Annotated in this window: 201 protein-coding genes, 1 tRNA gene, 1 other RNA gene, 2 pseudogenes and 1 riboswitch (2 of these 206 only partly in view); of the genes and pseudogenes, 121 read left to right on the forward strand and 84 right to left on the reverse strand. The window is 60.5% G+C overall.

The window, feature by feature from the left end:
* The 5 genes from phrB to ACU680_RS00305 all read right to left on the reverse strand — a co-directional run.
* Positions 1-874: the 5' portion of a deoxyribodipyrimidine photo-lyase gene (gene phrB / locus ACU680_RS00285; protein ID WP_448178373.1), read on the reverse strand. 572 nt of this gene lie to the left of the window's left edge; only the first 874 of its 1,446 coding nucleotides appear in the window; its start codon is at positions 872-874; the stop codon falls past the left edge of the window.
* 11 nt (positions 875-885) lie between these two features.
* The gene (locus ACU680_RS00290) at positions 886-1,827 is read right to left on the reverse strand and encodes a MerR family transcriptional regulator (RefSeq protein WP_367085702.1); all 942 of its coding nucleotides are present in this window, start codon (positions 1,825-1,827) and stop codon (positions 886-888) included.
* Complete coding sequence (locus ACU680_RS00295; RefSeq protein WP_448178374.1) at positions 1,827-2,789, reverse strand: YbgA family protein; 963 nt, start codon at positions 2,787-2,789, stop codon at positions 1,827-1,829. The genes ACU680_RS00290 and ACU680_RS00295 overlap by 1 nt, the downstream gene beginning before the upstream one ends.
* A gap of 214 nt (positions 2,790-3,003) precedes the next feature.
* Positions 3,004-3,219, reverse strand: coding sequence for a TIGR02450 family Trp-rich protein (locus tag ACU680_RS00300; RefSeq protein ID WP_103485753.1), 216 nt, complete (start codon positions 3,217-3,219; stop codon positions 3,004-3,006).
* Positions 3,216-4,202, reverse strand: a complete 987-nt coding sequence (locus ACU680_RS00305; protein ID WP_007967686.1) for an NAD(P)/FAD-dependent oxidoreductase — start codon at positions 4,200-4,202, stop codon at positions 3,216-3,218. The genes ACU680_RS00300 and ACU680_RS00305 overlap by 4 nt, the downstream gene beginning before the upstream one ends.
* A 197-nt stretch (positions 4,203-4,399) precedes the next feature.
* Between ACU680_RS00305 and ACU680_RS00310 the strand changes: the two genes are divergently transcribed.
* Together ACU680_RS00310 and hemH are read left to right on the forward strand one after the other, a co-directional pair.
* Positions 4,400-5,302: a TIGR01777 family oxidoreductase gene (locus ACU680_RS00310; protein ID WP_448178375.1), complete on the forward strand. Its 903-nt coding sequence runs from the start codon at positions 4,400-4,402 to the stop codon at positions 5,300-5,302.
* A 13-nt stretch (positions 5,303-5,315) separates the two neighbouring features.
* Positions 5,316-6,341, forward strand: a complete 1,026-nt coding sequence (gene hemH / locus ACU680_RS00315) for a ferrochelatase (RefSeq protein ID WP_448178376.1) — start codon at positions 5,316-5,318, stop codon at positions 6,339-6,341.
* Between the two features lie 151 nt (positions 6,342-6,492).
* Here the strand turns inward: hemH and ACU680_RS00320 are convergent, their stop codons facing one another.
* Positions 6,493-7,767 (reverse strand): uracil-xanthine permease family protein, encoded by a 1,275-nt coding sequence (locus ACU680_RS00320; RefSeq protein WP_007951684.1) that lies wholly within the window; start codon positions 7,765-7,767, stop codon positions 6,493-6,495.
* Positions 7,768-7,769: 2 nt separating this feature from the next.
* Entirely contained in the window at positions 7,770-8,408 is a 639-nt protein-coding gene (gene upp, locus ACU680_RS00325; protein WP_003228118.1) for a uracil phosphoribosyltransferase, read from the reverse strand.
* A 160-nt stretch (positions 8,409-8,568) separates the two neighbouring features.
* Between upp and ACU680_RS00330 the strand changes: the two genes are divergently transcribed.
* The 3 genes from ACU680_RS00330 to ACU680_RS00340 all read left to right on the forward strand — a co-directional run bounded on the left by ACU680_RS00330 (position 8,569) and on the right by ACU680_RS00340 (position 10,081).
* A complete protein-coding gene (locus tag ACU680_RS00330; protein WP_016987197.1) occupies positions 8,569-9,126 on the forward strand; it encodes a hypoxanthine-guanine phosphoribosyltransferase in 558 nt (185 codons plus the stop codon).
* Between the two features lie 124 nt (positions 9,127-9,250).
* The gene (locus tag ACU680_RS00335) at positions 9,251-9,730 is read left to right on the forward strand and encodes a hypothetical protein (RefSeq protein ID WP_400764033.1); all 480 of its coding nucleotides are present in this window, start codon (positions 9,251-9,253) and stop codon (positions 9,728-9,730) included.
* A gap of 63 nt (positions 9,731-9,793) precedes the next feature.
* Positions 9,794-10,081, forward strand: coding sequence for a PA4642 family protein (locus ACU680_RS00340; RefSeq protein WP_448178377.1), 288 nt, complete (start codon positions 9,794-9,796; stop codon positions 10,079-10,081).
* A 182-nt stretch (positions 10,082-10,263) separates the two neighbouring features.
* On the opposite strand, the gene mqo is transcribed toward ACU680_RS00340, so the two are convergent.
* On the reverse strand, positions 10,264-11,772 hold the full coding sequence (gene mqo / locus ACU680_RS00345; protein ID WP_448178378.1) for a malate dehydrogenase (quinone): 1,509 nt from the start codon (positions 11,770-11,772) through the stop codon (positions 10,264-10,266).
* Positions 11,773-12,481: 709 nt separating this feature from the next.
* On the reverse strand, positions 12,482-12,715 hold the full coding sequence (locus ACU680_RS00350) for a hypothetical protein (RefSeq protein ID WP_003228102.1): 234 nt from the start codon (positions 12,713-12,715) through the stop codon (positions 12,482-12,484).
* A 205-nt stretch (positions 12,716-12,920) separates the two neighbouring features.
* Between ACU680_RS00350 and ACU680_RS00355 the strand changes: the two genes are divergently transcribed.
* Complete coding sequence (locus ACU680_RS00355) at positions 12,921-13,505, forward strand: YajG family lipoprotein (RefSeq protein ID WP_003228101.1); 585 nt, start codon at positions 12,921-12,923, stop codon at positions 13,503-13,505.
* Between the two features lie 181 nt (positions 13,506-13,686).
* Here ACU680_RS00355 and ACU680_RS00360 read toward each other — a convergent pair whose 3' ends face one another.
* Positions 13,687-13,893 carry a hypothetical protein gene (locus ACU680_RS00360; protein ID WP_027612213.1) on the reverse strand — a complete coding sequence of 69 codons (207 nt, stop codon included), beginning with the start codon at positions 13,891-13,893 and terminating at the stop codon, positions 13,687-13,689.
* A 194-nt stretch (positions 13,894-14,087) separates the two neighbouring features.
* On the opposite strand from ACU680_RS00360, the gene ACU680_RS00365 reads away from it, so the two are divergent.
* Positions 14,088-14,366: a hypothetical protein gene (locus ACU680_RS00365; protein ID WP_007967709.1), complete on the forward strand. Its 279-nt coding sequence runs from the start codon at positions 14,088-14,090 to the stop codon at positions 14,364-14,366.
* Positions 14,367-14,495: 129 nt separating this feature from the next.
* Here ACU680_RS00365 and ACU680_RS00370 read toward each other — a convergent pair whose 3' ends face one another.
* Positions 14,496-15,659 (reverse strand): 1-acyl-sn-glycerol-3-phosphate acyltransferase, encoded by a 1,164-nt coding sequence (locus ACU680_RS00370; protein ID WP_448178379.1) that lies wholly within the window; start codon positions 15,657-15,659, stop codon positions 14,496-14,498.
* 142 nt (positions 15,660-15,801) lie between these two features.
* On the opposite strand from ACU680_RS00370, the gene ACU680_RS00375 reads away from it, so the two are divergent.
* The 3 genes from ACU680_RS00375 to ACU680_RS00385 are packed head-to-tail and all read left to right on the forward strand — an operon-like array spanning position 15,802 to position 16,914.
* The gene (locus ACU680_RS00375) at positions 15,802-15,984 is read left to right on the forward strand and encodes a CPXCG motif-containing cysteine-rich protein (RefSeq protein WP_007967714.1); all 183 of its coding nucleotides are present in this window, start codon (positions 15,802-15,804) and stop codon (positions 15,982-15,984) included.
* Positions 15,985-15,993: 9 nt separating this feature from the next.
* A complete protein-coding gene (locus ACU680_RS00380) occupies positions 15,994-16,254 on the forward strand; it encodes a putative signal transducing protein (protein ID WP_003228093.1) in 261 nt (86 codons plus the stop codon).
* A 36-nt stretch (positions 16,255-16,290) separates the two neighbouring features.
* Positions 16,291-16,914, forward strand: a complete 624-nt coding sequence (locus tag ACU680_RS00385; RefSeq protein WP_204895333.1) for an SOS response-associated peptidase — start codon at positions 16,291-16,293, stop codon at positions 16,912-16,914.
* 197 nt (positions 16,915-17,111) lie between these two features.
* Here the strand turns inward: ACU680_RS00385 and ACU680_RS00390 are convergent, their stop codons facing one another.
* Positions 17,112-19,253, reverse strand: coding sequence for a methyl-accepting chemotaxis protein (locus ACU680_RS00390; RefSeq protein ID WP_448178380.1), 2,142 nt, complete (start codon positions 19,251-19,253; stop codon positions 17,112-17,114).
* A 263-nt stretch (positions 19,254-19,516) separates the two neighbouring features.
* Here ACU680_RS00390 and ACU680_RS00395 point away from each other — a divergent pair, with 263 nt between their 5' ends.
* Complete coding sequence (locus tag ACU680_RS00395) at positions 19,517-20,335, forward strand: M48 family metallopeptidase (protein ID WP_108592723.1); 819 nt, start codon at positions 19,517-19,519, stop codon at positions 20,333-20,335.
* Positions 20,336-20,521: 186 nt separating this feature from the next.
* Here ACU680_RS00395 and ACU680_RS00400 read toward each other — a convergent pair whose 3' ends face one another.
* The 3 genes from ACU680_RS00400 to ACU680_RS00410 all read right to left on the reverse strand — a co-directional run bounded on the left by ACU680_RS00400 (position 20,522) and on the right by ACU680_RS00410 (position 23,356).
* Positions 20,522-21,106, reverse strand: coding sequence for a TMEM165/GDT1 family protein (locus ACU680_RS00400; protein WP_007967721.1), 585 nt, complete (start codon positions 21,104-21,106; stop codon positions 20,522-20,524).
* Between the two features lie 88 nt (positions 21,107-21,194).
* A riboswitch (yybP-ykoY riboswitch) is annotated at positions 21,195-21,319 on the reverse strand.
* Positions 21,320-21,358: 39 nt separating this feature from the next.
* Positions 21,359-22,357: a methyltransferase gene (locus ACU680_RS00405; protein WP_448178381.1), complete on the reverse strand. Its 999-nt coding sequence runs from the start codon at positions 22,355-22,357 to the stop codon at positions 21,359-21,361.
* Positions 22,358-22,390: 33 nt separating this feature from the next.
* A complete protein-coding gene (locus tag ACU680_RS00410; RefSeq protein ID WP_448178382.1) occupies positions 22,391-23,356 on the reverse strand; it encodes a 2-hydroxyacid dehydrogenase in 966 nt (321 codons plus the stop codon).
* Positions 23,357-23,629: 273 nt separating this feature from the next.
* Between ACU680_RS00410 and ACU680_RS00415 the strand changes: the two genes are divergently transcribed.
* Positions 23,630-24,259: a LysE family translocator gene (locus ACU680_RS00415; RefSeq protein WP_027612203.1), complete on the forward strand. Its 630-nt coding sequence runs from the start codon at positions 23,630-23,632 to the stop codon at positions 24,257-24,259.
* A gap of 127 nt (positions 24,260-24,386) precedes the next feature.
* Here ACU680_RS00415 and ACU680_RS00420 read toward each other — a convergent pair whose 3' ends face one another.
* Positions 24,387-25,151, reverse strand: coding sequence for an AraC family transcriptional regulator (locus ACU680_RS00420; RefSeq protein ID WP_367085688.1), 765 nt, complete (start codon positions 25,149-25,151; stop codon positions 24,387-24,389).
* A gap of 100 nt (positions 25,152-25,251) precedes the next feature.
* Here ACU680_RS00420 and ACU680_RS00425 point away from each other — a divergent pair, with 100 nt between their 5' ends.
* The 5 genes from ACU680_RS00425 to ACU680_RS00445 all read left to right on the forward strand — a co-directional run bounded on the left by ACU680_RS00425 (position 25,252) and on the right by ACU680_RS00445 (position 34,887).
* Positions 25,252-26,436 carry an MFS transporter gene (locus ACU680_RS00425; RefSeq protein ID WP_448178383.1) on the forward strand — a complete coding sequence of 395 codons (1,185 nt, stop codon included), beginning with the start codon at positions 25,252-25,254 and terminating at the stop codon, positions 26,434-26,436.
* Between the two features lie 146 nt (positions 26,437-26,582).
* A complete protein-coding gene (locus tag ACU680_RS00430) occupies positions 26,583-28,265 on the forward strand; it encodes a fatty acid--CoA ligase (RefSeq protein ID WP_448178384.1) in 1,683 nt (560 codons plus the stop codon).
* 337 nt (positions 28,266-28,602) lie between these two features.
* Entirely contained in the window at positions 28,603-30,492 is a 1,890-nt protein-coding gene (locus tag ACU680_RS00435) for a DUF1302 domain-containing protein (RefSeq protein WP_007961832.1), read from the forward strand.
* A gap of 28 nt (positions 30,493-30,520) precedes the next feature.
* Positions 30,521-31,885 (forward strand): DUF1329 domain-containing protein, encoded by a 1,365-nt coding sequence (locus ACU680_RS00440; protein ID WP_007961831.1) that lies wholly within the window; start codon positions 30,521-30,523, stop codon positions 31,883-31,885.
* Between the two features lie 269 nt (positions 31,886-32,154).
* On the forward strand, positions 32,155-34,887 hold the full coding sequence (locus tag ACU680_RS00445) for a winged helix-turn-helix domain-containing protein (protein ID WP_448178385.1): 2,733 nt from the start codon (positions 32,155-32,157) through the stop codon (positions 34,885-34,887).
* 94 nt (positions 34,888-34,981) lie between these two features.
* Here ACU680_RS00445 and ACU680_RS00450 read toward each other — a convergent pair whose 3' ends face one another.
* Positions 34,982-39,283: a M10 family metallopeptidase C-terminal domain-containing protein gene (locus ACU680_RS00450; RefSeq protein ID WP_448178386.1), complete on the reverse strand. Its 4,302-nt coding sequence runs from the start codon at positions 39,281-39,283 to the stop codon at positions 34,982-34,984.
* A 205-nt stretch (positions 39,284-39,488) separates the two neighbouring features.
* Here ACU680_RS00450 and ACU680_RS00455 point away from each other — a divergent pair, with 205 nt between their 5' ends.
* Together ACU680_RS00455 and ACU680_RS00460 are read left to right on the forward strand one after the other, a co-directional pair.
* Positions 39,489-40,133, forward strand: a complete 645-nt coding sequence (locus ACU680_RS00455) for an MBL fold metallo-hydrolase (RefSeq protein ID WP_367085683.1) — start codon at positions 39,489-39,491, stop codon at positions 40,131-40,133.
* 114 nt (positions 40,134-40,247) lie between these two features.
* Positions 40,248-40,976, forward strand: coding sequence for a YiaD family glycine zipper/OmpA-like lipoprotein (locus ACU680_RS00460; RefSeq protein ID WP_108590184.1), 729 nt, complete (start codon positions 40,248-40,250; stop codon positions 40,974-40,976).
* A 244-nt stretch (positions 40,977-41,220) separates the two neighbouring features.
* On the opposite strand, the gene ACU680_RS00465 is transcribed toward ACU680_RS00460, so the two are convergent.
* Positions 41,221-41,655, reverse strand: coding sequence for a Z-ring associated ZapG family protein (locus tag ACU680_RS00465; protein WP_007961596.1), 435 nt, complete (start codon positions 41,653-41,655; stop codon positions 41,221-41,223).
* Positions 41,656-41,799: 144 nt separating this feature from the next.
* Between ACU680_RS00465 and ACU680_RS00470 the strand changes: the two genes are divergently transcribed.
* From ACU680_RS00470 to zapE, 3 genes are all read left to right on the forward strand, one after another.
* On the forward strand, positions 41,800-42,429 hold the full coding sequence (locus ACU680_RS00470; protein ID WP_448178710.1) for an alpha/beta hydrolase: 630 nt from the start codon (positions 41,800-41,802) through the stop codon (positions 42,427-42,429).
* A gap of 24 nt (positions 42,430-42,453) precedes the next feature.
* The gene (locus tag ACU680_RS00475) at positions 42,454-43,809 is read left to right on the forward strand and encodes a tryptophan--tRNA ligase (protein WP_367085682.1); all 1,356 of its coding nucleotides are present in this window, start codon (positions 42,454-42,456) and stop codon (positions 43,807-43,809) included.
* A gap of 90 nt (positions 43,810-43,899) precedes the next feature.
* Positions 43,900-44,994: a cell division protein ZapE gene (gene zapE / locus ACU680_RS00480; protein WP_123587820.1), complete on the forward strand. Its 1,095-nt coding sequence runs from the start codon at positions 43,900-43,902 to the stop codon at positions 44,992-44,994.
* A 194-nt stretch (positions 44,995-45,188) separates the two neighbouring features.
* On the opposite strand, the gene ACU680_RS00485 is transcribed toward zapE, so the two are convergent.
* The gene (locus ACU680_RS00485) at positions 45,189-46,085 is read right to left on the reverse strand and encodes a GlxA family transcriptional regulator (RefSeq protein WP_171061848.1); all 897 of its coding nucleotides are present in this window, start codon (positions 46,083-46,085) and stop codon (positions 45,189-45,191) included.
* A 250-nt stretch (positions 46,086-46,335) separates the two neighbouring features.
* On the opposite strand from ACU680_RS00485, the gene ACU680_RS00490 reads away from it, so the two are divergent.
* Positions 46,336-47,472 (forward strand): acyl-CoA dehydrogenase family protein, encoded by a 1,137-nt coding sequence (locus ACU680_RS00490; RefSeq protein ID WP_007961611.1) that lies wholly within the window; start codon positions 46,336-46,338, stop codon positions 47,470-47,472.
* Between the two features lie 88 nt (positions 47,473-47,560).
* On the opposite strand, the gene ACU680_RS00495 is transcribed toward ACU680_RS00490, so the two are convergent.
* Positions 47,561-48,601, reverse strand: coding sequence for an NADP(H)-dependent aldo-keto reductase (locus ACU680_RS00495; protein ID WP_448178387.1), 1,041 nt, complete (start codon positions 48,599-48,601; stop codon positions 47,561-47,563).
* A 244-nt stretch (positions 48,602-48,845) separates the two neighbouring features.
* On the opposite strand from ACU680_RS00495, the gene rplM reads away from it, so the two are divergent.
* From rplM to ACU680_RS00530, 7 genes are all read left to right on the forward strand, one after another.
* The gene (rplM, locus tag ACU680_RS00500) at positions 48,846-49,274 is read left to right on the forward strand and encodes a 50S ribosomal protein L13 (RefSeq protein WP_003228062.1); all 429 of its coding nucleotides are present in this window, start codon (positions 48,846-48,848) and stop codon (positions 49,272-49,274) included.
* Positions 49,275-49,288: 14 nt separating this feature from the next.
* Positions 49,289-49,681, forward strand: coding sequence for a 30S ribosomal protein S9 (rpsI, locus tag ACU680_RS00505; RefSeq protein ID WP_007961615.1), 393 nt, complete (start codon positions 49,289-49,291; stop codon positions 49,679-49,681).
* 271 nt (positions 49,682-49,952) lie between these two features.
* Positions 49,953-50,546: a ubiquinol-cytochrome c reductase iron-sulfur subunit gene (petA, locus tag ACU680_RS00510; RefSeq protein ID WP_003228055.1), complete on the forward strand. Its 594-nt coding sequence runs from the start codon at positions 49,953-49,955 to the stop codon at positions 50,544-50,546.
* Positions 50,546-51,757, forward strand: a complete 1,212-nt coding sequence (locus ACU680_RS00515; RefSeq protein WP_007961618.1) for a cytochrome b — start codon at positions 50,546-50,548, stop codon at positions 51,755-51,757. The genes petA and ACU680_RS00515 overlap by 1 nt, the downstream gene beginning before the upstream one ends.
* Positions 51,757-52,539 carry a cytochrome c1 gene (locus tag ACU680_RS00520; RefSeq protein ID WP_401069895.1) on the forward strand — a complete coding sequence of 261 codons (783 nt, stop codon included), beginning with the start codon at positions 51,757-51,759 and terminating at the stop codon, positions 52,537-52,539. Before ACU680_RS00515 ends, ACU680_RS00520 begins: the two co-directional genes overlap by 1 nt.
* 146 nt (positions 52,540-52,685) lie before the next feature.
* Positions 52,686-53,303: a glutathione S-transferase N-terminal domain-containing protein gene (locus ACU680_RS00525; RefSeq protein WP_007961620.1), complete on the forward strand. Its 618-nt coding sequence runs from the start codon at positions 52,686-52,688 to the stop codon at positions 53,301-53,303.
* A 16-nt stretch (positions 53,304-53,319) separates the two neighbouring features.
* Entirely contained in the window at positions 53,320-53,733 is a 414-nt protein-coding gene (locus tag ACU680_RS00530; protein WP_003228047.1) for a ClpXP protease specificity-enhancing factor, read from the forward strand.
* A 134-nt stretch (positions 53,734-53,867) separates the two neighbouring features.
* Here ACU680_RS00530 and ACU680_RS00535 read toward each other — a convergent pair whose 3' ends face one another.
* The 4 genes from ACU680_RS00535 to ACU680_RS00550 form a co-directional block, all read right to left on the reverse strand.
* The gene (locus ACU680_RS00535; RefSeq protein ID WP_007961621.1) at positions 53,868-54,446 is read right to left on the reverse strand and encodes a BON domain-containing protein; all 579 of its coding nucleotides are present in this window, start codon (positions 54,444-54,446) and stop codon (positions 53,868-53,870) included.
* Positions 54,443-55,036, reverse strand: a complete 594-nt coding sequence (locus ACU680_RS00540) for a phosphoheptose isomerase (protein ID WP_007961622.1) — start codon at positions 55,034-55,036, stop codon at positions 54,443-54,445. The genes ACU680_RS00535 and ACU680_RS00540 overlap by 4 nt, the downstream gene beginning before the upstream one ends.
* A gap of 104 nt (positions 55,037-55,140) precedes the next feature.
* Entirely contained in the window at positions 55,141-55,503 is a 363-nt protein-coding gene (locus ACU680_RS00545) for a YraN family protein (protein ID WP_007961623.1), read from the reverse strand.
* Positions 55,503-57,314 (reverse strand): penicillin-binding protein activator, encoded by a 1,812-nt coding sequence (locus tag ACU680_RS00550; protein WP_007961624.1) that lies wholly within the window; start codon positions 57,312-57,314, stop codon positions 55,503-55,505. The genes ACU680_RS00545 and ACU680_RS00550 overlap by 1 nt, the downstream gene beginning before the upstream one ends.
* A 177-nt stretch (positions 57,315-57,491) precedes the next feature.
* On the opposite strand from ACU680_RS00550, the gene rsmI reads away from it, so the two are divergent.
* From rsmI to lpxC, 18 genes are all read left to right on the forward strand, one after another.
* On the forward strand, positions 57,492-58,397 hold the full coding sequence (rsmI, locus tag ACU680_RS00555; RefSeq protein WP_448178388.1) for a 16S rRNA (cytidine(1402)-2'-O)-methyltransferase: 906 nt from the start codon (positions 57,492-57,494) through the stop codon (positions 58,395-58,397).
* 73 nt (positions 58,398-58,470) lie between these two features.
* An RNA gene (gene rnpB, locus ACU680_RS00560) (RNase P RNA component class A) lies at positions 58,471-58,824 on the forward strand.
* A gap of 401 nt (positions 58,825-59,225) precedes the next feature.
* Entirely contained in the window at positions 59,226-59,681 is a 456-nt protein-coding gene (gene mraZ, locus ACU680_RS00565; protein ID WP_003228026.1) for a division/cell wall cluster transcriptional repressor MraZ, read from the forward strand.
* Positions 59,678-60,625, forward strand: coding sequence for a 16S rRNA (cytosine(1402)-N(4))-methyltransferase RsmH (rsmH, locus tag ACU680_RS00570; protein WP_007961626.1), 948 nt, complete (start codon positions 59,678-59,680; stop codon positions 60,623-60,625). Before mraZ ends, rsmH begins: the two co-directional genes overlap by 4 nt.
* Positions 60,622-60,915: a cell division protein FtsL gene (gene ftsL, locus ACU680_RS00575; RefSeq protein ID WP_007961627.1), complete on the forward strand. Its 294-nt coding sequence runs from the start codon at positions 60,622-60,624 to the stop codon at positions 60,913-60,915. Before rsmH ends, ftsL begins: the two co-directional genes overlap by 4 nt.
* Positions 60,915-62,654, forward strand: coding sequence for a peptidoglycan D,D-transpeptidase FtsI family protein (locus ACU680_RS00580; RefSeq protein WP_177325714.1), 1,740 nt, complete (start codon positions 60,915-60,917; stop codon positions 62,652-62,654). The genes ftsL and ACU680_RS00580 overlap by 1 nt, the downstream gene beginning before the upstream one ends.
* Positions 62,654-64,117 carry a UDP-N-acetylmuramoyl-L-alanyl-D-glutamate--2,6-diaminopimelate ligase gene (locus ACU680_RS00585; protein WP_448178389.1) on the forward strand — a complete coding sequence of 488 codons (1,464 nt, stop codon included), beginning with the start codon at positions 62,654-62,656 and terminating at the stop codon, positions 64,115-64,117. Before ACU680_RS00580 ends, ACU680_RS00585 begins: the two co-directional genes overlap by 1 nt.
* A complete protein-coding gene (locus tag ACU680_RS00590) occupies positions 64,110-65,477 on the forward strand; it encodes a UDP-N-acetylmuramoyl-tripeptide--D-alanyl-D-alanine ligase (protein WP_448178390.1) in 1,368 nt (455 codons plus the stop codon). Before ACU680_RS00585 ends, ACU680_RS00590 begins: the two co-directional genes overlap by 8 nt.
* Positions 65,477-66,559, forward strand: a complete 1,083-nt coding sequence (mraY, locus tag ACU680_RS00595) for a phospho-N-acetylmuramoyl-pentapeptide-transferase (RefSeq protein ID WP_007961631.1) — start codon at positions 65,477-65,479, stop codon at positions 66,557-66,559. Before ACU680_RS00590 ends, mraY begins: the two co-directional genes overlap by 1 nt.
* A gap of 5 nt (positions 66,560-66,564) precedes the next feature.
* On the forward strand, positions 66,565-67,911 hold the full coding sequence (murD, locus tag ACU680_RS00600) for a UDP-N-acetylmuramoyl-L-alanine--D-glutamate ligase (RefSeq protein ID WP_400764361.1): 1,347 nt from the start codon (positions 66,565-66,567) through the stop codon (positions 67,909-67,911).
* On the forward strand, positions 67,908-69,125 hold the full coding sequence (gene ftsW / locus ACU680_RS00605) for a putative lipid II flippase FtsW (protein ID WP_003228018.1): 1,218 nt from the start codon (positions 67,908-67,910) through the stop codon (positions 69,123-69,125). The genes murD and ftsW overlap by 4 nt, the downstream gene beginning before the upstream one ends.
* A complete protein-coding gene (murG, locus tag ACU680_RS00610; RefSeq protein ID WP_367085678.1) occupies positions 69,115-70,185 on the forward strand; it encodes an undecaprenyldiphospho-muramoylpentapeptide beta-N-acetylglucosaminyltransferase in 1,071 nt (356 codons plus the stop codon). The genes ftsW and murG overlap by 11 nt, the downstream gene beginning before the upstream one ends.
* The gene (gene murC, locus ACU680_RS00615) at positions 70,178-71,638 is read left to right on the forward strand and encodes a UDP-N-acetylmuramate--L-alanine ligase (RefSeq protein ID WP_025109285.1); all 1,461 of its coding nucleotides are present in this window, start codon (positions 70,178-70,180) and stop codon (positions 71,636-71,638) included. Before murG ends, murC begins: the two co-directional genes overlap by 8 nt.
* A complete protein-coding gene (locus ACU680_RS00620; RefSeq protein ID WP_086791637.1) occupies positions 71,635-72,609 on the forward strand; it encodes a D-alanine--D-alanine ligase in 975 nt (324 codons plus the stop codon). Before murC ends, ACU680_RS00620 begins: the two co-directional genes overlap by 4 nt.
* A 4-nt stretch (positions 72,610-72,613) precedes the next feature.
* Positions 72,614-73,480 (forward strand): cell division protein FtsQ/DivIB, encoded by an 867-nt coding sequence (locus tag ACU680_RS00625; RefSeq protein WP_123587829.1) that lies wholly within the window; start codon positions 72,614-72,616, stop codon positions 73,478-73,480.
* Between the two features lie 15 nt (positions 73,481-73,495).
* Positions 73,496-74,755 (forward strand): cell division protein FtsA, encoded by a 1,260-nt coding sequence (gene ftsA, locus ACU680_RS00630; RefSeq protein WP_003228014.1) that lies wholly within the window; start codon positions 73,496-73,498, stop codon positions 74,753-74,755.
* A gap of 68 nt (positions 74,756-74,823) precedes the next feature.
* Positions 74,824-76,020, forward strand: a complete 1,197-nt coding sequence (gene ftsZ / locus ACU680_RS00635; protein WP_047599230.1) for a cell division protein FtsZ — start codon at positions 74,824-74,826, stop codon at positions 76,018-76,020.
* A 112-nt stretch (positions 76,021-76,132) separates the two neighbouring features.
* Positions 76,133-77,044 (forward strand): UDP-3-O-acyl-N-acetylglucosamine deacetylase, encoded by a 912-nt coding sequence (lpxC, locus tag ACU680_RS00640; protein WP_007961638.1) that lies wholly within the window; start codon positions 76,133-76,135, stop codon positions 77,042-77,044.
* Positions 77,045-77,246: 202 nt separating this feature from the next.
* Here the strand turns inward: lpxC and ACU680_RS00645 are convergent, their stop codons facing one another.
* The 7 genes from ACU680_RS00645 to ACU680_RS00675 form a co-directional block, all read right to left on the reverse strand.
* Positions 77,247-78,755 (reverse strand): sensor domain-containing diguanylate cyclase, encoded by a 1,509-nt coding sequence (locus tag ACU680_RS00645; protein ID WP_448178391.1) that lies wholly within the window; start codon positions 78,753-78,755, stop codon positions 77,247-77,249.
* Between the two features lie 193 nt (positions 78,756-78,948).
* Positions 78,949-80,265: an OprD family porin gene (locus tag ACU680_RS00650; RefSeq protein ID WP_448178392.1), complete on the reverse strand. Its 1,317-nt coding sequence runs from the start codon at positions 80,263-80,265 to the stop codon at positions 78,949-78,951.
* Between the two features lie 197 nt (positions 80,266-80,462).
* A complete protein-coding gene (locus ACU680_RS00655) occupies positions 80,463-80,684 on the reverse strand; it encodes a hypothetical protein (protein WP_007961642.1) in 222 nt (73 codons plus the stop codon).
* Between the two features lie 286 nt (positions 80,685-80,970).
* Positions 80,971-82,335, reverse strand: coding sequence for a heavy metal sensor histidine kinase (locus ACU680_RS00660; RefSeq protein ID WP_448178393.1), 1,365 nt, complete (start codon positions 82,333-82,335; stop codon positions 80,971-80,973).
* Entirely contained in the window at positions 82,325-83,002 is a 678-nt protein-coding gene (locus ACU680_RS00665) for a heavy metal response regulator transcription factor (protein ID WP_003228008.1), read from the reverse strand. Before ACU680_RS00665 ends, ACU680_RS00660 begins: the two co-directional genes overlap by 11 nt.
* 9 nt (positions 83,003-83,011) lie before the next feature.
* Complete coding sequence (locus tag ACU680_RS00670; RefSeq protein WP_401069120.1) at positions 83,012-86,113, reverse strand: multidrug efflux RND transporter permease subunit; 3,102 nt, start codon at positions 86,111-86,113, stop codon at positions 83,012-83,014.
* Positions 86,110-87,267 carry an efflux RND transporter periplasmic adaptor subunit gene (locus tag ACU680_RS00675; RefSeq protein ID WP_448178394.1) on the reverse strand — a complete coding sequence of 386 codons (1,158 nt, stop codon included), beginning with the start codon at positions 87,265-87,267 and terminating at the stop codon, positions 86,110-86,112. Before ACU680_RS00675 ends, ACU680_RS00670 begins: the two co-directional genes overlap by 4 nt.
* A 1,024-nt stretch (positions 87,268-88,291) precedes the next feature.
* On the opposite strand from ACU680_RS00675, the gene ACU680_RS00680 reads away from it, so the two are divergent.
* The 4 genes and pseudogenes from ACU680_RS00680 to ACU680_RS00695 all read left to right on the forward strand — a co-directional run bounded on the left by ACU680_RS00680 (position 88,292) and on the right by ACU680_RS00695 (position 90,930).
* A complete protein-coding gene (locus tag ACU680_RS00680) occupies positions 88,292-88,654 on the forward strand; it encodes a DUF6124 family protein (protein WP_448178395.1) in 363 nt (120 codons plus the stop codon).
* A 297-nt stretch (positions 88,655-88,951) separates the two neighbouring features.
* Positions 88,952-89,191, forward strand: coding sequence for a hypothetical protein (locus ACU680_RS00685; protein WP_007961647.1), 240 nt, complete (start codon positions 88,952-88,954; stop codon positions 89,189-89,191).
* A 149-nt stretch (positions 89,192-89,340) separates the two neighbouring features.
* Positions 89,341-89,622, forward strand: a pseudogene (locus ACU680_RS00690) (PAS domain-containing protein); the annotation flags it as partial.
* A 201-nt stretch (positions 89,623-89,823) separates the two neighbouring features.
* The gene (locus ACU680_RS00695; protein WP_443200888.1) at positions 89,824-90,930 is read left to right on the forward strand and encodes a methyl-accepting chemotaxis protein; all 1,107 of its coding nucleotides are present in this window, start codon (positions 89,824-89,826) and stop codon (positions 90,928-90,930) included.
* Between the two features lie 140 nt (positions 90,931-91,070).
* Here ACU680_RS00695 and ACU680_RS00700 read toward each other — a convergent pair whose 3' ends face one another.
* From ACU680_RS00700 to norR, 5 genes are all read right to left on the reverse strand, one after another.
* Complete coding sequence (locus ACU680_RS00700) at positions 91,071-91,820, reverse strand: YkgJ family cysteine cluster protein (RefSeq protein ID WP_367085669.1); 750 nt, start codon at positions 91,818-91,820, stop codon at positions 91,071-91,073.
* An 86-nt stretch (positions 91,821-91,906) separates the two neighbouring features.
* Positions 91,907-92,230: a hypothetical protein gene (locus ACU680_RS00705; RefSeq protein WP_448178396.1), complete on the reverse strand. Its 324-nt coding sequence runs from the start codon at positions 92,228-92,230 to the stop codon at positions 91,907-91,909.
* Positions 92,231-92,388: 158 nt separating this feature from the next.
* The gene (locus ACU680_RS00710) at positions 92,389-92,847 is read right to left on the reverse strand and encodes a GNAT family N-acetyltransferase (RefSeq protein WP_448178397.1); all 459 of its coding nucleotides are present in this window, start codon (positions 92,845-92,847) and stop codon (positions 92,389-92,391) included.
* Positions 92,848-92,872: 25 nt separating this feature from the next.
* Positions 92,873-93,775 carry a chemotaxis protein CheV gene (locus ACU680_RS00715; RefSeq protein WP_007968390.1) on the reverse strand — a complete coding sequence of 301 codons (903 nt, stop codon included), beginning with the start codon at positions 93,773-93,775 and terminating at the stop codon, positions 92,873-92,875.
* Between the two features lie 273 nt (positions 93,776-94,048).
* A complete protein-coding gene (norR, locus tag ACU680_RS00720) occupies positions 94,049-95,602 on the reverse strand; it encodes a nitric oxide reductase transcriptional regulator NorR (RefSeq protein ID WP_448178398.1) in 1,554 nt (517 codons plus the stop codon).
* A 163-nt stretch (positions 95,603-95,765) separates the two neighbouring features.
* Between norR and hmpA the strand changes: the two genes are divergently transcribed.
* From hmpA to ACU680_RS00770, 10 genes and pseudogenes are all read left to right on the forward strand, one after another.
* Positions 95,766-96,947, forward strand: a complete 1,182-nt coding sequence (gene hmpA / locus ACU680_RS00725; RefSeq protein ID WP_448178399.1) for an NO-inducible flavohemoprotein — start codon at positions 95,766-95,768, stop codon at positions 96,945-96,947.
* A gap of 262 nt (positions 96,948-97,209) precedes the next feature.
* Positions 97,210-97,365 (forward strand): annotated as a pseudogene (locus ACU680_RS00730) (ester cyclase); the annotation flags it as partial.
* A gap of 25 nt (positions 97,366-97,390) precedes the next feature.
* On the forward strand, positions 97,391-97,900 hold the full coding sequence (locus ACU680_RS00735) for a disulfide bond formation protein B (RefSeq protein WP_448178400.1): 510 nt from the start codon (positions 97,391-97,393) through the stop codon (positions 97,898-97,900).
* Between the two features lie 826 nt (positions 97,901-98,726).
* Complete coding sequence (gene cyoA / locus ACU680_RS00740) at positions 98,727-99,668, forward strand: ubiquinol oxidase subunit II (RefSeq protein WP_007968383.1); 942 nt, start codon at positions 98,727-98,729, stop codon at positions 99,666-99,668.
* Between the two features lie 3 nt (positions 99,669-99,671).
* Positions 99,672-101,699 (forward strand): cytochrome o ubiquinol oxidase subunit I, encoded by a 2,028-nt coding sequence (gene cyoB, locus ACU680_RS00745; protein WP_007968380.1) that lies wholly within the window; start codon positions 99,672-99,674, stop codon positions 101,697-101,699.
* 3 nt (positions 101,700-101,702) lie between these two features.
* Positions 101,703-102,326 carry a cytochrome o ubiquinol oxidase subunit III gene (gene cyoC / locus ACU680_RS00750; RefSeq protein WP_003227982.1) on the forward strand — a complete coding sequence of 208 codons (624 nt, stop codon included), beginning with the start codon at positions 101,703-101,705 and terminating at the stop codon, positions 102,324-102,326.
* Positions 102,326-102,661, forward strand: a complete 336-nt coding sequence (gene cyoD, locus ACU680_RS00755) for a cytochrome o ubiquinol oxidase subunit IV (RefSeq protein ID WP_003227981.1) — start codon at positions 102,326-102,328, stop codon at positions 102,659-102,661. Before cyoC ends, cyoD begins: the two co-directional genes overlap by 1 nt.
* Before the next feature lie 10 nt (positions 102,662-102,671).
* Positions 102,672-103,559: a heme o synthase gene (cyoE, locus tag ACU680_RS00760; protein WP_003227980.1), complete on the forward strand. Its 888-nt coding sequence runs from the start codon at positions 102,672-102,674 to the stop codon at positions 103,557-103,559.
* Positions 103,560-103,773: 214 nt separating this feature from the next.
* Complete coding sequence (locus ACU680_RS00765) at positions 103,774-104,004, forward strand: hypothetical protein (protein WP_045122026.1); 231 nt, start codon at positions 103,774-103,776, stop codon at positions 104,002-104,004.
* Positions 103,997-104,488: a RidA family protein gene (locus ACU680_RS00770; RefSeq protein ID WP_007968375.1), complete on the forward strand. Its 492-nt coding sequence runs from the start codon at positions 103,997-103,999 to the stop codon at positions 104,486-104,488. Before ACU680_RS00765 ends, ACU680_RS00770 begins: the two co-directional genes overlap by 8 nt.
* Before the next feature lie 67 nt (positions 104,489-104,555).
* Here the strand turns inward: ACU680_RS00770 and ACU680_RS00775 are convergent, their stop codons facing one another.
* From ACU680_RS00775 to ACU680_RS00785, 3 genes are all read right to left on the reverse strand, one after another.
* Positions 104,556-105,257 (reverse strand): hypothetical protein, encoded by a 702-nt coding sequence (locus tag ACU680_RS00775; RefSeq protein ID WP_448178401.1) that lies wholly within the window; start codon positions 105,255-105,257, stop codon positions 104,556-104,558.
* A 119-nt stretch (positions 105,258-105,376) separates the two neighbouring features.
* The gene (locus ACU680_RS00780; RefSeq protein ID WP_448178402.1) at positions 105,377-106,897 is read right to left on the reverse strand and encodes a sensor histidine kinase; all 1,521 of its coding nucleotides are present in this window, start codon (positions 106,895-106,897) and stop codon (positions 105,377-105,379) included.
* On the reverse strand, positions 106,894-107,604 hold the full coding sequence (locus ACU680_RS00785) for a response regulator transcription factor (RefSeq protein WP_448178403.1): 711 nt from the start codon (positions 107,602-107,604) through the stop codon (positions 106,894-106,896). The genes ACU680_RS00780 and ACU680_RS00785 overlap by 4 nt, the downstream gene beginning before the upstream one ends.
* Before the next feature lie 151 nt (positions 107,605-107,755).
* Between ACU680_RS00785 and msrB the strand changes: the two genes are divergently transcribed.
* From msrB to msrA, 3 genes are read left to right on the forward strand one after another with little or no spacing between them, the layout of a single operon-like run.
* The gene (gene msrB / locus ACU680_RS00790) at positions 107,756-108,274 is read left to right on the forward strand and encodes a peptide-methionine (R)-S-oxide reductase MsrB (protein ID WP_448178404.1); all 519 of its coding nucleotides are present in this window, start codon (positions 107,756-107,758) and stop codon (positions 108,272-108,274) included.
* Between the two features lie 43 nt (positions 108,275-108,317).
* Positions 108,318-110,093, forward strand: a complete 1,776-nt coding sequence (locus ACU680_RS00795) for a cytochrome c biogenesis protein DipZ (protein WP_448178405.1) — start codon at positions 108,318-108,320, stop codon at positions 110,091-110,093.
* 15 nt (positions 110,094-110,108) lie between these two features.
* Positions 110,109-110,813: a peptide-methionine (S)-S-oxide reductase MsrA gene (gene msrA, locus ACU680_RS00800; RefSeq protein ID WP_448178406.1), complete on the forward strand. Its 705-nt coding sequence runs from the start codon at positions 110,109-110,111 to the stop codon at positions 110,811-110,813.
* Positions 110,814-110,823: 10 nt separating this feature from the next.
* Here msrA and ACU680_RS00805 read toward each other — a convergent pair whose 3' ends face one another.
* Both ACU680_RS00805 and ACU680_RS00810 read right to left on the reverse strand, forming a co-directional pair.
* Entirely contained in the window at positions 110,824-111,228 is a 405-nt protein-coding gene (locus ACU680_RS00805; RefSeq protein WP_367085657.1) for a GNAT family N-acetyltransferase, read from the reverse strand.
* A gap of 55 nt (positions 111,229-111,283) precedes the next feature.
* Positions 111,284-112,189: a LysR family transcriptional regulator gene (locus tag ACU680_RS00810; protein ID WP_027612153.1), complete on the reverse strand. Its 906-nt coding sequence runs from the start codon at positions 112,187-112,189 to the stop codon at positions 111,284-111,286.
* Between the two features lie 102 nt (positions 112,190-112,291).
* Here ACU680_RS00810 and ACU680_RS00815 point away from each other — a divergent pair, with 102 nt between their 5' ends.
* Positions 112,292-113,464: an aspartate aminotransferase family protein gene (locus ACU680_RS00815; protein ID WP_448178407.1), complete on the forward strand. Its 1,173-nt coding sequence runs from the start codon at positions 112,292-112,294 to the stop codon at positions 113,462-113,464.
* Positions 113,465-113,701: 237 nt separating this feature from the next.
* On the opposite strand, the gene ACU680_RS00820 is transcribed toward ACU680_RS00815, so the two are convergent.
* From ACU680_RS00820 to ACU680_RS00840, 5 genes are all read right to left on the reverse strand, one after another.
* The gene (locus tag ACU680_RS00820) at positions 113,702-114,085 is read right to left on the reverse strand and encodes a hypothetical protein (RefSeq protein ID WP_258675949.1); all 384 of its coding nucleotides are present in this window, start codon (positions 114,083-114,085) and stop codon (positions 113,702-113,704) included.
* Between the two features lie 31 nt (positions 114,086-114,116).
* Positions 114,117-116,036: an alkaline phosphatase D family protein gene (locus tag ACU680_RS00825; RefSeq protein ID WP_448178408.1), complete on the reverse strand. Its 1,920-nt coding sequence runs from the start codon at positions 116,034-116,036 to the stop codon at positions 114,117-114,119.
* A gap of 72 nt (positions 116,037-116,108) precedes the next feature.
* Positions 116,109-116,840 (reverse strand): hypothetical protein, encoded by a 732-nt coding sequence (locus ACU680_RS00830; protein WP_448178409.1) that lies wholly within the window; start codon positions 116,838-116,840, stop codon positions 116,109-116,111.
* Between the two features lie 115 nt (positions 116,841-116,955).
* On the reverse strand, positions 116,956-118,134 hold the full coding sequence (locus ACU680_RS00835; RefSeq protein ID WP_367085653.1) for a hypothetical protein: 1,179 nt from the start codon (positions 118,132-118,134) through the stop codon (positions 116,956-116,958).
* Between the two features lie 90 nt (positions 118,135-118,224).
* Positions 118,225-118,590, reverse strand: coding sequence for a hypothetical protein (locus ACU680_RS00840; RefSeq protein WP_367085652.1), 366 nt, complete (start codon positions 118,588-118,590; stop codon positions 118,225-118,227).
* Positions 118,591-118,708: 118 nt separating this feature from the next.
* On the opposite strand from ACU680_RS00840, the gene ACU680_RS00845 reads away from it, so the two are divergent.
* On the forward strand, positions 118,709-119,464 hold the full coding sequence (locus ACU680_RS00845; protein WP_448178410.1) for a hypothetical protein: 756 nt from the start codon (positions 118,709-118,711) through the stop codon (positions 119,462-119,464).
* A gap of 34 nt (positions 119,465-119,498) precedes the next feature.
* On the opposite strand, the gene ACU680_RS00850 is transcribed toward ACU680_RS00845, so the two are convergent.
* Positions 119,499-119,828: a hypothetical protein gene (locus tag ACU680_RS00850; RefSeq protein WP_367085650.1), complete on the reverse strand. Its 330-nt coding sequence runs from the start codon at positions 119,826-119,828 to the stop codon at positions 119,499-119,501.
* Between the two features lie 137 nt (positions 119,829-119,965).
* Positions 119,966-120,050, reverse strand: a tRNA-Leu gene (locus ACU680_RS00855).
* A gap of 108 nt (positions 120,051-120,158) precedes the next feature.
* Between ACU680_RS00855 and queA the strand changes: the two genes are divergently transcribed.
* The 6 genes from queA (at position 120,159) to ACU680_RS00885 (ending at position 126,265) form a co-directional block, all read left to right on the forward strand.
* The gene (queA, locus tag ACU680_RS00860; protein WP_007964414.1) at positions 120,159-121,223 is read left to right on the forward strand and encodes a tRNA preQ1(34) S-adenosylmethionine ribosyltransferase-isomerase QueA; all 1,065 of its coding nucleotides are present in this window, start codon (positions 120,159-120,161) and stop codon (positions 121,221-121,223) included.
* A 14-nt stretch (positions 121,224-121,237) separates the two neighbouring features.
* Positions 121,238-122,353 carry a tRNA guanosine(34) transglycosylase Tgt gene (tgt, locus tag ACU680_RS00865; RefSeq protein WP_161794909.1) on the forward strand — a complete coding sequence of 372 codons (1,116 nt, stop codon included), beginning with the start codon at positions 121,238-121,240 and terminating at the stop codon, positions 122,351-122,353.
* 43 nt (positions 122,354-122,396) lie between these two features.
* Positions 122,397-122,735 carry a preprotein translocase subunit YajC gene (gene yajC, locus ACU680_RS00870; RefSeq protein WP_003227923.1) on the forward strand — a complete coding sequence of 113 codons (339 nt, stop codon included), beginning with the start codon at positions 122,397-122,399 and terminating at the stop codon, positions 122,733-122,735.
* A gap of 64 nt (positions 122,736-122,799) precedes the next feature.
* Positions 122,800-124,671, forward strand: a complete 1,872-nt coding sequence (secD, locus tag ACU680_RS00875) for a protein translocase subunit SecD (RefSeq protein WP_448178411.1) — start codon at positions 122,800-122,802, stop codon at positions 124,669-124,671.
* A 9-nt stretch (positions 124,672-124,680) separates the two neighbouring features.
* Entirely contained in the window at positions 124,681-125,595 is a 915-nt protein-coding gene (gene secF, locus ACU680_RS00880) for a protein translocase subunit SecF (protein WP_007964416.1), read from the forward strand.
* Positions 125,596-125,716: 121 nt separating this feature from the next.
* Complete coding sequence (locus ACU680_RS00885) at positions 125,717-126,265, forward strand: glycine zipper 2TM domain-containing protein (RefSeq protein WP_007964417.1); 549 nt, start codon at positions 125,717-125,719, stop codon at positions 126,263-126,265.
* A 238-nt stretch (positions 126,266-126,503) separates the two neighbouring features.
* Here ACU680_RS00885 and suhB read toward each other — a convergent pair whose 3' ends face one another.
* The gene (gene suhB / locus ACU680_RS00890) at positions 126,504-127,322 is read right to left on the reverse strand and encodes a type III secretion system regulator SuhB (protein ID WP_007964419.1); all 819 of its coding nucleotides are present in this window, start codon (positions 127,320-127,322) and stop codon (positions 126,504-126,506) included.
* 145 nt (positions 127,323-127,467) lie between these two features.
* Here suhB and trmJ point away from each other — a divergent pair, with 145 nt between their 5' ends.
* From trmJ to ACU680_RS00995, 21 genes are all read left to right on the forward strand, one after another.
* The gene (gene trmJ / locus ACU680_RS00895; RefSeq protein WP_027612138.1) at positions 127,468-128,238 is read left to right on the forward strand and encodes a tRNA (cytosine(32)/uridine(32)-2'-O)-methyltransferase TrmJ; all 771 of its coding nucleotides are present in this window, start codon (positions 127,468-127,470) and stop codon (positions 128,236-128,238) included.
* Positions 128,239-128,241: 3 nt separating this feature from the next.
* Complete coding sequence (gene cysE / locus ACU680_RS00900) at positions 128,242-129,018, forward strand: serine O-acetyltransferase (RefSeq protein WP_007964422.1); 777 nt, start codon at positions 128,242-128,244, stop codon at positions 129,016-129,018.
* Between the two features lie 247 nt (positions 129,019-129,265).
* Positions 129,266-129,757: a Fe-S cluster assembly transcriptional regulator IscR gene (gene iscR, locus ACU680_RS00905; protein WP_003227911.1), complete on the forward strand. Its 492-nt coding sequence runs from the start codon at positions 129,266-129,268 to the stop codon at positions 129,755-129,757.
* A gap of 47 nt (positions 129,758-129,804) precedes the next feature.
* Positions 129,805-131,019: an IscS subfamily cysteine desulfurase gene (locus tag ACU680_RS00910; protein WP_007964423.1), complete on the forward strand. Its 1,215-nt coding sequence runs from the start codon at positions 129,805-129,807 to the stop codon at positions 131,017-131,019.
* An 83-nt stretch (positions 131,020-131,102) separates the two neighbouring features.
* Positions 131,103-131,489 carry a Fe-S cluster assembly scaffold IscU gene (gene iscU, locus ACU680_RS00915; RefSeq protein WP_003227907.1) on the forward strand — a complete coding sequence of 129 codons (387 nt, stop codon included), beginning with the start codon at positions 131,103-131,105 and terminating at the stop codon, positions 131,487-131,489.
* A gap of 28 nt (positions 131,490-131,517) precedes the next feature.
* Complete coding sequence (gene iscA, locus ACU680_RS00920; RefSeq protein WP_003227904.1) at positions 131,518-131,841, forward strand: iron-sulfur cluster assembly protein IscA; 324 nt, start codon at positions 131,518-131,520, stop codon at positions 131,839-131,841.
* Between the two features lie 8 nt (positions 131,842-131,849).
* Entirely contained in the window at positions 131,850-132,371 is a 522-nt protein-coding gene (hscB, locus tag ACU680_RS00925; RefSeq protein WP_003227901.1) for a co-chaperone HscB, read from the forward strand.
* A 51-nt stretch (positions 132,372-132,422) separates the two neighbouring features.
* Positions 132,423-134,288 carry a Fe-S protein assembly chaperone HscA gene (gene hscA, locus ACU680_RS00930; protein ID WP_003227899.1) on the forward strand — a complete coding sequence of 622 codons (1,866 nt, stop codon included), beginning with the start codon at positions 132,423-132,425 and terminating at the stop codon, positions 134,286-134,288.
* Positions 134,288-134,629, forward strand: a complete 342-nt coding sequence (gene fdx / locus ACU680_RS00935; protein ID WP_003227897.1) for an ISC system 2Fe-2S type ferredoxin — start codon at positions 134,288-134,290, stop codon at positions 134,627-134,629. The genes hscA and fdx overlap by 1 nt, the downstream gene beginning before the upstream one ends.
* A gap of 14 nt (positions 134,630-134,643) precedes the next feature.
* The gene (gene iscX / locus ACU680_RS00940; RefSeq protein ID WP_103520545.1) at positions 134,644-134,844 is read left to right on the forward strand and encodes a Fe-S cluster assembly protein IscX; all 201 of its coding nucleotides are present in this window, start codon (positions 134,644-134,646) and stop codon (positions 134,842-134,844) included.
* Between the two features lie 87 nt (positions 134,845-134,931).
* On the forward strand, positions 134,932-135,357 hold the full coding sequence (gene ndk, locus ACU680_RS00945; protein WP_003227894.1) for a nucleoside-diphosphate kinase: 426 nt from the start codon (positions 134,932-134,934) through the stop codon (positions 135,355-135,357).
* A gap of 28 nt (positions 135,358-135,385) precedes the next feature.
* Positions 135,386-136,534, forward strand: a complete 1,149-nt coding sequence (gene rlmN / locus ACU680_RS00950) for a dual-specificity RNA methyltransferase RlmN (RefSeq protein WP_003227893.1) — start codon at positions 135,386-135,388, stop codon at positions 136,532-136,534.
* A gap of 12 nt (positions 136,535-136,546) precedes the next feature.
* Complete coding sequence (gene pilW, locus ACU680_RS00955) at positions 136,547-137,305, forward strand: type IV pilus biogenesis/stability protein PilW (RefSeq protein ID WP_123588542.1); 759 nt, start codon at positions 136,547-136,549, stop codon at positions 137,303-137,305.
* Positions 137,305-138,342: a RodZ domain-containing protein gene (locus ACU680_RS00960; RefSeq protein ID WP_448178412.1), complete on the forward strand. Its 1,038-nt coding sequence runs from the start codon at positions 137,305-137,307 to the stop codon at positions 138,340-138,342. Before pilW ends, ACU680_RS00960 begins: the two co-directional genes overlap by 1 nt.
* 3 nt (positions 138,343-138,345) lie before the next feature.
* A complete protein-coding gene (gene ispG, locus ACU680_RS00965; protein ID WP_007964434.1) occupies positions 138,346-139,455 on the forward strand; it encodes a flavodoxin-dependent (E)-4-hydroxy-3-methylbut-2-enyl-diphosphate synthase in 1,110 nt (369 codons plus the stop codon).
* A 36-nt stretch (positions 139,456-139,491) separates the two neighbouring features.
* A complete protein-coding gene (gene hisS, locus ACU680_RS00970) occupies positions 139,492-140,781 on the forward strand; it encodes a histidine--tRNA ligase (RefSeq protein ID WP_007964435.1) in 1,290 nt (429 codons plus the stop codon).
* A gap of 41 nt (positions 140,782-140,822) precedes the next feature.
* Positions 140,823-141,464 (forward strand): tetratricopeptide repeat protein, encoded by a 642-nt coding sequence (locus ACU680_RS00975; protein ID WP_007964436.1) that lies wholly within the window; start codon positions 140,823-140,825, stop codon positions 141,462-141,464.
* Positions 141,457-142,608 carry an outer membrane protein assembly factor BamB gene (gene bamB / locus ACU680_RS00980; RefSeq protein WP_247842103.1) on the forward strand — a complete coding sequence of 384 codons (1,152 nt, stop codon included), beginning with the start codon at positions 141,457-141,459 and terminating at the stop codon, positions 142,606-142,608. Before ACU680_RS00975 ends, bamB begins: the two co-directional genes overlap by 8 nt.
* Before the next feature lie 135 nt (positions 142,609-142,743).
* Entirely contained in the window at positions 142,744-144,216 is a 1,473-nt protein-coding gene (gene der, locus ACU680_RS00985; RefSeq protein WP_003227884.1) for a ribosome biogenesis GTPase Der, read from the forward strand.
* Positions 144,217-144,447: 231 nt separating this feature from the next.
* The gene (locus ACU680_RS00990) at positions 144,448-145,596 is read left to right on the forward strand and encodes a pyridoxal phosphate-dependent aminotransferase (RefSeq protein ID WP_448178413.1); all 1,149 of its coding nucleotides are present in this window, start codon (positions 144,448-144,450) and stop codon (positions 145,594-145,596) included.
* Positions 145,584-146,375, forward strand: coding sequence for an amidohydrolase (locus ACU680_RS00995; protein ID WP_448178414.1), 792 nt, complete (start codon positions 145,584-145,586; stop codon positions 146,373-146,375). The genes ACU680_RS00990 and ACU680_RS00995 overlap by 13 nt, the downstream gene beginning before the upstream one ends.
* A 142-nt stretch (positions 146,376-146,517) precedes the next feature.
* Here the strand turns inward: ACU680_RS00995 and leuA are convergent, their stop codons facing one another.
* From leuA to ACU680_RS01015, 4 genes are all read right to left on the reverse strand, one after another.
* Entirely contained in the window at positions 146,518-148,197 is a 1,680-nt protein-coding gene (gene leuA / locus ACU680_RS01000; RefSeq protein WP_027612129.1) for a 2-isopropylmalate synthase, read from the reverse strand.
* Between the two features lie 478 nt (positions 148,198-148,675).
* Positions 148,676-149,500, reverse strand: coding sequence for a peptidoglycan DD-metalloendopeptidase family protein (locus tag ACU680_RS01005; RefSeq protein ID WP_448178415.1), 825 nt, complete (start codon positions 149,498-149,500; stop codon positions 148,676-148,678).
* A gap of 3 nt (positions 149,501-149,503) precedes the next feature.
* Positions 149,504-150,883 (reverse strand): exodeoxyribonuclease VII large subunit, encoded by a 1,380-nt coding sequence (xseA, locus tag ACU680_RS01010; protein ID WP_448178416.1) that lies wholly within the window; start codon positions 150,881-150,883, stop codon positions 149,504-149,506.
* A gap of 132 nt (positions 150,884-151,015) precedes the next feature.
* On the reverse strand, positions 151,016-151,903 hold the full coding sequence (locus tag ACU680_RS01015) for a LysR family transcriptional regulator (protein ID WP_448178417.1): 888 nt from the start codon (positions 151,901-151,903) through the stop codon (positions 151,016-151,018).
* 100 nt (positions 151,904-152,003) lie between these two features.
* Here ACU680_RS01015 and ACU680_RS01020 point away from each other — a divergent pair, with 100 nt between their 5' ends.
* The 4 genes from ACU680_RS01020 (at position 152,004) to guaA (ending at position 156,823) form a co-directional block, all read left to right on the forward strand.
* Entirely contained in the window at positions 152,004-152,777 is a 774-nt protein-coding gene (locus ACU680_RS01020; RefSeq protein WP_448178418.1) for a sulfite exporter TauE/SafE family protein, read from the forward strand.
* A 143-nt stretch (positions 152,778-152,920) separates the two neighbouring features.
* The gene (locus ACU680_RS01025) at positions 152,921-153,469 is read left to right on the forward strand and encodes a sugar ABC transporter ATPase (protein ID WP_007964454.1); all 549 of its coding nucleotides are present in this window, start codon (positions 152,921-152,923) and stop codon (positions 153,467-153,469) included.
* A gap of 207 nt (positions 153,470-153,676) precedes the next feature.
* A complete protein-coding gene (guaB, locus tag ACU680_RS01030) occupies positions 153,677-155,146 on the forward strand; it encodes an IMP dehydrogenase (RefSeq protein WP_123588548.1) in 1,470 nt (489 codons plus the stop codon).
* A gap of 99 nt (positions 155,147-155,245) precedes the next feature.
* Complete coding sequence (gene guaA, locus ACU680_RS01035; RefSeq protein ID WP_047599311.1) at positions 155,246-156,823, forward strand: glutamine-hydrolyzing GMP synthase; 1,578 nt, start codon at positions 155,246-155,248, stop codon at positions 156,821-156,823.
* An 82-nt stretch (positions 156,824-156,905) separates the two neighbouring features.
* On the opposite strand, the gene ACU680_RS01040 is transcribed toward guaA, so the two are convergent.
* Entirely contained in the window at positions 156,906-161,537 is a 4,632-nt protein-coding gene (locus ACU680_RS01040; RefSeq protein ID WP_448178419.1) for a membrane-targeted effector domain-containing toxin, read from the reverse strand.
* 226 nt (positions 161,538-161,763) lie between these two features.
* Here ACU680_RS01040 and ACU680_RS01045 point away from each other — a divergent pair, with 226 nt between their 5' ends.
* A complete protein-coding gene (locus ACU680_RS01045) occupies positions 161,764-163,140 on the forward strand; it encodes a multicopper oxidase family protein (protein ID WP_448178420.1) in 1,377 nt (458 codons plus the stop codon).
* A complete protein-coding gene (tadA, locus tag ACU680_RS01050; RefSeq protein ID WP_448178421.1) occupies positions 163,140-163,637 on the forward strand; it encodes a tRNA adenosine(34) deaminase TadA in 498 nt (165 codons plus the stop codon). The genes ACU680_RS01045 and tadA overlap by 1 nt, the downstream gene beginning before the upstream one ends.
* A 134-nt stretch (positions 163,638-163,771) precedes the next feature.
* On the opposite strand, the gene cmoB is transcribed toward tadA, so the two are convergent.
* From cmoB to ACU680_RS01090, 8 genes are all read right to left on the reverse strand, one after another.
* On the reverse strand, positions 163,772-164,728 hold the full coding sequence (cmoB, locus tag ACU680_RS01055) for a tRNA 5-methoxyuridine(34)/uridine 5-oxyacetic acid(34) synthase CmoB (protein WP_448178422.1): 957 nt from the start codon (positions 164,726-164,728) through the stop codon (positions 163,772-163,774).
* Complete coding sequence (gene cmoA / locus ACU680_RS01060) at positions 164,725-165,432, reverse strand: carboxy-S-adenosyl-L-methionine synthase CmoA (RefSeq protein ID WP_448178711.1); 708 nt, start codon at positions 165,430-165,432, stop codon at positions 164,725-164,727. The genes cmoB and cmoA overlap by 4 nt, the downstream gene beginning before the upstream one ends.
* Before the next feature lie 279 nt (positions 165,433-165,711).
* Positions 165,712-166,347 carry a lysoplasmalogenase gene (locus ACU680_RS01065; RefSeq protein WP_448178423.1) on the reverse strand — a complete coding sequence of 212 codons (636 nt, stop codon included), beginning with the start codon at positions 166,345-166,347 and terminating at the stop codon, positions 165,712-165,714.
* A gap of 2 nt (positions 166,348-166,349) precedes the next feature.
* Positions 166,350-166,742, reverse strand: coding sequence for a protease inhibitor I42 family protein (locus ACU680_RS01070; protein WP_115984378.1), 393 nt, complete (start codon positions 166,740-166,742; stop codon positions 166,350-166,352).
* Between the two features lie 215 nt (positions 166,743-166,957).
* On the reverse strand, positions 166,958-169,375 hold the full coding sequence (gene lon / locus ACU680_RS01075) for an endopeptidase La (protein ID WP_448178424.1): 2,418 nt from the start codon (positions 169,373-169,375) through the stop codon (positions 166,958-166,960).
* A gap of 1,150 nt (positions 169,376-170,525) precedes the next feature.
* Entirely contained in the window at positions 170,526-170,891 is a 366-nt protein-coding gene (locus ACU680_RS01080; protein WP_367085618.1) for a DUF6124 family protein, read from the reverse strand.
* A gap of 506 nt (positions 170,892-171,397) precedes the next feature.
* Positions 171,398-173,809, reverse strand: coding sequence for a glucose/quinate/shikimate family membrane-bound PQQ-dependent dehydrogenase (locus ACU680_RS01085; RefSeq protein ID WP_448178425.1), 2,412 nt, complete (start codon positions 173,807-173,809; stop codon positions 171,398-171,400).
* Positions 173,810-174,032: 223 nt separating this feature from the next.
* Positions 174,033-175,394 (reverse strand): carbohydrate porin, encoded by a 1,362-nt coding sequence (locus ACU680_RS01090; RefSeq protein WP_367085616.1) that lies wholly within the window; start codon positions 175,392-175,394, stop codon positions 174,033-174,035.
* 300 nt (positions 175,395-175,694) lie between these two features.
* Here ACU680_RS01090 and ACU680_RS01095 point away from each other — a divergent pair, with 300 nt between their 5' ends.
* Positions 175,695-175,925 carry a VF530 family protein gene (locus tag ACU680_RS01095; protein ID WP_003227831.1) on the forward strand — a complete coding sequence of 77 codons (231 nt, stop codon included), beginning with the start codon at positions 175,695-175,697 and terminating at the stop codon, positions 175,923-175,925.
* A gap of 1 nt (position 175,926) precedes the next feature.
* Positions 175,927-176,565, forward strand: a complete 639-nt coding sequence (locus ACU680_RS01100) for a Pr6Pr family membrane protein (protein WP_448178426.1) — start codon at positions 175,927-175,929, stop codon at positions 176,563-176,565.
* Positions 176,566-176,737: 172 nt separating this feature from the next.
* Here the strand turns inward: ACU680_RS01100 and ACU680_RS01105 are convergent, their stop codons facing one another.
* Both ACU680_RS01105 and ACU680_RS01110 read right to left on the reverse strand, forming a co-directional pair.
* Complete coding sequence (locus ACU680_RS01105) at positions 176,738-177,526, reverse strand: siderophore-interacting protein (RefSeq protein WP_007964475.1); 789 nt, start codon at positions 177,524-177,526, stop codon at positions 176,738-176,740.
* Positions 177,523-178,104, reverse strand: a complete 582-nt coding sequence (locus ACU680_RS01110; RefSeq protein WP_007964478.1) for a PadR family transcriptional regulator — start codon at positions 178,102-178,104, stop codon at positions 177,523-177,525. The genes ACU680_RS01105 and ACU680_RS01110 overlap by 4 nt, the downstream gene beginning before the upstream one ends.
* Positions 178,105-178,620: 516 nt before the next feature.
* On the opposite strand from ACU680_RS01110, the gene ACU680_RS01115 reads away from it, so the two are divergent.
* The 5 genes from ACU680_RS01115 (at position 178,621) to ACU680_RS01135 (ending at position 184,329) form a co-directional block, all read left to right on the forward strand.
* The gene (locus ACU680_RS01115) at positions 178,621-179,097 is read left to right on the forward strand and encodes a CS1 type fimbrial major subunit (protein ID WP_367085612.1); all 477 of its coding nucleotides are present in this window, start codon (positions 178,621-178,623) and stop codon (positions 179,095-179,097) included.
* Positions 179,098-179,202: 105 nt separating this feature from the next.
* Positions 179,203-181,725: a CS1-pili formation C-terminal domain-containing protein gene (locus ACU680_RS01120; protein ID WP_448178427.1), complete on the forward strand. Its 2,523-nt coding sequence runs from the start codon at positions 179,203-179,205 to the stop codon at positions 181,723-181,725.
* 29 nt (positions 181,726-181,754) lie between these two features.
* Positions 181,755-183,014: a hypothetical protein gene (locus ACU680_RS01125; RefSeq protein WP_448178428.1), complete on the forward strand. Its 1,260-nt coding sequence runs from the start codon at positions 181,755-181,757 to the stop codon at positions 183,012-183,014.
* Between the two features lie 59 nt (positions 183,015-183,073).
* The gene (locus ACU680_RS01130) at positions 183,074-183,838 is read left to right on the forward strand and encodes a molecular chaperone (RefSeq protein WP_448178429.1); all 765 of its coding nucleotides are present in this window, start codon (positions 183,074-183,076) and stop codon (positions 183,836-183,838) included.
* Positions 183,835-184,329: a CS1 type fimbrial major subunit gene (locus ACU680_RS01135; RefSeq protein WP_400760552.1), complete on the forward strand. Its 495-nt coding sequence runs from the start codon at positions 183,835-183,837 to the stop codon at positions 184,327-184,329. Before ACU680_RS01130 ends, ACU680_RS01135 begins: the two co-directional genes overlap by 4 nt.
* A 48-nt stretch (positions 184,330-184,377) precedes the next feature.
* Here the strand turns inward: ACU680_RS01135 and ACU680_RS01140 are convergent, their stop codons facing one another.
* The 3 genes from ACU680_RS01140 to ACU680_RS01150 all read right to left on the reverse strand — a co-directional run bounded on the left by ACU680_RS01140 (position 184,378) and on the right by ACU680_RS01150 (position 193,063).
* The gene (locus ACU680_RS01140; protein WP_448178430.1) at positions 184,378-189,060 is read right to left on the reverse strand and encodes an NEL-type E3 ubiquitin ligase domain-containing protein; all 4,683 of its coding nucleotides are present in this window, start codon (positions 189,058-189,060) and stop codon (positions 184,378-184,380) included.
* Positions 189,061-189,224: 164 nt separating this feature from the next.
* Positions 189,225-192,338, reverse strand: coding sequence for a transglycosylase domain-containing protein (locus tag ACU680_RS01145; RefSeq protein WP_448178431.1), 3,114 nt, complete (start codon positions 192,336-192,338; stop codon positions 189,225-189,227).
* A 266-nt stretch (positions 192,339-192,604) separates the two neighbouring features.
* Complete coding sequence (locus ACU680_RS01150; RefSeq protein ID WP_007964493.1) at positions 192,605-193,063, reverse strand: REP-associated tyrosine transposase; 459 nt, start codon at positions 193,061-193,063, stop codon at positions 192,605-192,607.
* Between the two features lie 626 nt (positions 193,064-193,689).
* Between ACU680_RS01150 and ACU680_RS01155 the strand changes: the two genes are divergently transcribed.
* The 3 genes from ACU680_RS01155 to ACU680_RS01165 all read left to right on the forward strand — a co-directional run bounded on the left by ACU680_RS01155 (position 193,690) and on the right by ACU680_RS01165 (position 197,276).
* Positions 193,690-195,108, forward strand: coding sequence for an amino acid permease (locus tag ACU680_RS01155; protein ID WP_367085606.1), 1,419 nt, complete (start codon positions 193,690-193,692; stop codon positions 195,106-195,108).
* Positions 195,109-195,311: 203 nt separating this feature from the next.
* The gene (locus ACU680_RS01160; protein WP_448178432.1) at positions 195,312-196,799 is read left to right on the forward strand and encodes a glucosyltransferase domain-containing protein; all 1,488 of its coding nucleotides are present in this window, start codon (positions 195,312-195,314) and stop codon (positions 196,797-196,799) included.
* A 114-nt stretch (positions 196,800-196,913) separates the two neighbouring features.
* Positions 196,914-197,276 (forward strand): GtrA family protein, encoded by a 363-nt coding sequence (locus tag ACU680_RS01165; protein ID WP_448178433.1) that lies wholly within the window; start codon positions 196,914-196,916, stop codon positions 197,274-197,276.
* Positions 197,277-197,312: 36 nt separating this feature from the next.
* Here the strand turns inward: ACU680_RS01165 and ACU680_RS01170 are convergent, their stop codons facing one another.
* Together ACU680_RS01170 and ACU680_RS01175 are read right to left on the reverse strand one after the other, a co-directional pair.
* Entirely contained in the window at positions 197,313-198,932 is a 1,620-nt protein-coding gene (locus ACU680_RS01170) for an FMN-binding glutamate synthase family protein (RefSeq protein ID WP_448178434.1), read from the reverse strand.
* Between the two features lie 232 nt (positions 198,933-199,164).
* Positions 199,165-199,965, reverse strand: coding sequence for a helix-turn-helix transcriptional regulator (locus tag ACU680_RS01175; protein WP_007968846.1), 801 nt, complete (start codon positions 199,963-199,965; stop codon positions 199,165-199,167).
* Positions 199,966-200,089: 124 nt separating this feature from the next.
* Between ACU680_RS01175 and ACU680_RS01180 the strand changes: the two genes are divergently transcribed.
* From ACU680_RS01180 to ACU680_RS01200, 5 genes are all read left to right on the forward strand, one after another.
* Complete coding sequence (locus ACU680_RS01180; protein WP_448178435.1) at positions 200,090-200,911, forward strand: carbon-nitrogen hydrolase family protein; 822 nt, start codon at positions 200,090-200,092, stop codon at positions 200,909-200,911.
* A gap of 207 nt (positions 200,912-201,118) precedes the next feature.
* Positions 201,119-202,444: an APC family permease gene (locus ACU680_RS01185; RefSeq protein WP_448178436.1), complete on the forward strand. Its 1,326-nt coding sequence runs from the start codon at positions 201,119-201,121 to the stop codon at positions 202,442-202,444.
* A 76-nt stretch (positions 202,445-202,520) separates the two neighbouring features.
* Positions 202,521-202,955, forward strand: coding sequence for an NUDIX hydrolase (locus ACU680_RS01190; protein WP_448178712.1), 435 nt, complete (start codon positions 202,521-202,523; stop codon positions 202,953-202,955).
* A gap of 24 nt (positions 202,956-202,979) precedes the next feature.
* Entirely contained in the window at positions 202,980-203,618 is a 639-nt protein-coding gene (locus tag ACU680_RS01195) for a LysE family translocator (protein ID WP_367085599.1), read from the forward strand.
* A gap of 2 nt (positions 203,619-203,620) precedes the next feature.
* On the forward strand, positions 203,621-204,118 hold the full coding sequence (locus ACU680_RS01200; protein ID WP_448178437.1) for a GNAT family N-acetyltransferase: 498 nt from the start codon (positions 203,621-203,623) through the stop codon (positions 204,116-204,118).
* Positions 204,119-204,231: 113 nt separating this feature from the next.
* On the opposite strand, the gene metR is transcribed toward ACU680_RS01200, so the two are convergent.
* Both metR and ACU680_RS01210 read right to left on the reverse strand, forming a co-directional pair.
* Positions 204,232-205,149, reverse strand: coding sequence for a transcriptional regulator MetR (gene metR / locus ACU680_RS01205; protein ID WP_007968856.1), 918 nt, complete (start codon positions 205,147-205,149; stop codon positions 204,232-204,234).
* A 120-nt stretch (positions 205,150-205,269) separates the two neighbouring features.
* Entirely contained in the window at positions 205,270-210,435 is a 5,166-nt protein-coding gene (locus ACU680_RS01210) for a dermonecrotic toxin domain-containing protein (protein ID WP_448178438.1), read from the reverse strand.
* 313 nt (positions 210,436-210,748) lie between these two features.
* Here ACU680_RS01210 and ACU680_RS01215 point away from each other — a divergent pair, with 313 nt between their 5' ends.
* Both ACU680_RS01215 and ACU680_RS01220 read left to right on the forward strand, forming a co-directional pair.
* A complete protein-coding gene (locus ACU680_RS01215) occupies positions 210,749-211,768 on the forward strand; it encodes an alpha/beta fold hydrolase (protein ID WP_448178439.1) in 1,020 nt (339 codons plus the stop codon).
* A gap of 173 nt (positions 211,769-211,941) precedes the next feature.
* Complete coding sequence (locus ACU680_RS01220) at positions 211,942-212,610, forward strand: DsbA family oxidoreductase (protein WP_448178440.1); 669 nt, start codon at positions 211,942-211,944, stop codon at positions 212,608-212,610.
* A 128-nt stretch (positions 212,611-212,738) separates the two neighbouring features.
* On the opposite strand, the gene ACU680_RS01225 is transcribed toward ACU680_RS01220, so the two are convergent.
* The 11 genes from ACU680_RS01225 to ACU680_RS01275 form a co-directional block, all read right to left on the reverse strand.
* Positions 212,739-213,068: a GlpM family protein gene (locus ACU680_RS01225; protein ID WP_448178713.1), complete on the reverse strand. Its 330-nt coding sequence runs from the start codon at positions 213,066-213,068 to the stop codon at positions 212,739-212,741.
* Positions 213,069-213,076: 8 nt separating this feature from the next.
* A complete protein-coding gene (gene aauR, locus ACU680_RS01230; RefSeq protein WP_448178441.1) occupies positions 213,077-214,405 on the reverse strand; it encodes a two-component response regulator AauR in 1,329 nt (442 codons plus the stop codon).
* Positions 214,402-216,303 carry a two-component sensor histidine kinase AauS gene (gene aauS, locus ACU680_RS01235; protein ID WP_448178442.1) on the reverse strand — a complete coding sequence of 634 codons (1,902 nt, stop codon included), beginning with the start codon at positions 216,301-216,303 and terminating at the stop codon, positions 214,402-214,404. The genes aauR and aauS overlap by 4 nt, the downstream gene beginning before the upstream one ends.
* Positions 216,304-216,521: 218 nt before the next feature.
* Positions 216,522-217,256, reverse strand: coding sequence for an amino acid ABC transporter ATP-binding protein (locus ACU680_RS01240; protein WP_007963947.1), 735 nt, complete (start codon positions 217,254-217,256; stop codon positions 216,522-216,524).
* Positions 217,253-217,924, reverse strand: coding sequence for an amino acid ABC transporter permease (locus tag ACU680_RS01245; protein ID WP_007963949.1), 672 nt, complete (start codon positions 217,922-217,924; stop codon positions 217,253-217,255). The genes ACU680_RS01240 and ACU680_RS01245 overlap by 4 nt, the downstream gene beginning before the upstream one ends.
* Complete coding sequence (locus ACU680_RS01250; protein ID WP_027612077.1) at positions 217,924-218,670, reverse strand: amino acid ABC transporter permease; 747 nt, start codon at positions 218,668-218,670, stop codon at positions 217,924-217,926. The genes ACU680_RS01245 and ACU680_RS01250 overlap by 1 nt, the downstream gene beginning before the upstream one ends.
* Positions 218,671-218,860: 190 nt before the next feature.
* Positions 218,861-219,787, reverse strand: a complete 927-nt coding sequence (locus ACU680_RS01255) for a glutamate/aspartate ABC transporter substrate-binding protein (RefSeq protein WP_448178443.1) — start codon at positions 219,785-219,787, stop codon at positions 218,861-218,863.
* Positions 219,788-220,308: 521 nt separating this feature from the next.
* Positions 220,309-221,844: a glycerol-3-phosphate dehydrogenase gene (gene glpD / locus ACU680_RS01260; protein WP_448178444.1), complete on the reverse strand. Its 1,536-nt coding sequence runs from the start codon at positions 221,842-221,844 to the stop codon at positions 220,309-220,311.
* Positions 221,845-222,172: 328 nt separating this feature from the next.
* Entirely contained in the window at positions 222,173-222,928 is a 756-nt protein-coding gene (locus ACU680_RS01265; protein WP_007963957.1) for a DeoR/GlpR family transcriptional regulator, read from the reverse strand.
* A 95-nt stretch (positions 222,929-223,023) separates the two neighbouring features.
* On the reverse strand, positions 223,024-224,526 hold the full coding sequence (gene glpK / locus ACU680_RS01270; protein ID WP_367085592.1) for a glycerol kinase GlpK: 1,503 nt from the start codon (positions 224,524-224,526) through the stop codon (positions 223,024-223,026).
* 78 nt (positions 224,527-224,604) lie between these two features.
* Positions 224,605-225,456: an MIP/aquaporin family protein gene (locus ACU680_RS01275; RefSeq protein ID WP_007963961.1), complete on the reverse strand. Its 852-nt coding sequence runs from the start codon at positions 225,454-225,456 to the stop codon at positions 224,605-224,607.
* A 362-nt stretch (positions 225,457-225,818) separates the two neighbouring features.
* Between ACU680_RS01275 and ybaK the strand changes: the two genes are divergently transcribed.
* Positions 225,819-226,289 (forward strand): Cys-tRNA(Pro) deacylase, encoded by a 471-nt coding sequence (ybaK, locus tag ACU680_RS01280; protein ID WP_003227741.1) that lies wholly within the window; start codon positions 225,819-225,821, stop codon positions 226,287-226,289.
* 95 nt (positions 226,290-226,384) lie between these two features.
* Positions 226,385-227,167, forward strand: coding sequence for a PhzF family phenazine biosynthesis protein (locus tag ACU680_RS01285; RefSeq protein WP_007963965.1), 783 nt, complete (start codon positions 226,385-226,387; stop codon positions 227,165-227,167).
* Between the two features lie 78 nt (positions 227,168-227,245).
* On the opposite strand, the gene ACU680_RS01290 is transcribed toward ACU680_RS01285, so the two are convergent.
* Together ACU680_RS01290 and argF are read right to left on the reverse strand one after the other, a co-directional pair.
* On the reverse strand, positions 227,246-228,355 hold the full coding sequence (locus ACU680_RS01290) for an ABC transporter ATP-binding protein (RefSeq protein ID WP_329696641.1): 1,110 nt from the start codon (positions 228,353-228,355) through the stop codon (positions 227,246-227,248).
* Positions 228,352-229,272: an ornithine carbamoyltransferase gene (gene argF, locus ACU680_RS01295; protein WP_095136949.1), complete on the reverse strand. Its 921-nt coding sequence runs from the start codon at positions 229,270-229,272 to the stop codon at positions 228,352-228,354. The genes ACU680_RS01290 and argF overlap by 4 nt, the downstream gene beginning before the upstream one ends.
* 403 nt (positions 229,273-229,675) lie before the next feature.
* Here argF and plzR point away from each other — a divergent pair, with 403 nt between their 5' ends.
* Together plzR and ACU680_RS01305 are read left to right on the forward strand one after the other, a co-directional pair.
* Positions 229,676-229,966, forward strand: coding sequence for a PlzR type 4 pili assembly inhibitor (gene plzR, locus ACU680_RS01300; RefSeq protein ID WP_007963969.1), 291 nt, complete (start codon positions 229,676-229,678; stop codon positions 229,964-229,966).
* Positions 229,967-230,095: 129 nt separating this feature from the next.
* On the forward strand, positions 230,096-230,686 hold the start of the coding sequence (locus ACU680_RS01305) for a molybdopterin oxidoreductase family protein (protein WP_448178445.1). Its footprint extends 1,515 nt past the window's final position; only the first 591 of its 2,106 coding nucleotides appear in the window; its start codon is at positions 230,096-230,098; the stop codon falls past the right edge of the window.

Below are 230,686 nucleotides of genomic sequence, written 5' to 3' on the forward strand. Positions count from 1 at the left end.
AGCCGACCAGAATGTGTTTGTAGAACTCGCGCCACAGCAGCTCGTTGATCCAGGTCACCGCGCCGACCTTGCCGCTGTCGAACTCGCCCTGATTGCTTTGCAGGGCCGCCTGCAGGCATTGGCGTGGCGAGATCACTCCGGCGGCGAGATAGGCCGATAGTTGACTGGTGCCGGGTTTGGCCGGGAAGTCGCGTTCGCTCTGGTAGTAGTCGATCTGCGCATCGGCGAAGGTATCGAGACGGCGCCGCGCTTCCTGTTCACCAGCCGGCCACAGGGCGCGCACTGTCTCGCCAGGTGTTGCAAAACCTTCGACGGATGCCGGCACCGGATCGCTGTCGATATTCAGCTTCGCTTGCTTGCCGGGCGCTTTTACCAGCGCTGGCATCGAGCGGTGCAGGCGTTCATAGCAGACCTTGCGGAACTGACTGAACACCTGAAAGTAGGTTTCGGTTTTGGTCAGTACCGTACCGGGCTTGAACAGCAGTTGATCAAGATAGCTGTGGAAAGCGATGCCTTTGCTCTTCAGGGCCACGGCCACTGCGGCATCCCGACGGCTTTCGTCAACGCCGTATTCTTCGTTGACGTGCACGGCCTCGATGTTCAGTTGCCGACAAAGCTCAAGCAGCACCGCCGGAGCCTGATCCCAATGGTCGGCGGTACGCAGCAGCAACGGGATGTTCAATGCGCCGAGGCTGGCACTCAATTCACGCAGGTTGCGCAGCCAGAAGTCGACCTTGCACGCGGCGTCGTCATGTTCCAGCCATTGCTGCGGGCTCAACAGATACACGGCAACTGTCGGCCCGCGCGCTGCGGCGGCCGCGAGAGCGGTGTTGTCATGTTGGCGCAGATCGCTGCGCAGCCAGATCAATTGCATCGCGGTTTCCATCAAATCAGCCCACGCTGAACCAGTTCCTGATGCGCCGAGAGCGGGTCTGCGGCCAGGATCAAATCAGCGATCTCATGAGTTCTTACGGACAACTCGGTCTGGTGGATGCATACCGTTGGTCCGACCAGCAGTTTGGGAACACTGACGCCATTCAGCAGTTTTGGCAGCTGCGCCAGATTCATCGCCTTGCTGGAATACAGCAGCACGCCGCGCGCTTGCAGGTGATCGACCGCCAGCGCCAGTTCTCCGGCCGGTAGAGGCCAGTCGAACACTTGCACCGGGCAGTCGGCACTGCTGATCAGCCACGCGCATAGCCACAGGTGCGGTTCCAGTGGCAGGTCAGAGTGATTGATCAACAGCAGCGGCGCGGTGTGTAACTGTCGATTGTTATGGTAGATGCGCGCGCCGAATTTGCTGCGTAACCACGAATAAAAGAACCCGCGCTCCATCTGCGCACCGAACTGGCCTTGCCAGCGCTGCTCGAGTTCGGCCAGCAGCGGCAGCAGCAATTGCTCGCACAGGGTGCGCGGCGGATACAGGGCCATGGCCTGATTGATGCTGTCGTCGAGACTGCGTTCATTGAGACGGGTGACGGCGTCGAGCAACACCTGGCGCTGGCGCTGCCAGTCGTTTTCCACCGTCTCGGTAAAGGCTTGCGGAGTGTCGAGAAGCGGCTTGACCTGACTGACCGCCACGCCGCGGTTGAGCCAGGTCAGAATGGTCAGGATTCGTTGCACATGTTCGCTGGAATACAGGCGATGGCCCTTGGGCGTACGTTGCGGCACTATCAACCCGTACCGGCGCTCCCAGGCGCGCAGGGTGATGGCGTTGACGCCGGTCTGCCGCGCTACTTCACGGATCGGCAGCCAGCCTTCGTCGAGGGCTTTCTTGAAGTCGGCACCCAGGTCTTCCTGGGCGCTGGTGTCGAGTTTGTCGTTCATCAAATGGCGTTTCGCAGGCTGAGGTTTTCCGGATGCGGCTGCAGGTAAACCTGCTGCGCAATGTAGGGATCCGGGTGTTGGCGAAAGTGGTGCTTGAGCAAGGTCAACGGCACCACCAGCGGCACGATGCCGTGGCGGTACTGGCCGATCACATGCTGCATTTCCTGTTTGTCTTCAGGGCTGATTGCCTGTTTCAGGTAGCCGCTGATGTGCTGCAGGACATTGCTGTGGGTGCGGCGGGTGGCGCATTTCTTCAACGCGCTCATCAACTCGCTGAAATAGTGCGGGCCGAGTTCGACCGGATCGGTGGTGCCCATGTTGCCCAGCAGTTTGCCCAAGGCTTTGTATTGCTCCGGGTTGTGCGCCATCAGCAGGTATTTGTAGCGCGAGTGGAATTCGGTCAGTGCGCGGCGGCTCAAGCCTTGTTCGAGCACCTGCTGCCAGGCGCTGTAGGCGAGCACGCGGGTAATGAAGTTTTCCCGCAGCACCGGATCGTTCAGGCGCCCGGCTTCTTCCACCGGCAGGTCAGGGTGCTGCGCGCAGAACGCCTGGGCATAGATGCCACGGCCACCGCCGTTCACCGGCGCGCCATTGGCGTTATAGACCTTGACCCGCTCCAGACCGCACGAAGGCGACTGTTGCATGAAGATGTAGCCGCAGATGTCATCGAGCTCGCCGGCCATTTTCTGCCCGTAGGCCGCCAGCGGTTGAGTGACATTGATGTGCGGATTGACCGTGCCGATGGCTTCAGGATCGTCGGGATCGCCGACCAGGCGGATCGGTTCACGGGGGATGCCCAGGCCAATGGCGACTTCAGGGCACACCGGGACGAATTCGAAATGCTCGGCAAGGGTGCGGCTGCACAGCCGTGATTCCTTGTGGCCGCCGTTGTAGCGCACTTCAGCGCCCATCAGGCAGGCGCTGATGGCGATTTTGGGCCGGGAAGCAGAAAGGTCGGACATGCGCACCTCGAATCTATTCCTGTACAGACAGTTATCTCTGTACAACTTTTCCTCAGCATAGATTCATGCGTGTACAAGTCAAATCATTTGTATAAGTTTTTGCGGGTCCCCCAATCCCCTGCAGGAGTGAGCCTGCTCGCGATTGCGATATGTCGGCCGCGTTGATGTTGACTGATACGACGCCATCGCGAGCAGGCTCACTCCTACAGGGTGTTTATTTCCAGCCCAGTAGCCAGTGATCGTTGTTCTTCAGCGTCTGCCAATCGAGGCGTTCGGCGCGCTTGGTCAGCACCGCCTGCAACTCGATCTCCAGCACCGTGCCTTCCTCATCACGGAACAGCTCGGTCACCAGAAAATGTTTTTCGCGGTTTTGCGGGTGGGCTGCTGTCCACTTCGACAGCAGCAGTTTCTGCGGATTGATGCGATTCATTGCAGGTGTTCGTGCAAACGGCGTGCAGCTTCCTGGCCACTGAGCCAGGCCCCTTCGACACGCCCCGACAGGCACCAGTCGCCGCAGGCGTAAAGGCCCAGATCGGCATCGGCCAGCGTGCCCCATTCGTGGCCGGTCGCAGGGCGGGCGTAGAGCCAGCGGTGGGCGAGGCTGAAGGTCGGAGCGGGCATCGCACTGTGCAGCAGTTCGGCGAATGCACCGTGCAGTTGCTCGATGACGGCTTCCTTGGACAGGTCGATGTGTTGCCGGCTCCAGGCGCTGCTGGCGTGCAGCACCCAGGTGTCGCACGTGGTATCGCGCCCTGGTTTACTGCGGTTACGTGCCAGCCAGTCGATGGGACTGTCCTGCACGAAGCAACCTTCGATCGGCGTATCCAGTGGCGTATCGAAGGCGAGGGCGACGGCCCAGGTCGGGTCCATTTTCACCCCGGCGGCCGCTCCGGCCAGTTTCGGTGCGGCGGCCAGCAACGCCGTGGCTTGCGGCGCTGGCGTCGCAATCACCACATGGCTGAAGGGACCGTGGGTGAAGCCTTCGGCATCCTGCAGGTGCCAATGTTCTTCACCGCGAAACACCTCTGTGATGCGGCAGGCGAAGTGCACTTCCAGACCGTCGAGCAGACCTCGGGTGATGGCGCTCATGCGTGGCGTGCCGACCCAGCGCGTCTGCTCGTCCGGCGACAGGTTCAGTTGCCCGCCCTGAAAGGTGTAGAGCTGCGGCGTCCACTCGGCGACCCAGCCCAGGCTTTGCCAGCGTTGCACTTCGGTGACGAAACGCCGGTCGCGGGCGGTGAAGTATTGCGCGCCCATGTCCAGAGAGCCGGCGTCGCTGCGTTTGCTCGACATGCGCCCGCCACTGCCGCGGCTTTTGTCGAACAGCTGGACGGTATGTCCGGCCTCTGTCAGCGCCTGCGCGGCGGAGAGTCCGGCGATGCCGGTGCCGATGATTGCGATAGGTACAGTCATAGGGGCCTCGTTTACCTTTCTGTACAGACTACGCCGTCAATGAAACCTGTACAATTTTGTTTTTTGGTATAACTTCTAGCGTTCTCGTTCTGACAGCTTGGCCTATGGTTAAACAATAGAGCCTGCCCGATAGAAAAGATCCCTGCTTATAAAAATAGACTAGTGATCCGGGTAAAACGCCACGCGAGGAAGATGTCATGCACATATTGCTGACCGGCGGTACTGGTTTGATAGGCCGTCAGCTCTGCCGACACTGGTCGGGGCAGGGCCATCAATTGACGGTGTGGAGTCGCCGCCCGGAAAAGGTCGCGAAAATCTGTGGCGCGCAGGTGCGCGCGATTGCGCGTCTCGAAGACTTCGGCAACGAGCCGCTGGACGCGGTGGTCAACCTGGCCGGTGCACCGATCGCGGATCGGCCATGGACCCATCGGCGCAAGGCGTTGCTGTGGAGCAGCCGCATCACCCTCACCGAAACCCTGCTGGCGTGGCTGGAAACACGGCAGCAGAAACCGGCGTTGTTGATCTCCGGTTCTGCTATTGGCTGGTACGGCGACGGCGGTGAACGCGAGCTGACCGAGGAATCGCCGCCAGTGATCGATGATTTTGCCAGTCAGTTATGCATTGCCTGGGAGGAAACCGCCCAGCGTGCCGAGGCTCAGGGCATCCGCGTGGTGCTGGTGCGTACCGGGCTGGTGCTGTCGGCCGAGGGCGGCTTTTTGTCGCGGCTGTTGTTGCCGTTCAAACTCGGGCTGGGCGGGCCGCTGGGCAATGGTCGACAGTGGATGCCGTGGATTCACATCGATGATCAAATCGCCCTGATTGATTTTCTTCTGCACCGCGATCAGGCGAGCGGTCCTTATAATGCCTGCGCACCGAAACCGGTGCGCAATCGCGAGTTTGCCAAGACGCTGGGCAGCGTACTGCACCGTCCGGCGTTCATGCCGATGCCGGCCCTGGCCCTGAAGGTCGGGCTTGGCGAAATGTCATTGCTGTTGCTGGGCGGCCAACGCGCCATGCCGGCACGCTTGCTGGAAGCGGGTTTCACTTTCCAGTTCACGGATTTGCGCGCGGCTTTGGATGATCTCTCCGGCCGCCTTTGAAATAGGACGATGCATGACCGATCACGCCTTGCTTCTGGTCAACCTGGGTTCCCCGGCCTCCACCTCGGTGGCCGATGTACGCAGCTACCTCAATCAATTTCTGATGGACCCGTACGTGATCGACCTGCCGTGGCCGGTGCGGCGGCTGTTGGTGTCGCTGATCCTGATCAAGCGCCCTGAGCAATCGGCCCATGCCTACGCTTCGATCTGGTGGGAGGAGGGCTCGCCGCTAGTGGTGCTCAGCCGTCGTCTGCAGCAGCAGATGACCAGCCAGTGGACCCACGGCCCGGTGGAACTGGCCATGCGTTATGGCGAACCGTCGATTGAAACCAGGTTGCTGCAACTGACTGCGGCAGGGCACAAGCGCATCACCCTGGCACCGCTTTATCCACAGTTCGCCGACAGCACCACGACCACGGTGATCGAAGAAGCCAAGCGGGTGATTCGTGAGAAGAAGCTCGATGTAAAACTCTCAGTGCTGCAACCGTTTTACGATCAGCCTGAGTACATCGACGCGCTGGTCGCCAGCGCTACCCCGCATTTGCAGCAGGACTACGATCACTTGCTGCTGAGCTTCCATGGCTTGCCGGAGCGGCACCTGACCAAGCTCGATCCGACCGGCAGTCACTGCTTGAAAAATGAGGATTGCTGCAAGAATGCCTCGCCGGCAGTCCTGGCCACCTGTTACCGCGCCCAGTGCATACACACCGCCGCCGAGTTCGCCAAGCGCGCGGGCATTGCCGATGGCAAATGGTCGGTGTCGTTTCAGTCGCGTCTGGGCCGGGCGAAGTGGATCGAGCCGTACACCGAAGCGCGCCTGGATGAACTGGCGAAAAACGGCGTGAAAAAGATTCTGGTGATGTGTCCGGCGTTTGTCGCCGATTGCATTGAGACGCTGGAAGAGATCGGTGATCGCGGCAAGGAACAGTTCCGCGAAGCAGGGGGTGAGGAGTTGGTGCTGGTGCCGTGCTTGAATGACGACCCGCAATGGGCGAAGGCGTTGGCGACCCTGTGCGAGAGAGCGCCGTTGGCGCTGTAGCAGTTGTGGCGAGGGAGCTTGCTCCCGCTGGGCTGCAATGCAGCCCCAAGCCCTGCGGACGCGGTTCACAGGAAACCGCATCCGCCGAGTTTATGACTGCTTCGCAGTCAAGCGGGAGCAAGCTCCCTCGCCACAGGTAATGAGCCAGATTTCAAATCAGCGGCTCATCGGCCTTCTTGTGCTTCCAGCTGTCATTGCCCGGCAGGATCAGGTTCAGCGCAATCGCCACCACCGCGCACAGCGCGATGCCTTTGAGGCCGAAGTCGTCCGGACCAGTACCGGTGCCGACCAGCACACCGCCGATACCGAACACCAGGGTCACTGAAACGATCACCAGATTGCGCGCCTCGCCGAGGTCGATCTTGTGCCGGATCAGGGTGTTCATCCCCACCGCCGCGATCGAACCGAACAACAGACACAGAATCCCGCCCATCACCGGCACCGGAATGCTTTGCAGCAGCGCGCCGAACTTGCCGATGAACGCCAGGGTGATGGCGAAGATCGCCGCCCAGGTCATGATTTTCGGGTTGTAGTTCTTGGTCAGCATCACCGCGCCGGTCACTTCGGCGTAGGTGGTGTTGGGCGGGCCGCCAAACAGACCGGCCGCCGTGGTGGCGATGCCATCACCGAGCAGGGTGCGATGCAGACCCGGTTTCTTCAGATAGTCACGACCGGTCACGCTGCCCACGGCAATTACGCCGCCGATGTGCTCGATCGCCGGCGCCAGCGCCACCGGAACGATGAACAGGATCGCCTGCCAGTTGAACTCGGGGGCGGTGAAGTGTGGCAGGGCGAACCAAGGCGCAGCGGCAATTTTCGCGGTATCGACCACGCCGAAATAGAACGACATGGCGAAACCGACCAGTACTCCGGAGATGATCGGCACCAGACGGAAGATGCCTTTACCGAACACCGCCACGATCAACGTGGTCAGCAGGGCCGGCATCGAGATCATCATCGCGGTCTGGTAGTGGATCAGTTCGGAACCGTCGCCCGCCTTGCCCATCGCCATGTTTGCGGCAATCGGCGCCATGGCCAGGCCGATAGAGATGATCACCGGGCCAATCACCACTGGCGGCAGCAAGCGGTCGATGAAACCGGTGCCCTTGATCTTCACGGCCAGGCCGAGGAAGGTGTAGACGAAACCGGCCGCCATCACGCCGCCCATGGTCGCGGCGAGGCCGAACTGGCCCTTGGCGAGAATGATCGGGGTGATGAAGGCAAAGCTCGACGCGAGAAACACCGGCACCTGACGCCCGGTGACGATCTGGAACAGAATCGTCCCTAAACCCGCGGTAAACAGTGCCACGTTCGGGTCCAGGCCGGTGATCAGCGGCATCAGCACCAGAGCGCCGAAAGCCACGAACAGCATCTGCGCGCCGGACAGCACCGTGCGCCAGAGCGGATCGTTGAACTCTTGCTGCATGCTCACGCGTCCTTCTGCTTGGTACCGAAGATCTTGTCACCGGCGTCGCCAAGCCCAGGAATGATGTAGCCGTGTTCGTTCAGGCGCTCATCGATGGACGCGGTGTAGATGGTCACGTCCGGGTGAGCCTGTTCCACAGCGGCAATGCCTTCCGGCGCGGCAACCAGCACCATCGCGCGGATGTCCTTGCAACCGGCTTTCTTCAGCAGATCGATGGTCGCGACCATGGAGCTGCCGGTGGCGAGCATCGGGTCGATGATCATCGCCAACCGTTCGTCGATTTCCGGAACCAGTTTCTCCAGATAGGTGTGGGCTTGCAGGGTTTCTTCGTTGCGGGCAACGCCCACCGCGGAAACCTTGGCACCCGGGATCAGGCTCAGCACGCCTTCGAGCATGCCGATGCCGGCGCGCAGGATCGGCACGACGGTGATCTTCTTGCCGGCGATTTTCTCCACCGACACCGTGCCGCACCAACCGGCGATATCGTAGGATTCGAGCGGCAGATCTTTTGTAGCTTCATAGGTCAACAGGGCGCCGACTTCCTGAGCAAGCTCACGGAAATTCTTGGTGCTGATATCGGCGCGGCGCATCAGGCCGAGTTTATGGCGGATCAGCGGGTGGCGGATCTCGAGGATGGGCATGGAAAAACTCCGGCGGCGGGCAAAAAAACCGGCCTAGATTAATCTATCCGAGGGTGATGTCCTATAGGACATTGAGTACGTTAGTCCATTAAGGCTTGATTCGGCCTCACGGGATGCGTACCTTTGCCCGCTTTTCCGAAAACATCCCCTGGAGAGCGCCATGTCCGCTGATCTCGAGCATATCCGTCAAATCATGCGAGAGGCTGACTGCCTGTACACCGAATCTGAAGTCGAGGCCGCCATCGCCCGCGTCGGTGCACAAATCAACGAACAACTGGCCGACAGCAACCCGGTGGTGTTCTGCGTGATGAACGGCGGGCTGATCTTCTCCGGAAAACTGCTGACTCACTTGCAATTCCCGCTGGAAGCGTCCTACCTGCACGCGACCCGTTATCGCAACGAAACCAGCGGCGGCGACCTGTTCTGGAAAGCCAAGCCGGAAGTCTCGTTCATCGACCGCGACGTGCTGATCATCGACGACATCCTCGACGAAGGTCACACCCTGGGCGCGATCATCGACTTCTGCAAACACGCCGGCGCGCGCAAAGTGCACACCGCCGTGCTGATCGACAAGGATCACGACCGCAAGGCGCGGCCTGACCTGAAGGCAGACTTCGTCGGCCTGCCGTGCATTGACCGCTACATCTTCGGTTACGGCATGGACTACAAAGGCTACTGGCGCAACGCCAACGGGATCTTTGCCGTTAAAGGCATGTAAGCAAGATCAAAAGATCGCAGCGTGCCGCAGCTCCTACAAATTCCGTGTAGGAGCTGCGGAACGCTGCGATCTTTTGCTTTTAAAAGACTGCTAAAGTGCTCGGCCCCGCCCCCCGGAGCCTGTCATGAGCCTTCTGTTCCGCAGCCTTGCCGCCCTGTTGCTGACCCTCAGCCTGCCCCTGGCCGCCGCCCCGATGCACAGCCAATTCCTGCCGCCGGACGACCTGACCCTGCGCGATGCCGAACCCGAACAGCAACAACTGCTGCAAGTCACCGATTATTCGGTGGTGGTCGGTGCGCAACGCCAGTCCAACCAGCAGCCGATTCCGGTCACGTCGCCGCTGATGATTCGCCTCAAGGGCAAGTCGCTGAACAAGGGCGCAACCATCGCCCAGGTGCTGGTCAATTTCGATGGCGAAAGCAAAAGCCTGAAAAAACCGGTTTATGACGACAAGAGCAAAACCCTGACCCTGTTCTACCCGCTGGCCCAGTACCGGGTGGTGATCGATCTGCTGCGCAACGACACCGTGTATGTGCAGTTCCTCAGTTACGCCAATGGTCATATCTGGGCCGATCTGCACACCGGGGCCGTTCGTTCGCGTTGAGCCGGGTGGCAGGGCAGGGGTAAACTGCCCGCCCCGTGTAATGTCTGCGAGCTGGAGTCGGCAATGCGTAAAGATAAGAAACAAGTGATTGGTGACGAGATCGGCGATGAGCAGATCAAGCTGTTCCTCGATTTTGAACCGGTCGACGCCACTTCGCCGTCGCTGCACAAACTGGTCAAGGCCTACCGTGGCCTGCGCATCGACGATTTCGAGCGCTTCCTGACGTTCTTCGTGGCCGCCGGTTATGACGTGGATGGCAAGGATGAGCACGGTCAGACGTTTGTTGATCTGATCAAGGATCAGCGTAACGCGGCCGAGTACATCGAGCTGATCGACAAGGCCCGCGCCTGACACCGTCCCTGTGGCGAGGGAGCTTGCTCCCGCCGGGCTGCGCAGCGGCCCCAAACTCTTGTGAGCGCTGCGCACTCAAGCGGGAGCAAGCTCCCTCGCCACAGAGGTCAGTGTTTCAAATTTCGGCCATAAAAAAACGCCCCGCACTCACTGAGTACGGGGCGTTTTTTTATGCTGCAAGGTCAAGCGAAGCTTGGGGTCTCGCTGCTTTCTTCAACCAGTTCCAGAGCGATGTTGTTCTGCGTGTTGATCTTGCGATACAGCGCAGCATCGGTTTCCAGGACTTTCTCGCGGGCCGGGAAGATCTCCGCCAGTTTGGCTGCCCACTCACCCTTGGCCTTGGCCGGGAAGCATTTCTCGATCAGCTCGAGCATGATCGAAACGGTCACCGAAGCACCTGGCGAAGCGCCGAGCAGGGCGGCGAGGGAGCCGTCTTTCGCCGCGACCAGTTCGGTACCGAATTGCAGGATGCCGCCCTTTTTCGGGTCTTTCTTGATGATCTGTACCCGTTGGCCGGCCACTTCCAGACGCCAGTCTTCGGCTTTCGCCTCAGGGTAGAAGCGACGCAGCGATTCCAGGCGCTGCTCCATCGATTGCATCACTTCGCTGACCAGGTACTTGGTCAGGTCCATGTTGTTTTTCGCCACTGCCAGCATCGGTCCGATGTTGCCGGCGCGAACCGACAGCGGCAGGTCCATGAATGAACCGTGTTTGAGGAACTTGGTGGTGAAACCGGCGTATGGCCCGAACAGCAGGGATTTCTTGCCATCGACCACACGGGTGTCCAGGTGCGGCACCGACATCGGTGGCGAACCGACTGCCGCCTGGCTGTAGACCTTGGCCTGGTGGTGCTTGACCACTTCCGGGTTGTCGCAACGCAGCCACTGGCCGCTGATCGGGAAGCCGCCGAAGCCTTTGCTTTCTTCGATGCCCGAGGCCTGCAGCAATGGCAGAGCCGCGCCGCCAGCGCCGAGGAAGACGAACTTGGCGTCGACTTCACGGCTGGTGCCGCTGTTGACGTCCTTGATGCTGACGGTCCAGCCGGCGCCGTTACGCTTGAGGCCGGTGACGCGCTTGCAGTACTTGACCTGGGTGTCCGGTGCGCTGGTCAGGTGCTTGAGCAACTGATTGGTCAGGGCGCCGAAGTTGACGTCGGTGCCGTTCATCACGCGGGTCGCGGCCAGGACTTCGTCCGGCGAGCGGCCCGGCATCATCAGCGGCATCCACTCGGCCATCTTGGCCTTGTCTTCGGTGTATTCCATGTCGGCGAAGGCGTGGTGCTTGTGCAGCACGTTGAAGCGTTCCTTGAGGAACGACACGCCTTTGTCACCCTGGACGAAGCTCAGGTGTGGCACCGGGCTGATGAAGGATTTGCACGAGCCGAAGGTGCCTTTCTTGGTCAGGTACGACCAGAACTGCTTGGACACTTCGAACTGGGTGTTGATGTGCACGGCTTTCTTGATGTCGACGCTGCCGTCGGCTGCCTGCGGCGTGTAGTTCAGCTCGCACAGGCCGGCGTGGCCGGTACCGGCGTTGTTCCACGGGTTGGAACTCTCCGCAGCACCGGAATCCATCAACTCGACGACTTCCAGCTTGATCGCCGGGTCGAGCTCTTTGAGCAGTACTGCCAAGGTGGCACTCATGATGCCCGCCCCAACCAGAACTACGTCGACTGCTTCGTTATGCGCCATTTAACGCGTCTCCAAAATCTGCAGCACCAAATTGTCGGCATGGCTGCCAGGGAGTGACGGGGCAGGTCAGTTGCGCCCCGGATACCCATGGTCAGGTTCGTCATGTCCGAATCTTCGCAATTTTTCGCAACTTCGACGGATGCATGCGGCCTGGCTTCAAGAGCTCCATGAACTCATTTCAGCACGCGGCTGGCAATTCGACTTATGGTCGAGACATCCGTTTTTGTGCAACCAAATCCGTAGCGGACAGGCTTCAGGCTCCGATATTCGAGGTATACCCGGTCCTGTGTCGTTGGGCTGTTTCAGACGCTAATGGTGCATGTTCAGACGCAAAACTTTTCATTTGCTCGCCACACTCTTGTGAAGTTGTGAAAACCCGTTTTTTTCACGCTCTTTTGAAGACGTGAACCTCAAAAAAGGGCTGTCCAGGCCTGGCACCCTGCCCGCAAGGGCAAAACAACGCGGTGGCCGAGCGTCATGACAGCTCTGCAGATTCGCGAAAAGCGGGGTTTTTGCCGGAAGAACAGGCAAGCGCGCCAACTTCACTCGATCTGTGTGGGCGGCTCTCTGTGGGCGATTTGGGTGTCGATGCATGCGCATTGACGCTGTTGCGGGGCCCGATCAGGAGACGTCCTTATAATCGGGGGGAGATTGTATCGAAGAAATGCGGGCAGTTGCTCGTGTTTAATGACTTTTATTAGGCATCCGGTCAGATGCTTAACATCGCTTGCACGCGTGCGCGGGGCTGCGACGGTATGACGCGGGCGCTGGCGGGCAGTGGCTGGTGCAACCAGTTGAGGCGGATTTCTTCAATTTCCACCCAGCCATCGCCCATCGGTTGCAGGCTGCATTGCTTGAATGCCTGGCAATGACCGTTGCGGTCGAGCAGGGCAAAGCTGCGGTGCAACGGGCGTGGAGCGAACAACGAGATCAGATATCGCATGGCCGAATACCTTGTTGGAGGGCTGGTTTGAAGCTTGGCAAGAGGCCGTGACGCCAAGGTGTATGGGCGGTGAATAATCTGTGACAGGAACCGCTTTCGCGAGGGTTTGTCAGACATTTCAGTATTCACTGTCGAGTGCTGGTGACCCGCAGTGGCCCACCGCTATACTGCCGGCCTGTCTGTGCCTGATTCTGGAGAAAAGAGCATGTTGCAACGCCTGTTGTTCGGTTTGATCACTGTGACCAGTTTGACCCTGGTTGGCTGCGCCCACAGCCCGCAACAACTGAGCCCGGAACCGAAGCTGACAACCCAGTTGGCCCCGGTCGGCCATGGCCAGCAAGTGGTGGTGCGCGTGGTGGACGGTCGTCCGTCGCCAACCCTCGGCACCCGTGGCGGCCTGTACCCGGAAACCAGCGCGATCACCGTGCAGCGCGAGCAGATCCTGCCCAAGCTGCAGGCTCAGGCTGAAGCCGCCGTGCGTCTGCTCGGCTTCACCCCGACCAGCAACGGGATGAACGCACCGCAACTGACCGTGACCCTGACCGAGCTGAAGTACCAATCGCCGAAAGAAGGCATGTACGTGACCGAAGCCACCATCGGCGCGACCTTCCGCTCCGACGTGCAGAGCGGCAATCGTCGCTACAGCGGCCGCTACGGCGCTTCGCTGGATCAGCGTTTCGGCATGGCGCCGAACCAGGAAACCAACACCAAGCTGGTCAGCGACGTGTTGAGCGATGCCCTGACCCGTCTGTTCAAGGACCCGACCGTGGGTCAGATCCTCGCCGAATAAGCTTTGCGGCTGACGTGAAAAAGCCCGGTGCCAGTGATGGCCCCGGGCTTTTTCATGCCTGCAGTTCGACGCTAATCCCCTGTAGGAGCTGCCGCAGGCTGCGATCTTTTGACTTTGATTTTTAAAAACAAGATCAAAAGATCGCAGCCTGCGGCAGCTCCTACAGGGGGGGCGGTGTTGTTCACGCGGCCTGGGAGTAGAAGTCGAGAACACTCACACCCGTCAGCAAATCCGTCTCCGGCAAATCCGCATGCTGATGCCCGCCGAGGGCGCAATACACCAGCCAGTGGCGATCCTGAACATTGAAGGCGAGGCTGCCGACGAGGCTTTGTTGTTCGTCGGTCGGGGTGATGAGGTACAGACGGTCCTGGTTTTCGGCGTGCAGCATGTCGCGTTCCATGTGTGTTTCGAGGCGCGCATGGTGGCCGATGTAAATGACGAAGCCGTGACACAGGACAGCCATCGGTCGATTGTCAGGTTATTTGTCGTAAAGGGTAGGGGAGTGCAGGCGTGTTTCGGTAGAATCCGCGCCGCAGTCGTCGATCGGGCGCCTGCCACACCGATTCAGTTCCGAGGTCTGTGATGTCGCTGCACTTGATGACGCTGTTTACCGCCCATCCCGCCAAATTGATCAACCTGCTGGCGTTGGCTCTGGCCTTCCCGGGCAGTTGGCTGCTGCACGCGACCCGCCGTCGTGAACAACGCGCCATGGCCAGCATCGCCGCGCAACGCCAGGCCCAACCGAACGCCGAACCGATTCTGGATTGGGCGACGTTGCGCATGAACCGCTTTTTCTACCGCTTCGGTTTTGCTTGCCTCGGGCTGGCCCTGATCGTCTCCTGGATCAGCACCCGCTTCTGAATCTGATGCGCAATTTTGTGGCGAGGGAGCTTGCTCCCGCTGAGTGCGTAGCGCTCACAAAAACTTGGGGCCGCTGCGCAGCCCAGCGGGAGCAAGCTCCCTCGCCACAGTGTGATTTGCCAACAGGTTTTACAACGGCAACCCAGCCTTCACCCGGTACTGATTACGCACCGGCGTCGCATATTGCAGCACCAGATACGGACGGTGCTCCTGCGGGCAGGCGTCCAGGCGGCGCTGCCATTCTTCCTGTGCCTTGGCCAGTTCGTCCGCCGGGAACACTTCGGCGGCCTTCGGCACGTTCAATTGCGGATCGGCATCGGCCCACATCGCATACGCCAGGTAATGCACCGGGAACAGGCGATATCCGCCGAGAATCTGCTTGTCCATCTCGACCGCCAATTGCTTGGTGTCTTCGAACAGCTCGGTGATCGGCGCAGCGAAGTTCACGTGCACCCGGCCCTTGTAGCCGGTGATGCCCTTGGCAATGCTCACGTCATCCTCGCCCGGCGCCTTGGCGTAGGTGCCGGTGGTGGCGCGGATGTACAGCTCACGGGCCTTGGCCTGGTCGCACGGGTCGTATTCGTAGCTGATCGACACCGGGGTCAGGTTCAGCGACTGAATCACTTCGCCGAACGGCTCGTCCTTGCGGCTCATGTGGAACATCTTGAGGATCGCCGACTCGGTACGGTCGTCGCCGTCCTTTGCCCGGCCCTCGGCCTGAGCGATCCAGATCGAGGCGCAATCGTTGCGGATCGAGTGGTTGATGTACGCCGACAGCAATTGATACGCCGCCATCTTCTCGCGACGCCCGGTGATCGAGCGGTGCACGATAAAGCTCTTGTTCAGGCGCATCAGATCGCTGACGAAGGGCTTTTGCAGCAGGTTGTCGCCGATCGCGATGCGCGGCGTCGGCAGGCCGGCGTGGTACACCGCGTAGTTGACGAAGGCCGGGTCCATCACGATGTCGCGGTGGTTGGCGATAAACAGGTAGGCGCTGCCGGACTTGAATTGTTCGACACCGGTGTAGGTCACGCCATCAGTGGCGCGCTCGATGGTGTGGTCGACGTAGAACTCGACTTTGTCCTGCAAAGTGGCCACCGAGGTCACGTCGGCAAACTCACGACGCAACCGATGGGCTATAAGTGGTTTGAGCATCCAGCCGAAGGCACCGGCAAAACGCGGGAAGCGGAAGTGGGTGAGGATATCTAGAAACGCCTTGTCGCCGAGCAGTCTTGCCAGTACCGCAGGTACTTCGCTGTCGTCGTAAGGTCGGATGGCATCGAATTCGCCCATCATGCTCTCTTGTTGGAAACGGCTAGGGTAAGTAAAGGTTTTGATCGAAAACCCGCGGGGCACGGTCTGAAAAAGTAGCCAGACAAAAATAGCCCTGCAAATAGACCGGCGATTATACGCACAAGTCACCTGGGAGACCGCGATGCTGGAAGCCGCTGAATACGAATGTCCTTATTGTGGGGAAACGGTCGAGACGACGGTAGACCTGTCTGGCGGCGATCAGACCTACATCGAAGACTGTCAGGTGTGTTGTCGACCGATCACGTTTGTCTTGCAGGTGCATGGCGAGGATTGGTTTCTGGAAGTCTTCAGCGAAAACGAGTGAGGGGCGCGCATGCAGCGAATCTACGAGCCGGAAAACCTGATGGAAGGCGAGATGCTCAAGGGCATGCTCGCCAGTGAAGGCATCGAGGCGCACCTGGTGGGCCGCGATCTGCTCGGCGGTACGGGCGAATTGCCGATTTTCGGCCTGCTCGGGCTGTCGGTCGAAAACGATCAGGCCGAATACGCCCGCGAACTGATCACCGCGTACAATGCCGCACTGCCGCTGCCCGGCGATGAACCGGAGAGCTTCCCCGGGACGCTGGTCTGTTAGGCTGACGTTCGTTTTATTTCTGAGTCGTGTTGCCCCATGTGTGGACGTTATGCCCTGTTTCGCTGGAACCGCGACTTCGCGGCCCTGCCCGGATTTCCCGCCGATCAGCAGGCGCAGTGGAACATTTCCCCCAATGATTCGGTGCTGATGCTGCGTGCCGAGGCTGACGGCCAACGCACGCTGGCCCGCGCCCGCTGGGGTCTGACGCCGCCGTGGCTGACCGATCTGTCGAAAACACCGGCGCATGCCCGGGCCGAAACGGTGGCCGAGCAGCCGATGTTCCGCGAGGCGTTGCGCCTGCGCCGCTGCCTGCTGCCGGCCAACGGTTTCTACGAATGGCGCGGTAATCTGCGCAAGCGCCCGTACTGGCTGACGCCAGGGGAGGGTTCGTCGCTGTTTTTCGCGGCGATCTGGGAGGCGTATCCGGTGCAGGAGCAAGTGTGGCTGAGCACCGCCGTCATCACGCAGCCGGCGGCCAGTCAGCGCCGACCGCTGATTCTCGATGAGGCGGGGCAGGCGGCCTGGCTCGATCCCGAGACGCCGCTGCATGTGTTGCAGGGCTTGCTCGCCAGTGAGCCGGCAGCATTGCGTGAGCGGGTGTTGGCGAACCTGGTGAATGATCCGAAGCTCAATGGGCCGGAATGCCTGACTCCGGGTTAAGTCAAAAGCCCCTCACCCTAACCCTCTCCCAGAGGGAGAGGGGACTGACCGAGCTGTCTCCCGTCATACATCGACCTGAAATAACCAGTCGATTGTGGATTCAAAGCTGAGCGTTCAAGTCGGTGTATTTCGTCAATATCCCCCAATCAGTCCCCTCTCCCTCTGGGAGAGGGTTAGGGTGAGGGGCTTTTCGATTTTCAGACCTTGAACTGATTGATCAACCGCCGCTGCTGCTCCGCCAGTTTGGTCAGGCCGGCACTCGCCGAACTCGACTCGTCCGCACCACCCGCGACTTCATTCGCCACCTGACCGATATTGATCACGTTGCGGTTGATGTCATCCGCCACCGCGCTCTGCTCCTCCGCCGCACTGGCGATCTGCGTGTTCATGTCATTGATCACCGACACCGCCTGGGTAATCGTCTCCAGCGCCTCGGCGGCTTTCGCCGCGTGCTGCACACTTTCGTCGGTGCGGTTCTGGCTGTCTTCCATGACCCGCACCACATCGCGGGTGCCCTGTTGCAGTTGCTGGATCATGCTCTGGATTTCTTCGGTGGCCTTCTGGGTTTTCTGCGCCAGATTGCGCACTTCGTCCGCCACCACGGCAAAGCCGCGACCCTGCTCGCCGGCCCGCGCCGCTTCGATCGCCGCGTTCAACGCCAGCAGGTTGGTCTGCTCGGCGATCCCGCGAATCGCGGTGAGGATCGCATTGATGTTTTCACTGTCCTTGGCCAGGGTCTGCACCACCTCCACGGCCTTGCCGATTTCCACCGCCAGCACGCCGATCGAATTCGAGGTGTCACGGACAATCTGCATGCCCTGACCGGCGGCCTGATCCGCATGGCTGGCGGCTTGCGCGGCCTGGGTGGCGTTGCGCGCCACGTCTTGCGCGGTGGCGGTCATTTCCTGCACCGCGGTGGCGACCTGATCGATCTCGGCCATTTGTTTCTGAATGCCGATGTTGGTGCGAATCGCAATGTCGGCGGTATGTTCGGAGGAATCGCTGACGCTCTGCACTGACGTCACCACCTGCGTGATCATCGCCTGCAATTTGGCGAGGAAGGTGTTGAAGCCTTTGGCAATCGAGCCCAGCTCATCGCTGCGATCACTGCTCAAGCGGCGGGTCAGATCGCCTTCACCTTTGGCAATGTCATCGAGCATGGCGACCATCTGCTTCAGTGGTCGGGCGATGCCATGGCCTACCAGCCAAATCACCAGCAGGCCGATGGCGGCGATGATCAAGCCGACCATGGCCATGCCGAAGGTGTCGGACTTGCGTTGTGCATCAAGGTCGGCCTGGAGTTTCTGCAGATCCGCCATCACTGCGTTCAGCGGCAGTTGCAGCATCAGGGTCCAGCGCGCGTCGGTCTGGCCGATGCCGAACGGCAGGTACAGCTCGATGCGGCCCTTGTCCTTGTTGACGGAGTAGGTGACTTCGCCACGTTTGAGATTGGCCATGTTGGCAATCTGCTCGGCGTCGAGAATGTCGCTGACCTTCTCGCCGAATTTGCTCGGATCCTGGGTGTAGGCGACGATCCGGCCGTTGCCGCCGATCAGGGCCATTTGCCCGGCGCCGCCGTACAGCTTCTGGTTGGCAGCGAGGAGCATTTCCTGGATGAAGTTCACCGACAGGTCGGCGCCGACGATGCCCTGGAACGCGCCGTTGAGCATGATCGGTTCAATGAACGAGGCGAGCATCACGACCTTGTCGCCGACTTTGTACGGCGCCGGATCGATCACGCAGGATTTCTTGCTCTCTTTCGAGCACAGGTAGTACTCGCTGGCGCGCACGCCGGTGGACAGGACTTTCTGGTCGTCGACGTCCACCAGTTTGTCCAGGCCCAGGGTGCCGTCGTCGTTGCGGAACCACCACGGCAGGAAGCGCCCGTTGGCGGCATCGATGCCGACCACGCTGGTGCCGATGTAGGCCGCGTCATTGTGGTCCAGTGCGTTTTTTTCCCAACCGATGTAGGTGCCGAGAATCTTCGGGTTCTTCTCGACGTTTTCCTTGATCAGGCTGATCAATTGCTCACGGCTGACGCTCAGTTTTGGCTGGCCGTCGGCGCCCGGTGTGCCGAGCAGCGCATTGACCCGCACCAGCCCCCCGGCAATCAGCAGCGGTGCTTCGAGTTCGCGCTGGATCTGGCTGACCTGGGTCTGCGCCAGCGAGGTCAGGCGTTGTTCGATGACTTGTTCGAACTGCGCCTGGGTGCGCTGCTGCACCATGTCCTGGGTGCGGGCACCGGAAAACAGCGCGTACAGCACCAGCGCGGCAACCACGCTGAGCACGATGGCGCCGGCCAGGGCGGCGACGGAAAACTGGATCGACTTGAACTTCATGGGAGCTCCGCACGCAAGAGGACGTCTGCGCTGTTGTATCGGCAGCAGGCATTGCGCCATGAGTGGCGAGCGGAATATTGGGCGGGCGATGTCGCAAATGGATCAGTGCGCGACGCAGTGGCAGCGGGTCTGCCGGTTGCTGTGAATTTTTTACGACAGTAGCGGTGGGAAACTTCCGAAAGACCCTGCAACACGTCTGTTGTATCTGGCGCCGATACAATTCACCCCCTAGGATACGCGGCAGGTTTTCAGGGAGCTTTTGAATGAACAAGACATTGGTTGTAAGTGCACTGAGCGCAGCGCTGTTGCTGGCCGGTTGTCAGTCGGTCAACACCACCAGCGGCGGAGCCGTCGGTGTGGAGCGCAAGCAGTACATGTTCAGCATGCTGTCCTCGCAAGAGGTCGACCAGATGTATGCCCAGTCCTATCAGAAGACCGTTGGCGAGGCGTCGAGCAAGGGCGTGCTGGACAAGACCAGCCCCGAGGCCAAACGGGTTCAGGCAATCGCCAACCGGCTGATCGCCCAGGCGCCGACCTTCCGCCCGGATGCGGCGCAATGGCAGTGGGAAGTCAACCTGATCAAGAGCGACGAACTCAACGCCAACTGCGGCCCTGGCGGCAAGATCATTTTCTACACCGGGCTGATCGACAGCCTGAAGCTGACCGACGATGAAATCGCGGCGGTCATGGGCCATGAAATCGCCCACGCCCTGCGCGAGCACGGTCGTGAAGCGATGTCCAAGGCTTATGGCATTGAAATGGCCAAGCAGGGCGCCGGTGCGTTGTTCGGTCTGGGTCAGGACAGCCTGGCGCTGGCCGACACCGTGGCCAACTACGGCATGACGCTGCCCAACAGCCGCGCCAATGAAAACGAAGCCGACCTGATCGGTCTGGAACTGGCCGCCCGCGCCGGCTACAACCCGAATGCTGCGATCACCTTGTGGAACAAGATGAGCAAGGCCTCGGAAGGTGCACCGCCGGAGTTCATGAGCACTCACCCGGCCTCGGCCAGCCGCATCGCCTCGTTGCAGGCAGCGATTCCGAAGGTGATGCCGTTGTACGAGAAAGCCCCGAAATCCTGATCAGCACGAAGGCAAGGCGAACCTGCTTTTGTGGCGAGGGAGCTTGCTCCCGCTGGGCTGCGAAGCGGCCCCAAACCCTACAATCACGGATTAACAGTTAACCCGTATTAGCAGGGTTTGCGACGGCTGCGCCGCCGAGCGGGAGCAAGCTCCCTCGCCACAGTTCAGTGTTACTTCAGGCCGGAATTAAACCCAGCCACTGCTCTGCATCGCCTTGTACACCGCCACGATCGCCAGAATGAAGAACGCCGAAGCCGCCAGGCGACGGATCAAGGTCAGTGGCAATTTCTCCGCAGCAAAGTTACCGGCCAATACCACCGGCACGTTGGCAATCAACATGCCCGCCGTCGTCCCGATGATCACCAGCCACAGCTCCGGATATTGTGCCGCCAGCATCACCGTGGCGATCTGTGTCTTGTCACCGATTTCCGCCAGGAAGAATGCGATCAGCGTGGTCAGGAAGGGCCCGAACTTGCGTGCGGTGCTGGCTTCATCGTCGTCCATCTTGTCCGGGACCAGTGTCCACAGCGCAGTGGCGGTGAAGCTTGCGGCGAGAATCCAGTGCAGAACAGAATCGGAGAAGAAGCTGCCGAACCAGGCGCCTACCGCACCGGCTGCCGCGTGGTTGGCCAGGGTCGCGGCGACGATACCGGCGATGATCGGCCAGGGTTTGCGAAAGCGAGCGGCGAGAATCAGCGCGAGCAGTTGCGTCTTGTCGCCGATTTCGGCCAAGGCAACGATTGCGGTGGGAACGAGTAACGAGTCCAGCATCAGGATTTTCCTAAGGGGCGGGTCGACACGGCTATGACACGTACAGCCTTCCCGCCCCGGGTAAGGTGTGCGTGTCATAGGTCTTGTCAAACCCTGCGATCCGTCTGGTGCGGACGCTTGGGTCGCATACGCCATGATCTGAAGATCAAGTATGTTGACGTATGCCGGACGAGCTTGGCGCTCGTGGGAGACTACTCCCCTAGGACGGAGCGGATTCTGCCTAGGCAGAACCCATTCGGCAAGTGCTAATTTTCAGCCGCGCTTGGCCCGGTAAATCCGGAAACCATTGCCTTCGGCCTTGATCGCACACACGCCCAGATGCTCCTCGATCAGCGGCTGATACTTCAGGAAACTGTTCGCAACCAGGCGCAGTTCGCCACCGTTTTTCAGATGTTTGGCCGCTTTTCGCAGCAAGTTCTCGGTGGCGAAATAATCGGTATGCACCCCGACATGGAACGGCGGATTGCTCAGAATCGCGTTCAACCCCATCGGCGCGGCGTCGATGCCGTCACCGGTCAGCACCTCGGCTTCCAGACCGTTGGCCGCCAACGTCAGGCGGCTGCTGGCGGCGGCAAACGCATCGACGTCGAGCAGGGTCACCTGATTGTGTGGATAGCGCCGTTTGACCGCCGCGCCCAAAACACCGGCGCCACAGCCGAAGTCGAGCAGGTGGCCGCTCGGCAGTTTGTCCAGATGCTCCAGCAGCAGGGCGCTGCCGCGATCCAGTCGACCATGGCTGAACACGCCCGGCAGACTGATGACTTTCAACGGGCCTTCGGCCAGTGGCAGCTCATAAGTCTGCGCCAGGCTTTCCAGCGATTTTGCTTCAGGCGCGTTGGCCACGGTGACCTGCCACAGTTGGCAGTGACGGGCGCTGTCGAGTTTGCGTGGCTTGCCGAACGGGTTGAGCTGCTTCGATGCGCCCTCGATGCCGCTGCGTTTTTCACCGATCAGAAACACCTCGCGCCCGGGCAGGCGAGCGGCCACCGCGGTGAGGATGTAATCGGTCAGGTCCTTGGACTTGGGCAAAAACACCACGGCGCTGTCGAACTCGCGCTCCGGCACGTTCACACCGAAATGGCTGCGACCTTCGAAACGTGCATCGAGGGCGGCTTGATCGCCGGCATGCCAGCACCAGCCGAACGCATTGGGCAGGCGCCCGAGCAGATCGTCGGCGGGCAACCCGGCCAACAACAGCGAACCCTGGAATAACTCGGCCTGACGAAGCAGTACTTCACTGCGCGGATCCATAACTGCTCCCTGGAAAAAAAGTGCCGTAGTTTATCAACTGACGACCCGCAGCGCTGTACCGCTGAAGAATGCCCGGGCGTTTTCGGTCAATTGGCCGACGATACGCTGCCGCGCTTCACGGCTGCCCCAGGCGTTGTGCGGGGTGACGATCAGCCGGGGAATATCGGCGGCGAGCAACGGATTGCCATTGACCGGCGGTTCCACGCTGAGCACATCGGTGGCCGCGCCGCCGAGGTGACCGTTGCGCAGGGCATCAGCCAGGGCCTGTTCGTCGATCAAGCCGCCACGGGCGGTGTTGACCACGAAAGCGCCGGGTTTCATCGCCGCCAGTTCGCGGGCACCGATGAAGTGTCGGGTGTGTTCATTGAGCGGGCAATGCAGGGTCAGGGCGTCGATCTGCGGCAGCAGTTCGTCCAATGGCAGGCGATCCGGGCGTGCCGGGCGGCCGGGAACCTGCCCGAGCAACACACGCATGCCAAACGCTTCGGCCAGCCGCGCGACCGCGCCGCCGAGCTCACCGTGACCAAGCAGGCCAAGGGTTTTGCCCTCCAGTTCGACAATCGGGTAGTCCAGCAGGCAGAACTGTCTGGCCTGCTGCCAGCGACCTTCGCCGACCGCTTTTTGATAATCCGCGAGGCGGGTGGCGAGGTTGAGCAGCAGCATGATCGTGTGCTGCGCCACCGACGGCGTGCCGTAACCCTGACAGTTGCACACGGTGATGCCGTGGGCGCGAGCCGCGTCCAGATCGACGTTGTTGGTGCCGGTGGCGGTGATCAGGATCAGTTGCAGATCCGGGTTGGCGGCCATCGCGGCGGCGTCGATGCGGATCTTGTTGGTGATCGCCACGCTGGCGCCGTGCAGGCGTTCGGCGACTTGTTCAGGGGCGGTCTGGGCGAACAGTTGCAGGTCGCCGAAGCAGGCGCGCAACGGGCTGAGGTCGAGATCGCCGAGATCCAGTGACGGGTGATCAAGGAATACGGCGCGGCGCGGGTTCGTCATCAACTGTACCTTTTGTGCTTGGAACGGAAGGCGTAATCTGCCGAGCCTACCAGATGAAACAATTGGTTACTCACAGCGCCCGCAATACCCTGTGGCGAGGAAGCTTGCTCCCGCTGGGCTGCGAAGCAGACCCAAACCCATTCACCGTATTGTGTCAGGCACACCGGTGTTTCAGGTTTTACGACTGCTGCGCAGCCGAGCGGGAGCAAGCTCCCTCGCCACAGGGTTTGAGCCAGTTGATGAATTGTTTTTACTCATTAAAGAGGAGCCCCCATGTACTGGACCGAGTTCTTGACCGTTGCCCTGATCCACCTGCTGGCCGTGGCCAGCCCCGGCCCGGACTTTGCCGTGGTGGTGCGCGAGAGCGTGACCCATGGCCGTCGCGCCGGCACCTGGACCGCGCTGGGCGTGGGCACGGCGATTTTCCTGCACGTGGGTTATTCGCTGCTGGGCATCGGCCTGATCGTGTCGCAATCGATCGTGCTGTTCAACGCCTTGAAATGGGCCGCCGCCGCGTATCTGTTGTACATCGGCTTCAAGGCCTTGCGCGCGCAGCCGGCGAAAACCGTTACCGATGACCTGCACAAGGAAGCCGGTGTGCGCACCGCGCGCGGCGCGTTCACCTCGGGCTTCGTGACCAATGGTCTGAATCCGAAAGCCACGCTGTTCTTCCTGTCGCTGTTTACCGTGGTGATCAACCCGCACACGCCACTGGCGGTGCAGGCGGGTTACGGGGTTTACCTGGCCGTTGCGACCGCTTTCTGGTTCTGTCTGGTGGCGATGCTGTTCAGTCAGCAACGCGTTCGCGCCGGTTTCGCCCGCATGGGCCATTGGTTCGACCGCACCATGGGCGCGGTGCTGATCGCTCTCGGCGTGAAAATCGCGTTTACCGAGATGCACTAAGAGCTGAAATCCGATCAAAACTGTGGGAGCGAGCTTGCTCGCGAAGGCGTCGGATCAGTCGATATCACAGGTGACTGGAAGATTGCTTTCGCGAGCAAGCTCGCTCCCACAGGGAGATGGGGAATTCCTACACGAGTTGGCTGAGTTTGCTCAGATTATTCAGGTAGTCGCGGGGGTTGTCCCCGAGCAAACGGCGAAACATCGCGCTGAACGCCCGCGCGCTACCGTAACCCAGGTCCCGCGCCACGCTTTGCACGCTGTCCCCGGCGAGCAGGCGCGGCAGGGCTTCCATCAGGCGCAGTTGCTGGCGCCAGGCGTTGAAACTCATCTTCAGTTGTCGCTGGAACAGCCGCGCCAGGGTGCGTGAGCTGGCGCCGACCTGCTGCGCCCAGTCTTCCAGAGTGTTGGGGTGATCCGGTGTGTGCAGCAACGCCAGACAGATGTTCTGCAGGCGCCGGTCAGTCGGCATCGGGATGTGCAGCGGCAGGTTTTCCAGGCTGGCCAGTTCTTCCAGCATCAACTGCTGGATCAGTGGATTGTCCGCATGCGGCGGCCCCTGCACGGCGCGCAGGATCAACTCGCGCAACAGCGGCGTTACTGCCAGCACGCAACACTGCTGGAGGCTGGCCGGCGAAAGCTCGGGGGCGATGAACAGCGAGCGCATCTGCACATCGCCAGACATGAAAATCTCGTGCGCGACTTGCGGCGGAATCCATACCGCGCGGCTCGGCGGAATCACCCAGGCACCGAGATCGGTGACCACCCGCATGATCCCTCTGACGGCATACAGCAACTGCGCCTCGCGGTGCAGGTGCAGCGGCTGGTGCGCGCCGTCCAGATAGTCCCGGGGATAGGCGCTCACCGGGCCGTGTTCGAAGTGGCTGATCAACATGTCGGATTCGATGACCTGGTTGGCAGGTATGCGCTTTTTCGCCAACTTAGCATAAAGCCGCTGACAACAATCCACCCATAACAAACGCAAGCGTGCCGCCATGAACCAATCCCGAAACGTCATCCGCTACGTCAACGCTGCCCATGTGATCGATCACATGTTCATGCTGATTTTCCCCGCCGCCGTGCTCGGCATGACCCAAGCCTTTGGCCTCGACTACGCCGCGCTGATCGGCCTGTCGCTGGGCGGCTTCATTGCCTTTGGCGCGTGTTCGCTACCGGCCGGCTGGCTGGGCGATCACTGGAGCCGGCGGCAGATGATGCTGGTGTTTTTCTTCGGTATCGGCGTCTCGGCGATCCTCACCGGGCTGAGCAGCAGCCCGACGATGCTGCTGATCGGGCTGACCCTGATCGGCATTTTCGCCGCAATCTACCACCCGGTGGGCACCGCGATGCTGGTGGCCTACGCGCAGAATCGCGGGCGGGAGATCGGCATCAATGGCATGTGGGGCAACCTCGGCGTGGCGTTTTCAGCGCTGATCACCGGTTTGCTGGTTGCGCAGTTCGGCTGGCGTTCGGCTTTCGTGTTACCGGGGATGGTGGCGATCGTGCTGGGCATCGGCTTTGCCTTGCAGGTGCGCGAAGAGCCAATTCCGCAGCGTCCGCACACTGCGCTCAAAGGAGCAGCCGGGCAGCGGATCTCAATGCTCATGGTATTCGGCGTGCTGGCGCTGGCGACGGCCACCGGTGGCGTGGTGTTCAACGCCACCACCATGACCTATCCGAAGCTGTTTCAGGAGCGTCTGCATGACCTGTTCGCGTCGCCGCAAACCCTCGGCGTGGTGGTCAGCCTGGCGTATGCCTTCGGTGCGGTGGCGCAGTTGAGCATCGGTCAGGTATTGCACCGGGTCAGTCTGAAATGGCCGTTTCTCGTCTTGACGCTGTGTCAGGCACCGCTGTTGTACGCCATGGCGTATGTCGATGGCTGGGCCGTGATCGTACTCGGTGCGGCGTTCATGTTCGTGGTGTTCGGCCAGGTCACGGTGAACGACTCGATGGTCGCCAATTTCGTTGCGCCGCAGTGGCAATCGCGGGTCTTCGCCCTGCGTTACTGCCTGTCGTTCGGCGCCAGTGCGACAGCGATTCCGCTGATTGCCTACCTTGAACCGCGCCACGGTTTTGTTGGGCTTTATCTGGTGCTGGCAGGTTTTGGCGCGTTGACCTTCCTCGCGGCGCTGGTTTTCCCACGCACACCTTCCGAAGCGGCTGTAGGGCAAACCGCCTGATCCGCGCTGAATACCGGCAAATGCTGGCGCAAAGCTAGCATTTGTACGGCTGTGCAAATCATTCCTTCGGCTGATTTGACTGGGGTATAACGGCTCTAGAGTAACGCTCTCTACGCCAACACCGTGCAGCCAGAAAAGGGATTCATATGTTGCAGACTCGCGTCATTCCCCCGGCCGATGGGGCCTACCAGTATCCATTGCTGATCAAACGGCTGCTGATGTCCGGCGCCCGTTACGAGAAAACCCGCGAGATCATCTACCGAGACCAGTTGCGCTACAGCTATCCGACCCTGATCGAGCGGGTTGCGCGGCTGGCCAACGTGTTGACGGCGGCCGGGGTTAAGGCGGGTGACACCGTGGCGGTGATGGACTGGGACAGCCATCGCTACCTCGAATGCATGTTTGCCATTCCGATGATCGGCGCGGTGATCCACACCATCAACGTGCGTCTGTCGCCGGAACAGATCCTCTACACGATGAACCACGCCGAGGACCGCTTCGTGCTGGTCAACAGCGAGTTCGTCGGGTTGTATCAGGCCATTGCGCCGCACCTGACCACGGTGGAGAAAACCCTGCTGCTGACCGATCTGCCGGAGAAGACCGCCGAGCTGCCGAACCTGGTCGGCGAATATGAGCAACTGCTGGCCGCTGCGAGCCCGCAGTACGACTTTCAGGACTTCGACGAAAACTCGGTGGCCACCACCTTCTACACCACCGGCACCACCGGCAACCCGAAAGGCGTGTACTTCACCCATCGGCAACTGGTGCTGCACACCATGGGCGTGTCGACCATCATGGGCGCGATCGACAGCGTGCGCCTGCTAGGTACCAACGACGTGTACATGCCGATCACCCCGATGTTCCATGTGCATGCCTGGGGCCTGCCGTACGTGGCGACCATGCTTGGGCTCAAACAGGTTTATCCGGGGCGTTACGACCCTGAGTTCCTGGTCGAGTTGTGGCGCAAGGAGAAGGTCACGTTCTCCCACTGCGTGCCGACCATTCTGCAGATGCTGCTCAACGCCAAAGGCGCGCAAGGCACTGATTTCGGCGGCTGGAAGATCGTCATCGGTGGCAGCGCGCTGAACCGCACGCTGTATGAAACCGCCAAGGCCCGGGGCATTCAGCTGACGGCGGCGTACGGCATGTCGGAAACCGGGCCACTGGTTTCCTGCGCCCACCTCAACGACGAGTTGATGGCCGGCACCGAAGACGAACGCACCACTTACCGGATCAAGGCCGGTGTGCCGGGGCCGCTGGTGGAAGCGGCGATCGTCGATGGCGACGGCAACTTCCTGCCCGCCGACGGCGAAACCCAGGGCGAATTGGTGCTGCGTGCACCATGGCTCACCGAAGGCTATTTCAACGAACCGCAGAAGGGCGCCGAGCTCTGGGCCGGTGGCTGGCTGCACACCGGCGATGTGGCAACGCTGGACAGCATGGGCGTGATCGACATCCGCGACCGCATCAAGGACGTGATCAAGACCGGCGGTGAGTGGATCTCCTCGCTGGACCTGGAAGACCTGATCAGCCGCCACGCGGCGGTACGCGAAGTAGCAGTGGTGGGCATCGCCGATCCGCAGTGGGGCGAGCGGCCGTTTGCACTGCTGGTGATCCGCGAAGGGCACGCGATCGGTGCGCGCGAACTCAAGGAACACCTCAAGCCGTTCGTGGAATTGGGGCACCTGAGCAAGTGGGCGATTCCAAGTCAGATCGCCCTTGTTACGGAAATTCCCAAGACCAGTGTCGGCAAACTCGACAAGAAGCGCATCCGCCTCGACATCACCGAATGGCAGGCCAACAACAGCACCTTCCTCTCGACGCTCTGAGCGTCTGCTGGCGCGCCGAAACCGGCGCGCCAGACCCACCAAGCAAGCGCTTGGCTTGTGAAATCGAAAAAATCAGCCATCCTTGCCGGGCCGACATCTGTCGGACTGGCGAAAGGACTGTTCCAGAGTGGCCGGCAGTTGCAAATCACACTTTAGAGGGATCAAGCAGTACCCCCTGCTGGCTATAGTCCGCTCAAGGATTTTTAAGAACGGGGCACACGCACGAACAGGGGCGATGCAACTTTGGAGTGACGTCGGGTGGCTACTGGCTCCCGGTCTTCCAGGCGTTTTTAAAAGTACTCACTGCCATAACAATAATGCACATGGAGTAGCGTCGATGACATCAGTAAACCAGTTCTGGCGCCGGGCTAAACTGCCTCTGGCCGTCAGTCTTGCCTCTACGCTCGCCGGGCCCGCATTCGGCGTCAGTTTCAACGTCGGTGAAATCGAAGGTCAGTTCGACTCCTCGCTCTCCCTGGGCATGAGTATCTCGACTCAGCAGCCGAACAAGGACCTTATTGGTGTCAACAACGGCGGCAAGGGCCTGTCCCAGACCTCCGATAACGGCCACCTGAACTTCAAGAGCGGGCAAGCGTTCTCGAAGATCTTCAAGGGCATCCATGATCTCGAATTGAAATACGGCGACACCGGGGTCTTCGTCCGGGGCAAATACTGGTACGACTTCGCGCTGCAGAATCAGGACCTGGAATACAAAGACGTCAGCAACCACAACCGCGACGTCGCAGCGCGCTCTTCCGGCGGGCAGATCCTCGACGCCTTCGTTTACCACAACTACTCGATCGCCGATGAGCCGGGTTCGGTGCGTCTGGGCAAGCAGGTGGTGAACTGGGGTGAAAGTACCTTCATCGGCGGCGGCATCAACTCGATCAACCCGATCGACGTGTCCGCGTTCCGCCGTCCGGGTGCCGAAATCAAGGAAGGCCTGATTCCGGTCAACATGTTCTATGTGTCCCAGAGCATCACCGAAAACCTCTCGGCCGAAGGTTTCTACCAGATCGACTGGCAGAAGACCGTGACCGACAACTGCGGCACGTTCTTCTCGCAGCCGGACATCGTCACCACCGGTTGCGACGACAACCTGCGGGTGCTGAACAAGCGTTCGACCATTCCGGGCATTGCGCTCGGGCCGTTGGCCGCCGCCGGCGTGGATGTCAACGAAGAAGGCGTGCTGGTGCGCCGTTCGCCTAACCGCAACGCCCGCGACAGCGGCCAGTGGGGCGTTTCTGCCAAGTACATGTTCGACCCGCTGGCCACCGAGTTCGGCGCCTACTTCATGAACTACCACAGCCGTGCGCCGATTTTCAGCGCCACCGGCGCGCCACAACGTATCTATAACGGTGTGGCGGCATTGCCGGGGCCGTTCCAGGCGCTGGGGCCACTGGTCGTCGCAGGCAACTCGAACTACTTCATCGAATACCCTGAAGATATTCGCCTGTACGGTCTGAGCTTCTCCACCACCCTGCCTACCGGTACGGCGTGGAGCGGTGAGGTCAGCTACCGGCCGAATGCGCCGGTGCAGTTGAACTCCACCGACATTCTGTTCGCCGGCGTACGTCCGCTGGGTGGCGCGTTGACCAACGCGTCGATTCTCAACGGCGTGCCGGGCCAGGACCTGCACGGTTACAACCGTAAAGAAATTACCCAACTGCAAACCACCCTGACGCACTTCTTCGATCAGGTGATGGGCGCCAACCGTCTGACCCTGGTGGGTGAAGTCGGTGTGACCCACGTCGGTGGCCTGGAAAGCAAATCCGAAGCCCGTTACGGCCGCGACCCGGTGTTCGGCCCGGGTGAGCTGCCTGCCACGGGTGGTCTCAATACCTGCTCGCAGATCCTCAACAACTCCACCGTCAACGGTGCCGGTCCAGGGGCTTCGCGCGATAACGTTTCCAGCAACTGCAACAACGACGGTTTCACCACGGCCACCTCATGGGGCTATCGCGCTCGGGCCATCTGGGATTACAGCGACGTGTTCGCCGGTGTGAACCTCAAGCCGAACGTGGCCTGGTCGCATGACGTGAAAGGTTACTCGCCAGGTCCTGGCGGCAACTTCGAGGAAGGTCGCAAGGCCATCAGCCTCGGTCTTGATGCCGAATACCAGAACACCTACACCGCAAGCCTGGCCTACACCAACTTCTTTGGCGGCGACTACACGACCGTGGACGATCGTGACTTCGTGGCCTTGAGCGTCGGCGTGAACTTCTAAGCACAGTTTTTTCAGGACGAACACACATATGAAAATAACAAAGAGTCTGTTCCACGCGGGTGTTCTGGGCTTGTCGCTGCTGGCGACCAGCGTCATGGCGGCCGTTCCCGCCGCCGAAGCCGACAAGCTGGGCAAGAGCCTGACGCCGATGGGCGCCGAAATGGCCGGCAACGCCGACGGTTCGATCCCGGCCTGGAAACCGCTGCCGAAAAATGCCGGCACGGTCGACAGCAAGGGCTTCCTGTCCGATCCGTTCGGCAGTGAAAAGCCGCTGTTCACCATCACCGCGCAGAACGTCGAGCAGTACAAGGACAAGCTTGCACCGGGCCAGTATGCGATGTTCAAGCGCTACCCGGACACCTTCAAGATTCCGGTTTATCCGTCCCATCGCGGCTCGACCGTGCCGGATGACGTGTTCGCCGCGATCAAGAAAAACGCCACCACCACCAATCTGGTGGCGGGCGGCAACGGTCTGGAAAACTTCGATACCGCCGTGCCGTTCCCGATTCCGAAAAGCGGTCTGGAGGTGATCTGGAACCACATCACCCGCTATCGCGGTGGCAGCGTGACCCGTCTGGTGACCCAGGCGACGCCGCAAACCAACGGCTCGTTCAGCCTGGTGTATTTCCAGGACCAGTTCGTGTTCCGCGACAAGATGAAGGACTACGACCCGGCCAACCCGGGCAACATCCTGTTCTACTTCAAGCAGAAAGTGACTGCGCCGGCACGTCTGGCCGGTACCGTACTGCTGGTGCATGAAACCCTCGACCAGGTGAAGGAGCCGCGCAAGGCCTGGGTTTACGCCACTGGTCAGCGTCGTGTGCGTCAGGCACCGCAAGTATCGTATGACGGTCCGGGCACTGCAGCGGACGGTCTGCGTACCTCCGACAACCTCGACATGTACAACGGTGCGCCGGATCGCTACGACTGGAAACTCGAAGGCAAGAAGGAGATGTACATTGCCTCCAACAGCTACAAGATCGACTCGCCGACCCTCAAGTACGCCGACATCATCAAGGCTGGCCACATCAATCAGGATCTGACCCGTTACGAGCTGCGTCGTGTCTGGCACGTGGTCGCCACCCTGAAACCGGGTCAGCGCCATATCTATGCCAAACGTGACTTCTACATCGACGAAGACACCTGGCAGGCAGCGGTCATCGACCACTATGACGGTCGCGGTCAGCTGTGGCGTGTGGCCGAGGCGCACGCCGAGGACTACTACGACAAGCAAGTACCGTGGTACGCGCTGGAAGCCCTGTACGACCTGCAATCGGGCCGCTACCTGGCGCTGGGCATGAAGAACGAAGAGAAACAGGCCTATGACTTCGGCTTCTCTGCCACCAAGAGCGAATTCCAGCCGGGCAACCTGGGCCAGGACGGTATCCGCTAAGCTTTGACCCGAGGCCGCATCCTCGAAAAAACGCCCCGACTGGTTCGGGGCGTTTTTTTTTTGCATCGGGATTTGTGTAGGAGCTGCCGAAGGCTGCGATCTTTTGATCCTGAAAGATCGCAGCCTGCGGCAGCTCCTACAAGGTTGCGCTTAACGGCTCGTGACCTTTTTGTAGCCATTTGTAGCAGCAACCTTCATAACCGCTACGTTTAAGGCTAGGCTGCGGACATCTGCTACGCCGCCAACAGCCATTCAAACAAGAGCCGGCCATGACTGATCTGTCCCCGCTTCCGGATCCTGCAAGCGCTGCCGTCGCGACACTGGACGGGCGTTTTTTTCGCCCGCCACTGCCCGACGGTTACGTTTTGCGACCGCGTCTGTGTGAACGCCTGAGCGCCGGGCTCGGTGGACGTCTGTTGCTGGTCTGCGCGCCTGCCGGGTTCGGCAAGAGTTCGCTGGCGGTGGAGTTTTGTCAGAGCCTGCCGGCGCACTGGCAAAGCCTGTGGCTGGGATTGAGCCCACGGGATAACGATCCGGGGCGCTTTCTCGAGCGGTTGCTGGAAGGGTTGCAGGATTACTTTCCGGATCTGGGCAGTCGTGCACTTGGCCTGTTGAAAATGCGCCAGCGTCATCAGCCCTTTGCCTTCGAAGAATGGCTCGACGGCTTGCTCGATGAGTTGGCCCTGCAACTGCAACCGACGGCGCCGCTGTTGCTGGTGCTCGACGACTACCATCTCGCCCAGGGCCCGGTACTCGACCGTTGCCTGCAGTTTTTCCTCAATCATCTGCCCGATGGCTTGCTGGTCATGGTCACCAGTCGGCAGCGCCCGGACTGGCATCTGGCGCGCCTGCGCCTGTCGCGGCAACTGCTCGAACTGCATGAACAGGATCTGCGCCTGACCCATGACGAAGCCCTGACCCTGCTTGATCGGCATAGCACGTCGCTGCGTGGCGAAGCGCTGGAAAACCTGATTCAGCGCAGCGAAGGTTGGGTGGCCGGGCTGCGTTTCTGGTTGCTGGCGGCATCCGAAGCCGGCAACGAAACCGCATTGCCGCAAGCGCTGAACGGCGGGGAAGGGCTGATTCGCGACTACCTGCTCGAAGAAGTCATCGATTGCCTGCCCGCCGAGGTGCAGGCATTTCTCTACGACACCGCCCCTCAGGAGCGCTTTTGCAGCGAGCTGTGCGACGCGGTACGTGAAGCCCACGACAGCGGCGAAATCCTGCGGTTTCTGTTGGCGCATCAAGTGTTCCTGGTGCCGCTGGACGAGCACGGGCACTGGTATCGCTATCACCATCTGTTTTCCGATCTGTTGCGCAGCCGGCCCATCGCTCGGGCGATAGTGCCCGCCGCCACACTGCACCTGCGTGCCTGCCGCTGGTTCAATGCGCAGGGCCTTCTCGATGAAGCGGTCGAGCAGGCGCTGCGTGCCGGCCATCTGGATGTGGCGGCGAATCTGGTGCAGAACCTGTCTGAGGAACAACTGCTCGCCGAGCAGAACGTCGGCATGTTGCTGCGTTGGAAGATGGACCTGCCCGACAGCCTGCTGATCAGTACGCCGCGCTTGATCGTGCTCTATAGCTGGGCGCTGGGGCTGGCCTGTCAGCTGGATGCCGCTGAGGAGCTGGCCAGTCATTTAAGTCGCTTTCTGCCGGCGCCTTCGGCCTCTGCGCAGAAGTCGATGCTTGCACAATGGCTGGCGCTCAGCGGGATCATCGCCCGTGGACGTGGTCATCGGGAATTGACTCAACGCTACTGCAGCGAAGCGCTGGAAAGCCTGCCGGTGAAACGTTATGGGCAGCGGCTGATGTGCCTGTCCACGTTATCCAATCTGGCGATTGCGGATGGCGACCTGTGGCGCGCCCGGGGCTTGAACCGTGAGTCCCTCGAGCTGGCGCAGCGGGTTGGCAATCCGCTGTTCGAGGCGCTGGCGCATTACGACCGGGCGCGGGTGTTGCAGGCCCGTGGCGAGATTCTGCGGGCACTGGATGAGGTGCATCAGGGCCTTGATCGTCTGCGCGGGTTGTCGGCGCAACGTCTGTACGCGGTGCGTGCGCGGCTGACGTTGTACGAAGGTTTTCTGTTGTCCATGCGCCTGCAACCACAGCAGGCCCGGGCTCGATTGCTGAGCGGTGTGGCCGAAGCGCGGGCCTGTCGCGATATCAGTGTGTTGATCGGCCACTGCGTGATCGCTCGTCTGGACGGCAGCTCAGGCGAGTTTGCCAAGGCCTTTGCCGAACTCGCTGAAGCCGAGCGCCTGATGCATATCTGGGACGTGCCGCCAATCTACTACCTGGCAATGATCACCCTGGTCAAATGCGAGCTGTGGCTGGCGCAGGGCCGAACCGATCTGGCCGAGGCCTGGCTGGCGCGTCTTGGTCAGACCTATACCGGCGAGCGTGCAGCGGCGCCGCCGGAGTTTCATCCACAGTTGCCATTGCATGTCGAACTGCAGCAAGCGCTGCTCGATGTGATTCAGGGACAGCCGATGCTCGCCGAAGGGCGGTTGAATGTGCTGCTGGAAAACGGTCAGCAAACCGGTCGGCAGTTGCTGTGTGTGATGGCCCTGGCGCAGAAGGTGATGTTGCTGCTGGGCAATGGCCGCGAACCCGAGGCGCGCAGGGCGTTGGGCCAGGCGCTGGAAGCGGCGGCTGGCGGTGTGATACAGCCGTTTGACGCACTGATCAGAGAATATCCGGACTGGTTGCGCAGCCAATTGCACGCCTCACCGGCGTTGGCAGGGCAGCAGTTGTTGGCGCATTTTCCGCTGGTGGCTACTCGTCCGGTGATTGAGTCCACCGCAGCCGAACAACTCAGCAGCCGCGAACTGGCGGTGCTGCGTTTGATTGCCCAGGGCTGTTCGAATCAGGAGATCAGCGAGCAATTGTTCATTTCGCTGCACACGGTGAAAACCCATGCCAGCCATATCAACAGCAAGCTGGGCGTTGAGCGGCGTACGCAGGCGGTGGCGCGGGCCAAGGAACTGGGGGTTTTGACCTAACGCTACGGCTTTTCGGCACCCACAAAAAAGCCCCGAATGATCGGGGCTTTTTTGTGGGTGTCCCGACCTGCGAGCAGGTCGGGTAGCCGTTGTATCAGGCCACCAGATCGTTGGCGCTGAAGCTGTTCACACCCACCAACTGGATCTCGAAGTCCGCACCGGCGTGCCCGGTGACGTTGCCCGATAGCACATGATCGACGAAACGCAGTTGGCCGGCGCCGGTGAAGTCGGCAGAGCCGATGAAGGAGAACGCATTGAGGCCGTCTTGCAACAGGTTGGCGTCAAACATTCTCAGGTCGATCTTGTCGCCCTGCAGACTGTTGAAGTCATTGATGACGTCACTCAGGCTTCCGGTTCCCACTTCGTTCAAGTTGCTGAAGACAAACTGATCGCTGCCGGCGCCACCGATCAGGGTGTCCTTGCCGCCGCCGCCGAGCAGAATGTCATTGCCGGCCCCGCCATCGAGCTGGTCATTGCCTGCACCGCCACTGAGATAGTTGGCATCGGCGTTGCCGAACAATTTGTTGTCCTGGCCGTTGCCGAGCACACTGAAACCGCCAGTGCCGTTGATCCGTACGCTTTCCACGTTCAGCAGATTGCTCAGGTTCAGATCGACCACACTGTTCTGTTTCGCGTTGTACTGAATGCTCAACAAGTCGCGGCCAGGATCATTACCTTCCTGGATCAAGGCGAGCTCGGCAGCCTGATCCAGAATGTAGGTGTCATTACCCGCGCCGCCGATCATGGTGTCGATGCCGGTGCCACCATCCAGCACGTTGTTGCCGCTGTTGCCGGTCAACACGTTGTCCAGATCGTTGCCGGTCAGATTGAGCGCTTCACTTCCCAACAACAGGCCGTCTTCGACACTGTAGGACAGTGTGTAACTCACGGAGGTCTTGATCAGATCGTGACCATCCCACGGGGTTTCCTGAATGGTGTCGTTGACGTTGTCGACAATGTAAATGTCATCGCCAGTGCCACCGCTCATTCTGTCGGCACCGGCACCGCCGTCCAGCACATCGTTGCCGGCCCCGCCGTCCAGGGTGTTGTCGTAGGCATTGCCGAACAGTTTGTTGTCCAGGGCGTTACCCATCACCCAGAATGCTCCGGCACCCAAGACCCGCACACTTTCCACATTTTGCAGATTGGACACGTTGAGGTTGATCACGCTGCTGTTTCTGTCAGTCGAATATTCGATTGTCAGCAGGTCTCGCCCGCCATCGACATTTTCCTGGATTCGCGACAGCTCCGAGGAATCATCAAGGAAGTAGGAGTCATTGCCCGCACCACCGATCATGGTGTCGATGCCGGCCCCACCATTGAGAATGTTGTCGCCATCGTTGCCGATCAGCACGTTATCCAGTGCGTTGCCCGTCAGGTTGAGCGCTGCACTGCCGAGCAGTTGCGCGTCTTCGAGGTTGGCCCCCAAGGTGTAGCTGATCCATGATTTGACCTGGTCTCGACCTTCGTCCGCCAGCTCGACGATGGTGTCACCGATGTTGTCGATCACGTAGATGTCATCACCGGCGCCCCCCGTCAGGGTGTCGACGCCTGCGCCGCCGTCCAGAACGTTGGCATCGGCGTTTCCGAACAGTTTGTTGTCCAGGGCATTGCCGGTCACGGTAAACGCGCCCGCACCGGTAAGGCGCACGCTCTCGACGTATTGCAGGTTGCTCTGGGAGAGATTGACCACGGCGTTCTGGGCCGCGTTGTACTGGATGTCCAGCAGGTCCCGACCGGTCTCGTCCGCTTCCTGGATCAGTGCCAGTTCTTCCGCTTGATCGAGGATATAGGTGTCATTGCCGCTGCCACCGATCATGGTGTCGATGCCGGCTCCGCCATTGAGCGTGTCATTGCCTGCACCACCGATGAGGGTGTTGTTGCCGTCGTTACCGGTCAGCACGTTGTTCAGCTCGTTGCCGGTCAAGTTGATTGCGGCGCTGCCCAGCAGTTGACCTTCCTCGAGGTTGGCACCCAGCGTGTAGCTGATTGAGGATTTGACCTTGTCATAGCCTTCGCCCGCCAGCTCGACGACGACATCTGCGATGTTGTCGACCACGTAAGTGTCATCGCCTGCGCCACCAGTGAGGGTGTCGCTCCCGGCACCGCCATCCAGATAGTTGGCCTGGGCATTGCCGAACAATTTGTTGTCCAGTGCGTTGCCCAACAGGGTAAAGGCGCCCGAGCTATTGATGCGAACGCTTTCAAAATTCACCAGATTGCTCTGGTTCAGGTCGACCACGCTGTTTTGCATGGCGTCGTAGTAGATATTCAACAGATCGCGGCCCGGATCGTTGTCTTCTTGCACGAGCGCCAGCTCGGCAGCCTGATCCAGGTTGTAGGTGTCGTTTCCAGCGCCACCGATCATGGTGTCGACGCCGGCTCCGCCATTGAGAATGTTATTGCCGGCGTTGCCGATCAGCACGTTATTGAGATCATTACCGGTCAGGTTGAGTGCGGCATCACCCAGCAGTTGCCCGTCTTCAATGTTGGCTCCCAGGGTGTAGTTGATCGAGGCCATGACTTTGTCGCGACCTTCACCAGCAAGCTCGACGACGATGTCGCCGTAGTTGTCCACCACATAGGTGTCATCGCCGGCACCGCCAGTGAGGGTGTCGACGCCGCCACCTCCGTCAATCCAGTCATTGCCGGCATTGCCGAACAGTTTGTTGTCGAGAGCGTTGCCCAGCAGGGAGAACGCACCCTCACCGTTGATCCTCACGCTTTCCACGTTGATCAGGTTTGCCTGATTCAGATCGACGACGTTGGTCGAAGGGCCAGCGGCGTAGTTGATCAGCAGCAGATCGCGGCCCGGATCATTACCTTCTTGCACGAGAGCGAGCTCAGCCGCCTGATCCAGGTTGTAAGTGTCATTGCCGGCGCCGCCGATCATGGTGTCGACACCGGCGCCACCATTGAGGATGTTATTGCCGGCGTTGCCGATCAGCACGTTGTCGAGTTCGTTGCCGCTCAGGTTGAGGGCGGCGTTACCCATCAATTGGCCATCTTCGATATTGGCGCCCAGACCATAGGTGAGCGTGGTCATGACCTTGTCGCGGCCTTCGCCAGCGAGTTCGACGACGACATCGCCATAGTTATCGACCACGTATGTGTCGTCACCAGCACCGCCGGTGAGAGTGTCGGCACCGGCGCCACCGTCAAGCCAGTCATTGCCGGTATTGCCGAACAGCTTGTTGTCCAGTGCGTTGCCCTGCAGGGCGAAGGCGCCGGCACCAGTGATCCGAACGCTTTCTACGTTGACCAGGTTTGCCTGGTTCAGATCGACGACGTTGGTAAGGGGCCCGGCAGCGTAGGTAATTGTCAGCAGGTCGCGACCCGGATCGGTATCCTCGTAGATCAACGCCAGCTCCGCGGCATTGTCGAGGATGTACGTGTCGTTGCCTGCACCACCGGCCATGGTGTCAATGCCGCCGGCGCCGTTGAGTACGTTATTCAGGGCATTGCCGATCAGCACATCATTGAAGTTCGAACCGATGGCATTTTCTATCTTGGCGCCATAAGCGATGGCCAGCCCATCGTTGATCGCGGTTTGGGACGTGAAATCGACGAAGGCTTTGCCGATGCTGCTGTAAGCGCCTTCGTTGAGATTGATGCTGACGGAGTCGAGCTGGTTGCTGGCATCGATCGTGTCGTTTCCGCCGGCATCCCAGATCGTTTCGAAAATTGACTGATCCGGCGCCCACTTGTAGACGTTGTCCCCGGTCTGCCAGGCAGTATTGGCACCATAAAGGCTCTGGATCGCCAAGATGTCGAGCACCATAGGTGTCGTTGGCTGATAGGAATAGTTGCTGTTGTAGCTCATGACCGTGAGATGGACATCGTCCAGTTTCGGGTCGAGCAGGGTCTTGTTTGTGTTGCTGGTATCGAATGGGTGTTTGAGACCCAGCGCATGACCAATTTCATGCACGAATGTCAGGTAGTCGTAAGTGCCTTTGGATGGATTGGGATCATTGGTCTGCGGACCGATCCACACGTCGCCGGCTACCGGACTGTTGGCAGGGAAATAGGCCCAGGCGGCGGTCTTGTCATCCATCAACCGATAGGCGCCGAAGCGCAAGTCACCCACGTTTGTGAGGTTGTCGCTGGTCAGCGTGAAGTTGATGTTGGCGACCGCGCTCCACGCACCCAGCGCAGCGATCGCGGCATTTTGTTGGCCCACAGTCAGGGCATACAGTGCGTTGTATTCGTTATCAGGGCTGTAGTTGGTGACGAAGTACGAGGTATTCGGCGCCATGAAGCTATAGCTCAGATTGGTCGGTCCACCCGGGGTCCAGTTCGAACCTAACCAGTAAGTGCCGGACAGGAGACTGTCGACGACAGCGACGCCGGTCAGTGAAGACGGGAGGGATGGAGAGAAAGAACTGGGCGTTGGCATGCGGGATTTCCTGAGTGCGCTGCGGCCCTTCCTGAATGCGACCGCTACAAAAAAATGCGATTTTGCACCAGAAACAATACATTTGACATCATTGAGCCATCATTTTTTCGGATTGATGGCGTCAAATAACTGACCGGGCGATCTGTATCGGCATGTGCAGTAGAATTCTGAAATAAGCCTCACGACCGTTCGTCCAGGATTTTTCATGACTGCTTTCAGCTCTACGCTCATCCGCGAAACTTTCCCCGTCGGCCCGCTCCAGTGCAACTGCACGATCATCGGCGACCCGCTCACTAAAAAAGCCATCGTCGTCGACCCGGGCGGCAATCCTGACCTGATCATGGCGCGCCTCGATGCTCACGGCCTGAAAGTGGTCAGCATCATCCACACCCACGCGCATCTCGATCACTTCCTCGCCTCCGGGCAGATGAAAGAGAAAACCGGCGCGACCCTGCACCTGCACAAGGAAGACCAGTTCCTGTGGGACAACCTCGAGATGCAATGCCAGATGTTCGGCGTGCCTTACACCCCGGTACCGTCGCCGGATCGCTGGTTGAGCGACGATGAAGAACTGGCTTGCGGCTGCGGCGTGGCGCTGCATACGCCGGGACATACACCCGGTTCCATGAGCTTTTGGTTTTCCGAGGCTAAGCTGTTGATTGCCGGCGACACGTTGTTTCGTCGCGGCGTAGGGCGCACGGATTTGTGGGGCGGCGATCAGGCGACCATCGTGCGATCGATCAAGCAGCGGCTGTACACGCTCGACGAAGACGCAATCGTGGTTGCCGGGCATGGTCCGGACACGCGTCTTGGGGATGAAATGCGCGAAAACCCGTTCGTGCGCGCCTAAACATTTTGTCACGAGTGTGCGGCGGAATTTTTCGGCATTGTCATGATCCAACGCCCGCACAGGTCTATTGCCTAGGGCCGCTGCCACACAGAATGCGAAAATCAGGAGCTCTTCATGTTCACCACGCCTCGTTTGATTATTGTTGCTACTGCTGTAGCCATGTTGGCCGGCTGCGCCTCGCCCAACCCGTATGACAACCAGGGCCAGGCCGACGGCGGCGGTGTGAGCAAGACCGCCAAGTACGGTGGCCTCGGCGCTCTGGCCGGTGCTTTGGCGGGTGCCGCCATCGACCACAACAACCGTGGCAAGGGCGCCCTGATCGGCGCGGCGGTGGTCGGTGCATCGGCCGCCGGTTACGGTTACTACGCTGACCAGCAAGAGAAAAAGCTGCGCGCCAGCATGGCCAACACCGGGGTTGAAGTGCAGCGCCAGGGCGATCAGATCAAGCTGATCATGCCGGGCAACATCACCTTCGCCACCGATTCGGCGAACATCGCCCCAAGCTTCTATCAGCCGCTGAACAACCTGGCGAACTCGCTGAAAGAGTTCAACCAGAACCAGATCGAAATCGTCGGCTACACCGACAGCACCGGCAGCCGCCAGCACAACATGGACCTGTCCCAGCGTCGTGCGCAGAGCGTGGCCACCTACCTGACCTCGCAAGGTGTCAGCGGTGCCAACCTCTCGGCCCGTGGCGCCGGCCCGGATAACCCGATTGCCAGCAACGGTGACGTCAATGGCCGTGCGCAGAACCGCCGTGTTGAAGTCAACCTGAAGGCGATTCCGGGCCAGCAGTATGGTGGTCAGCAGCAACAGCCGGGTACGGTGCAGCAGTATCCGTAAGCGACTGCCTGAATGAAGAAATGCCCGGTCCTGGTGATCGGGCATTTTTTTGCGCCCTGTAGGAGCTGCGGCACGCTGCGATCTTTTGATCTTCAGCTTCAACAGCAAGATCAAAAGATCGCAGCCTCGTTTCACTTGGCAGCTCCTACAGGGTTATCGGGACAGTCAACAGAAGCTCGACAGGCACAAAAAAGCCCCCGGACAAGCGAATTGTCCGGGGGCTTTTTGTTGGGCGCTAAGCTGATTACTTCTTCAAACCATAATGCTCATCGAGCATGCCCGGCGAGTTCGGGGCTTTTGGCGCGTAGTCACGCGGCGGCTCCTGATCACGCGGCGGCGTCAGACGTTCGCGCGGTGCCTGCGCGGCATCGGCGTGCAAAGCGGCGATCAGGCGTTGGCGGGTCTGCTCGTCCAGGGCCAGGCGGTTGGCGCCCTCGGCGAGGTGATCCTGCACTTCCTGATAGCTCTGGGTCAGCTTCTTGACCAGCATCGCGGTGCTGTTGAAGTGGGTGACCACCTCGTTTTGATAGCTGTCGAAACGCTCCTGGATATCATCCAGTTGACGCTGCGTGCGGCTCGGCGCGGCGTTCGGCGCGACGCGAGCGATCAGGAATCCAATGGCGACACCCACAACCAGGGCAAGAGTCGGTAACAACCAAACTAAGAGCGAGTGTTCCACGAGTCCTTCCTCTATAAACGGCTTTGCTTTACGTTAACGGCTCGAACCTGCGCTGTATACCGCGATTCACTCGCAATAGATTGGCACAGACAATTTGCTAGACGAGTCGACCCGATTCGAGGTCACGGAGTTCCTTCCTTGCTGATGCGTGAAACCCCTGTAGTCATTGCCGGCCCCGTCGGCCAAATCGAAGCGCTGTACCTCGATAACGAGCAGCCAATCGGCATCGCGCTGATCTGCCATCCGAACCCGGTGCAGGGCGGCACCATGCTCAACAAGGTCGTCTCGACCCTGCAGCGCACCGCGCGCGACGCCGGCCTGATCACCTTGCGCTTCAACTATCGCGGCGTCGGTGCCAGCGAAGGCTCCCACGACATGGGCAGCGGTGAAGTCGATGACGCCCAGGCTGCCGCCGCCTGGCTACGGGAAAAACACCCGGATCTGCCGCTGACCCTGTTCGGTTTCTCCTTCGGCGGATTTGTTGCAGCAAGTCTCGGCGGTCGTTTCGAAGCCCAAGGCGTGCAGCTCAAGCACCTGTTCATGGTCGCGCCGGCGGTGATGCGTCTGGGTGATCAGGATCAACTGCCACAGCACGGCGAGCTGACCGTGATCCAGCCGGAAACCGACGAAGTGATCGATCCGCAGTTGGTCTACGACTGGTCGGAACAACTCCAGCGCCCCCATGAGCTGCTGAAAGTGGCAGAATGCGGACACTTTTTTCATGGCAAGCTGACCGATCTCAAGGATCTGATCCTGCCGCGTCTCTCGAATTGATTGCAGTCTGACAAGCGATTACCCATGACGAACCGTACCCGTATCCTCACCGGCATCACCACCACCGGCACGCCGCACCTGGGCAACTACGCCGGCGCCATTCGCCCGGCGATCCTCGCCAGCCGCGACAGCAATGCCGATTCGTTCTACTTTCTGGCCGACTACCACGCCCTGATCAAATGCGATGACCCGCTGCGCATCCAGCGCTCGCGTCTGGAAATCGCCGCGACCTGGCTGGCCGGTGGCCTCGATGTCGAACGTGTGACCTTCTATCGCCAGTCCGACATCCCGGAAATCCCTGAGCTGACCTGGCTGCTGACCTGCGTCGCCGCCAAGGGCCTGCTCAACCGTGCGCATGCCTACAAGGCCTCGGTGGACAAGAACGTCGAGAGCGGTGAAGACCCGGATGCCGGGATCACCATGGGTCTCTACAGCTACCCGGTGCTGATGGCGGCAGACATCCTGATGTTCAACGCGCACAAGGTGCCGGTCGGCCGCGACCAGATCCAGCACGTGGAAATGGCCCGCGACATCGGTCAGCGCTTCAACCACCTGTTCGGCCAGGGCAAAGAGTTCTTCACCATGCCCGAAGCGCTGATCGAGGAAAGCGTGGCGACGTTGCCGGGCCTCGACGGGCGCAAGATGTCGAAGAGCTACGACAACACCATCCCGCTGTTCACCAGTGCCAAAGAGATGAAGGACGCGATCTCGCGGATCGTCACCGACTCCAAGGCGCCGGGTGAGGCGAAAGATCCGGACAACTCGCACCTGTTCACTCTGTTCCAGGCGTTCGCCACGCCGGCACAGGCTGACGAATTCCGCAGCGAACTGCTCGGCGGTCTGGGCTGGGGCGAGGCGAAGAATCGTCTGTTCCAGTTGCTCGACAACGAACTGGGCGAGTCCCGCGAGCGTTATCACCAGTTGATCGAGCGCCCGGCGGATCTGGAAGACATCCTGCAGCACGGCGCGAAAAAGGCCCGTGCGGTGGCGACGCCGTTCCTCAATGAACTGCGTGAAGCGGTCGGCCTGCGTTCGTTCGTCAATCAGGTGCAAGTGGCGGCGACCACCAAGAAGAAAGCCGCGAAAGCTGCACGCTTCGTCAGCTTCCGTGAAGACGACGGCAGCTTCCGCTTCCGTCTGCTGGCGGCCGATGGCGAGCAACTGCTGCTGTCGCGCAACTTTGCCGACGGCAAAACCGCCGGCCAGGTGACCAAGCAACTGCAATCCGGTCAGGCGCTGGACATTCGCAACGAAGACCTGAGCTTCAGCGTGTGGCTGGAAGGTGAGTGCGTTGGCGACAGCCCGGCGTTCGCTGATGCGGCGGCGCGGGACGCGGCCATCGAGGCTTTGCGCGTTGCGCTGACCCCGGTTCAGGACTAATCCGCGGCGCGGCCCGACCAAGGGCTGATTGCCATTCCTACGGGCCGTCGCTACAGTGACGGCCCGTTTTTGTTGCCTTGCTAACGAATTATGACGCCCCTAGAACGATACCAAGCTGATCTGAAACGCCCGGACTTCTTCCATGACGCCGCGCAGGAAACTGCCGTGCGTCATCTGCAGCGCCTGTACGACGATCTGATCGCGGCCGAGCAGAACAAGCCGGGTTTGCTGGGCAAGCTGTTTGGCAAGAAGGATCAGGCGCCGGTCAAGGGCCTGTATTTCTGGGGCGGCGTGGGTCGCGGCAAGACTTACCTGGTCGACACCTTCTTCGAAGCGCTGCCGTTCAAGGAAAAGACCCGCACTCACTTCCACCGTTTCATGAAGCGTGTGCACGAAGAGATGAAAACCCTCGGCGGCGAGAAAAACCCGCTGACCATCATCGCCAAGCGCTTTGCGGCCGAGTCGCGGGTGATCTGCTTCGATGAATTCTTCGTCTCGGATATCACCGACGCGATGATCCTCGGCACGCTGATGGAAGAGCTGTTCAAGAACGGCGTGACCCTGGTCGCGACCTCGAACATCGTTCCGGACGGCCTGTACAAGGACGGCCTGCAACGTGCGCGCTTCCTGCCGGCCATTGCGCTGATCAAGCAGAACACCGAAATCGTCAACGTCGACAGCGGTGTCGACTACCGTCTGCGCCACCTCGAACAAGCGGAACTGTTTCACTATCCGCTGGACGAAGCCGCGCACGAAAGCCTGCGCAAGAGCTTCAAGGCCCTCACACCGGAATGCACCGCAGCGGTCGAGAATGACGTGCTGATCATCGAAAACCGCGAAATCCGTGCGCTGCGCACTTGCGACGACGTGGCCTGGTTCGACTTCCGCGAACTGTGCGACGGCCCGCGCAGCCAGAACGATTACATCGAGCTGGGCAAGATCTTCCACGCCGTGCTGCTCAGCGGCGTCGAGCAGATGAGCGTCACCACCGACGACATCGCCCGGCGTTTCATCAACATGGTCGACGAGTTCTACGACCGTAACGTCAAGCTGATCATTTCTGCCGAAGTCGAGCTGAAAGACCTGTACACCGGCGGACGCCTGACGTTCGAATTCCAGCGTACGCTCAGCCGTCTGCTGGAGATGCAATCCCACGAATTCCTGTCGCGGGCGCACAAGCCTTAAACCGATTCGGCGTACAAAAAAGGGCCTGCGATTGCAGGCCCTTTCTTATGCGTGGAAGAAAATCTCTAATGCACTGCAATCCCTGTGGGAGCTGGCTTGCCAGCGATAGCGGTTTGTCAGAGAAATAGATATCACCTGACACGACGCCATCGCTAGCAAGCCAGCTCCCACAGGATTTGTATTTGCTCAGAGGTCTACGCAGCCTGCTGAAACTGCTGCCGATACTGGTTCGGCGACAGCTCGGTGTGCTGGCGGAACAGCCGCGCAAAGAAGCTCGCATCGTCGTAGCCGACCTCATAACTGATGGTCTTGATGCTTTTGCGACTGCCGGACAGCAAGCCCTTGGCGGTCTCGATGCGCAGGCGTTGCAGGTAGTGCAGCGGCTTGTCGCCAGTCGCGGTCTGGAAGCGGCGCATGAAGTTGCGGATGCTCATGCCGTGCTCGCGGGCCACGTCTTCAAAGCGGAACTTGTCGGCGAAATGCTCTTCGAGCCAGTGCTGGATCTGCAGGATGATCACGTCCTGGTGCAGCTTCTGCCCACCGAACCCGATACGTCCCGGCGAATAACTGCGCTGCACTTCATACAGAATGTCGCGGGCCACGGCTTGCGCCACGTTGGCGCCGCAGAAGCGTTCGATCAGGTAGATGTAGAGGTCGCAGGCTGAAGTGGTGCCGCCGGCGCAATACAGGTTGTCGGCGTCGGTCAGGTGCTTGTCCTGATTGAGGTACACCTTGGGGAAGCGCTCGGCGAAGGCATTGAAGAAGCGCCAGTAGGTGGTCGCTTCCTTGCCATTGAGCAGTCCGGCCTCGGCCAGCCAGAACACCCCGGTGGCTTCGCCGCAGAGCACGGCACCGCGTGCGTGCTGCTCGCGCAGCCACGGCAGGATCTGTGGATAACGGCCGCACAGGGTTTCGAAATCGTCCCAGAAGGCCGGGAGGATGATGACGTCGGCGTTTTCCAGGCCGCCGTCCACCGGCATCATCACGTCACTGAAGCTGTTCACCGGTTTGCCGTCGGGGCTGACCAGGCGGGTTTCAAACGCCGGTGTCAGGCCGTGGCCCAGTTGTTTGCCGTAACGCAGGCTGGCCAGATGGAAGAAATCCTTGGCCTGCATGAGAGTGGATGCGAAAACCCGGTCGATTGCCAGGATGCTGACGCGCCGCAAGGGCGTGGAGACTTGCTTGGACATAATTCAACTTTTGTTTTGTTTTTATAAGGGAAAGTGGTCACCAGACGGCTGGATCGTCTTATTTTTTGTCGGATGTGTCCAGTGTCCTGTATCGGAGGCGGGGCTTAGTCTCTGAAGGTCAGATCCCTCCAACAAGAAAGAAAGGTGCCGCATGATCCCCAGAACCTTGTTCAGCTCCGAGCACGAATTGTTCCGCGACAGCGTACGAACCTTCCTCGAAAAAGAGGCCGTGCCGTTCCATGCGCAATGGGAGAAACAAGGCCACATCGACCGCAAGCTGTGGAACAAGGCAGGGGAGGCGGGGATGCTTTGCTCGCACCTGCCGGAAGAATACGGCGGCCTGGGCGCGGACTTTCTGTACAGCGCCGTGGTGATCGAAGAGGTCGGTCGCCTGGGTCTGACCGGTATCGGTTTCTCGCTGCATTCGGACATCGTCGCGCCGTACATCCTGCATTACGGCAGCGAGGCGCTGAAGCAAAAATACCTGCCAAAACTGGTCTCGGGCGAGATGGTCAGTGCCATCGCCATGACCGAGCCAGGTGCCGGCTCCGACCTGCAAGGAGTCAAGACCACCGCAGTGCTGGACGGCGACGAGTACGTGATCAACGGCTCCAAGACCTTCATCACCAACGGCTTCCTCGCTGACCTGGTGATCGTGGTCGCCAAGACTGATCCGAAGGCCGGCGCCAAGGGCACCAGCCTGTTTGTGGTGGAAGCGAATACGCCGGGTTTCGAGAAGGGCAAACGCCTGGAGAAGGTCGGAATGAAGGCCCAGGACACGTCGGAATTATTCTTCCAGGACGTGCGCGTGCCGAAGGAAAACCTGTTGGGGCAGGCCGGGGCAGGGTTTGCCTACCTGATGCAGGAATTGCCGCAGGAGCGTCTCACGGTGGCGATTGGTGGTCTGGCCTCAGCCGAAGCCGCGCTGAAGTGGACGCTGGATTACACCCGTGATCGCAAGGCGTTCGGCAAGGCGATTGCCGACTTCCAGAACACCCGTTTCAAACTGGCGGAAATGGCCACGGAAATTCAGATCGGCCGGGTCTTTGTCGACAAGTGCCTGGAGTTGCATCTGCAAGGCAAGCTGGATGTGCCGACGGCGGCGATGGCCAAATACTGGGGCACGGACCTGCAATGCAAAGTGCTCGACGAGTGCGTGCAGTTGCATGGCGGTTACGGCTTCATGTGGGAATACCCGGTGGCCCGGGCGTGGGCGGATGCGCGCGTGCAGCGCATCTATGCCGGCACCAATGAAATCATGAAGGAGATCATTGCGCGGTCGCTTTGAAAGGCTGAAAAGATCGCAGCCTGCGGTAGCTCCAACCCAGGATCGGTGTGAACCCTGTAGGAGCTGCCGAAGGCTGCGATCTTTTTACTTATGGCGCCGGGTTCGGATGATCCTTGTGAATCGCCTCGATCCCCGCCAGCACTTCATCGGAAAGTTTCAGATCAAAACTGGCAATGTTGCTGTCCAGTTGCTCCAGCGTCGTTGCGCCAATGATGTTGCTGGTGACGAACGGTTGCTGGGTGACGAACGCCAAAGCCATTTGCGCCGGGTCCAGACCGTGTTCACGGGCTAAGGCCACGTAACGGCTGCAGGCGGCTTCCGATTGCGCGTTGAAATAGCGGCTGAAGCGGCTGTAGAGGCTCAGGCGGCCTTTCGGTGGGCGAGCGCCACCTTCGTACTTGCCGGACAGGAAACCAAACGCCAGCGGCGAATAGGCGAGCAGGCCGCACTGTTCACGGATCGCGATTTCCGCCAGGCCGATTTCAAAGCTGCGGTTGAGCAGGTTGTACGGGTTCTGGATCGACACCGCACGCGGCCAGCCACGGGCTTCGGCCAGAGCGAGGAAACGCATGGTGCCCCACGGCGTCTCGTTGGACAGACCGATGTGGCGTATCTTGCCGGCCTTCACTTGCTCGTCGAGCGCTTCGAGGGTGTCTTCGAGCGGCGTCAGGTTGGCTTCGATCTTGTGTTTGTAGCCCAGTTGGCCGAAGAAGTTGGTGCTGCGTTCCGGCCAGTGCAATTGATATAGGTCGATGTAATCGGTCTGCAGGCGCTCGAGACTGGCATCCACTGCGGCGGTGATGTGCTGGCGGTTATGGCGCAGGTTTTTGTCGCGGATGTAGTCGATGGTGTTGCCGGGGCCGGCGATCTTGCTGGCGAGGATCCACTCGGCACGATCACCACGGCTTTTGAAATAATTGCCGATGTAGCGCTCGGTGGTGGCGTAGGTTTCGGCTTTCGGCGGCACCGGGTACATCTCGGCGGTGTCGATGAAATTGATCCCGGCCTCTTTGGCCCGCTCGATCTGGGCGAAGGCTTCAGCTTCAGTGTTTTGCTCGCCCCAGGTCATGGTGCCGAGGCAGATTGCACTCACGTTGAGGTCGGTACGGCCTAGCTGGCGATAGTCCATCGGGTGCTCCTTGGGCAAAACAATCATAAAAGCAGGTTGAAAATTTTTTCGCAATCTGCATAATTGCCGACCTCTTTCTGCAGTGGAAGTGATGCGCCGCCGCCGAAGAATCTTGCCGTTGAACGGACGCGCCGACCCGAGCCCCCGAAAGCGTCTGTATCCGGCTGCCTTTGACTTGTCAAAGTACGCACTATTCAGTAAGATCCGCCGTCTTATTTACAGGCGGCCCCTGAGGCTATAAAGAATGAAAACTTTTACTGCTAAACCGGAAACAGTAAAGCGCGACTGGTTTGTCGTCGACGCTGCTGGTCAGACCCTGGGTCGTCTGGCCACCGAAATCGCGAGCCGTCTGCGTGGCAAGCACAAGCCTGAGTACACTCCTCACGTTGACACCGGCGACTACATCGTCGTAATCAACGCCGAGCAGATCCGTGTAACCGGCGCTAAAACCACTGACAAAATGTACTACTCCCACTCCGGTTTCCCGGGCGGCATCAAGTCGATCAACTTTGAAAAGCTGATCGCCAAGGCCCCTGAGCGCGTGATCGAGACCGCGGTTAAAGGCATGCTGCCTAAGAACCCGCTGGGTCGTGACATGTACCGTAAGCTGAAAGTCTATGCGGGCGCTGCACACCCTCATACTGCTCAGCAGCCCCAAGAACTGAAGATTTAACGGAATAGTTCATTATGTCGGCGACTCAAAATTACGGCACTGGCCGTCGCAAGACCGCAACCGCACGCGTTTTCCTGCGTCCGGGTACTGGTAACATCTCCATCAACAACCGCTCCCTGGACTCGTTCTTCGGCCGCGAAACTGCCCGCATGGTAGTTCGTCAGCCGCTGGAACTGACCGAGACTGTCGAGAAGTTCGACATCTACGTCACTGTCATCGGTGGTGGTGTAAGTGGTCAGGCTGGCGCAATCCGCCACGGCATCACTCGCGCTCTGATGGATTACGACGAAACCCTGCGTAGCGCTCTGCGCAAAGCTGGCTTCGTTACTCGCGACGCCCGTGAAGTTGAACGTAAGAAAGTTGGTCTGCGTAAAGCGCGTAAGCGTCCGCAGTACTCGAAGCGTTAATTCCGCTTCCACGTTCAAAAAAGAACGCCCGATTCCTCACGGAACCGGGCGTTTTTTTATGCCTGCGATTTATCAAAAGAATTGCGCTGTGACAACTTGCCACATTCGTAGACCCCCTATACTGCAAGGCTTGAGGGTGTGAGCTCCGGGTAATTCCCTTGTCAGAATTGGGGCTTTTCATTACCATCTCGGCAAAATTTTTATAAGTAACATTGATTTATTTAGTAGATGCCTGATTTAACAGGCCACAAAGCTGATGGGAGAGGACTGAATGAGCAATGACGGCGTGAATGCAGGCCGGCGTCGCTTCTTGGTAGCAGCCACATCCGTGGTGGGTGCTGCAGGAGCGGTGGGGGCTGCGGTCCCGTTCGTGGGGTCATGGTTTCCCAGTGCCAAGGCGAAAGCCGCCGGTGCACCGGTGAAAGTGAATGTCAGCAAGATCGAGCCAGGACAGCAAATGATTGCCGAGTGGCGCGGCCAGCCGGTGTTCATTGTCCGCCGTACTGCGGAAATCCTGGGGAATCTCAAAAAGATCGAGGGCCAGCTCTCCGATCCGACTTCCAAAAACTCCACGCAACCTACCTATGTCGACCCTGAAGTGCGTTCGATCAAGCCGGAAATTCTGCTGCTGATCGGGATCTGCACTCACCTGGGTTGCTCACCAACCTTCCGTCCCGAAGTGGCGCCTGCGGATCTGGGTAAAGACTGGGTCGGCGGCTATTTCTGCCCTTGCCACGGTTCCCACTACGATCTGGCTGGCCGCGTCTACAAGTCGCAACCTGCGCCTTTGAACCTGCCAGTTCCCCCGCATTCCTATGAGACCGATGACCTGATTGTCATTGGCGTCGATACGGAGAAAGCGTGATGAGCAAGTTCATGGATTGGGTTGATGCGCGCTTCCCCGCGACCAAAATGTGGGAAGACCATCTCAGCAAGTATTACGCGCCAAAAAACTTCAACTTCTTCTATTTCTTCGGCTCGCTGGCACTGCTGGTGCTGGTCAACCAGATCGTCACCGGTGTCTGGCTGACGATGAGCTACACCCCGTCGGCAGAAGAGGCGTTCGCTTCCGTCGAATACATCATGCGCGACGTCGAGTACGGCTCGATCCTGCGTCTGCTGCACTCCACTGGCGCCTCGGCGTTCTTCATCGTGGTCTATCTGCACATGTTCCGTGGCCTGCTCTACGGTTCGTACCAGAAACCACGCGAACTCGTCTGGGTGTTCGGCATGCTTATCTACCTGGCGCTGATGGCTGAAGCGTTCATGGGATACCTGCTGCCGTGGGGCCAGATGTCCTACTGGGGTGCCCAGGTGATCATCTCGCTGTTCGGTGCGATTCCGGTGATCGGCAACGACCTGACCCAGTGGATTCGTGGTGACTACCTGATCTCCGGAATCACCCTGAACCGCTTCTTCGCCCTGCACGTCGTGGCCCTGCCGATCGTGATCCTCGGTCTGGTGGTGTTGCACATTCTGGCGCTGCACGAAGTCGGTTCGAACAACCCTGATGGCGTCGACATCAAGAAGCACAAAGATGAAAACGGTGTGCCGCTGGACGGCATTGCTTTCCATCCGTACTACACCGTGAAAGACATTGTCGGCGTAGTGGTGTTCCTGTTTATCTTCTGCTTTATCGTGTTCTTCTTCCCGGAAATGGGCGGCTACTTCCTCGAAAAACCAAACTTCGAGCAAGCCAACCCGTTCAAGACGCCTGAGCACATTGCGCCGGTCTGGTACTTCACGCCGTTCTACGCGATCTTGCGTGCGATCCCGGACAAACTCATGGGCGTTATCGCCATGGGCGCCTCGATTGCCTTGCTCTTCGTGCTGCCGTGGCTGGATCGCAGTCCGGTCAAATCGATGCGCTACAAGGGCTGGATGAGCAAGATCTGGCTGGTGGTGTTCTGCATCGCGTTCGTGATCCTCGGCATTCTGGGCGTACTCGCTCCGACGCCGGAGCGCACGCTGGTGTCGCAGGTCTGCACCTTCCTGTACTTCGCCTACTTCATTCTGATGCCGTTCTACACCAGGCTCGAGAAGACCAAACCGGTTCCGGAAAGGGTGACTGGCTGATGAAAAAGTTATTTTTTGCTCTGATTTTTGCTGCTCTGCCAGTGCTGTCTTTCGCCGCCGAACACGGTGGCCCGGAGCTGGAAAAAGTCGATATCGACGTGTCTGACAAGGCTGCCCTGCAAGATGGTGCGCGGACCTTCGCCAACTATTGCATGGGTTGCCACAGTGCCAAGTTCCAGCGTTACGAGCGGGTGGCCGATGACCTCGGCATTCCCCACGAAATGATGCTCGACAAGCTGGTGTTCACTGGCGCCAAGATCGGCGACCACATGAACATCGGCATGCAGCCAGCGGACGCCAAGACCTGGTTCGGTGCTGCTCCGCCGGACCTGACCCTGGTGGCTCGCGTGCGTGGTACTGACTGGCTCTACGGTTACCTGCGCTCGTTCTACGAAGATCCGGCGCGCCCATGGGGCGTGAACAACAAGGTCTTCCCGAACGTCGGCATGCCTAACGTGCTGGTCGGCCTGCAAGGTCGTCAGGTGGTGGGCTGCAAGCAAGTGCAGATCGTCGAAGACGGCAAGAAGCAATACGATCCGCTGACCGGTACGCCGCTGACCCATGAAGCGTGCGATCAGTTGACCATCGTGCCGAAAACCGGTGCTCTGAACGAAGAGCAGTTCGATGAGAAGGTCAAGAATCTGGTAACCTTCCTGGCTTACTCGGCTAACCCGGTTAAGCTGCAACATCAGCGCATCGGTACTTACGTCTTGCTGTACCTGGCGTTCTTCTTTGTGTTCGCCTACCTGCTCAAGCGTGAATACTGGAAAGACGTGCACTGATACGCTTCAAGCATTGCTGTTAATCGCGCGCGCCCAAGGGCGCCTCCGATAACGCAAGGTCTGGTTCGCCAGGCATTGCGGGAGGCGCCCTCTGGGCGCGCGCGTTTTTCCGGTTCCGATCATTTCAACAAGCGAGGAGGATCGCCATGGGCGTGACCAATCGGTTGGCCTGTTACTCCGACCCCGCCGACCACTATTCCCACCGAGTGCGCATCGTGCTTGCAGAGAAGGGTGTCAGCGCCGAAATCATTTACGTGGAAGCTGGTCGCCAGCCGCCTAAACTGATTGAGGTGAACCCTTACGGCAGTCTCCCGACACTGGTCGATCGCGACCTGGCGTTGTGGGAGTCGACCGTGGTGATGGAATATCTGGATGAGCGTTACCCGCATCCGCCACTGATGCCGGTTTATCCGGTGGCGCGTGCCAACAGCCGTCTGCTGATTCATCGTATTCAGCGTGACTGGTGTGGTCTGGTGGATCTGATTCTTGATCCCAAGTCCAAGGAGGCCGCGCGTGTCGTGGCACGCAAGGAATTGCGTGAAAGCCTGACGGGCGTGTCGCCGTTGTTTGCCGACAAGCCGTTTTTCCTCAGTGAGGAACAAAGTCTGGTGGATTGCTGCCTATTGCCAATACTCTGGCGTTTGCCGATTCTGGGTATTGAACTGCCGCGGCCGGCCAAGCCGCTGCTTGATTATATGGAGCGCCAGTTTGCGCGTGAGGCTTTCCAGGCGAGTCTGTCTGGCGTCGAACGCGATATGCGCTAAGGCTTAAGGAGCCGCTATGAACTCCAGTCGACCTTATCTGGTCCGCGCGCTCTACGAGTGGATTGTGGATAACGATTGCACCCCGCACATGCTGGTCAATTCCGAATACCCGGCGGTGCAGGTGCCGCAGGGTTTCGCCAGTGACGGGCAGATCGTCCTGAACATTTCGCCCAGCGCCGTGCGTCACTTGCACATGGACAACGACGTGGTGACCTTCGAGGGTCGCTTCGGTGGCGTTCCGCACAGCCTGTATGTGCCGATCAGTGCGATCCTGGGTATCTATGCCCGGGAGAACGGGCAGGGCATGGTGTTCGATCTCGAGTCGCCGATGGATGACGAAGACGATATCGAGCCCGATGACGACTTGCCGCCACCGGACAGCGAGCCGCCGCGCCCAAGCGGCCGGCCAAGTTTGAAGGTGGTGAAGTAATAAAAAAGGCGACCCGAGAGGGTCGCCTTTTTTATTACGTAGGAGCTGCCGCAGGCTGCGATCTTTTGATCTTGTTTTTGACGATCAAAAGATCGCAGCCTCGTTTCACTCGACAGCTCCTACAGAAGTGTACGTCAGTCGATGTATTCGAACAGCTTCACGATTTTCTGCACGCCGGAAACGCTCTGCACCAGATTGGTCGCCTGTTGCGCTTCCTGCTTGGTCAGCAGGCCCAGCAGATAGACGATGCCGTTCTCGGTCACGACTTTGATGCGCGAGCCGGGAATGCTGGCATCGGTCAGCATCTGGGTCTTGATTTTGGTGGTCAGCCAGGCATCGTTCTGACGGGCGAGGAAGCTCGAAGGCGCGATCACTTGCAGCTCGTTGTGGACCTTCTTCACGCGCTGGACGTTGGCGGCGGCCTGTTCGGCCTTGGCCTTGAGGTCTTCGCGCGGCGTCTGGCCGGCGAGCAGCACCACGCCGTTGAAGCTGGTGACGACGATATGCGAGTCCTTGTCCAGGCCAGGGTCGGCCTTGGCCACGTTGACGCCGACTTTGGTCTCGATCAGCGAGTCGTCGATTTTACTGCCGAAGGTTCGGGTGCCGCGGTCGTCTTCAATCGGCGCCTCGCGGCTGGCATTCACCACCGAGGTGCAGCCGCTGATGCCGAGGCACAGGGTCAAGGCCAGAAGGCCAAGGCGATTAGGGGTCATTCTTCACTCCCGAACAGTTGGCTGTCGATCAGATCGCAGAGGCAATGGATCGCCAGCAGATGGACTTCCTGAATACGTGCAGTGACATGGGCCGGTACGCGAATCTCGACATCTTCAGGCAGCAGCAGCGAAGCCATGCCGCCGCCATCGCGGCCAGTCAATGCTACGACAATCATTTCGCGATCATGTGCGGCCTGGATCGCCTGAATAATGTTTGCCGAGTTACCGCTGGTCGAAATCGCCAGCAATACATCGCCTGGCTGACCCAGTGCGCGGATCTGCTTGGAGAACACTTCGTTGTAGCTGTAGTCGTTGGCGATCGAGGTGATCGTCGAGCTGTCGGTGGTCAGGGCGATGGCCGGCAAGCTCGGGCGTTCGCGCTCGAAGCGGTTGAGCAGCTCCGAGGAGAAGTGCTGGGCGTCGCCGGCGGAGCCGCCGTTGCCGCACGAAAGCATTTTGCCTTCGTTGAGCAGGGCGTTGACCATGATCTGGCTGGCTTGCTCGATGTGCGGTGCAAGTACGTCCATCGCCTGTTGCTTGGTGTCGATACTGGCCTGGAAAAGCTGGCGAATTCGGGATTGCATGTCCATCTGTGTGACCTTAAGTGGCGCGGCTGTTCGGCACGTGAATGTGCAGCCCGCAAAGCAAAGAGCAAAAATTGTCGGTGAAAGTGTCCGGGGTGGTGTGCAGAGAATCAACCATCAAACGCATTCTGCAACCAGTTCAACTGATCCGGGTGCCTGTCGATGGCCACCACGTCGAAGCGGCAAGGGGAATCGGCCCAGCGTGACTCGCGCTGAAGAAAATACTGCGCGGCGAAAATCAGTTTCTGCCGTTTGCGCTCATCGATGCTAGCGAGCGCGCCACCCCATTGAGTGTTTTTTCTGTAGCGGACTTCGACGAATACTACTGTATCGCCATCAAGCATGACCAGATCAAGCTCGCCCCGTTTGCATGACCAGTTCTGCGCCAGCAGGCGCAGACCCTGGTGTTGCAGATGCTCGAGCGCCTGGCGCTCGGCATCTTTACCGCTTTGCAGGTGCGAGCCGTCGGGCATCAGCGTGGGGTGTCCGGCAGGCGCTGAACCTGACCGCTGACGAACTGCGCCCAAGGCAGCTGGCGTACAACGCGCTGGGTCTGAGTCATGCCGAGGCTGCCGGACTCTCCTTCGATGCGGCTGTCTGGCAGGGCCTTGAGTTGACCCAGGCGCGGAGCCAGGCGATAGGCATCCACGCCCATCGCGTACAGACGACCGAGGCTGCCGGCGGCCTGTGGCCATTGCGCAACCACTTGCTGACGCAGCGGGTCGCTGGTTTCCAGCAGCCACGGCGTTTCGCAGAAACGCACACCGTTCATGTCGTTGTACTGGTTCACATCGCCGCTGGCGCTGTACACGTGTGAAGTCGCGTAAACCGGAACGTCACCGGCGTACTGGAAGTTCAGGGTCGGCTTGATCTGCTGCGCCTGCTGCGGCGTGGCGGCCAGGAAGATGAATTCGATGTCCTGACGGCGTGACGGCTGCGCGGCTACGTTGGTGCCGGCAGCGTTCTGCAGGCTCTTGGCGCGGGCTTCGCTCTGACGCAGCTGGAACATGTCGGCGATCTGCTGGGCCAGTTGCACCGGCTGATCGACACGTTCGGTGGCAACGATGCTGCCGCCATTGGCTTGCCAGTCCTGGCTGAACGCACGCAGTACGCGATCGCCCCATTCACCTTTCGGCACCATGATGGCGGCGCGATGCAGGCCGTCGGCGCGGGCACGGCGCGAGACTTCGCGGGCTTCGTCTTCAGCGGCCAGACCAAACTGGAACAGTTGCGCCGGACCTTGATCACCTTCGCTGTAGTTCAGCGCGAGGGTGGTGATTGGCAGTTGCGGACGGGTGCTCAGTTGTTTGACCAGTGGTTTTTCCAGCGGGCCGACCACCAGTTGCACGCCATCAGCCTGGGCCTTGCGGTAGAACTCGTCCATCGAGGTCAGCTTGGAGCTGTCGTAGAACTCGATGGCGGGCGGCTTCTGGCCGGCCTGTTGCGCTTGATAGTGCGCCGCCATGAAGCCTTCACGCAGGGCCTTGCCGACCGAGGCCAGCGGGCCGTCCTGCGGCAGCAGCAGAGCGATCTTGCTCAGGGGCTGGCTGGCCAGCTCCTTGAGTTTGGTCAGGGGCAACGGCAGGTTGATCGCTGCCGGGTGTTTTGGATTCTGCGCGCGCCAGGCGTCGATCGCCGCTTGCTGTTGTTCCAGGGTGCCGGCGGTTTTCACGGCCAGGGCCAGGCCCATCCAGCCGCCAAGATCATCGGCGGTGTTGGGTTGCAGCTGATCGGTCGGCAGCGAAGCGATCAGGGTCCAGATCGCTTCGTGGTTCTTGCTTGCGGCTTCGTCTTTGAGCATTGGCGCGATGAAAATGCGCTCGCGAGCAGCAGCCAGGGTCTGGCCGTCGGCTTCCAGTGCGCGGGCATGCACGGTGCCAGTGCGCACTTGCTGATCTTCCGGCATTTCGCTCAGGTGCTGCAGGCTCGGATGGCTCAGGGCGGTCAGCGCAGCTTTCGGCTGATTGCGGGTCATCGCCAGTTCAGCGGACAGGGTGCTGGCGAAGATCTGCTGGCCCGGCTTCAACTGCTCCATCGGCACTTGTTGCAGGATCTGCGCGGACTGGCCCGCATTGCCCTGGCGATAAGCCAGGTCTGCCGCGCTCAGGCGCAACAGGGCGGCTTTTTCCGGCGTCTTGGCCTGGGTAGCCTGTTCGAGCAGTTGCTCGATGCTGGCATCCGGAGTCCGTGGAAGTTCGCCAAGGCTGGAGGAAGGGGAACTGGCGCAGGCCGCCAACAAGGCAGCGAGGCAGAGGGCAGTGAACAGCCGCAGGCAAGCGATCATGTAAGTGTTCCTGATACTCGATCAAATTAGCGTGGAATTGTACCCAAGCACTGGCCGGGGCGCGATGTTACTGGCGTGAATCAATCAATTTAGCTGGAGTAAATGTTGCGGCGGCGCACAACTGCGTGCAAAACCGCGCTCGGCGCATACGGTTCGCAAGCCTCGTGACGCGTTACAATGCCGGCTTTTACCGAACACGAGGTGTGCGCTTTGACTGCTCCAGGTCCTTTGAATTCCGCTGCTGGCTCGCTTTATGTGGTGGCGACGCCCATCGGCAACCTGGACGACATCAGCGCCCGGGCCCTGAAAATCCTCCGCGAAGTGGCGTTGATCGCCGCTGAAGACACGCGACACTCGGCGCGACTGATGCAGCACTTCGGCATTTCCACGCCGTTGGCAGCCTGCCATGAACACAACGAACGTGATGAAGGTAGCCGCTTTATTACCCGCTTGCTGGCGGGCGATAACGTTGCGCTGATTTCCGATGCCGGGACGCCACTGATTTCCGATCCGGGTTACCACCTGGTGCGCCAGGCACGGGCGGCGGGGATCAATGTGGTGCCGGTGCCGGGTGCCTGTGCGTTGATCGCGGCGCTGTCGGCGGCGGGGCTGCCCTCCGACCGGTTCATCTTCGAAGGCTTCCTGCCAGCCAAGTCGGTGGGGCGCAAGGCGCGCCTGGAAGCAGTCAAGGAAGAGCCGCGCACGCTGATTTTCTACGAGGCCCCGCATCGCATTCTCGAATGCCTGCAGGACATGGAAGCGGTGTTCGGTGGCGAGCGTCAGGCGTTGCTGGCCCGGGAAATCACCAAGACCTTCGAGACGCTCAAAGGCCTGCCGCTGGCCGAGCTGCGTGCATTTGTCGAGTCCGACAGCAATCAGCAGCGCGGCGAGTGCGTGGTGCTGGTGGCGGGTTGGTCTGCCCCGGAGTCCGAAGATGCGGTCAGCAGCGAAGCGATGCGCGTGCTCAATCTGTTGCTCGAAGAGATGCCGCTCAAGCGCGCTGCCGCCTTGGCCGCGCAGATCACCGGCGAGCGTAAAAACGTCCTGTATCAGGTTGCACTGGATCAGCAGAAGAGCGAGTAACCCGTCGCGCAGACGGGTTTCACGGCTATTAGCGCTTGTTCTTCGGGCGCTCTGCCGTTAACCTGCGCGGCGGAGAGTCGATCGGACAGTCGCTGCCCTCTATGAAAATTAGAGGGGGGAGGAAAGTCCGGGCTCCATAGGGCGAAGTGCCAGGTAATGCCTGGGAGGCGTGAGCCTACGGAAAGTGCCACAGAAAATAACCGCCTAAGCGCTTCGGCGCCGGTAAGGGTGAAAAGGTGCGGTAAGAGCGCACCGCACGTCTGGCAACAGTTCGTGGCTAGGTAAACCCCACTTGGAGCAAGACCAAATAGGGTCCCAAGGCGTGGCCCGCGCTGGGACCGGGTAGGTTGCTAAAGATGTCCAGTGATGGCCATCGTAGACGAATGACTGTTCAAGACAGAACCCGGCTTACAGATCGACTCTCCACCTTTTTCTTTCCCTGCTTGAATCAATGGCATCAGGGCTGGTTATTATCGGCAGGCCTGCGCTAAAGTCCGGCAGCGGCACATGCAGTAATAGCCATTTCCCACCTTGCTTCAATCAACAGCAGAAGCGCCTTTGTAATACCGAAAAAATCTTACTCTTAACAAATTACTTTAACTTCCGAGCGCAGCTTTCCGTGTTGCATCAAGTTATTGGTCGAAAGTATCCGCCAAATTGTCGTTACCCCTCCTTTTAAGCTCCTAAATCTCCGTTCTGTAAGGGTTTTCCTTTGATCCGCGCCTTGACGGTGTGGTGGGCGCATTCCTATAGTGTGCGCAAGTGGCGGAAAGTGGCATGAAGTGGGTTTTTTGAGCTCAAAACGATAAAAATTGGAGAAACGCTGACGTGTTTCGCGGAGCTAACGCTATCAGTCTCGATGCAAAGGGCCGTCTCGCCATGCCGAGCCGGTACCGTGACGAGCTCGTTTCGCGTAGTTCCGGCCAGTTGATCGTGACCATTGATGCCGTTGATCCGTGCCTGTGTGTCTACCCGCTCGACGAGTGGGAAATCATTGAAACCAAGTTGCGCGCACTCCCTTCGCTTCGCGAAGAGAACCGTCGCCTGCAGCGTTTATTGATTGGTAATGCCGTCGACCTCGAACTCGACGGCAGTGGTCGTTTTCTGGTTCCACCGCGTCTGCGCGAATACGCAAAGCTTGATAAGAAAGCGATGCTGGTGGGCCAACTGAACAAGTTCCAATTGTGGGACGAGGATGCATGGAACGCGGTGTCTGCCGCTGACCTTGCTGCTATTCAACAACCGGGCGCCATGCCTGACGAACTGCGTGATTTGATCCTGTGACTATTGATAGCGGCTTTAACCACATCACCGTACTGCTTGACGAAGCCGTCGAGGCTCTCGCCGTACGTCCTGATGGCTGCTATCTGGACGGTACGTTCGGGCGCGGCGGGCACAGTCGGCTGATCCTCAGCCAGCTCGGGACGGACGGTCGACTCATCGGGTTCGACAAAGATCCACAAGCGATTGCCACCGGGCAAACGCTAGCGGCCGAAGACGGCCGCTTTGTCGTTGTGCAGCGCAGCTTTGCCGAGCTGGGTTCGGTGGTTGCCGAGCAAGGTCTGAGCGGCAAGGTCAGCGGTATCCTGCTCGACCTCGGTGTGTCGTCGCCGCAGCTGGATGACGCCGAGCGCGGCTTCAGTTTCCTCAATGACGGCCCGCTGGACATGCGCATGGATCCGTCTCGTGGCATCAGCGCCGCCGAATTCGTCAACACCGCACCGGTGGAAGAAATCGCCCGGGTGTTCAAGGAATACGGCGAAGAACGTTTCTCCGGGCGCATGGCCCGTGCCGTGGCCGAGCGCCGCGACATCAAGCCGTTCGAGCGCACCGCTGATCTGGCCGAAGTCTTGAAAGTCGCCAACCCGGCGTGGGAGAAGGGCAAGAACCCGGCGACCCGTGCGTTCCAGGGGTTGCGCATTCACGTCAACAACGAACTGGGCGATCTGGAAGCCGGCCTCGAAGCCGCGCTGGATGCTCTGGAAATCGGTGGCCGTCTGGTGGTCATCAGCTTCCACTCGCTGGAAGACCGCATCGTCAAACTGTTCATGCGCAAGCTGGTGAAAGGCGAAGCCGACAACCTGCCGCGCAACCTGCCCGTGCGCCACGTGGCGTTCGAACCGAAAATCAAAATTCACGGCAAAGCGCAGACGGCCTCCGACGCCGAACTCAAAGCCAACCCACGTTCCCGTAGCGCTGTCATGCGTGTCGCGGAGAAGTTGCGGTGAGCAAGCTTTTCGCCAAGCCCCTGCCAGGCGGCAGCTTTATCATGCTGCTGCTGTTTATCGGCGTGCTCGTGTCGGCCATCGGCGTGTCTTACAGCGCGCACTGGAACCGGCAGTTGCTCAACAATCTTTATAACGAACTCAGCGTGCGCGACAAGGCGCAGGCCGAGTGGGGGCGCCTGATTCTCGAGCAAAGCACCTGGACTGCGCACAGCCGCATCGAAGTGCTGGCCACCGAACAACTGAAAATGCACATCCCTGGCGCGGCTGACGTGAAGATGGTGGCGCCATGATGAAACTCGAAGGCGCACTTTTCCCGTGGCGCTTCCGCCTGATGGTGGCCCTGCTCGGCGTGATGGTCGCGGCGATCTGCTGGCGCATCATTGACCTGCAAGTGGTTGATCGTGACTTCCTCAAGGGGCAGGGCGACGCGCGCAGCTTGCGTCATATTCCGATTCCTGCGCACCGTGGTCTGATCACCGACCGTAACGGCGAGCCGTTGGCCGTGAGTACCCCGGTGACCACCCTGTGGGCCAACGCCAAGGAAATGCAGACCGCCAAAGAGAAGTGGCCTGCGCTGGCCGCTGCGCTGGGGCAGGATCCGAAAGCCCTGGCCGAACGTCTCGAAGCCCAGGCCAACAAAGAATTCATTTACCTGGTGCGCGGGCTGACCCCCGAGCAGGGCCAGGCTGTGCTTGACCTGAAAGTGCCGGGCGTTTACGGCATCGAAGAATTCCGCCGCTTCTATCCGGCTGGTGAAGTCACCGCGCACATGGTCGGCTTTACCGACATTGACGATCACGGGCGCGAAGGCGTCGAACTGGCCTACGACGAGTGGCTGGCCGGGGTGCCGGGCAAGCGGCAGGTCATCAAGGATCGGCGCGGTCGGCTGATCAAGGATGTCCAGGTCACCAAGAACGCCAAGGCCGGCAAGCCCTTGGCGTTGTCGATTGACCTGCGCCTGCAATACCTGGCCAACCGCGAGCTGCGCAACGCGATCATCGAGAACGGCGCCAAGGCCGGCAGCCTGGTGATCATGGACGTGAAGACCGGCGAGATCCTCGCCATGGTCAACCAGCCGACCTACAACCCGAACAACCGTCGCAACCTGCAACCGGCGATGATGCGTAACCGCGCGATGATCGACGTGTTCGAACCGGGTTCGACCATGAAAGCGATCTCGATGAGCGCCGCCATCGAGTCCGGCCGCTGGAAGCCGAGCGACACCGTCGAGGTGTATCCGGGGTCCCTGCAGATCGGCAAGTACACGATCAAGGACGTTTCCAAGACCGAAGGCCCGGTGCTGGACATGACCGGCATCCTGATCAATTCCAGTAACGTCGGCATGAGCAAGGTCGCGTTCGATATCGGTGGCGAGACCATTTACCGTCTCGCACAGAAAGTCGGCCTCGGCCAGGACACCGGTCTCGGCTTCCCGGGCGAGCGTGTCGGCAACCTGCCGAACTACCGCGACTGGCGCAAGGCGGAAACCGCGACGCTGTCTTACGGCTACGGTATTTCCGTGACCGCGATCCAGCTGGTTCACGCCTTCTCGGCGCTGGCCAACAACGGTCGTCTCGCGCCGCTGACCCTGATCAAAACCGACAAGCCGCCGCAGACCACTCAAGTGCTGCCGGAAGCCGTCGCGAAAACCATGCAAGGCATGCTGCAGCAAGTGATCGAAGCACCGCGCGGCGTGTTCCGTGCGCAGGTGCCGGCGTATCACGTGGCCGGCAAGTCGGGTACTGCACGTAAAACGTCGGTGGGCACCAAGGGCTACGCCGAAAACTCCTACCGTTCGCTGTTCGCCGGTTTCGGCCCGATGAGCGATCCGCGTTACGCCATCGTGGTGGTGATCGATGAACCGTCCAAGGCCGGTTACTTCGGTGGTCTGGTGTCGGCGCCGGTGTTCAGCCGTGTGATGTCCGGCACCCTGCGTCTGATGAACGTGACCCCGGACAACCTGCCGACCACCCAACAGGCCAACGCCACCCCGGTCGTTCCGCTGAAAGCCAATGGAGGGCGCGGCTGATGTCATTAAGTCTGAACAAGATATTCCCCCACGCCGGCCACGATCTGCTGATCCGTGAATTGGCGCTGGACAGCCGCAACGTACGCGCGGGTGACCTGTTCCTCGCCGTGCCGGGCGGCAAGTTCGATGGCCGTGCGCACATCGCCGATGCCTTGCAGCGCGGCGCGGCGGCGGTTGCCTATGAAGTGGAAGGCGCCACCGTGCTGCCGATCACTGAAGTGCCGTTGATTCCGGTCAAAGGCCTGGCGGCGCAGCTGTCCGATATTGCCGGGCGCTTTTATGGCGAGCCGAGCCATCACCTGAACCTGATTGGCGTCACTGGCACCAACGGCAAGACCAGCGTGACCCAACTGGTCGCGCAGGCACTCGATCTGCTCGGTCAGCACTGCGGCATTGTCGGCACGCTGGGTTCCGGCTTCCATGGCGCGCTGGAAAGCGGTCTGCATACCACGCCGAACCCGATCGCCGTGCAAGCGACTCTGGGCGACCTGAAAAAGGCCGGGGCCAAAGCCGTGGCCATGGAAGTGTCGTCACACGGTCTGGATCAGGGCCGGGTCACTGCATTGGCGTTCGACGTCGCGGTGATGACCAACCTGTCCCGCGATCATCTGGATTATCACGGCACCATGCAGGCGTACGCCGAGGCCAAGGCCAAGCTGTTCGCCTGGAATGATCTGAAGTGCCGCGTGGTCAACCTCGACGACGATTTCGGTCGGCAACTGGCCGCTGAAAAACGCGAGTCGCGGCTGATCACCTACAGCCTGCTCGACAGCAGTGCTTATCTGTTCTGCCGTGAAGCGCAGTTCGATGACCACGGTGTACGCGCCACGCTGGTCACGCCGCAGGGCGAACATCACCTGCGCAGCACGCTGCTGGGCCGTTTCAACCTGAGCAACGTATTGGCCGCGGTCGGTGCCTTGCTCGGTCTGGACTATGCCCTCGACGAAATTCTCAAGGTGCTGCCGAAACTCGAAGGCCCGGCCGGACGCATGCAGCGTCTGGGTGGCGGCACTCAGCCGCTGGTGGTGGTCGATTACGCCCACACCCCGGATGCGCTGGAAAAAGTTCTGACTGCATTGCGCCCACACGTCAAAGGCCAGTTGCTGTGCCTGTTCGGCTGTGGCGGTGATCGTGACCGCGGCAAGCGTCCGCTGATGGCCGAAGTGGTCGAGCGTCTGGCTGATCGCGTACTGGTCACCGATGACAACCCGCGTACGGAAGATCCGACACAGATTTTCGACGACATCCGCGCCGGGTTCACCGCTGTGGATAAAGTTACTTTCGTCGCGGGCCGTGGTCAGGCGATCGCCCAACTGATTGCCGATGCTTCGGCGGATGACGTGATCGTGCTGGCCGGTAAAGGTCACGAGGACTATCAGGAAATCAACGGCGAGCGGCACGCTTTTTCCGATCTGGTCGAGGCCGATCATGCCCTCACCGCGTGGGAGGTGGCCCATGCTTAAGGCCCTGACATTGAGCGAGCTGACCAACGTGCTCGACGCACGTCTGATCAGCACCGATGCCAGTTTCGACGGTGTCAGCATCGACAGCCGCGCGATCACCGCTGGCCAACTGTTTATTGCCCTGACTGGCCCGCGCTTCGATGGTCACGACTATCTGAACGACGTCGCCGGCAAAGGCGCGGTCGCGGCACTGGTCGAGCGCGAAGTGCCCGATAGCACCCTGCCGCAGCTGCTGGTCAAGGACACCCGCCAGGCCCTCGGCCAGTTGGGTGCGTTGAACCGGGCAGCGTTCACCCAGCCCGTTGCGGCCATCACCGGCTCCAGCGGCAAGACCACGGTCAAGGAAATGCTCGCGAGCATTCTGCGTACCCGCGGCCCGGTGCTGGCGACGCGCGGCAATCTGAACAACGACCTCGGCGCACCGCTGACCCTGCTCGAACTGGCGCTGGAACACACCGCCGCCGTGATCGAACTGGGCGCTTCGCGTCTGGGTGAAATCGCCTACACCGTCGGGCTGACCAAGCCGCATGTGGCGATCCTCAACAACGCCGGTACTGCTCATGTTGGCGAATTCGGCGGGCCGGAAAAAATCGTCGAGGCCAAAGGTGAAATCATTGACGGGCTGGCGGCGGATGGCGTCGCCGTGCTCAACCTCGATGACAAGGCCTTTGGCATCTGGAAGCTCCGCGCCGGCGCACGTAAGGTGCTGACCTTCTCCCTGAACAATCCTCAGGCAGATTTCCACGCCAGCGACCTGAGCACCGATACCCGGGGTTGCCCGGCTTTCAACCTGCATACACCTGAAGGTGTGGAGCACGTTCAGTTGAACCTGCTCGGCACCCACAACGTCGCCAACGCCATGGCCGCTGCCGCTGCCGCTCACGCCTTGGGCGTGTCGCTGTTCGGCATCGCCACCGGGCTTGGTGCCGTGCAACCGGTCAAGGGTCGCACCGTCGCGCAACTGGCGAAAAACGGTATGCGCGTGATCGATGACACTTACAACGCAAACCCCACCTCCATGTGCGCTGCCGTTGATATACTCGCCGGCTTTTCCGGCCGCACCGTCCTGGTGCTCGGAGATATCGGCGAGTTGGGCGACTGGGCGGAGCAGGGGCACCGCGACGTGGGCGAATACGCCCGGGGCAAGGTTTCCGCGCTTTACGCGGTCGGGCCGAACATGGTCCACGCCGTGAACGCATTCGGTAAAGAGGCGCATCACTTCGGCACGCAAGCCGAACTGATCCAGGCCCTCGACGCCGAGCAGGACACAAACACCACCATTTTGATCAAGGGTTCGCGCAGTGCAGCGATGGAAAACATCGTTGCGGCTCTGTGCGGGTCCAGTCTGGAGAAACATTAATGCTGCTGCTGCTAGCGGAGTATCTGCAACAGTTCTACAAAGGCTTCGCGGTCTTCCAGTACCTGACCCTGCGCGGGATCCTCGGTGTGCTGACCGCGCTGGTTTTGTCGCTGTGCTATGGCCCGTGGATGATCCGCACCCTGCAGAACCGTCAGATCGGCCAGTCCGTTCGTAACGACGGCCCGCAATCGCACCTGTCCAAGTCGGGTACGCCGACCATGGGTGGCGCACTGATTCTGTCTTCCATCGGTGTCAGCACCCTGCTGTGGGCTGACCTCAGCAACCGCTACGTGTGGGTCGTGCTGCTGGTGACCCTGCTGTTCGGCGCCATCGGCTGGGTCGACGACTACCGCAAGGTGATCGAGAAGAACTCCCGTGGCTTGCCAAGCCGCTGGAAGTATTTCTGGCAGTCGGTGTTCGGTCTGGGCGCGGCGATCTTCCTTTATATGACCGCGACCACGCCGGTGGAAACCACCCTGATCCTGCCGATGCTCAAGGACTACAGCATTCCGCTGGGCGCCGGTTTCATCGTGCTGACCTACTTCGTGATCGTCGGCTCGAGCAACGCGGTCAACCTGACTGACGGCCTCGACGGTCTGGCGATCATGCCTACCGTGATGGTCGGCGGCGGTCTGGGGATTTTCTGCTACCTGTCGGGTAACGTGAAATTCGCCGAATACCTGCTGATTCCTTACGTGCCGGGCGCGGGCGAACTGATCGTATTCTGCGGCGCACTGATCGGTGCCGGCCTCGGATTCCTCTGGTTCAACACCTACCCGGCGCAGGTGTTCATGGGCGACGTCGGTGCTCTGGCACTCGGCGCGGCACTGGGCACCATCGCCGTGATCGTCCGTCAGGAAATCGTCCTGTTCATCATGGGCGGCGTGTTCGTGATGGAAACCCTGTCGGTGGTCATCCAGGTTGCTTCTTTCAAAATGACCGGTCGCCGCGTGTTCCGCATGGCACCGATTCATCATCACTTTGAACTCAAGGGCTGGCCCGAGCCACGCGTGATCGTCCGTTTCTGGATCATCACCGTGATTCTCGTGCTGATCGGCCTTGCCACCCTGAAGCTGAGGTAGAACGAGTGTCTCTGATCGCTTCTGACCACTTCCGCATCGTTGTCGGCCTCGGCAAGAGCGGCATGTCCCTGGTTCGCTTCCTGGCGAACCGGGGCGTGTCGTTTGCCGTCGCCGATACGCGGGACAATCCACCGGAACTGGCCACGCTCAAGCGTGACTATCCGCACGTGGAAGTGCGTTGTGGCGAGCTGGACGTCGAATTCCTGTGCCGTGCCGACGAGCTTTACGTGAGCCCCGGCCTGGCGCTGGCGACCCCGGCCCTGCAAGCCGCTGCCGCCCGTGGCGTGAAAATGGCCGGCGACATCGAGCTGTTCGCGCGTAACGCGCGGGCGCCGATCGTGGCCATTACCGGTTCCAACGCGAAAAGCACCGTCACCACCCTGGTCGGCGAGATGGCGGCTGCGGCCGGCAAGCGCGTGGCGGTGGGCGGCAACCTCGGTACGCCAGCGCTGGAGTTGCTCAGCGATGACGTCGAGCTGTACGTGATGGAGCTGTCGAGCTTCCAGCTGGAAACCACCGACCAGCTCAACGCCGAAGTGGCCACCGTGCTGAACATCAGCGAAGACCACATGGACCGCTACAGTGGCCTGCCGGCGTATCACCTGGCCAAGCACCGGATCTTCCGTGGCGCGAAGCAGTTTGTGGTCAACCGTCAGGACGCACTCAGCCGTCCGCTGATCGGCGAGGGCCAGCCGTGCTGGACCTTCGGCCTGAACAAACCGGATTTCAAGGCTTTCGGCCTGCGCGAAGAAGACGGCGAGAAATACCTGGCCTTCGAATTCCAGAACCTGATGCCGGTGCGCGAACTGAAAGTGCGCGGCGCGCATAACCAGGCCAACGCCCTCGCGGCGCTGGCGCTCGGTCATGCGGTCGGCCTGCCGTTCGACGCCATGCTCGATGCCCTGCGTAACTTCACCGGTCTCGAACACCGCTGCCAGTGGCTGCGTGATCTCGACGGCGTGGGTTACTACAACGATTCCAAAGCCACCAACGTTGGCGCCGCATTGGCCGCCATCGAAGGCTTGGGTGCGGACATCGACGGCAAGGTCGTGCTGATCGCCGGTGGCGACGGCAAGGGCGCCGAGTTCAAGGATCTGCGTGATCCGGTGGCGGCCAACTGCCGCGCCGTGATCCTGATGGGCCGCGACTCCGACAAGATCGGCGCCGCCATCGGTGACGCCGTGCCACTGATTCGCGCGACCTCGCTGGTCGACGCCGTTGCGCAATGCCGCGCGGTCGCCCAACCCGGTGACGTGGTGCTGCTGTCGCCGGCCTGCGCCAGTTTCGACATGTTCAAGAATTACGAAGACCGTGGTCACCAGTTCGTCCGCGCCGTGGAGGATCTGGCATGAGCCTGCGCAATATCATCAAGCCGTACCCGTCGCCGATCATCACCGGCCGTGGCATCGATCTCGACTTCCCGATGCTCGCCGGTTGCCTGGCGCTGCTGGGCCTGGGCCTGATCATGATCGCCTCGGCCTCCACTGAAGTGGCTGCGGCGCAGTCGGGCAGCGCGCTGTATTACATGATTCGCCACCTGATCTATGTGGCGCTGGGCCTGGGCGCGTGCATCATCACCATGATGATTCCGATTGCCACCTGGCAGCGTCTTGGCTGGATGATGCTGATCGGCGCATTCGGTCTGCTGGTGATGGTGATCGTCCCCGGGATCGGCCGTGAAGTGAACGGGTCGATGCGCTGGATCGGTTTCAGCTTCTTCAACGTTCAGCCGTCGGAGATCGCCAAAGTCTTCGTGGTGATCTACCTCGCCGGTTATCTGGTACGTCGGCAGAAAGAAGTGCGCGAGAGCTGGATGGGCTTCTTCAAGCCGTTCATCGTGCTGCTGCCGATGGCGGGCCTGTTGCTCATGGAGCCGGACTTCGGTGCCACCGTGGTAATGATGGGGGCTGCGGCGGCGATGCTGTTCCTCGGCGGGGTTGGGTTGTTCCGCTTCTCGCTGATGGTGGTGCTGGCAGTCGGGGCCGTGGTCTTGCTGATTCAGATGCAGCCGTACCGGATGGCGCGTCTGACCAACTTCGCCGACCCGTGGGCTGACCAGTTCGGCGCCGGTTACCAGTTGTCGCAGGCATTGATCGCCTTCGGTCGCGGTGAGTGGCTGGGCGTTGGCCTGGGCAACAGCGTGCAGAAACAGTTCTACCTGCCGGAAGCGCACACCGACTTCGTGTTCTCGGTGCTGGCCGAAGAGCTCGGCGCCGTCGGTTCGCTGTGCACCGTCGCGCTGTTCGTGTTCGTGTGTATCCGTGGCATGTACATCGGTTTGTGGGCGGAAAAAGCCAAGCAGTTCTTCGCTGCTTATGTGGCTTACGGTCTGTCGTTCCTGTGGATCGGTCAGTTCCTGATCAACATCGGGGTGAACGTCGGCCTGCTGCCGACCAAGGGCCTGACCCTGCCGTTCCTCAGTTATGGCGGCAGTTCCCTGGTGATCTGCTGCGCCTGCCTCGGCTTGTTGCTGAGGATCGAGTGGGAGAGTCGGACCCACCTGGGCAGTGAAGAGATGGAGTTCCATGAGAGCGACTTCGCCGAGGAGCCGAACCATGGGCGCTAACGTATTGATCATGGCCGGCGGCACCGGCGGCCACGTGTTCCCGGCGCTGTCCTGTGCCCGCGAATTCCAGGCGCGCGGCTACACCGTGCACTGGCTCGGCACGCCACGCGGGATCGAAAACGAACTGGTGCCGGCTGCCGGTCTTGAACTGCACCGCATCAATGCCACCGGGTTGCGTGGCAAGGGCAAGCTGTCGCTGCTCAAGGCACCGTTCATGCTGCTCAAGTCGGTGTGGCAGGCGCGGGCGGTGATCCGCAAGCTGCGTCCGGTCTGCGTGGTCGGCTTCGGTGGTTATGTGACCGGGCCTGGCGGGATTGCCGCGAAACTGGCTGGTGTGCCGGTGATCGTTCACGAGCAGAACGCCGTGGCCGGCACCGCCAATCGGTTGCTGGTGCCGTTCGCCGCCCGGGTGTGTGAAGCGTTCCCCGACACCTTTACTCTGTCGGACACCCGCCGTACCACCGGAAACCCGGTGCGCAGCGAGCTGTTCCGCGAAACATCGCGACCGGCTCTGGCCGGGCGCAAAGCGCGTTTGCTGATCCTCGGCGGAAGCCTGGGCGCAGAACCGTTGAACAAGTTGCTGCCTGAAGCTCTGGCGCAAGTCCCTGCCGATTTGCGTCCGGAAGTGTTTCATCAGGCCGGCAAAAACCACGATGAAGTGACTGCAGAGCGCTATCGCGCCGCCGGCGTGGACGCGCAGGTGCAGCCGTTCATCAAAGACATGGCCCAGGCCTATGGCTGGGCTGACCTGGTGGTGTGCCGCGCTGGCGCGCTGACCATCAGTGAGCTGGCTGCCGTTGGTCTGCCCTCGATGCTGGTGCCTTTGCCCCACGCGATCGACGATCACCAGACCCGCAACGCCGATTATTTGGCCCGTGAAGGCGCAGCCTTCGTGATGCCACAAAGAACGACTGGTGCCGCGGACCTTGCCGCGCGCCTGACAGAGGTCTTGATGCAACCGCAACGACTCGAAGAAATGGCCCAAGCGGCCCGCCGTCTGGCCAAACCCGATGCCACCCGTAGCGTGGTCGATACCTGCCTGGAGGTGGCCCATGGTTGAGAATCAGAAAGCCATGCCACAACCGGAAATGCGCCGCATCCGTCGCATCCACTTCGTCGGTATCGGCGGCGTGGGCATGTGCGGGATTGCCGAAGTGTTGTTGAACCTGGGCTATGAAGTGTCCGGTTCCGACCTGAAAGCTTCGCCGGTGACCGAGCGTCTGGAATCGTTCGGCGCGCACATCTATATCGGCCACCGCGCCGAGAACGCTGCGACCGCCGACGTGCTGGTGGTCTCCAGCGCCGTCAACACCTCTAACCCGGAAGTGGCGACCGCCCTTGAGCGCCGCATCCCGGTGGTGCCGCGTGCCGAAATGCTCGCCGAGCTGATGCGCTATCGCCACGGCATCGCCGTTGCCGGTACTCACGGCAAAACCACCACCACCAGCCTGATCGCTTCGGTGTTCGCCGCCGGTGGCCTGGACCCGACCTTCGTCATCGGTGGTCGTCTGAATGCGGCGGGAACCAATGCCCAGCTCGGCACCAGCCGCTACCTGATCGCCGAAGCCGACGAAAGCGACGCCAGTTTCCTGCACCTGCAACCGCTGGTGGCCGTGGTCACCAACATCGACGCCGACCACATGGCGACCTACGACGGTGACTTCAACAAACTGAAGAAAACTTTCGTCGAGTTCCTGCACAACCTGCCGTTCTACGGTTTGGCGGTGATGTGCCTGGACGATCCGGTGGTGCGTGAAATCCTGCCGCTGGTCAAACGTCCGACCGTGACCTACGGCTTCAGCGAAGACGCCGACGTGCGCGCGATCAATGTGCGTCAGCAAGGCATGCAGACTTTCTTCACCGTGCTGCGCCCGGATCGCGAGCCGCTGGACGTGTCCGTGAACATGCCGGGCAACCACAACGTGCTCAACTCGTTGGCGACCATCTGCATCGCCAGCGACGAAGGTGTCAGCGACGAAGCCATCGTTCAGGGCCTGTCCGGGTTCCAGGGCGTTGGCCGACGCTTCCAGGTCTACGGCGAGCTGCCGGTGGACGGCGGCAACGTGATGCTGGTCGACGACTACGGTCACCACCCGACCGAAGTCGCCGCCGTGATCAAAGCCGTGCGCGGTGGCTGGCCGGAGCGCCGTCTGGTGATGGTCTACCAGCCGCACCGTTACAGCCGCACCCGTGACCTGTACGACGATTTCGTCAATGTACTGGCCGACGCCAACGTGCTGTTGCTGATGGAAGTCTATCCGGCCGGCGAAGAGCCGATCCCGGGCGCGGACAGCCGCAAGCTGTGCAACAGCATTCGTCAGCGCGGTCAGCTCGACCCGATCTACATCGAGCGTGGTGTCGACCTCGCACCGCTGGTCAAGCCGCTGCTGCGTGCCGGCGACATCCTGTTGTGCCAGGGCGCCGGGGATATCGGCGGTCTCGCGCCGAAGCTGTTGAAAAGTGAATTGTTCGCTGGCGCCGTGGCGGCGTCGGTCGAGGGGAAGTTGAAATGACTGCTGCCTACGCCAACCTGTTCTCCACCATCGCGCCGAAAGACTTCGGCCGGGTCGCCGTGCTGTTCGGTGGCATGAGTGCCGAGCGTGAGGTTTCGCTGAAATCCGGTAACGCCGTGCTCGACGCGCTGCAAAGCGCGGGCGTGGACGCGTTCGGGATCGACGTCGGCGAGGATTTTCTGCAGCGTCTGCTGAATGAAAAGATCGACCGCGCGTTCATCATTCTCCACGGTCGTGGCGGTGAAGACGGCTCGATGCAGGGCCTGCTCGAATGCGCCGGCATTCCGTACACCGGCAGCGGCATCCTTGCCTCGGCACTGGCGATGGACAAACTGCGCACCAAGCAGGTCTGGCACAGCCTCGGGATTCCGACGCCGCGTCACGCCGTGCTGTGCAGCGAAGCCGATTGTATTTCCGCGGCGACGGAACTGGGCTTCCCTTTGATCGTCAAACCGGCGCATGAAGGTTCAAGTATCGGGATGGCCAAAGTGAGTTCTGCGTCCGAGTTGATCGACGCATGGAAAGCGGCCAGTACCTACGATTCGCAAGTCTTGGTTGAACAATGGATTCAAGGTCCGGAGTTCACCATCGCCACCCTGCGTGACCAGGTGTTGCCTCCTATCGCCCTGGGTACACCGCACACGTTCTACGACTACGACGCCAAGTACATCGCCAACGATACCCAGTACCGCATTCCGTGCGGGCTGGACGCCGCCAAGGAGCAGGAACTCATGGATCTCACGGCCAAGGCCTGTGAGGCGCTGGGGATTGCCGGTTGGGGCAGGGCAGACGTGATGCAGGACGCCGACGGGCAGTTCTGGTTCCTCGAAGTGAACACCGCACCGGGCATGACCGATCACAGTCTGGTGCCGATGGCGGCCCGTGCTGCCGGTCTGGACTTCCAGCAACTGGTTCTGGCCATTCTGGCCGCCAGTGTTGAAGGTTCCGGTCATACAGAGGCGCGAGGTTAAGACCATGCAAGGCGCTCATCTCAGACATCAGCCACCCGCACCCGGCCGCAAGCCGGTGCCGCGGGGTGCCAGCCGAATGGTGGCCAAAGAGCCGATGTCCGCGCGCCTGCCGAAAGCCAATTTCGGCTTTCTGAAAAGCCTGTTCTGGCCGGTGCTGCTGGTGGCGCTCGGGTTCGGCACCTACGAAGGCGCGCAGCGTTTGCTGCCGTACGCCGACCGGCCGATCACCAAGATCGCCGTGCAGGGCGACCTGAGCTACATCAGTCAGCAAGCGGTGCAGCAGCGAATCGCCCCGTACGTGGCGTCGAGCTTCTTCACCATTGATCTGGCCAGCATGCGTACCGAACTTGAGCAGATGCCCTGGATCGCCCACGCCGAAGTACGCCGGGTGTGGCCGGATCAGGTGGTGATCCGCCTCGAAGAGCAACTGCCCGTGGCCCGTTGGGGCGACGAGTCGCTGCTCAACAACCAGGGTCAGGCCTTCACGCCAAAGGAGTTGGCGAACTACGAACACCTGCCACAGCTGTTCGGCCCACAACGGGCCCAGCAGCAAGTGATGCAGCAGTATCAGGTGCTGAGCCAGATGCTCCGGCCGCTGGGCTTCTCGATCGCGCGCCTGGAACTGCGTGAACGTGGCAGCTGGTTCCTGACCACCGGTGCCGGCAGCTCCGGCCCCGGCATCGAGTTGCTGCTGGGACGCGGCAACCTGGTGGAAAAGATGCGCCGCTTCATTGCCATCTATGACAAGACGCTTAAAGACCAGATTACGAACATTGCGCGCATCGATCTGCGCTACGCCAACGGCCTCGCCGTTGGCTGGCGGGAACCTGTAGCGCCGACGACAGACAAACCCGCTGTCGCAAAGAATTAAGAAGAGGCAGGACCCATGGCAAACGTGCAAAGCGGCAAAATGATCGTCGGTCTGGATATCGGCACCTCCAAGGTGGTGGCGCTGGTAGGCGAGGTCGCGGACGACGGCACGCTGGAAATCGTCGGTATCGGTACTCACCCGTCCCGCGGCCTGAAGAAGGGCGTGGTGGTGAACATCGAATCCACCGTGCAATCGATCCAGCGCGCGATCGAAGAAGCCCAACTGATGGCGGGCTGCCGCATTCACTCGGCGTTCGTCGGCGTGGCCGGCAATCACATCCGCAGCCTGAACTCCCACGGCATCGTGGCGATTCGTGACCGCGAAGTGAGCTCGGCTGACCTGGAGCGCGTACTCGACGCCGCCCAGGCCGTGGCGATCCCGGCTGACCAGCGCGTGCTGCACACCCTGCCGCAGGATTACGTGATCGATAACCAGGAAGGCGTCCGCGAGCCTCTGGGCATGTCCGGCGTGCGTCTGGAAGCCAAGGTTCACGTGGTCACCTGCGCCGTCAACGCTGCACAGAACATTGAAAAATGCGTGCGTCGCTGCGGTCTGGAAATCGACGACATCATTCTCGAGCAACTGGCCTCGGCCTACTCGGTACTGACCGACGACGAAAAAGAGCTGGGCGTGTGCCTGGTCGACATCGGCGGCGGCACCACCGACATTGCGATCTTCACCGAAGGCGCGATCCGCCACACTGCGGTGATCCCGATTGCCGGTGATCAGGTGACCAACGACATCGCCATGGCGTTGCGCACCCCGACCCAGTACGCCGAAGAGATCAAGATCCGCTACGCCTGCGCCCTGGCCAAACTGGCCGGTGCCGGCGAAACCATCAAGGTGCCGAGCGTTGGCGACCGTCCACCGCGCGAACTGTCGCGTCAGGCCCTGGCCGAAGTGGTCGAGCCGCGTTACGACGAGCTGTTCACCCTGATTCAGGCCGAGCTGCGTCGCAGCGGCTACGAAGACCTGATCCCGGCGGGCATCGTCCTGACCGGCGGTACGTCGAAGATGGAAGGTGCCACCGAACTGGCTGAAGAAATCTTCCACATGCCGGTGCGCCTGGGCGTGCCGCATGGCGTGAAGGGCCTGGATGACGTGGTGCGTAACCCGATTTATTCCACTGGCGTGGGCTTGTTGATGTACGGCCTGCAGAAGCAGTCCGACGGGATCTCGTTCTCGGGCATCGGCAGCCGCGACAGCTACAGCAACGATGAGCCACAGGCGCCGTTGCTGGACCGATTGAAGAAGTGGGTTCAAGGCAACTTCTAACGCTTTACCGCAACACCGCAACAAAAATGCAGTAGGCGAAAAAACTAGAGAATGTAAGGAGAGGGAAAATGTTCGAACTCGTAGACAACATCCCCGCAAGCCCGGTAATCAAAGTTATCGGTGTTGGCGGTGGCGGCGGCAACGCTGTCAACCACATGGTCAAGAGCAACATCGAAGGCGTCGAATTCATCTGCGCCAACACTGATGCTCAAGCGCTGAAAAACATCGGCGCGCGCACCATCCTGCAACTGGGCACCGGCGTGACCAAAGGTCTGGGCGCTGGCGCCAACCCTGAAGTAGGTCGTCAGGCCGCTCTCGAAGACCGTGAGCGCATTGCCGAAGTCCTGCAGGGCACCAACATGGTGTTCATCACCACTGGCATGGGCGGCGGTACCGGTACCGGTGCTGCACCGATCATCGCCGAAGTGGCCAAGGAAATGGGCATCCTGACCGTTGCGGTCGTGACCCGTCCGTTCCCGTTCGAAGGCCGCAAGCGTATGCAGATCGCCGACGAAGGCATCCGCATGCTCTCCGAAAGCGTCGACTCGTTGATCACCATCCCTAACGAGAAACTGCTGACCATCCTCGGTAAAGACGCGAGCCTGCTGTCGGCTTTCGCCAAGGCTGACGACGTACTGGCCGGTGCCGTTCGCGGTATCTCCGACATCATCAAGCGTCCGGGCATGATCAACGTCGACTTCGCCGACGTGCGTACCGTGATGAGCGAAATGGGCATGGCGATGATGGGCACTGGCTGCGCCAGCGGTCCGAACCGTGCACGTGAAGCGACCGAAGCGGCCATCCGCAACCCGCTGCTGGAAGACGTGAACCTGCAAGGCGCACGCGGCATCCTGGTGAACATCACCGCAGGTCCCGACCTGTCCCTGGGTGAGTACTCCGACGTGGGTAGCATCATCGAAGCCTTCGCTTCCGAGCACGCAATGGTCAAGGTCGGTACCGTTATCGATCCGGACATGCGCGACGAACTGCACGTCACCGTGGTTGCCACCGGTCTGGGCGCGAAAATCGAGAAGCCTGTGAAGGTCATCGACAACACCGTTCACACCTCCATGGCTTCCGCTCAGGTGCAACAACCGGCTCCTGCGCGTCAGGAAGCTCCGGCGGTGAACTACCGTGACCTGGACCGTCCGACCGTCATGCGCAACCAGGCTCAGGCCGGTGCTGCGACTGCCGCGAAGATGAACCCGCAGGACGATCTGGATTACCTGGACATCCCGGCATTCCTGCGTCGTCAGGCCGATTGATGGAATGTATCAGGGCTATGACGGTGATTGGTGTTCAGCAAAGGCTCGGTCTGCTATTATCGCCAGCCTTTGTTGATACCAGTTCGCAATTTGCGCTGAAGCGGCCCAAGCCATGATTAAACAACGCACACTGAAAAATATTATCCGTGCCACAGGTGTAGGCCTGCATTCCGGGGAGAAGGTCTACCTGACCCTCAAGCCTGCGCCTGTCGACACTGGCATTGTGTTTTGTCGCGCTGACCTCGACCCTGTGGTGCAGATCCCTGCCCGCGCGGAAAACGTCGGTGAAACCACTATGTCGACGACGCTGATCAACGGCGACGTCAAAGTGGACACGGTAGAGCACTTGCTCTCGGCCATGGCTGGCCTGGGCATCGATAACGCCTACGTCGAGCTCTCCGCGTCCGAAGTCCCGATCATGGATGGCAGCGCTGGACCGTTCGTATTCCTGATTCAATCGGCTGGCCTGGAAGAGCAGGACGCCGCCAAGAAATTCATCCGCATCCTGCGTGAAGTGACAGTGGAAGACGGCGACAAGCGCGCCACTTTCGTCCCTTTCGAAGGGTTCAAGGTGAGCTTCGAGATCGATTTCGATCACCCGGTTTTCCGGGACCGCACCCAAAGTGCAAGCGTGGATTTTTCCAGCACTTCGTTCGTAAAAGAAGTCAGCCGCGCCCGTACTTTCGGTTTCATGAGTGACATCGAGTACCTGCGCAAGCACAACCTCGCACTCGGCGGCAGCGTTGAAAACGCGATCGTGGTGGATTCCGATGGTGTACTGAACGAAGACGGCCTTCGCTACGAAGACGAATTCGTGAAGCACAAGATCCTCGATGCGATTGGCGACCTGTACCTGCTGGGTAACAGCCTGATTGGTGAGTTCAAAGGCTTCAAGTCCGGTCATGCACTGAACAACCAGCTGCTGCGCAAGTTGATTGAGCAGACAGATGCGTGGGAAGTCGTGACGTTCGAAGACGCCAGCACTGCACCGATCTCTTACATGCGCCCGGTTGCGGCGGTGTAAGTAAAAAACCTCTCTAGTTTTTTGAAGGCCATCCCCGGATGGCCTTTTTTTATGCCTGCGGTTTTTGTGTTGCCTGGGCTGGCCCAATCGCTGGCAAGCCAGCTCCCACAAGTTCTTTGTTGATCTCAAATCTGCAGCACCCCACATACCCATGTGGGAGCTGGCTTGCCAGCGATTGGGCCAGTGCCAGCACCTCGAGGTTTCAGGCCGCCACCACCACCCGATTGCGCCCCCCTTCTTTGGCCTGATACAACGCCTTGTCCGCCGCAAACAGCAGTTGCTCAAGCGACATCTCGACCGTTGCCGTCCAGGTGCTGATGCCGATACTGACGGTCATCGCCACGTCCGCGCCCTCGACCCTCGGCATTTGCTCGACCGCCTGGCGGATATGCTCGGCAATCTGTGCGGCGCCGCTGCTGTCGGTTTCGGCGAGGATCACCGAAAACTCTTCACCGCCGTAACGGGCGACCAGATCCCCAGGTCGTCGTACGTTCGCCGTGATCACCTTGGCCAGTTCGCGCAGCGCCTGATCACCGGCCTGATGCCCATGACGGTCGTTGAACGCCTTGAAGTGATCGGCATCGATCATCATCACCGACAGCGGCTTGCCCGAGCGCTGGGCGCGGAACCATTCGTGGCGCAGCGCCTGATCGAGCATCCGCCGGTTGGCCACGCCGGTCAGCGCATCGGTGGCGGCCAGTTGCGCCAATTCGCGTTCGGCGCGCTGGCGCAAACGCAATTCGCGGGCGAGCAGCCAGGTCAGCCACAGCAGTCCGGCGCAGAGCACGCCGGTGGCGCCGCTGATCAACAGCGCGGTGCGGCGCCAGGTGCCGAACACCTCATCACTGGAGAGCGCGACCATCACCGTCAACGGCAGATTGCCGACCCGCGAATAGGTGTAGAGCCGTTGCTGATGATCCATGCTCGAGGTGCTGGTGAAACTGCCGCTACCATCCTTGTCGCCGAGAATCCGCACCACGTTGGGCCGGTTGCCGAAACTCTTGCCGATGGAGTCGCTTTGCAGATAAGGCTTCTGCGCCAGCAGCACGCCGTCGCTGTTGATGATGTTCAGCGTGCTGTCCTTGCCGATGTCGAGGCTGTTGAACAGTTGATCGAAGTAGTCGAGCTTCATCGACGCCACCGCCACGCCTGCGAACTCACCGGTGTTGGAGGAGATCCGCCGACTGAAGCTGATACGCCATTGATTGGCGTCGTCGCAATCGCAGCGGGTCTTGAACGGGCGGCTGATAAACATGCCGATATCGCGGTTGAAGGCATGGGCGAGAAAGTAATCGCGGTCGGCGAAATTGCCCGGCTTGGGTTCGACCCGCGACGAGTCGGCGACCACATCGCCGTGCTTGTCGAGCAGCAGGATGTCGCCCTTGAAGCGCGCAGTAGTGGAGCGGTCGAACAGCGCCAGATGGCGGATCTGCGGGGTGACGTCGCGCAAGTCGTCGCGCTGGGCGGCGGCGATCAGGCCTTGCAGGGTCAGGTCATACAACTCGACCGTGCGCAGGACGTCGGCGTCGATCAACTGGGCGATGGTGGTGGCGCTGCGGGTGGCCGATTCCTGAGCGTTGGCGTGCTCACGAATCAGCAGAAAAGTGACGATGCACAGAATCGCGATCACGGTCAGCGAACTGCCGCAGATCAGCAGCAATTCGGGGCGTCCGGTCTTGCCCGCCAGAGGTGGGGTACGGCTCGCGATCATGATGGGCTGTCGGTTGGGGTGAGACTTATAAGAGTAGTTGCACAAACACGGAACCATCTGTGGCGAGGGAGCTTGCTCCCGCCGGGTTGCGCAGCGACCCCTCGCTTTCGAGGAGGGGCCTGCTGCGCAGTCCAGCGGGAGCAAGCTCCCTCGCCACAGGTTCTGTGTCAGTCGCGACTGACTTGAGGTGATCTTAGAAGACGTTGATCGGGTAGTCGACAATCACACGGTATTCATCTGTGTCAGTGTCGATTGCGCCGTAACCGTTGCCGCCACGGTTGGTCGCCCATTGCAGGCGTACCGCGAGATCTTTCGCCTGGCCGCTTTGCACCACGTATTTCAGGTCGAGGTCACGCTCCCAGTGTTTGGCGTTGCGGCCGTCAGCGCTGTACCACGAAGCGTAGCCCTTGCTGTCCGGGTCGACTTTGGTCAGGTCCACGGTGCCGCGCGAATAGGAGACCGCCGAAGTCAGGCCCGGCACACCGAGACCGGCGAAGTCGTAGGCGTACTTGAGCTTCCACGAGCGTTCGTTCGGGCCGTTGAAGTCCGAGTACTGTTGCGAGTTGTCGAGGTAAACGCTGTCGCCCTGGCTGATGTAGTCGAACGGCGTGTTGCCGTTGACCCGCTGGTACGCAGCGGTGACGCTGTGGTTGCCGATGCCGACGGTGAAATGCAGGCTGTAGGTGTTGTTGTCGATGTCGCCCAGCAGCGCGTCGCCGGTGTCCTGCGTGTGATAGAAGTGCAGGCCCGGGTTGAGGCTGACCAGATCGTTCAACTGCCAGGTGTAGTCGAGGTCGTAGTAGTACTGGTTCCAGATGTCCTTGAGCTCGGCGGCGTACAGATTGCTGGTCAGGCCTTCGACGCCGCTCCAGGACACGCCGGCCCAGTTCAGGTGGCGGCTTTGGTCGCCCTCGGCGAGTTTGCCGTAGGACGTGCCGATGCGCTGGCGACCGCTCTGGTTGTACGGCTTGGTGAAACTGGCCTGGCCACCTTCGAACATCCAGCCGTCGAAACTGTGATTGGTCAGACTGACGCCACGGAAGGTCTGCGGCAGCATGCGCGAATCACCGCCGGCAATCACCGGGTTGGTGAGGAACAGATCACCCGCCTTCAGCTCGGTATCGAACGCACGCATCTTCAACGTGCCGCCCGCAGTCGAGAACGAGCCCGGCGCTTTGCCGTTGCCATCGCTGATCGGCAGGATGCTCGAACCATCGGTACCGCCACCGCCGTCGAGCTTCAGCCCGAGCATGGCGTGGGCGTCGATGCCGAAGCCGACCGTGCCTTCGGTGTAACCCGACTGGAAGACCCCGAGAAAGCCCTGACCCCACTCGATGTTGTCGTCCGTCTGCTGCAGACGGTTGCGATTCATGTAGTAGTTGCGGGCGTTGAGGTTGAGGCTCGAGCCTTCGACGAAACCTTCCTTCGCGGCTTCGTCGGCATGGGCGGCGGGGGCAATCGTTGCGGCAATTGCAATGAACAACGGAGAGAAGCGGACTGGGTAACGCACTTGCGATGGAGCTCCTTGGGTCAACTGACACTTCAATGTCTTGAGGTGCGGGATGTTTCTTGTTTTTTACAGACGAACCAAACGGCTTTCAGACCACAACGAAAAAAGGCCGCTGAAAATCAGCGGCCTGCAAGGACGACGGTTGAACGGGAAGAGCCAAACAACCGCGTCGAGGGAAATGTTTCGCGGTGCGCGACTCAGCTGTCTTTCTCGGCTGCTTGAGCCTGGGAAGTGGCGGCTTGAGGGGCTTGCGAGGCGTCCTGCGATTTGGCCATCACTTCTGCCTGAGACTGTTCGAAGGCGTGAGCGCGAGCGGCATTCTGCGCGACGAACGACTGCGATTCTTCAGCCAGCGCCATTGGCGACAGGATCAACGAGGACAAAACGAAAGCGCTGGCAATACCCATGCTGTTGGACATCTTGAAAACCTTCTTGCTTGGCAAGTGCTGTTTGGTGCGGGCAAAGATAAGGTCGCCGGGCGCCGGGAAACAGCGTGATTTTCATAAATGACTGTTACAGCAGAAGCAAAGATCAACCATGGGTGAACGCCATTCCCTGTGGTGAGGGAGCTTGCTCCCGCTCGGCTGCGCAGCAGTCGTAAATCCTGCAAACGCAGTATGTCTGAATGAATGTGATTGTCGGGTATGGGGCCGCTTCGCAGCCCAGCGGGAGCAAGCTCCCTCGCCACAGTGGTTTGCTATTCAGTTAGACCGGAAGGTGGATGCCGAAGGTATTCATCCCCCGATCACTGCGCACAAACACATCTCCACCGTGCATCAGCGCAATTGCCTTGACGATCGCCAGCCCCAATCCATGGTTGTTGCCGCTGTTGCTGCGCGAGGCATCAACCCGGTAGAAGCGCTCGAACAAGCGTGGCAAGTGCTCGCTGGCAATCGGCGATCCCGGGTTGGCCACGCCGATGCTGACCTGATGCGCTTCAACTTCGATACGCACTTCGATCACCTTGCCCGGCTCGGTGTGCTGCACGGCGTTGCTGAGCAGGTTGATCAGCGCCCGACGCAAATGCGCAATCTCGATTCGCACCTGCGCATCGCCACTCACATGCACCTGCACCTGCGCGTCTTCGAGGATGAAATCCAGGTACTCCAGCGTGGTCGCGACCTCATCGGCCAATGAAGTTTCAGTGAGTTTGGTCGCCTTGCTGCCCTGATCGGCGCTGGCCAGAAACAGCATGTCGTTGATGATCGAACGCAGGCGTTCCAGTTCTTCAAGATTGGATTGCAGCACTTCGAAATAATGCTCGGCGGAGCGCCCGCGCGTCAGTGCGACCTGGGTCTGGCCGATCAGGTTGGTCAATGGCGAGCGCAGTTCGTGGGCGACGTCGGCGTTGAACGATTCCAGCCGCGAATAGGCCTGTTCGACCCGCTCCAGTGTCGAGTTGAACGACTCGACAAACTGCTCAAGCTCCGGCGGCAACGGTGACAGGCGCAAGCGCCCGGCGCGCAGTGGCGGCGCCAGACGCTGGGCTTCGTGGGACAGCTTGATCAGCGGCTTCAAGCCAATCCGCGCCACCCAATAACCCAGCGCCGAAGCCATCAGCACACCAACGATTGCCAGCCCGATCAGAGCGATCAGCAGGTTGTGCTGAGTCTCATGAAAGGTCTCGGTATCGATGCCGATCATGAAGCGCAGCGGCGGGCGTTGATCCTTGGCCGGCAGTTCGGTCAGCAGCACTTTCAGCGGATAAGGATGCTCGGGCAATTGCAGGTCATGCATGCCCGTCGGACCTTTGGCGAAGGCGCGGATTCGCGCGTCAGGCTCGCCATATTCGTAGCCGGGATCGCCGCTGACCACCCAGAAACGAATGCGCTTGTCCTCTTCGCCGAGCAGCTTGAGCTTGGCGTTGATCTTCACCCAATGCTCAGGCGTGCCATAACGGTTGAGCGCCGATTCGAGCACGCTGTAACGCGCATCCAGCTCGGCTTCCGGCAGCAGACCCAAGCCCTTGTCGACTTGCTGATACAGCGCGCCGCCGATCAACAGAAACACCAGCAGCGCCACCAGCGTAAACATCCCGCTCAGGCGCAGGGCAATTGAGTTACTGGACACCACGGCTCTCCAGCACATAACCCATGCCGCGAATGGTGTGCAGCAGTTTCTCGTCGAACGGCCCGTCGAGCTTGGCCCGCAGACGTTTGATCGCGACTTCGACAACATTCGCGTCGCTGTCGAAATTGATGTCCCAGACCATCTCGGCAATCGCGGTTTTCGAGAGAATTTCACCTTGGCGGCGCGCCAGAACGCTGAGCAGCGAGAACTCTTTCGCCGTCAGATCCAGTCGCGTGCCGGCACGGGTGGCCTTGCGGCTGATCAGGTCGATCCACAGGTCGGCGATGCTCACTTGCACCGGTTCATGGCCGCCGCTGCGCCGGGTCAGCGCTTGCAGGCGGGCCACCAGTTCGAGGAAGGAAAACGGCTTGCCGAGGTAATCGTCGGCGCCGTCACGCAGGCCCCTGATCCGGTCTTCGACGCGCTCGCGGGCGGTGAGCATGATCACCGGGGTCTGCTTGCGCGCACGTAAGGCGCGCAGCACGCCGAAGCCGTCCAGACCCGGCAGCATGACGTCGAGGACGATCACCGCGTAGTCGCTTTCCAGCGCCAGGTGCAGGCCCTCGACGCCGTCGCGGGCCAGATCCACGGTGTAACCCTGTTCCGTCAGACCGCGGTGCAGATAATCCGCGGTTTTTTCCTCGTCTTCGATAATCAGAACGCGCATGACCCTGCCTCAGTCTGTGGTCGCCAGTGCCGTCGTGGGCATTGGTTTGGGCCTGTGGAATAGCCGCTCAAGCCACAAGTATATGACCGGAGTGGTAAACAGCGTCAGCATCTGGCTGACCAGCAAACCGCCCACCACCGCAATCCCCAGCGGCTGACGCAGCTCGGCGCCGGTGCCGTAGCCGAGCATCAGCGGCAGCGCGCCGAGCAGGGCGGCGAGGGTGGTCATGATGATCGGCCGAAACCGCGTCAGGCACGCTTCGAAAATCGCATCCTGCGGCGCCAGTCCGCGATGACGTTGAGCCTCCAGCGCAAAGTCGATCATCAGAATGCCGTTTTTCTTGACGATACCGATCAGCAGCACCAGCCCGATCAGCGCCATGATCGAAAAGTCCTGACCGCAGATCCACAGCATGATTACTGCACCGAGGCCCGCCGCCGGCAGGGTCGAAATGATCGTCAGCGGATGCACGAAGCTCTCGTAAAGCACGCCGAGAATGATGTACACCGCCACCAGCGCCGCGAGAATCAGCCACGGCTGACTGGCCAGCGAACTCTGGAACGCCTGCGCCGCGCCCTGGAAGTTGCCGCTGATCGCGGTCGGCATGCCGATCTCGGCCTTGGCCTGATTGAGCAGGATCACCGCGTCGCCCAACGCCACGCCGGGCGCGAGGTTGAACGACAGGTTGGCAGCCGGGAACATGCCGTCATGGGCAATCGACAGCGGGCCGATGGTCGGCGCATCGAATTTGGCCAGCGCCGACAGCGGCACCATCTCGCCACTCAGCGGCGAGCGCAGGTAGAAATAGTTGAGGCTTTCGGCCTTGCCGCGCTGCTTGGTGTCCAACTCGAGAATCACGTTGTACTGGTTGACCTGGGTCTGGAACTCGTTGATCTGGCGCTGACCGAAGGCGTCGTACAGCGCCTCGTCCACGTCACTGGCAGTCAGGCCGAAACGCGCGGCAGCGCTGCGATCGATGCTGATGTGGGTGATGCTGCCGCCCAGTTGCAGGTCGTTGGAAATATCGCGGAACGCCGGGTTGCTGCGCAGTTTTTCGGTAAGGCGCTGGGTCCAGGTGGCGAGGGTCGCGCCATCGTTGCTCTTGAGCACGTATTGGTACTGCGCACGACTCGGGCCGGAGCTGAGGTTGATGTCCTGGCCGGCGCGCAGGTACAGGACGATGCCCGGGACTTTCATCAGTTGCGGACGAATGCGGTCGATGAACTGGCTGGCGGACACGTCGCGGTCACCGCGCTTTTTCAAAGCAATCCAGAAGCGCCCGTTGGCAATGGTCTGGTTACTACCGGATACACCCACCGAGTGCGAGAACGCCTGCACGGCCGGGTCGGCGGCGACGATTTCGGCCATCGCCAGGTGTTTTTTCACCATGTCGCCGTAGGAGATATCCGCAGCGGCTTCGGTGGTCCCGAGGACAAACCCGGTGTCCTGTACCGGGAAAAAACCCTTGGGGATAAAGATGTAGCCGGCAATCGCCATTGCCAGCGACAGGCCGAACACGCCGATCATCAGCTTCTGATGGGCGAGGGCGCGGCGCAGGCCTTTTTCGTACCAGGCCAGCAAGCGTTCGCTGAAGCCCGGTTTGTCGTGGGCGTGGTGCACCGGTTTGCGCATGAACAGCGCTGCCAGCGTCGGCGCCAGGGTCAACGACACCACCACCGAAATCAAAATGGTCGAGGTCGCCGTCAGGGCGAATTCCTTGAACAACCGCCCGACCACGCCGCCCATGAACAGCAGCGGAATAAACGCTGCCACCAGCGAGAAACTGATCGACACCACGGTAAAGCCGATCTCGCCGGCACCTTTGACCGCCGCTTCGCGCATGCTGTCGCCGGCCTCCAGATGCCGGTGGATGTTCTCCACCACCACAATCGCATCGTCCACGACAAACCCGACCGCGACGACGATCGCCACCAGCGTCAGGTTGTTCAGACTGAAACCCAGCAGGTACATCAGGGCGAAACTGGCGGTCAGCGATACACCGAGCACCGCCGAGACGATCATGGTCGCCGACAACTGGCGCAGGAACAGCGCCATCACCGCCACCACCAGCAGGATCGCGATCAGCAGGGTGATCTCGACTTCATGCAGCGAGGCGCGAATGGTCTGGGTGCGGTCGATCAGGGTTTTTACCTGCACCGAGGCCGGGAGCATGGCTTCGAGGCCGGGCAGGGCAGCTTGAATGCGGTCGACGGTTTCGACGATGTTGGCGCCGGGCTGGCGCGAGATCACCAGGTTCACCCCGGGTTGATCACCGGCCCAGGCCTGCACGTAGGCATCTTCCGAACCGTTGACGACTTTGGCGACATCGCGCAGGTGAACCGGGGCGCCGTCCTTGTAGGAAACGATGAGTTGGCTGTAGTCCTCGGGATGGAACAACTGGTCGTTGGTCGACAGCGTCGAGATGCTCGATTCGCCGTACAACGCACCTTTGGCCAGGTTGAGGCTGGTCTGCTGGATCGCCAGACGAATGTCGGCCAGGGTCAGGCCAATCGCCGCCAGTTTGTCGGCCGAGGCTTGCACGCGGATCGCCGGACGTTGCTGACCGGTGATGTTGATCTGGCCTACACCGTCGATCTGACTGATCTGACGCGAGAGCAGGGTTTCCACCAGGTCGCTGAGTTCAGTGCCGGGCATTTGCGTCGAGCTGACGCTGAGAATCAGCACCGGGCTGTCGGCCGGGTTGACCTTCTTCCAGGTCGGCAGGGTCGGCATGTCCTTGGGCAGCTTGCCGGCGGCGGTGTTGATTGCGGCCTGCACTTCCTGGGCGGCGGTGTCGATGCTCTTGTCGAGGGTGAATTGCAGGGTCAGCAGGCTGGAGCCGAGCGCACTGCTGGAGGTCATCTGGGTCATGCCGGGGATGGCGCTGAATTGCACCTCCAGCGGCGTAGCGACGGATGAGGCCATGGTGTCGGGGCTGGCGCCGGGCAACTGCGCCGAGACCTGAATTGTAGGAAATTCTGCTTCCGGCAGTGGGGCAATTGGCAGGCGCGGGAAGGCAATCACGCCGACCAGCACCAAAGCGATGGTCAGCAGAATCGTCGCGACCGGGTGATCGATGCACCAGGTGGAAACGCCTTTGTGCTCCTTCATGGTTTCGGCTCCGCTTGCACCACCTGCGGCGGCTCGCTCATGACCTGCACGGTCGAACCGGGTTTGAGCCGCGACTGACCGTCACTGACCAACTGATCGCCAGCCTTTACGCCTTTGATGATGTCCTGCCCGCTACCCTGATAAACCATCTGCACTTGCACGGCTTCGACCTTGTCGCCATTCACGCGATAGACGAAGTGTTGATCGAGACCGCGCTGTACGACGGTGGGCGGCACCACCAGGGCATCCTTGTCCAGCGCCGTCTGAATTTTTACCGTCACCAATAGGCCCGGCCAGAGTTTCTGGCTGGCGTTGTCGAATTCGGCCTTGGCGCGGATGGTGCCGGTGTTGGCGTTGATCTGGTTGTCGATCAGGGTCAGGTGACCTTCGCCGAGCAGGTTGCCGGTTTCGCCGTCGGTGTCGGCGCCGATGTAGGCCTTGACCTGCGCACGCTGCGGATCGTTGATCAAGCCCTGCAGGGTCGGCAGCATTTGCTGGGGCAGCGAGAACTCGACGGCGATCGGGTCGATCTGGGTCACGGTGAACAGGCCGGCGGTGTCGGTCATGCGCAGGAAGTTGCCTTCATCGACTGTACGAATACCGACGCGGCCGGTGACCGGGGAGCGAATCTGCGTGTAGGAAAGTTGTACCTGCGCCGAGTCAATCGAGGCCTGGTTGCCCTGGGCGGTGGCTTTCAGTTGGTTGACCAGTGCCTGCTGCTGGTCGTAGGTCTGCTTGGAGACGCCGTCGTCGACGCTGAGCAGTTTGTAGCGCTTGAGGTTGACCAGGGCGACCTGCAATTGCGCCTGGCTTTCGCCCAGTTGCGCTCGGGCCTGGTCGAGGCTGGCGCGGATCGAGCGGTCGTCGATGGTGGCGAGCAGGTCGCCGGCTTTGACGAGTTGGCCTTCCTTGACGAGGATTTTGGTGAGGATGCCGTCGACTTGTGGGCGTACTACGACGCTGTGTAATGAGAGTACGGAGCCGATGCCACTGGTGTAGCGGGGGACGTCTTTTTCGCTGACGGTGACGACGCGAACCGGGATGGCGGTCGGGGTGGCCAGTTTGGTCGGGGCGGGTTTCATTGCCCACCATGCGCCTGCGGCGGCCAGGGCGATCACTAGGGCTAGTAGGGCTTGGTTTTTCTTGATTCGCATGAAATGGGGCGCCAAGGGCTGGAGTTTGGGCAGGTTGGGTATTTATAAACTTGTTTGGGGGTCAGGAGGGTGACGGCTGGCTGTCAGCGCTGTCAGTTTCGCCGGGGTGGATATCCGTATCTGAGGGTGTGGCTGATTACGGTTCCGCCCTTACGGCGGGTCACTTTTTCCAGACGCCGAAAAAGTAACCAAAAAGGCTTGCTCCTGCGTTCGGCCCGCTCGCTGGGGCTCGGGGTCCCTTCGCTCCGGGATCGATCCGGGCGCAGCGCCTACGGTTTGCTTCGCTGCACCTCCTCTCGCTGTGTTTGGCTGCGCCAAACGGTCGCTGCGCTCCCACGCCCGGATCAATCCCTCCACTCAGCCTTCCGACGTCGCCCGTGGATCAAGATCAAGAGCGACAGCCGAGCTTGCGCTCATCCTGGAGTGGGGCGGCATGCGCCGCGTGCGGGTTGTACTTATCTTCCCTGTAGGAGCTGCCGCAGGCTGCGATCTTTTGATCTTTTGTGGGAGCTGGCTTGCCAGCGATGGCGGACTGACAGCCGACCAAGGTTTTGCGGATTGCATACGATCCCATTGTAGGAGTGAGCCTGCTCGCGATGGCAGCCTGACAGCCGACCAATCTCTGGCAGGTGTACTCGATTCAACTGTGGGAGCGAGCTTGCTCGCGAAGAGGTCTGTCCAGTCAGCCGATTACATTGATCTGTTTAATTTTGTGCCAAACAACCAGAACCTTCCCACAAGGTTTTCAGGTTGTCCGTCGGAAGCGGGGTCTCTAGGCTTTGGTTGTCGCTGCAAATTCAGCGATCGGGTGTGGAAACCCGATTCAAGTAGAAACAATGCACCAGCACCGTAATCGTTGCCGACGTCTTTTTTCGTCTGCAAACTGCGTCGCGGCGGCTGTGCGTGGGCAGACTTCGGTCTGGCCGGTTGCCTACTTATCGGTTTTCCACCCCGCGCACAGTTGCCACCTTTTGTCGTGTGGAAACGACAAAGGCTGGCTCCCAAATACAAGTAGGAGCTACCCATGGATAAACTGATTCCAGACCCACCCCCCGAACCTAAAACCCCACTCGCCGAAGCCATCCGCGCAGAAGACCTCGCCCAAAATCGCGAAGCCATCAAACGCGCGCTCGACTTTTACCTCTGTCCGCAACCCGCCCAGCCGCGACAGCCAAGCACAATGTTTCTGGTCAACCCAGCTATCGACACTGAAACCCTGCTCGCCCACGCTTACGAATCGTTGGCCTCTGTCAGTGCCATGGCCAGCAATTTCGCCAATGAACTCGGTGGTCCGCAACGCAGCACGGTGCTGGCGATCCAGCAGATCGTCATGCTCGCCGAACTGGCGGTGAACCGGGCGCTGGATCGGGTTGACCCACGCACTTGATTCGTCCGAGCGCCGTGTCATCGCTCATCGCGAGCAGGCTCGCTCCCACTCACCTGTGGGAGCGAGCTTGCTCGCGAAGGCGTTTGTCCGGGCGACGCATCTCTGCCGGCTATTGGTGTCAGCCGGTCCCAAAAAGGGACCGATCATTCCCAATTTGGGAAACATTGCACCATCACCTACCTCTAAACCGTTCGGCGTACGCTGCAAATCTTCAGGTGCTGTCGCAAGGCGCGCAGGTATACTGCGCGCCTTCGCGGCTCACTGTTCGGGCCCGACTTTTTGCTTTGCGGAGCTTTTATGACTTCCCCGACCCAACCGCCGGTTGACGACGCCGTGAGCGATGTCCCGGCTGAACTGGCTGACGCCAGCGAAACCAAACCCGAGATCCCGGCTTTCAAGTTCCCGTTCAAACCGGGTGAACTGGCGGCGGCCAAGGGTTCGAATCAGCCGTGGTACAAGAATGGCGCCAAGAACGGCCACACCAAGACCCCGGGCATGGCGCCGCCGGGTACCCGTCGCTCGATGGGCAAGCGCTGAGTTTCACCCCGCCTTCAGCCATCGGCTGCGATTTTCGGTCGCAGTGATGGCTAAGTGCTCAGATCCTGAGCCAGATCAATATTTGACCAATTGGTGCGCTTAGAGTCAGCAGCCCTGCCGACTCTTCCAATAAAACGAGCGCGCCATTCATGAAGATCAATCTCCCGGTAACCGGCCGTAACGTCGATGTGGCGCTGGATGCGAACATTCTTTCGACCACCGATCTGACCAGCGCGATCACCTACGCCAACGAAGACTTCATCAGAATCAGCGGTTACAGCCGCGACGAATTGCTCGGCACCCCGCACAACCTGCTGCGCCACCCGGACATGCCGGCGCAGGCGTTTGCGCATATGTGGCAGACACTCAAGGGCGGGCGCTCGTGGATGGGGCTGGTGAAGAATCGCTGCAAGAACGGCGATCACTACTGGGTCAGCGCGTATGTCACGCCGGTGACGCAGAACGGCGTGGCGGTGGAGTATCAGTCGGTGCGCACCCGGCCTGATGCGCGGCAGGTGGCGGCGGCTGAGCGGGCGTATGCGCAATTGCGCGGTGAGTCGAAGGGGCGGCGGGCGCTGCCCGGGCTTGGTTTGCGCGGCAAGGTCACGGCGTCGGCCAGTGCTTTGCTGGGGCTGGTGCTGGGGATTGAAGCCTGGTTGCGCCCGGAGTCGGCGTGGATCGACGGGGTGCTGTTTGTCTGCGGCAGTAGCCTTTGTGCGTTGGGTGTGCGCTGGATCTTGCGGCCGCTGGAGCGGCTGAGCGAACGGGCGCGGCAGGTCGCGGACAATCCGTTGAGTCAGAGCATTTACACCGGGCGCCGCGATGAAATCGGCCAGATCGAATTCGCCCTGCAGATGCTCGAAGCGCAGGTCGGCGCGGTGGTCGGGCGTATCGGTGATGCGTCGCAGCAGTTGGCCGGGCACGCGGCGCAATTGGTCGATCATCTGCAAAGCAGCCACAGCAGTTCGCTGGCGCAACAGGCCGAAACCGATCAGGTGGCGGCGGCGATTCATCAGATGGCCGCCAGCGTCGCGCAGGTTGCCAGCCATGCGCAGCAGGCGTCGGTGGCGGCGGATATGGCCGGGACGGAAACCCGAGAAGGGCATTTGCTGGTGGGCGAGAGTCGCAGCGCGGTGTTGCGTCTGGCCGAAGAACTGCGGCGGGCGACCGAGGTGATTCATCAGCTCGAAGGCCACAGCAGCGAGATTTCCGGGGTGCTGGAGGTGATCCGCAGCATCGCCGAGCAGACCAATCTGCTGGCGCTCAACGCGGCGATCGAGGCCGCACGGGCCGGGGATGCCGGGCGCGGCTTCGCGGTGGTGGCCGATGAGGTGCGCGGGCTGGCGCAGCGCACGCAGCAGTCGACCAATGAGATTCAGCGGATGATCAGCACCCTGCAGAACGGCGCGCGGGATGCGGTGCTGGTGATGCAGCAGAGCAGCGAGCATGTGGATAACAGCGTCGAACAGGCCCAGCGCGCGGCGCGGGCGCTGGACGGGATCAGTGAGCGGGTCGAGCAGATCACCGAAATGAGCCTGCAGATTGCCGCAGCGGTGGAGCAGCAGAGCGCGGTGAGCGAAGACATTAATCGCAACATCGTCAGCATCCGCACGGCGTCGGAATTGACGGTGGATGAAGGGCGGCAGAGTCAGCGCAATTCGGAAGATGTGGCGGGGCTGGCGGGGGATTTGCGGTTGTTGGCGCGGGAGTTCTGGGGGCGGCGGCAGGTTCGGGATTGATGCTGCTCTCACTGGCCTCATCGCTGGTAAGCCAGCTCCCACAGGTTTCTGCGTCGTGCACAAATTATGTGAACACTCGAGAACATTGTGGGAGCTGGCTTGCCAGCGATGAGGCCAGTCCAGTCACCTTGAATTTTGGATCAAGCCGCCCGCAACGAAATAAACGCGTACGTCTGCGCCGGCTCCGTCACCACCTGTGCGCCGGCCGCCACCAATTGCCCGGCAACGTCGTCACCGGACAGATGAAACAACCATTCACTGGATTCTGTATTCAGTGGCTGTGCTGCAACCTGATCGATCACGGCCGCGAACGCGTCCATCTGCGGCAAATACGCGGTAAACCCGTCGCCCTTGAGCGCCGTGGTGCGAATCCCCAGCGCCGCGCAGATCGCATCCTTGATACGGATGTCATCGCGATCAGCCTGGCGCGAGCGCTGGATCAGCTCCAGCAGTTCCTGATCGACCAACTCCCCTCCGACAATCAGCAGCGGCCCCTGTTGCCACGACTCTGGCGGGCAATCCTTGGCGGCTGGATTGAGCGGGATGTGCGGGTTGATTTCCGCCGGATAAATCCTGCACACCAATGGCCGGCGTTCGTAAATGCGGCACAGGTTTTCTTCGTCAAGATTCCGGCAGCGCCCGACGTTGTACGCGGCGAAGGTGATGGCCACGTGGGCCTCGGCCGTGCCGCTGCGCACCACCAGCGAACGCCGCTCGGCGTGTTCACGCTGCTGCGCCGGCAGGCCCAGGCCGTTGCCCAGAAAAGCCTCCACCAGCACGATCACCTGACCGCCATCCGCCGCCCACATGCGGGCTTCCGCGAGGGTCAGGGGCACATGGTGGTCGGTGCAGCATTTGCCGCAACCGACGCAGGAAAATGTCGTATTCATTGCACGATCAATCTTCAATCAGAGTGTGAAACGGCGACGTAAAGTCGCCAGGCTGAGGCTGATCGAAGCAAGTTGTGCGCCAGCCCTCAAGGCTTGGCGGTCGGACGGATCGAGTCCCATTCGGTGACGAAGGCGGTTTTCGACTTTTTGCTATACAGGCACAGCTCAGTGCCTTGTTGGCCTTTCATGTGTTTTTGCGGGTACTGGCCTTGCAGCAGCACGGCGGTGTAGCCGACGCGGTCATCGAATTGCGCGGGTGTGCCCACGGGTTTGGCGTCTTTCAGGCCGCTGGTCTTGGTGCAACTGGCGAGCACGGTTTTGTCATAGGCAGCCCAGGCGTCGGGGCTGGAGGCGTGGGCCTGGGATGCGAGGGCGGTGAGGCAGAGCAGGCTCAGGGTGAGCGTTTTCATGGGGCGGCATCCTTGGTCTTGAGGGTCCAGAGGTTGGAGTATGCCTAAAGCGTTTTGTTGCCTGAGGCGCCGCTAAAAGATCGCAGCCTGCGGCAGCTCCTACAGGGAAGCGCGTTCTTTGTAGGAGCTGCCGCAGGCTGCGATCTTTTGACTTTGAATCAGTCCGGCACGATTTCCCGGCGAACCACAAACATCCCGGCACTTTCATACAACCGCTGCGCCCGCAGGTTGTCTTCCAGCACCTTCAAATCGACAAAACCTTCGCGGCGTTGCTGAAACACCTTGAATGCATTCAGCAGCAGCGCTCGACCCAGTCCACGACCCTGAGCGCGCGGATGCACCACCAGATTCTTGATATAGGAACTGGTCCAGCATTGCGCCACACCAACCACGCCCTCAGCGTCCGTGGCAATCCAGCACAGCTGGGGATCGTATTCGGCATCGCTTTCGAACCGCTGTTGCCACTCCTCCAGCGCCGGCACGCGACCACCGCCTTCGCGGTAGCCGAGTTGCATCAGCTGATGCACGGTCGCCGCCAGTTCCGGACGATAAGTGCTCAGCTCAATACCTTCCGGCCAGTGGATGGCCGGCACGCCTTGGCGAAGGTCGCGCCGCATCAAAAAGCAGTAGGTCTGGCTCAACTCAGTGACCGTTGGCCGCGACGTGTTTGGCCGCTTCGATCAGACGTTGGGTCAGCTCCGGCGAGGAGAACTTGGTCAGCACCGCGTTGGCCCCGGCCAGTCGGGCCTTTTCGCTGTTCATCGCGCTGTCGAGCGAGGTATGCAGCAGCACGTAGAGGTGGGCGAAGTCCGGCGTCTCGCGCAGGGTGCGGGTGAAGGCGTAGCCGTCCATCTCGGACATTTCGATGTCGGAGACGATCAGGTTGATCTGTTGCGCGGTGCCTTGCAGGTCCAGCAGGCAGTCGATGGCTTCCTTGGCACTGCGCGCGGTGTGGCATTGCAGGCCGAGGTTGCGCAGGGTGTGCACCGATTGCTGCAGCGCCACCTGGCTGTCGTCGACCACCAGAATTCGCGCGTTGCCGAGCACTTCGGCGTCTTCCATGCTCAGGTCGGTCGGGGCCATTTCGATCTGCGCCGGGGCAATGCTGTGGATGACTTTTTCAATGTCCAGCACTTGTACCAGTGTGCCGTCGACCGAGGTCACGCCGGTAATGTAGGCGCGCGAGCCGCCGGAGCCGAACGGCGGCGGCTTGATGTCGGTGGTCAGGCAATGGACGATTTTGCTCACCGCCTGCACGTGCAGACCCTGCTTCGAACGGCTGACGTCAGTGACGATCAGGCAGCCGCCGTTGGGGTCTTCCAGCGGTCGCTCGCCGATGGCACGGCTGAGGTCGATCACCGACAGCGATGCGCCGCGCAGGGTGGCGATGCCTTTGATGTGCGGATGCGACTCGGGCATTTTGGTCAGTGGCGGGCAGGGGATGATTTCACTGACTTTCAGCAGGTTGATCGCCATCAGCTTGCCGCTGCGCAAGGTAAACAGCAGAAGCGAAAGTGAATCTGCGCGGGCTTTGGTGGAAGACATATAAACCTTCTGTGGAAAAAGGTGATGGGCGAGGGTGCAAATCGCCAGAAACTATTGATGCCGGGTTATCGACTTGTCGGGGGCAGGCTTTAGGCTCAATCCCCAATCTCGGCCGAACGGCGGCGAATGCTCTGTGGCGAGGGAGCTTGCTCCCGCTGGAGTGCGAAGCGCTCCCATAACCATCCACCGCGGTGTATCAGCTTGGCCATGTCCGCTGATATTGCGACTGCTGCGCAGCCGAGCGGGAGCAAGCTCCCTCGCCACAATGGAGATCTATCTCATTCCAAGGCGTTTAGCCATCCGCCCCAGATTCGCCCGGTCCAGCCCCAACTCCCGCGCCGCACTCGCCCAGTTATCCTGATGACGCTCAAGCGCAGCACTGATCAACTGCCGCTGATATTGCTCGGTGGCGCTGCGCAGATCGCCGCTGATCAACGGCATCGCGGGCACCTCGGCAACCGGCGCGGGCGAGTTATCCACAACCTCGCGCGGCAAATCCAGATCCGCCGCGCTCAAGCTGAGAATCTTCGGCCGTACCTTGCAGTTGCCCAGCGCTTTCAGTGCGCTGCGGCCAATCAAGTGTTCCAGTTCACGCACGTTGCCCGGCCAAGTGTAGGCGAGCAGCGCGTCCTGAGCGTCGCTGCTCAGGCGCAGGCTGTTGAGGCCCATGCGCGAGCGGTTCTGTTCCAGAAAGAAGCCGCTGAGCAACAACACGTCGCGCCCGCGATCACGTAGCGCTGGCACCCGCAGCGGGTATACGCTCAAGCGGTGATAGAAGTCGGCGCGATAGCGGCCGCTGCGCACTTCTTCGGCCAGATCGCGGTTGGTGGCGGCGATCAGGCGCACGTCGACCTGATGTTCCTTGTCCGAGCCGAGCCGCTGCAACTGGCCGCTTTGCAGCACCCGTAGCAACTTGGCCTGCACGGTCAGCGACAGTTCGCCGACTTCGTCGAGAAACAACGTGCCGCCATTGGCCAGTTCGAACTTGCCGCGGCGGTCGCTGGTGGCGCCGGTGAAGGCACCGCGCACGTGGCCGAACAGTTCGCTCTCGACCAGGGTGTCGGGCAGGGCGGCGCAGTTGAGGCTGATGATCGGTTTGTCGGCGCGCGGCGAGGCGCCGTGAATCGCCTGCGCCACCAGTTCCTTGCCGACCCCGGTTTCGCCAGTGATCAGCACAGTCAGGTCGCTGCCGCCGACCAGATTGATTTCTTCCACCAGACGTTTGTGGGCTTTGCTCTGGCCGATCATTTCGCGCTGCTGCTGACCACTGGCCTGCCGGTAGACCTCGGCGCGCTGATGCTCATCCTCGGCGCGCAGCGCCAGGCGTTCGATACGTTCAGCGGCGTTGACTGTGGCCGAGGCGAGGCTGGCGAAAGCTTGCAAGGCGTCGAGTTCGATCGGCTCGAAACGCTCCGGGTCGAGGGCGTCGAGGGTGATCAGGCCCCAGAGTTTTTCATCGACGAACAGCGGACAGCCGAGGCAGTCGTGCACTTCCAGATGATCGCCCAGTCCATCGACCAAGCCGTCGTACGGATCGGGCAAGTCGCTGTCGGCGGCGAAGCGGGTCGGTCCGGCGCCGTCCAGCAGGATCTCGAAACGGGGATGTTCGCTGACCTTGAAGCGCCGGCCGAGGGTGTCGGTGCTCAAACCGTCCACCGCCAGGGGCACCAGCCATTCGCCGTCCAGGCGCAGCAACGCGGCGGCATCGCACGGCAGCAGGGCGCGCATGGCTTCGAGCAGGCGCCGATAGCGCTCGCCCTCGGGCAGTTCGCGAGACAGGTCGGAGACCAGTGGCAGTAAAGCGGTGAGCAGGGATTTGGCGGTCATGGTCTTGTAGTCAAAGAGACTCGATGTAGTCGCGATGACTATATGTGTGTTTGAGTCTAAATGACTACTTATAAATTAAATCATTGATTTATAAAGATAAAAAATCTGGCATGAAAACTGATAACTACAGGGTAATTCTCAAAAAAGCTCAGGAGTCACTCTTATGCTTAGCGTCCAGGATCGTGCCATCGTCAAATCCACAGTGCCTCTGCTGGAAAGCGGTGGTGAAGCGCTGATCACCCACTTCTACCGCATGATGCTCTCTGAATATCCTGAGGTTCGCCCGCTGTTCAACCAGGCGCACCAGGCCAGTGGCGATCAGCCTCGTGCGTTGGCTAACGGCGTGTTGATGTACGCCCGGCACATCGATCAGCTCGACCAGTTGGGCGATCTGGTGGCGAAGATCATCAACAAGCACGTAGCCCTGCAGATTCTCCCGGAGCACTACCCGATTGTCGGCACCTGCCTGCTGCGGGCCATTTCCGAAGTGCTCGGCGACGAGATCGCTACGCCGGAAGTAATGAGCGCGTGGGGCGCGGCTTACGGGCAACTCGCCGAGATTCTGATCGGCGCCGAAGCCGCGATTTACGACCAGAAAGAACAAGCGGTCGGCGGCTGGCGCGGGGCGCGGGAGTTCGTCGTGGTGGACAAGGTCGAGGAGAGCGCGGAAATCATCTCGTTCTACTTCGAGCCTGCGGACAAAGGTCCGATCCTTGCTGCAGAGCCGGGTCAGTACATCGGCATGAAGCTGATCCTCGATGGTGAAGAAATCCGCCGCAACTATTCGCTGTCGGCGCTGGCCAATAAAGGTCAGTACCGCATCAGCGTCAAACGCGAACCGGGTGGTCGTGCATCCAACCACTTACATGATCAACTGCACGTCGGCGCGAGCATTCAGCTGTTTCCGCCATCGGGCGAGTTCACTCTGACCAAGAGCGACAAGCCGTTGGTGCTGATCAGTGGTGGCGTTGGCATTACCCCGACTCTGGCGATGCTCGAAGCAGCGCTGCAAACCGAGCGCCCGGTGCACTTTATCCACTGCGCGCGCAACGGCAGCGTGCATGCGTTCCGCGACTGGATCGATGGGTTGGCGGCGTGTCATCCGCAACTCAAGCGCTTCTATTGCTACGCCGAGGATGATGGCGTGAGCCCGGCGGCGGACAGGGTCGGGATCCTCAGTCAGGAGCAGTTGGGCGAATGGCTGCCGGCGCAACGGGATGTCGACGCTTATTTCCTTGGGCCGAAAGGCTTCATGGGGGCGATCAAGCGGCATCTGAAAGCGCTGGGGGTGCCGGAGCAGCAGAGCCGCTATGAGTTCTTCGGGCCGGCGGCGGCTTTGGAATAATCCAGAACCGGGTTGCCTTCATTCGCGAGCAGGCTCGCTCCCACAGGATTTGTGGCGTGCACAGAATGTGTGAACGACGCGGAACCTGTGGGAGCGGGCTTGCCCGCGAAGGCCGTTATGCAGTTCTGACTTATAGAAAAGTGTTCCAAGGTTAATCGTTTCTTAACCGGCTTATCGTTTATTCCCCCCGATGCTGATGACAGACGCCCGTTCGTCTGGCTGATCAGGATCGCCCCGGTCGCACGCCATCTTTCCTCGCCGTGGTACGTTCAAGGCTCTCAACGGGCTGGGTCAGCGTGTAGACTTCCGGGCAACCGATATCTATCAGATCGACAACGGTCGCATCGCGGCCAATTGGCATATCGAAGACAACATCAGCCTGATGGCGCCACTGCAAGCGCAGCCGCCGATCAGCTGAACCATGGACATACAAGGGAAACGCGATGAGCGAGGAAACGATTCGACTGGGACGTGAACGGCGCTTTCTGGTGCTGCTGGGTATCATCTGCCTGGCGTTGATTGGTGGCGCGCTGTACATGCAGGTCGTGCTGGGCGAGGCGCCATGCCCGCTGTGCATTCTGCAGCGTTATGCGTTGTTGCTGATTGCGTTGTTCGCGTTTATCGGCGCGGCGATGCGTACCCGGCGCAGCATCACGGTGTTCGAAGTGCTGGTGGTGATCTGCGCGATCGCCGGCGCCGGTGTTGCCGGGCATCACGTGTACACCCAGTTCTATCCGGCGGTGAGCTGCGGCATCGATGTGTTGCAGCCGATTGTCGATGACCTGCCGCTGGCGAAGATCTTCCCGCTGGGCTTCCAGGTCGATGGTTTCTGCTCGACGCCGTACCCGCCGATCCTCGGTCTGTCGCTGGCGCAATGGGCCTTGGTGGCGTTCGTGCTGGTGGTGATCCTGGTGCCGCTGCTGACCTCGCGTAACCGAAAAGCCCTGAGCTGAATCAACTCTTCGGCAGATTGGCCGATACAGAAAACGCCCCGATTTGCGGATCAGCCGCTCGGGGCGTTTTGCATTTCAGAGTGATTGTGAAATCACCGTGACGAACGGCAATGAAGAGTGCGGCAGGTGTGCGACATGTTGTCACACACGCCCTGTCGCAGGGCCTTTCGGCGACCCGGATTGGCGTAATGTTACAAAAAAGGATTGGTCTGTTTCGGCATTTTTCTGGTTTTGCACGCGGGTGCCAGATCAGGCAGTTTTAACAGGCTCTGGCAGATGGCCAGAGGCCTTTGAATATCGGGCTTTGCGCCGATTCGGTGGCAGGAAAAAGCCTTCAGAGCTGTCTGAACTGAGGTGTATAGGCCTACATTTTTTGGTGTTTTTGTTGAGAATCGATTTCGATAACATGCGGAACTTTTGCAAAAACGGTGATGGATTGTTGCTCTGAGCGATAAAAATTATTTCGGGATAAGACATGGTGTATAGGGCGCTACCTATCTACAATCGCCCGCACTGAATTCCCGGCACTGTTCAGCCTTTATTAAGGAACTGGACAGGAAGTCGGGTGTCGAGCGGGCCGAAAGGCTTTTGCGACACCCAGGTGTCGGTGCCTTCCAACTTTCCGCACCAAATGGAATTGGTCTGTAACAAGGCCTTTGACCACGAATTCGAATAAGAACTGACCGCTGTCCCAAGGTTTTGTCGAGCGTCTGACGCGCGACGGGCGGCCCTTATTCAATCCAAAGAAAATGCCAACCCTTGGCAGGGTGAAGTGTTGGCGATCAAAACCCAACTGCATTGCGCAAGCTGCTTTAGAGGTCGTGAGATGAGTAAAAACAGGTACCCCAGATTACTAGGCCTAGTGCCGCTGCTCGGCACGTTGTTGCTGGGAGGCTGCAACATGACCCTGCTCAATCCAACGGGCCAGGTCGGCCTGGAACAGCGCAACCTGATCATCACCGCCACGCTGCTGATGCTGTTGGTCGTTGTGCCGGTTATCGTCATGACCTTCCTGTTCGCCTGGAAGTACCGCGCGTCCAACAAGGATGCCGTCTACACCCCGAAATGGTCGCACTCGACCAAAATCGAAGTGGCGGTCTGGACCATCCCGGTTCTGATCATCATCGCCCTGGGTTACATCACCTACATTTCGACCCACAAACTGGACCCGTACCGTCCGATTGAATCCGACGTCAAGCCGGTGACCATCGAAGTCGTGGCGCTGGACTGGAAGTGGCTGTTCATCTATCCGGAACAAGGCATTGCCACGGTCAACAAGATCGTGTTCCCGGCGCACACCCCGGTCAACTTCCGGATCACCTCCGACGCCGTGATGAACTCGTTCTTCATCCCGGGCCTGGGCGGCCAGATCTACGCAATGGCGGGCATGACTACCCGGCTGCACCTGATCGCTGACCGCAACGCTGAAATGGACGGTATCTCCGCCAACTACAGCGGCGCTGGTTTCACCGGTATGAAATTCAAAGCGATCGCAACTTCTCAGGAAGATTTCGACGCCTGGGTAAGTGAAGTCAAAAAGGCACCTAAACAGCTTGAACCAGCTGAATACGCAGCCCTTGCCAAGCCAAGCCAGAACAATCCAGTCGAGCTCTACTCCTCGGTCACGCCGAACCTGTTCCAGACCATCGTCGACAAGTACGAAGGCATGAAACCGGGCAAGCCGCTGAAGCACGAGAAGAAAGAGAAAGAAGTGGCGGCAACGGACATGGACTCGAATTCGCATTCAGCTGCCGGGGCAGAGGAGTAAACGATGTTTGGTAAATTAAGTTGGGAAGCGATCCCTTTCCACGAGCCGATCGTGATGGTCACCATCTCGATGATCGCGCTCGGTGGTCTGGCGTTGTTCGCTGCAATCACCTACTTCAAGAAGTGGACCTACTTGTGGACCGAGTGGCTGACGTCGGTCGACCACAAGAAAATCGGTGTGATGTACATCATCGTTGCCATGGTCATGCTGCTGCGTGGCTTTGCCGACGCCATCATGATGCGTACCCAGTTGGCCATGGCCACCGAGGGTTCGCCTGGCTACCTGCCGCCTGAACACTATGACCAGATCTTCACCGCTCACGGTGTGATCATGATCATCTTCATGGCGATGCCATTCTTCACCGGCCTGATGAACCTTGCAGTGCCGCTGCAGATCGGCGCGCGTGACGTTGCCTTCCCGTTCCTGAACTCCCTGAGCTTCTGGCTGCTGGTGTCCGGCGTTGTGCTGATCAACCTGTCCCTGGGCGTCGGCGAATTCGCCAAGACCGGTTGGGTTGCCTATCCGCCGCTGTCGGGTCTGCAATACAGCCCTGGCGTGGGGATGGACTACTACATCTGGGCGCTACAGCTATCGGGTCTGGGTACAACGTTAACCGGGGTTAACTTCCTCGCGACCGTGCTGAAAATGCGTACCCCTGGCATGAAACTGATGGACATGCCGATCTTCACCTGGACCTGCACCTGGGCCAACGTCCTGATCGTGGCTTCGTTCCCGATCCTGACCGCTACCCTGGCACTGCTGACCCTCGACCGTTACATGGATTTCCACATTTTCACCAATGAACTTGGTGGCAATCCAATGATGTACGTCAACCTGTTCTGGGCCTGGGGCCACCCTGAGGTTTACATCCTGATCCTGCCGGCATTCGGCATCTTCTCGGAAGTGATCTCGGCGTTCACCGGCAAGAAACTGTTCGGCCACCACTCGATGATCTACGCTTCGGGCGCGATCTCGGTACTGGGCTTCATGGTTTGGCTGCACCACTTCTTCACCATGGGTTCGGGTGCCAGCGTCAACGCCTTCTTCGGTCTGGCGACGATGCTGATTTCCATCCCGACGGGTGTGAAACTGTTCAACTGGCTGTTCACCATCTACCAGGGCCGTCTGCGCTTCACCAGCCAGGTGCTGTGGACTCTGGGCTTCATGGTGACCTTCGCCATCGGCGGCATGACCGGCGTACTGCTGGCCATCCCGGGTGCTGACTTCGTTCTGCACAACAGCCTGTTCGTGATCGCGCACTTCCACAACGTGATCATCGGCGGCGCGGTATTCGGCTACATCGCCGGTTTCGGCTTCTACTTCCCGAAAGCGTTCGGCTTCAAGCTGCACGAAGGCTGGGGTAAAGCAGCGTTCTGGTTCTGGATCTCGGGCTTCTTCGTCGCGTTCATGCCGCTCTATGCACTGGGCTTCATGGGCATGACCCGTCGTCTGAACGCCACCACCAACCCTGAGTGGGTACCGTACCTGTACGTTGCCATGTTCGGTGCGGTGATGATCGCTGTCGGTATCGCCTGCCAACTGATCCAGCTGTACGTCAGTGTGCGTGACCGCAACAAGCCAGAGAACATGTGCGAACACGGTGACCCGTGGAATGCCCACACTCTGGAATGGTCGACCTCGTCGCCACCTCCGTTCTACAACTTCGCTGTGCTGCCGAAGGCTGACTGCATCGACCCGTTCACCGAGGCCAAGGAAAACGGTACTGCGTACCAGGCTCCGGCCAAGTACGAGCCGATCCACATGCCGAACAACACCGCCACTGGCGTGGTGATGGGCGCACTGCTGACCGTCTTCGGTTTCGCGATGATCTGGCACATCTGGTGGTTGGCGATCGCCAGCCTGGCCGGCACTGTCATCTACTTCGTGATCCACGCCGCACGTGACGACCAGGGCTACATGGTTCCGGTTGAAACGATCGAGCGCATCGAAGCCGAGCAGCACAAGCGTCTGGTCGCGGCAGGGAAAATCCCGGCCAATGCCACCCGTGTAACCTCGTTGGAACAGGCTTAAACCATGTCGAACTTAGTGACCAATGTTGGACACGCCCATGGTGACCATGGGCACGATGACCATCACCACGACTCGGGCGAGATGACCGTATACGGTTTCTGGCTCTACCTGATGACCGACTGCATTCTGTTTGCGTCGATCTTCGCGGTGTACGCAGTACTGGTAAACAACGTCGCCGGTGGCCCGTCGGGCCACGACATCTTCGAACTGCCATACGTGCTGGGCGAAACCGCTCTGCTGTTGTTCAGTTCGATCACCTACGGCTTCGCCATGCTGGCGTTGTACAAAGGCAAGAAGCAGCAAGTTCTGGGCTGGTTGTTCATGACCTTCCTGCTCGGCGCAGGCTTCATCGCCATGGAGATCAACGAGTTCCACCTGCTGATCTCCGAGGGCTTCGGTCCTAGCCGTTCGGGCTTCCTGTCGGCGTTCTTCACCCTGGTCGGTACCCACGGTCTGCACGTATCCGCGGGTCTGATCTGGATGGGCATCATGATGTACCAGGTCAACAAGCACGGCCTGACGGCGACCAACAAGACCCGTCTGAGCTGCCTGAGCCTGTTCTGGCACTTCCTGGACGTGGTGTGGATCTGCGTATTCACCGTTGTTTACCTGATGGGGACCCTGTAATGGCTAATGCACACTCCCATGACAGCCATGATGCTGGCCACGGCAGCGTAAAGTCGTACGCCATCGGCTTCATCCTGTCGGTGATCCTGACTGCCATCCCGTTCGGCCTGGTGATGTTTCCGACCTTGCCGAAGTCGACCACGCTGGCAATCGTTCTGCTGTTCGCGGTAATCCAGGTGATCGTTCACCTGTACTACTTCCTGCACCTGGACCGTTCGATTGCACAACGTAACAACGTGATCGCGTTTGTCTTTACGGCCATCGTGATCCTGCTGCTGGTTGGCCTGTCGCTGTGGATCATGTTCAGCATCCACACGTACATGATGGCGAAGTGAGGTAGACCCGATGTCGCTCAAGCACTTTATCCAAATCACCAAACCGGGGATCATTTTCGGTAACGTGCTTTCTGTGGCAGGCGGGTTCTTCCTGGCCTCGAAAGGGCATGTAGATCTGGCGGTGTTCCTGGCCGCCATGATCGGCACTTCCCTGGTCGTGGCCTCCGGTTGCGTGTTCAACAACTGCATCGACCGCGACATCGACCTGAAGATGGAACGCACTAAAAACCGGGTGCTGGTGCAGGGCTTGATCTCCCTGAAACTGGCCCTGGTCTACGCGACCATCCTGGGTGTTCTCGGCGTTGCCTTGTTGTACAAGGTGGCCAACCCGTTGGCCGCCCTGTTCGCGGTAATCGGCTTCATCATCTACGTCGGCTTCTACAGCCTGTACCTCAAGCGCAAGTCGGTTCACGGCACGCTGGTGGGCAGTCTGTCGGGCGCCATGCCGCCAGTGATCGGTTACGTTGCCGTCACCAACAGCTTCGACATGGCCGCACTGACCCTGCTGGTGATGTTCAGCCTGTGGCAGATGCCGCATTCCTACGCCATCGCGATCTTCCGTTTCAACGACTACCTGGCCGCATCGATTCCGGTGCTGCCCGTCAAGCGCGGAATCGAAGTGGCCAAGAAGCACATCCTGCTCTACATCCTGGCGTTCCTCGTGGCGACCTTGATGCTGACCTTCAGCGGTTACGCCGGCATGAGCTACCTCGCGGTCGCCGCGGCCATGGGCATGTACTGGTTGTACATGGCCTGGACCGGCTACAAGGCGGTGGATGACACGGTCTGGGCACGCAAGCTGTTCGTGTTCTCGATCTTCACCATCACCGCCCTGAGCGTCATGATGTCTTTGGACTTCAAGGTGCCGGCCGAGCTGCTGCTGACGTACGCGCCGTAAGGCGGGATGGCTTCACGAAAAACCCCGCACATTGAGAGATGTGCGGGGTTTTTTGTTGGGCCTGATTTAGGTAACTATCAAAGAATACTTCCAGCACTCAATAATTTCTGCCAGTTGGGAAGGAGCCTTCTCCAAAGAGGGATATCTCCTACCGCCAGAAGATTTTTCTTTCGTTACGATCACTCGACATCTGGTTTTATCGAGGCGCTGATAAATGGCAAAACGCGTTCTGTTTGACGAATTGATGCAAGGAATTCAGGAGATGGCTGCTGCGCGCAGAAAGGCTGGCGCTGCTACGGTGGCGGCAGGTTGCTATCAGTCAGTAAAAGACCTAGATTTGGATCCAACTATGCCGATGATCTACATCGAGTCGAATCCGCGATTTTCATCGGTCTTAACCTGCGATTTTTCATGCATTGATCAAAAGGCTGGGCGAAATGACTGAGAGGATGACCTGCGACGAACGCTTCATTGCCCTGGCACAAGAGCTGAACTACGACATCTATGGCGAGAACACCGCCGGCGGCAATTACGCGCCGCTGATCCGTCATCGCGATGAGTTGTACATCAGCGGCATGGTGCCGCGTACCCACGGCAAGATTCAGTATCCGGGTCGGGTGGGGCTGGAGTTGAGCCTCAAGGATGCGCAGGCCGCCGCGAGCATCAGTGCCATGCGCTGCCTGGCGCTGATCGTCGATGCGGTCGGTTCACTGGACAAGATCCGGGCGTTGTTGCGGGTCACGGTGTATGTGAAGTCGACCCCGGACTTCGTTGACCTGAGCGAAGTGGCTAACGGTGCATCGGACGTGTTCAGCCATGTGCTCGGCGATGCCGGCCGGCACACCCGCACCACGGTCGGTGTCTATCAGTTGCCGAAGAACGCCGCGATTGAAGTCGACATGATCGCAGCGGTGCAGCCGGAAGTCTGATCGTCACGCCGCCCAACAAAAAGCCCCGCCTGAATCTCAGTGCGGGGCTTTTTCGTCGGCGCCGGATTTACTGCGCGGCGATGCTGTAGCCATCGAACGCGGTCTGCTGTTGCAGGGCGGTGATGATGTTCTTGCGGTTGATCGCGTGTTCGGTGCCGGCGTTATCGACGAAGGTTTCGCCTTCCAGCTCGGCTTCTTCACCTTCACCGACGAAGGTGAAACCGAGGAACTCCAGCGCTTCACGGTCAACGTTCATGCGCGAACGCGGGGTGCGCAGCGGCAGGGTCACGCTGTTGCCGTCCTTGCTGATGGTGAAGATTTCGAGTTCTTTCTTCTTGGCAGCCTTGCTCTTGCCGCCGCTCGGGTTGCTGATCGCCTGATGGGTCTGGTTCAGCACTTTGAGCGCGAGGCCGTAGACGATTTCCTGGAACGCCGGGTCGTCCTTGAAGCAGGACAGGATGCGGCCGATCGAGAATTTGCTGCTCAGGTCTTCAAGGGCGGCGAGGTCGGCGGCTTCGGCGTCTTTCAGAGCCTTGAGCTGGCCCATCAGCTCGTAGGCCTTGTCGTCATCGAAGCTATCGTGCGCTTGGCGGATCGCGGCGCGCAGCTCGCGGATCTGGTCGCTTTCGCGGGTCGACTGGAACGCGTCCAGCACCATCTCGCTGATGATTTTGGCTTGTGGAAGGTGTTGTGAAAGATTGATGGAGTTTTCGTATTCCGCTTTGGACGATTCGGTGACTACGGATTCAGCGGTGTTGAAATCGGACATTGAAATTTCACTACTTTTTTAACTTGAGTGGAAACGAGAAAGCGCGAGGTCTTTTTCAGGCCGGTTAATTTAGGGGAGCGGGGCGGCGTTGTCACGGAACAACAGTCCGGTGGTGCGGATTATTTGTCCGGCGTATTCAGGTTCATCGAGCGCACCATCCACTGTTCTGCGGTTTGCTGATCGGTCGGCAGCGTGAAGCGGAAAGTCGCCCCGCGCCCGGCGACCTCGATCAACTGAATCTCACGCCCGTGCAGTTGCAGGATACGGTGGACGATGCGCAGCCCCAATCCACCGTCGCGTCGCGCCCCACCAATATTGAACGGACGCAGGAACAGGCCTTCGCGCAACTCGGGAGCGATGCCGGGGCCGGTGTCGCTGACCGTGACTTCGACCAAGGCGCCCAGGGGTTTCAAATCCAGCTCGATTTCACCGCCCGCAGGCGTGTGGCGCAAGGCATTGTCCACCAGGTTGGTCAGTACCCTTTCGATCAAGCCAAGGTCGGCGCAGACCGTCGGCAGGTTCGGACCGAAGCTGGCCTTGAGTTCGACGTGGCGTGCTTCGGCGGCCAGTTCGAATTTCTGGAAAATGTCCTGCAGCAGATCGATCAGCGAGAAGCGCTCCAGTACCGGCTGCACGAAACCGTGCTCCAGACGTACCAGCTCCAGCAGCGATTGCGCCAACCCGCCGACCTTGCGGCTTTGATCGAGGGCAATGCCCAGATAACGCCGGCGTTCTTCGGCGGTGAGTGTGGCGTCCTTGAGTGACAGGGTTTCCAGATAGCCGTGCAGCGAGGCCAGTGGCGTGCGCAGGTCGTGGGAGATGTTCGCCACCAGTTCACGGCGCTCCTGATCCTGGCGGGTCAACGAGCGCCACTGTTCGCCCAATCGGTTTTGCATCTGCCGGAAGGCACCGTCGAGTACGGCGATTTCATCCGGGTCAGCGCTTTTATCCACAGCCACTGAAGGTGCCGGCAGAGGTTGCGGCGCGCCATCAATGTCGAAACGGCTGACGGTGTCGGTCAATCGCCGCAATGGCCGGGTAATCAGGTTGAACGCCGTGAGACCGGCAATCAGGCACAACAGCGCCACCAGCCCGATCGACAGCAACGCGGTATTGAGTGCAGCACTGGTCGCGCCACGTTCGGCGAACCGATCGTGTTCTTCGCTGAGCAACACTACGTACAGATAGCCGGCCGGTTTGCCATTGACCTTCAATGGCGCGGCGCTGAACACCTTGCGCCCGTCGACGCTGCGCGGGTCATCGCCGAGGATCGGCAACGGCTGATCGGCAAGCAGACGCTGCACCGGAACCAGATCGACCTTCTCCCGCCGCAAGTGGCCTTCGGGGGCAGCATTACCGACAATCCGCCCCTCGGTATCAAGCAGGTACACCTCGACACTCGGGTTGACCAGCATCAGTTTGCTGAACAGTTCGCGCACGGCGCCGGGCATCAGGCCATTGCTGTCCATCAGCACCGTGTCATGAGCGATGTGCTGTGCCAGATCCCGCGACAGGCCTTGCACCACTTCCAGTTCATGCATCTTGCTGGAGCGCACCTGCAGCCATGCCGAGGTGCCGCAGCACACCAGCAGCAACACGGCGAACACGACGGACAGGCGCTGCGACAGGGTCAGTTTCATGGTTGTTCCGTACCGAATTTATAGCCTCGGCCCCACACGGTGAGGATGCGGGTCGGTTGCGCCGGGTCGGTCTCGATCTTCGCCCGCAGGCGATTGATGTGCGTGTTCACCGTGTGTTCATAACCCTCGTGGCTGTAGCCCCACACTGCGTTGAGCAGGTCCATGCGCGAGAACACCTTGCCCGGTTGGCGGGCGAAGAAATACAGCAGGTCGAACTCCCGTGGAGTGAGGTCCAGGCGTGCGCCATTGAGGCCGACGTCGCGGGTGATCGGGTCGATGTTCAGGCCATCGAGACTGAGGCTGCCGGCGTCCATTTTCAGATTGCGCGCCATGGCGTCGACCCGGCGCAGCAAGGCTTTGACCCGGGCCACCAGTTCCAGCATCGAAAACGGTTTGGCGAGGTAGTCGTCGGCCCCCAGTTCCAGCCCCAGGATGCGGTGCAGTTCGCTGGAACGGGCGCTGGTGATGATGATCGGCGTATAGCGCGCCATCGCCCGGGCGCGGCGGCAGATTTCCAGGCCGTCGACCCCCGGCAACATCAGGTCGAGGATCAATGCATCCCACTGTCCCTGCTGCAGCAGGCGCATGCCTTCGTCGCCGTCGGCGCAATGCACGACATCGTAATGCTCATCGCGCAGGTGCAGGCAAATCAGGTCAGCAATGTGTTGGTCATCCTCGACCACGAGGATGCGTCTGGTTGATTCCATCAAGCTCAATCCTTCGGCGCAGTGAGCGCATTGTGCGGGTTTTCCTCGGGGCGAGTTATCACGAATTCGTTAACTTCCTGTGAGGATTTGGCGATCAACCCAAGCCTAGGCTGTGTTCCATGACAGGCACCTGGAATTTTAGGAGACGGCCATGTTTTCACGGCGACAGATTCTCGTAGCGAGCGGCGGGCTGGGGGTTGCAGCCTTGGTGGCGGGTGTATTGCCAAAATTGTCCCCGGGCACCGCACTGATCGAACAAGCCCATGCCGATGAGGTTTTCGAGGTGAGCCACAGCGACAGTGAATGGCACTCGCTACTTTCTGATGAGCAGTACGCCATCCAGCGCGAGGAAGGCACTGAACGGGCCTATACCAGCCCGCTCAACGAAGAGCATCGCAACGGCACATTCGCCTGCGCGGGTTGCGACCTGGCGCTGTTTGCGTCGGCGACCAAGTTCGACAGCCATACCGGCTGGCCGAGTTTCTGGGCACCGCTGGAACACGCGGTGGCTACGCGTCAGGACCGATCGTTCGGCATGTCGCGCAATGAAGTCCATTGCCGGAGGTGCGGCGGGCATCTGGGGCATGTATTCGACGACGGCCCGAAACCTACCGGCCTGCGTTATTGCATGAATGGTCTGGCGATGACGTTCAAACCCGTGGCGGCATGAGCCATGGCCCGAATTCGATTTTCACTTTCTACAGGACGACACCATGTGGCTCTTGGTTCTCGCTTATCTGGGCGGTGTGCTGACGATCGTCAGTCCGTGCATCCTGCCTGTTCTGCCTTTTGTCTTCGCTCGCACCGGGCAGCCGTTTATCAAGAGTGGCTTGCCGCTATTGGCCGGGATGGCGCTGACCTTCGCCCTCGTCGCCACACTGGCGGCGGTGGGCGGCGGTTGGGTGGTGCAAGTCAATCAGTACGGTCGCTGGCTCGCGTTGCTGTTCGTTGCACTGTTCGGGTTGACGCTGCTGCTGCCGCGTCTTGCCGAGCGCCTGATGCGGCCGCTGGTGTCGGCCGGCAGTCGGCTGTCCGAAGCCGCGGGCCAGGACAATCGTCCGCGTCCTGGTGCCTCGTTTCTGATCGGCGTCGCCACGGGGCTGCTTTGGGCGCCATGCGCCGGGCCGATCCTCGGTTTGATTCTGACCGGCGCCGCGCTGCAAGGGGCAAGCATCGCCACCACGCTGTTGTTGCTCGCCTACGCGGCGGGCGCCGCGACTTCGCTGGCGGCGGCGCTGCTGCTGGGCGGTAAGGTCTTTGCGCTGATGAAGCGCTCGATCGGCACCGGGGAGTGGATCCGCCGCGGCCTGGGGGCAGCGATGCTCGCGGGTGTCGCAGCGATTGCCCTGGGTCTCGACACCGGGTTGCTGGCGCGGTTGTCGACGGCATCCACTGGCGGGATTGAGCAGGCCTTGGTGGGCAAGCTTTCCGGCAAATCCCCGGCGGGCAACGGCACGATGATGGCGCAGATTCCTGCGGCCGGCGGGGCGATGAAAGTTGCCGACAAGGCGCCGGGAACACTGCCGGTCGAAGGCCAGTTGCCGCCGCTCACTGGCGCCGTGCAATGGCTCAATTCGCCAGCGCTGGACGCCCAGGCACTCAAGGGCAAAGTGGTGCTGGTGGATTTCTGGACCTACTCCTGCATCAACTGCCTGCGCACCCTGCCGTATGTCAAAGCCTGGGCCGAAAAGTACCGCGATCAGGGCCTGGTGGTGATCGGCGTGCACGCCCCGGAATTCGCCTTCGAACGTGATGTAGGCAACGTTAGCAAAGCCATGAAGGAACTGGGCATCAACTACCCGGTGGCCATCGATAACGACTACAAGATCTGGCGCGCTTTCAACAACGAATACTGGCCGGCGCATTATTTTGCCGACGCGCAGGGGCGGATTCGTTACCACCATTTTGGCGAAGGGGACTACGTCGAATCGGAACGGGTCATTCAGCAGCTGCTGCGTGAAGCCGGGGCGAAAATCGTGGCTGACGGCCTGATCAACGCCGATGCCCAAGGCGTGCAACTGGCCCCGGACATGAATCAGGTGCTGTCACCGGAAACCTACGTCGGCTACCAGCGTGCGGAACATTTCGTACCGGAAACCAGCCTGGTGCCTGACAAGGTCGCGACCTATAACCCACCGGCCAAACTGACCCTGAATGACTGGAGCCTCGGCGGCCAGTGGGCCGTCGGTGCCGAGCGCGCCACCGCCAGTGCGCCGGCCAGTCGCATCGTCTACCGCTTCCATGCCCGCGATCTGCATCTGGTGCTGGGCCCGGGCGCGGATGGCAAACCGGTGCGTTTCAAAGTGTCGATTGACGGTCAGGCGCCGGGTGAAGCCCACGGCGTGGATGTCGCCCCGGACGGCAGCGGCCTCGTGACCGAGCAGCGCCTGTATCAACTGGTGCGGCAAACCGATGCGGTGAAGGATCGCACCTTCACCATCGAATTTCTTGACCCGGGCGTATCGGCCTACGCCTTTACCTTCGGCTGATCGGGAGTGCATAGCATGAAAATTCAAAACAACTGGCGCCGTGTATTGCTCGGCGTCGCCATGGCCGGCGTGATCGGTCAGTGCTCGGCGTTCTCCTTCGGTGCCGAAGACGCAGTGGTCATCCCGCCACCGACTCTCGACGAAAACACTCAGGCCCACAGTGAAACCGCGGTGTTCGCCGGTGGTTGTTTCTGGGGCGTACAAGGGGTTTTCCAGCACGTCAAAGGTGTGCAGAAAGCTGTCTCCGGTTATGCCGGCGGCGCGGCGAACACGGCGCACTATGAGCGGGTCAGCGAAGGCGATACCGGTCATGCCGAGTCAGTGCAAGTCACCTTCGATCCGACGCAAGTCAGCTACGGCAGCCTGCTGCAGATCTACTTCTCGGTGGCCCACAACCCGACCGAACTCAACCGCCAGGGGCCGGACAGCGGCACGCAATATCGCTCGGCGCTGTTCCCGGTCAATGCCGATCAACAACGGGTGGCCCAGGCCTACATCGCCCAACTCGACGCGGCACATGCCTACAGCAAACCCATCGTCACCCAACTGGAAACCTACAACGGTTTCTACCCGGCGGAGGACTATCACCAGAATTTCCTGACCGAACACCCAAGCTATCCATACATCGTGATCAACGACATGCCGAAGGTGGCGCAGTTGAAGCAGTTGTTCGCGCAGCGTTATCAGGAGAAACCGGTGTTGGTGAAAAGCGGGAGTTGATTCCCACGTGTTACTTGAGCCTTGGGCGCTCCATGGCAATCACCGATGTTTCAAACCCCAAACTGGCAAAAAATGCCTCAGCACCTTCGCGCCCGGCGCGCAGTACCCAAGTGATCTCGGGGTTGTCCCCCATGACATGCTCGACCAGTGCGCGCCCGACGCCGGCGCGCCGATGCTGGTCATCGACCACGACCATCGACAGATAGCCGTTGGACAAACCATCGGTGATGCCTCGAGCGAAACCGATGATCTGCTCGCCGCTCAGCGCGAGCGCAGTGCGTTGCGAGTTTTCGAGCAGTTGAGCGAAATAGTCGCTGGAGCCTGTTCGGTGTCCCCAGCCATGTTGCCCAAGAAACAGGCGAACTGGCTCTACTTCGGCAGGCAAAAGATCGCGTACGGTGTGGTTGGTTTTCATCGAGTGGCAGCATCCTTGTCGGCAATCACCGGAGCATAGTCAATCGCAGTCCAAATCAGGATCTGCCCCAGGTTTTCATCGCAAATTCGACAAACCGGCGTAGCTTGGGCAAACGATAACGGTCCGGGGCGTAGAGCAAATGCAAAGGTCGGCTCGGCGGCTGGTAATCGGGGATCACCGTTACCAGTTTGCCGTCGCGCAGGTCCTGTTCCACCAGAGCGTCCGGCAGCATGACGATGCCCATCCCGGTGCGCGCTGCCTGATGCAGGCCGGCGGAGGTGTTCATCAGCATCGGGCCGCTGACATCCACCAGAATTTCGCCATCCGGGCCGCTGAGGCGCCAGCGTTTTTCCACCGATTGCCAATCGTCGCCGGCAGGGTAGGCGAACGAAAGGCAGTCGTGTTGCTGCAGGTCTTGCGGAGTGATCGGCATGCCGCGCCGGGCGACGTAGGCCGGCGAGGCGCACACGGTCAGGGTGTAGTCGATCAGCGGTCGGGCGATCAGGTTCGACTGCTCGAAATGCCCCAGCCTGAATGCCACGTCGAGACCGCTTTCCAGTAGATCCGGGCGGCGGTTGGTCAGCACCACATCCATTTTCACCTGCGGGTATTGCAGGGAAAACTCGCTGAGCGCCGGGGCCAGGCGTTCGACGCCAAAAGTCAGTGGCGCGGTGATACGCAGCAAGCCGCGCGGCTCGTCGAGGGCCTGTTCGGCGAGGCGTTCGGAGTCGGCCACCAGGCCCAAAACATCCAGACAGCGCTGGTAGTAGACACTGCCAAATTCGGTCAGCCGCTGGCGGCGGGTGGTGCGCTGCAACAATTGCACGCCGAGCCGTTGCTCCAGTGCGCGCAGGTGATTTCCGACCATGGTCGTGGACATTTCGCACTGCAACGCAGCGGCCGTCATGCTCCCGGCTTCTACGACTTTCACGTAGACGCTCATCGCCTGCAACAGGTCCATTATCAAGCTCGGCTTTTAAATGAAAGAAGTTTTGCCGAGTTTATCCAGTTTCGGTGGCTAACCATACTGCCAGCACACCGACCTTCACTGGAGTTTGAAGTCATGACCGCCGCCCTGATGAACACCTACCAACCGTTGGCCCTGAGCTTCACCAAAGGCCTGGGCACGCGCCTGTGGGATCAGGCCGGTCGTGAATACCTGGATGCTGTTGCGGGCGTTGCGGTGACCAATGTCGGGCACTCGCACCCACGGATCGTCGCGGCCATCAGTGAGCAGGCCGGAATGCTGCTGCACACCTCCAACCTGTACAGCATCGACTGGCAACAACAGCTGGCGCAGAAACTCACGCAGTTGTCGGGAATGGAGCGGGCGTTCTTCAACAACTCCGGCGCCGAGGCCAATGAAACTGCACTGAAACTTGCGCGCTTGTACGGCTGGAGCAAAGGCATCGAACAGCCGCTGGTGGTGGTCATGTCCAACGCATTTCATGGCCGCACCTTGGGCACCTTGTCGGCCAGCGATGGCCCGGCGGTGCGTCTGGGTTTCAGTGATCTACCGGGGGATTTCGTCAAAGTACCCTTCGGTGATCTGGCGGCGCTGGACCAGCTGCAGCACAAGCATGGCGAGCGCATCGTGGCGATTCTGGTCGAGCCGATCCAGGGCGAAAGCGGTGTGCAACTGGCGCCGCCCGGCTACCTTAAAGCCCTGCGCGAACTGTGCAATCGCCACGCCTGGCTGCTGATGCTCGACGAAATCCAGACCGGCATCGGCCGCACCGGCCAGTGGTTTGCGTTCCAGCATGAAGGCATCGTGCCCGACGTCATGACCCTGGCCAAAGGGCTCGGCAATGGCGTGCCGATCGGCGCCTGTCTGGCGCGGGGCAGGGCGGCGGACCTGTTCACCCCAGGCAGTCATGGCAGCACGTTTGGCGGTAATCCGCTGGCCTGCCGGGTTGGTTGCACGGTGCTGGATATCATCGAGGAACAAGGCTTGCTGGAGAACGTCCGGGTGCAGGGCGAACGCCTGTTGACCCGCCTGCGCGCCGAACTGGCAGACAACCCCAATGTATTGGCAATTCGTGGGCAGGGCTTGATGATCGGCATCGAGCTGAAACAGCCAATCCGCGATCTGACGCTGATTGCTGCGCGGGATCATGGGCTGCTGATCAACGTTACACGCGGCAAGACGATACGGCTGCTGCCGCCGCTGACGATTGATGAGCGGGAGGTGGGGATGATTGTCAGGGGTGTTGCTCTGGCGGTTTCACCTGACTGAGGGGCACGATATCGAACGAAGAGGCGTCCGAATTTGCGCGAATTCCTTCGTGCATTTCTGCGATGGATTTCAGCAGCCTTCCAGCATTTGCCGGCGAGCTTAAAAGGTAAGTCGTTGTATCGATTTTTAAAGGGTTCGGCTTTCTTTTTCGCATGGCTCTGCTTCCTGTGTAAGGGAGGCAGAGTATGAACCAGCGATTCCAGAGATGTTTCCTTAAAAACTGTAATCCCTTTCCGACTACTTTGACGTCTTAAATCCGCTGTATCTGTCAGGAAGTTCGGTGCCTGTTAGCAGGCAGTCGAAAACAAGCTCTGGATCTACCTGGCACCAATATACAAACCTCAACTCTTCCAAATTGACCAGTGTCGACCGTGCATCGACCAGAAAACGCGGCTCCCGCCATTGCTGGGCGACTACAGCTAGGGCCTGAGGGCCGCGTACGATCCAGGTCGCACATCCACCAGCAATGCTTGGCAGATAACCATTGTGGAGTAGTAGGCGCAGGGCATCCTCCAGGGTTTCACTCTCTTGCAGGTTGATCCAGCGCGCATGGGGAGCCTCGCAATCATCGCCGGCATGTACGCTGTCGCGGGTGATAAGTAATCGCGAAGGTGTCGTCATTGCAATCTCACTGTGGGCAAAGGAGGCCGTATCAATCAGGATAATCCCCCAACTCCGGCGCCAGCATCCGCGTCTTCAGCGCCCCGTTCGAATTGTGCTGAATGATCTCGCTCGGCTGCCCCTGCGCATTGAAAAACACTTGCCCGATCCCCGCCGAATTCCACAGCCGCTCACCCGCTTCGGCATGTTCCGGGGTGTACGGCACGATGCGCATGCGTCGGCGTTTGGTGAACCAGTTCAACGGCGAGCGCGGCGAATAGAGCCAGCGGTTGAGGCGGTCGAACCATTCCAGCAGGGTTTTCGGAAACTCGTTCTTGATCCCGCTGCTGGTGATCTGCCAGATCCGTGGCCCGGCCTTGCGGTGTCGGATAAGTACTTCGTAGACGAAGGAGTAATGCACATCGCCCGACAGCACCACGTAGTTTCCGGGTGTGCGGGTGTGTCGGAAAATGTTCAGGATCACCTGCGCGGCGCCGCGATGGGCCATCCAGTTTTCCGCGTCGACCAGCAGCGGATAACCGCACCAGCTGAAAACCTTCTGCACGGTTTCAATCAGCTTCACGCCGAAGATCGGCGCGGGGGAAACGATGATCGCTGACGGATGATCGAGCAGGTCCTGTTGCAGTTCGCTCAGCGCTTCCCAATCGAGAAGCCCGGATGGTTGCTTAAGCGCCATCTCGCTGCGCCAGCGCCGGGTGCGGGTATCGAGCACCACCAGCGCCGGGCTGCTCGGCAGCACGAAATGCCAATGCTGAAAGCGCAGCAAGTCGTCGATCAGCGCATCCTGCACAGGGCTGTCGAGATAACGATCATCACCGCTGGCGCTCAGGCGTCGAGTGTTCTCCAGCAGATCCTTGAACGCGTCCGGATTGTTGCCCCAGCCCTGGCACAACATGTACGCGATCAGCGCGTTGCCGATGATGCGTTTGGAGAACGGATGGCCGTAGGCGGTTTCCTCCCATTGCGCGGAAAGATTCCAGTCATCGGTGATGTCGTGATCGTCGAAAATCATCAGGCTCGGCAGGTGCGCCAAGGCTCGGGCGACGTTGCCCAAACCGGCCTTGAAGCCATCGATGCGGGTCTGCTCCAGGGTGTAGCGCTTCAAGCGTTCAGGCGTCAGTGACGGAACAGCAGGATTGATCAGCGTCCAGGCAACCGGCGACCACACCAGCAAATACATCGCCATCACTTCGGCAAACGTGACCAGATGATTGTCAGCACTGCTGCTGGTGAAAATCGGCTTGCGCGCACCGCCGAAAAATCGCTCGCGCAATGTCTCGTTGCTCTCCAGCGCCGGTAACAGATCCGCACGGTGGTAGTAACTGGCCGGGTGTTGGTAGAGCTTGGCGCTGTCGCTGACCACCGCGCCTTCGAGATGTTCGTCGAACAGGCCGAGGCGTTCGATCAAGGCATGAATCGCCCGCAACATCGGGCCGGCCACATCGTCGGCGTAGATCTGGTCGCCACTCATCATCAGCAGGGCTGGGCGTTGTTGCGGATCGGTTTCGCCAGACAGCAGTTGATCGACGCAGAGCACACCGTCTGCCGCCGGATGATGTGGCTTGCGGCAGGAGCCATGCAGCAACTGATCAATCCGCGAACGCACGACAAGGTTCGGACAGCGGGCATTGCCGTACAGCAGATGCGGCGCCCATTCGGCGATGGGCGTCTGGCCGTCGATCAGCAGGTCATAGTCGATACGCGTGTCGCAGGGCAGGGCGCTGTCGAGCGCAACGTCAATCAAATGGACGAACGCATGACGGCCTACAGGAATGACCGTGCATTTCCCGGCATCGAGAGGAATGTCTCCTACACCCTGCAAGCGCAGGCTCAGCGCCAGTTCGCGGGTGCCGACCAGCCACAGCACCACGCGCGTCGGTTCCAGACGGCGCAGCAGTGGGCCGGCCAGGACGGGAGGCTGCGGATTCAGGTCAGCAGGTATCGGGGACATTCAGGGGCGAAGCTCAAGACGCACAGGCTGGCGATGATAGCGCAGCCGGCGCCTTGAACCCTTAAACGAGGCTTAAGAGGCAGCTTTCTGCAGCTTCAGCGCCAGCAGTCGCCATTCGGCGGACGCGGGTTGCTCCTGCACCGAGCACTCGAAGTTATAAGTGACGTCATCACCGTTCATGTTGCGCGCGGTGACCTTGTTGCTGAGGGTGTAGACCTGATCCTTGAAGCGCTTGGTGACAATGGCAGAACTGTCGGCGAAGCGCTCCGACGCCGGGAAGCGCAGTGTGCTGGTGACCAGCGTGCCGCAAATGACATACGCGAGCATCGATTTATCGCTGTCGGCATTTTGCCCAAGCTTGTCGCGCAGCGCGGTGAGCGCTTTACGACCCTGCGCGTCGCTCTGATCCAAGACGGTTTTTTCCGATATCGATTTCGGCGCCCGGCTGGCGTAATTCGGCAGCAGTGCGGAATCCGGCGGAGAAGGCTGGTTATCCGGCTCGATCGCGGCAAAGCCCGGCGCGTTTTCCAGCACCGCAGACGTCGAATCCGACTCGGCTTCGGGCAACAGACTGGTGGTGACATCGCTCTGTGTGATCACGTCTTCGATTGGCGCTTTTTCGGATTTATGCGCCGACGGGAACAGCGACAGGAGGATCGACAGCACCACCAGACCGACGATAAAACCGCCCGCCGCGCCAACGATGTTGCCGTAAAACAGATTCCAGCTGCCGCGGTTTTTCACCACCCAGCGCCACATCAAACCCCAGGCGGCGATAAATGCCAGAAAACTCAGAAACGCCATTCGATCCTTTCCTTAAACCTGCAAGAACGTTCAAGCCAGCATGCTTCGAGCCCGCTGAAATATGGGCAGCAAGATAGCAGAATAGAAGCGCTGCGCTTCTTGCTCATCTAGCCGATCAGCTACCGGTCAGTTCGAAGCGCAGATCCAGCAACTTCCAGTCGTCAAAACCTTCGTTCATGGTTGGCAACGCCTGCAGAGTGCATTCGAAACGATAGGTCAGATAATTTTGCGCAGCGTCGTGGATCTTCATCAGACTTGTGCTGGTATAGATCTGATCTTTGTAACGCTGGGTCGAGAGAGCCTTGTCGTCGGCGAACAAGGCCAGTTCCGGCTGACGCAGAACGCTGCGTATAAACGGCTCGCACATCTGGAACGCGATCAGTCTTTTGTTGGGATCCGGCCTGCCAACGAGCCCTTTTCGCAACTGCGCATGAGCCAGAGTCTGTTGCGCACTCATCCCTTGAACCGTCGCCAGTTCAGAACGGGTTGTCGGTATTTCATTGAGATAGTTTTCCACCAGGCCGGACTTGAGCGGTTCTGGCGTAGCAGCAGGCGCATCGGCGACATACTCGGGCAATGCTTCCACGGACGACGTGTTGGCAGAACCCGCAGGGCCTGATTTTCCTTGCATGGTCAACTCCAGCAGGCGCCATTGGTCATCCTTGATCCCGTTGCCGGACACGAACTGCACGGCGCAGTCATAGCCGAGACTGACCATCGTGCCTTCCATGTTTTCGCCACTAATCCTGCTCGTGACGAGGTAGGTCTGGGATTTGTAAGTGTCGAATCGAACGTCCTCAGTCTCGTCGAAGGAGGCGGAGTCCGGAATGCGCAGCGTGGACTTTGCCGCTGACCGACAAATCAGCCCCGCCATGCTTCCGTTGACCCCGTTGACCATATCTGCGCTGGCTCGCCATTGCGCGTATTGGCTTCTCCACTGTGGATCGAGACTGGCGGAAAGCAGCGGAGTAGATAGCCGTGGATAGCGCGGGCTGTCGGTTGGCAGCAACGGCGACGTCGGAGCGGATGCGCGACTGGCCGGAGTGCGTGGGACAAAGGTTCTGAGCTGGCTTTCGTTGGCGATTTGCGGCTGAGTGCCGCTGGATGTCGCGGGCGTGGATTTTTCGGGCAGAAGTCCGTTGACGATAACGAACATTACGACTGCCACGATAAACCCGGCAATCACACCGGCGAAGTGGCCGAAGAATACCGGCCAGGTTCCACGATTCTTGACGACCCAGAGCCACATCCCTGCCCAGACCAGCAAAAACATCACGATCAACGATGTTTCCATCCCATCCATTTCCTTTCTTTAAATCGTGTCAGCTCACTGAGTAGATCCGCCGTTGCGGGCGGCAAGATAGCAAAACAATTACGTGTTCGTTTACACGTTGGGGAAATAATTCACAGCAAGAACCAGCAAGGTCACCAAGCCGGCAGCAAAGCCACATACCCCACCCAGTAACTGACGTGCAATCGGATGTTCGGGTTGATGGCGATTGGCAATCCACAACCACACCCCCGCCAGAACGCCCGCGCTTGTGGTGAACACCACCAGACTGCGATCCAGGTTAGGTGTCGCCATCGATGTACCAATGACTGCGTTGTAAATCAGCGTGAACACAATGCCAGTGACCACGCTACTTCCTGCGCCAGCAAGGTTGCCAAGTAGCAAGTTCCACTCACCCCGTTGCTTGACCACCCACAACCAGGTTCCGGCCATTACTGACAAGCACAACAAAGCATCCATTGGTTTATTCCCGAGTGCGCGATAACAGAGGCAGTGACAGGCCTCCAGCGAAAGTGGACGGCAAGATATCAAAATAGTAGCTTCACGCCACTTTCTTCAAACACGTAACGGACTACACATGCCGATTGTTTCTTTTACACCGCGCGCGCTTGGCGCTTTCCTTCTCGCCATCGTGATGACCCCGGCGCTTGCCGACTGGGATGAAACCCCGGAGGTCGCCTGGAAGGAGTACCTCGCCGATTGTGGGAGTTTTCAGCAAGTGGTGAGCAACGTTCAAAACGGGGTCATGGCTACCAGGCAAGCGATGAACCGCGTCGACAGCTTGAATCGCACTGTTCATGTCCATCGCGATCACCTCTCCCAGGAACGCCTCACCTCTCCCGAATATGCCCGCTGCGAAAACGTCATTGCTCAAGCGTTCGTGATCCGGAACAAGGAAGAGGAGGTCCTGGTCGCGGAGCTTCAACAGCAATACTTCAAGGCTCAGGCCGAGCACGAGAAGTCCCCGGAATACAAGCGCGCCCTCGATCTGGGCTTTAGTGACGTTGGCGGACTTGGCAAGCTCAAGGAGCTCGCCGAGGATTCGGAAACGGATGGCGAAGCGTATCTGAAGACGTTGATGATCACGGTCGATTGGGGCTGCGGCCGACATTTTCGCGCCGTGAGATACGTCAAACCCTATGTGATCTACACCGCCCATCCCGATGAGGGCAACTGCGCCGTCTATAAAGAGGTCGCGGTGCTTGGCGGAGAGATGGTGGAGAGGGGCGAGACCATCGATCAGGACGCGATTTTTCAATACATGGGATGGAAGACGCTGGAAGGGCCAGGTGGGTTTCCCGTCGACATTCGAGTAGTAAAAGTGCGGCAGTAATCCAAAGGGCTGTTTCTACAGATTGCGCATCTGATTACAGAATGTCCTTCAAATAACCCTTGAGCGCGAGGAGCGGCTGATCAAGCTGCTCCAGCGACTGCGCCTGCCGGAAATCGGCTGACAACTTGTGCAGCTCACGCCCCAGCGGTTTCTCGACACCGCCCAAGGCGTCCATTGCCAATCCCAGACACTCGTTCATCTTGAATTGGATGGTCTCGACATCCCGGCGGCGCACCAGCAATTCGAACACGTCTTTCTGGTAATCACCCATGACCATATCGTCCCGCAGAATGGGGCTCAGCCCTTCTTCCTCGTAAGCGAGTTTGAGGGAGAACAGGGCGACGGTTTCCAGTGACGTTTCCATGCAGTGAACCCTTTGAGATGTCCTGTTGGTGAAACAGAGGAAGATCAAAAGATCGCGGCCTTCGGCAGCTCCTACAGCAGCGGCCACTTTTGGCAGACGAAAAAAAAGGCCTTGCTAAGCAAGACCTTTCTTAATTTTGGTGCCCCGAGGGAGACTCGAACTCCCACTCCTTTCGAAAACGGATTTTGAATCCGCCGCGTCTACCAATTCCGCCATCAGGGCTCAATGGCGGCGAAGTATAGAGAGGTGATTACCGTTGGTCAATCACGTTTCATGGTCAATTTTTGATAATTCCGCTAGACTTTCCGGCCCTGCTAGACGAACCCCATCATGCGCGTTGCTGACTTTACCTTCGAGCTTCCTGATTCGCTGATCGCCCGCCACCCGTTGGCCGAGCGTCGCGGTAGTCGCCTGCTGACCCTTGATGGGCCGAGCGGCGCCCTGGCACACCGTCAATTCACTGATTTGCTTGAGCATTTGCGCCCGGGCGATTTGATGGTGTTCAACAATACCCGGGTGATTCCGGCGCGGCTGTTCGGGCAGAAAGCCTCGGGCGGCAAGCTGGAAATCCTCATCGAACGCGTGCTCGATTCGCACCGCGTGCTGGCCCATGTGCGCTCCAGCAAGTCGCCGAAGCCGGGTTCGAAGATCCTCATCGACGGCGGTGGCGAAGCCGAGATGCTCGCGCGTCACGACGCGCTGTTCGAGCTGGGCTTTGCTGAAGAAGTGCTGCCGCTGCTCGATCGCGTCGGGCACATGCCGTTGCCTCCTTATATAGACCGCCCGGACGAGGGCTCGGATCGCGAGCGTTATCAGACCGTGTACGCCCAGCGTCTTGGTGCGGTGGCGGCGCCGACGGCGGGGTTGCACTTCGATCAGCCGTTGATGGAGGCGATTGCCGCCAAGGGCGTCGAGACCGCGTTCGTCACGCTGCACGTCGGTGCGGGGACGTTCCAGCCAGTGCGCGTCGACAAGATCGAAGATCACCACATGCACAGCGAGTGGCTGGAAGTCGGCCAGGATGTGGTCGACGCCGTTGCCGCGTGCCGCGAGCGTGGCGGACGGGTGATTGCCGTCGGCACCACCAGCGTGCGCTCGCTGGAAAGTGCCGCGCGCGATGGCGTGCTCAAGCCGTTCAGTGGCGACACCGACATCTTTATCTACCCGGGCCGGCCGTTCCATGTGGTCGACGCCCTGGTCACCAACTTCCATTTGCCGGAATCGACGCTGTTGATGCTGGTTTCGGCGTTCGCCGGTTATCCCGAAACCATGGCCGCTTATAAAGCCGCTGTCGACAACGGCTACCGCTTTTTCAGCTACGGTGATGCGATGTTCATCACCCGTAATCCCGCCCCGACTGCCCCTGAACACACAGGCCCAGAGGAAACAGAATGAGTCGCGAATGTCGCATGTCCTTTGAACTGCTTGCCACCGATGGCAAGGCTCGTCGTGGTCGGCTGACCTTCCCGCGTGGCACCGTCGAGACCCCGGCGTTCATGCCGGTGGGCACCTATGGCACGGTCAAGGGCATGTTGCCGCGTGACATCGTCGCCACTGGCGCGGAAATCATTCTGGGTAACACCTTTCACCTGTGGCTGCGCCCGGGCACCGAGGTGATCAAGGAGCACGGCGACCTGCACGATTTCATGCAGTGGAAAGGCCCGATCCTCACCGACTCCGGTGGTTTCCAGGTGTTCAGCCTGGGCGCCATGCGCAAGATCAAGGAGGAGGGCGTGACCTTCGCCTCCCCGGTCGACGGCTCGAAAGTGTTCATGGGCCCGGAAGAGTCGATGCAGGTGCAGCGCGATCTCGGTTCCGACATCGTGATGATCTTCGACGAATGCACGCCGTACCCGGCTGACGAAGACGTCGCCCGCGTATCCATGGAGCTGTCGCTGCGTTGGGCCCAGCGCTCGAAAAACGCCCACGGCGACAACACGGCGGCGTTGTTCGGCATCGTTCAGGGCGGCATGCACCAGGACCTGCGCATGCGCTCGCTGGAAGGCCTCGACAAGATCGGCTTCGATGGCCTGGCCATCGGTGGTCTGTCGGTGGGCGAGCCGAAGCACGAGATGATCAAGGTGCTGGATTATCTGCCGGGCATGATGCCGGCTGACAAACCTCGTTACCTTATGGGCGTTGGCAAACCGGAGGATCTGGTTGAGGGTGTGCGCCGCGGTGTGGACATGTTCGATTGCGTGATGCCAACCCGTAATGCCCGCAATGGGCATCTGTTCATTGATACAGGCGTGCTGAAGATCCGTAACGCGTTCCATCGCCATGATGATTCGCCGCTGGATCCGACCTGCGATTGCTATACCTGCCAGAACTTCTCCCGCGCTTATCTGCATCACCTGGACAAGTGCGGCGAAATGCTCGGCAGCATGCTCAATACCATCCATAACTTGCGCCATTATCAGGTGCTGATGGCTGGTTTGCGCGAGGCTATTCAACAGGGTACATTGGCCGCCTTTGTCGATGCCTTCTACGCCAAACGCGGGCTCCCCGTTCCGCCTTTGGACTGAGTTTTCTGACCCCAAGATTCAACATTTGCAACTGGAGTGCTAAATGAGCTTTTTTATCTCTAACGCCATGGCTGACGCAGCTGCACCGGCTGCTGCAGGCCCAATGGGCGGCGGCTTCGAGTGGATTTTCCTGGTCGGCTTCCTGGTCATCTTCTACCTGATGATCTGGCGTCCACAGGCCAAGCGCGCCAAAGAGCAGAAGAACCTGCTGAGCAGCCTTGCGAAGGGTGACGAAGTGGTCACCACCGGCGGCATCGCCGGCAAGATCACCAAAGTGGCCGACGACTTCGTGGTTCTGGAAGTTTCCGACACCGTGGAAATGAAGTTCCAGAAGGGCGCCATCGCCGCCACGCTGCCAAAAGGCACGCTGAAAGCGATCTAAGGTTCCAACTTCTACTCAATCGACGGGGCGCGCAAGGCGCCCCGCGTTCATAACGGGCGGCGTGATGCTGAACAAATATCCTCTGTGGAAATACATTCTGATCCTGGCGGTGCTGGCGATCGGTCTGATTTATTCCGCTCCCAATCTATACCCCGATGACCCGGCCATTCAGATCAGCGGCGCCAGCACGGCGCTGCAGGTCAATCAGGCCGATCTGGATCGCGTCAGCACCGCGCTGCGTGAGTCCGGAATCAACGTCAAGGCAGCCTCGCTGGCCGCCAACGGCAAGGGCGGTCTGATCCGTCTGACCAAGGCTGAAGACCAGCTGCCGGCCAAGGACGTTGTGCGCAAGGCATTGGGTGATGACTACGTCGTCGCACTGAACCTGGCACAGACCACCCCGCAATGGCTGCGTAATCTGGGCGCGCACCCGATGAAGCTGGGTCTGGACTTGTCCGGTGGTGTGCACTTCCTGCTGGAAGTGGACATGGACAAAGCCCTCGACGCCCGCCTGAAAGTCTACGAAGGTGACGTCAAGAGCCTGCTGCGTAAAGAGAAGCTGCGCTATCGCAGCCTGCCGCAACTCAATGGCGCCATTCAGCTGGGCTTCAGCGATGCTGACTCCCGTGAACAGGCCCGTGCGCTGATCCGCAAGAACTTCAACGATTTCGACATTGTTCCGGCCGACCTCAACGGTCAACCGGTGCTGCGTCTGGCGATGACCCCGGCCAAGCTGGCGGAAATCCGTGAATACTCCATCAAGCAGAACTTGACCACGGTACGTAACCGCGTCAACGAGCTGGGTGTTGCCGAACCGATCGTTCAGCGTCAGGGCGCCAACCGCATTGTGGTTGAGCTGCCGGGCGTACAGGACACTGCCGAAGCCAAGCGTATTCTCGGCAAGACCGCCAACCTCGAGTTCCGTCTGGCTGCAGAGCCGGGGGCTTCGAAAGCCACTTCCGAAACCTTCGAGTTCCGTGAAGGCAAGCGTCCTCCTGCGCAGATCGAACGTGGCCTGATCATCACCGGTGACCAGGTGACTGACGCCAAGGCCGGTTTTGATTCTCAGCACGGTACGCCTGAAGTGAACATCCGCCTGGATGGTCACGGTGGCGAGCTGATGAGCCGCGCAACCCGTTCGAACGTCGGTCGCAGCATGGCGGTGATCTTCATCGAACAGCGTCCAGTGACCACCTACGTCAAGCAGGTTGTCGACGGCGTCGAGAAAGACGTGCCGGTGCAGACCTTCAAGGAAGAGAAGAAGATCATCAGCCTTGCGACCATTCAGTCGCCGCTGGGTGCGCAGTTCCGTATCACCGGCCTGAACGGCCAGGGCGAATCGTCCGAACTGGCGCTGCTGCTGCGTGCCGGCGGTCTGGCCGCTCCGATGTACTTCGCTGAAGAGCGCACAATCGGTCCGAGCCTGGGTGCTGACAACATCACCAAGGGTATCGATGCATCGCTGTGGGGCATGCTGTTCGTCTCGCTGTTCATCATCGCCATCTACCGCTTCTTTGGTGTGATCGCCACGGTCGCACTGGCGGTGAACATGGTGCTGCTGCTGGCGCTGATGTCGCTGCTGGGTGCAACGCTGACCCTGCCCGGTATCGCCGGTATCGTCTTGACCATGGGTATGGCGGTCGACGCCAACGTGCTGATCTTCTCGCGGATCCGTGAAGAGATCGCCGCCGGCATGACCGTGCAGCGTGCAATCAACGAAGGCTTCGGCCGGGCATTCACCGCGATTCTCGACGCCAACCTGACCACTCTGCTGGTCGGCGGCATCCTCTTCGCCATGGGCACCGGCCCGGTGAAGGGCTTCGCAGTGACCATGTCCCTCGGGATCTTTACCTCGATGTTCACGGCCATCATGGTGACCCGCGCAATGGTCAACCTGATCTTCGGCGGACGTGACTTCAAGAAGTTGTGGATTTAAGGGGCTGCCATGTTACGTACAATTAACTTCATGGGCGTTCGCAACTTTGCGTTCGGCGTCACTGTGTTTCTCACCGTTCTGGCCTTGTTCAGTGTTTTTCACAAGGGCATGAACTGGGGTCTGGACTTCACCGGCGGTACGCTCATCGAGCTGACCTACGAGCGTCCGGCTGACGTCACCAAAGTGCGCGAGCAACTGGTGACTTCCGGTTATCACGAGGCCGTGGTGCAGAACTTCGGTGCAACCACCGACCTGCTGGTGCGCATGCCGGGTGAAGACCCGCAGTTGGGCCATCAGGTAGCAGACGCGCTGCAGAAAGTCGGCGGCGATAACCCTGCCACCGTCAAGCGCGTCGAGTTCGTCGGCCCGCAGGTCGGTGAAGAACTGCGCGACCAGGGCGGCCTCGGCATGCTCCTGGCGCTCGGCGGCATCCTGATCTACCTGGCTTTCCGCTTTCAGTGGAAATTCGCGGTCGGCGCCATCGTTTCGCTGATTCACGACGTGATCGTGACTGTCGGTATCCTGTCGTTCTTCCAGATCACCTTCGACCTGACGGTGCTGGCGGCGGTACTGGCGATCATCGGCTACTCGCTGAACGACACCATCGTCGTGTTCGACCGGGTTCGTGAGAACTTCCGTGTGCTGCGCAAGGCTTCGCTGATCGAGAACATCAACATCTCGACCACTCAGACCCTGCTGCGGACCATGGCGACGTCGATCTCCACCTTGCTGGCGATCGCGGCGCTGCTGTTCTTCGGTGGCGACAACCTGTTCGGCTTCTCCATCGCTCTGTTCATCGGTGTTCTGGCGGGTACCTACTCGTCGATCTACATCGCTAACGTGGTGCTGATCTGGCTGAACCTGAGCACTGAGGATCTGATTCCTCCGGCCAACACCGAGAAGGAAGTCGACGACCGTCCATAACGGCCATCGTTTCTCCGGCTGTCAGCCCGAAAAAGGCGCGAGTTGAACTCGCGCCTTTTTTTATGCTCCAAGGCTGGGAGAAGCGCGGGCGCGTCCCGCATGTGATGGTCAGGAGGTTCATGTGAACAAGTCGTTGCTGGTTGGTGCGGTATTGGGTGCTGTCGGTGTGACTGCCGGGGGTGCTGTTGCCACCTACAGCCTGGTTAAAAGCGGCCCTGAGTATGCGCAAGTGCTGGCCGTTGAACCGGTCAAAACACAGATCAAGACTCCACGTGAAGTGTGCAAGGATGTTGCGGTAACCCGGCAAAAACCGGTGCAGGATCAACACCAGATCCTCGGCACGGTAATCGGTGCTGTCGGCGGTGGTTTGCTGGGTAACCAGATCGGCGGCGGCAACGGCAAGAAGCTGGCTACGGTCGCTGGTGCGGTCGGTGGCGGTTATGCCGGTAACAAGGTGCAGGAAGGCATGCAGAACCGAGACACCTACACCACTACTCAGACTCGCTGTAACACCGTGAATGACATCAGTGACAAGGTCGTCGGTTACGACGTGCGTTACTCGCTCGATGGCAAGGAAGGCAAGGTGCGGATGGATCGCGATCCGGGCAACCAGATTCCGGTCGACAAGGAAGGCAAGTTGATTCTGTCGCAGAATCAGCCGGGTCAGTAAGGACCGACTGTTTTAACAAGAAGCACCCTGCGGGGTGCTTTTTTGTGCCCGCGATTCAAGCCCCACCACAAATCCCCTGTAGGAGTGAGCCTGCTCGCGATGGCGGTGCATCAGTCAGCATTAATGCCGGCTGATACACCGCCATCGCGAGCAGGCTCACTCCTACACTGGGCCGGTGGTATTTCTCCAAGCATAAAAAAAGCACCCCGAAGGGTGCTTTTTGCGTTTCGCGAGAAGCTTAGCGCTTCAGCGAAGCCGGCAGGTGCGGCTGGATCGCCGTCAGCACTGCCTTGAAGCATTTGGTGTTGCCGGCAACGATGTGGCCTTTTTCAAGGAAATCGTGACCGCCGGTGAAGTCGCTCACCAGACCGCCGGCTTCTTGAATCAGCAGGGCGCCTGCAGCCATGTCCCACTCGGACAGACCCGACTCCCAGAACGCGTCGAAACGACCGGCAGCCACGTAGGCCAGGTCCAGGCTGGCGGAACCGGCGCGGCGGATGCCGGCAGTCTGGCCAACCAGAGCGCGGAACATGCCCAGGTAGTTGTCGAGGTTGTCCATCTGGTCGTCACGGAACGGGAAGCCAGTGCCCAGCAAAGCGCCTTCGAGGCTGGTGCGACCGCTGACGCGCAGACGGCGACCGTTCAGTTGGGCGCCGCGACCACGGCTGGCGGTGAATTCTTCCTGGCGAACCGGATCCAGAACCACTGCGTGTTCCAGGCGACCACGGTATTTGCAGGCAATGCTGACAGCAAAGTGAGGAATCCCGCGCAGGAAGTTGGTGGTGCCGTCCAGTGGATCGATGATCCACAGGTACTCTTCGCCTTCGATGCCGTTACCGACGTGCATGCCGGTCTCTTCACCCTGGATCGAGTGATTCGGATAAGCCTTGCGCAGAGCGTCGATGATTTTCTGTTCGGCGGCGCGATCGACCTCGGATACATAATCCTTGGCGTCTTTTTCGTCGACCTTGATGGTATCCAGGCGCTCGATGGAGCGGAAGATCAGTTCACTGGCGCTGCGGGCGGCGCGCAGCGCGATATTCAGCATGGGCTGCATGGATGTGTCACCTAAGGTTGTTAAAGAAAGCCGCGCATTCTATCAGAACTTTTCTTCAGGTGAAGGTCGCTGTTCGCTTTCATAGCTTAACGGTAGGCTGTTCTGTAAGATTTGCACCCCTTTCCTGTGTCCGAGAGCGCCTCCCTTGCTGCAGAACATTCGTGTCGTCCTGGTCAATACCAGCCACCCCGGCAACATCGGCGGGGCCGCGCGCGCCATGAAAAACATGGGTCTGTCGCGGCTGGTGCTGGTCGAGCCGCGCCTGTTTCCGCATCACGAAGCCGATGCGCGAGCTTCCGGTGCCGGGGATATCCTTGAAAACGCACAAGTCGTCGCCACCCTGGAAGACGCTTTGGTCGGTTGCAATCTGGTGCTCGGCACCAGCGCCCGTGACCGCCGCATTCCCTGGCCGCTGCTCGATCCGCGCGAATGCGGGAGCAAAGTGGTCGAGGAAGCGGGGCAGGGCGCACAAATCGCGTTGGTGTTCGGTCGTGAAGACTCCGGCCTGACCAACGAGGAGCTGCAGCGATGTCACTTTCACGTGCACATTCCCTCCGATCCTGAATTCAGCTCGCTGAACCTCGGGGCGGCGGTGCAGGTGTTGAGCTATGAAGTGCGCATGGCCTGGTTGGCCGCACAAGGGCAGCCGACAAAGATCGAGAAAGAAGAAGTGGCCTCGGTGAAAAGCGCCGAGCTTGCGACCATGGATGAGCTGGAACGCTTTTATGAGCATCTGGAGCAGACGCTGGTCGCCATCGAATTTCTTGATCCGGAAAAGCCACGGCACTTGATGGCGCGCCTGCGCCGGTTGTACGGACGCAGCTCGGTCAGCCGGGCGGAAATGAATATTTTGCGTGGCATCCTCACGGAAACCCAAAAAGCGGCCCGTGGTGAGCTTCTTAAGCGGAAGGACTGAATGATGTTTGAGCGTTTGCGTGAAGATATCCAGAGCGTATTCCATCGGGACCCGGCGGCGCGTAACGCTTTTGAAGTCCTGACCTGCTACCCCGGCATGCATGCAATCTGGATTCATCGCCTGGCCGGGATGCTGTGGCGCAACGAGCTGAAATGGCTGGCGCGCCTGGTGTCCAACTTCGGTCGCTGGTTGACCGGGATCGAGATTCATCCGGGGGCCAAGGTCGGTCGGCGCTTCTTCATTGACCATGGCATGGGCATCGTCATTGGTGAAACCGCCGAGATTGGCGATGACGTGACCATTTATCAGGGTGTGACTCTGGGTGGCACCAGTTGGAACAAGGGCAAGCGCCACCCGACATTGGGTGACGGCGTTGTCGTGGGTGCCGGTGCCAAAGTGCTTGGGCCGTTCACGGTGGGGGCTGGGGCGAAAGTCGGTTCCAATGCCGTCGTGACCAAGGAAGTACCGCCGGGCGCCACGGTGGTGGGAATTCCGGGGCGGATCATCGTCAAGTCCGATGAAGAGCAGGACGCCAAGCGCAAGGCGATGGCCGAGAAGATCGGTTTCGATGCCTATGGCGTCAGCGAAGACATGCCCGACCCGGTGGCCCGTGCCATCGGTCAGTTGCTCGATCACCTGCAAGCGGTGGACGGACGGCTGGAGGGGATGTGCGGCGCGCTGAAGGATCTGGGCAGTAATTACTGTGCGAAAGATCTGCCTGAGCTGCGCGAAGAAGACTTTGCCTGCGTCAAAGGCAAAGACGAATCCAAAGCCGGCTGACAGGCTTTGTAGGCGCTGCCGCAGGCTGCGATCTTTTGATCTTATTAAAGCAAAAGCAAAAGATCGCAGCCTTCGGCAGCTCCTACAGGCTCCATCGGCAGGGTGGTGTGCCATTAAGCCGCAGACCCTGCTATCATTCGCGCGCTCTTTTGCGGGTAAACCCGACTAAAGCACTAGGTCTTATAGTTGACTTAAATGCTCGGGAATTGCATACTCCCGCCCATTCCGAACTCCGTGGTAACTGTCCATGCGACTGACTACAAAAGGCCGATACGCCGTGACCGCCATGCTTGACCTGGCGTTGCACGCGCAGCACGGGCCGGTGTCCCTGGCCGATATCTCCGAGCGCCAAGGCATCTCCCTGTCCTATCTCGAACAGCTTTTCGCCAAGCTGCGCCGCAGCAACCTGGTTTCCAGTGTTCGCGGTCCGGGTGGTGGCTACCAGTTGTCCCGCGACATGCAGGGCATCCAGGTCGCTCAGGTGATCGATGCGGTCAACGAATCGGTCGATGCTACCAAGTGCCAGGGCCAGGGCGATTGCCATTCCGGCGATACCTGCCTGACTCACCACTTGTGGTGCGACCTGAGCCTGCAGATTCACGAATTTCTAAGTGGTATCAGCTTGGCTGATCTTGTAACTCGCCGTGAGGTGCAGGAAGTAGCCCAGCGTCAGGACCAGCGCCGTTGCAACAGCAAGGCGCCACGCCTGGACAAGATTGAAGCGTCCGCCGTCGAATGACAGCCGAAGAGCTAGCGGAACGCCAGCCCTGATTTAGGAGATAGTCCATGAAATTGCCGATTTACCTTGATTACTCTGCGACCACCCCGGTCGATCCGCGCGTTGCGCAAAAGATGAGTGAATGCCTGCTGGTCGACGGAAACTTCGGTAACCCGGCGTCCCGCTCCCACGTGTTCGGCTGGAAAGCTGAAGAGTCCGTCGAAAATGCCCGTCGTCAGGTGGCCGATCTGGTCAACGCCGACCCGCGCGAAATCGTCTGGACCTCGGGCGCTACCGAATCCGACAACCTGGCGATCAAGGGTGCGGCGCATTTCTATGGCTCCAAGGGCAAGCACCTGATCACCAGCAAGATCGAGCACAAGGCTGTCCTCGACACCATGCGCCAACTGGAGCGTGAAGGTTTCGAAGTCACCTACCTCGAGCCGACCGAAGACGGTCTCATCACCCCGGCGATGATCGAAGCGGCACTGCGCGAAGACACCATCCTGGTGTCGGTGATGCACGTGAACAACGAAATCGGCACCATCAACGACATCGCTGCCATCGGCGAACTGACCCGCTCCAAGGGCGTTCTGCTGCATGTTGACGCGGCTCAGTCCACCGGCAAGGTCGACATCGACCTGCAGAAGCTGAAAGTCGACATGATGTCGTTCTCCGCCCACAAAACCTACGGCCCTAAAGGCATCGGCGCGCTGTACGTCAGCCGCAAGCCGCGTGTGCGCATCGAAGCGACCATGCACGGCGGCGGTCACGAACGTGGCATGCGTTCCGGCACCCTGGCGACCCACCAGATCGTCGGCATGGGCGAAGCGTTCCGTGTAGCCAAGGAAGACATGGCTGCCGAAAACGTGCGCATCAAAGCCCTGAGCGACCGCTTCTACAAGCAGGTCGAGCATCTGGAAGAGCTGTACGTCAACGGCAGCCTGACCGCCCGCGTTCCGCACAACCTGAACCTGAGCTTCAACTACGTTGAAGGCGAGTCGCTGATCATGGCGCTCAAGGATCTGGCGGTTTCGTCCGGTTCGGCCTGCACCTCGGCGTCCCTGGAGCCTTCGTACGTACTGCGCGCCCTGGGCCGCAACGACGAACTGGCGCACAGCTCGATCCGTTTCACCTTCGGCCGTTTCACCACCGAAGAAGAAATCGACTACGCCGCGCAGAAAGTCTGCGAGGCCGTTACCAAGCTGCGCGCTCTGTCGCCGCTGTGGGACATGTACAAAGACGGTGTCGACATTTCGAAAATCGAGTGGGCGGCACACTGATTTCAAGTCGCCGCGAACCGGCCCCGTCAACTCAGGTTCCGGGGCTTAAAGAGCGACTCTCTGATGAGTGAGGATTAAGCACCATGGCTTACAGCGAAAAGGTCATCGACCACTACGAAAACCCGCGCAACGTCGGCAAGATGAACGCGGAAGACCCGGATGTCGGCACCGGCATGGTCGGCGCTCCGGCGTGCGGCGACGTGATGCGTCTGCAGATCAAGGTCAACGATCAGGGCGTTATCGAAGACGCCAAGTTCAAGACCTACGGCTGCGGTTCGGCAATCGCTTCCAGCTCCCTGGCCACCGAGTGGATGAAGGGCAAGACTCTGGACGAAGCCGAGACCATCAAGAACACTCAGCTGGCCGAAGAACTGGCCCTGCCGCCAGTGAAAATCCACTGCTCGGTACTCGCAGAAGACGCTATCAAAGCGGCTGTTCGCGACTACAAGCAGAAGAAAGGCTTGATCTAAGCATTGCGCGACGAGTAAGGAGTCAACGATGGCTATCAGCATGACAGAAGCGGCTGCTCGACACGTGCGACGCTCCCTCGACGGGCGCGGCAAAGGTGAAGGGATTCGTCTGGGTGTTCGTACCACAGGCTGTTCCGGCCTTGCCTACGTGCTGGAGTTTGTCGACGAGGTGGTTGCCGAGGATCAGGTGTTCGAAAGTCACGGCGAAAAAGTGATTATCGACCCGAAAAGCCTGGCCTACCTGGACGGCACCGAACTCGATTTTGTCAAGGAAGGGTTGAACGAAGGCTTCAAGTTCAACAACCCCAACGTACGCGGTGAATGTGGCTGCGGCGAAAGCTTCAACATCTGAGGCTTGTCGTGGGTATTCCTTGTCATTTCGCTTTATTCGAGCTGCAACCGAGCTTTCGTCTGGATCTCGAGCAGTTGGCCACGCGCTACCGTGAATTGGCGCGCGGCGTTCATCCTGACCGCTTTGCCGACGCTTCCGAGCGCGAGCAGCGCTCGGCGCTCGAGCAGTCTGCACGGCTCAACGACGCGTATCAGACGCTCAAGAGTCCTGCCCAGCGTGCACGTTACCTGCTGACCATCAGCGGGCATGAAGTGCCGATGGAAGTCACGGTTCATGATCCCGAGTTTCTTCTGCAGCAGATGCAATGGCGCGAAGAGCTCGAAGATCTTCAGGACAGTGCCGACCTCGACGGTGTCGCGGTGTTCAAGCGTCGCCTGAAGGTGGCTCAGGAACAGTTGAACGAAAGCTTCGCAGCCTGTTGGGATGATGCAGCGCAACGCGAACAGGCCGAACGCCTGATGCGGCGCATGCAGTTCCTCGACAAGCTCACCTACGAAGTGCGCCAGTTAGAAGAGCGCCTCGACGATTAACCCAGTGCCGCTCCGGTCGCACGCCTGATATACAGATAAGTCCTGATCACGATGGCCCTACTGCAGATCGCCGAACCCGGCCAAAGTCCTCAACCGCACCAGCGTCGTCTGGCTGTGGGGATCGACTTGGGCACTACCAATTCGCTGGTCGCTGCGTTGCGCAGTGGTCTTTCCGAACCACTGGCCGACGCTGACGGGCAGGTCATCCTGCCGTCCGCCGTGCGTTACCACGCCGACCGCGTCGAGGTTGGCGAGTCGGCCAAACTGGCCGCGTCCTCCGACCCGTTGAACACTGTGCTGTCGGTCAAGCGCCTGATGGGCCGTGGTCTGTCCGACGTCAAGCAATTGGGCGAGCAACTGCCGTACCGCTTTGTCGGCGGCGAATCGCACATGCCGTTCATCGACACCGTGCAAGGCCCGAAAAGCCCGGTCGAAGTCTCTGCCGATATCCTCAAGGTTTTGCGTCAGCGTGCTGAAGCGACCCTGGGTGGCGAGCTGGTCGGTGCGGTGATCACCGTTCCGGCGTATTTCGACGATGCGCAGCGCCAAGCCACCAAGGATGCGGCGAAACTCGCCGGTCTGAACGTGCTGCGTCTGCTCAACGAGCCGACCGCTGCCGCCGTGGCGTATGGTCTGGATCAACACGCCGAAGGTCTGGTCGCAATCTATGACCTGGGCGGCGGAACCTTCGATATTTCGATTCTGCGTCTGACTGGCGGTGTGTTCGAAGTGCTCGCCACTGGCGGCGACAGCGCCTTGGGCGGCGATGACTTCGATCACGCGATTGCTGGCTGGATCATCGAGAGCGCCGGCCTGTCTGCCGATCTCGACCCGGGCGCACAACGCAATCTGCTGCAAACCGCCTGCGCGGCCAAAGAAGCCCTGACCGATGCGGCCAGCGTTGAAGTCGCCTACGGGGACTGGAAGGCGCAACTGACCCGCGAAGCCTTCGATGCGCTGATCGAGCCGATGGTCGCCCGCAGCCTGAAAGCCTGCCGCCGCGCCGTGCGTGATTCCGGTATCGAACTGGAAGACGTGCACGCTGTTGTCATGGTCGGCGGTTCGACCCGTGTGCCGCGCGTTCGCGAAGCGGTCGCCGAAGCCTTTGGTCGTCAGCCATTGACGGAAATCGACCCGGATCAAGTGGTGGCCATCGGGGCCGCGATCCAGGCCGATACCTTGGCGGGCAACAAGCGTGATGGCGGCGAACTGCTGCTGCTCGACGTGATTCCACTGTCCCTTGGACTGGAAACCATGGGCGGGCTGATGGAGAAGGTGATTCCGCGCAACACCACCATCCCGGTCGCCCGTGCGCAGGATTTCACTACGTATAAAGACGGTCAGTCGGCCATGGCGATCCATGTGCTGCAGGGTGAGCGTGAGCTGATCAGCGACTGCCGCTCCCTGGCGCGCTTCGAACTGCGCGGCATTCCGGCGATGGTGGCCGGTGCGGCGAAGATTCGCGTGACCTTCCAGGTCGATGCCGACGGTCTGCTCAGCGTGTCTGCCCGTGAACTGGGTTCGGGCGTTGAGGCGAGCATTCAGGTCAAGCCGTCCTACGGCCTGACCGACGGCGAAATCGCCAAGATGCTCAAGGACTCGTTCCAGCACGCCAATGACGACAAGGTCGCCCGTGTCCTGCGTGAACAGCAGGTCGATGCCCAGCGCCTGATCGAAGCGGTGCAGGGCGCTCTGGAGGCCGATGGCGAGCGTTTGCTCGACGCCGAAGAGCGCATGGTCATCGAACTGCAGATGCAGGAACTGGCCGAACTGATGAAAGGCACCGATGGTTACGCCATCGAGCAGCAGACCAAGCGTCTGTCGCAAGTGACCGATGCTTTTGCTGCCCGCCGCATGGATCTGACGGTGAAAGCCGCTCTGTCGGGGCGCAATCTGAATGAAATCGAGGATATCTGATGCCGCAGGTCATTTTTCTGCCCCACGAGAAGTTCTGCCCTGAAGGCATGGTTGTCGAGGCCGAGCCCGGCACTTCGATTCTCGATCTGGCCCACGAACACCACATCGAGATGGAAAGCGCCTGCGGCGGCGTCTGCGCCTGCACCACTTGTCACTGCATCATCCGCGAGGGTTTCGACTCGCTGGAAGAGGCGGACGAGCTGGAAGAAGACTTCCTTGATCGCGCCTGGGGCCTGGAGGCGCAATCGCGTCTGGCCTGTCAGGCTATCGTCGGTGAAGAAGACATCACCGTCGAGATTCCGAAATATTCGCTTAACCATGCGGCCGAAGCGCCGCACTGACTGGTAAGACTGTCATGAGCTACGGTTGGAATGATGTTCAACGTATTGCAGAAGAGCTGGCCGAGGCCCACGAGGGGCTCGATCCGTACTCTGTAGGTTTCGTCCGTCTGCAGCATATGATCGAGGAACTGCCTGACTTCGATAAGACTTCTGGCCGCGTTGGCGAGAAGGTACTGGAAAGGGTTCAGGAGCTTTGGGCCGCAGAATTGGACTGATCGTCTCGCAGGTTAGGCAATACCCAAGAACCCGCGTATAATTCGCGGGTTTAATTTTTCGCAAATTACCGTTTCTGGAGTTACACCATGGCTGTTCAACGTACTTTCTCCATCATCAAGCCTGACGCCGTTGCTAAAGGCGCTGCCGGCGAAATCGTTACCCGTTTCGAAAAGGCTGGTCTGAAAGTGGTTGCTTCGAAAATGAAGCAGCTGTCCAAAGCCGAAGCTGAAGGCTTCTACGCTGAGCACAAAGAGCGCGGTTTCTTCGGTGACCTGGTTGCGTTCATGATCTCCGGCCCGGTTGTTGTTCAGGTTCTGGAAGGCGAAAACGCTATCGCTCGCAACCGTGAGCTGATGGGCGCTACCAACCCTAAAGAAGCTGCTGCCGGCACCATCCGTGCTGACTTCGCCGAGTCGATCGACGCCAACGCCGTTCACGGTTCGGACTCCGAAGCCGCTGCTGCTCGCGAAATCTCGTACTTCTTCGCAGCTACTGAAGTAACCACTCGCTAAGCATTGCTTGAAGAGTGAAGGTGAATCCATGACTACATCGACTGTTAAAACAAACCTGCTGGGTCTGACCCAGCCGGAAATGGAAAAATTCTTCGACTCAATCGGGGAGAAGCGTTTCCGTGCCGGTCAGGTAATGAAATGGATTCACCACTTTGGCGTCGATGATTTCGACGCCATGACGAACGTCAGCAAGGCCTTGCGCGACAAGCTCAAGGCTATTGCTGAAGTCCGTGGTCCCGAAGTGGTCAGCGAGGACATTTCCAGCGACGGCACCCGTAAGTGGGTGGTGCGCGTGGCGTCCGGCAGCTGTGTCGAGACCGTCTACATTCCCCAGGGCAAACGCGGCACTCTGTGCGTTTCGTCCCAGGCAGGCTGTGCCCTGGACTGCAGTTTCTGCTCCACCGGCAAGCAAGGCTTCAACAGCAACCTCACCGCCGCCGAAGTCATCGGTCAGGTGTGGATTGCCAACAAATCCTTCGGCAGTGTTCCCGCCACCATCGACCGCGCCATCACCAACGTGGTGATGATGGGCATGGGCGAACCGCTGCTGAACTTCGACAACGTCGTGGCCGCCATGCATCTGATGATGGATGACCTGGGCTACGGGATCTCCAAGCGCCGCGTGACCCTGTCCACGTCGGGTGTGGTGCCGATGATCGATGAGCTGGCCAAGCACATCGACGTCTCCCTGGCGTTGTCCCTGCACGCACCGAATGACGCATTGCGTAACCAATTGGTGCCGATCAACAAGAAATATCCGCTTAAGATGCTGCTCGAGTCGTGCCAGCGCTACATGTCCGCCCTGGGCGAGAAACGTGTGCTGACCATCGAGTACACCTTGCTCAAGGACGTCAACGACAAGCTTGAGCATGCGGTGGAAATGATCGAGCTGCTCAAAGACATTCCGTGCAAGATCAACCTGATTCCGTTCAACCCGTTCCCGCATTCCGGTTACGAGCGGCCGAGCAACAACGCCATTCGTCGGTTCCAGGATCAGTTGCATCAGGCCGGTTTCAACGTCACTGTGCGCACCACCCGTGGTGAGGACATCGACGCGGCATGCGGTCAATTGGTAGGGCAGGTGCTGGATCGCACCCGTCGCAGCGAACGTTACATCGCCGTGCGCGAGTTGAGCGCCGACAGCGATCTGGCACAGAACGCCGCGAACACTAACTAAGAGAGGATCTCTATGTCCCTGCGCTTTGCGCTGCTGTTGCTGATGGCCAGCCTGTGTGCTGGTTGTGTCCTGTCGGGTGACTACAACCCGATGAAGACCAGCAAGGGCCGCGACGAAGCGCGTGCCGCCTACGTGCAGCTGGGACTGGGATACTTGCAGCAAGGGATGACCGAGCGCGCCAAGGTGCCGCTGAAGAAGGCGCTGGAGCTGGACGGCTCCGATCCTGATGCCAACGCCGCCCTCGGCCTCGTGTTCCAGGCCGAAATGGAGCCGAAGCTGGCCGACGAACATTTCCGCAAAGCCCTGGCCTCGCGTCCCACCGATGCACGAATCCTCAATAACTACGGCAGTTTTCTCTACGAAGAACAGCGTTACAAGGAAGCCTACGAGCGTTTTGAGCAGGCAGCCGCCGATACCCTGTATCCTGAGCGTTCTCGAGTCTTCGAGAACCTCGGCATGACCGCTTCAAAGCTCGGGCAGCGGGATCTGGCGCAGCAGCAACTGGAAAAAGCCCTGCGGCTGAACCGTCAACAACCGCGCGCTTTGCTGGAAATGGCTGAGTTGTCCTTCGAAGACAGGCATTATGTGCCCGCGCGTGACTATTACGACCGTTTCAGCCTGCTAACCGAGCAAAATGCACGTAGTCTATTGCTCGGCGTTCGGCTGGCAAAAGTGTTTGAAGATCGCGACAAGGCCGCCAGTTATGGCCTGCAATTAAAACGACTCTATCCCGGTACGCCGGAATATCAGCAATACCTGTCGGAGCAATGATGAAAGCGGCGCATCCCGAAGTTGTAGCAGCGACTCGCGTTAATCCCGGTGAGACTTTGCGCCAGGCCCGCGAAAGCAATGGCTGGTCGCTGGCCGAAGTGGCCCTCAAGCTCAACCTCACCGTGACTTCCCTGAGCAATCTTGAAGCCGGCGCTTTCGACAAGCTGCCGGGGCATACCTTCGCTCGCGGTTACATTCGCGCCTATGCCAAGTTGCTCGGCATGGACCAGACCGTTCTGGTCCAGCAATTCGACCAGTCCACCGGCACCGACTCCCAGGGCAGCAATGTGCATGCGCTGGGTCGTATCGAGGAGCCTGTGCGGGTTTCCCACACTATTCTGCGCATCGTCAGCCTGTTGTTGCTGATTGCGGTCATTGGCGGCGGTTTCGTCTGGTGGCAGGATCAGACCTCGCTGCGCAACAAGGAAGTGACCAGCCTGGCCCCGGAGCACGTTGAAGTCGAAGGCGCCGACGGCACCACGCAGATTCACCCGATCGACGAGCCGGAAGACCAGGCCGTGGCCGAAGGTCAGGCCGAGGGCGCGACGGCTCTGGCGCTGCCACAAGCGGAAACCACCGCTGAATCGACCGGTGCCGAGCCTGCCGCTCCGGCAACCGCTCCAGCCGCCCCGGCCGCGACTACGCCAGCCGCCCCGGCTCACACGCCGGCCCCGGTTGTCGCCAACCCGGCCACCCCTGCACCAAACGTTCCCGCCACACCCGCGCCGACCGTCACCGCTCCAGTGGTCGCGGCCACCCCTGCGCCAAGCGCCGAAGCAGCTGTTCCAGCGGCCGGCGACGGCCAGGTGCAACTGCAGTTCAGCGCTGATTGCTGGGCACAGGTGACCGACGGTCGCGGCAAGGTGCTGTTCAGCGGTCTGAAACATAAAGGCGACAGCGTTTCGGTTTCCGGCAAACCGCCACTGGCGGTGCGCTTGGGTGTGGCTCGCGCCGCACAGGTCAGCTACAACGGCCAACCGGTCGATATCGCTCCGTTCACCAGTGGCGAGACTGCTCGCCTGAAGTTGGGTCAATAAGTCATGCACGGCGAATCTCCAATCAAACGTCGCGTTTCGCGCAAGATCTGGGTCGGTAACGTGCCTGTTGGCGGCGATGCGCCTATCGCTGTGCAGAGCATGACCAACAGCGACACCAATGATGTTGCCGCCACCGTCGCGCAGATCAATCGTCTGGAAGCCGCCGGCGTCGACATCGTCCGCGTTTCGGTACCGGACATGGACGCCGCCGAGGCGTTCGGCAGGATCAAGCAACTGGTCAAAGTGCCACTGGTTGCCGACATCCACTTCGACTACAAGATCGCGCTGCGCGTCGCCGAACTGGGTGTGGACTGCCTGCGCATCAACCCGGGCAACATCGGTCGTGAAGACCGGGTGCGCGCCGTGGTCGATGCCGCCCGTGATCGCGGGATTCCGATCCGCATCGGCGTCAACGCCGGTTCCCTGGAAAAAGACCTGCAGAAGAAATACGGCGAACCTACTCCGGCGGCACTGGTCGAGTCCGCGCTGCGTCACGTCGAGCACCTCGAGCGCCTGAATTTCCAGGACTTCAAGGTCAGCGTGAAAGCTTCCGACGTGTTCATGGCCGTCGAAGCCTACCGTCTGCTGGCGAAAGAAATCGTCCAGCCGCTGCACCTGGGCATCACCGAAGCCGGTGGTTTGCGTTCGGGCACAGTGAAATCCGCCGTGGGCCTAGGTATGCTGCTCGCCGAGGGGATTGGCGATACTATCCGCATCTCGCTGGCTGCCGATCCGGTCGAGGAAGTGAAGGTCGGTTACGACATTCTCAAGTCTTTGCATTTGCGTTCCCGTGGCATCAACTTCATCGCCTGCCCGAGCTGCTCGCGGCAGAACTTCGATGTGGTCAAGACCATGAACGAGCTGGAAGGGCGCCTTGAAGACCTGCTGGTGCCGCTGGATGTCGCGGTGATCGGTTGCGTGGTCAACGGCCCCGGCGAAGCCAAGGAAGCCCATATCGGCTTGACCGGCGGCACGCCAAACCTGATTTACATCGACGGCAAGCCGTCGCAGAAACTGACGAATGACAATCTGGTGGATGAGCTGGAAAAGCTGATCCGCGAGAAGGCGGCCGAGAAGGTCGAAGCTGACGCAGCGGTCATCGCGCGCGGCTGAGCCTGACCGAAAGCCGAACGAATTTAAGGATTTAAAGTGAGCAAGTCTCTGCAAGCCATTCGTGGCATGAACGACATCCTGCCCGAACAGACCCCGCTGTGGCGTTATTTCGAGGGCACTGTCGCGCGTCTGCTGGATAACTACGGTTACAAGCAGATCCGCATGCCGATCGTCGAATTCACCGAGCTGTTCAAGCGCTCGATCGGTGAAGTGACCGACATCGTCGAAAAAGAGATGTACACCTTCGAAGACCGCAACGGCGATTCCCTGACCCTGCGTCCGGAAGGCACTGCGGCGTGCGTGCGTGCGGTGCTCGAGCACGGCATCACCGGCGGTGGCCAGGTGCAGAAACTCTGGTACATCGGCCCGATGTTCCGCCACGAGCGTCCGCAGAAAGGCCGTTATCGCCAGTTCCACCAGATCGGTCTGGAGGTGTTCAACCTCGACGGTCCGGACATCGATGCCGAGCTGATCATCATGACCTGGCGCCTGTGGGGCGAGCTGGGTATCCGTGATGCGGTCAAGCTCGAGCTCAACAGCCTGGGCACCAGCGAATCCCGTGGTCGCTATCGTGAAGCGCTGGTCGAGTACCTCTCGGCGCACCACGACAAGCTCGACGAAGACAGCCAGCGTCGCCTGAAAACCAACCCGCTGCGCGTGCTCGACACCAAAAATGCCGACACTCAGGCGGTACTGGTCGATGCGCCGAAGATGGCCGACTACCTGGACGACGAATCCCGTGCGCACTTCGAAGGTCTGAAGGCGCGTCTGGACGCGGTTGGCATCCCGTACGTGCTCAACCCGAAACTGGTGCGCGGCCTCGATTACTACAGCAAAACCGTATTCGAATGGGTCACCGACAAGCTCGGCGCCCAGGGCACGGTCTGCGCGGGCGGTCGTTACGACGGTCTGGTCGAGCAGATGGGCGGCAAGCCGACTACCGGCGTGGGTTTCGCCATGGGCATCGAGCGTCTGGTGTTGATGCTCGAAACCCTGGAGCAGATCCCGGAAGAAATCTCCCGTCAGGTCGACGTGTACCTCTGCGCCTTTGGCGAGCAAGCCGAACTGGCCGGTCTGGCCCTGGCCGAGCGTGTACGTGACCAGCTTCCAAACCTGCGTCTGCAAGTCAATGCCGGCGCCGGCAGCTTCAAAAGCCAGTTCAAGAAAGCCGACAAGAGCGGTGCGCTGTATGCACTGATCCTGGGTGACGACGAAATGGCCCAGCAAGTGGTAGGTTTCAAACCCCTGCGTGGCCAGGGTGAACAACAAAGCATTGCCTGGGATGCGCTCGCCGCTCACCTGGCCACCTGCGTCGTGCAGGGTTGAAGCTGTCTAAACAGCCGATTTAGCGATTAAGGAGTATTGGGGTGTCGAGTACCGAAGACGAACAGTTGGCGGATTTGAAGGACTGGTGGACACGCAACGGCAAACCTCTGGTCACCGGCGGCCTGTTGGCGCTGGTCATCGTGTTCGGCTGGCAGGCTTTTCACAAGTATCAGAGCAACCAGTCGCAAGGCGCCTCGGTGCTCTATCAGCAACTGCTGGAAACCACGCTGACCCCAGACGGCAAGCCTGACGCTGCCCGCGTTGCGGATCTGGCCGGCAAGCTCAACAGCGAATTCGGCGGCACCGCGTACGCGCAGTACGGCAGCCTGTTCGTGGCCAAAGTAGCGGTCGACAGCGGCAAGCTGGACGACGCTGCGACTGAACTCAAAGCCATCGTTGCCAAACCGGCCAACCCGGCGCTGGGCGAAATCGCCCGTCAGCGTCTGGCGCAGGTGCTGGGTGCGCAGAACAAGGCCGACGAAGCCCTGAAGCTGCTCGACGGCGATGCCGACAAGGCGTTCCTGGCCACTCGCGAAGAACTCAAGGGTGATCTGCTGGTTCAGCTGGGTCGTACCGACGAGGCGAACACCGCGTATCAAAAAGCCAAGGCGGCACTGTCGGATGAAGCGGCAGTCGGTGGCCTTCAAATCAAGCTCGACGACCTGGCCAAAGGGGATGCGTGACGTGATCCGTTGGAAGCATGCAGCATTGCTGGCTCTGGCCATTCTGGCCGCGGGTTGCAGCAGCAACAGCAAAAAAGAACTGCCACCGGCCGAGCTGACCGACTTCAAAGAAGAAGTGGTTCTGCAAAAGCAGTGGAGCCGTTCGATCGGTGACGGTCAGGGCGAAACCTACAACATGCTGGTGCCGGCGATCGATGGTGACACCATCTACGCGGCCGATGTGACCGGCGTGCTGATGGCCATGGATCGCAGCAATGGCGACGTGAAGTGGAAAAAGGATCTTGAACTGCCTGTCTCCGGCGCCGTTGGCGTAGGTTACGGTCTGGTCACGATCGGTACCCTCAAGGGTGAAATCGTTGCCCTCGACGCCATCAACGGCGAAGAGAAGTGGCGCGCCCGGGTTTCCAGCGAAGTCCTCGCTCCGCCGGCCAACAACGGTGACGTCGTAGTGGTCCAGACTCAGGACGATCGCCTGATCGGCCTGGATGCGGCCACCGGCAACCGTCGCTGGACCTACGACAGTACCCCTGCGGTCCTGACCCTGCGCGGCACCAGCGCACCCGTCGTGACCAACCGCCTCGCGGTGGCTGGCCTGTCGACCGGTAAAGTGGTTGCCCTGGACATTTCCAACGGCGTGCCGGTCTGGGAGCAGCGCGTTGCGATTCCAACCGGTCGTTCGGAACTGGAGCGCGTGGTCGACATCGACGGCGGTCTGCTGCTGTCCGGCGAAACGCTGTACGTAGCCAGCTATCAGGGCCGCGTCGCGGCACTCGATCTGCAAAGCGGCCGTCAACTCTGGCAGCGCGATGCGTCGAGCTATGCCGGTGTCGCCCAAGGTTTCGGCAACGTCTACGTGAGCCTGTCTTCGGGCACCGTTGAAGGCGTTGACGAGCGTTCGACCACCGCGCTGTGGAGCAACGACTCGCTGGCTCGCCGCCAACTGTCGGCTCCGGAAGTGTTCTCCAGCTACGTAGCCGTCGGTGACCTGGAAGGTTACCTGCACCTGTTGAGCCAGGTGGACGGTCGTTTTGTGGGTCGTGAGCGTATCGACAGTGACGGCCTGCGTGCCCGTCCGCTGGTGGTGGGCAACACGATCTATGTGTATGGCAACAGCGGCAAACTGGAAGCCCTGACCATCAAGTAACAACTATGCTTGGGGTTAACCCCCAAGCGGCCCCGGATTTCCGGGGCTTGCAGCGCTAACCGGCGTTGCCCCGAGCACCAGCCGCTGCCTCGCAGCGGCTTTTGTATTTTCTGAAATAACGAAGTGGAGAGCCGCATGGTTCCCGTAATCGCCCTGGTGGGCCGACCGAACGTCGGCAAATCCACCTTGTTCAACCGCCTGACCAGGACGCGTGACGCCATCGTTGGCGACTTGTCCGGTCTGACCCGTGATCGCCAGTACGGTGAGGCCAAGTGGCAAGGGCGTTCCTACATTCTGATCGACACCGGCGGTATCTCCGGTGACGAACACGGTATGGACGAAAAAATGGCCGAGCAGTCGCTGCTGGCCATTGAAGAAGCGGATGTTGTGCTGTTTCTGGTAGATGCCAAGGCCGGTTTCACCGCCGCCGACCAGATGATCGCCGAACACTTGCGCAAGCGTAACAAGCGTTCCCACGTGGTTGCCAACAAGGTCGACAACATCGACCCGGAAATGGCCCGCGCTGAATTCGCCCCGCTGGGCATGGGCCACGCGATCCCGATCGCCGGTGCTCATGGGCGTGGTATCACTCAACTGCTGGAAGCGGCACTGAGCGATTTCCCGCGTGACGAAGACGAGCCGCAGGAAGGCGAAGAGGAAGAGATCGTCGCCGAAGGCGAGGAAGCCAAGCGCATTCCTGGCCCGAGCGAAAAAGACGGGATCAAGATCGCCATCATCGGCCGTCCGAACGTCGGCAAGTCGACCCTGGTCAACCGCATGCTCGGTGAAGACCGCGTCATCGTCTACGACCAGCCCGGCACTACCCGCGACAGTATCTACATCCCGTTCGAGCGTAACGACGAGAAGTACACGCTGATCGACACCGCCGGTGTGCGCAAGCGCGGCAAGATTCACGAAGAAGTCGAAAAATTCTCCGTGGTCAAAACCCTGCAGGCGATCAAAGACGCCAACGTGGTGATCTTCGTGATGGACGCCCGCGAAGGCGTGGTCGATCACGACCTCAACCTGCTGGGCTTCGCCCTTGAAGCAGGTCGTGCGCTGGTGATCGCGATCAACAAATGGGACGGCATGACCCCGAGCGAGCGCGACTACGTCAAGGTCGAGCTGCAGCGTCGTCTGTTCTTTGTCGACTTCGCCGATATTCACTTCATCTCGGCGCTGCACGGTACAGGCGTGGGCAACCTCTACGCCTCGGTGCAGAACTCGTTCAAGTCCGCGGTCACCCGTTGGCCGACCAGCCGCCTGACGCAGATTCTCGAAGACGCGGTCAGCGAGCACCAGCCGCCGATGGTCAACAGCCGCCGGATCAAGCTGCGTTACGCTCACTTGGGTGGCGCGAACCCGCCGATCATCGTGATCCACGGTAACCAGATCGAGAAAGTGCCGAAGTCGTATGTGCGCTATCTGGAGAACACTTACCGCCGTGTGCTGAAGCTGGTCGGTACGCCGATCCGCATCGAGTTCAAAGGTGGCGAGAACCCGTACGAAGGCAACAAGAACACGCTGACCGACCGCCAGGTCAACAAGAAGCGTCGCTTGATGTCGCACAACAAGAAAGCCAGCAAGAAGCGCCGCGACAAGAAGTGATCAGGTTGTAGGAATGCTCAACCGCTTCTGTAGGAGCTGGCGAAGCCTGCGATCTTTTGACTTTGCTTTGAAGGCAAGATCAAAAGATCGCAGCCTGCGGCAGCTCCTACAGGGTTCGGCGATAAAGAAGGGTGCTCAGTTGAGCGCCCTTTTTTTATGGGCGCCGGATGGGCTATTCTCGGGCTCTCCCGCGCCGTCGTCAGAGCCGGGTGTAGAGCAGGGAACCCCTCGATGATCACCAGTAAGCTGCCGAATGTCGGCATCACTATTTTCACGCAGATGTCTCAGCTCGCGGCGCAGACCGGAGCGATCAACCTGTCCCAGGGTTTTCCTGATTTCGACGGCCCGCAGTCCCTGCGTGACGCGGTCGGTCGGCATATCGCCAGCGGCCACAATCAATATTCACCGATGACCGGCCTGCCGGCGCTGCGCGAGCAGATCGCGGCGAAAATCGCCCGCAGTTATGGCGTGAAAGTCGATGCCGACAGCGAAGTGACCGTGACGCCGGGCGCGACCCAGGCGATCTTCTGTGCAATTCAGGCGGTTATCCACAGCGGCGACGAAGTCATTGTGTTCGACCCGTGCTACGACAGCTATGACCCGGCGACGCAGTTGGCGGGCGGTCGCTGCGTGCATGTGCAGTTGAACCCGGATGATTTCTCCATCGATTTCGACAAGCTCGCGGCGGCCCTCAGCCCGCGCACGAAAATGATCGTCATCAACACCCCGCACAACCCGAGCGGTGCGCTGATCAGCCGTGCCGAACTGGATCAACTGGCGGAGTTGATCCGGGGTCGGGACATCTACCTGATCAGCGACGAGGTGTACGAACACCTGGTGTTCGACGGTGTGCCGCATGTCAGCGTGTTGGCTCACGAAGAGCTGTACCAGCGCGCATTTGTGGTCAGCTCGTTCGGCAAGACTTACCACGTGACGGGCTGGAAAACCGGCTACGTGGTGGCGCCACCGGCGCTGACCGCCGAGCTGCGAAAGGTGCACCAGTACGTCAGTTTCTGCGGTGTCACACCGCTGCAATACGCCTTGGCCGATTACATGGCCGAACACCCGGAACACGTTGAAGAGCTTCCGGGTTTCTATCAGGCCAAGCGCGACCTGTTCTGCGATTTGCTGGCGTCGTCGCGCTTCACCTTTACCCGCGTCACCGGCACGTATTTCCAGTTGGTCGACTACTCGCAGATCCGTCCTGACTTGAACGACGTCGACATGGCGATCTGGATGACCCGCGAACATGGCGTGGCGAGCATTCCGGTGTCGGTGTTCTATCAGAATCCACCCGAAGGCCAGCGCCTGGTGCGCCTGTGCTTCGCCAAACGCGAGGAGACGCTGCGCGAAGCAGCGGCAAAACTATGCGTGATCTGAGTGCATTGCCCGATCTTAATCTGGCGCTGATCCAGACCAGCCTGGCCTGGCATGACCGTCAGGCCAACCTCGAGCACTTCGAGGTGCTGCTGGAGCAGGCCCGGGGCGCAGACCTGATCATCCTGCCGGAGATGTTCACCACCGGTTTCTCCATGGAATCGGAAACCCTCGCCGAAGCCGAGCACGGCCCGACCAGCAAGTGGATGAAGACGCAGGCCGCGAAGCTCAATGCAGTGATCACCGGCAGCGTGATCATTCAGGCGGCGGACGGCAGCCATCGCAATCGCTTGCTGTGGGCACGCCCGGACGGCGAAGTCTGGCATTACGACAAGCGCCACCTGTTTCGCATGGCTGGCGAACACAATCACTACACCCCCGGCGAGCGCCAGGTGCAGTTTGAGCTCAAGGGTTGGCGGATTCGGCCGCTGATTTGCTACGACCTGCGTTTCCCGGTGTGGAGTCGCGACGCACAGGACACCGATCTGCTGCTGTACACCGCCAACTGGCCGGGTGCACGGCGTCTGCACTGGAACCGCTTGTTGCCGGCGCGGGCGATTGAAAACCTGTGTTATGTGGCGGCGGTGAACCGGATCGGCACCGACGGCAAGGGCTTTGCCTATACCGGCGACAGTCAGGTGCTGGATTTCCAGGGCGAGACGTTGCTGGCGGCGGGGGAGGCGGACGGCGTGTTCAAGGTTGTGCTGGAAGCCGCACCATTGGCGGCGTATCGCGAGCGTTTTCCGGCGAATCTGGATGCGGATACTTTCGAGTTCACCTGAAAAGCCAAAGATCGCAGCCTGCGGCAGCTCCTACAGGAGGTACGCTGTCCCGATGTAGGAGCTGCCGAAGGCTGCGATCTTTTGATCTAAACAAAAAGGCCCCAGAGTCCACACTCCGGGGCCTTTTCATTTCAGCGAAGGCTTAAGCCGCTTTCGCCTCAGGCTGGCTCAACGAGCGGTTCAGCGCACTGAACAGCGCCTTGAAGCTGGCGGTGGTGATGTTTTCATCGATACCCACGCCGTGCACCGCACGTTCGCCATTCACACGCAGCTCGATGTAGGCCGCTGCCTTGGCGTTGGTGCCCGCGCCGATCGCGTGTTCGTTGTAGTCCATGATTTCCACTGGAATTGGCAGACCGGCCACCAGGGCTTCCAGCGCGCCGTTGCCCTTGCCGCGCCAGTGCAGGTTGGTTTCGCCCTGACCCTTGCTCGCCACTTCCACTTCGACGGCGCTGTTGCCGTTCTCTTCCTGCAGACGATGGCTGACCAGCGCGTACGGGGTGTTGGCTTGCAGGTATTCGCTGATCAACAGCGAGTGGATCTGCTTGGCGGTCATTTCCAGGCCGAGGCGATCGGTTTCCCGCTGCACCACCTGGCTGAATTCGATCTGCATGCGACGCGGCAGGCTGATGCCGTATTCCTGCTCCAGCAGGTAGGCGATGCCGCCCTTGCCCGACTGGCTGTTCACACGAATCACCGCCTCGTAGCTGCGACCGATGTCGGCCGGGTCGATCGGCAGGTACGGCACTTCCCACAGGGTATCCGGTTTCTGCTGGGCGAAGCCCTTGCGGATCGCGTCCTGGTGCGAGCCGGAGAATGCGGTGTGCACCAGGTCGCCGACGTACGGGTGACGCGGGTGCACCTGGATCTGGTTGCACTCTTCGACGACTTTGCGCACGCCGTCGATGTCGGAGAAGTCCAGCTCAGGGTCAACGCCCTGGGTGTACATGTTCAGTGCCACAGTAACGAGGTCGACGTTACCGGTGCGCTCGCCGTTGCCGAACAGGCAGCCTTCGACGCGATCCGCGCCGGCCATCAGGCCCAGCTCGGTAGCGGCGACGCCGGTGCCACGGTCGTTGTGGGTGTGCAGGCTGATGATCACGCTGTCCCGACGGTTGATGTTACGGCCGAACCATTCGATCTGGTCGGCGTAGACGTTCGGGGTCGCGCATTCAACGGTCGCCGGCAGGTTGAGGATCATCTTGTGCTCGGGCGTCGGGTTCCAGACCTCGATCACTGCGTCACAGACTTCCTTGGCAAATTCCAGTTCGGTGGCGCTGAAGGTTTCCGGCGAGTATTCGAAGGTCCACTCGGTGTCCGGCTGCATGGCTGCGTATTTGACGAACAGCTTGGCGGCGTTGACTGCGATGGCCTTGATGCCGTCCTTGTCCTGATTGAAGACGATACGACGGAAGGAAGGCGAGGTGGCGTTGTACAGGTGAACGATGGCTTTCTTCGCCCCGCGCAGGGATTCGAAAGTCCGCTCGATCAGGTCTTCACGGCCCTGGGTCAGCACCTGAATGGTGGTGTCGTCCGGGATGTGGCCTTCTTCGATCAGGGTACGCACGAAGTCGAAGTCGGTTTGCGAAGCGGCCGGGAACGAGGCTTCGATTTCCTTCACGCCAACCTGCACGAGGGTTTTCCAGAAGCGCAGCTTCTTCACCGCGTCCATCGGCTCGATCAGCGACTGGTTGCCGTCACGCAGGTCGGAGCTGCACCAGATCGGCGCGGCATCGATGGTTTTCGACGGCCAGGTGCGATCCGGCAGATTGATGACGGGGAACGCGCGGTATTTCGAAGACGGGTCTTTGAGCATGCTCATCGGGAAATTCCTTATTGTCTGGGCCGAAAAGAGGCGGCCTGCCGGTGGAACGAATGTTCGGGAAAACGCTTGGGACGAGGCGCAGCGATTCAGCCCGGCAGTCGTGCGCTGACGAGGCACAGACTACGGTGCTGGCGAAGCTGAATAAGGGTGTGAGAGGTTTTCATGCCTTCAACCCTAACCGCGAGGGGAGAGGATGGCAAGCAGTCGAAAAAAATTGAGAGGAATACTCGAAATACCGGATTTTGCAGAATTTTATTGCGTTTAAGTCGGTGGTTCTTATTGATGTTTGCGTGAGGTTAGATTGGGGCGCAATTGATGTTGGTCGGGTGTCAGCAATATTTTCGGATTGGGTAGACCGCATTCGCGGGCAAGCCCGCTCCCACAGTGTCCGTGTCGCACACGAATATTATGTACACCCGAAAAACCTGTGGGAGCAGGCTTGCCCGCGAAGAGGCCCGTGGCCTCAACACCAAATTCAGGGCTGGAATGCCCCAATGAAAATCGCCGGATCCACCCGCGCATCGTTCAAGCTGATGTTCCAGTGCATGTGCGGCCCGGTCGCCCGGCCGGTCGAGCCGACCTTGCCAACCACCGCGCCACGGGCCAGTTGATCGCCGACCTTCACGTCGATTTTCGACATGTGGCAGAACATGCTGATAAAGCCCTGTCCGTGATCGACAAACACCGTGTTGCCGTTGAAGAAATAGTTGCCGGTCAGAATCACTTTGCCCGCTGCCGGGGTTTTGATCGGCGTGCCGGCCGGCACCGCAAAGTCGAGGCCGGCATGGGGGTTGCGCTCTTCGCCATTGAAGAAACGGCGCACACCGAACTTGCTCGACAGCGGCCCGTTGACCGGTTTGTCCAGCAGCAGGTTGCTCGGGGTGTTCGGGCTGAAGCTGCGGTACGCCTTGATCTGCTCGGCCAGTTCGCCCTCGATGCGCTTGAGGTTCGCCGGGTTCGGATTGACCTGTTGGGTGTTCTTCAGGGTGATGTGCTGCTCCGGGTATTTCTTGTTGCCGACGGTGAACGGCAGATTGCGCCCACCGCTGCTGATCTGCTGACTGCCGGGTTTGACCGTCAGCGGCACGCCGACAATCGCCAGCCAGTTGTTCTGTTCTTTCACCACCAGCACCGGTTTGCCCTGATAGGTGGCTTTTGGTGCCTGCGCGGCGCTACCCAGATCGACCACCGCCACACCGCCCGGCACCGGTTTGTTCAACAGACGGGTGATGTAACTGTCGGCGTGGGCATTGAAAGAGGTCAGGCACAGCAACAATAACGGAGCAAGAAAACGCGGCATGGATCAGTCCAGTAAAGAGAGGGTGACAGGCGTCAGGTGGTTGTCCTCGACGCGCACTTGCAGTTCGCCTTCGCCCAGTTTTGCTTTCAGGCGCTGGCCGGTTTGGGTCTGCGCGGCATTACGGATCGCGTGCCCGCGCTCATCGAGCAGAATGCTGTAGCCACGGCCGAGGGTCGCCAGCGGACTGACCACATGCAGCGTCTGCATCTGGCTGTGCAGTTGCAGGCGACGGTTTTTCAGGCCTTCGCGCATGGCGCGCGGCAGGCGTTCGGCGAGGCTGTCGAGGCGTTGGCGCAGCATCGCCAGTTGCCGACCCGGATGCTGCCCGGCGAGGCGGGTTTCCAGACGGATCAGACGTTCGCGGCGGGTATTCAGTTGGCGCTCGAAAGCCCGGCGCATGCGCATGTCCAGGTCATCCAGGCGTTGCGCTTGCTGGCGCAGGCGTTCGCCGGGGTGGCGCAGACGGCGGGCCATGCCTTCCAGGCGCAGACGATCGCGCATCAGCCGGTCGCGCATGCGCATCACCAGACGCCGGTGCAGGCTTTCCACCTGACGGGTCAGGTGGCTCGAATCCGGGGCCAGCAGTTCGGCGGCGGCGGAGGGCGTTGGGGCGCGCACGTCAGCCACGAAGTCACTGATCGACACATCGGTTTCATGCCCGACGGCGCTGACAATCGGCGTCACGCAGGCATCGACCGCGCGGGCCACGGCTTCTTCGTTGAAGCACCAGAGGTCTTCCAGCGAACCGCCGCCACGGGCGAGGATCAGTGCGTCGAAACCCCGGGCGTCAGCCATTTTCAGCGCACGGACGATTTGCGCGGTGGCTTCACGACCCTGCACGGCAGTCGGGATCAGCGTCAGTTGCACCTGCGGCGCCCGGCGGCGGAACACGCTGATGATGTCGCGAATCACCGCGCCGGTCGGCGAACTGATGATGCCGATGCGTTGCGGATGCGCCGGCAGGGGCACTTTGCGTTCCGCACTGAACAGACCTTCGGCGCTGAGCTTTTCCTTCAGTGCGTCGAAGGCCAGGCGCAGCGCGCCGTCACCGGCCGGCTCCACGGTATCGAGAATCAGCTGATAGTCGCCACGGCCTTCGAACAGCGAGACTTTGCCGCGCACTTTCACGGCCAGGCCGTCCTTCAATACCTGACGCACCCGCGCCGCATTATTGCGAAACAGTGCGCAACGCACCTGCGCACCGCTGTCCTTGAGGGTGAAGTACACGTGGCCGGACGCCGGGCGGGCGAGGTTGGAGATTTCGCCTTCGACCCAGATATTGCTGAATACGTCTTCGAGCAACACCCGCGCGCGGCCGTTGAGCTGGCTGACGGTCAGGACTTCACGGTCCAGGCCAAGTCTTGCAAAGGGATCTTTAATCATGGGGCGCAGTTTAAAGCTAATTTCCGACGCAATACACGAATCCCTGTAGGAGCTGCCGAAGGCTGCGATCTTTTGATCTTGATCTGTATGAGAAAGATCAAAAGATCGCAGCCTCGTTTCACTCGTCAGCTCCTACAGGGGATTTGTGAAGGTCTGGATGATGTGTTGAACCAGTGGCGTGGGATTCTGGCGATGGGCGAGGGCGACGGTGCTTTGGCAATCGGGATCGCTCAGCGGTAGAAATCGTACGCCGCCGGGGGCGATGTCCTGCATTGATTCGGGCAGCAGGGCGATGCCGAATCCAGCCTGGATCAACTGCAACTGCGTAGTTTTGCGCGACATCACCCGCGCTGCTTTGGGGAAAAAGCCCTGGCGCATGCACAGGTCGGCACACAGATAGCTGAGGCCGCCGCGCTGTGGATGCGGGATCGAGATGAATGCTTCGTCTCTCAGTTGCGCCAGTTTGACAGTGGGTGAGTCGGCTAATCGATGATCGTTCGGCACCGCCAGCAGCAGGCGCTCGGTGAACAGCGGCACAAGCTGAATGCCTTCGCGCTGACGCAGCACCGGCAGGCGCAACAGGCCAATGTCGAGGCGTCCTTCAGCGAGTTCCTCAAGCTGCGCTTCGGAGGACAGCTTGCCAATGTCCAGCGATACGCCTTGCTGCTGATCGAGATAGGTGCTGATCCGACCCAATAAATGCCCGCTGATCGATACGGTGCTGGAATGACTCAGGCGCAAAGTGCCCAGTTGACCGTTGCCGACTTCGGTGGCCATCGCGCTGGCTTTGCTCAGCTCATTGAGCAGGTTTCTGGCCCGAGGCAAAAAAGCCTCGCCAGCGGCGGTCAGCCGGGGCTGGCGTGCGGTGCGTTCGAACAGCGGGGTTTGCAGACGCGCTTCCATGTCCTTGATCTGCCGGCTCAGCGCCGATTGCGCGATGAACAGGCGTTCGGCGGCGGCGCTGAAACTGCCGCTGTCGGCGATTTCCACGAAGTAGCGCAGTTGACGGGTTGAAAGCACCAGGTATGCCTTTTCGAGATGAGTGGGTGGCTTTGAACATATTAGTCGCAAGCCTTGGCACTGGCTAAAGTCATCTCAGGCGTATAAAGGAAGCGGATCGATGAGTGTGGCGGGTTTGTTGAGTGAGTGGACGTGGGGCGCTGGCGGTTGGGCGGTGATCGGCTTCGGTGTTGCGCTGGCCTATATCGTCTTCGGGATTGCCGGATTCGGTACGGCGCTGGTCGCGGGGCCGATTCTGATTCTGTTCATGCCGCTTTCGAAGATCGTGCCGTTGCTGGTGCTGCTGGATTTCGTCGCGGCGTTTGGCAATCTGCTGCCCTCGCGCCGGGATGTGGCGAAACCCGAGTTGTTGCGGCTGCTGCCGTGCATGGCGGTGGGGTGCACGTTGGGGGTGATTTTCCTGCTTAACCTCAAATCCGATCTGTTGTTGCTGTTGATGGGGCTGTTCATCAGCGCTTACGCGATTTACAGCCTGTGGGTGAAAACCCGGCCGACGCAGTTGTCTGCCGCATGGGCGCTGCCGATGGGCACGATAGGCGGGCTGTTTGGCGCGCTGTTTGGCAGTGGCGGCTTCTTATATGCGATCTATCTCAACAGCCGTTTGCCCAAGGACGCGGCCCGGGCCACGCAAAGTGCGCTGATCAGTTGCAGCACGGTGGTGCGTTTGAGCCTGTTCGCCATCGCTGGGGTGTATGCCGAGCTACCCTTGTTGATGCTGGCGCTGTGTCTGTTGCCGGCCATGGCGCTGGGGCTGTGGATCGGGCGGCGGGTGACCATGAGATTGTCGCGCGAGGCGTTTGTGCGGCTGGTGACGTGGCTGGTGCTGGCGAGCGGGATTGCGTTGATCGGGCGCTACATTATCAGTATGGCGTGAGTACTTGACCGGATTTCGTCAGGGATTAAGCTGCCGGCCTTTAGGGCCCTTCGCGGGCAAGCCCGCTCCCACATTGGAACGCATATCCCTGTGGGAGCGGGCTTGCCCGCGAAGGCGTCAGAAGCCATACCGCAGGACTTTCCATGAATTCGCAAAGCATCATCGTCCCGAAAATCTCCACCCTGCCGGTCCACGAGCCTAGGGCGCGGGCGATCCTGCGCTGGCTGGTGCGCAAGAATATCGTCAAGGAAGAACTAAGCACCTGCGGCCGCACCGGCAATCGCATGGCGTACGCGATCGCCGATGGCGCGCGCGCCGTGGTACTGCACCCGCAGGCTTTGCCCTTCGGTGAACCCATCAACGGCCTGGAGATCGTCACCAAGCGCTGCATCTACACCCCGGCCAAGGGTTTTCTCGAAGAAGCCGGGTGCGCCGAATGCCGCCGCGAAGTTGGCGAAGCGTTGTTCGAGAGCTTGGAAGACTGGTTTCCAGGCCGCACCGACAACTTCACCTGTCCGGAATGCGGGCACGAAGATGACATCAACGGTTTTCTGTTTTTGCAGGAATGTGCGTTTTCCAACCTCGGCTTCATCTTCAACAACTGGCTGGAAGCCGGGTTCAAGCAGAGCTTTATCGACGAATTCGCCGATTGGCTCGATCAGCCTGTCAGCTGGGTAAAAGTCGAACTCTGACCCTGCGTTCGGCCCTGTAGGAGCTGCCGAAGGCTGCGATCTTTTGCCGTTGTTTTTTACAGACAAGATCAAAAGATCGCAGCCTTCGGCAGCTCCTACAGAAAGCAGCGGGGCCCGTACATCAATTAGGCTGAGTTTTACATTGAACAGCAGGGGGTGTCTGACTATAATGGCGCGCTTCCATTTTCCCGCTCGGGAGCCCCCGCGATGCTGCGTATCAGCCAAGAAGCTCTGACATTCGACGACATTCTCCTAGTGCCCGGTTATTCCGAGGTGCTTCCTAACGAAGTCAGTCTCAAGACCCGCCTTACCCGTGGCATCGAGCTGAACATTCCTCTGGTTTCTGCCGCCATGGACACCGTTACTGAAGCCCGTCTGGCAATCGCCATGGCTCAGGAAGGTGGCATCGGCATTATCCACAAGAACATGACCATCGAGCAGCAAGCTGCCGAAGTGCGCAAGGTCAAGAAGTTCGAAGCCGGCGTCGTCAAGGATCCGATCACCATCGAGGCTGACGCCACGGTGCGTGATCTGTTCGAACTGACCCGCATGCACAACATTTCCGGCGTTCCGGTGCTGCACGATGGCGACCTGGTCGGCATCGTTACCTCCCGTGACGTACGCTTCGAAACCCGTCTGGAAGCCACCGTACGTGAAGTGATGACGCCTAAAGAGCGTCTGGTCACCGTGCGTGAAGGTGCCGACAAGAACGAAGTCCGCGAGCTGCTGCACAAGCACCGCCTGGAAAAAGTCCTGATCGTTGACGACAAGTTTGCCCTCAAAGGCATGATGACCGTTAAAGACATCGAAAAAGCCAAAGCCTACCCGCTGGCCAGCAAGGACGATCAAGGTCGTCTGCGCGTTGGCGCTGCCGTCGGTACCGGGAAAGACACCGGTGACCGCGTTGCCGCGCTGGTCAACGCCGGTGTGGACGTGGTGGTGGTCGACACCGCGCACGGTCACTCCAAGGGCGTGATCGACCGCGTTCGCTGGGTCAAAGAGAACTTCCCTGAAGTGCAGGTGATCGGCGGCAACATCGCCACCGGCGCCGCTGCCAAGGCCCTGGCCGAAGCCGGCGCTGACGCGGTCAAGGTCGGTATCGGCCCTGGCTCGATCTGCACCACCCGTATCGTCGCCGGTGTCGGCGTGCCGCAAATCAGTGCCATCGCCAACGTCGCCGCTGCCCTTGAAGGCACTGGCGTGCCGTTGATCGCCGACGGCGGCATCCGTTTCTCCGGTGACCTGTCCAAGGCCATCGTCGCTGGTGCCTCTTGCGTGATGATGGGTTCGATGTTCGCCGGTACTGAAGAAGCGCCGGGCGAGATCGAACTGTTCCAGGGCCGTTCGTACAAGGCGTATCGCGGCATGGGTTCGCTGGGCGCCATGTCCCAGGCGCAAGGCTCGTCCGACCGTTACTTCCAGGACTCCTCGGCAGGCGCCGAGAAACTGGTTCCGGAAGGTATCGAAGGCCGTGTGCCGTACAAAGGCACCCTGACCGCGATCATCCACCAATTGATGGGCGGTCTGCGTTCCTCGATGGGTTACACCGGCAGCGCCGACATCGAAGAAATGCGTACCAAGCCTGAGTTCGTGCGGATCACCGGTGCCGGTATGGCCGAATCCCACGTTCACGACGTGCAGATCACCAAAGAAGCGCCAAACTACCGCGTAGGTTGAGGCTTCCAGCAAAACATCAAGCAACCGGGGCTGTTTTATTCAGCCCCGAGTTGTTTCTGAATCACGACTGTTTCTGAATTACTTAGACGAGACTGAATCATGGCCCTCGACATTCACGCTCACCGCATCCTGATCCTCGACTTCGGCTCGCAATACACCCAACTGATTGCCCGCCGCGTGCGCGAGATCGGCGTGTACTGCGAACTGCACCCGTTCGACATGGACGAAGAGGCGATCCGCGAATTCGCCCCTAAAGGCGTCATCCTCGCCGGCGGCCCCGAGTCCGTGCACGAAGCCAACAGCCCGCGCTGCCCACAGGCAGTCTTCGATCTGGGCGTGCCGGTCTTCGGTATCTGCTACGGCATGCAGACCATGGCCGAGCAACTGGGCGGCAAGGTTGAAGGTTCCGAGCTGCGTGAGTTCGGTTACGCTCGCGTTGACGTGGTCGGCAAGAGCCGCCTGCTCGACGGCATCGAAGACCACATCGACGCCGACGGCCTGTTTGGCCTCGACGTATGGATGAGCCACGGTGACAAGGTCACCAAAATGCCGGAAGACTTCCACATCCTGGCCAGCACCCCGAGCTGCCCGATCGCCGGCATGTTCAACGACGAACGCGCTTACTACGGCGTGCAGTTCCACCCGGAAGTGACTCACACCAAGCAGGGCGGCCGCATCCTCTCGCGCTTCGTGCTCGACATCTGCGGCTGTGAAGCGCTGTGGACTCCGTCGAAGATCGCGGAAGACGCCATCGCCAACATCCGCGCACAAGTCGGTACCGACAACGTGCTGCTGGGTCTGTCCGGCGGCGTTGACTCCTCGGTGGTTGCGGCGCTGCTGCACAAGGCCATCGGCGATCAGCTGACCTGCGTCTTCGTCGACAACGGCCTGCTGCGTCTGCACGAAGGCGAGCAAGTGATGGCCATGTTCGCCGAGAACATGGGCGTCAAGGTGATCCGCGCCAACGCCGAAGAGCAGTTCCTGGGCAACCTGGCCGGCGAAGCCGACCCGGAGAAGAAGCGCAAGATCATCGGCCGTACCTTCATCGACGTGTTCGATGCCGAATCCTGCAAGCTGGACAACATCAAGTACCTGGCTCAGGGCACCATCTACCCGGACGTGATCGAGTCGGCTGGCGCGAAAAGCGGCAAGGCCCACGTGATCAAGTCGCACCACAACGTGGGCGGCCTGCCGGAAGAGATGAACCTGAAACTGGTCGAGCCACTGCGCGAACTGTTCAAGGACGAAGTCCGTCGTCTGGGTCTGGAACTGGGTCTGCCGTACGACATGGTCTACCGTCACCCGTTCCCGGGCCCGGGTCTGGGCGTACGCATCCTCGGTGAAGTGAAGAAGGAATACGCCGACCTGCTGCGTCGTGCCGACCACATCTTCATCGAAGAATTGCGCAAGGCCGACTGGTACCACAAAGTCAGCCAGGCCTTCGTGGTGTTCCAGCCAGTGAAATCGGTTGGCGTGGTCGGCGATGGCCGTCGTTACGCCTGGGTCGTGGCCCTGCGTGCCGTGGAAACCATCGACTTCATGACCGCACGTTGGGCACACCTGCCTTACGAACTGCTGGAAACCGTTTCCGGTCGCATCATCAATGAAATCGAAGGCATCTCCCGCGTCACCTATGACGTGTCGAGCAAGCCGCCGGCGACGATCGAGTGGGAGTGATCCCACGCAAGCCGTAAAGGCTTGATCGCTGCAACCGAAAAGCCGTGTGAAATCCGTTTCACACGGCTTTTCTGTTTTTGCGTTACAGCGGTTGTGACCAGCCGCCCAGTTGCATACCCAAATCATCCAGTGCCTGCAGCAGCGCTTTCATGCTCGGGTAGCGTTTACCGCTCACCGAAGGCCAGCCGGGACGTTCGATGTAGAAACGTTTGCCTTCGGTGCCGATGACGGTTCGCACCAGCTCTCCCGTGCGGCTGCGATGCACAATGAATGTCATGTTGGGTTGCTGCTTGAGGGAGTACATGCCGTAGCGAGGCAGCAGGGTCTCGAATTCCGTCATGGTGTGTGCGGTCCAGGGGGTTTCGATTTGCAGGCGCAGGTCGCCTCTGACCAGCGCCGAACGATCATGCGCCGTACCGCCCAACGGCAGGATTTTCCCCGGATCGACGTCGATGCCCCGCGAAGCCCCTTCGGGGACGTCCTCGACGCGAATGCCGATTGCCTCCTCCAGTTCGCTGACGCCGGCAACCCCTTCAAAAGTGTTGGAGTGAGAGTTGCCCATCAGCGCCACCCATTTGTGCGCGCCGCGTGCGGACTGGTCAGCGCGGATCATCAGGCGGGCGAAATAATTCATCATCTTTTGCCGCGCGGTTTCGTTGCCCAAAGGCAGGTACATGCCGTTGAGCCGGTAACTCGCCATGCAATCGATGGCTTGCACATGAATCCCCTGTTTTCCGGCTTCCTTGACCAACTCCAGAAACGTATAGCGTTCCAGCGGATCGGTCATGTTGCCGACGTCGAGCGCCTTGAGATAGGCCTCGAGTTTTGTCGGCATGCTGCCGGTTTGGAAGAACTCGTCCAGCGCGGCTTGGTGGAAGTCGGTCAGCAGGTGCTCCATGTACAGGCTCTTCACCTGTTTGCTGGCGAGCAATTGCATGTTCTCGATCAGCCATTGTTTGCTGCCGATGGCAGTGTGGCTCTCGCCGAGCACCAGGCCTCGGGCATGTTCAAGGATTTTCCCGATGATCTCTTCGGCTGTCGCGTCTGCCGCCAGGGTTGGCACGGGAGGACGTTCGGGCAGGCGCAAGGTGCTGTAAAAATCCAGCGCGTCGCGATACAGGCGCTTGCGAATGGCCTTGAAGTCGCGATAGGCATCGAACTCGTTCAGGCTGTCATAGACGTCACGCAGGGCTTCGTCATTCAGTCCCGCTGCGCCTTCTTCCAGGTGCGCCTTGAGTGGTGCAGGTACGTCGTATTGCGAAGCGGGCAGTGCGGCCACCGGGCTGCGGCTGCTCGACCCGGCCAGTGCCGACGGCTTGCCACCGCCGCTGAGCCCTGCGCGAGGCATGGTTTCCCATTCACCCTGAGGATTCAGGCGTACCGGGATCGAGCGAGTAAAACCGTGGGGATGCTCGGGATCGATGACCGCCCAGTGTCCGCTGCCATTGATGTCGGTTTCATAGCGTACGTAATAGGCGGTGTCATCCATCAAGATAGCGGTCGAGGGGTTCGAATCGAGCAGATAAATACCCTGGAATTTTCCTGGCTCGCTGACCGGAGTCATCCCGTCCAGCAATTCATTGGCCTGCCAGCTTGGCGGAATGACCGGACGCGGAGCGTCTTCCAGCAGCGTGGCAACGCTGACTTGCGGCCAGCCCATCGGCTTCAGGCCTCTTTCGATCAGCGCCTGTTTCAATTCATCCAGGGAGTCCACAGTCAGCGAGTCCGGGGCCGGGGCAAGCGGGGTGTCAAGATTGAATCGGCCAGCAGGGGTCATTCTGATCACGCTGTCGGCCATGTGGCGCTCGGCATTTCGGTAGACCACCAGCAGGCTGCTGCGGTAGCGCTGAAACGTGAACATCCCCGGTTCCGGCAGCAGTGCTCGCAGGTCCTGTGGGGGGCGGTACGCCCAAGGCGTTTCCACTTGCACCCGCCAATCGCCTTTGATCAGGTTCTGAATGCTGTCGGGGTCACTGAGGCCGCCAGCCAACTCTTCGACCGGAGAGTCGGGGTAGTCGGCGTACTCCACCGCCAGTCCAGGGTCGGAGCCGATACTCCGGGCCTGCCCGGGCGCCACATCGTCGACACGCACGCTCAAGGCGTCGGTCTGCTCGCTGATGCCTTGATAGCCGCGGAAGGCGCTCATGTTTTCCTGATTGACCAGCGCCACCCATTTGCCCGGACCATTGAGTTCCTGATGAAAGCGGATGACCTCGCTGGCGAAAAAGCTGCGCGCCATCTGACTGTTGGGCACGGGCTGCATTGAGTCTTTGTTGATGTTGTATGTGCTCGACAGGTCGATCGCCTGAATCCGAATACGTTGGGCGTTGGCGGCTTTGATCAAGGCCATGAGATTGAATTTGCCATCCGGATCATTGCCGGCCCTGAAGTCGATTCGGCTCAGATAGTTTTGCAGTTCTTCGGACATTTCCCCGGTGCGGGCGAAAGCATCCAGATCCAGTTGATTGACGTTGGCCAGCAGTTCTTGCAGATACAGGGTCTTCACACCGTTGCGGGCAAGATTGGGCATGTCTTCGATGAGCAGTTTCTTGCTGCCGATACTGCCCCGGCTTTCGCCGATGACCAGCCCGGGTTTTTCCGACAGCGCGGACTCGAGCAGCTCGCTCGGGCTGGCGACGGGAGCCGGCGTCGTGAGCGGCGGGCGTGGAACAGGCGGATGCAGTTCGTACCAGGCAGTGGCATCGCTGATCAGCGTCGCACGCGGTTGCTCCTGCGCCAGATCGAACTCGCTTAACGAGATGACCTCATGTGCAGTCGGCATGAGTGCATTGCCTGCTTCGGTTTCGGGTCGGATCACACTGTGCATGTCGATGCCTCCCAGCGTCCAGGCCCGACGGAACTGGCCTTGCAGATCCGGGCCGCCGAGCGCCCAGGCGCGCATCGCCGGATCATCGAGTCCAGGCACATGGATGCCGGGTGTCTGCGCCCACTGTTCGACTGCGGGTTCACTGACTGCGCCTGCACCCGCGATCATGGGCGCATCACTACCGCCGCGAAGCCCCGGTCTGGGCGCAACTTCCCAGTTTCCTTCGGCGTTCATCCGGACGGGAATCGAACCTGAAAATGCCTCGGGCCGGGTCGGATCGATGATTGCCCACGTGCCACGACCGTTGATGTTTTGTTCGAAGCGTACGTAGTAGGCATTGTCGTCGAGCACGATCGCGGACGACGGATTGGACGCCAGTCTGTGGATACCACGGAATTTTCCGGGATCGTTGATCAGCGTGTCATCACCCAGGACCCGGTTGATCCTGAACGACTCCGGTATGCCCGGGTGGGGAGTCGCGGGCGAATCGGGCAGGGGTACTGATTGCGGCGTCACCGGCTGCGGATTTTTCGGCTGACTTTCAATCAGGTCAGCCATCTCTGTCGCTTCGGCAGCATCAATCTGCGGGCCAACTTCCTCCAGCGATCCGGGGCCTTTGAGTACCAACAGGTTGAACAGCATGTCGATGCCGCTGAGGACTGCGCCGAGAATCCCGGCCTTGCGCTCGGCGGCGGTTTTGCCATTGACCGCCTGATCGATGTTCAGCCCCATGTTGGCAATGCTGGCGCCGATCACCGGCAATGCGATTGGCCAGCCGACCACCGCCATTGGCCCGAACACCTTGACCCCAGCGCTGAGGTAGCCGATCCACAGCTGCTTGCGCAGGTCACCGTTGGAGGTCAGGGACAGGCTGGCCTCGGCAAACATCGCCGCGCGGGTCGAATCACTCAGCCAGGTGAAGGCGTCACCGCTGACCGCGCGGTTGTCCTGATTGATCAGCGAGTGATCGTAGCGGCCCCATGTCGCCACCAGGCGATTCATCAGGTCACCAAGGTTGGCGTTGATCTGCTGCCGGTCGGCCAGCGAGAAATGCGCAAGGAATGTCTCGCGCGCGGCGGGTGTGTTCATCCGCTGCAGGATCCAGAAGTGCAGGTCGGTGACGGTTTCCACTACTTGAAAGGCATCGGTTTCACCGGGCAGGTAAAGAATCTGCCGACCCTTGGGCGCGACGAAACGCAGGACGTTGATCGCGGCGTAACCGGCAAGGTCCAGCGTGCGTACGCTGCTCGTGCAAGCATGTCGAGCCTGCAGCGTTGACAGGCTGACTGGCCAGGTCAGCGGGCCGATCACCGCTTGCGTGACGAACAGGAAGTCCTCGTCACTCAATTGGCGTTTGTCCCGCGCCTGCAGTGCTTTGATCAGAAAGTTGCACTTGGCCAGGGTACGAAAGTCGCTGCCGCTGGTGTTCCAGAATGCGTTCAGTTGAGCGTCGTACAGGGCGCTGAAATCGATGCTCCAGAAGTCCTTGAGCACGTCGTTGCCGTGCAGGCGCACTTCATTGCGTTCATCGAAGGTGCGGGCATCGGGACCGGCAGTGTAGAAACCGCCATAGACGTCGAGCAGGTCGGCGTTGTCCTGATCGGCGACGCGGAAGCGGTGAATCACCAACTGGGTCAGGGTCATGCTTGAAGTGGGCGTGGCGTGCACATGCTCCCAGCCGGTGAAGGCTTTCGAACTGCTTTGCGAGGCGTCGAAGCGGTGGAAATACACGTGATCCGGGTCGAGGCCGTGGACCTGGTATTTGATCAGCAAGTCGCTGGCGGCCTGTCGAGCGGCGTCCTGCAGGCTCGGGCAGGTCTGGATGACGGTGGCGGCAATCGCCTTGAGCGCGGCCTTGTCGGCGGCGTTGGGCATCGGGTTGGGCATGTGTTTGGGCTCTCTGTCCTTGAGAAACGGGTGGCACAGGATGGCCCGGCTGTTCAATGCATGTGCACTACATAGTTATGTCACCTGAGCAGTCGAAATCGTGTACGCGCGAGGCGCAACTGCGTCCATCCGCCGCGCTGCCCTTACTGTTTCGCAATTGCAGGTGTATCGTATTTGCCTTTTGCGGGCCCGGTGCCCGAAGCAGATACGTGAGGTAGTTGAGTTCATGTCCTTTACCCGTCGCCAAATCCTCGGTGGCCTGGCCGGTCTTGTTGTCGTTGGAGTCGGAGCGGGAGGCGCGTCGCGCTACTGGCTGGGCAAGATGGCCGATGCTGACGCGGGCCACGACTACGAGCTGATCGCGGCGCCACTGGACGTCGAGCTGGTGCCGGGACACAAGACCGAAGCCTGGGCGTTCGGCCCGTCGGCGCCGGGCACGGAGTTGCGGGTGCGTCAGGGCGAATGGCTGCGGGTGCGCTTCATCAACCATCTGCCGGTGGCGACCACCATTCACTGGCACGGCATCCGTCTGCCGCTGGAGATGGACGGCGTGCCGTACGTCTCGCAATTGCCGGTGCTGCCCGGTGAATACTTCGATTACAAATTCCGCGTGCCGGACGCCGGCAGCTACTGGTATCACCCGCATGTCAGCAGCAGCGAAGAGCTGGGGCGCGGGCTGGTCGGGCCGTTGATCGTCGAAGAGCGCGAACCCACTGGTTTCAAGTACGAAAAGACCTTGAGCCTGAAGAACTGGCACATCGACGACGAGGGCAATTTCGTCGAGTTCAGCATTCCTCGCGAAGCGGCACGTGGCGGCACGGCGGGGCGGCTGTCGACCATCAACGGCGTGCCATCGCCGGTGATCGAGTTGCCGGCGGGGCAGATCTCCCGGGTGCGTTTGCTCAACCTCGACAACACCCTGACGTATCGCATCAACATCCCCGGCGTCGAAGCGCAGATCTATGCGCTGGACGGCAACCCGGTCGAGCCGCGCCCCTTGGGCAAGGAATACTGGCTGGGGCCGGGCATGCGTATCTGCCTGGCGATCAAGGCGCCACCGGCCGGTGAAGAATTGTCGCTGCGCAACGGCCCGGTACGCCTGGGGACTCTGCGCTCGGTGGCCAATAACGATGCACCGACCGAGTGGCCGAAAGCCTTGCCCGCCAACCCGGTGGCCGAGCCGGATCTGGCGAATGCCGAGAAACTCAACTTCAATTTCGAATGGGTCGGTTCGGTGTCGGTCAACGTCGACAACGGCAAGCCGCCGAGCCTGTGGCAGATCAATGGCAAGGCCTGGGACATCACCGACAAGACCTGCGCCGATCGGCCGATTGCCAGCCTGAAGCTGGGCCAGAGCTACATCTTCGAACTGAAGAACATGACCCAGTACCAGCACCCGATTCACCTGCACGGCATGAGCTTCAAGGTGATTGCGTCGAACCGGCACAAGATCACGCCGTACTTCACCGACACGTATCTGCTGGGCAAGAACGAGCGTGCGCAAGTGGCGCTGGTGGCGGATAACCCGGGGGTGTGGATGTTCCATTGCCATGTGATCGACCACATGGAAACCGGCCTGATGGCCGCCATCGAGGTGAAGTGATGCGCCAGATTCGCCCCGCCGCGATCATCGACCGTAGTCGTGACCGCGATTTCATGCGCGAAGCCCTGGCCCTTGCCGGGCAGGGCGCGGCGCTGGGCGAAGTGCCCGTCGGCGCGGTGCTGGTGCAGGACGGCGAGATTGTTGGTCGCGGCTTCAACTGCCCGATCACCACCAGCGACCCGAGTGCCCACGCGGAAATGGTCGCGATCCGCGCTGCCGCTCAGGCCATCAATAACTATCGCCTGCCGGGCAGCACGCTGTACGTGACGCTGGAGCCGTGCAGCATGTGCGCCGGGCTGATCGTGCATTCGCGGATTGCCCGTGTGGTGTATGGCGCGCTGGAGCCGAAGGCCGGGATTGTGCAGAGTCAGGGACAGTTCTTTACCCAGGGCTTTTTGAATCACCGGGTGTTGTATGAGGGCGGGGTACTGGCCGAAGAATGTGGAGCAGTGCTGACCGAATTCTTCAGGGCGCGGCGCGCGAAACCGGCAGACTGAAGAACGACATCAAACCCTGTGGGAGCTGGCTTGCCAGCGATGGCGTCGGCACATCAAGCATTGATGTCGACTGATCCACCGTTATCGCTGGCAAGCCAGCTCCCACAGTTTTTTGCAGTGTCTGGAAGGGATCGTTACTTCTTCGCGACGATGACCGCCCGCATCGGCGCCGGCAGCCCTTCGATAGTCTTGCTGTGATCCTCGGGATCAAGGAAGTCGCTCAACGATTGATACTTCATCCACTCGGTACCACGCTGTTCTTCAACGGTGGTGGTGCTGACGTCCACACACTTCACATCGGTGAACCCGGCGCGGCGCAGCCATAATTCCAGCGCCGGCACCGATGGCAGGAACCACACGTTGCGCATCTGCGCGTAGCGATCTTCCGGTACCAGCACTTGATGCTTGTCGCCTTCAACCACCAGCGTTTCCAGCACCAGTTCGCCGCCCTTGACCAGGCAATCCTTCAGCGCCAGCAAATGCTCGATCGGCGAACGCCGGTGGTAGAACACACCCATCGAAAACACTGTGTCGAAGCCTTCGAGGTTCGGCGGCAGGTCTTCGAACGGGAATGGCAGGTGCCAGGCATTCGGCTCGGACAGATAACGCTGCACGGCCTGGAACTGGCAGAAGAACAGCCAGTTCGGATCGACGCCGATCACGCTGTCGGCACCGGCGCCGAGCATGCGCCACATGTAGTAACCGTTGCCGCAACCGACATCGAGGATGCGTTTGCCTTTCAGATCCAGATGCGGGGCCACCCGTGACCACTTCCAGTCCGAGCGCCATTCGGTGTCGACGTGCACGCCGAACAGGTCGAACGGCCCTTTGCGCCACGGCGACAGGCCCATCAGCGCGGTGCGCATTTGCGCGCGGGTTTCGTCGTCGCATTCGGTGTCGAGTTTCAGGCCGTTGAGCAGATCGACTTCAGTTGGCTCAAGTTTCGGTAGCGCGTCCAGCGCACTCTGCCAGCGCTCCAGATCGCCGTGACCTTTCTCCATTTTCTTGTCGAGTTGCACTTGCAGGGTGTTGGCCCAATCGGCCAGCGGGGTGCCGGCCAGACGGCGGGCGAGGGGGGATAGATCAATCATGGCAAGGCAATCAACGAGGCAAAGTTAAGACACTGGAACCACGGCACGACTTTCGAGAACCCGGCGGCCAGCAGGCGTTTGCGGTGTTCTTCGAGGCTGTCGGGCTTCATGACGTTTTCGATGGCGCTGCGCTTCTGGGCGATTTCCAGTTCGCTGTAGCCGTTGGCGCGTTTGAACGCGACGTGTAGATCAGTGAGCAGCGCGTGTTCTTCGGCATCGTTAAAGCGCAGCTTCTCCGACAGAATCAGCGCGCCGCCGGGCAGCAGCGACTGGCGGATACGCGAGAGCAACGCAGTGCGCTGCTCGGGGGCGATGAATTGCAGGGTGAAGTTCAGCGCCACCACCGAGGCCGGTTTGAACTCGAGCGCGAGAATGTCGCCTTCGATCACTTCGACCGGCAGTAACTCCTGGAACATCGAATCCTGACCATTGAGGTATTCACGGCAGCGTTCGACCATCGCCGCCGAGTTATCCACCGCGATCACCCGGCAACCGTCGGTCCGCACGTGACGGCGCAAGGCCTGAGTCACGGCGCCGAGCGAAGCACCGAGGTCGTACAGCACGCTGTTCGGTTGTGCGAACTGCGCCGCCAGCACGCCGAGGTTTTCGACGATGGTCGGATAACCCGGCACCGAGCGCTTGATCATGTCCGGGAACACCCGCACCACGTCCTCGTTGAAGGCGAAGTCAGGCACCTGGGCCATCGGCTGGGCGAAAATGCGATCGGGTTCTTTGCTCACGGCGGTTCCGGCGGTGTCGATGAAAAGGCCGGCATTTTAGCCAAACTGGAGCTGGGATGCTTGGGTTGTCTGATAAAGCGCCGCAAGCAAGCCTTAAGCACACACCTGTGGCGAGGGAGCTTGCTCCCGCTCGGCTGCGCAGCAGTCGCAAAACCTGATTACCGGATATACCTGAAGTATCTCGTGTGGCGATTTTGGGGTCGCTTCGCAACCCAGCGGGAGCAAGCTCCCTCGCCACAGGGGTTAGTGGGGTTTTTTGGAGAACGCGGAGGCCGTGATCCCCCACTGTCCGAGCCAGTAACTGAGGATGATCACGTACGGCGCGGCGTGAAACGGCGACACAAAGCGGTCGATGCCAATCACACTGTCGGAGAACACGAACGCCAGCGCCCCCGCCGCCGCCAGCAACGCCGAGCGCTTTGGCACGTCAGTGCCGAGGCGAGCGAGGGCGCGCCAGAGCATCGCGCTGATCGCCGTGCCATAGACCACCACCGGCACCAGCAACGGCCCCAGACCGCTGGAAATCAGCAACCCCAGCAGCACCGCGCCAACGCCAAGCGCAAGCACCAGCGGCAAAAGCGCCAGCCGTTTGCAATCGCTGAGATAAGCCTTGAGGTACGCCAGATGCGCGACCAGAAACGCACCGAGGCCAAACACAAACAAATCACCCGGCCACGCCAGCAACACATCACCGAGCACAGAGAAAATCAGCCCCAGACTGATCCAGCGTCGATAGTCGCTGGGTGGCGCGTCGTGCAGCCAGCCGAGCAGTGCCAGCACCGGCAACGGTTTGACCAACAGGCACAGCAGCGCCGCATGGGTGCTCACGCCATAGAGAAAGGTCACCGCGCCCATCAGCGCCAGAATCAGCCAGCCCACGATCAGTTCACCGAAATGGCGCAGTCGAAGGTTTCTGCCGGCTCGACTTCCGGTTCCCAAGGTTGCTGCGAGGTCAGGCGCAGGCGCCCGGTGCCGGTGGCGAAGGCCTGAAAGCGCCAGGTGGAGAAACCGCCCGCACCGACCATGCCCGAATCTTTCGGGCTGCTGTAGACCTCGGGGCTGAGGGCATGCAGCACGCCGCCGGCCGAATCCTGAATGGCCCAGCGGTAGCCGGTGGTGGGGTTGCTCGGCAGCATGACGATCAGGTTTTGTCCGTTGGTCAACTGCACGGGGCATTCGCTCTGGTTTTCCACGGTCACGTTCTGTTTTGGCTGCGTGGCGCAGGCGGCCAGCAAAGAGAGGGCGAGTGGGACAAACAGGCGAGTGGGGGACATAGGCTCAGTGGCTCCGGCGTTGGCGACGAACGGCGAGCATAACTGAAGATGAGACAAAGTGTGACAGTCGGGCAGTCCAGTGTTGTCAGCACTGACGCCATCGCTGGCAAGCCAGCTCCCACAGGGATTGTGGTGAACACAGGATTTGTGAACACATCGAACACTGTGGGAGCTGGCTTGCCAGCGATAGCGGTAGATCTGGCGCTAAAGCTCTGTCAGAACAGCACCTTAGCCACATCCGCAAAGCGCTTGGCAAAGTGCACGGTAATCCCTTCCTTCAAGTAATCCGGCAGTTCCTCGAAGTTACCCCGGTTCGGTTCCGGCAGAATCAACTCAAAGATCTTCTGCCGCCGCGCCGCGATTACCTTCTCGCGCACCCCGCCGATCGGCAGTACATGCCCGGTCAGGGTCAGTTCGCCGGTCATTGCCACGCCTTTTTTCGGCGGCTGGTTGCGGGCGAGGGAGAGCAGGGCGCTGGCCATGGTCACGCCGGCGCTCGGGCCGTCTTTCGGTGTCGCGCCTTCCGGCACGTGCAGGTGAACGAAGGCTTCGTCGAAGAATTTCGCATCGCCACCGAACTGTTTGAGGTGCGAGCTGACGTAGCTGTAGGCGATCTCCGCCGATTCTTTCATCACGTCGCCCAGTTGCCCGGTGAGTTTGAAACCGCGGTTGAGCGTGTGAATCCGCGTCGCTTCGATTGGCAGGGTCGCACCGCCCATGCTGGTCCAGGCCAGACCGGTGATCACGCCGGTGCCGGACAGCACTTGTTCGTTGCGGAACACCGGATGACCCAGCGAGGCTTCGAGGTCTTTCGGGCCAAGCTTGATCACCGCTTTCGGGTCGTCGATCAGCTTCATCACCGCTTTGCGCACCAGTTTGCCCATCTGTTTTTCCAGCTGGCGCACCCCGGCTTCACGGGCGTAACCGTCGATCAAGGCTTTGAGCGCGCTGTCGCTGATGCTCAGGCTGCCCTTGGACACGCCAGCCTTTTCCAGCAGTTTCGGCCACAGGTGACGCTTGGCGATGGCGACTTTTTCTTCGGTGATATAGCCCGACAGGCGAATCACTTCCATCCGGTCAAGCAACGGCCCGGGAATCGAATCCAGGGTGTTGGCGGTGCACACGAACAGGACTTTCGACAGGTCCATGCGCAGGTCGAGGTAGTGGTCGAGGAATTCGACGTTCTGTTCCGGGTCGAGGGTTTCCAGCAGCGCCGAGGCCGGGTCGCCCTGGTAGCTCTGGCCCATCTTGTCGATCTCGTCGAGCATGATCACCGGGTTCATCACTTCGACGTCTTTCAGCGCCTGCACCAGTTTGCCCGGCTGCGCGCCGATGTAGGTGCGGCGGTGGCCCTTGATCTCGGCTTCGTCGCGCATGCCACCGAGGCTGAAGCGGTAGAACGGGCGGCCGAGGGATTCGGCGATGGATTTGCCGACGCTGGTTTTACCCACGCCCGGCGGGCCGACCAGCAGCACGATCGAACCGCTGATTTCGCCTTTGTAGGCACCGACCGCGAGGAATTCGAGGATGCGATCCTTGATGTCGTCGAGGCCGGCGTGATGTTTGTCGAGCACTTTGCGCGCGTGCTTGAGGTCGAGTTTGTCCTCGCCGTACACGCCCCACGGCACCGAGGTCGCCCAGTCGAGGTAGTTGCGGGTGACCGCGTATTCTGGCGAGCCGGTTTCGAGGATCGACAGCTTGTTCATTTCTTCTTCAAGGCGCTTTTGCACCTGCGCCGGCAGGACCTTGCCTTCCAGGCGCTGTTCGAACTGTTCGAGGTCGGCGCTACGGTCGTCCTTGGTCAGGCCGAGTTCCTGCTGGATCACCTTGAGTTGTTCCTTGAGGAAGAACTCGCGCTGATGCTCGCCGATCTTGCGGTTGACCTCGGCGGAGATCTCTTTCTGCAGGCGCGCGACTTCGACTTCCTTGCGCAGCATCGGCAGGACTTTTTCCATGCGTTTGAGCATCGGCACGCAGTCGAGCACTTCCTGCAGCTCATTACCTGTCGCCGAAGTGAGGGCGGCGGCGAAGTCGGTCAGCGGCGACGGATCGTTGGGGCTGAAGCGGTTGAGGTAGTTCTTCAGCTCTTCGCTGTACAGCGGGTTGAGCGGCAGCAGTTCCTTGATCGCGTTGATCAGCGCCATACCGTAGGCCTTGACCTCGTCGGTCGGCTCGGTCGGCTGGTGCGGGTATTCGACTTCCACCAGGTACGGTGGACGGTGGTGTTTGAGCCAGGTCTTGATGCGCACGCGGCTCAGGCCTTGGGCGACAAATTGCAGTTTGCCGTTTTCGCGGCTGGCGTGGTGCACCTTCACCAGCGTGCCGTATTCCGGCAGGGCTTTGGTGTTGAAGTGGCGCGGGTCTTCCTGGGGCGTGTCCATGAAGAACAGGGCCAGGGAGTGGTGTTCGGATTTGCTGACCAGATCGAGGGTTTCGGCCCAGGGTTCTTCGTTGACGATGACCGGCAGCACTTGGGCCGGGAAGAACGGGCGGTTGTGGATCGGGATGACGTAGACCTTGTCCGGCAGGTTCTGGCCGGGCAGGGCGAGGCCTTTGCCGGTGGAGTGGTGTTCGATGTGGTCAGCTTCGGTGTAGTCGTCGGGGTTGTCTGGGAATTCTTGCTGGTCGCTCATTGGGGCACCTGCGCAATGGGGTATGGGTCTTAGATGGGGCAGGCTTTGGGTGGTTTCAATGGGGGGCGGTGTTTCTGCTTGGGTGTTCAGGGTTTTGACAGGCGTCACGCTTTTGGGCTTGGCGGCCTTTGGGCCGACCAGGTTCTTGGTTTTTTTGTGTACATATCCGTTTTTTCGGTAACGGCTGCTTAGGGTTTCGCCCTGACGGCGACTCACTTTTTTGACAAACGCCTCAAAAAAGTAAGCAAAAAAAGGCTTGCTCCTGCGTTCGGCCCGCTCGCTGGGGCTCGGGGTTCCTTCGCTCCGGGACTGATCCGTGGGGCAGCGCCTCCGGTTTGCTTCGCTGCACCTCCTCTCGCTGTGTTTGGCTGCGCCAAACGGTCGCTGCGCTCCCACCCCCGGATCAATCCCTCCGCTCAGCCTTCCGACGTCGCCCGTGGATCAAGAGCAAGATCAAGAGCTGCAGCCGAGCTAACGCTCATCCTGGAGTGGGGCGGCATGCGCCGCGTGCGGGTTGTACTTATCTTCCTGTAGGAGCTGCCGCAGGCTGCGATCTTTTGATCTTATTTTTTGTGGGCGCTGGCTTGCCAGCGATGGCGGCCTGACAGCCGACCGATCTCCAACTGCCTGTACCCATTCCCACTGTAGGAGCTGTCGCAGGCTGCGATCTTTTGATCTTATTTTTGCTTTTGCTCTTTTGTGGGAGCTGGCTTGCCAGCGATGGCGGCCTGACAGCCGACCGATCTCCAACTGCCTGCACCCAATCCCACTGTAGGAGCTGCCGCAGGCTGCGATCTTTTGATCTTACTTTTGCTTTTGCTTTTTTGTGGGAGCTGGCTTGCCAGCGATGGCGGCCTGACAGCCGACCGATCTCCAACTGCCTGCACCCATTCCCACTGTAGGAGCTGCCGCAGGCTGCGATCTTTTGATCTTACTTTTGCTTTTGCTTTTTTGTGGGAGCTGGCTTGCCAGCGATGGCGGCCTGACAGCCGACCGATCTCCAACTGCCTGCACCCATTCCCACTGTAGGAGCTGCCGCAGGCTGCGATCTTTTGATCTTCAACGTCAAAAGATCGCAGCCTTCGGCAGCTCCTACACAGTTACATCGTGTAATGGCTTGGCTTCGCGAGCAAACCCGGTCCAGCAAGGGTCAGCTGTGCGCTGCAGATTGGGTGATTTCCACATTATCGAGCACCCGATTCACCGCCAGCTCAGCCAGCATGATGATCTGCTGGATCGCCAGTATCGTCTGACGCTGCGGGCTGTCCACATACGCAGCGATATCGCTGGTCATGATGCTCGCCGAGGCCAGTGATTCGCAGGCGTGAGCCAGCAGGCTTTCGTTGTCCATGTCGGGGGCGACCTGGAACATGCTGCTGGGTTTGTGGAATCTCACCGCGGCAGCAGAGGGTTTCAGGTAGTGATCCAGCGCACGCTCGGCGGCGTCGTGGAGTTTTTTTGAATCGAGGGATTCGTAGGGGGAGGTTTCGGGGGGATTTGGTGTGGGTTTGATCATGGTGAATGCTCAGTTGGTGAAGTGGAGCTGTCTTCAATTGCCGCGACGCAATCTGAGGTGGCAGCTGTACGCGGGTTCGCGGACCGATAACTGAGGAATCGGCATACCTCCAAAGAAGGTATCCCGCGCACAGCCGCCATGACACAACCAACAGGCATCCGAGGTGCTGTCAGGTTGGCGATTATGCATCAGTTATCAGGCCGCGACGCCCGGCCGCTGAATTTGCAGCGACCACCAGAGCCTATCCACCCGACTTCCGAGGCACAACCGCCGCATCCTGTCGGAAATCTCCCGCTCACAACGCGCTTCTGTAGGAGGAACACCTTCCTTTGTAGGAGTGAGCCTGCTCGCGATAGCGGTAAATCAGTCACCGGAAGTATTGACTGAAATACCGCTATCGCGAGCAGGCTCACTCCTACAGTGTTTGGGGTGAATTCCACATTGGCGGGCACAAAAAAGGCGATGCCCCTCACGGAACATCGCCTTTCCTTTACCGCCGCTAAAACTTATTCCGGCAGTTTGTACGCAATCACGTAGTCACCCATCTTGGTGCCCAGCGAGCCGTGACCACCCACAACCAGCAGCACGTATTGCTTGCCGTCCTTGCCGGTGTAGGTCATTGGCGTCGCTTGACCGCCGGCAGGCAGACGCGATTTCCACAGTTCTTTACCGGTGTTCACGTCGTAGGCGCGCAGGTACTGGTCGAGGGTGCCGCTGAGGAAGCCGACGCCGCCCGCAGTGACCATCGAGCCGCCCATGCTTGGCACGCCCAGGGTGAAGCCGATCGGGATCGGCGAGCTGTCGCGGCTGGTGCCGTTTTTGCGTTTCCACACGACTTTGCCGGTGGTCAGGTCGATACCGGCGACGTAGCCCCAGGCCGGGGCCTGGCACGGTACGCCGAGTGGCGACATGAACGGGTGCATGATCACCGCGTAGGGCGCGCCGGTGTTCGGTTGCACGCCAGCGGTTTCGCTTTCGCGTTTGCTGCCGGCGGCGACTTCTGCGCGTGGCACCATTTTCGAGACGAAGGCCATGTAGTTCGGGCTGGTGAACAGCATCTGGCGAACCGGGTCGACCGAGACGCCGCCCCAGTTGAACACGCCGACATTACCCGGGTAGATCAGGCTGCCCTGTTCCGACGGAGGCGTGTATTGGCCTTCGTAGCGCAGTTCCTTGAACTGGATGCGGCACAGCATCTGGTCGAACGGGCTGGCGCCCCACATGGCTTTTTCGGTCAGTTCCGGGGCCAGCAGGTTGAGGTCCGAACGGGCCTGGGTCGGTGCGGTGTGGTCGCCTTTCACGGCGCCTTGCGGTACCGGGATTTCCTTGATCGGGATGATCGGCGTGCCGTCACGACGGTCGAGGACGTACAGGCTGCCCTGTTTGGTCGGGGCGATCAGCGCCGGTTTCACGCCGTCGGCGGTTTTCATGTCGAGCAGGGTTGGCTGGCTGCCAACGTCCATGTCCCACAGGTCGTGGTGGGTGAACTGGTAGTTCCAGCGCACTTTACCGGTGGCCAGGTCGAGGGCGACGATGCCGGCGCTGAATTTCTCGGCGCCTGGGGTGCGGTCAGCGCCCCACTGGTCTGGAGTCTGGTTGCCCAAAGGCAGATAAACCATGCCGAGTTTTTCGTCGACGCTGGCCAGCGACCACATGTTGGCCGAGTTGCGGCTGTAGATTTCGCCCGGGGCCAATGGCTCGGTGGCGTCCGGCTTGTCGCTGTCCCAGTTCCATACGAGGTGGCCGTCGCGCACGTCAAACGCGCGGATCACGCCCGATGGCTCGTTGGTCGACTCGTTGTCGGTGACGTGACCGCCCATGATCACCAGATCACGGGTAATCGCCGCTGGCGAGGTGGAGTAGTAGCCACCGGCGGTGAACGGGCCGATGCCTTGGGTCAGGTCGACCACGCCGTTTTTGCCGAAGCCTTCGCAGATCTTGCCGGTGTCGGCATTCAGAGCGATCAGGCGCGCATCGGCGGTTGGCAGGTACAGGCGACGCGGGCAGGCCTGGGCAACGGCTTTGCCGGCTTCGGAGATGACAGCGGACGCAGCGTTTTCAGACTTGGCGTAAGCGGCTTCGTCGTAGTACGACACGCCACGGCAGGTCATGTGGGCGAAGCCCTTGAAGCCCACCGGGCTCTTGATCTGCGGGTCGAAGCGCCACAGTTCCTTGCCGGTGTCCGGGTCCAGCGCCAGCACTTTGCTGTGCGCGGTGCAGGCATAGAGCATGCCGTTGGCTTTGAGCGGGGTGTTTTCGTTGGTCAGCTCTACCGGGTCATCGGCGGTCGGCAGGTCGCCGGTCTGGATGCGCCAGGCTTCTTGCAGCTTGCCGACGTTGGCCGGGGTGATCTGCTTCAGCGGCGAGTAGCGGTCACCGAACTCGGTGCGGCCATAGGCCTGCCAGTCGCCGTCAGGCATGGCTGGCGCGGTGCTGGTCATGTCCGCGGTGTCGCGGCCCAGTTCGCCAAAGGTTTCGCCCGGGTGGGTGAACAGGCTGGCCAGGGCAGTGACGCCGGCCAGGACCACGGCCACACTCAGACCGCCAGTGCCCATCGGCGCCGGGCCATTGAGCAGCAGTGGACGACGGAACCACGGCAGCAACATCACGATGCCGAGAACGAACCACAGCGCCAGTCGCGGCACCAGTTGCCACCAGTCCAGACCGACTTCCCACAGGGCCCAGACCGTGCTGGCGAACAGCACGATGGCGTACAGGCCCAGCGCCGCACGACGACGCAGCAGCAACAGAATGCCGCTCAGCGCAATGCCGATACCGGCCAGCAGGTAGTACAGCGAGCCGCCGAGCATGCTCAGCTTGACTCCCCCGGCCAACATGGCCAGGCCCATCAGTAGAAGCAGAATGCCGAGCAGGCTCGGTAGCAGACGGCCCCGACTCGAAGCACTTTCGGTGCTCATAGTGTGATTCTCCGTGACGTTTATTTAGTCCCGCGCTTTAGTCACTCTAGATGACGATTGGGCGCGGGTATGGTTCAGATAAAAACTTGTCTAGCTAACGAATTTCATGAGTTCCCCTGTGGGAGCTGGCTTGCCAGCGATGGCGGAGTGTCAGCCGACGATAATGTCGAATGTGAAATCGCATCGCTGGCAAGCCAGCTCCCACAGGTTTATTCGGTGTGCTTTAGAACGACGACTGGATCTTGATCCCCGCGATCAGTGCGTCGTCGACGTCGTTCACGCCACCCGGATGGCGGATGTATTGCAGGTTCGGGCGCACGGTCAGCCAGTTGGTCAGGTGCACGCCGTAATACAGTTCGGCGCTGTATTCGGTGTCCTGCGGCGGCAGGAAGGACGGGTCGTCGTAGTCATAGACTGCGTGGGCCTGATTGCTCGCTTCGGCGTTTTTGCGATACGCCGGGTTGACGTGCACGCGGGCGAGGGCGAAACCGATGTCATCCTTGGCGCGCGCATCGAACGGGCCTTTGTAGGTGATGCCGGCCTGCACGTAGTTGTCGACCGCGTTGGTTTTCTTGTCGTGCATGGTGCCGTTGGCGAACACGCTCAGACCACGGGAGTTGTCGCTCGCCATGCTGGTGATCTGCTGTTGCACTCCGAGCCATACGCCGTGCTTGCTCGACGCGCTGCGATAGGCTTCGCCGCTGAGGGCTGCCGGTTGGCCGTTCTGGTCTTTATAGACGTCGGAGGCCTTGGCGCTGCTGTAGTAGTAACCGGCGCGGTACTCGCCCGGCAGGCCGTTGAGTTTTGGCGTCCACACCAGCTCCACCGGCAGCACCGCACCCTGGGTTCCGCTGCCGCTGAGCTTGAAGCCGTTGCCGCGATCGAGGTTCGACGGGTTCTGCTCGTAGGCACCGACCTGCGCGTACAGCTCTGCGGTCAGGTGATATTTGACTCGAAGTGCCCACTGGCTGACCGGCCAGTTGTACCAGATGCCGCCGACCCAGTTGCCGACCTGCGAGCCGCAAAACGCCAGGTTCTGGAAGTCGCAGGGGAAGCTGTTGAAGTCTTCGCCTTCACCGAAGCGGCCGACCTTGATGTCGAGCTTCTGGTCGAAGAATTTCTGCTGGTACCACATCTGCGTCAGGCGCGTGGTCTGGCCACGGCCCCAGACTTCCTGGGCCGAGGTGAAGCCGCCCACGCGCGGATCGTTGATCCGGTCGTTGCTGATGTTATTGCCGCTGCGCTTGGTGATGGTCAGCTGAAATTCGGCATCGTCCCAGCCGAGGATTTTTTGCAGGTCCAGGTGCGTGCCCAGACCGAACTGATCGCTGTAGCGCGCGGTGCGATCGTGGTCATAGCCGCCGTGCAGGTTGCTGCCCATTTCGCCGGTGTAATCGAGTTTGAAGTTGTAGCCTTTTTCCGCGAGTTCGGTACGCGTGCCGTTCCAGTCACCGAGCATCCACGGTGAGTCGCTGTCGAAGGCGGGGGCCGCCTGGGCGTAGGTGGCGAAGCCGAGCGCGGTGCAGCCGCCGATCAGGCGCAGGGCTGAGATAGCGCTGTCTCGGGAGAAGGAAAAATCGGGCATGGGTCAGTCTTTTTTTGGTGTTTTACGGGGGTAAACCGAGCGCTTCAATTTGACGCAGGCAGTGAAGCGATTCAGCTGAAGGGCGGCAGGATAATGATCTGTAACAAAAAGACAAAGGGCTTTTGCAGACATGCAGCATTTCTGATTCGGTAACAGTGCGGCAAACGGGCGCATTGTGGCGATGGCTGCAGGCTGCGATCTTCTCGGGTTGGCCTACATTTGATGCAAGGCCTTCCACCTGACCGGCCCCTCGGCTAAGGTGCGCGGCTTGTGCATTTTCCCTCCGTCCAAAGGCCTGGCATGAACGACCACACTCCCGATCCGCTGCATGGCGTAACCCTCGAACAGATCCTCAATGCGCTGGTGGCGCATTACGAGTGGTCAGGGTTGGCCGAGCGCATCGATATCCGCTGCTTCAAGAGCGACCCGAGCATCAAGTCGAGCCTGACCTTCCTGCGCAAAACCCCGTGGGCGCGGGAGAAGGTCGAGCGTTTGTACGTGAAACTGATGCGCACCAAGCGTCCGCTCTGAGATGAACGCCGTTGCCCGGCGACGCCTGCTCACACTCATCGCCACCCTCGGCTGGGCCGGGCTGAGTATCCAGCTGTACCTGATTTTCCTTGCGCGGCTGAGTGTCGACGCCAGCCTGCTGGGCGGGCTGGTGAGCTTCTTCAGTTACTTCACGGTGTTGACCAACACGCTGGTGGCGACGGTGCTGACCTGCGCGGTCACACGGCGTGAATCCGCTGCGCAGCGCTGGTTTGTGCAGCCGTGGGTCAGCAGCGGGGTGGCGGTGAGTATTGCCGTGGTGGGGTTGGCTTACAGCATTTTGCTGCGGCATTTGTGGCACCCCGAAGGCTGGCAGTTTATTGCCGATGAGTTACTGCACGATGTGATGCCGCTGCTGTTTCTCGGCTATTGGTGGTGCTGCGTGCCTAAAGGTACGTTACGCCTGTGGCATTTGCCGCTGTGGCTGATTTATCCACTGGTGTACTTCATCTACGCCTTGCTGCGCGGGCATCTGCTTGGCGCGTATGCGTACCCGTTCATTGATGTGGCGCTGCTCGGTTATGCACAGGTGTTCATCAATGCCGGGGGGATATTGGTGGGGTTTGTGGTGATTGGGTTGCTGGTGATCGGGATCGACCGTTGGCGTGGGGCGGAAAAATAGGGCGTAACCCTGTGGCGAGGGAGCTTGCTCCCGCTGGGGTGCGAAGCAACCCTGAACCCGGACTGCAAGTTGCGTCAGGCAAATCGCGTTCACAGGTTTTGCGACTGCTTCGCAGCCGAGCGGGAGCAAGCTCCCTCGCCACTGAGGTGTTCATCTTCACAGTGAAGTGACGTCACTCTTCTTCGGATGTGCCCTCAGCCCGCCAATAACCGACGGCCTTGATGAGCTGTTCATCCAGCCCATGCTCATCAATCAGCACCCGGCGGATCTGCCGCGAGACCTTTGTTTCGGTCGCCACCCATGCATACAGATTGCCCTTGGGCACCTGCAACTGTTTGACGGTGGTCAGCAGGTTGTCCTTGCCGCCCTCGCGCAGTACCCAGATCACGTTGACCTGCGCCGCACTGTCCAGCACTTGCTGTTCGGCACCGTTTTCCACTTCGATCACCACCAGTGCTCTGCGATTGGCCGCCAGGCCTTCGAGGCGGCGGGCGATGGCGGGCAGGGCGGTTTCGTCGCCGATCAGCAGGTAGCTGTCGAAGATATCCGGCACGATCATCGAACCGCGTGGCCCACCGATGTGCAGAAATTGCCCGGGCTTCGCCTGTTCGGCCCAGGTCGAGGCAGGGCCGTCGCCGTGCAGAACGAAGTCGATGTCCAGCTCGAGTGTGTCCAGGTCATAACGGCGCGGGGTGTAGTCGCGCATCTCGGGCAGCGGGCCGTTGTCCTTGCCGGCACCGAGCACCAGGGTTTCCAGCGCTGCAGCCTGTTCGGCGTTCTGCGGGAACAGCAGTTTCACGTGATCGTCGGTGCCCAGGCTGATGAAGCCTGCCAGCTGCGGCCCGCCGAGGGTGATGCGGCGCATGCGCGGGGTCAGGTCGACCACGCGCAGCACTTCGAGTTTGCGGCGTTTGATTTCGTGCATCACGCGGTGAATGGTTTGGGTATCGACTGCAGTCATTCGGCTTTCTCCTGGGCAGTTTGAACGGCAGGGCCGTCGACGATGGCTTTGGCGGTGTCGTTGAGCAGGTCACGCACACGCAGGATTTCTTCCGGGCTCCAGCGCCCGTGGTGCATTTGCAAAGCGTGGCGCAGGTTGTGCACCGCCTCGTGGATTTCCGGCGGCCGGTCATGGCCGCGCAACGAACGTTTGCTGACGTCAATGCGCATGCGCACGCCGTCCAGTGCGACCGCTTGCTCACTCAAAGACAAACGACCGGCATCCGTCACGCTGTAGCGTTTTTTGCCGGCCTCGGCGTCGCCGCTGATCAGGTCGCTTTCTTCAAGGAAGGTCAGGGTCGGGTAGATCACGCCGGGGCTTGGGCTGTAGGCGCCGTCGAACATGCCTTCGATCTGGCGGATCAGGTCATAGCCGTGGCACGGCTGCTCGGCGATCAGCGCCAGCAGCAACAATTTCAGATCACCGGGGGCGAAGACTCGTGGGCCGCGTCCGCCGCGTTCACGGCCGGGGCGTTTTTCGAAGCCGTCACGGCCGTCGCCGTGTTCGCGGTGATGATGGGGGGAATGATGGTCTCTCATTGTCCTGCTCTCTCGTCGTGTTTAGATACAACTTAAGATATATCTTTACGCGCTGGCAAGGTGTCCTGACCAACGGTGCACACCTGACCGATCGAATCGGCGCTCGCAAAAAACCGGAAAACGATCAAGAAATCGCAGTATTAAATCTCCCGGCAAAGGCGCAGATTAGTGCTTGTTCTCTAATATTCCGTTTCGCCCTTTATTTTCGGGAAAGTGTGGTACATGTCTTACGGAAGTTGCTGTGAAGTTGTGGCGCGTACAGTCACTCGGCTGGCGCCCTGTAGCCTGTATCTGACAGTTGCACAGGAACTTTCCTGAATTTCGCGGTTTTTTCTTTCTCATCTAATAGCGTCCGGGCTACAAGCTCGCAGGACGTTGCCTGCTTACTTTGAAGATAAATTGGTTGAACATTCTTCGGCGTTGAAAGTTAATGGTGAGCACTGACTGCTCTTGACTGTTCAGCTCGCCTTGACTGCTCGACGACTCAACTAATTTATATAAGACAGGTATTCAATGATGCTCAAGAAACTCGCCCTTGCCGCCCCTCTGACTGTCCTGGCCATGAGCGCCTCGATGGCGTTTGCCGCCACTGAAGCCAAGCACTCCATCAGTATCGTGGCGCACGTACCGGCTGACGACTTCTATGCGGTGCCGGTGGATGCCGATCTGGTCAACAAGGATCAGGACATGAGCTTTAACCCGGGCACCAATTCGATGCGCGAAGTCAACGGGCACTTCGATGTGCTGCACACTGCCGGCAAGGTTCATGCACGTCTGGAAGGCGTGCCGAAGCTGATTGGCGGCAACAACACCATCGACCTGAAAGTCGAACTCAACGGCAAGACACTGACCACCACCTCGCAGGAAGTGGTCGGCGATACCGAGTCCAATACGCGTTATCGCGCACCCTTCAAGATCAGCGCCACCGGTGCCAAACCGGCCGCTGGCGACTACACCGGTGTGGTCATGCTGGTCGTCGAACCTTCGGTCTGAGTCATAACGGCAATACCTGACGTTACTTGTCCAGTAACGTAACCGGCCGGCAACTTTTAAGTTGCCCGGCCGGGCTTTTACTTCCGGTAATCAGAGTATTAATTCATGTATCCGATGACGCCCATCGCGGCTGCGCTTGCGTTGCTGTTAAGCAGCAGCGTATTGGCGGCGCCGCCGCCAGTCGATAATACCCCGCGAAGTTTGCTGGCTCAGGCGAAAGGTCTTCCGGCAGATTTTGAAGAGCATTTCTTTGATGTGCCTCTGGCGGTTCGTGTCGAACTTGATCAACAACCGCTGGGCGAGGCGATGATTGTATTGTCGCGCGATGATCGTATTACCTTGCTCGACTTCACCGACACCAGCGACAGCCGCATCAGTGCCGCCGAGCGTGAAACCTGGGCCAGCCTCCTCAAATCCGGTGTAGCGCTTGGCAACTGCAGCGGGCAATGCCCCGAGCAACTGCTGGCGGTGCACTACAACCTGGAAAACTCACTGCTTTCGATCGCCACCGAAAACGCCGAGCGCGATCTGCAGACGCAACGCTTCCATGAGCAGCCCGAGGGAGGCAGCAGCGGTCTGATGCTGCGTAATCAGCTGAACCTCAATGGCGGCCAGAACCAGGATCTGGGTGGACGTTTCGGTCTGGAAGCCAGTGCCAGTCTCGGCAACTGGAGCCAGTCCTTCAACATGCAACTGGCGCGCCTCGGCGGGCCGGACACCAAGACCTATCACGCCGTACACGAGCTTTTCACCCAGCGCGAACTGCAGGGCAGTTTTTTCCGCCTGGGCTATTTCACCCCCAATTCCGAAGGCCTGACCCGCCAGCCCCGTTCGTTCGGCACCAGCCCCGACACGGCGGTCGGCGTGATGTATGGCAGCTCCGACAGCCTGGCGGTCGACAGCCCGCGGCCCAGCGTCTACCCGATTTTCGTCACGGCCAATCGCCAGGCGTCGGTGGAGATCTACCGCGATGGCCTGCTGATCAACACGCAAGCGGTGCCGGCCGGTTTACAGACGCTGGACACCCGGCCCTTGCCCGGTGGCATTTACGAAGTCGAAGTCCGTCTGATCGAGGATGGCCAGACCACCTCGACCACCCAGGAGCTGGTCTACAAACCGGTGAACTGGCAAAACCTCGATGAGCGCTGGCGCTACAACGTGTTCGCCGGGCAGGAAAGCAAACTGCTGAGCAATTGGGAGGAACAGCAAAGCGGTGATCTCACCGCCGGCGCCGCGCTCAATTACCTGTTGCATCCACGGGTGATCCTCGGCCTGTCGGCGCGTCAGGTACGTGACACCTTGCAGTACGGCACCTCGATCGACTGGAGCCTGGCCGACAGCATCAGCCTCTTCGCCAACCTCTATCAGACCGAAGACCACGGCACCGGCGTCGACGTGCAGGGCCTGTACAACTACGGCGCCGGCAGCCTGGTGGTCAGCCACAACCGCAGTTGGCTCGACACCCGCAACAGTTACGACACGCTGCCCGACGGGACTCGCGTACGCCAGCGCAATGTGTTCACCGGCGAAACCAGCAACTCGTCGCTGGCCCTCAACCATCGCCTCAGCCGCAAGAATTCGTTGAGCGCACGGGTCTCGCACAGCGAAGGCAATGTCGACGGCGTTGGCATGGACCTGGGCTGGACGCAGCGCACCGAGCTGTTTGGCAGCGATGCCAACTGGCGCTTGTCGCTGTTCGACCGGCCGGGCAGCTACAGCAGTGGCGAGGCGCGTAATCGCGGGATCGACCTGAGCATCAACATGGCGCTGGGCGGGCCGGGCCAGCAGATTTCCGGGAGCATCGGCAGCCGCACCGCCCGCGATGGCGGGCGCGACAACAATGGCTCGATCGGCTATCGCAAGGATCTGCAGGAGCACATTCTGCAAAGCATTTCGGTCACGGCGCTGACCGACACCTACGGCGTCGGACTTTCGAGCCTGGCCAACTTCCGTACCGACTGGGTCAATGGCGACGGCTTCGTGCAGCGCTCGTCCTACAACGGCAACTTCACCGGTGGCGTGAACCTCGACAGCAGCGTGATCGTCGGCGGTCAGCGACTGGTCATGACCAGCCAGCATCAGGGCCGCGGTGCCGGGATGATCGTCGATGTCGAGTCGGATATCGCCGACATCGCCCTGCGCGCCGACGACCTCAGCGGTGGCAGCTCAGCGCTGCGACCGGGGCGCAATTTCATCCCGCTCACGGCGTACCGCAACAGTTCGGTGGGCTTCGATTTCGAAGGCAACCACGTTCCGGCCGCCAGCATCGAACCGTCCCGCGCCCGCTATCACCTGAACAAGGGCGGCGTGGAGTACCGCAAGGTGCGGGTGATGAAAACCCTGACCGTGCTGGGACGCTTGCTCGACCCGCAAGGGCGGCCGCTCAAGGGCCATCACGTGATCAATCACGCCAGCCGCGGGGTCAGCGAAGTCGACGGGTTTTTCTCGATGGAAATGCACGCCGGTTCACCGACCCTCGAAGTGCGCTACGCCGATCAACTGCTGTGCCAGTTCCGGCTCGACACCGACAAGCATCGTAGTGAAAACAACGTGTTGATGATCGGTGATTTGCGCTGCTCGCCGGACACGTTGGCCGACGTCACCCACCAGGCACACACCGCGGGTTGATACGGCCTGCTTCAGGAGATTTTGCAGACATGAACGTCTCACCTTTGGCTACATCCCGGCGCTTCTTGCTGGCGGCTGTTGTGTTGGTCGCGAGCACGGTGTTGCCGGCCCACGCCGAACAGGTTTCGATTACCGCCGAGTTCAAGCCGGACTCGTCTTATCCACACCGCAACAAGTTTCAGAACACTACCCCTCCCAGTGGTTACTGCACCTACGACCCGGTGCAGTGCGAGCAGAATGAAATGTTCAGCTTGCAGGTGCCGATCCAGTTCAATTCCCGTACGCCGATCATGGCCAATCATGCCTCGCCACGCCAGGGCGCGACGTTCCAGGTGCCCACGCAATGGCGTGAACTGACGGTCTATCACGAAACCACCCGCGAGCCGGAAACCGTCAGGGTGCGGATTGTCGGTATCGGTTCGCGCTATGTGACCGAGGACGTGATGAAACTGGTGGGCGGCGCCGCTGACTATCGCATCGCCCATAACCTGTTATGGGGATCAAGCTGGGTCAATGCCCCGGCGCCCTGTCTGTACAGTGGTGTGGGATTCTACTCTACCAATTCTTACGCCTTTTTCTGGAAAACTCCCTCGGCTACCGCCTGTACCAAGCAGGCCAGGTTCGATGTGCCGTGGCTGCGTCTGGAGTTCCTCGATTTTGCCTATGAACTGGAAACCCCCAACCCGTTGGGCATGTCGTCGGGGCGCTACATCGGTTCGCTGACTTACAGCGTCGGGCCGAATGCAGACTTCGATTTCGGTGATGTGATGATACCCAGCAGTTCATCGCTGACCTTGAACTTCAATCTGGATGTACAGCACACCCTCAAGGTCGACATCCCGCCCGGCGGCGAGAAAATCCGTCTGGTGCCCGCCGGTGGCTGGCAGAGCTGGCTGCAGGCCGGACGGCGGCCGGTGAACCTGTTCCGCGATCAGACCTTCAACATCTCGGCGTCCTCACGTTTCAAGATGCAGATAATCGCCTGCGGCCCCGGAGTCAATGGCGAGTGTGGGTTACGGGACAGTAAAGATAACCGTCGCGTCGAGCTGCACATCAGCGTCAGCATGCCCAACGGCATAACCGATCTTGCCGGTCAGCCCGTGAAACGTGCGCGATTGAAATCGGGCAATGCAAATGCCCTGTATTTCAAGCCGGGCTTCTATGTAGATCGAGCCCCGGGAACCCTGCATTTCGAGGTGCCGCCACATTCAATGGCAAACATGCTGCAGCCCGGGGTGAGCGACAGCTATTCCGGCACTGTCGTGGTGGTCTGGGATTCGGATATCTGATGGGCTGTATAGCGATAAGTCGAATCGGCATTGTGTTCAACGACCAAGGAATCAAGGTGATGAAACGTCTGGTGTTATTAATGTTTTTGAGCGGGTTGCCCTTTGCCCTGCAGGCCGGCCCGCAGATCAATGTCGGCACGGTCTATGACTACCTCGACGGTGACAAGAGCACCTACCTGAAACGAGTGTTCAACAGCGGCGACAGCACCGCATTCGTCAAGGTCAATATCCTCGAAATCCTCTACGACGCTGACGGTACCTCGCGGGAAATCGAAGTCAAAAGCCATGCCGACATGAGCAGTCGTGAGGGCCTGATGGCCAGTCCCGCACGGCTGATCGTGCCGGCCAACGGCATGCAGGGCACGCGTCTGTTGATGATGGGCGAGCGCGACCGGGAGCGTTACTTCCGCGTGCGGTTCATCCCGGTGGTTCCGGAAAAGGAGGACGAATTCGCCGTGTCCGCCGAGGAGCGTGAGCAATACCAGAACACCTTGTCGGCCGGGGTCAACGTCATGACCGGTTTCGGTACGGTGTTCTTTGTGCGCCCGAAAGACAGCCGTTTCGACAGTGTGATCGAAGACACCGCAGCGACCTATCGGGTGCGCAATAACGGCAACACCGTGGTCATGATCGACGAGTTCCGCAATTGCGCGCTGAAGGACGAAACCGCCTGCGAGCCGACCACCAAACACCACATCCGCGCGGGCAACAGTTTCGAGTTCGACAAGAAACCGGGACGCGAATACCGCTTCAATCTGGTGGAAGGCGACAGCAAGAAGTCCCAGCGCGTGGTCGGCCTCTCTTCAGGGGATCAACCGAGATGATCAGGCAATCGTTGATGACCCTGTGCGCGGGCATTCTGACGCTGCTCGGCACGGCGTCGTTCGCGGCACGCGAGGAGTACCGGTTCGAGGTGTCGGTGGATATTCCGGCGCTGGGTTTTTATGTAATACCGGCCGAGACGGACTGGATTCATCGTGCGCAGATTCTGCCGTGGAATGTCAGCACCAAACGCCTCGGCGGATTGCGCAAACACTTCGACGTCAGGCACGACACCAGTGCCATCGAGGCCCGGCTGGAGAGCGAAGCGTATCTGTCCAATGGCCGCGACGAGCAGAACATTTATCTGCGCGTCAGCTTCGCCGATACCGTGCTGACTCACGAGACGCCGCCGCGTCAGGTGGTCTCGGCGGAGCAGGCCAGGGCCGGTGGGCGTTACGTCCTGGAGATCCAGCCGATCACGCCCGCCGGAGGCTACAAGCCGGGGAGTTACTACGGCAACGTGCACCTGATCTTTAACGCGGCGGCGCCCTGAAGTTGCCCGGCCTGCCCGATGTGCAACGGGCAGGCCGTCACGCCGTTGTCAAAGCCCGGCGCGAGCCAGTGCTTCACGGGTCAGGCGCCGCGCCAGTTCCTTTTCGTCATCCGCAAGGTCGATCAGCAATCGGTCGAACAGCGTGTCGCTGATCGGCTGGTCATTGAACACTACGGTCGCTGGCACCGACAGCTCGTTCATCAACGTCTTGAGCTGTTCGCGCAGGGCCGCGCGTTCCTCGGCCACCGCCGATTGCGTCCACTGGCGCTGGACCTCGCGCAGCGACTCAAGGGCTTCGTAGCGGCGCTGGAACAGGCGCTTGTTGCTTTCCAGGCGCACGGGATAGCGCTCGCTCAGGTACTCTTTCCAGAAGTCGAGTTCGAGCATCTGGTTGACCAGACCATCGCCTTCGCCCAGCGCCAGTACTGTGTCGTACGCCTGATCGATCATCGCGTCGGTGACGCCGGATACCGGACGGTAGAGCATGTCTTCGGACTGCCAGGGCAAGCCGAGACGCTTGGCCAGACCGGTCTGGTAGGCCAGATAGACTTCCACTTCGTCGGGGTTGCCGCCACGGCTGGCGACATCGGCCCGGGCGATTTCGTTGACCTGTTCCAGCCGCGCTGCGCCTTTGCCCAGCGTCACCAGTTTGAGTTCGAGCTCCTTCGGTTCGACCGAATAGGCATGGGCCTCATAGGCGAGCACATTCACGCCCATGTGATTGAACAATTGCGCACCGGCATCCGCGCAATCCACTGGTGCTACTACCATGGTGAACAGTTTTTCACGCAAGCGGCTGTCGACGTGCACGGCGTCGAGCATGCGCCAGACGCGTTGCATCAACTGCTCGCGCGCCGTTCCGCCAGCACGGAAATCGGCAAACTCACGCACATTGAGTAACGTCGCCATGAACGGTTGGGCCAAGGGATCTTCCACCAGCTCCGTCCACGGCGTTTCGCGGTCGACACCCCAACCCGGCACATCGGCCCAATAGTCGGCGCCAAAGTTGGAGATGATCGAGGTGGCCGGGTTGGTGGCCGGCATGATCGGTTCCGGTGGCAGTGCCATCGAACGGCGACTGTCCTGGTAGCGCAACTGGTTGAGTTCCGACAGCGCGGCGACGTCCAGGCGCGTGCGCGCCACCAGCCATTGCGCTTCGGAACCGGCGGGTACGTCGGGGATCGCGGTCAGCGGGTTGCCGCGCAGATCGAGCAGCAAACCGCGTGGCCGTGGCTTGGCCAGAATGCCGTCCGGCCAGGTGGTCAGCCCGGTGTTCTTCAGCGCCACCACCTTCAGGCGCGGCATGCGCGACAGATCAGGCGACAGCCCCAGCGGGTTGTCATCCATTCTCAGCACTTCGAGGTAGGTCAGGTTGCTCAGCCGTTCGACGGCAGCGCGATCCAGCTCAATGTGGTTGTTGTTCAGACGCAGGCGTTCGAGGCGGCGCATCGTGGTCCCGATGCGGTCCGGCAAGCGCGTCAGTTCGCAATATTTGGCACTCAGCTCGACCACGTTCGGGAAGTCTTTGAGTAGGCCGAGCGTGTCGGGGGAGAATCGCGTGTTGTCGAGTTTGAGCACCGTGACCCTGTCGAGAAACTTCTTCAGCGGCGGACGTTTCGCCCACCAGATCTCCAGATCCGTGGAGAGCAGTTCCCGCGACAGGTCCAGCGCATAGGCGGTCGGATCGGCGCGGTTACCCAGGTGCTCGTTCTTGCGTTCGAAACAGTCCAGCAACCTTTCGAAAATATGCAGCCCGCCACCCTCGCGGAACGAATAGCTGCCCGGCCCCCAGGTATCCGGCTGCTGATAGCGCCAGCGATTGACAATGACCCGCAGTTCATCGAGGTCGTTTTCATGTGCCTCGATGGCTTTGAGCGGCTCGCCGCGTTCGGTCAGGGCATTGGCAAAGGCATCGACCTCGCCCGGGCTGAAATGCGGATGCAGGTCCTGGATGCGCTCCTCCAGCGTGGCAGCACTGCGGCTCAGGCCTGGGCCGCGCACCAGAAACAGGGTGTTGTATTGCGCGACCGGGCGGATCGGCGGGCTGGCGAGTAGCGTGCGCCGTTCGCTGGGGGCCTGAGTTCTGGCGATGATCCATTGTCTGAACGGTTCGAGGTCGTCAGGTCGGTAGCCCAGGGCGCTGCGGCCATCGTGATTGATCGCCTGCAGGATTGCCTCGTACAGGCCAGTGGCAGGGTGGAGCGGCAGATCCGCGCCATCGCGCACCTGATAGCGATCGGCGGCGACCCGCACCAGCACCCGAACCCGTTCGGCGACCGCTGCACCGGCCTCGCAACGCAACTCGCCGTCGAACGTGCCTTCTCGGATTTCAATCCGCAGCGCCCCGAAGGTATCGCTGTAGTGCCGCAGCGCCCCGAGGATCAGCCGTTCGCTGTCAATGTTGATCAGAGCTGGCTGCAACAAACTCTGGGCAGCGCGCACGGACTGCAATTCAAACTGCACCTCGCGGGCGGTCGTGCGCAAACGCAAGGGCAGACGGCGTTGCGTCATGGCTTGCTGCTGTTCCATCGGTCTGGCCTGGGAGATTACCCGTTCGGCAAGGACCGGTGTCAACTGTGGACAATCCACCAACACCTGGCTGACCGCCGGCGAGAGAGGCGTGGCGGGCTGCACCGGGCGCGTCGGACCGAGACGCTCCAGCGTGTCGCTGAGCAACGGTGGTGGCGGGGTGTTATCCACATGCATGCGGCGCAGCACGTCCTCGTCGGTACCGGTCAGCAGGCGCATGTGTTCCAGTTGCGCGTCGCTGAAGCCATCGGTGCGGTGACCGATGCGTCGCATCAGTGTTGGCCCGTCCCACAGACGCGGGTTTTCCGTTTCACAGACCCAGGCCCCGTCGGCGTTGTGCGCAAGCTTCGGCGCGTAGGCCCGGGGACGTCGTGGATGGCGCAGACGGTGCTCCCCGGAAACCGGGTCCTTGGTCACCTCGAACAGGTGTTGATCCAGGCGCAGCAGTTGTTTGTCCCCCAGCGTATGAACGCCGTGCGCATCGGGCCGGGCCGGGATTGGCAGCGTCTGTTCCGGCAGGCGATAGGGCGCAAGATCGGGGTGCCACAGACGGGGCTGGCCATCGGCCAACTGCACCGGTTTCAGGCCTTCGACAAACGACGACAGCTTGACCCGTGCGACATGTCCCAGGCTGGCGCCAGCGGCGAAGGCGCCGAGCTGGACGATGCTTTGCAGCACGCCGATGGCTTGCTCACCCGCTTCGGCCAGGTGCCCCTCGGCCATGTCGACGATGCCTTCAAAGACGCCGTCGAGCAGTTGATACGTGGTGTAGGCCAGCATCAATTCGCCGAGCCCTGGCACCAGCGGGGTTACTACCAGCAGCGCCACATTGAAGATATCCGAGAGGATTTTCCCCAGGTTGTCCCACCAGGCCCAGCGGGCCATGCGATCGGCATACTCGGTGGAAATGGCGATCTCCCGGGCGTCATTGAAAATCTTGTTGAGCTTCTGCTGATAGAAGTAAGCCCAGAGACTGCCGGTGTAACGGGTGTCGCGGTCGTCCTGGATTTTTGTCAGGCGAAAGCGCAGGTCGGGGTGATCCACAGGCGTTTCGCGCCAACCGGGCAGGTCGGTTCCCGGCGGCACGGCGTGCCATTTCACGCTGCTCAGGCGGGCGTTCAGGCCTGCAAAAAAATGCCCGCGTTGCTGATGGTTGACGAACTGGCTGAAAAACCGCTGATAGCTGCCGGCAGAATCGCGGTCGCGCAGTTGCCGCGTCAGTTCCGCCATGAAGTCCAGCGCCGAGGGGTATTGTTTGAGCGGGTGCTCCGGGTCATGGGGCACATAGGCAATCACCGGGACCGGGGCATTGGCGGTGTCCACGTCAGGGGCGATGAGGGTGATACCGGTCAGCGCCGTATCCATCATGGCGAGGTTGTAATAGTTGATGGCACGCCCGCGCCAGCGCAGGTCGCGCCGATCATCGAGCATGCCCTGCACGACCTCGTAGGCGTCGCGGTCGATGTCCTTTTTCGCCAGGGCCAGTCGGGCACAGACGCTCAAGGTACTTTTCTGACTGAAGATGACCCTGTACTGCAAAACCTGGCGGGCGACACGGTTGCCCGAGCGCAGAAACTCGTTCAGATGCTGCTCGTAGCGGGCGCCGATATTCAGCTCGCGGCACAGTGACTTGAACTGCTCGATACTCAGTTGGTGCTTGAGCGGCCTGACCGTGAAGTGGCCGTTGGCATCGGGGCGGGTGATGAACTCCGAGGCCGGGCTGAAGGCCTCGTCCCGGGCGAAGTTATGCAATGCAGCGTCGAGCAGCGAGACGGTCCGGCTGGTGGTTGCACCGGCAAAGTCGTGGGCCCACCACGCGCCGTTGACGGGTGAGTACAGGCGCAGCCAGGTGTTCTCGACGTCGTCTTCGACGCCGAAGCGCTGTTGCAATGCCTGCTGCAATAACGGACGGGCGAAGGCGTAGACGTCTTGCAGGCTGCTCAAGGTCCTGTCCACTTCGTTTTGTGCTTTCCAGGCATTTTGCATCTGCTGTTGCAGACGCAGGTGTTCGGCGTCCGAGACCGCTTGATACCAGGCCGGCAGCTTCAGTCGGTGCAGCTGCAATTCATTGACCCGCGTCGCTGAGCTTGCGCGCAGCCAGGCCGGGATGGCTTTTTCGATCGTCTGATAATGAATACTGACATCCGGTGAGACGAGGTGCGCCGTGCGCGGCGGTTGCCCCTGCGGGGAAAGGGTGGGCATTGCTGGATCGTCCTTGATCAAAAATGGAGCGATCAGCCTAGGCAAGGACAACGGGTGAAAAAAGCGCAATTACCCGGTGGAAAACGCCGGGGTTGCGCACGGAGCCTTCGAAAAACACGGAGCGAAAAATACCCTGTTACCACCCCGTCACCGGGCTTTCGTGCTTAGCGGGCGGCGGTGACCTCCGGTGCCTGGCACAGCGTATGCGTGCCCGGTTGCAGGTATGGCGAGAGGATCGGTGCCATGCCCTTGAGCACCTGCACCGGCAACGCCGAGGTGAACTTGAAGTTCTCCGCCGAGCGCCCGGGGACGAACGCGGTGAGCGTGCCGAAGTGGTTGTTGCCGATGTAGAACACGAAGGTTGCGGTACGGTTGATCGACTTCGAACTGAGGATCCGCCCGCCAGAGCCGATGGCTTCGATGCGGTTGTCGCCGGTGCCGGTCTTGCCGCCCATCACCAGCGGGGTACCGTCGGCGGTTTTGAAACTGCCGGAAACTCGTTTCGCCGTACCCGAGTCCACCACTTGCGAAAGGGCCTCGCGCATCGCCGTGGCGACCTCCGATGGCATCACCCGTTTGCCCACATGTGGGTCGTTGGTCAAGCGCGTTTCATAGGGTGTACCCGCGGCAAAGTGCAGGCTGTCGATGCGCAGCGTGGGCATGCGCACGCCATCGTTGAGGATGGTGCCGATCAGCTCCGCCAGCGCGGCAGGGCGATCGCCGGAGCTGCCGATGGCGGTGGCCAGCGACGGCACCAGATGGTCGAACGGATAGCCGACTTTCTGCCAGCGCTGGTGGATTTCGAGGAACGCTTCGATCTCGAGCATGGTGCGGATGCGGCTGTCACGGGCGCCCTTGTGCTTGCTCTTGAACAGCCAGCTGTAGACCTCCTGCCGCTCGAACTGACTGGCCTTGACCACCTGGCTGAAAGTGGCGTCCGGGTTGTGCAGCAGGTAACCCATCAACCACAGGTCCAGCGGGTGGACCTTGGCAATGAAGCCCTGATCCGGCAGGTCATAGGTGCCCGGGCCGTAGGCGTCATACAACCGGATCAAGCGATCGTCGGTGAGTTTTTCGGTGAGCTTGGCGCCTTTGAGGTGGGCACGCACGAAGCTGTTGAAATCTTCCTGACTGGCATTGGGCAGCAGGTAGCGGTGTACAGCGGCCATGCGGATCGGGGTCGGGCGCATGCTGTCGAGGAAAGTGTCGAGGCGCGCCTGGGTGTCCTTGTTCTTGTACTTCTTCCAGAACTTGAGCAGGAACGAAGTGCCTTCGCGGTCAGCAAAACTGGCCAGGTATTCCTGACGCCGAGGGTCGCGGTCGTCCTTGAGCAACTCGGCGCTGCTGTTGGGGCCGGAGTAGGTGACGTAGCGCACCACATCGCGCATCAGGCGAATGAACGGCAGGTTGATCGACTCGCGCAGGGCATCGCGCAGGGTCGGCATGCGGCCGTTGTCTTCCTTGCGAAAGTTGTGGAACACGTGCAGGCCGCCACCGGTGAAAAACGCCTCGCCGGGGCTGGCCGAATATTTACGGTCGAGCGCGGCGCCGAGCATTTTCGACAGATCGTGGTCTTTGTTCTGGATCAGGTAGTCGATCACCCACTGGCTGAGGCGGTCCTGATCCGGCACTTCGACTTTCTTCAATTCCGGCACGCTCATGGCGCCGTACTTGTCGTGCAGTTCGGAGATGATCTGCAGGTAAGTGGTGAGCACGCGCATCTTCGCCGTCGAGCCGAGCTCCAGCTTGCTGCCCTCGTTGATGTCGAACGGCTGGTCGGTGCTGTCGGTCTGCACGCGCACCCGCGAGCCGTCCGGGGTCAGTTCGAACAGGGTGAAGCTGTAGCGCACCTGGGTGGTGCTGGTGGGGGTGAGCAGGCGTTCGCCGATCAGGCCGATCTGCCCGGCAAACGCGGGATCGGCGAGTTTTTTCAGGTACTCGGTGGCCTGGGTTTGCAGGTCGCCCTGCAAGGTGCTGGTGGCTGAGAGGTCGAGGCGATCAAGGTCGTACAGCGGACGGTTGAGCATACTCGCCAGACGGCTGCGGGCGACGCTGATGCCCTTGTTGGTATCGATCGGCTGAATCGTCGGCTGGGTTTGCCAGTCGCGGTAGGTGACCTTGCTCGCCAGCGCGGCATCGGCCAGCGCGCTGTCGATCACGCCGTTTTGTTTGAGCAGGCGCAAGTGGCTGTCGGTGAGGTCGGCGAGTTCTTCGCGGCCTTTGGTCAGGTAATGCGAAGGGCGGCGCTGGGCGATCATCAGCGAGAGCATTTCACGCAGGGCCAGGCCTTTGTCGGCCATGGTTTTCGGGTCGGTGGCCGGGCTGTTGAGCTGTTCGTTGGCCTTGTTGAAATCGCTGCCGTACCAGACCCGCAAACCTTCGGCCATGCCATGCACTTCACCGTGCCCCGGCACAGCGGAAAGCGGCACGCTGTTGAGGTAGTCACGGATGATGTTCTGCCGCGCGCCGAGGGTTTGCGGGCCGGGCTGATAGGCGCGCACGCTGGCGGACAGCATCTGGCGGATCTTCTCGGCGCCAGACACGGTCAGGCCATCAGGCGAGTGCCGGTATTTCTCCAGTTGCGTTGCCAGGGTGCTGCCGCCCGCCGATTGCCCCGGCAGGTGCAGCAGTTTCGCCACCTGCGACCACGCGGCCATGCCGAAGCGCGGCCAGTCCACCGCCGGGTTGGCCAGCGGTTGTTTGGGGTCGAGCAGAAAACGGTTTTCGATGAACAGCAGACTGCTGACCACTACCGGCGGAATCGCCGCGAAACTCGAATACAGCTGTTGTGGATACTTGTACTGATACAGCGGCGCGGCGCGGCAGTCGGTGATCGACAACCCGGCCTGGATCTTTTCCGAATAAGGCACGAACAGGCCTTTGTCGGTATAGCTGAGCAGCGCCGGGGAAAAACGCGTCTGCTCGGTGATCACGTAGTCGCGCTTGAGCAGGCGTGGCAGGAATTCATCGAGGGAGCTGTAGCCCAGACGCAGATCGAACGGCCCGTTGCCCGGATAGCGGATCGCTTCGCTGGGGCCGGGTTCCAACTGATATTTGAGCGAGGCGGCGTACTGGCTCAACTCCCGGGACTGGAAACGCGAGGTGCGCATCTCCTTGCTCGCGGCCAGACCCACCACGATGGCAATAATCAGCAGCAATAACCAGAACGCCTTCCAGCCATGCCGGTTGCGGCGTTTTTGGGGGGGGACAGGCGCTTCATCCACACGTTCAGTCGGAACCACGGCTTTACTCGAATCGGTTTGCCACAAAGCGCCCATAGTCGATTGATCCATTCACGCAGATTGATCGGACTTGACTGAAGCTTAGACGGTGGTTGGTGATGGGGAAAAAAAAGTGCGGGGTTTGAGTGGGTTGGTTTCTGAAGAAAACTGCACCTGTGGCGAGGGAGCTTGCTCCCGCTGGGTTGCGTAGCAGCCCCAATCCCTCTGATCGCGATCTTTCTGAAACACCGCGTGCGCGAGTATTACGACGGCTTCGCCGCCGAGCGGGAGCAAGCTCCCTCGCCACAGGGGGAGTAGGTGCTTTAGAGCCAGCAGGCATCCCAGAGTGGGTAATCGCCAATCCGCTTCACCAATCCTGCCCGTAGCGGATTGGCGATGATGTAACGGGCGAAGGGTTTCAAGTCTTCGCCATCACGGATGGCGCGGTCGTGATAGCCGGTTTGCCAGAACGCGCCTTTTCGGTTCAGGGCGCGATTAATCGACAAAGTGCTGCGGGATTTCACCGCTTGCATCAGACGTTCAATATGCATTTCTTCCAGCTGGACCAACCAATGGAAGTGGTCAGGCATCACCACCCAGGCTATCGAATCGACCCATCGCTGGTCATGAGCTCGCCGGAGTTCCGCTACCAATAAACGACCCACCTGCCAATCGCTGAATATCCTGCGGCGCTGATACACCACTGCAGTTATCAGATAGGCACGTCCCGATTCCGAATAGCGCCCTCGGCGTAGCCTGTGTGAATGTAGATGTTTACGCATTCCGTTGCGTCCTTCGCGAGTTCAATCCTTATCCACGCTAGTCGCAGCATTCAAGAATTGGGTCTGCGATGACTGTACGAAATTTCCGAAAATTTCCAGGTGTCGCCTCCTCTGTGGCGAGGGAGCTTGCTCCCGCTCGGCTGCGAAGCAGCCGTAAAACCTGTGCACGCGGTGTTTCAGGCAGATCGCGATTGCAGGGATCAGGGCTGCTGCGCAACCCAGCGGGAGCAAGCTCCCTCGCCACAGGTAATTTGACAGTCAAATTGATCGAAACCGCTGTGCTAGAGCCATCACCCACGCGATACCACCAACGCAGGTACATGACGATGCACCCATGCTGTGCAATACTCGGCGGCCTTTTTGGTGGCGACTATTCCTACGTAAAGCAGTTAATGCCTCTCCGTAAACCGGCTTTCTGCCGAGAGTTCCCGCTGAATGTTGTGGTTTATAGAGTGAAAAGCCCTGTCACAAGCTTTTTATACTGCACGCCCCGCTGATCTTGCAGGTCGGGACCTGCAAGGCGCGTTTGCCCACGAGGCAGGCGCGGTTTCGGCAAGCCAGGGCCTATCGGTCGACGCTTCGCCACTCGGTGGTCATATCCAATAACAAGACGAGGTTGTATCCCTATGCCAGTCGGCAATCACCTGCCCCATGGCGAGACCGCTCACGGCGGCCCGCTCAAACGCGAACTCGGTGAACGGCATATCCGCCTGATGGCGCTCGGCGCCTGTATCGGTGTCGGCCTGTTCCTGGGTTCGGCCAAGGCCATTGAAATGGCCGGTCCGGCGATCATGCTGTCGTACATTCTCGGTGGCCTGGCGATCCTGGTGATCATGCGCGCCCTCGGTGAAATGGCCGTGCACAATCCAGTGGCCGGCTCGTTCAGCCGCTATGCCCAGGATTATCTCGGTCCGCTGGCGGGTTTTCTCACCGGCTGGAACTACTGGTTCCTGTGGCTGGTGACCTGCGTCGCGGAAATCACCGCCGTCGCCGTGTACATGGGCATCTGGTTCCCCGATGTACCGCGCTGGATCTGGGCCCTCGCGGCGCTGGTCAGCATGGGCTCGATCAACCTGATCGCGGTAAAGGCCTTCGGTGAATTCGAGTTCTGGTTCGCCCTGATCAAAATCGTCACCATCATCGCCATGGTCATCGGCGGCGTCGGCATCATTGCCTTCGGTTTCGGCAACGACGGCGTGGCGCTGGGGATTTCCAACCTGTGGGCCCACGGCGGCTTCATGCCCAACGGCGTGACCGGTGTGCTGATGTCCCTGCAAATGGTCATGTTCGCCTACCTCGGTGTCGAGATGATCGGCCTGACCGCCGGTGAAGCGCGCAACCCGCAGAAAACCATCCCGAATGCGATCGGCTCGGTGTTCTGGCGCATTCTGCTGTTCTACGTCGGCGCGCTGTTCGTGATTCTGTCGATCTATCCGTGGAACGAAATCGGCACTCAGGGCAGTCCGTTCGTGATGACCTTCGAGCGTCTGGGCATCAAGACCGCCGCCGGTATCATCAACTTCGTGGTGATCACTGCAGCGCTGTCGTCGTGCAACGGTGGCATCTTCAGCACCGGGCGCATGCTCTACAGCCTGGCGCAGAACGGCCAGGCCCCGGCCGGTTTCGCCAAGACCTCCAATGGCGTGCCACGTCGTGCGCTGCTGTTGTCGATTTTCGCGCTGCTGATCGGCGTGCTGCTCAACTACCTGGTGCCGGAGAAGGTCTTCGTCTGGGTGACGTCGATCGCTACCTTCGGCGCGATCTGGACCTGGGTGATGATCCTGCTGGCGCAACTGAAATTCCGCAAAGGCCTGAGCGCCAGCGAACGTGCCGGGCTGAAATACAAGATGTGGTTGTACCCGGTCAGTTCGTACTGCGCGCTGGCGTTCCTGGTGCTGGTGGTCGGCCTGATGGCGTACTTCCCGGATACTCGCGTGGCACTGTATGTGGGGCCGGTGTTCCTGGTGCTGCTGACGGTGTTGTTCTACGTGTTCAAGTTGCAGCCGACCGGTGAAACGCAGGGCGCGGTGCGTTCGGTTTCCTAAGCGGTAACGCTCGATAGTAAAAGCAAAAGATCGCAGCCTGCGGCAGCTCCTGCACGGGATATTTATTCACCCTGCAGGAGCTGCCGCAGGCTGCGATCTTTTGACGTTTTACCGCTGGTCTGAAAGAGCGATCCAACTCACCTGAAAACGCTCACATTTCTATCAGATTCACATTCCGCGCAGCATTGAACCGAGGCGCGAACATGAGGACGAGCGCTTTTCTCGAACGAGAACTCAGTCAGCGTCAGGTCGCGCTGTTCTTCCTGCTTGCCACCTCGTTGTACGTCCTGCCCCTGATCCTCGCCGACTTCCCCTACATCGATGACAACTGGCGCTCACTGGCCGCCGGCAATGCCTGGGCCGGGCAGGGGCGGTTGTTTGCCGACTGGTTTTTTCAGGCGCTGACCTTTACCGATGCTGCACCGAACATCTTCCCCTTGCCACTGTTGCTCGCCTCGGTTGCGATGAGCCTGGCGCTGACCCGCCTGACGTTTCACTGCTTCACTGAACCGACGCTGGCCTCTTGTCTCGTTGCGTTGCCGCTCTGGTATAACCCGTTCCTGTTGCAGAACCTGTCCTACCAATACGACGGCCCGATCATGGCCCTGAGCATGGTCGCGGTGATCTGCGCCATCACGTTCGAAGGTGCATCGCGGGTGCAGCGCTGGCTGGTGCCGGCGGCGTTGCTGGGATTGGCGATCGGGTTGTATCAGATCAGCTTCAATCTGTTTCTCGGTCTGTGTTGTGTCGAGTTGATCAGGGCTGTTCAGCGGCAAACGCCGTGGCCGGAGATCCTGCGGATGGTGGGCTGGAAGCTCGCACAAGCAGGCCTGGGGATCCTGATCTACAGCGTCACGGCTTACCCGTTCATGGAGACGTTGCGAAAAACGGATCTGTTGAACCTGGACACCAACCCGCTGTTGCAGATTGGCATCAATTTCACGCGGGTTCTGCAAAACGTCGCACTGCTGTTTCACGGCGGCTACTCGTGGGTTTTCGCGGCACTGGTGTTGGGTGCGATCGCCGGCATTGTGCGACTGGTTCAGTACCGACAGCACCGGTGGCCAACCCTGCTGCTGTGCTTGCTTACGCTGCCTGTCCTGGCATTGCTGGTGCCGGGGATCACGCTGCTGTTCCGTGACTTCAATGAAGGCGCGCGGACCCTGATGGGGTTCGGCGTGTTGCTGCTGGGACTGTTCTATCTGGCGCATATTGCGTTGGCATCCGGGCACCGCCGCTTGCCCTTGCTGCTGATCATTCCGCTGCTGGCGACGCTCTCGCTGTCCTTCGCCTATGGCCGGGTACTGAGCCTGCAGAAAACCTTCGCCAGCAGCGCGCTGTACAGCCTGAGCCACGACATCGCCGCCCATCGCGAGCTGCGTGAAGCCAAGCGGATTTACCTCTCGGTGAGCTACTCCGATCGCTGGCTGGCCAGTGCGACCGGTTCATTCAAACGGCTGCCGGTGCTGCACTATTTGCTCAACGTCGACTACTTCATCCTCGCGGAAAATCTGCCGGCAGCGGGCATCACCAACGTGGTCGCCGAACGCGAACGGCGCAATGCCACCCGCGTTGGCTATCAGGGTTTTCCAGCGCTGGTGGACAGCCTGTATTACCGGATTTACCTGATTGGCGATTACGGTTTCATCGTCATGAAAGAGCCGCCTCACGGCAGGTTGCTGCAGTGGTAACCCTGACCGTCCGTCGCAAACCACCCCGCACCTGTAATTTCTGACAGTAGACCGCTCAAGCGCCTTGCCCTAGTTTCGAAAATCGGCCGGACGAAGGCATGGCAAGGAACCGTAATGAAAGGATTTCCTGCGCTGACAGTGATTGGAATCGCCGATGCCCTGATCCACTGGCAGATTTTTTTCGTCCTGTGCAGCGCCATCGGATTGACCCAGGCAGCCAGTAACTTCGCCGCGTTCTGCGTGGCGGCGGCGTTCTCGTTTTACGTGAATATGCTCTACACCTTCGACAGTAAAACGCCGGTATTCGGCTATTTGCTGTTTATCGGGCTGATGGGCGGAGCCAGTTTCGGCATCGGTGCGATTGCCGATGCGCGTGACTGGAGTGGTCTGCTGACGGTCACGGTGTTTACCGCGCTGAACCTGATGTCGGGTTACGGCTTTTTCCGCTTGGTGCTGTTTCGCCAGCAACGGAGCTGAGGCGCCAGTTTGCCGATCAGACTGGCGCATCGATCATCATGCTGCGGCTATCTCCTGCGGCTCAAAACTGTCCGCCCGCGCCATCTGCCACATCCGCGAATAGAACTCGCCATTCACCTCACCCGTGAGCAATTCCCCCGGTTTCAGAAACACATGCAGCTGCGAGAACAGTTTGATCTCGGTCGCCGACATGCGTCGTACCAGGTGCTTGGCCGACAGTTGTGATGGATGCTCAAGACCGGCCGCCGCCAACATTTCCGCCAGTGCCTTGAGCGTGTTGCGGTGGAAGTTGTAGACGCGCTGGGCTTTGTCCGGGACGACGAGGGCGCGCTGGCGCAGGGCGTCTTGCGTCGCGACGCCGGTCGGGCATTTGTTGGTGTGGCAGCTTTGCGACTGGATGCAGCCGATGGCGAACATGAAGCCGCGCGCGGAGTTGGCCCAGTCGGCGCCAATGGCCAGCACGCTGGCGATGTCGAAGGCGCTGACGATCTTGCCGCTGGCGCCGAGTTTGATCTTGTCGCGCAGGTTCAGGCCCACGAGGGTGTTGTGCACGAACAGCAGGCCTTCGCGCATCGGCACGCCGATGTGGTCGGTGAATTCGACCGGCGCGGCGCCGGTGCCGCCTTCCTTGCCGTCGACCACGATGAAGTCCGGCAGGATGCCGGTTTCCAGCATGGCCTTGGCGATGCCCATGAACTCCCACGGATGCCCGAGGCAGAACTTGAAACCCACCGGTTTGCCGCCGGACAGTTCACGCAGTTGCTGGATGAAATGCATCATTTCGATCGGCGTGGAGAACGCGCTGTGGCGTGACGGCGAGATGCAGTCTTCGCCCATCATGATGCCGCGGGTGTCGGCGATTTCCTGGGTGACTTTGTGCTTGGGCAGGATCCCGCCGTGGCCGGGTTTGGCGCCCTGGCTCATCTTGATTTCGATCATCCGCACCTGCGGACTCTGCGCCTGAGTGGCGAAGCGTTCCGGGTCGAAGCGGCCATCGCTGGTACGGCAACCAAAGTAGCCGCTGCCCAGTTCCCAGGTCAGGTCGCCGCCGTGTTCGCGGTGATACGGGCTGATGCTGCCTTCGCCGGTGTCGTGGGCGAAGTTGCCGAGTTTGGCGCCCTGGTTCAACGCACGGATCGCGTTGGCGCTGAGCGAACCGAAACTCATCGCGGAAATGTTGAACACCGAGGCCGAATACGGCTGCGTGCACTGCGGGCCGCCGACGGTGACGCGGAAACTGCTCGGGTCGCTCAACGGCGCCGGGCGCATCGAGTGGCCGATGAATTCGAAGCCCGATTGATAGACGTCGATCAGCGTGCCGAAGGGTTTGTCGGCGGTTTCGTTCTTCGCCCGCGAATAGACCAGCGAACGTTGAGCACGGGAGAAAGGCAGGGCGTCGCTGTCGGATTCCAGCAGGTACTGACGGATCTCAGGGCGGATGCCTTCGACCAGATAACGGATGTTGCCCAGGATCGGGTAGTTGCGGCGCACCGCGTGCGGGCTTTGCAGCAGGTCGAACAGACCGAGCAGGCTCAACACGCCGGTGACGGCGGTGATCGGCCACAGCCAGTCGTGTTCGAGAAAGGGCAGGCTGGCGAGGGTGAAAATCACGCAGACGGCAAAGAAGGCGTAGCGGCTCAGGAGTGACAGGCTCATACGGTTTCCTTGGTTCGGACTCAATGGTTACCCATGACGCGCAGACTGGCTTGCTCTTGTGGCGAGGGAGCTTGCTCCCGCTGGGTTGCGCAGCAGCCCCCAACCTGGCCATCACGGTCTGTCTGCTGCATCGCGTGACCAGGTTTTGCGACTGCTGCGTAGTCGATCGGGAGCAAGCTCCCTCGCCACAGGGAATTCCAAGCTTTAGATATCTCCTGCGTGCCAAGGCTATTCAGGCGCTCTGCGCCTGGAGAAAAATCGAAAACAGCTCCGACTGGGATTTGATCCCCAGCTTGCTGTACATGTGTTTCTTATGGACTTTCACGGTTTCTACGGAGATTTCCAGCTTACGGGCGATTTCTTTACTGGAGCAACCGCTGAGCATTAACCGCCCGACATCCAGCTCCCGGGCGGTCAGTTGCGCGCCTTTGAGTTGTTGCACCGAGGCTTCCAGTTGCACCCGCCAGTCCGCCGGTGCAGGCGCGGCAGCGAGGGCCACGGTCTGGTTGATCTCGTACGGCAGGCGCTGACGCAACAGGCCCAGCACCCACGGCTGGATCAAAGACAGCAAAGCGATCTGTTCGCCAGTGAAACGTTTTTCACTGCCCAGCGACAGGCACAAGGTGCGCTCACCTTCGAGCTGACAATTGAACTGGATTTCGTCAGCGACCACATTCAGACGAAAGTATCGCTGGTAATACTCGGTCAGCTCGAAATGCTCCGGCGCCACCTCGGACAGGCGGTACAAACCGGTGCGCGACTGCTCGCGGCAGGCGATGTAGAACGGGTCGAGCAGATACAACCCGCGCAGATAATCCTGAAACAGCGGGTCGGGACTGCCGTCTTCGCCGGGGCATTCGGCGAATACCTGCGGGTGCTGATCGGCACTGAACAGCAGCGCCACCCAGCTATCGAATGCCACGTACTGGTCAAGCAGACGCACCAGTTGCGCCCAGAAATTCGGCTTGTCGAGCGCGTCGATCAGTTGCCCGACGGCGCGGTGCCAGGTGATGTCATCAAACGAAACGGACATGGACTACCCCTATCGGGTTACCCCGGCCGCGTGATTCCCTGGCCGGTTGCTTGCTGCGCATACTGGCCCACAGACAGCCACCGGGCAATCTTTCAGCGCCCGGCCATGACCCCAAGGACTCGCGATGAAAGTCGAACTCGCCCAACTGGCGGGCCGTGACAAAGACACGGCGTACAACCTCGAACGTGCCCTCGCGGCGATTGCCGCGTGCGCCGCCGACACACAACTGATCGTATTCCCGGAAACCCACCTGATGGGCTTCCCGAGCGCCAACACCGTCGCACACATCGCCGAACCGCTGGATGGCCCGACCGTCAGCGCGGTGCTGGCTGCCGCCCGCGAGCGCAACATCGCCGTGGTGATCGGCATGGCCGAGAACGACAACGGGCGCTTCTACAACACCACGCTGCTGATCACCCCCGAAGGCATCGCGCTGAAATATCGCAAAACCCACCTCTGGGCTTCGGATCGCGGTGTGTTCGAGGCCGGCGATCGTTACGCCACCTGTGAATGGAACGGCGTGCGCGTCGGCTTGCTGATCTGCTACGACATCGAGTTCCCCGAATCCGCCCGCGCCCTGGCGCAACTGGGCGCCGAGTTGCTGATCGTGACCAACGGCAACATGGACCCATACGCCCCGACCCACCGCACCGCGATCATGGCCCGGGCGCAGGAGAATCAGGCGTTTGCGTTGATGGTCAATCGGGTTGAGGCCGGGGATGACGGCTTGATGTTTGCCGGCGGCAGTGCGCTGGTCGATCCGCTGGGGACGTTGCTGTTCGAAGCTGGACGTGAAGAAGGGCAGTTCAGCGTCGAGCTGGATTTCGACCGGTTGGAGATTGCGCGCAAGGATTATCGCTATCTGGATGATCAGCGGTTGAAGCTGCCGGGGGAGGTGGTGGAGCACGCGTGCGGATTGCGTGAGTTGCTGATTCCTGCGCGCTGATCCGGTTCTGTGTCGGTCGGGCTGACGCCTTCGCGAGCAAGCTCGCTCCCACAGGGGAGCGGGGGTCACTGTGGGAGCGAGCTTGCTCGCGAAGAGGCCAGTCCAGACAACACACCTGCTTGATCGAAAAAAAAACAAAGCCACACCCGAAACATTCGCCGAACTCGGCTCTGCCATAAATCCAATAAAATTCGGAGTAAGTCGCTCATGGCTCGTTTGCAACGCACCCTGTCATTAGGCTCGGTGGTGCTGTTCGGCATCGCCTACATGACGCCGATCATTGTCCTCGGCACCTTTGGCATCCTCGCGCAATCCACCGCCGGCATGGTCCCGGCCGCGTATCTGGCGGCACTGGTGGCGATGTTCTTCACCGCCATGAGCTACGGGCGCATGGCCGCTGCGTTCCCGGTCGCCGGTTCCGCCTACAGCTATGTGCGCAAGGCGATCAGCCCCAAGCTCGGTTTCATCGCCGGTTGGGCGGTATTGCTCGATTACCTGTTTCTGCCGATGGCCATCTGGCTGATCGGCGCGGCGTATCTGGCGTCGGCGTTCCCGTCGATCCCGCAGTGGATCTGGGTACTGGCGTTCATCGGCATCACCAGCGCGATCAACATCATCGGCCTGAAACTGGCCAACGGCATCAACGCCTTGCTGATGCTCGTGCAATTTCTGGTGCTGATCGCCTTCGTCGCGCTGTGCGTGCACTACATTGGTGGCGATGCGCGCACGCCGCTGTGGTCGATCAAACCGTTCTTCAACGGCGACATGCAGCTGCCGCTGATCATGAGCGGCGCGGCCATCGCCTGCTACTCGTTCCTCGGTTTCGATGCGGTCAGCACGCTGACTGAAGAAACCCGCGACCCACGCCGCACCATTCCACGGGCGATCATGTTGATTACGCTGATTGGCGGGCTGATCTTCGTCGGCGTGTCGTACTTCGTGCAGATCGCCCACCCGTCGATCCAGTTCGACAGCGTCGACTCGGCGGCCTATGAAATTGCGCGCAACATCGGCGGCGATCTGTTCGTCTCGATCTTCCTCATTGGCTTGATCGTCGGCCAGTTCGCCTCGGGGCTGTCCGCTCAGGCCAGTGGTTCGCGCCTGCTGTTTGCCATGGGCCGCGACGGCGTGTTGCCCAAGTCGTTTTTCGGCACCTTGCATGCGCGCTTCGGCACACCGGTCAACAGCATTCTGCTGTGTGCAGCGGTGGCGTTGCTGGCACTGAAACTCGACGTGACCACCTGGACCTCGTTCATCAACTTCGGCGCGTTCCTGGCGTTCAGTCTGGTCAACCTGTCGGTGATTTTTCACTACTGGATCGGCGGCGAGAAAAAAGGCCCGCGTGAGCTGGTGCTGTTCCTGATCTTCCCGCTCATCGGGCTGGTCGCGGACTTGTGGCTGATGGTCAGCCTCGATCACCTGGCGGTGTATCTGGGCCTGAGCTGGCTGGCGATTGGCGTGGTGTATCTGGCGGTGCTCACGGGCGGCTTTCGTCGTCAGCCACCGGAGATGGATTTCCAGGAAGCCACGTAAGATCTCGGCAGCGGCTTTGCTGCGCAACGGCAAGCATGTGATGCTTGCCGTTTTTGCACCAAAGGCTTTGTCTGACATGTCGACTTTTTCCGCTCCACCTTCCGGTCTCATCCGTATTGCCGCCGCACTGTTGCTCAACCCCGAAGGCCGGACCCTGCTGGTGCGCAAGCGCGGCACCATGGCGTTCATGCAGCCGGGTGGCAAGATCGAAGCGCATGAATTGCCGGTGCACGCGCTGGCCCGTGAGCTGGAGGAAGAGCTGGGCTTGCAGATCGATCCGGCGCAGGCCGCTTTTCTCGGCCAGTTTTCGGCGCCGGCCGCGAACGAGCCGGGGTTTGTGGTGCAAGCGCAGATATTTCAGCTGACCATCGACGCCGATGTGATGCCCGCTGCCGAAATCGAGGAAGTGCTCTGGATCGATCCCGCTACTGATCCCGCTGTCGTTCTGGCGCCATTGACACGCGACCTGATCCTGCCGTTTTATCGCAACTCGCTGACGGCGATTGCCTGATCATCCACGCACAGGACGCTCACCATGATCCCGCTCCACGACCTGCTGATCTTCGCCGCCGCCGCGCTGTTGATGGTCCTGACGCCAGGGCCGAACATGATTTACCTTATCTCGCGTTCGATCTGTCAGGGACGCAAGGCCGGGGTCACCTCGTTGCTCGGTGTGGTGGCGGGATTCTTCGTGCACATGTTTGCCGCGGCTGCGGGTTTGACCGCGGTGTTTCTGGCGGTGCCGATGGCTTATGAAGTGCTGAAGTGGGCCGGTGCGCTGTATCTGCTGTGGTTGGCCTGGCAAGCGGTCAAACCCGGTGCGCGCTCACCGTTCGAAGCGCAGCAACTGCCGCCGGACTCGTCGCGCAAACTGATCAGCATGGGCTTTCTCACCAGCGCACTGAACCCGAAAATCGCCGTGTTCTACCTCTCGGTGTTTCCGCAGTTCATCACGCCTGAACACGGTTCGGTGTTTACTCAAAGCATCATTCTTGGCCTGACCCAGATCAGCGTCAGTTTCAGCGTCAATCTGCTGATCGCACTGTTCGCGGCGGGCATTGCCTCGTGGTTCGTCAGCAACCCGACCTGGCTGGCGGCGCAGCGTTATTTCATGGGCTTTGTACTCGCCGGTCTGGCAGTACGGCTGATGCTTGAACAACGCAGGACGGCCTGAGCATGTGGATCGAACGCCTCGACGCCAGCCACGCGCTGGCTTACCGCGAGCTGATGCTCGAAGCCTACGACCGCCATCCGCAGGCCTTCACCTCCAGCGTGCGCGAGCGCGCGGTGATGCCGTTGAGCTGGTGGGAAGGGCGTTTGACCAGCAAGCTCGATGTAGTACTTGGCGCGTTCGAGAACGGTGCACTCGCCGGTATCGTCGGTCTGGCCTTGGAACCGCGTGAAAAGGCCCGGCACAAATCGACCTTGTTCGGGATGTACGTTTCAGCCGACTTTCGCCAGCACGGTCTGGGGCAGAAACTGGTCGAGGCGACCATCGCCGAAGCCCAAAGCCATCCGGCGCTGAAACTGATCCAACTGACCGTCACCGCCGGCAACGACGCCGCGTTCAAGCTGTACCGGCGCTGCGGTTTCATCCAGTTCGGGCTTGAACCGCTGGCGGTGCGGGTTGGCGAAGATTACTTCGACAAGGTCCACATGTGGCGTGAACTCTGATCGCTCCCTGAGTGAGGGGCTTTTGTGGCGAGGGGATAAATCGCCTCGCCACAATGAATCTTTTTGTCCCGCAAATGTTCTCGGTTTACCGTCAGCCATGAGGCACCTTGGTGTCAGCGCACTGCACTGACCCCATCCAGCGTCGAGAACGACGTGTCCTTGGCCGTCAGCAGGAAATCGCGCATGTACGGCGCATCGAGCATGTCGGCGCGGATCGCCGCGTACAGCGTGGCAAACAGACCTTTTTCGCCCAGGCGCTTGGCCTTCACGTAGCCGCGCGAGCTGTATTCATGCAGTGCCCAGTGCGGCATGCCGCAGACGCCACGACCACTGGCGACCAGTTGCATCATCATCACCGACAGCTCCGAGGTGCGCACCTGCGCCGGTTCGATGTCGGCCGGTTCGAGGAAGCGGGTGAAGATGTCCAGCCGATCGCGTTCCACCGGGTAGGTGATCAGGGTTTCAGTCAGCAGGTCTTCGGGGACGATGTACGGTTTGCTCGCCAGCGGGTGCTGGTTGGCCACCGCGAGCATCGCTTCGTAGGTGAACAGCGGCACGTAGGTGATGCCGGCGATGTCCAGCGGATCGGAGGTCACCACCAGGTCCAGATCGCCGCGGGCCAGTGCCGGCAACGGGGCGAAGGCGAAACCCGAGGCCAGATCGAGTTCGACCTCCGGCCAGGCGTCGCGGAACTGGTCGATGGTCGGCATCAGCCACTGGAAACAGCTGTGGCATTCGATTGCCATGTGCAGGCGCCCGGCGGTGCCGCCGGCCAGACGACTGATGTCGCGTTCGGCGGCGCGCAGCAGCGGCAGGGTCGCGTCAGCCAGTTGCAGCAGGCGCAGGCCGGCGCTGGTGAAACGCACCGGTTTGGTCTTGCGCACGAACAACGGCATGCCCAGGCGTTCCTCCAGTTCCTTGAACTGGTGCGACAGCGCCGATTGGGTCAGGTGAAGACGGTCGGCGGCGTCGACCAGGCTGTCGGCCTCGCGCAGGGCGTGCAGGGTTTTCAGATGACGGATTTCAAGCACTGCTGGCCCCATGAAGAAAATTTGTGATCATGACGAAAGCGGTGAGTTTGTCTCATGTTGACGGCGCTGTCGACCGCTCCAGCAGCAGCGGGGCATAGCCAGTGCCCCGCTGCTTTTGCCCTATAGATCTGCGAAATGCCGGATGCCCAGTGGTTTGCCGATATCGCCGCGCCAGATCGCCTCGATCTGCGCACCGCCGGCGGCCCGGGCCTGCTGCCATTGCAGGCCGAGATTACGTTGCTCCGGCAGTTTCAGATGCGCTTTGACGAAGTCGGTGAATGGCACCTTGTCCGAGGTGTAGTGAAAGTGCGCAAACCACAGCGTGCGCGGCGGTGTGCTGGTGAGGTCGCGCACCTCGTATTCCTGAAGGTAATCCTTGCGCCCGTCAGCGCGTTTGCCCAGTGCCCGCAGTGCGCCTTCCTTGCGGATTTCCACCACATGCTGTTGCAGCAAATAATCCAGATAGCCTTCGGTAGGCGTCTTGCTGCGCATTGACTGATCGATGCGCAAAGTACGGCCGGTTCGCCGCAATTCTGCGGCCGTGTCGTGCAGTTGGCGCACCATCGGCTCGGTCGGTGACAATCGCTCGATGGCCTGCGCGCGGGTACTCAGTTCCGTCGCTTCGCTGCCGAGCATATGTTCCAGATCCACTGGCAGCATGTCCTGGGGGGCGTAGGCCTGAACCTTGTCGCTGTAGGCGGGAACTGCCGCAAGACGTTTTCGGGCTTCGGTCAGCAATGGCTGAACGTCGCCTGGCAGGGGGGCAGCGGCCGGCGTGCTCTGAGCTTGCAGGTGGTACTTGCCAGTAGAGCGCGGCAACCAGGTTTCGCGGAACCCGTCGATGCCTTCGACAGTGAAGCGTTTCTCCCGGGTGCCGGCGTCGATGCTTTCCGTACCGATCAGCAACTGGTTGTCCTCGGTTTCGAACAGTTGCTTGCCGCCGGGCTCTTTAGGCTTGATTGGCGGACGCTGTTTGATCGCATGCCGCGCGTGCTCTTCAACCTTGCTCAGACCGTCGAGAAACGGCCCGACCTGTTCCAGATCCAGATGCTGCGCATAACCGAGCGTCCAGGCGTGGAGCTGACGGCGAAAACCGGCATAGATCTGCAGGCAATCCTCGATCACCCGATTACGCTGGGTCAGGCTGGCGCCGACCTCCGGCAGATGATGTTGAGTCAGCAGCGCACGCCCGACCTTGGCACGGGCATTTTTCAGCTGGGTATGGAAATACACCCAGGACAGGTCGGCCACCGCGTCGTAGCGGGTGATGATTTCCAGCAGGTGCGCAGTTCTCAGGTAGTGGTGTGTGTGGTCGCCGAGTTTACGGTTGATGGCCAACATGTCGGCTGCCATTTTGGATTTATGCGCTTGATAGGTGATGCGGTTGTTCCACAGGTTGGCCTGCTCGGTGATTGCATGCAGGTGATCGAGCTCCTTGATAAAATCCTTGCGTGCCAGCTTGCGCCGGGCCATGAGTTTGATATGGGCAGCGATATTGTCAAAGCGCGTGGCATCGGACTCGGCGACCAGTGCGTCGATCCGGTTCAGGTGCTCAAGCAAGCGGTCACGGGCCACGGTGACGCGTTGCACGGAGCGGTCGACTACGATCCATGCACAAAGGCTGTGGATCTCTTTGATCTGCAGGCTCTTGTGGCCGTGGCTCAGGGGCAACAGCTCGGCAAGGTTGTCGTATTGGGCGATCGCGAGCTCGATGTCATTGCGGCAGGCGGCGTCAACGGCTGCCTGCAGTGGCTTGCGCTGGGCAATGTCGAGTGACTGGTAGTTCTCCAGCAACTGGTTGGTAGCGCGTGTCTGGGTATCAAGGCGCCGGGTATAGGCGTCGGCGGTGTTGGTCAGGGTCAATTGCCTGCGCAATTGCCGATCGGTCCACCAGCGCGGCAACCATTGGCGGATGGACTCGGGCCAGAGCGGGTCCATGCCGTCGGCCAGATGCCCGAGCACGGCGCCACCGCCGGCACCGCCACCGTCCATTACAGTGCCGTGCACCGCGTAATGGGTATTCCACTGGCCGCTTTCGTCGAGGGCGATCGGTTGTTTGTAGCCGCGGCTCGCCGTGCCGTAGAGCCTCCAGCCACGCGACGCATCGCTGAGCTGCACCCGGTAGATGCGGCCCTGACGGACGATAAAATCGCCCTCGGCATGTCGATAGACGTTGCGATAAATCCCATGGGTGCCGGGGTGCAGGCCGGCGAGGGAAATCTCGTGTTCGTACTCGTAACCCTTGAAGCGTTCGAGTGACTGCCTGGTCCATTGCCAGGATGTCGGTATCGCGGCGGATCTGCCCAAGGCCGCGCGTTGCCGGTGACGGGTGGCCAGGCGTGCGGCTGCGGGGACCGAGACTGATCCGGGAAGCACATCCATTGCCGCGTCGATCAATGACAGCAGCACCGCCTCTACCTCCGCCAGCCCATGCCCGAGCTCGCCCCGCAAGAACGCCGCGACGGCCAGATTGGCGCTGTTCCAGGCGTCATACAGGGCCACGGCCGCGCCCACGAACGGCAACATGCCGATGGCCATTTTCAGGTAGTTGAACAACGCCCCGGATTTCAGTGCACAGCGCTCCAGATACAACGCATCGTTGGAACGCGAACTGCCGCGATGGGCCTCCAGTAGTCGGCCCATGTGCACGTTCAACAGGTGAATGGCCAGCGAGGTGGTCGCCGGCCAGGCCATCCCGACGCCGATCAGTGCATCGAAATTGCGCAGCTGAGCCTGGTTGATCCGGCTGACATGACTGGCAAAATCGCCACTCACGGCGCGTCCGGCCAGGTAATTGACCATTTTGCTGTCCACACAACGCCTGAACAGATCCATCCGCGCCAGTTCCAGCGTTTCGTACTGACGCAGGAAGATGGCGTCGGTGCTGTCGGGCAGGTACAGCAGGGTCAGGCCACTGGTTTGCTCGACAATGAACGTGACCCCCGCGAGCGTGCTCGTCCCCTGATGCGCGGTGTCCTCTCCACCGACGGTCAGGTGCGCCGGCAGCAGCGCAATGCGTTGTCCGTCGACGGCATACGCCTGAGATGTAGTCGCCTCGATGGCGACCTTCAGCACAGCGTGGCCGGCACTGTCGATGTGCCGTTGCAGCAAGGCGAATTCGCCTTGCAAGCGGAGCATCAGCCGCCACGGTTCACTCAGGCATTCGCGGCGCCAGGCCTGCTGAAACGCCGGTTCTTCCGGCGCGCCGAAAAACGCCAGGCGAATCAGTTCTTCGTAACGTCCGGGCAGATCCAGTTCCGTTACCAGTTTGCGCAAATAGACCGGGTTGAGCCCGGCTTCGAGGCTCTGCCGATCACTTGGGTCCTCGTCGCTGATCCTGGCCTGCATGAACGACAGGCGCCACCACATGTCCTGATCGACATTGTCCTGTGCCAGTTGTTCGAGAGGGACGACACTGCGCTTGTCGCTCGCGGTCAGGATGTTGCGTTGCGGCGTGCCGGGCCCGGGGGCTTCCATCACGGTTCTACGCCAGAAAGTCGAGTCGGGCAGGTCGAGACTCACACTCACCCGTTGTTTGAGCGCGAAGTCTGCGCGCAAACGAGCGTCGATACGCTTTTCGGCGAAGGCCTGACGTGGCGGCAATTCCCGTTCGAGCAAGGCATGAGCGCGTTGCATGGCGCCGAGGTAGCGGTTGATCAGCGCTTTGATCTGCGCACGTTGCGCAGTGTCCAGGTTGTCAAACCACCCGGGCAGGCTACCGGCCAGCGCGGCGCTGTGGTCTTGCGCCTGACGTTCGGCAAATGCCCGCTCACGGGCCTGCGCGATCGGTACGGTCAGGCGCGGCAGGTGTTGTTCGCGCAGCTTTTCCATTTCGGCCCGACGCTCGTCGGCCCGTTCGGGCAGCGGGTTATCGCGCAGAATCTGCGCGGCCTGCCGTTCGCACAGATAAAGCTGCTGATCGAGGGACCAGACGAGCGGGTCAACAGTGAGCGGGGTCAGGTGCAGGGTCAGCCCGCCGTCGCCGGGCGAGCGTTTGAACAGGTCCTGCTCCAGCGCCGCCCGCGAAGCAAAACGTTGCAGGCCGCCGAACTGGCCGGGCCAGTAAAGCAGCAGGCTGTCAGTCGAACCGGGGGCCAGCGCCGCAGTTGTCGCGATGATCAGCACGCCATGCAGCTCCTCGACGGCGGTAACGCCCTCATCTGTCGCCGCCAACGATACGCGCGCGATGACCCCGTCCGCTGTCGGCAGGTTGCGCTCGGGCGCGTCGAGCATCGCGATGACAAGCCGATGCTCCTCGACGGACAGTTGCTCCAGCGCCCGTTGCACTTCGACTTCGGCGCGCAACCCCGCGACGCGGGCCTCCAGCAGGGCCTGGTAATGCACGTTTGTGGCATGGCGCAATTCGAGCATCGTCAACGGATGATGGCTGTCGAGCAGGGCCGATGCCGCGTCATGACTGGCTTGCCGGGCCGCGTTCAAGGCGTCGAGTCGTTGTCTCTGTTGTTGACGTTGCGGGCTGTCCGGATCGGCGTCGCCAAACAAACGGTCAAGCGCACGCTGTTCAAGCGCCAGCGTCTGCAGACGCAGGTCCAGGGGAATGTCGGCAACCAGCAGGCCGAAGGGCGCGACCTCACTGGCGGTTGGCCCGGCACTCTCTGGCCGGGTGGGCGCGACCGGGAACAATTTGTCGAGCGCGGCCCGACTGGCACCAGTGCTTGCCGATGAGGACATCAGTGGTTCAAATCCGCGTGTGAGCGGATCGCTACCGAACTCGATGAAGTCCAGCGAGGTGATGCGTAGCGGATCCGGGTGCTGGTCAATCAGCCAGCGTTCAAGAGCGGTCTGCTGTTCGAAACGCATCAACGGTTGCGGGTGCGCGGGCAGATAAAGCAGCAGCGTTTCCTCCAGCACGATCAGCAACGTGCCGTACACGCGCAGGCGGCTGTTATCGACGCGGTTGAGCACCGGTTGTGCGACCCGCAGGTCCGCCGCGACCTTGTTCGATGGGGTGAGGAGCTGCGCCAGCCTGTGTCGTTGTGAGGTGTCGAGCTTGCCCTCGGCCCCCGCCCATTGAAGCGCGGCCTCGAAATGCAGGTGATACAGGCTCAGGGCATGCTCGCGCCGCGACAGCGCCGTGCCGGGGGCGCGGGCACCCCACCAGGCGCTTTCGGGCTGTTGGGAATGGTGGGCCAGGAGATCCAGCCATTGCTGGTGACACTCGTTCAAACGAGCCGTCGCCAACAGGTAAAGCGTTTGATCGACGTATGGCTGTAATCGTTGATCAAGGCCGAAGTCGGCCGTTGCAGGTGGCAGTGCGTGGGACATGCGACAAGGCTCCAAAAGGCATGCGGGCCGGGTGATTCCGGTTTTCATGCCTATTAGAGGCGCGCTGTCACAAGCTCATGCGGTACATGGTTATCGCTTGCTAGTGCTTTTGTTTCAGAGGGTGTACAGACCGCTCCGGCCTGATTCGTTGCCGTCATCGCTTTGGCATAGAAGAGCGTGCCGGACGTCGGGACGCTGTGCAGAATGACCGCTCGGCAATCTTCATCAAACTGTCACGCAACTGTGGCAGCGCGCTTGCACAAACTTCATCAGACTCGCGCTCTACTGGGGTTCTGCGTTTCGGTGTTTCTTCATGCGTTTATTTCTTTTGTTGGCCGCGCTGTTGTTCGGCCTGCCGTTGATGGCGGCTTCGCGTTGCGACGTCAATGTACCGACCGAACGGGTCGATCTGGCACAGGTGAGCCTGGCGTACCAGAGCATCGGTCGTGCTTCGGATCCGGCGCTGTTGCTGGTCATGGGCCTGGGAGGCCAGTTGATTCACTGGCCCGACGAAGTGGTGGTTGCGCTGTGTCAGCAGGGTTTTCGGGTGATCCGCTATGACAATCGCGATGTTGGTCTGTCCACTTGGCGTCAGGCCCCGGCCGAGGCCAACCTGACGTTCGAGGTGTTGCGCTACAAGCTCGGCTTGCCGGTGTCGGCGCCGTATTCGCTGACCGACATGGCCGACGATGCGCTGGGTTTGATGGACGCGTTGCACATCGACCAGTTTCACGTGCTGGGCGCGAGCATGGGCGGGATGATCGCCCAGCATCTGGCGGCGATGGCTCCGCAACGGGTGGAGAGTCTGACGCTGATCATGACCAGTTCCGGCGCCGAAGGGTTGCCGGCGCCCAGTGCGGCGCTGGTGCAACTGCTGGCGCGGCGTGGCGCACCGAATCGCGAGGTGGCATTGGAGCAGCAGGCTGATCTGTTGGCGGCGCTCGGTAGCCCGGCGGTCACAGATGACCGGCAGGCACTGCTGCATCAGGCGGCGATTGCTTACGACCGGGCATTCAATCCTGAAGGTGTGAAGCGCCAGATCATGGCGATCCTCGCCGAGCCGAGCCGGGTGACTTTGCTCAATCAACTGCGGGTGCCGACCCTGGTGGTGCACGGCACGGCCGATCCGTTGTTGCCGGTAATGCATGGCGTGCACCTGGCGGCGCACATCCGTGGCAGTCAGTTGAAGCTGATTCCGGGGCTGGCCCATCGCTTCCAAGAGGCGTTCAAGGCGCCGTTGCTGGCGGCGGTGTTGCCGTATTTGCAAGAGCACCGTGAAGACACCTCGCACTGGGCGCAGATCGAGCCGGTGGCGGCGGGGAATCTGTTGTAACCGGGTCGGTCCCATCGCGAGCGGGCTCACTCCTACACTGGCATGCACCCCTGTAGGAGCTGCCGTAGGCTGCGATCTTTTGCTTTTGAAGATTAAAAGATCGCAGCCTGCGGCAGCTCCTACAGGTGTATCTTTCGGACTTTGCGATGTGCGATCTGTCCGCGAGGTGTGTGATGAATTCCGCTTTGAAAATCGATTTTGTCAGCGACGTTTCCTGCCCGTGGTGCATCGTCGGTCTGAATGGCTTGCTGCAGGCGCTGGAGATACTGCGCGATGAAGTGCAGGCCGAGATTCATTTCCAGCCGTTCGAACTGAACCCGAAAATGGGCCCGGACGGGCAGAACATCACCGAACACATCAGCGAAAAGTACGGCTCGACCCCGGAGCAGTCACAGAAAAACCGCGAAGCGATTCGTGCCCGCGGCGCCGAGGTCGGGTTCGCCTTTCGTACCGATGGCAACAGCCGTATCTACAACACCTTCGATGCCCATCGTCTGTTGCATTGGGCCGGCCTTGAGGGGGTGCAGCTGCCGTTGAAGCAGGCGCTGTTCAAGGCCTATTTCACCGATGGCGGCAATCCGTCCGACCATGCGCAACTGGCGCAGATTGCCGAAAGCGTGGGTCTGGATCGGCAACGTGCCGAAGCGATTCTGGCCAGCGACGAATTTGCCGATGAAGTGCGCGAAGAGGAGCAGCTGTGGCTGCAACGCGGCGTGAGTTCAGTGCCGACCGTGGTGTTCAACGGTCAGTACGCGGTGACGGGCGGGCAACCGGTGGACACTTTTGTCGGGGCGATCCGGCAGATCATCAGTGAAACCCGGGGCGGCACCGTCAGCAACTGAATCCCCACCCCCGGGGCGGCACCGTCAACAACTGAATGGCAACCCTGTAGGAGCTGCCGCAGGCTGCGATCTTTTGATCCTGCTCTTTAAAGGCAAAAGATCGCAGCCTGCGGCAACTCCTACAGGGATCAGCTGTGCAGGCGCACCCACACCGAGACCAATACGCTGGCGGCGATCAACCACGCGACAACCGCCACCGCCAGTGACGCCTCCAGGCGCATCCGGTCAATCATCACGTACAGCGTCGCCAGATAGATGAAGTACGGAATGATCGACCACATGCCAAACACGATGGTCGCCTTCAGATCATTGATCGAACGGCTGTTGCCAACGATGTAATGGGCGATCAGGGCGAAGGTCGGAAACAGCGGCACCAGTCCGGCGATGTAATAGTTTCGGGTCTTCGACAGCGCGGCGAGAATCACCACCACTGCCGCACCAAGGGCGGCTTTGAGAATCAGATCCATCAGTGGCTCAACCCGTACTTTTTCACTTTGTCGAACAGCGTGGTCTTGGCCATGCCCAGTTCCAGGCTGGCCTGGGTCAGGTTGCCACCACTGCGTTGCAAGGCATCGTTGAGCAGGTTGCGCTCGAAGGCTTCCACCGCTTCGGCGAACGCCAGCCCCTGACCGCCGCTGCTGGCGCCGGACTTCTTGAACGCCGGCAGGCCGAGGGCAAAGCGCTCGGCGACGTTACGCAGTTCGCGCACGTTGCCCGGCCAGTCGTGGCTCATCAGGTTCGACAGGGTCTGGTTGTCCAGCTCGGGCAATACCCGGTCGAAACGCAGCGCCGACTGCTGGGTGAAGTGTTCGAACAGTTGCAGAATGTCTTCGCGACGTTCGCGCAGCGGTGGCAGTTCCAGCGTCACCACGTTGAGGCGGTAGTACAAGTCGCTGCGAAACTCGCCGGCCTTGCTCGCGTCGTCGAGGTCGGATTTGGTCGCGGCAATCACCCGGCAATCCACCGCCACGCTCTGGTTCGAACCGAGGCGCTCGAGGGTGCGTTCCTGCAACACCCGCAGCAGTTTGATCTGCAAGGGCAGGGGCATGCTTTCCACTTCATCGAGGAACAGCGTGCCGCCGTCAGCGTGTTCGATCTTGCCGATGCGCCGTTTGCCGGCGCCGGTGAAGGCGTTGGCCTCGTGACCGAAGATCTCGCTTTCGAAGAGGTTTTCCGGCAGACCGCCGCAGTTCAGCGCAACGAACTGTTTGGCATGCCGGCGACTGAAGTCGTGCAGGCAACGGGCGACCAGTTCCTTGCCGGTGCCGGTCTCGCCTTCGATCAGCACGTTGGCCGAGGTGTCGGCGACGTTGGCGATCAGCTCGCGCAGGTTCTGCATGGCTGGCGAGCGCCCGATGATCCGACCTTCGAGGGAGTCGCGTTCGGCCAGTTGCCGCCGCAGCGAAGACACTTCCCGGGCCAGGCTGCGTTGCTCCAGTGCACGGCGGGCGACGTCCACCAGTCGCTCCGGGGAGAACGGTTTTTCCATGAAGTCGTAGGCGCCTTTCTGCATCGCGCCGACCGCCATCGAGATGTCGCCGTGGCCGGTGATCAGCACCACCGGCAGGCTGCGGTCGCGTTGCTTGAGGCGGGTCAGCAGTTCGAGGCCATCGATGCCGGGCAGGCGAATGTCGCTGATGACGATGCCGGCAAAGTTGTCGCCGACCCGCTCCAGCGCTTCTTCGGCACTGCCGACGCCGATGCAGGGAATGTCTTCCAGGGTCAGCGCCTGCTGGCAGCCGAGCAGCACATGGGGGTCGTCTTCGACGATCAGCACACTAAGGTCGTGGTTCATATTGGCTCGGCAGAATCAGGGCTTACCAACGGTAAACTGAGGACGAAGGTGGTGCCACCGCTGGCCGGGTGTTCGACACCCAGGTGCCCGCCGGTGGCGGCGGCGAGGCTGGCGGAGAGGGTCAGGCCGAGGCCCAGACCCTGCTCGCCGGGTTTGGTGGTGAAAAACGGCTCGAACAGATGCTTGCGCGCTTCGGCGTCGACGCCGTGGCCATTGTCGCGCACCCGCAGGCGGTATTTGCCGTTGAACGTTTCGCCTTCCAGCCACAGCTGCGGCAAGGGTTGCGCCTGCATGGCGTCGAGGGCGTTGCCGATCAGGTTGACCAGAATCTGTTCGAGGCGGGTCTGGTCGATCTGCACCTGAACGTCGCTGAACTGCCGGTGCAGTTGCAGCGCCATGCTGTCCACCCGCGCCCCGAGCAATTGCAGCGCAGCATCCACCGCTTTGCCGAGACTGGCCTGACCCTTGTCGTCGCCGCGCCGGGCGAACGAACGCAGGCTTGCGGTGATCCGGCCCATGCGGTCGATCAGGTCGTTGATGGTCTTGAGGTTGGTGCTGGCGACGTCGAGCTGTCCACGCTCAAGAAAGCGAATGGTGTTGCCGGACAGGGTGCGCATCGCCGCCAGCGGCTGATTCAGTTCGTGGGCGATGCTGGTGGACATCTGGCCGATGGCCGCGAGCTTGCCGGCCTGCACCAGCTCGTCCTGGGCGCGGCGCAGGGTCTCTTCGGCCTGGCGTCGTTCGCGGATCTGACTCTTCAGCCGTTCGTTGCTGGCGCGCAGGTCGCCGGTGCGTTCGGTAATCCGACGCTCGAGTTGGTTGTTGGCTTCCTGCAAGGCTTCGCGGGCGGCGAGGCGGGTGGCGATGACCTTGCGCCGCTCGTTCCAGGCGATCAGCAGGAACGCCACCAGGGCGAAGGCCACGGCCACCAGAATGCCCTGATTGATCGCTTCACGACGCAAGTCCTGCAACGGCGTGAGCAGGGTGAAATTCCATGGCGTATCGCTCAGCGGCCGGGTCTGCGCCAGATAGCTGATGCTGTCGTCATCGGCGCTCAGTTCACTGTTGGCCGGGAAGGTCAGTTTCTCCACACCGTCGGCCAGGGTTTCGCGGGCCAGCGGTTGCAGTTCGTTGAGCGGGAACCAGTAGTACTGCAGGCTGCGCGCGAGTTTCTCTTTGGTTTCATCACTCAGTGGAACTACCGATTTGAGGCGTCGCGCCGGATCGCTGGAAAGAATGATGATGCCGTTCTCGTCGCTGACGAAGGCCTCCAGGCGGGCGCGCTGCCAGCGTTCCTCCAGGGCTTCGAGGCGCACCTTGACCACGGCGACGCCGATGATCTTGCCGTGTTCTTCCAGACCGTGAGCGAGGTAGTAACCGGGCTCGCCGCTGGTGCTGCCGATGCCGTAGAAACGTCCGGGCTCGCCGCGTACGGCTTTCTGGAAGTAGGCGCGAAAGGACAGGTCTTCGCCGAGGTAACTGTCGACGTCGCGCCAGTTGCTGGTGGCCATCACGCGGCCGGTGGTGTCCATCACGTAGATGGCCCGACTGCGGCTGCGCCGGTTCAGGCCTTCAAGGTAAGCATTGACCGTTTGCCGGTGCTCCGGAGTCGGGTCGGCCAGCAGTTGCGGGACACTGGTTTCCAGTTCCAGCAGGCTGGGCAGGTAGGTGTATTTGCTGATCTCGCTTTCGACGGTGCGCGCGTGCAGTTCGAGCTGACGCTGGCCGTTTTCGCTGAGGCTGCGGATGCCGAAATGTTCACTGGTCCAGAAGCCGATGTAACCCAGTCCGATCATCAGGATGATGATCAGCGGCGGCAGGAACAGATGGCGAATCAGACGGGGCTTCACGGCAAGTGATGGCGGCGCTGCGCGATAGAGATTGGGGTCGCATTTCATCACAGTTGCCTTGGGTCAACCAGCGCTGCCGCGGACGACGCACTGGTTTGGTCGAGCCTGGAACCTGTGGCGAGGGAGCTTGCTCCCGCTCGGCTGCGAAGCAGTCGTAAATCCATTCAATGCGGTGTTTCAGATAGATCGCATTGGCAGGTTTTGGGGCCGCTGCGCGACCCAGCGGGAGCAAGCTCCCTCGCCACAAGGGCAAATCGGTGTTGCTTTTAGTGCTGCAGGATTTTCTCGAGGAAATGCTGCGCGCGTTCGGAGCGGGCGCTGATGTCGCCGAAGAATTCCTCTTTCGGGCAGTCTTCGATGATCTTGCCGGCGTCCATGAAGATCACCCGGTCAGCCACTTTGCGGGCGAAGCCCATTTCGTGGGTCACGCACATCATGGTCATGCCCTCGTGGGCCAGTTGCACCATCACGTCGAGCACTTCGTTGACCATTTCCGGATCGAGCGCCGAGGTCGGTTCGTCGAACAGCATGACGATCGGGTCCATCGCCAGCGCACGGGCAATCGCCACACGCTGCTGCTGACCGCCGGACAGTTGTCCCGGATGCTTGTGGGCGTGCGCCGACAGACCGACGCGCTCGAGCAGTTGCAGACCTTTCTTGGTCGCTTCTTCCTTGCTGCGGCCCAGCACCTTGATCTGCGCGATGGTCAGGTTCTCGGTGATGGTCAGGTGCGGGAACAGCTCGAAATGCTGGAACACCATACCGACGCGCGAGCGCAGTTTCGGCAGGTTGGTCTTGGAGTCGGCAATCGAGGTACCGTCGACGACGATGTCGCCTTTCTGGAACGGCTCCAGCGCGTTGACACACTTGATCAGGGTCGACTTGCCCGAACCCGACGGGCCGCAGACCACGATCACTTCGCCTTTCTTGACCTCGGTGCTGCAATCAGTCAGCACCTGGAAGTCGCCATACCACTTGTTGATGTTTTTGATAGAGATCATACGGCGAACCTTTTTTGCAGACGCTTGACCAGCAGCGAGGCGGAAAAGCTGATGATGAAGTAGACGACACCGGCGAAGATCAGGAACTCGTTGGAACGACCGATGATGTCGCCGCTGGAACGGGCGGAGTTGAGGAAGTCCACCAGGCCCACGGTGTAGACCAGCGAGGTGTCCTGGAACAGGATGATCGACTGTTGCAGCAGCAACGGGGTCATCTTGCGGAACGCCTGGGGCAGGATGATCAGACGCATGGTCTGGCCATAGGTCATGCCCATCGCTTGCGCTGCGGCCATCTGGCCTTTGGGGATCGACTGCACGCCGGCCCGGACGATCTCGCAGAAGTACGCGGCTTCGAACATCATGAAGGCCACGACGCAGGAGGTGAACGCGCCGATCGGGGTGTCTTCGCCGGTGATCCAGCGCAGCACGAACGGCACCGCCAGGTAGAACCAGGTGATCACCAGCAGCAGCGGGATCGAGCGGAAGTAGTTCACGTAGGCGCCGGCGACCCGCGACAGCAGTTTGCTCGACGACAGGCGCATCAGCGCGAGGATGGTCCCCAGCACGATGCCGCCGATCACACCCATGACCATCAGCTGCAGGGTCATGACCATGCCGTTCCACAGGCCCGGGATCGCGGGGATGATGCCGCTGAAATCGAAGTCCATTATTTACCCCCCACGGAGATCAGGCCGGGCACTGCGACTTTCTTCTCGACCATGCGCATCAGCAACATCAGGCTCATGTTCAGGGTGAAGTAGATCAACGTGGCCAGGGTGAACGCTTCAAACAGGTTGGCCGAGAACTCGGCGGTCTGCTTGGTTTGCGCCAGCAGTTCCATCAGGCCGATCAAGGACGCCACGGAGGAGTTCTTGAAGACGTTGAGGAATTCCGAGGTCAGCGGCGGAATGATGATGCGGTAGGCCTGGGGCAGCAGCACGTTCCAGTAGATCTGCGGCAACTTGAAGCCCATGGCGCGGGCGGCGGATTCCTGACCGCGTGGCAGCGCCTGGATACCGGTGCGCACTTGCTCGCAGACCCGGGCGGCGGTGAACAGGCCCAGGCACACGACCACGCTCAGGTAGGCCGAGGTGGTCGGGTTCAGATCCTGCTTGTACCAGTCCTGCAGGTTCTGCGGCAGCAGGTCGGGCACCAGGAAGTACCAGATGAACAGCTGCACCAGCAGCGGCACGTTGCGAAACAGTTCGACGTAGCAGGTCGCGATGCCCGATACGAGGCGGTTCGGCACCGTGCGCATGACCCCCAGAATGGAGCCCAGCAGCAAGGCGATGATCCATGCCACGATGGCGATGGCAATGGTCCAGCCCAGGCCGGCGATGTACCAGTCGAGATAAGTCTCGCTGCCCACGCCGGTGGACTTGAAGAACACGCCCCAGTCCCAGTTGTAATTCATTAGGGTCTCCCCTCGAAATCGATCGATGTACAAGCACCCGCTTGGGGAAGATCCTTTCCCGTCCGACGTTGAACGCCGGGCACACGCGATCGGCTCGAAAACCGCCAGGTCGAGTGTTCCACTGTAAAACCAGCAGGTAACAGACGCCTGAGGGAGGGTGGCTCCCTCAGGGGATAAGGTTAGTCAGGAATCAGATTTTTACGTCAGGCGCCGGCTTGTCGCTCGGGTTGGCGATCAGTTCCTTGACCTTGTCGCTCATCGGGAAGTTGAGGTTCAGGCCCTTTGGCGGAATCGCGGTTTCGAACCACTTCTTGTAGATCTCGTTGATCTTGCCGGATTTGAACAGGCCGACAATGGCGTCATCCACTGCCTTCTTGAAGGCCGGGTCGTCCTTGCGAACCATGCACGCGTAGGCTTCGAAGGATTGTGGAGTACCGGTGATGACCCAGTCGTCCGGCTTCTTGGCCTTGGCTTCTTCGCCGGCCAGCAGGGCGTCGTCCATCATGAAGGCAACGGCGCGGCCGCTTTCCAGCATGTTGAAGGATTCACCGTGGTCCTTGGCGGAGATGATGTTCATGCCCATCTGCTTGTCGGCGTTCATCGCTTTGATGATGCGCTCGGACGTGGTGCCAGCGGTGGTCACGACGTTTTTGCCTTTGAGGTCGGCAAAGTCAGCGTAGGACGGCTTGCCATCCTTGTCTTTCTTGACCAGCAGACGGGTGCCGATTTCGAAGATGTTGACGGTGAAGTCGACTTGCTGGGCGCGCTCGGCGTTGTTGGTGGTCGAACCGCACTCGATATCCGCGGTGCCGTTCTGGATCAGCGGGATACGGGTCTGCGAGGTCACCAGGTTATATTTGACCTGCAGGTCTGGCTTGTTCAGGTCTTTTTTCAGGGCTTCAACGATGGCCACTTGAATGTCGTGGGAGTAGCCCACTGGCTTGCCGGAAGCATCCGCGATGTAGGAAAACGGGATGGAGCTGTCGCGGTGAGCGAGGGTGATGGTGCCGGAATCGTTGATTTTCTTCAGGGTGCCGGTGAGTTCGGCGGCGAAAACTGGTGTGCTGATCAGAGCGACAGCAATGGCTGCGCCCAGGATATGGGGAACGATGCGCATCAAATTTTCCTCGAATTGTTTTTTTTATGGAGCCAGTTCGTCGGCCCTTTTGTGCTTCGAATGCCTGACGGCTCCTGAAGTGTTGGCACGGCAGGCATTCGTCGAGAGAGTGTAGAGCATGAGTCGTGCCAGAGCAGTCGATAGTGGCTAATGGCTTGATTTATAAGGTGATTAAAGCTTTATGTCGGTGTTTTTGGCTGGAACTGATCCGGTTATCCGAATTGACCGCCAAGTCGCGTTCGGAAAACCGAACGATCAAAAGCCCCTCACCCTAGCCCTCTCCCAGAGGGAGAGGGGACTGAACGCGGCGACTGGGCGAGATGCACCGATTTGAGATACCGAGTCGAACTCAGAATTTGAACCTCATGAAGATCGGCTCCCTTCCCCCTCTACCCCCTGGGGGAGAGGGTTGGGGTGAGGGGGAAACGATCAAACTGACACAATCAAATTTTGCAGAGCCCACAAAACAAAAAGCCCCTGAATCTCTCAATTCAGGGGCTTTCGTCTAAGCAATGTTCAAATCACGCCGCTTCGATTTTGCGGTTCTGCTCGACCTTGTCCAGATACGCCGCCAGTTTCTCCTGCTCGGCCGGGGTGGTGAACAGGCCCAGTTTGCTGCGGCGCCACAGGATGTCGTGGGCGGTGGTGGCCCATTCTTCGCTGCACAGGTAATCGACCTCCCGAGTGTAGAGCCCGCCACCAATGTGTTCGCCCATGTCGTTCAGGGACTCGACGCCCTCGAGCATGCGCCAGGTGCGACTACCGTAGGTGGTGGCCCAGCGGCGGGCGATCTCGGTCGGGACGAAGTCGAACTTGTCGCGAATCTGCGCGCTCAAGGCTTGCGGGGTGGTCATGTCTTCGCCGCCGGGCAGGGTCGCGGTGGCGGTCCAGCTCGGGCGCATCTGGGTGAAGTACGGCATCAACTGGGCCATCGCCGACTCGGCGAGTTTGCGGTAGGTGGTCAGCTTGCCGCCGAACACCGACAGCAGCGGCGCTTCTTCGCCGCCACCGGACAAGGCCAGGGTGTAATCGCGGGTCACGGCCGACGGATTGTCGGACTCGTCGTTGCACAGCGGACGGACGCCCGAGTAGCTGTGCTGGATGTCATCGCGGCTGATCTGCTTCTTGAAGTGGGCGTTGACCACTTTCAGCAGGTAATCGGTTTCGCCGTCGGTGATTGCCACTTTCGCCGGGTCGCCGGTGTATTCGCGGTCGGTGGTGCCGATCAGGGTGAAGTGATTCAGGTACGGAATGGTGAAAACAATGCGCTGATCTTCGTTTTGCAGGATGTGCGCATGATCGCCTTCGTACAGTTTTGGCACGATGATGTGGCTGCCCTGAATCAGGCGGATGCCGTACGGCGATTCCATCTTCAAGTCGTCACGGATGAACTTGGCGACCCACGGACCGGCGGCGTTCACCAGCGCCTTGGCGGTGATCGAAAACAGGCTGCCGTCAGCGCGCTCCAGGCTCAGGTGCCACAGGCCCTTGGCGCGGCGGGCGCTGACGCAACGCGTCTGGGTGTGCACGTGGGCGCCCTTTTCCCGGGCGGCCATGGCGTTCAGCACGACGAGGCGGGCGTCATCGACCCAGCAATCGGAGTATTCGAAGCCTTTGGTGATTTCGCTCTTCAGCGCGCTGTCGGCGCCGAATTTCAGGCTTTTCGAACCTCGCAGCTTTTCGCGCTTGCCGAGGTTGTCATAGAGAAACAGGCCGGCGCGAATCATCCACGCCGGACGCAGGTGCGGACGGTGCGGCAGCACGAAACGCATCGGCTTGACGATGTGCGGCGCCTTGGCCAGCAGCACTTCGCGCTCGGCCAGTGCTTCACGCACCAGTCGGAATTCGTAATGTTCGAGGTAGCGCAGGCCACCGTGGATCAGTTTGCTGCTGGCCGACGAGGTGTGGCTGGCCAGGTCATCTTTTTCGCAAAGGAACACCGACAGACCGCGACCGGCGGCATCCGCTGCGATCCCCACGCCATTGATCCCGCCGCCAATCACGGCAACATCGTAGATCTCGGAGATAGGGGGCGTACGCAAGGTAGAGGTGGACATCGGCTGGCCTCGGGCTCTTTTGATTTTCTGTCTTGGAAATCGAACATAAATGTTCATTTGCGAAAATGGTAGCCCATAAAGCCGCGCGCAGCCAGTCGCCTTCGATTGAAAAAACTCATCGAAGGGCGGCCAAAAGAAAATTTTCGAACATTATCAAGGCGCAGATGATCTTTGTGGCGAGGGAGCTTGCTCCCGCTCGGCGGCGGAGCCGTCGTACATCCGATGCGCAGGAAGTGGCTGGAGGCACTGGATTATATGGTTTTGGGGCCGCTTCGCAGCCCAGCGGGAGCAAGCTCCCTCGCCACAGGGGAGCTGCGCCAAGTGGGGGTTAAACGACTTCCAGACGAATCTTGTGCTGGCTCAGCAACTGCGCCAGCGCCGGCACCGGCTGCTGATCCGTCACCAGGCAATCGATCAGGCTGATCGGACCGAGGCGAATCATCGCGTTACGCCCGAACTTGCTAGAGTCCGCCGCCAGGATCACCTGCCGCGCATTGGCGATGATCGCCTGGGAAACCCGCACTTCCTGATAATCGAAGTCCAGCAGGCTGCCGTCTTCGTCGATGCCACTGATGCCCACCAGCGCGAAATCGACCTTGAACTGATTGATGAAATCCACACTCGCCTGACCCACCACACCGCCGTCACGACGCACATTGCCGCCGGTCAGCAGCACATCGAAATCATCCTTGGCGCTGAGCATCGAGGCGACGTTCAGGTTGTTGGTGATGATTTTCAGGTGACTATGGTTGAGCAGGGCGCGGGCAATCGATTCGGTGGTGGTGCCGATGTTGATGAACAGCGAGGCGTGATCGGGGATCTGCGCAGCGATGGCTTCGCCGATGCGTTGTTTTTCGTCGCGCATCTGGTCGGCGCGCATCGCGTAGGCGGTGTTTTCGACGCTGGAATCATAGGCCGCGCCGCCATGGTAGCGACGCAACAGATTGGCCTCCGCGAGCTGATTGATGTCGCGGCGGATGGTTTGCGGGGTAACAACGAACAGCGTCGCCATTTCCTCGATGCTCACATAGCCGCGTTCGCGGACCAGCTCGAGGATTTGCTGCTGACGGGGAGGCAGATTCATGGGGCTTCCTTTGGGCTGCCGTGCAAAATTTGCCCATGATGCCGCAGGAATCCGCTCCCGACCAGTTAGTTGCCTATCAGTCTCTGAAGGTTGGCTTATTCAGCGTCTTCACGCGCCCAGTCACGGGTGCGGCTGACGGCTTTTTTCCAGCCTTTGTACAGTTTCTCTTTCTCGACTTCTTCCAGACTCGGTTCGAATTCGCGTTCGATCACAGCCTTGCCGCGCAGTTCTTCCAGGCTACCCCAGAATCCGCACGCCAGACCGGCCAGATACGCCGCACCGAGAGCCGTGGTTTCGCGCATTTGCGGGCGCTCGACCTGGGTGCCGAGGATGTCGGCCTGGAATTGCATCAGGAAGTTGTTGGCGACCGCGCCGCCGTCCACGCGCAGGGCCTTGAGGCGTTCGCCGGAGTCCTGTTGCATGGCGTCGAGTACGTCGCGGGTCTGGTAGGCGATCGATTCCAGCGCGGCACGGATGATGTGATCCACGCGCACGCCGCGGGTCAGACCGAACAGTGCGCCACGGGCATACGGGTCCCAGTAAGGGGCGCCCAGACCGGTGAAGGCCGGCACCAGGTAAACGCCGTTGCTGTCCTTCACTTTATTGGCGAAGTATTCGGTGTCGTGGGCGTCGTTGATGATTTTCAGCTCATCGCGCAGCCACTGCACGGTCGAACCACCGTTGAACACTGCGCCTTCCAGGGCGTAAGCCACTTCGCCACGCGGGCCGCAAGCGATGGTGGTGAGCATGCCGTGTTGCGATTTCACCGCTTTGTCGCCGGTGTTCATCAGCAGGAAGCAGCCGGTGCCGTAAGTGTTTTTCGCCTGGCCTGGCTCGACGCACATCTGGCCGAACAACGCCGCCTGCTGGTCACCGGCGATACCGCCGATGGCGATGCCGCTCTTGGTACGACCGTAGATTTCCGACGACGCTTTGACTTCCGGGAGCATCTCGCGCGGGATATCGAGGATTTCCAGCATCTTCGAATCCCATTCCAGCGAATGGATGTTGAAGAGCATGGTGCGCGAGGCGTTGGTGTAGTCGGTGACGTGCACCTTGCCGCCGGTGAATTTCCAGATCAGCCAGCTATCGACGGTGCCGAACAGCAGTTCGCCGTTGCGCGCACGCTCGCGGCTGCCTTCGACGTTGTCGAGGATCCACTTCAGCTTGGTGCCGGAGAAATACGGGTCGGTGACCAGACCGGTGTTATCGCGGATGTAGTCTTCGTGGCCATCGCGCTTGAGCTGCTGGCAGATCTCGGTGCTGCGGCGGCACTGCCAGACGATGGCGTTGTACACCGGGCGGCCGGTGGTCTTGTCCCAGACCACGGTGGTTTCACGCTGGTTGGTGATGCCGATGGCGGCGACCTGATCGTGATGCAGACCGGCCTGGGCCAGTGCTTCGACCATCACCGCGCTCTGGGTCGCAAAGATTTCCATTGGATCGTGTTCGACCCAACCGGCTTGCGGGTAGTGCTGGGCGAATTCGCGCTGGGCGGTGCAGACCACGTTCGCGTCGCGGTCGAAAATGATCGCGCGGGAGCTGGTCGTACCCTGATCAAGGGCAATGATGTAGTTCTTGTTCTGAATGTCGGTCATGTCGATTGCCTTGGACGAAATAAGGGAGAGTGGGCCGTGGCGCAGGCTCTAAAAGGGCAGGACCCCGCGCCGACTGTTTCAAGAAGTTCTTGGTTTGCCGTCAATGGCCGGTTCTGCATCCTTTGTAGCAGGTGTGGCGCCGGTCAGGTGACGGGCGATGAGCCCGCGATACCCGGCAGCGCCGAGGCAGGCACCGACAATCGGTGCAAAAATCGGAATCAGGAAGTACGGAATATCGCGGCCGCCAGTGAAGGAAATTTCACCCCAGCCGGCGAAGAAAGTCATCAGTTTCGGACCGAAGTCACGCGCCGGGTTCATCGCAAAACCGGTCAGCGGGCCCATCGAGCTGCCGATCACGGCAATCAGCAAACCGATCAGCAGCGGGGCCATCGGGCCTTTCGGCAGACCGTTGTTGTCGTCGGTCAGGGCCATGATCACACCCATCAGGATCGCGGTGATGATCATCTCGACAAGGAATGCCTGGGCGGTGGACAGCACTGGGTTCGGGAAAGTGGAGAACACCGACGCCAGTTCCAGGCTCGCAGTCGAACCACGAACCATTTGGTGAGTTTGTTCGTAATCGAAGAACAGGTTGCTGTACAGCGTGTACACCAACAGCGCGCCGCAGAAGGCGCCGGCGATCTGCGACAGGATATAGAACGGCAGTTTGCGCTTCTCGAAGTCAGCAAAAATGCTCAGGGCAATGCTGACAGCGGGGTTCAGATGCGCGCCGGAAACCCCGGCGGTGAGGTAGATCGCCATGCTCACGCCGACGCCCCAGATGATGCTGATTTCCCACAGGCCGAAGCTGGCGCCCGCGACCTTGAGCGCGGCGACACACCCGGTACCGAAAAAGATCAGCAATGCAGTACCCAGAAATTCGGCTAGGCATTGGCCCGATAGCGATGGTTGCGGTAAAGCAGTTGTCATTGAAAACCTCGATTTTTGTTGTTGTCTGGCGCATTTGCCGTCAGGGCAAGGCGCGATTTTCCCCGGGGCAGGATCCCCATCCTGTTCCCGGTTTACTGCTGGGTGCTGCGGTGACGATAATTCTTACATTATTCAGATTCGAAAAAATATAGACAAGAAACAAACCTGTCAAAGGTCGAAAGTGAACCATCGGTCACAATTAAACTATCAGCCTGCTGAATGATCCTGCGGAGGACTGCGGCGATAGCCCGGTGATTCGTCTGCAACGCCCGGAAACCGGAGCCTGCGCTAGAGCCTTTTGCGATGTGATAGCCTAGAATCCAGCGCAGGATTTTTCTGTTGATACCGAGCCTGGAGCTGCCATGACCCCTGCGTTGGACTTGTTGAAAAAAGTTCGTGCCGAACATCGCGTGCACAGTTACGAACATGACCCCAAGGCCGCGTCCTATGGGCTGGAGGCCGCAGAGAAACTGGCGCTGGAGCCGGCGCAGGTGTTCAAGACGCTGCTCGCAGCCAGCGAAAAAGGTGAATTGCTGGTGGCGGTGGTGCCTGTCGTCGGAAGCCTTGATCTCAAGGGCCTGGCCCATGCGGCAGGAGTGAAGAAAGTCGAAATGGCTGACCCGGCCGCGGCACAGCGCTCCACCGGTTATCTGTTGGGCGGTATCAGTCCGCTGGGGCAGAAGAAGCGTCTGCGCACCTTCATCGATAATTCGGCTCAGGGCTTTGCGACTATTTATGTCAGTGCCGGCCGACGTGGCCTGGAAGTCGAACTGGCGCCCGCGGTACTGGCCGAGCACACCCAGGCCAAATTTGCCGACATCGGCCGCGCGTAACGCTGATGTCTGTATGCAGAAAATTGGCCGGTTCTGTCACTGGCGCTGAGCCGATCCGGGCGGCATGCTTCGCCGACTGACTCAGGGAGAAAGTTATGCAGCTCGAGTTTTATCAGGTGGACGCGTTCAGTGACCGGCCGTTCAGTGGCAACCCGGCCATGGTGTATCGGCTCGACGCATGGCTTGCGGATGAGCTGATGCAAAAGATCGCCGCCGAACACAATCTGGCAGAAACCGCGTTTGTGGTGCGCGAAGGCGCGGCGTGGCACATCCGCTGGTTCACCCCGACCACCGAGGTGCCGTTGTGTGGGCACGCCACACTGGCCAGTGCCTATGTATTGTTCGAGATCTACAAGGAAAATGCCGAGCGGCTGGATTTCACCTGCAAGTCCGGGCCGTTGAGTGTCAGCCGCGAGGGTGATCGTCTGTGGCTGGACTTCCCGTCGATTGTGCCTTCAGAGATTGGCGTGACGCTGGATGTCGAGCGTGCGCTAGGTGTCGAGGCTGTAGATGTGCTCGGTTCCAACGAATTGTTTGTGGTGCTGGAGTCGGAGCAGGCAGTGCTCGACTGCACGCCGGACATGGTTGCACTGGCGAAACTGCCATGGCTCGGCGCCATTGTGACCGCGCGCGGCAATCAGCACGATTTCGTCTCGCGCTACTTCGCCCCGGCGATCGGCATCAATGAAGATCCGGTCACTGGATCGACGCATTGCAGCTTGATTCCGTATTGGTCGAAACGTCTGGGCAAATCCAGTCTGACCGCGTGCCAGCGCTCGGCGCGGGGCGGGGAGTTGTTCTGTCGGCTGGAGGGGGAGCGGGTCAAGATTGGCGGGAATGCGACGCTGGTGGCCAGCGGCACGTTGATCCTCGGTTAAAAGCTAAAAGATCGCAGCCTTCGGCAGCTCCTACAGGGATTGATGTAGGAGCTGCCGCAGGCTGCGATCTTTTGATCTTTAAACTGCGGTGCTGTAGCGGCGGACGCCGTTTTCCACCGCCGGGATTTGTGCGGCGGTGCTGCCGGAGGCCTGGAACAGAACCAGATGTTCGGCGGCGACGCGAATCCCCACCTCCGCACCCACCTGATGGTCGGCATGGCTCGGGAAGATCGATTCCAGCTGCGCACCGGTCGGCAGTTGCAGGCGATACAGGGTCGAGGCGCCAAGGAACGTCTTGCCAACGATCCGCGCTTTCAACCCGCTGTCCGGCGCATAAACGATGTCATCCGGACGCAGCAGTACATCCACCGCACCACCCACCGGCCAGGTGTAGGCCCGGTTGCCGCGCAGTTCACCGAGCTCGGTTTGCACCGACTCCGGGCTGCCGAGCTGGCCGCGGATGAAATAACCCTGACCGATGAAGCTGGCAACAAACGGCGTGGCCGGCTCGTGGTAGAGGTTGTACGGCGTATCCCACTGCTCCAGCCGACCTTCCTTGAACACGCCAACGTGATCACTGACGGCGAAGGCTTCTTCCTGATCGTGGGTCACCAGAATCGCACTGGTGCCGCGGGCCTTGAGGATGTCGCGCACTTCGTGGCTGAGCTTGCGGCGCAGTTCGCCATCGAGGTTGGAGAACGGTTCGTCGAGCAGCAGCAACTGCGGTTCCGGCGCCAAAGCGCGGGCGAGGGCGACACGCTGTTGCTGGCCGCCGGAGAGCTCGTGCGGGAAGCGTTTGCCGAGATTCTTCAGGTTGACCAGTTCCAGCAGCTCTTCGGTGACGCGCTCCTTGTTCGGGTGCTTGCGGATGCCGAAGGCGATGTTGTCCGCGACGCTCAGGTGCGGGAACAGCGCGTAGTCCTGAAACACCATGCCGATCCGGCGTTTCTCCGGCGCCAGGGTGAAACCGGCGCTTGAGATGGTCTCGCCGCCGAGGGTGATTTCGCCTTCGTGCACCGGTTCGAAACCGGCGATGGCGCGCAGGGTGGTGGTCTTGCCGCAGCCGGACGAGCCGAGCAGGCAGCCGATGTCACCGGCGTTGAGGTGCAGATTGAGGTTCTGCACCACACGTTGATCTTGATAGCCGCAAGCAAGGTTGCGCAGGTTCAGCAGTAATTCATGGCTCATGCGTGGTGATATGCCGGTTCGACGAGGAACTCGAGCAGGGCCTTCTGTGCGTGGAGACGGTTTTCTGCCTGATCCCAGGCGACGGAACGCGGGTCATCAAGCAGGTCGAGGCTGATTTCTTCACCGCGGTGCGCCGGCAGGCAGTGCATGAACAGCACATCTTCGGCCGCCAGATCGAGCAGGGCGCGGTTCACCTGAAACGGAGCGAACAACTTCAGGCGCTTGGCAGTTTCCTCTTCCTGACCCATAGAAGTCCAGACATCGGTGCTCACCAGATGCGCACCGCGCACGGCGTCTTGCGGATCACGGACGATGGTCACGCGATCGCCTGCACGTGCGACGAATTCAGGGTTGGGCTCATAGCCTTGCGGGCAGGCAACGCGCAACTGGAAGTCGAACTGGATTGCCGCTTCTATATAGCTGTTGCACATGTTGTTGCCGTCGCCGATCCACGCCACGGTCTTGCCCTGGATCGAGCCACGGTGCTCAAGGAAGGTCTGCATGTCGGCCAGCAACTGGCACGGGTGCAGGTCATCGGACAGGCCGTTGATCACCGGCACGCGTGAGTTGGCAGCGAATTCGGTCAGGGTGCTGTGGGCAAAGGTACGGATCATCACCGCGTCGAGCATGCTCGACATGACGATGGCGCAGTCACCGATCGGCTCGCCACGGCCCAGTTGGGTGTCACGTGGCGAGAGGAAGATCGCCTGGCCACCGAGCTGGATCATGCCGGCCTCGAAGGAGATCCGGGTACGGGTCGAGGATTTCTCGAAGATCATCCCCAGGACGCGGTTTTTCAGCGGCTCGAACAGTACGCCGCGGTTACGCAGGTCCTTGAGCTCAACGCCTCGACGGATCACGCTGACCAGCTCTTCGGGCGTGCAATCCATCAGGGAGAGAAAGTGCCTTGCGCTCATCATTGACTACCTTTTTGCTACAGACCGCAGATGCTCAAAGCCTTGTTTAACGGAACAACGGGCGAGACCTGCGGCGTAAGCCGCACGGGGCGACGAAATAGGGGGAGGCGCGATATTGACACTAAATGTCGCGTTTTTCCAATAGGCTACGGTTTTTGCAGAAATGCGCCGGGGAAAACAGTGCGAACACTGTGATTTCCGGTCAGTTTTCGAGAGGCCAGCGAGGCATTTGTACACTGGCCCCATCGGGCTTGGCAATCAGGCGCGGCGGGGATGGCACAGCTCTGGTCGGTTTGTGACCCGAGAGCCACCGGTTCGCTTGGTCGGATGCGCAGGTTGAAACATTTGCTAAAGCAAAGTGCTGGGTTATAAATAAATCACGAGCGACGCAGGAAGCCTCCGCATGGAATCGAAAGAAAAACTGTTAATGGAACTGCTGGGCCACACGGCACGCTCATTGACCCACCTCACCGCCTCGATGACCTCGATGTCCTTCGAACTGCTGCGCAGTGAAGATGACGTGGTCAAGGCCGCCAGTCGGCAGATGATCGACCGCATGGCGACCATCAGCGCCGGGCTCGACGAGCATTGGCGACTGATCGGCGAACTCACCGGCGTCCACGTCGCCCACGAGCAGATCGAGACCATCCAGGAAATCCAGCTGGCCGCGCCGCCCCAGCTTCCGGCGAACTGACGCGTCTATCGGCCGGCCTGATGGCCGCCGATTCACAAGACGAACGTCGCTGGCGCTGCACCGGGTCGCGGGCCATAGTTTTGTTCCCGCAGGCGTGATTGCCTGCCCAGAACAAGACAGAGACTGGCCATGACCAAGACTCTCCATCACCGTGCCTGCCACCTGTGCGAAGCCATCTGCGGTCTGACCATCGAGACCACTGAAACCGATGGCAATGTCGCGATCACCTCGATCAAGGGTGACGCGCTCGACACGTTCAGTCGTGGGCACATCTGCCCCAAGGCCGTGGCCCTGCAAGACATTCAGAACGATCCCGACCGCCTGCGCCAGCCGATGCGGCGGGTCGGCAGCGAATGGCTGCCGATCGAGTGGGATGAGGCTTTTGCGCTGGTGGCCGAACGTCTGGCGGCGATTCAGCAGCGTCACGGGCAGAACGCGGTGGCGGTCTATCAGGGCAACCCGAGCGTGCACAACTACGGGCTGATGACCCACAGCAATTATTTCCTCGGCCTGCTGAAGACGCGCAACCGCTTCTCGGCGACTTCGGTCGATCAGTTGCCGCATCACCTGAGCAGTTACCTGATGTACGGCCACGGTTTGCTGTTGCCGATTCCGGACATCGATCACACCGATTTCATGCTGATCCTCGGCGGTAATCCGCTGGCGTCGAACGGCAGCATCATGACCGTGCCGGATGTCGAGAAGCGTCTGAAAGCGATT

This window comes from Pseudomonas sp. LF020 (assembly GCF_053456425.1).

Coding starts and splice junctions, on each gene's coding strand:
- ACU680_RS01145 (WP_448178431.1), bottom strand. CDS start 192,338: ATGGGCGCTTTGTGGCAAACCGATTCGAGTAAAGCCGTGGTTCCGACT.
- ACU680_RS01285 (WP_007963965.1), top strand. CDS start 226,385: ATGCAGCTCGAGTTTTATCAGGTGGACGCGTTCAGTGACCGGCCGTTC.
- ACU680_RS00545 (WP_007961623.1), bottom strand. CDS start 55,503: ATGCCCGACGGCTCGCACCTGCAAAGCGGTAAAGATGCCGAGCGCCAG.
- iscX (WP_103520545.1), top strand. CDS start 134,644: ATGAGCTACGGTTGGAATGATGTTCAACGTATTGCAGAAGAGCTGGCC.
- ACU680_RS00665 (WP_003228008.1), bottom strand. CDS start 83,002: ATGCGCGTTCTGATTATCGAAGACGAGGAAAAAACCGCGGATTATCTG.
- ACU680_RS00490 (WP_007961611.1), top strand. CDS start 46,336: ATGATCCCCAGAACCTTGTTCAGCTCCGAGCACGAATTGTTCCGCGAC.
- ACU680_RS00290 (WP_367085702.1), bottom strand. CDS start 1,827: ATGAACGACAAACTCGACACCAGCGCCCAGGAAGACCTGGGTGCCGAC.
- ACU680_RS00430 (WP_448178384.1), top strand. CDS start 26,583: ATGTTGCAGACTCGCGTCATTCCCCCGGCCGATGGGGCCTACCAGTAT.
- ACU680_RS01220 (WP_448178440.1), top strand. CDS start 211,942: ATGAATTCCGCTTTGAAAATCGATTTTGTCAGCGACGTTTCCTGCCCG.
- leuA (WP_027612129.1), bottom strand. CDS start 148,197: ATGAGCATGCTCAAAGACCCGTCTTCGAAATACCGCGCGTTCCCCGTC.
- ACU680_RS00475 (WP_367085682.1), top strand. CDS start 42,454: ATGACGAACCGTACCCGTATCCTCACCGGCATCACCACCACCGGCACG.
- ACU680_RS00375 (WP_007967714.1), top strand. CDS start 15,802: ATGCTGGAAGCCGCTGAATACGAATGTCCTTATTGTGGGGAAACGGTC.
- ACU680_RS00835 (WP_367085653.1), bottom strand. CDS start 118,134: ATGGAAACATCGTTGATCGTGATGTTTTTGCTGGTCTGGGCAGGGATG.
- cyoB (WP_007968380.1), top strand. CDS start 99,672: ATGTTTGGTAAATTAAGTTGGGAAGCGATCCCTTTCCACGAGCCGATC.
- ACU680_RS01105 (WP_007964475.1), bottom strand. CDS start 177,526: ATGACTGCAGTCGATACCCAAACCATTCACCGCGTGATGCACGAAATC.
- ACU680_RS00330 (WP_016987197.1), top strand. CDS start 8,569: ATGTCCGCTGATCTCGAGCATATCCGTCAAATCATGCGAGAGGCTGAC.
- ACU680_RS01115 (WP_367085612.1), top strand. CDS start 178,621: ATGCTCAAGAAACTCGCCCTTGCCGCCCCTCTGACTGTCCTGGCCATG.
- ACU680_RS01025 (WP_007964454.1), top strand. CDS start 152,921: ATGAATTCGCAAAGCATCATCGTCCCGAAAATCTCCACCCTGCCGGTC.
- ACU680_RS00435 (WP_007961832.1), top strand. CDS start 28,603: ATGACATCAGTAAACCAGTTCTGGCGCCGGGCTAAACTGCCTCTGGCC.
- yajC (WP_003227923.1), top strand. CDS start 122,397: ATGAGCTTTTTTATCTCTAACGCCATGGCTGACGCAGCTGCACCGGCT.
- zapE (WP_123587820.1), top strand. CDS start 43,900: ATGACGCCCCTAGAACGATACCAAGCTGATCTGAAACGCCCGGACTTC.
- ACU680_RS00785 (WP_448178403.1), bottom strand. CDS start 107,604: ATGGAATCAACCAGACGCATCCTCGTGGTCGAGGATGACCAACACATT.
- ACU680_RS00495 (WP_448178387.1), bottom strand. CDS start 48,601: ATGGACTATCGCCAGCTAGGCCGTACCGACCTCAACGTGAGTGCAATC.
- ACU680_RS01275 (WP_007963961.1), bottom strand. CDS start 225,456: ATGACAACTGCTTTACCGCAACCATCGCTATCGGGCCAATGCCTAGCC.
- ACU680_RS01255 (WP_448178443.1), bottom strand. CDS start 219,787: ATGCGCATCGTTCCCCATATCCTGGGCGCAGCCATTGCTGTCGCTCTG.
- cmoB (WP_448178422.1), bottom strand. CDS start 164,728: ATGATTGATCTATCCCCCCTCGCCCGCCGTCTGGCCGGCACCCCGCTG.
- ACU680_RS01250 (WP_027612077.1), bottom strand. CDS start 218,670: ATGAATTACAACTGGGACTGGGGCGTGTTCTTCAAGTCCACCGGCGTG.
- rsmI (WP_448178388.1), top strand. CDS start 57,492: ATGCCGGCTTTTACCGAACACGAGGTGTGCGCTTTGACTGCTCCAGGT.
- ACU680_RS00470 (WP_448178710.1), top strand. CDS start 41,800: ATGCGTGAAACCCCTGTAGTCATTGCCGGCCCCGTCGGCCAAATCGAA.
- ACU680_RS00305 (WP_007967686.1), bottom strand. CDS start 4,202: ATGACTGTACCTATCGCAATCATCGGCACCGGCATCGCCGGACTCTCC.
- ACU680_RS00585 (WP_448178389.1), top strand. CDS start 62,654: ATGTCATTAAGTCTGAACAAGATATTCCCCCACGCCGGCCACGATCTG.
- ACU680_RS00415 (WP_027612203.1), top strand. CDS start 23,630: ATGTACTGGACCGAGTTCTTGACCGTTGCCCTGATCCACCTGCTGGCC.
- ACU680_RS00735 (WP_448178400.1), top strand. CDS start 97,391: ATGAGCGAGGAAACGATTCGACTGGGACGTGAACGGCGCTTTCTGGTG.
- ACU680_RS01215 (WP_448178439.1), top strand. CDS start 210,749: ATGCGTTTATTTCTTTTGTTGGCCGCGCTGTTGTTCGGCCTGCCGTTG.
- ACU680_RS01195 (WP_367085599.1), top strand. CDS start 202,980: ATGATCCCGCTCCACGACCTGCTGATCTTCGCCGCCGCCGCGCTGTTG.
- ACU680_RS00670 (WP_401069120.1), bottom strand. CDS start 86,113: ATGAAGGAGCACAAAGGCGTTTCCACCTGGTGCATCGATCACCCGGTC.
- ACU680_RS01190 (WP_448178712.1), top strand. CDS start 202,521: ATGTCGACTTTTTCCGCTCCACCTTCCGGTCTCATCCGTATTGCCGCC.
- ACU680_RS00420 (WP_367085688.1), bottom strand. CDS start 25,151: ATGTTGATCAGCCACTTCGAACACGGCCCGGTGAGCGCCTATCCCCGG.
- ACU680_RS00385 (WP_204895333.1), top strand. CDS start 16,291: ATGTGTGGACGTTATGCCCTGTTTCGCTGGAACCGCGACTTCGCGGCC.
- upp (WP_003228118.1), bottom strand. CDS start 8,408: ATGCCCATCCTCGAGATCCGCCACCCGCTGATCCGCCATAAACTCGGC.
- ACU680_RS01160 (WP_448178432.1), top strand. CDS start 195,312: ATGAGGACGAGCGCTTTTCTCGAACGAGAACTCAGTCAGCGTCAGGTC.
- ACU680_RS00645 (WP_448178391.1), bottom strand. CDS start 78,755: ATGATCGCGAGCCGTACCCCACCTCTGGCGGGCAAGACCGGACGCCCC.
- ACU680_RS01070 (WP_115984378.1), bottom strand. CDS start 166,742: ATGTCCCCCACTCGCCTGTTTGTCCCACTCGCCCTCTCTTTGCTGGCC.
- ACU680_RS00440 (WP_007961831.1), top strand. CDS start 30,521: ATGAAAATAACAAAGAGTCTGTTCCACGCGGGTGTTCTGGGCTTGTCG.
- ACU680_RS01020 (WP_448178418.1), top strand. CDS start 152,004: ATGAGTGTGGCGGGTTTGTTGAGTGAGTGGACGTGGGGCGCTGGCGGT.
- ACU680_RS00390 (WP_448178380.1), bottom strand. CDS start 19,253: ATGAAGTTCAAGTCGATCCAGTTTTCCGTCGCCGCCCTGGCCGGCGCC.
- ACU680_RS00515 (WP_007961618.1), top strand. CDS start 50,546: ATGAGCAAGTTCATGGATTGGGTTGATGCGCGCTTCCCCGCGACCAAA.
- ACU680_RS01165 (WP_448178433.1), top strand. CDS start 196,914: ATGAAAGGATTTCCTGCGCTGACAGTGATTGGAATCGCCGATGCCCTG.
- pilW (WP_123588542.1), top strand. CDS start 136,547: ATGTCCCTGCGCTTTGCGCTGCTGTTGCTGATGGCCAGCCTGTGTGCT.
- tgt (WP_161794909.1), top strand. CDS start 121,238: ATGTCCTTTGAACTGCTTGCCACCGATGGCAAGGCTCGTCGTGGTCGG.
- secF (WP_007964416.1), top strand. CDS start 124,681: ATGTTACGTACAATTAACTTCATGGGCGTTCGCAACTTTGCGTTCGGC.
- aauS (WP_448178442.1), bottom strand. CDS start 216,303: ATGAAATGCGACCCCAATCTCTATCGCGCAGCGCCGCCATCACTTGCC.
- cyoA (WP_007968383.1), top strand. CDS start 98,727: ATGAGTAAAAACAGGTACCCCAGATTACTAGGCCTAGTGCCGCTGCTC.
- ACU680_RS00810 (WP_027612153.1), bottom strand. CDS start 112,189: ATGGACCTGTTGCAGGCGATGAGCGTCTACGTGAAAGTCGTAGAAGCC.
- ACU680_RS01170 (WP_448178434.1), bottom strand. CDS start 198,932: ATGAGCCTGTCACTCCTGAGCCGCTACGCCTTCTTTGCCGTCTGCGTG.
- cyoC (WP_003227982.1), top strand. CDS start 101,703: ATGTCGAACTTAGTGACCAATGTTGGACACGCCCATGGTGACCATGGG.
- ACU680_RS00450 (WP_448178386.1), bottom strand. CDS start 39,283: ATGCCAACGCCCAGTTCTTTCTCTCCATCCCTCCCGTCTTCACTGACC.
- ACU680_RS01240 (WP_007963947.1), bottom strand. CDS start 217,256: ATGATCTCTATCAAAAACATCAACAAGTGGTATGGCGACTTCCAGGTG.
- ACU680_RS01185 (WP_448178436.1), top strand. CDS start 201,119: ATGGCTCGTTTGCAACGCACCCTGTCATTAGGCTCGGTGGTGCTGTTC.
- ACU680_RS01110 (WP_007964478.1), bottom strand. CDS start 178,104: ATGAGAGACCATCATTCCCCCCATCATCACCGCGAACACGGCGACGGC.
- ACU680_RS01125 (WP_448178428.1), top strand. CDS start 181,755: ATGAACGTCTCACCTTTGGCTACATCCCGGCGCTTCTTGCTGGCGGCT.
- ACU680_RS01175 (WP_007968846.1), bottom strand. CDS start 199,965: ATGTCCGTTTCGTTTGATGACATCACCTGGCACCGCGCCGTCGGGCAA.
- ACU680_RS00520 (WP_401069895.1), top strand. CDS start 51,757: ATGAAAAAGTTATTTTTTGCTCTGATTTTTGCTGCTCTGCCAGTGCTG.
- bamB (WP_247842103.1), top strand. CDS start 141,457: ATGCGTGACGTGATCCGTTGGAAGCATGCAGCATTGCTGGCTCTGGCC.
- ftsA (WP_003228014.1), top strand. CDS start 73,496: ATGGCAAACGTGCAAAGCGGCAAAATGATCGTCGGTCTGGATATCGGC.
- der (WP_003227884.1), top strand. CDS start 142,744: ATGGTTCCCGTAATCGCCCTGGTGGGCCGACCGAACGTCGGCAAATCC.
- ACU680_RS00445 (WP_448178385.1), top strand. CDS start 32,155: ATGACTGATCTGTCCCCGCTTCCGGATCCTGCAAGCGCTGCCGTCGCG.
- ACU680_RS00705 (WP_448178396.1), bottom strand. CDS start 92,230: ATGAAAACGCTCACCCTGAGCCTGCTCTGCCTCACCGCCCTCGCATCC.
- ACU680_RS00530 (WP_003228047.1), top strand. CDS start 53,320: ATGAACTCCAGTCGACCTTATCTGGTCCGCGCGCTCTACGAGTGGATT.
- ndk (WP_003227894.1), top strand. CDS start 134,932: ATGGCTGTTCAACGTACTTTCTCCATCATCAAGCCTGACGCCGTTGCT.
- ACU680_RS01130 (WP_448178429.1), top strand. CDS start 183,074: ATGAAACGTCTGGTGTTATTAATGTTTTTGAGCGGGTTGCCCTTTGCC.
- cysE (WP_007964422.1), top strand. CDS start 128,242: ATGTTTGAGCGTTTGCGTGAAGATATCCAGAGCGTATTCCATCGGGAC.
- ACU680_RS01040 (WP_448178419.1), bottom strand. CDS start 161,537: ATGCCCAACCCGATGCCCAACGCCGCCGACAAGGCCGCGCTCAAGGCG.
- cyoD (WP_003227981.1), top strand. CDS start 102,326: ATGGCTAATGCACACTCCCATGACAGCCATGATGCTGGCCACGGCAGC.
- cmoA (WP_448178711.1), bottom strand. CDS start 165,432: ATGGCCCAGGTGCCTGACTTCGCCTTCAACGAGGACGTGGTGCGGGTG.
- ACU680_RS00715 (WP_007968390.1), bottom strand. CDS start 93,775: ATGTCTTCCACCAAAGCCCGCGCAGATTCACTTTCGCTTCTGCTGTTT.
- ftsZ (WP_047599230.1), top strand. CDS start 74,824: ATGTTCGAACTCGTAGACAACATCCCCGCAAGCCCGGTAATCAAAGTT.
- ACU680_RS00370 (WP_448178379.1), bottom strand. CDS start 15,659: ATGGGCGAATTCGATGCCATCCGACCTTACGACGACAGCGAAGTACCT.
- glpK (WP_367085592.1), bottom strand. CDS start 224,526: ATGACCGACATTCAGAACAAGAACTACATCATTGCCCTTGATCAGGGT.
- ACU680_RS00820 (WP_258675949.1), bottom strand. CDS start 114,085: ATGACGACACCTTCGCGATTACTTATCACCCGCGACAGCGTACATGCC.
- ACU680_RS01005 (WP_448178415.1), bottom strand. CDS start 149,500: ATGCCGCGTTTTCTTGCTCCGTTATTGTTGCTGTGCCTGACCTCTTTC.
- glpD (WP_448178444.1), bottom strand. CDS start 221,844: ATGTCCACCTCTACCTTGCGTACGCCCCCTATCTCCGAGATCTACGAT.
- guaB (WP_123588548.1), top strand. CDS start 153,677: ATGCTGCGTATCAGCCAAGAAGCTCTGACATTCGACGACATTCTCCTA.
- ACU680_RS01100 (WP_448178426.1), top strand. CDS start 175,927: ATGAACGCCGTTGCCCGGCGACGCCTGCTCACACTCATCGCCACCCTC.
- ACU680_RS00320 (WP_007951684.1), bottom strand. CDS start 7,767: ATGCAGCAAGAGTTCAACGATCCGCTCTGGCGCACGGTGCTGTCCGGC.
- ACU680_RS00780 (WP_448178402.1), bottom strand. CDS start 106,897: ATGAAACTGACCCTGTCGCAGCGCCTGTCCGTCGTGTTCGCCGTGTTG.
- ACU680_RS01180 (WP_448178435.1), top strand. CDS start 200,090: ATGAAAGTCGAACTCGCCCAACTGGCGGGCCGTGACAAAGACACGGCG.
- ACU680_RS01245 (WP_007963949.1), bottom strand. CDS start 217,924: ATGGACTTCGATTTCAGCGGCATCATCCCCGCGATCCCGGGCCTGTGG.
- ACU680_RS00335 (WP_400764033.1), top strand. CDS start 9,251: ATGAGCCTTCTGTTCCGCAGCCTTGCCGCCCTGTTGCTGACCCTCAGC.
- ACU680_RS00990 (WP_448178413.1), top strand. CDS start 144,448: ATGATCACCAGTAAGCTGCCGAATGTCGGCATCACTATTTTCACGCAG.
- suhB (WP_007964419.1), bottom strand. CDS start 127,322: ATGCAGCCCATGCTGAATATCGCGCTGCGCGCCGCCCGCAGCGCCAGT.
- ACU680_RS00805 (WP_367085657.1), bottom strand. CDS start 111,228: ATGAAAACCAACCACACCGTACGCGATCTTTTGCCTGCCGAAGTAGAG.
- ACU680_RS00535 (WP_007961621.1), bottom strand. CDS start 54,446: ATGACCCCTAATCGCCTTGGCCTTCTGGCCTTGACCCTGTGCCTCGGC.
- lon (WP_448178424.1), bottom strand. CDS start 169,375: ATGAGCGACCAGCAAGAATTCCCAGACAACCCCGACGACTACACCGAA.
- aauR (WP_448178441.1), bottom strand. CDS start 214,405: ATGAACCACGACCTTAGTGTGCTGATCGTCGAAGACGACCCCCATGTG.
- ACU680_RS00960 (WP_448178412.1), top strand. CDS start 137,305: ATGAAAGCGGCGCATCCCGAAGTTGTAGCAGCGACTCGCGTTAATCCC.
- ACU680_RS00550 (WP_007961624.1), bottom strand. CDS start 57,314: ATGATCGCTTGCCTGCGGCTGTTCACTGCCCTCTGCCTCGCTGCCTTG.
- ACU680_RS00825 (WP_448178408.1), bottom strand. CDS start 116,036: ATGTCCCCGATACCTGCTGACCTGAATCCGCAGCCTCCCGTCCTGGCC.
- plzR (WP_007963969.1), top strand. CDS start 229,676: ATGGAATCGAAAGAAAAACTGTTAATGGAACTGCTGGGCCACACGGCA.
- ACU680_RS00845 (WP_448178410.1), top strand. CDS start 118,709: ATGCCGATTGTTTCTTTTACACCGCGCGCGCTTGGCGCTTTCCTTCTC.
- hemH (WP_448178376.1), top strand. CDS start 5,316: ATGACCGATCACGCCTTGCTTCTGGTCAACCTGGGTTCCCCGGCCTCC.
- murG (WP_367085678.1), top strand. CDS start 69,115: ATGGGCGCTAACGTATTGATCATGGCCGGCGGCACCGGCGGCCACGTG.
- ACU680_RS00910 (WP_007964423.1), top strand. CDS start 129,805: ATGAAATTGCCGATTTACCTTGATTACTCTGCGACCACCCCGGTCGAT.
- ACU680_RS00355 (WP_003228101.1), top strand. CDS start 12,921: ATGTTGCAACGCCTGTTGTTCGGTTTGATCACTGTGACCAGTTTGACC.
- ACU680_RS00850 (WP_367085650.1), bottom strand. CDS start 119,828: ATGGAAACGTCACTGGAAACCGTCGCCCTGTTCTCCCTCAAACTCGCT.
- ACU680_RS01120 (WP_448178427.1), top strand. CDS start 179,203: ATGTATCCGATGACGCCCATCGCGGCTGCGCTTGCGTTGCTGTTAAGC.
- ACU680_RS00310 (WP_448178375.1), top strand. CDS start 4,400: ATGCACATATTGCTGACCGGCGGTACTGGTTTGATAGGCCGTCAGCTC.
- ACU680_RS00425 (WP_448178383.1), top strand. CDS start 25,252: ATGAACCAATCCCGAAACGTCATCCGCTACGTCAACGCTGCCCATGTG.
- ACU680_RS01140 (WP_448178430.1), bottom strand. CDS start 189,060: ATGCCCACCCTTTCCCCGCAGGGGCAACCGCCGCGCACGGCGCACCTC.
- secD (WP_448178411.1), top strand. CDS start 122,800: ATGCTGAACAAATATCCTCTGTGGAAATACATTCTGATCCTGGCGGTG.
- ACU680_RS01265 (WP_007963957.1), bottom strand. CDS start 222,928: ATGAATCTGCCTCCCCGTCAGCAGCAAATCCTCGAGCTGGTCCGCGAA.
- ybaK (WP_003227741.1), top strand. CDS start 225,819: ATGACCCCTGCGTTGGACTTGTTGAAAAAAGTTCGTGCCGAACATCGC.
- queA (WP_007964414.1), top strand. CDS start 120,159: ATGCGCGTTGCTGACTTTACCTTCGAGCTTCCTGATTCGCTGATCGCC.
- ACU680_RS01135 (WP_400760552.1), top strand. CDS start 183,835: ATGATCAGGCAATCGTTGATGACCCTGTGCGCGGGCATTCTGACGCTG.
- ACU680_RS00460 (WP_108590184.1), top strand. CDS start 40,248: ATGTTCACCACGCCTCGTTTGATTATTGTTGCTACTGCTGTAGCCATG.
- ACU680_RS00815 (WP_448178407.1), top strand. CDS start 112,292: ATGACCGCCGCCCTGATGAACACCTACCAACCGTTGGCCCTGAGCTTC.
- ACU680_RS00840 (WP_367085652.1), bottom strand. CDS start 118,590: ATGGATGCTTTGTTGTGCTTGTCAGTAATGGCCGGAACCTGGTTGTGG.
- ACU680_RS00405 (WP_448178381.1), bottom strand. CDS start 22,357: ATGGATCCGCGCAGTGAAGTACTGCTTCGTCAGGCCGAGTTATTCCAG.
- ACU680_RS00685 (WP_007961647.1), top strand. CDS start 88,952: ATGACTTCCCCGACCCAACCGCCGGTTGACGACGCCGTGAGCGATGTC.
- ACU680_RS01200 (WP_448178437.1), top strand. CDS start 203,621: ATGTGGATCGAACGCCTCGACGCCAGCCACGCGCTGGCTTACCGCGAG.
- tadA (WP_448178421.1), top strand. CDS start 163,140: ATGCGCCAGATTCGCCCCGCCGCGATCATCGACCGTAGTCGTGACCGC.
- msrA (WP_448178406.1), top strand. CDS start 110,109: ATGAAAATTCAAAACAACTGGCGCCGTGTATTGCTCGGCGTCGCCATG.
- ACU680_RS00300 (WP_103485753.1), bottom strand. CDS start 3,219: ATGAATCGCATCAATCCGCAGAAACTGCTGCTGTCGAAGTGGACAGCA.
- rpsI (WP_007961615.1), top strand. CDS start 49,289: ATGTCGGCGACTCAAAATTACGGCACTGGCCGTCGCAAGACCGCAACC.
- msrB (WP_448178404.1), top strand. CDS start 107,756: ATGTTTTCACGGCGACAGATTCTCGTAGCGAGCGGCGGGCTGGGGGTT.
- ACU680_RS00770 (WP_007968375.1), top strand. CDS start 103,997: ATGACTGAGAGGATGACCTGCGACGAACGCTTCATTGCCCTGGCACAA.
- ACU680_RS00540 (WP_007961622.1), bottom strand. CDS start 55,036: ATGGACATGCAATCCCGAATTCGCCAGCTTTTCCAGGCCAGTATCGAC.
- petA (WP_003228055.1), top strand. CDS start 49,953: ATGAGCAATGACGGCGTGAATGCAGGCCGGCGTCGCTTCTTGGTAGCA.
- iscU (WP_003227907.1), top strand. CDS start 131,103: ATGGCTTACAGCGAAAAGGTCATCGACCACTACGAAAACCCGCGCAAC.
- ACU680_RS00400 (WP_007967721.1), bottom strand. CDS start 21,106: ATGCTGGACTCGTTACTCGTTCCCACCGCAATCGTTGCCTTGGCCGAA.
- ACU680_RS01080 (WP_367085618.1), bottom strand. CDS start 170,891: ATGATCAAACCCACACCAAATCCCCCCGAAACCTCCCCCTACGAATCC.
- ACU680_RS00765 (WP_045122026.1), top strand. CDS start 103,774: ATGGCAAAACGCGTTCTGTTTGACGAATTGATGCAAGGAATTCAGGAG.
- ACU680_RS01150 (WP_007964493.1), bottom strand. CDS start 193,063: ATGCGTAAACATCTACATTCACACAGGCTACGCCGAGGGCGCTATTCG.
- ACU680_RS00410 (WP_448178382.1), bottom strand. CDS start 23,356: ATGACGAACCCGCGCCGCGCCGTATTCCTTGATCACCCGTCACTGGAT.
- mqo (WP_448178378.1), bottom strand. CDS start 11,772: ATGGCGCATAACGAAGCAGTCGACGTAGTTCTGGTTGGGGCGGGCATC.
- ACU680_RS00380 (WP_003228093.1), top strand. CDS start 15,994: ATGCAGCGAATCTACGAGCCGGAAAACCTGATGGAAGGCGAGATGCTC.
- ACU680_RS00775 (WP_448178401.1), bottom strand. CDS start 105,257: ATGTCCGATTTCAACACCGCTGAATCCGTAGTCACCGAATCGTCCAAA.
- ACU680_RS01090 (WP_367085616.1), bottom strand. CDS start 175,394: ATGCCCGATTTTTCCTTCTCCCGAGACAGCGCTATCTCAGCCCTGCGC.
- ACU680_RS01290 (WP_329696641.1), bottom strand. CDS start 228,355: ATGAGCCATGAATTACTGCTGAACCTGCGCAACCTTGCTTGCGGCTAT.
- ACU680_RS00365 (WP_007967709.1), top strand. CDS start 14,088: ATGTCGCTGCACTTGATGACGCTGTTTACCGCCCATCCCGCCAAATTG.
- ACU680_RS00350 (WP_003228102.1), bottom strand. CDS start 12,715: ATGCGATATCTGATCTCGTTGTTCGCTCCACGCCCGTTGCACCGCAGC.
- xseA (WP_448178416.1), bottom strand. CDS start 150,883: ATGATTAAAGATCCCTTTGCAAGACTTGGCCTGGACCGTGAAGTCCTG.
- hscA (WP_003227899.1), top strand. CDS start 132,423: ATGGCCCTACTGCAGATCGCCGAACCCGGCCAAAGTCCTCAACCGCAC.
- iscR (WP_003227911.1), top strand. CDS start 129,266: ATGCGACTGACTACAAAAGGCCGATACGCCGTGACCGCCATGCTTGAC.
- ACU680_RS00580 (WP_177325714.1), top strand. CDS start 60,915: ATGAAACTCGAAGGCGCACTTTTCCCGTGGCGCTTCCGCCTGATGGTG.
- ACU680_RS00830 (WP_448178409.1), bottom strand. CDS start 116,840: ATGGCGTTTCTGAGTTTTCTGGCATTTATCGCCGCCTGGGGTTTGATG.
- ACU680_RS00700 (WP_367085669.1), bottom strand. CDS start 91,820: ATGAATACGACATTTTCCTGCGTCGGTTGCGGCAAATGCTGCACCGAC.
- mraY (WP_007961631.1), top strand. CDS start 65,477: ATGCTGCTGCTGCTAGCGGAGTATCTGCAACAGTTCTACAAAGGCTTC.
- cyoE (WP_003227980.1), top strand. CDS start 102,672: ATGTCGCTCAAGCACTTTATCCAAATCACCAAACCGGGGATCATTTTC.
- ACU680_RS00360 (WP_027612213.1), bottom strand. CDS start 13,893: ATGCTGCACGCCGAAAACCAGGACCGTCTGTACCTCATCACCCCGACC.
- ACU680_RS01095 (WP_003227831.1), top strand. CDS start 175,695: ATGAACGACCACACTCCCGATCCGCTGCATGGCGTAACCCTCGAACAG.
- ACU680_RS00295 (WP_448178374.1), bottom strand. CDS start 2,789: ATGTCCGACCTTTCTGCTTCCCGGCCCAAAATCGCCATCAGCGCCTGC.
- ACU680_RS00455 (WP_367085683.1), top strand. CDS start 39,489: ATGACTGCTTTCAGCTCTACGCTCATCCGCGAAACTTTCCCCGTCGGC.
- ACU680_RS00625 (WP_123587829.1), top strand. CDS start 72,614: ATGCAAGGCGCTCATCTCAGACATCAGCCACCCGCACCCGGCCGCAAG.
- ACU680_RS00675 (WP_448178394.1), bottom strand. CDS start 87,267: ATGCGAATCAAGAAAAACCAAGCCCTACTAGCCCTAGTGATCGCCCTG.
- rlmN (WP_003227893.1), top strand. CDS start 135,386: ATGACTACATCGACTGTTAAAACAAACCTGCTGGGTCTGACCCAGCCG.
- rplM (WP_003228062.1), top strand. CDS start 48,846: ATGAAAACTTTTACTGCTAAACCGGAAACAGTAAAGCGCGACTGGTTT.
- ACU680_RS00710 (WP_448178397.1), bottom strand. CDS start 92,847: ATGCGGCGCGACCTTCGCCAAGGCGTGCCGGCCATCCACTGGCCGGAA.
- iscA (WP_003227904.1), top strand. CDS start 131,518: ATGGCTATCAGCATGACAGAAGCGGCTGCTCGACACGTGCGACGCTCC.
- ACU680_RS00680 (WP_448178395.1), top strand. CDS start 88,292: ATGGATAAACTGATTCCAGACCCACCCCCCGAACCTAAAACCCCACTC.
- ACU680_RS00340 (WP_448178377.1), top strand. CDS start 9,794: ATGCGTAAAGATAAGAAACAAGTGATTGGTGACGAGATCGGCGATGAG.
- ACU680_RS00795 (WP_448178405.1), top strand. CDS start 108,318: ATGTGGCTCTTGGTTCTCGCTTATCTGGGCGGTGTGCTGACGATCGTC.
- ACU680_RS01085 (WP_448178425.1), bottom strand. CDS start 173,809: ATGAGCACCGAAAGTGCTTCGAGTCGGGGCCGTCTGCTACCGAGCCTG.
- norR (WP_448178398.1), bottom strand. CDS start 95,602: ATGACCGCCAAATCCCTGCTCACCGCTTTACTGCCACTGGTCTCCGAC.
- ACU680_RS01045 (WP_448178420.1), top strand. CDS start 161,764: ATGTCCTTTACCCGTCGCCAAATCCTCGGTGGCCTGGCCGGTCTTGTT.
- lpxC (WP_007961638.1), top strand. CDS start 76,133: ATGATTAAACAACGCACACTGAAAAATATTATCCGTGCCACAGGTGTA.
- ACU680_RS00655 (WP_007961642.1), bottom strand. CDS start 80,684: ATGTCCAACAGCATGGGTATTGCCAGCGCTTTCGTTTTGTCCTCGTTG.
- hmpA (WP_448178399.1), top strand. CDS start 95,766: ATGCTTAGCGTCCAGGATCGTGCCATCGTCAAATCCACAGTGCCTCTG.
- ACU680_RS00525 (WP_007961620.1), top strand. CDS start 52,686: ATGGGCGTGACCAATCGGTTGGCCTGTTACTCCGACCCCGCCGACCAC.
- ACU680_RS01155 (WP_367085606.1), top strand. CDS start 193,690: ATGCCAGTCGGCAATCACCTGCCCCATGGCGAGACCGCTCACGGCGGC.
- guaA (WP_047599311.1), top strand. CDS start 155,246: ATGGCCCTCGACATTCACGCTCACCGCATCCTGATCCTCGACTTCGGC.
- ftsW (WP_003228018.1), top strand. CDS start 67,908: ATGAGCCTGCGCAATATCATCAAGCCGTACCCGTCGCCGATCATCACC.
- ispG (WP_007964434.1), top strand. CDS start 138,346: ATGCACGGCGAATCTCCAATCAAACGTCGCGTTTCGCGCAAGATCTGG.
- ACU680_RS00395 (WP_108592723.1), top strand. CDS start 19,517: ATGAACAAGACATTGGTTGTAAGTGCACTGAGCGCAGCGCTGTTGCTG.
- ACU680_RS00995 (WP_448178414.1), top strand. CDS start 145,584: ATGCGTGATCTGAGTGCATTGCCCGATCTTAATCTGGCGCTGATCCAG.
- murC (WP_025109285.1), top strand. CDS start 70,178: ATGGTTGAGAATCAGAAAGCCATGCCACAACCGGAAATGCGCCGCATC.
- ACU680_RS00620 (WP_086791637.1), top strand. CDS start 71,635: ATGACTGCTGCCTACGCCAACCTGTTCTCCACCATCGCGCCGAAAGAC.
- fdx (WP_003227897.1), top strand. CDS start 134,288: ATGCCGCAGGTCATTTTTCTGCCCCACGAGAAGTTCTGCCCTGAAGGC.
- argF (WP_095136949.1), bottom strand. CDS start 229,272: ATGAGCGCAAGGCACTTTCTCTCCCTGATGGATTGCACGCCCGAAGAG.
- ACU680_RS00590 (WP_448178390.1), top strand. CDS start 64,110: ATGCTTAAGGCCCTGACATTGAGCGAGCTGACCAACGTGCTCGACGCA.
- ACU680_RS01210 (WP_448178438.1), bottom strand. CDS start 210,435: ATGTCCCACGCACTGCCACCTGCAACGGCCGACTTCGGCCTTGATCAA.